Genomic DNA, 225,320 nt, shown 5'->3' on the forward strand with positions numbered 1-225,320 from the left:
TCGCGGCCGTCGACGCCGTGCTGTTCGTCACGCCCGAATACAATCGATCCATACCCGGCGGGCTGAAAAACGCAATCGACTGGGCGAGCCGCCCCTACGGCACCAATTCGTTCACACGTAAGCCATCAGCGGTGATCGGCACGTCGCCGGGCGCGATAGGCACAGCAGTCGCCCAGCAGAATTTGCGCAGTGTGCTCAGTTTCTGCAACTCTCCCCAGATGAATGCCCCGGAAGCCTATATCCAGTTCACACCGGGGCTGATTACCGATGACGGTGAGGTCACCAACGACACCACCGCCGATTTCCTTCGCACTTTCATGCAAGACTTCCATGTCTTCATCGCAAGGGTTCGCTCCGTGCTGCCGAAAGATGCCTAGCGCATCGGCCCAAAATCGGAATCGATTTTCGGAAGCACGATGCGTAGATTCAAACATCCTTCGCGGCGGATGCCATCAGTTCGCACGCAACCGGAAACGGCAGGCGCAGTGCGCCAGCTTCCGTTTCCGCTCGCCAAGCTGTGACCTGGCGTTTTGCCGCCGACGCTTAAGCATTTTTGCCCGGCACTAGCGCCATGGCTGATGAGGGTAGGCCTCGTCGGCGGCATGTCAGAAAAAGACCAGCAGAGAACGAAACACATCACATCCTGACGTCACCGACGACTGGATGTTCAAGAACAGGATCCGTACGCGCGGCGAGGCAAGGCGTTATACTTGTCGCGACAGACGGGCACCAGCATCCACCCTTGGTAAGGGTGAGGTCGGTGGTTCAATCCCACGCGGCAGCACCAGCTTTTCCCGGAAAAAAGTTCTTCGCGATCCGTCCCATGATAACGCGTGGTCATACCTGAGGCCCTTGCTCAACTCCTTGTGATCGAACCCTCCCCGCGGACTGCGGTTCTATGATTAGGCAATCACGGAGGACGCTCTCATGTTTATTCGTCTCATCGCGGGTTCGATCGTGGCGGCTGCCGTCGCAACCACTGCCTTCGCACAAACGACCGGCACCCAAGGAGGGTCCGGCAGCGGAACCACGATAGCTCCCAATCTCAACGATACCGGCTCGGGCACGACAACACGCACGAATCCCGGCATCTCCAACAGCACGATCAATCCCGGCGCCGTCGATCTGAACAGGAGCGGCAGCACGGTCAACCCAAGCGGCGTCAACCCTGCAATCCCGTCACCGTCGACGACATGCACGAATTCAGCAGCAGAGCAGGATAGTGCGGCAACAGGGACCTCCGGGCTCGGCTGCCCGCCTCTTCCTCGATAAGGACTGGCGACACGCCAATCTGGCTGCAGGGCGCGCTGATTGCAAAAACGAGCGGTCATCCGATAAACGTGATCCGCTCGCCGGCGCCATTCTGTCATCAAATTCAGTCCGGTTTCACGCCTCCACGCCCGTCGCGATCAAACCCGATTGCCGACAATAAATAACCAGCTAATATAACCCATGTGTGCACAGCCCTTGCGAGGGGAACGCAACGGGCTGGATGTGCGTTTTGGCGTAAACACCGGAGGAATACGCCTATGGCAACGGAAAGATGGGACAATCCAGTCAAGGTCGGCTTCGAAAACGCCGATGCGCGGACTGTGAACGGCCCGTTCGATGCATTGAAATGCCTCACCGATCTTTGGCCCGCAACGCGCGGGCTTCGCTATCTCAAGGCCCGCAGCGCCTGCCGCGCGGCATTGGATGGACGCAAGACCGCCGAGGAAGCCCGCGCCGAGTTTCTGGCAGCGGCGGAAGAAGCCAAGCTGAAGCTGCACTGACGAGCGCGACAGGCGCTTGCGGCATCAACCGGAACATGCTTCTCCGTGCCGTTTTGGCACGGCCGACTATTTTCATTAACTGTTGAACCAGGATAGGCTGGAAACCCATTTTAAAGCGGTTGCGCGTCTGCGGCCGCCGCCAATAGAACGTCGCAGCCATCATGATGATGGTTAGAGGCTCGTTCCCTCTGCTCCAAGCAGGCGAGCCTCGTCCGAGCGCCATCACGCAGACACCCCATGGCTATTTTTGTTTTTCAGCAGCCACTGTCGTTTTCCATTTCGACATAGCCGACGCCGATGATGGTGCCGTCCGGGGCACGGATGAAGGATGGCAGATAATGCGCTTCGGCCGGAGTACAGCCGGGCGCGGCCGTATATTCATTGAGTGCAATCTGATCCTGCGGCAGCGCAGAATAATAATTGATACCGATTTCGAGCGCAGCGGACGCCGATGTGGCAAATGCGGCAGATGCAACAAGAACGGCGCCGCCGCCCAGATGGAATATCATCCTCATAACAGTCTCCAGCGTTGAAATTCAGACGATCAAACACATAAGATGCAGTTTTTGTTCCAGTTTTTTCTTGCGCATTTTCGTAAGAATCTTTCGGAACTTTTCCCGCTAGAGAAAGTTTAATTAAATTAGTCCGGAATCACGTCATTCAAAGTAGACATTGCTATGAGAACACTGATGCTTGTCATTATTGCAGCGATGGTCGCGTCGATTCTCAGTATCCTGGTGATCAAACCTTTCGACAAGGGCGCGGGAAAAGACGACACGCCGGCGGCGACCATCCAGCAGCCGGAACCGAACTGACGGTCACCGCCGCAGCAGCCGGCTTTTGACATAGCCTTTGCCTACGATGTCCTCTGCAATCTCCGCAGCGCGATCCTCGTCGCCTTTCCGACGGACGAAGCCTTCCAGAACGACATAGCGGCCGAGAACCGCAACCGTGATTTCGCCGGCGTCCAAGTCGTAGGCGGCGCGGAGGGCGCTTTCCACCGACGCTTTCGTGGCTGAACTGCTATGCCCCTCATTGCAGCAACTCTCATATTCCTTCCAGGTTTCGAGCCGAAGTACCACGGCCGCTGCCTCCACCACAGGATCATGCCGTTAACGCTCCAACCCGGCTTTTCGTTGCGTGCCCGGGGTAGCTCATTGGGAAACAAGCATAATCTCGGAACTGCCCTTGGCGTGCACTGGCAGGTTGCCCATATGCGATGGATCGGTAGCCGAGGGTGGTTCAATGAAAGTGATCATTTCTGCTTTTCTCGCGGCGGTTCTGCTCTGCGCTTGCACGTCCTCCGGCACATCGGAGCCCACGCCCATTCCTGGCAGCCTGACGTATGGCGGGCAGCCGCGAACGAAACTGGCCAAATCGCCCATCGGCAGCGCCATCTACAACAATTTCAACGATTCAAGCGGCAACCGGGTCGAGGAAACATATATCCTTCAGCCGGATCGCAGTCTCAAGCTCATGCGGCAGCAAGTCATGTCAATCCACTGAAGCGCGCTTGACAGGAATCATTATCGAGAACATTCAAGGAACACCTAATCTGTCCGTGCCGTAACGGCGCGCGGACACCAACGGACGGCTGGATGTATCTCGAAAAGCTCAATCCACAGCAACGCATGGCGGTCGAACACGGCACGCTTGCCAGCGGCAGCCATGTCGCCGGCCCGCTGCTCGTCATCGCCGGCGCGGGGTCCGGCAAGACCAACACGCTGGCGCACCGCGTCGCGCATCTGATCGTCAAGGGCGCCGACCCGCGCCGCATCCTGCTTATGACTTTCTCCCGCCGGGCGGCCGGCGAGATGGCGCGCCGCGTCGAGCGCATCTGCACCCAGGTTCTCGGCAGCAATTCCGGCATCATGGCCGATGCGCTGGCCTGGAGCGGCACCTTTCACGGGATCGGCGCGCGGCTGCTTCGCGACTATGCCGAGCAGATCGGCGTCGACCCCGCCTTCACCATCCACGACCGCGAAGACAGCGCGGACCTGATGAACCTCGTTCGTCACGAGCTCGGCTTCTCGAAGATGGAAAGCCGCTTCCCGACCAAGGGGACCTGTCTTGCGATCTATTCCCGGGCCGTGAATTCGGAAACGGAATTGCCTCTGATCCTGCGTGACGCCTTCCCCTGGTGCGCTGCATGGGAAAAACAGCTCCGCGAACTTTTCGCCGCCTATGTCGGGGCCAAACAGAACCAGAACGTCCTCGATTACGACGACTTGCTGCTCTACTGGTCGCAAATGGTTGCCGAACCAATGATCGCCGAGGATGTCGGCGGCCGCTTCGATCATGTGCTCGTCGACGAATATCAGGATACGAACCGGCTGCAGGCCTCGATTCTGCTTGCTTTGAAGCCTGAGGGACAGGGGCTGACCGTCGTCGGCGACGATGCGCAGTCGATCTATTCCTTCCGCGCCGCCACAGTCCGCAACATCCTCGATTTCCCGGCCTTGTTCACCCCGGCAGCCAGCATCGTGACGCTCGACCGGAATTACCGGTCGACGCAACCTATTCTCGCCGCGGCCAATGCCGTTATCGATCTCGCCTCGGAACGTTTCACGAAGAACCTCTGGACGGAGCGGCAATCCGGCGAACGCCCGCGCCTCGTCACCGTGCGCGACGAGGCCGACCAGGCCCGATATGTCGCCGACAAGGTGTTGGAGAACCGCGAAGAGGGCACGCGGCTGAAAAGCCAGGCCGTGCTCTTCCGCGCCTCGCACCATAGCGGCGCGCTGGAAATCGAGCTCACGCGCCGCAACATTCCCTTCGTGAAATTCGGCGGCCTGAAATTCCTCGATAGCGCGCATGTCAAGGATATGCTGGCCGCGCTCCGCTTTGCTCTCAATCCGCGCGACCGGGTTGCCGGCTTTCGGCTGATGCAGATCCTGCCGGGCGTCGGGCCTTCGACGGCCCAGCGGGCGCTCGACCAGATGGCGGAGGACCCGAACCCATTGCAGGCGCTCGCAGCCATGTCCGCTCCGCCGCGCGCCGGCGAGGATTGGGCCTCGTTCGTTTCGGTCATGCAGGAGCTGAAGACCGGGAAAGCCGGCTGGCCCGCCGAAATCGGCCTGGTCCGGGAATGGTATCAGCCGCATCTCGAGCGGCTGCACGAGGACGCCGCAACGCGTCAGGCCGATCTCCTGCAACTCGAGCAGATCGCCGGCGGCTATCCCTCGCGCGAGCGCTTCCTGACCGAACTGACGCTCGATCCTCCTGACGCGACCAGCGACCAGGCCGGCGTGCCGCTGCTTGACGAGGACTATCTGATCCTTTCGACCATCCATTCCGCCAAGGGCCAGGAGTGGACCAAGGTCTTCATGCTGAACGTCGTCGACGGCTGCATTCCGTCGGACCTCGGCGTCGGCACCAGCGCGGAAATAGAGGAGGAGCGGCGCCTGCTCTATGTCGCGATGACGCGCGCCAGGGACAATCTCGATCTCGTCGTCCCGCAGCGTTTCTTCACGCATGGGCAAAACGCGCAGGGCGACCGGCACGTCTATGCCTCGCGCACCCGCTTCATCCCGGCGACGCTGCTGCAGTTTTTTGAAGTCTGCGGCTGGCCGCAGGGCAAAAGCGAGAACGCTTCGGCGCAGCAGGCGCGCCAGATTCGAATTGATGTCGGCGCTCGCATGCGCGGCATGTGGCGCTAGAGGGCAAGAGGGCTACTGGGCGGTTTGAGGAACGGCGCGATCACCTCTTCATTCACCGCCTCGATGGTCGCGGGCAACCATTTTGGATTTCGATCCTTGTCGATCACCGCCGCCCGCACGCCTTCATAAAAATCCGCGGACTTCAATGTTTGCAGGCCAGCACCTAGCTCGCGGTTCAGGCATTCGGCGAGGCTTGCGCTTCGCCGCCCCTCCCTCAGCAGACGCAGGGTCAGTTTTAGGCTCGTTGGCGAACGCGTCTGCAGGGTGTTCCGTGTCTTGGCGGCGAATTCGCCTTCGTCAGCGGCAAGCGCTTCCAGAATCTCTTCGACGCGATCGAAACAGAAGGCATGGTCGATCGACGGACGAATGGCCTGCAAGCGGCTTTCGCCCGGCTTGCCGGAAAGATGTTTCAGCAGCGCATCGCAAGCTACCGGCGACGAGCCGGCCGGCATCCGCGCCAACGCATCGATGACATCTGGCAGCCGCGACGACGGGATCTCAAAATCGGCAAGGCCGGCATAGATGGCGTCGGCCGCATTCAGCTCCTGCCCGGTCAATCCTGCCCAGGTTCCCGTTTCGCCGGGCATGCGCGGCAGCAGCCAGGTCGCTCCGACGTCCGGGAAATAGCCGATGCCGGTCTCCGGCATCGCAAGCCTCGTCCGCTCTGTCACGATGCGGTGCCGCCCGTGTGCGGAAAGGCCGACGCCGCCGCCCATGGTGATGCCGTCCATCAGTGCGATATAGGGTTTGGCGTAGTTTGCGATGCGGTGATTGAGTGTGAACTCCTCGCGCCAGAACGTCTCGGCGACGTCGGTATTCGAACGCCCGCTTTCATGCAGCACGCGAATATCCCCACCGGCGCAGAAGCCGCGATCACCCTCGCCGGTCACCGCCACACTTGTGATGCCGTCGTCCTCCGCGAACTCGTCAAGTGCGGTCTCGATCATGCGCACCATGTCGAGTGTCAGGCTGTTCAGAGCTCGCGGCCGGTTGAGCCGGATGATGCCCGCCGTGCCGCGCCGTTCGATAATGACTTCGCGCTCGTGATTGTTCTGCATGTCCGCGGTCCGCCCTCGATTAACCCTCCTATCAATAAACAGGCGGGCCGCTTCATTCCAGTGGACTTTGCGTCAACAAAGACCAGTCAGAAGGATGCGGCGGCAAGCGCGCGGCGCATTTCGTGCAGATCCTCGACCCGACGCGTGATCAATTCCAGTTCCCAATCCAGCGCGCTACGGACGATCGTCTCCAGTGAGTCGTATTTTGGCGTCCACTCCAGCATGCGATGCGCCAAGCTAGCGTCGGCGACGACGCTTGCGGCATCGCCTGGACGGCGGGGCGCCATATGGATCTTGAACGCGTGACCATGCAGGCGCGTCACCATGTTCAGCACATCCAGCACCGAATAGCCCGAACCATAGCCGCAATTTGCCACCAGCGATCCTTTACCCCTGCGCAGGTGCTGCAGCGCCTTGAGGTGAGCCTGAGCGAGATCGGTGACATGGATATAGTCGCGCACGCCGGTGCCGTCATGCGTCGGGTAGTCGATGCCGTAGACATGCACGCTGTCTCGCCTGCCGAGTGCGGCCTCGCAGGCGACCTTGATGAGATGCGTCGCACCGCTGGTGGATTGTCCGGCTCGCCCGTGCGGATCGGCACCCGCGACGTTGAAATAGCGCAGCGCCACATAGTCGAAATCATAGGCCGCAGCAGCATCGCGCAGCATGAATTCGGTCATCAACTTCGATTGGCCATAGGGGTTTTCCGGATTGAGCGGCGCGGTTTCCTTCACCGGCTCTGACCCCTTCTGCGGACCGTAGACCGCCGCCGTCGATGAGAAGACGAAGTGGCGCACCCCGGCAGCGATCGCCGCGCTCATCAGCGCACGCGTCTTGCCGGAATTGTTGTCGTAATAGGAAAGCGGATCGGCAACCGAGGCCGGAACGACCGCGGAACCTGCGAAATGGATGATCGCCTCGATATCGTTCTCGATGAAGATCGTCTTCAAAACCTCGGCATCGGCGACATCTCCTAGGTAGAAGCGCGCCGCTGGCGCGATCGCCCAGCGAAAGCCGGTGGAAAGGCGATCGAGGACGACGACGTTCTCGCCTGCATCGAGCAGTGCCCAGACCATGTGGCTGCCGATGTAGCCGGCGCCGCCCGTCACCAAAATTGCCATGTCCCCGCCCCCTTTTTCTATCGGACAGGGGTATCTGACGCGGTTATTCCTTTCAGATTTTCTTATCGAGTGCCCGTTCTGGCACCTTTGGACCAGTAAGTTTGATGCTGTGGTTAGAGGCTGATTTCCACCTTTGCTACAATTTTAGCGAACTATCGTTTCGGGCATCAAAAAGGCCCGGCAGCGAGGCCGGGCCTTGGTGGTCAGAGCTTCAGAATGTAATCGCAGAGCTTGTCGGCTGCTGCGTTGACCTGCTGCGGATCGCGCAGGAAGCAGGCTCGCAGGAAGAGTTCGCCGCCTGCGCCGAAGGCGGTACCGGGCGCCAGGCCAACGCCTGTTTTGTCGACGATATCCAACGCCGCCTTGCGGCTGTCGGTGACGCCGTCGATCTTCAGGAAGGCGTAAAGCGCACCATCCGGCTTCAACGTCTCGACGCGGTTTGTGGCCATTAGCGCATCACAAAGAATGTCGCGGGAAAGTGCCGCTTTCCGGACATTGGCCTCGACGAACCCGTCGCCTTCGTTCAGGGCTGCGACCGCACCCTTCTGCATGAATTGCGCAACGCCCGAGGTCGAATACTGGATCAGGTTTTCAAGCACCTGCCCCGTTTCCGGCGGCGCTACGATCCAGCCGACGCGCCAGCCGGTCATCGACCAGTTCTTCGAGAACGAATTGACGAACATGATCTTGTCGTCGGGCGCCATGACGTCAAGGAAAGAAGGTGCCCGCCCGCCGGCATAGAAATAGCGGGCGTAAATCTCGTCCGCCATGATCCAGAGATCGTGCTTGCGGGCGAGGTCGAGGATGTCCGCGAGGTCTTTTCTTGTCGCGGTCCAGCCTGTCGGGTTGGATGGCGTGTTAACGAAAAGCGCTCTTGTTTTCGGCGTGATCGCCTCACCGATACTGTTGAGATCGACCGCCCATTTGCCACCTTCGAACTGTAGCTGGACGCCGACCGAACGGGCTCCGGCAATTTCAAGTGCGGCGGCGATATTCGGCCAGGCGGGCGTCAGATAGACCAGCTCGTCTCCCGGCGAGGTCAGCGCCTGCACAGCGATCTGGATCGCCTGCATGCCCGATCCGGTCACATAGAAATGCTCCCTCGGCAGCGTGACGCCGAAATGCCGGGCGTAGTAATCCGATAGCGCCTGACGAAGCTCCGGAATGCCGCGCTGCCACGTGTAGAAGGTCTCGCCGTCTGCCAACGCATCCATTGCCGCCGTGCTGATGAAGTCCGGCGTCGGAAGATCGCCCTCGCCGACCCAGAGCGGCAGCAGGCCGTCGCGGCCACGGGCATAATTGACGACTTCGACGATCCCGCTTTCTGGCGCCGAAACGGCGCGCGGGCTGAGGCTATTCATAATCGACATGAAGATCTCCGGTTTTCGCCTTCATAAAGCAAAACCGGAGACGAATCCCATGAGAATGCGTGATGCGGGATCGATTTTCGTCATGAATGAGCCCTGTTAAATGCAGAGCTCCGAGCCCGATCAAACTGCCGGGCGCCTGGCCAGCAGATCGCGGATTTCCGTCAGGAGCGCGACATCGGCCGGCGGCGGTGCATCTTCCGCTGCCTTTTGCTCGTTGCGCTCTACTTGTTTGCGCAGCATGTTCACGCCCTTGATCATCAGGAAGATGATCCAGGCAAGGATCAGGAAATTGATGACCACGGTGATGAAATTGCCATAGGCGAAGACGGCGCCCTGCGCACGGGCGGCGGCAAGCGTCGGCGCGTTGACCGCAGATGAAAGTCCAACGAAGTAGTTGGAAAAATCGAACCCGCCGAACAGGGCACCGACGATCGGCATGATGATATCGTCGACCAGCGATTTGACGATGCCGCCGAAAGCACCGCCAATGATGACGCCAACGGCAAGGTCCATGACGTTGCCTCGGGCGATAAAGGCCTTGAACTCATTGAGCATCCGATCTGTCTCCCTCTGATGTACCCTGACGATAGTCCGTTGTTTTTATTAGCTACATCTCTTGATTGATTATTCAATTGCAAAATTGAAACAGCCGGGGTCTTCCCGCATCTTGGACTTAATGCCTAGATCATCGCAATTTCCAAGTCAGACGATTTCCCTTAGTCTTGATGTCTTCTGGGAGAACCGGCGGATCGTGCGCCGGCGGAGGGTCAATGCTGCCAGGCTGGGTCATCATCGCTTTTGCCTTCGCCTACCTGCTGCTGCTGTTTGCGGTCGCAAGCTATGGCGACCGTAGAAGCCAGAAGCTGGGCATACCAGACGGTGGCTGGCCGGTCGTCTATGCGCTCAGCCTTGCGATCTACTGCACGTCCTGGACCTATTTCGGCAGCGTCGGGCTTGCCTCTCAGCGCGGCCTGGAATTTGCCGGCATCTATATCGGCCCGATCCTCGTCTTCACGCTCGGCATGCCGGTGCTGCGCCGGATCATCGAGCTTGCAAAGGCCGAAAAGCTTACCTCCGTCGCGGATTTCATCGCCGCCCGCTACGGAAAGAATCCGACGGTCGCGACGACGGTGGCGCTGATCTCGCTGGTCGGCACAATTCCCTATATCGCACTGCAGCTGAAGGCGATCAGCAGCACCGTGACCGCAATCGTCAATCCGTCGGATTACGGCATTGGCAGCGGCAATCTCTACTTCCTCGACCTGCCGCTGATCGCGACCTTGGTGCTTGCCTGTTTCGCCGTCATGTTCGGCACGCGGCATACCGATGCGACCGAGCACCAGGACGGCCTGATCCTCGCCGTTTCGATGGAATCGCTCGTCAAGCTCGTCGCCTTCCTAACCGCCGGTATCTGCGTCGTCTGGTTCCTGTTCGACGGGCCTGCCGATCTTTGGCGGAAAAGCGTGGACAACGAGTTGGTCAACGCAACCCTTGACTTCCGGACGCCGGTCAGCCGCTGGATCACGCTGATCGTGCTGTCGGCCTTTGCGATCATCTTGTTGCCGCGCCAGTTTCACGTCACCGTCGTTGAAAACCGCTCGGCGAAGCAGCTGCGGCTCGCGGGCTATCTGTTTCCGATCTATCTCGTCGCCATCAATCTCTTCGTACTTCCGGTGGCAATCGGCGGCCTGCTGATCTTTGGCGGCGCGGGCAACGCCGATTTTTACGTACTGTCGCTGCCCATTGCCGGCCAGATGTGGCTGGTCTCGCTGATTACCTTCATTGGCGGTTTTTCGGCAGCGACAGCAATGGTCATCGTCGATTCCGTCGCGCTTTCGATCATGGTGTCGAACGACATTATCATGCCGATCTTTCTGCGCCGGAAGCTCGCCGGACGTGCCGGCCAGCGCGACAATTTTGCGAAGAGCCTCCTCAACATCCGCCGCAGCGCGATCTTCGCTGTGCTTCTGCTCGGGTACGCCTATTACCGATCGACTGACAGCACGGCGGGCCTCGCCTCGATCGGTCTTCTGTCCTTCGCCGCGATCGCCCAGATCGCGCCTGCGCTTTTCGGCGGCCTTATCTGGCGGCGGGCGAACGCGCGCGGCGCCATCCTCGGCCTGACGTCCGGCTTCGTTGTCTGGTTCTACCTGCTTTTCCTGCCTTCGCTCGGCGGGCCGGATTATTCCTATGTCGCCTCCGCCTTCCTCAGCTTCATCTTCCCGGGCACGGCGCTCTTTGCATCGGTGAACGCCGATCCGCTGGTCAACGCCACGGCGATGAGCCTGCTCATCAATACCGGCTTCTTCATCATCGGCTCGATGACGCGCAACGCTCGTCCACTGGAGCGCATCCAGGCCGGCATCTTCGTGAAGCGGCAGTCGCGCTCGCAATTTGCGACCCGCGGATGGAAGACCCGCATCAGCGTCGGCGATCTGAAAACGGCAATCTCGCGCTACCTCGGCGAAGAGCGCATGCAGCGGTCGCTTGCGACATACGAACAGAATTCCGGCCGCAGGCTGGAGGACGACCAGCCGGCCGACATGGCGCTTATCCATTTCACCGAACAATTGCTCGGCAGCGCCATCGGCTCCTCCTCCGCGAGGCTGGTACTTTCGCTGATCCTGCAGAAGACGGAGGACGCGTCCGCCGATACGGCTTGGCTGCTCGACCAGGCAAGCGAGGCGCTGCAATATAATCAGGACATGCTGCAGACGGCGCTTTCGCAGATGGACCAGGGCATTGCCGTCTTCGACAGCTCCAATCAGCTGACGATCTGGAACCGTCGCTTCCGCCAGCTTCTCGACCTGCCGGAAGATGTCGGCCGTGTCGGCTTTCCGCTTTCGGAGATCGTGGCAATCTTGAGCCAGCGCGGCGACATCCCGGCTGCCGAACTCAGCCAAACCGTCCGGCATTTTCTGACGCTCGACAAACCCTTCTCCCTCGTTCTCGGCGGCGGCGAGCGGATTATCGAAGTGCGGTCCAACGCCATGCCGGACAAGGGCATCGTTGCGACCTTTACCGACATTACCCAGCGCGTGGCGGCCGACCAGGCGCTGAAGCAGGCGAACGAAACGCTAGAGCAGCGCGTCGCCGAGCGAACGGCGGAACTGACGCGCGTCAACCGCGAACTTGGCGAGGCGAGGGCGGCCGCCGACGAGGCGAACATCGGCAAGACCCGTTTCTTTGCCGCTGCCGGCCACGACATCTTGCAGCCGCTGAATGCGGCGCGGCTCTATTCCTCCGCCCTCGTCGAGCGTATCGCGCAGTCCGAAAACGGTCCGATCGTGCGCAATATCGATTCCGCGCTGGAATCAGTCGAGACCATCCTGGGTGCCGTTCTCGATATCTCGAGGCTCGACACCGGTGCCATGCGGCCGCGACTGACATCCGTGCCGCTTGCCGGCCTGCTCGCACGCATCGAGACCGATTTCGCGCCGGTTGCCCGGGCGAAGAAACTGAAACTTGTCATCATGCCGACATCGCTAAAGGTCCGCTCCGACCCCAATCTGCTGCGGCGCCTCGTGCAGAACCTCGTTTCCAACGCCATCAAATATACGTTGACCGGCAAGGTCCTCGTCGGAGCCCGGCGGCGGGGCAACCAGGTGGTGATCCAGGTGATGGATTCGGGCATCGGCATTCCGCCTTCGAAATTCCGCACCGTGTTCAAGGAATTCGCGCGGCTCGAGGAAGGCGCGAAGACGGCCTCCGGCCTCGGGCTCGGCCTTTCGATCGTCGACCGCATCGCCCGCGTCCTCAACCATCCGGTCGAGTTGCATTCGACGCATGGCAAGGGCACCGATTTCCGCATCGTCGTGCCGCTCGATGTTTCGAAAGTGAGCGAGACCTCTCCTTCCCACGCGCCGGCCGATCGTGTTCCGCAGCCCCTCAAAGGTCTCAGGATCCTCTGCATCGACAACGAAGCGAAGATCCTCGAAGGCATGCGCCTCCTCATTTCCGGCTGGGGCTGCGAGGTGGAGGCCATCCACTCCCTTGCCGCGGCCTCGACCTTCGGCACGCGTCAACCCGCGCCCGATCTCATCATCGCGGACTATCATCTCGGCGACGGAACTGGGATTTCCGCGATCCTGAATTTGCGGGAGCGCTTCGAGACCGATCTTCCGGCGCTGCTGGTGACCGCCGACCGGACACCGGAGGTCAGGGTGGAGGCGGAGCGCCATGGCATCGCCATCCAGCACAAGCCGGTGCGCCCGGCGGCGCTTCGCGCCTTCATCACGCAGATTTCCGGGCTGAAGCGTGCCGCGGCGGAGTGATCTCCATGACGCCGTTCACCAAGTCGCGGACGCGGTCGACCGAGGGCGCGTTGCCGAAGAGAATTCGATACATGATCGGCGAAACGACACGGTCCATGACGGCGTCGACCTCCGGAAAACTCTCGCCGCGAGACGCGGCGCGCGCGGCGATCATTTTGATCTGCTGCGTCGTATAGCCGCAGCACTGGTAAGCGCCGGTGCCGCCCTGTGCGGCGAGCACGTCGCGGATCATCTCACGGCCCGGGCCTGACGACATTTCCTCGGAATATTGCTCCGCCCAGGTCTGCAAGTCCTGCTGCGCGCTGCCGGTGTCGATCGGCTCCATATCCGGACGCAAGCGCTCAACGGCAACGTCGGCCAGCAATTCCTGCAGGTCGCCCCAGCGGCGATAAATCGTGGAGGGCGTCACGCCGGCTTCCGCAGCGATCAGCGGGACGGTGACCTCCGCACGATCCATCTTCGAAAGCAGTGACCGCACGGCTTTATGGACCGACGCCTGGACCCTTGCGCTCCTGCCTCCCGGACGCGGGCCTTCCTTTCCTGCCATGCCTTCAACCCACCTTTTCCACCCGGCGCTTATGGTTCAAAAACTTTGATAGCACCATTAACGCAAATAATTTGCTTTTAACGCGGCATCCCCTACATCAGGCAAACGCAACGATTTAGCTTTAAGGGGTATATAGATGTTCTCGGTCAGCAAATCCAGAGAGACTGCCGCTTCCCCGAAAAACCCCATCGCCTTCCATGCCGTGACGCTCGCCACCTTCTTCGGCGCGTCGGCAGCACCGACGCCGCTTTACCGGATCTACGAGGAGAGCTTTGCGGTTTCGCCGGTGCTAATCACGGTGATCTTCGCGGTCTATGCCTTCGCGCTTCTGGCGGCGCTGCTGATTGCCGGGTCGATCTCCGATCATCTCGGCCGCAAGCCGGTGATCTTCGGCGCGCTCACCATGGAGATCGCGGCAATGGCACTGTTTACGGTAGCAAGCGGACCGGGCTGGCTGATCGCGGCGCGGATCGTGCAGGGGCTTGCGACCGGCATTGCGGGCGCCTCGATCGGGGCGGCACTTGTCGACGTCGACCGGGTAAAAGGCCAGCTCGTCAATTCGATCGCGCCACTTTCCGGCATGGCGGTCGGCGCGGTCGGCACCAGCGCGCTCATCCAGTACGGCCCCTTCCCGCTGCATTTCGTCTACGGCCTGCTGCTTGCCGCCTTCGTGGTCCAGGCGCTGGCAATCTGGCTGACGGCGGAAACCGGCGGCACGCGGCCGGGCGTCATCGGCTCGCTGAAACCCCGTATCGCGATCCCGGCGCAGGCGAAGCGGCCACTGGCACTCGTTACGCCGATCAATATCGCCAACTGGACGCTCGGCGGTTTCTACCTCTCGCTTGTGCCTTCCCTCGTGGTCTCGACGACCGGCAGCCGGGCGCCGCTGACGGGCGGAGCGGTGGTGACGGCATTGATGCTTTCGGGGGCGGCCGCCGTCTTCCTGCGCCGGGCCAAAAGCCCGCGGGCGAACCTCACCTTCGGCGTTTCGGCGACAACGCTTGGCATTCTGACAGTCGTCGCCGGCGTGCATCTGACGAACGTGCCGGTGCTGATCCTCGGCACGCTTTTCACCGGCATGGGCTTCGGCACGAACTTCCTTGGCTCGGTCGGAACCATCCTGCCGCTTGCCAAGCCCGACGAGCGCGCCGGACTGCTTTCGGCCTTCTACATCCAGAGCTACCTCGCCTTCAGCCTGCCCGCAATTCTCGCCGGCTTCCTGGCAAAATCGATCGGTTACGCGCCGACGACCGATATCTATGCGACGGCGATCATTCTGGTCAGCCTCGCCGGGCTGATGGCCGTGCGCGCCGAACGGGCAAAGACTGCCGTGGCCTGAGCCCCTGCGCTTCATGCGCTACCGCCCAGCATGTTGAAGATTGACAATTATCGCTAAACGATTATCGTTAAATAGTACTTGCGAGGCAGGCGGAGCGTTCGGCCTGGAAGCGTAGACTCTGATTTTCCTCAATATTTCAAGGGAAAGGCGAAGCTATGATGGGATTTATCAATGGCGCCGTTGAGGCTCTGGTCACCGATCTCAGCAATGCAATTTCTAGCAATCACCAGTTCGCTCTCAACGATGCAGTCGTTGACGCGTTCGCGGAGTTTGAAGCGTCCTGCCGGATTCGTCCAGCAATCATCGACTATATCGAATCGAGGGTTACATCGACAAATAATGAGATACGGTTTTCCAGCAAGCAACTCCAATTGCTGATGCTGTCCATCATCGCAAGGTCGTCATCGACGTACGGAACTATCCCCGGAGTAGTAAGTCACCTAGCTCTAATCGGAGAGCATGAGGATGCAGCCATTTTGAATGAGAATGCCAAGAACGAGACGGGCGACCGTAGCAATACACCGCATCCAGTGTTGCTGTACGATTGCTTCAAGGTCATCGGCGAGGCGTTCTCGATCCCCTATTTGACGCCGGCTAGCTATCACATGCTGCGTCTCATTCTTATCGGGCGGAGCAAGCGCCCCGAGAGAGATTTGTTTACAGTCCCGGGTGTTAAACACTATCTGTTGGAGCAGGATTTATATGTCCCGCGCCATAGGGACGAGGACGTTCACGTTGCCCTTCAATACTGCAACATCTCGACACCGAACATCGCACTCTTGCATTCCGATATTCTAAAAATGGAATCTCGGATGGAGGATGGCACAGAGGCGCCATCCGGCAGAAATCCCTACGACAAGTTGTGGCTTACGGTCAGGCGATTGGAATTGGCAATGAGGGAGGCCAGCTCGGTTGACGAGCACGAAACACATCGATTGTCGTATATCGGTTCCTGGGGGCAGGTGGTTGACCACCTTGTAAGCGCGATACCCGAAAAAAATCACCATCGTGCGCGAGCTTGGGTTGAGGCGCACAACGACGAGATTGCCGGACAAGCAGTGGGATGGTCGGGTGCAGCAGAAGAAGGGCATGCTGAAGACGCCCGCGAGCAGGCTGTTCAGATGATGAAAACTTTGCGCCCGACGACCTTTGCGTCAGCGCTGAGCGAGGTCACGCTTCTCAATAACTTGAGGCTCAAATTCTGGGTTAGCGTTGTTGAAGGTTTGAGTGCGTTGGAGGTTGATGGATCAAACGACGATCGTCTCAATGGTAAATATGTTGGAATACAAGCGTTGCAGCCCGGATCCGCACGGCCGAGTAGTTCTATCGTCTTGCCATGTAGAAAGCGTGGAGCGTGGAATTGATCGCTCTCAAATTATTTGTGACGCCAGCATTAATGCTGGCCGTCACGCTCGCAGCAAATCGCTGGGGCAGTTTCGTGGGAGGCATTCTGGCAGGAATGCCTCTAACATCGGGGCCGATACTTCTTTACCTCACAATTGAGCAAGGACCGTCGTTCACCGCAATCGCAGCATCGGGTACAATAGCCGGCATCGCCAGCGCTCTTGTCTCCTACTTGGCTTACGGAATCATCAGCAACTATGCAGGCCGGACGATCTCGGCCGGCATCATGATCGTAGCGTACCTCGCTACGGCCAAGTTGATTATGTCGGCACCCTCTCACTTGCAAACTTGGACCGTGATTGTCGCAGCGTTATTCTGCATTTCCTACCTGACGCGGAAAGACAAGAGCCGAGAGGTATCCTCGTTGAGCCCCGTATGGGATCTTCCTGCTCGGATTCTCGCGTCCACCGCTATCGTTTTCTTTATTACGACATGGGCTCATCAGTTGGGCCCTGAATGGAGTGGGCTCCTCACCCCAGTCCCCGTAATTGCCTGGCCGCTTGTCGTCTTCGTTCAGGCACAACGGGGTCGTTCCGACGCCCTCGCGGTTATTCGGGGAACGGCAGCGGGTTCCGTAGCAACATTGGTATTCTGTACCGTCGTACTTCGGTTCATCGCTCACTTCCCCGTAGCGGGGGTTTTCGCTATTGCAACGATTGCGGCAGCAGTAACCTGCATACTCTCGGGCCTCGTCCTTATCCGATATAGAATGCACCTTGATCAGTTCCACAGACGGATGTGACGATAGGCCTATCGCTAGGAGAAACCGGTGGCAGTGAACAGCATACGTTTACGACAAAAACCCTCAACGACGGCATCGTTTGTCGTGGACGCCCTGCGACAGTCCATACTGCAAGGTCAAGTCTCCCAAGGAGAACGGATCCGACAGGACGCCACGGCCCTTCAATTTGGCGTAAGCCAGATGATCGTTCGAGAGGCGTTCAAGGACCTGGTGAATGAAGGTCTGTTGCAGGCGGAGCCACGCCGCGGTGTTTCTGTAACCGTCCTGAGCGTTGATGAAGCTCTTGAGATAACGACACTTCGCAGCATCTTAGAACCTCAGATTCTAGAATGGGCCATGCCCAACATTACCGACAGCGATTGTCAAAAAGCGGAAAACATACTGCGTGAATTAGACATCGCGGTTTCCATTGATGACATCGTCCGCCTCAATGAGCAGTTTCATATGGCCCTCTATTCACCCTCGAAGAGACAACGAACACTAGACCTGATCTCATCACTCCGATTGAATTTTGAACGTTATTTGCGATACACTTGGACTGCGACATCGCATCGCGCAAAGTCCCAGGAAGAGCATCACCGAATTCTCGAGTTGTGCCGAAGCCACAAAGCAAAACCGGCTTGCCGGCTCCTGAAAGATCACATCGTAGCAACGGGTGAACTCCTCATCGAGAAGCTGCGCCGATTAGACGCCTAGCTTTCCCCGGGCTCTTCGCCTCCGTGACAGCAACTTTCGTCTTTAGATGGTGGACAATGACATCAACGGTTCGGCGGATGTGACCTTCAAGAAGTATGCGCATCTCGCTCTCCTGCCCAGCTTGGCATATATCATCGACTGAATTCGAGTTGTCGATCGCATCGATGAGACCTGTTGCGGCGCTCAAATCTTCCCTGGACATGCCTGGCATGCTCCACAGCATCATTTGAATTTCCAGTAAACAGCGAAGCACGATCAACTCCGACACTTCGGCGATCGAGAGTTCTGATACGAGCACGGCGCGGTTGGGTTCAGAGACAACCAGACGCTCGACCGCAAGCTGTCTAAACGCCTCCCTCACCGGTGTGGCGCTTACCCCGAAAACCTACCCGAGGATGACGGAGAAGGGGCTGCGACGGCGCCAGACCGAAGGTTATCGCGCAGGCACGATGCAGAACTGGTTGCCTTCCGGGTCCTTCATGACGGTATAGCCTGCTTCCCTTCGCTGGACGTTACCGCCCAGCACGGTGATGCGTTCGATCGCGGCCGGAACATCATCGACGGCGATATCGAGATGGACGCGGTTGTTGCTGTAGTCGCGCAGCGGGACGCGCTGGAAGCAGAGCGACGGGCCAGGGCCATCCACCATCACCGTCGGGTCCGTCTCCGGCGTAAAGCCAAGCTTCGCCAGCCGGCTGATTTCGGCCTCGTCATAGGGGCGGATTTGATAGCCATCGAGGAGGGCCGCCCAGAAGGCGGCAAGGCGCGAGGGGGTTTCGGATTCGAAAACGATCTCAGCGATGGTGGCCATGGAAGGTCTCCCGAAGGTGGTGCGGGCAGCACAGAAATGCGAACCATCAAGCCTCGCTTGCGGCTGCGGGCGAAGCGGTCATTTCACTTCTCCCGAGACTTCGGCAGCCCTTCAGTGGCCTGATAACACGAGGGTCTGGACGGGGAGGAGCATCGCCTGCATCCGCAAGATCATGGCGTGCACGAGCCCGACGGCGTCCACCACGTGCAGGAACAGCCATCGCATCGTACCGATATTCTCGTCGGCGAGCGCCTCGTGATTGCTCGTGTAGGCGTTGGCGATGCAACTGCTTCCCGGTGGAATGTCATCAAGTTCTCCAGGAAAGAGCGGCTGCAGGAAGACGGTCAGGGTTCCCGGACGCGCCATTTGCTGGACATCGATAAGTTGATCCGTCGGACGTAACTGTCCAGCCGCGATCACATCCTGAACGTCAGTCACGACCAGTGGAATGATGGTAAACGGCTTTCCAATACAGGTCGCTTCGGCGATCATTCCTCGCTTTATCACCTGCGCTTCGATCTGGCCGAAACCGGCGATCAGTGTGCCTCGCCCTGCTTCCGCAGGAACGAGAATGCCGGCCGGACGCAGCATCATATTGAGGACATCGCCCCGACGCAGCGCGAACTGCTGGACGGTTCCCGCAACGCCGGCCCGAACGAGCGTCTTGTCCAGTTCCACCTGAGCCTGCGCCTGCGCAGCTTCGGCGCTTGCCTTTTGCGCCGGCAACAGGACATTGATCTTGGCTTCGAGAGTCTGCTTGTTGGCAAGCACAGCACTCACCGCACCCTTGCGGCTTTCGACGGTGTTTTCCAGACGGACGACCTCTCTTCGGGCGACGGCATCGTTCCTCAACAGCTGGGACTTCATCTCGTATTCGTCCACTGCAACCTGAAGGGCGCCCTCGGCCTCCTGGATCTGGCCGTCTGCAGCGGCCAGTTCGGTTTGAGCCACCGTGGTTTCCGCTTCGACTTCCGCGATCTTTCGACGTGCCGTCTCTAGCGCTGCTTTCTGCAGCGAGTCGTCCAGGCGGAACAGCGGTGCGCCGGCGGCCACCTTCTCGTTCACCCCGACATAGACGTCCACGACGCGTCCGGCTGCTTCCGGCAGGATCGTCACCGTGCGGAATACAGCTGTGACATTCTTGGTCGAGGGATGGAAATAGAAGATCATGGTGATCAGCGAAATGGTGAGGATCAGGCAGGCGGAAATACCCCAGCGCAGTTCGTACCACACGCTGTAAAGCGTGATCTCGCGACCGATCCGCTTTCCCTGAACATAACGCCGATAAAGATAATCCGGGAAGACGGTGAGCATAGAGCAGAGCAGCAACTCGAACATGTATCAGACACCCTCTCCGTGCACACCGGTCTTCGACTTCACCTCGGCCGGCCCCACCGGCTCTTCGGTTATCAATGCGGGATCGCCGCTGGTTACTGGATCACGGCCGGTAAGCTTTGCCAGCGATTGCGCGATCGAGTAGAGCGGCGTCGTAAAGTCCGGGATGCGCACAAAGGCCAGCAGGAGGCCGGCAATCCAATAGAGATGGTTGTGCGTGAAGAGCGAGATCAGCACCAGGACCGCCACAACCTCCATCTGCACCTTATTGGTGCGATGCGCGATGCGCTCCGGAACGGCATGGAGCCGGAAGTAGAGGTTGCCAATCACGAGAACGGCAACAATCAGAAAAATGGCAACGCCATTGAAGAGATAATCGGCTTGTCCTGGCTCTGTAATAAAGCCTGGCACGTGATCAACCGCGGCCGGATGCATCGATTGCGCCATTTACACTCCCCCTCCCAGCTGGAGAATCATGATGACTTCAGCAATACAAGCAGTATGGGCAGAAAACTCTATATATTTTCACAGAATCGCAGGCTTTGATTATTCAGACACCAAGTCCGGTAAATTTGTTGGCTTCAAGTTCCCCGCATGAAGAATTTACCATCCAGAATGCCATACAATTCTGCGTATGCTTCTCACTATATCATACGAAGGCGACCGCCTGCCATAACTTGGATGACACGGGCTCATGCAGGTGGAGGCTCAAAGAGGCGGCTCAAGCCGGGCTCAAGCCGCCTCTTTCTCCTTCCCATAGGGGTCAAACCGCCCGTAGAATGTCTCGCCCTTCGCCGCCATCTCCTTCAAGAGCGCCGTCGGCTTGAAATGCAACCCGTAAGCCGTAGCTAACGTTTCGCAGAGCTCCACGAAGGTCTTCGTGCCCATGCCGTCGATGTAGCTCAGCGCGCCGCCGGTATAGGGGGCAAAGCCGAAGCCGAGGATGGAGCCGACGTCAGCTTCGCGCGGGTCGGTGACGATGCCTTCTTCCACGGTGCGGGCAGCCTCGAGGGCGATGGTGACCAGGAAGCGCTGCTTCAGGGTGTTGATGTCGATCTTGTCCGCATTTTTCTGCGGGTAGAAGGTCTTGAGGTCGGGCCAGAGCGACTTCTTGGCGGGCTTCGGCGGGTAATCGTAGAAGCCCTTGGAATTCTTGCGGCCGAAGCGGCCTTCCTTTTCGACCATGCGGGAGACGAGCTCCATGTGGCGCGGGTCGACGGCTTGGTCGCCCAGGTCCGCCACCGTTGCCTTGAGGATCTTCAGCGACAGGTCGATGGCGACCTCGTCGTTCAGCGCCAGCGGTCCGACCGGCATGCCGGCCATCTTGGCGGCGTTCTCGATCATCGCCGGCGGCACGCCTTCGATCAGCATGTCGTAGCTTTCGGCCATGTAGCGCAGCACGCAGCGATTGACGAAGAAGCCGCGGGTGTCGTTGACGACGATCGGCGTCTTCCTGATGGCGGCGACGTAATCCAGCGCTACCGCGAGCGCCTTGTCGCCGGTTTCCTTGCCGAGGATGACTTCCGTCAGCATCATCTTTTCGACGGGGGAGAAGAAGTGGATGCCGATGAAATCGGCTGGGCGCTTGGAATTCTTTGCCAGGCCGGTGATCGGCAGGGTCGAGGTGTTGGAGGCGAAGATCGCGCCTTCGGGCAGCACTTCCTCGACGGCTTCGATAACGTCCTTCTTGACCTCGCGATCTTCGAAGACCGCTTCGATGACGAGATCGGCGTCCTTGAGATCGGCGTAATCGACGGAGGGCGTGATGCGGGCGAGGATGGCGGCGCCCTCCTCCTGCGTAAGACGTCCCTTACCGATAGAGTCCTTCACCAGCCCTTCGCCGGTCGTCTTGCCCTTGTTGGCCGCATCCATATCGCGATCGATCAAGGTGACGTCGATGCCCGCTGCGGCCGTGACATAGGCGATCGAGGCGCCCATGAAGCCGGCGCCGACGACGCCGACTTTCTTCAGCTCGGTCTTGGGCACGCCTGCCGGGCGGCGGGCGCCCTTGCCGAGTTCCTGCATAGAGATGAAGAGCGAGCGGATCATCGAGAAGGCTTCGGTAGTCTGCAGCACCTGCGTGAAATAGCGCTGTTCGATCTTCAGCGCCGTATCGAAGGGCACCTGCAGGCCTTCATAGACGCATTTGAGAATGGCGAGCGCGCCGGGATAATTGCCGGCGGTCTCCCGGCGGAGGATCGCGGGTGCGGCGGGCCAGAGCTGGGCGGCCGCCGGAGTCCAGATGCCCCCGCCAGGCGCCTTGAAGCCCTTCTCATCCCAGGGGGCCACGGGTTTGAGCCCGTCCTTGATCATCTGCTTGGCGGCGGCGATCAGCTGATCCGGTTCGACCACCTGATGCACGAGGTTCATCGCCTTGGCGCGGGAGGCCGAGAGCGACTGACCGGTCGTCATCATCTGCAGCGCCGACTGGGCATCGGCAAGGCGCGCGACGCGCTGCGTGCCGCCGGCTCCCGGGAAGATGCCGACCTTGACCTCGGGGAGTGCGATCTTGACCGACTTGGCATTGGACGCGACGCGACCATGGCAGGCGAGCGACATTTCCAGCGCGCCGCCCATGCAGGTGCCGTTGATCGCCGAGACCCATGGCTTGCCGCAGGTTTCGAGCTTGCGGAAGAGGCCGGTCATGCGGCCGACCTGATCGAAGAGTTTTTGCGCAGCTGTCTCAGGGTTTGCTGCCTTTTCCTGTTGGTAGAGCGTAAACATCGACTTGATCATCGAAAGGTCCGCACCGCCGGAGAAGGTGGACTTGCCGGAGGTGATGACGACGCCCTTGATGGCGGTATCGGCCACGGTCGCGTCGACGATGGCGTTCAGCTCGTCCATCACCTCTTCGGTGAAGACGTTCATGGACTTGCCGGGCATATCCCAGGTGACGAGGGCGATGCCGTCGGCGTCGGTTCTGACGGTGAAGTTCTTGTAGGTGCTCATTGGGGATTTCCTCTTCCCTAAATTTCTCAAGCTTTCAAAAGACGCCGAGCAGGTAACAACTCACGCCAATGACCAAGACGAGGAACAGCAGCAGGAAGCGATTCTCGCTCCGCAGTCGCCGCGCGTGCTCCTTCGGATTGACATGGGATGCCTCGGCAGAAGCTTGTTCCATGTCCTTATCCAGATTCCGAAGCTCGAAGTGACGTTTCGTCTCGTTCTGGCTCATTGGCTCGTCTCCGCTCGGCAATCCCCTTAGACGCGTTCAATCACCGTCGCCGTGCCCATGCCGGCGCCGATGCAGAGGGTGACGAGCGCGGTGTTGAGATCGCGGCGTTCGAGCTCGTCCAGTACCGTGCCGAGGATCATCGCGCCGGTGGCGCCGAGCGGGTGACCCATGGCGATGGCGCCGCCATTGACGTTGATCTTGTCGTGATCGATGCCGAAGGCCTGCATGTAGCGCAGCACGACGGCGGCGAAGGCTTCGTTGAGCTCGAAGAGGTCGATGTCGGAAAGCTGCATGCCAGTGCGCTTCAGCAGCTTTTCGGTCACGTCGACGGGGCCTGTCAGCATGAGGGCCGGGTCGGAGCCGATATTGGCGAAGGCCCTGATGCGGCCACGGGGCTTGAGGCTCATGCTTTCACCGCCGACCTTGGAACCGAGCAGCACGGCGGCGGCGCCATCGACGATGCCCGAGGAATTGCCGGCGTGGTGGACGTAGTTGATGCGCTCGACCTCCGGATGGGCCTGGATGCCGACGGCCTCGAAGCCGCCCATCTCGCCAGGCATCTGGAAGGAGGGGTTGAGAGAGGCCAGCGCCTGCATGTCGGTGCCGGGGCGCATGTGCTCGTCATGAGCGAGGATCGTCAGGCCGTTCTGGTCTTTGACCGGGATGACGGAATTCTTGAAGTAGCCCTTCTCCCAGGCGTTCGCCGCGCGCTTCTGGCTCTCGACGGCATAGGCGTCGACGTCGTCGCGGCTAAAGCCATATTTGGTGGCGATCAGATCTGCCGAGACGCCCTGCGGCATGAAATAGGCGGGAAAATTCACCGACGGGTCCATAAACCAGGCGCCGCCGGACATGCCGAGGCCGACGCGCGACATGCTTTCGACGCCGCCGGCAATGACGATGTCATCGGCCCCTTGCGAAATCTTGCCGGCCGCGAAGTTCACGGCATCGAGGCCGGAGGCGCAGAAGCGGGAGATCTGGATGCCGGGGGCGTGCGTCGAATAGCCGGCCTCGAAGGCGGCGGCCTTGGGGATGACGGCGCCGGCATCCATCACCGGATCGACGCAGCCCATGATGATATCGTCGACCGTCTTGGTGTCGAGCCCATTGCGGTCGCGGATCGCCTCCAGCGTCTTGGCGGCGAGGCGGACGGAGGGCACCTCGTGCAGCGAGCCGTCCTTCTTGCCGCGGCCGCGCGGCGTGCGGACGTGATCGTAAATGAAAACCTCGGTCATTGTCTCATCTCCCTGGGTGGCAAACGACTTGCCTCAAATCTGGTCACGGCGGGGAGAGAAAGACCCCCGCCCAACCCTCCCCCACAAGGGGGAGGGAGCAGGATCAAAATGCCTCGGCGGGCAAGGTCATCATCGTCTCGGCGCCGGTTTCGATGCGGGCCTTGCGCAGCGCGGTTTCCGGCATGATGCGCTCCATGAAGAAGCGGGCGGTCACGAGCTTGTTCCGCAGATAGCTTTCGCGCGAGGTATCGCCCAAGGCAAGGCCATCCTCGGCGGCTTTTGCCATTTTCGCCCACATGTAGCCGAGAACGACGAGGCCGAAGAGATGCATGTAGTCCGTCGAGCCGGCGCCGGCATTGTCGGGCTTTGCCATCGCATGCTGCATGAACCACATGGTCGCCGCCTGCACGTCGTTCAAGCCCTTCTTCAGGTTCTTGGTAAAGAAGGTCATCTTCACGTCGTTGCGGTTCTCCTCGCAGAAATCGCCGATCTCTTTGAAGAGCGCCACGACGGCGCGGCCGCCGTTCAAGCCAAGCTTGCGGCCGACGAGGTCGAGCGCCTGGATGCCATTGGCGCCTTCGTAGATCATCGCGATGCGGGCGTCGCGCACGTACTGGCTCATGCCGTGCTCTTCGATGTAGCCGTGGCCGCCGAAGACCTGCTGGGCCATAACGGCATGATCGAAGCCCTTGTCGGTCATCACGCCCTTCAGGATCGGGGTGACGAGGCCGAGAATATCGTCCGCCGTCTGGCGTTCGGCATCGCTCGCGGAGCGGTGGGCGATGTCCGACTTCAGCGCAGTCCAGAGCAGGAAGGCGCGGCCGGCCTCATTGAAGGCGCGGATGGTCATTAGCGTGCGGCGGATATCGGGATGGACGATGATCGGATCGGCTTGTCTATCCAGCGCCTTCGGGCCGGAAAGCGAACGGCCCTGGATGCGCTCGCGGGCGTAGTTTACGGCGTTCTGATAGGCAATTTCCGAGATCGAGAGGCCTTGCAGGCCGACGCCGAGGCGGGCCTCGTTCATCATCACGAACATGGCGTTCAGGCCGCGGTTTTCCGCGCCGATCAGGAAGCCGGTCGCCTCGTCGTAGTTCATGACGCAGGTGGCGTTGCCGTGGATGCCCATCTTGTGCTCGATCGCGCCGCAGGAGACCGCATTGCGGTCACGGGGCATGCCGTCGTCCTTGATGAGGAATTTCGGGACGATGAAGAGCGAGATGCCTTTCGTTCCCTCGGGCGCACCCTCGATGCGGGCCAGGACTAGGTGGACGATATTGTCCGTCATGTCGTGCTCGCCGGCGGAGATGAAGATCTTCTGGCCGGAGATTTTGTAGCTGCCGTCACCCTGTGGCACGGCTTTGGTGCGCAGCAGACCGAGATCGGTGCCGCAATGCGGCTCTGTGAGGTTCATGGTGCCGGACCATTCGCCGGCAACCATTTTCGGCAGATAGGTCTGCTTCTGCTCATCCGAGCCATGGACAAAGATCGCGGCGATCGCGCCCTGGGTCAGTCCGGGATACATCATCAGCGACATGTTGGCGGCGGAGGTATATTCGCCAACGGCACAATGGAGCGTATAAGGCAGCCCCTGGCCCCCGAATTCTTCGGGGACCGCCAGGCCTACCCAACCGCCTTCGCAATAGGTCTTGTAAGCTTCCTTGAAGCCCTTCGGCGTCGTGACCGAGCCGTCGTCCGCCCGCCTGCAGCCTTCCTGATCGCCGGAATAATTCAGCGGGAAGAGCACTTCCTCTGCTACCTTTGCCGCCTCGCTCAGAATGGCCTCGACCATATCCGGCGTCGCGTCGCCAAAGCCCGGCAGATTATTGTAGCGCTCGATACCGAGCACGTCGTTCAGCACGAAGAGCGTGTCGTTAACCGGGGCCTTGTAGATTGGCATCGTTCGAATTCCTCCAATTCGGCAACCGGACGGCACCGGCATTTGAGAGTCTCTTACAAAATATTGACGTTTGCGTAAACGTCAAATTCTGTATTCGCGCAAATTTGTAGGAAAGAATCCACTACGCCTGTCGGGTGACCTGCGCTTGAAACGTCCTTCGACTGTCCAAACACTGACAGTAATGGACGAGGAGGCTATGTAAATGACTAAGGTCAGCACGAATATCTGGTTCGAAAAGGACGCAAAGGACGCCGTCGAATTTTATGTCTCGATGGTGCCGAATTCTTCCATCCGGCGCACGACCGTGGTTCCCGCGGATACGCCGAGCGGGCCGGAGGGCAGTTGCAAGGTAATCGAGTTCAGGCTTGGCGACCAGGAATTCACGGCGCTGGAGGCCGGGCCGCTCGACCCGCTCAATCATTCCTTTTCAATCGTTGTCGCATGCGAGACACAAGCCGAGATCGACCGGCTGTGGGACGGCTTCCTGGAGAACGGCGGCGTGGGGGAGGCATGCGGCTGGCTGAAGGATCGCTGGGGGCTTTCCTGGCAGATCGTGCCGCGCGTGCTCGGCGAGATGATGGCCGACCCGGACCGCGCCAAGGCGCGGCGCATGACCGAAGTCATGCTCAGTATGGTCAGGCTCGATATTGCGAAGCTGGAAGCGGCGTTCCGCGGCTAAGCGGGATGCCGGATCCGCAGTCCGCCTGCGGCGCTATCGAGCAAATTTCTTCGCGCCAGCGACGCAGGCGACCACGGCCAGCGTAACCGCAAACATGCCTGCACTTACCGTCTCATGCAGGAGTGCAGCGGCAAGTGCGAGGCTGAAGAAGGGCTGTAGCAATTGCAACTGGCCGACGGCTGCGATACCGCCGAGCGCAAGGCCGCGATACCAGAATATGAAGCCGATCAGCATGCTGAAGAGCGAGACGTAAGCAAGGCCGATCCATGACGTGCTCGCGGCATCCGGGAAGGACGGCGGCCTGACGGCGACAGACAGCACGAGCATGACCGGCAGTGAGAGAACGAGCGCCCAGGAGATCACCTGCCAGCCGCCCAGCTTGCGCGACAGCCGCCCGCCTTCGGCATAGCCCAGCCCGCAGACGACGATTGCCGCCAGCATCAAGAGATCGCCGACCGAGGATGCGGAGTCTTCTCGCATCAGCGCAAAACCCGCGACGATGGCGCTGCCGAGGCAAGAGAACAGCCAGAACACCGGACGCGGGCGCTCGCCGCCACGCAGCACGCCGAAGACGGCGGTCGCGAGCGGCAGCAGACCGATGAAAACCGTCGAGTGAGCCGAGGTGATATGCTTCAGCGCAAATGCGGTGAGCAGCGGAAAGCCTATGACCACGCCGAGCGACACGACCGCGAGCGAGAGAAGATCGGCGCGGCCGGGACGCTTTTCGCGAAAGGCGAGCAGCAGGCAAAGGGCAAGGATGCCTGCAATCGCGGCGCGGGCGACGGTAAGGAACAGCGGATCGAAATTTGCGACCGCCACGCGCGTCGCCGGAAGCGATCCGCTGAAGATCAGCACGCCCAGAAAGCCATTGATCCAGCCGCCTGTCTTATCCATCGTCATGCTCCTTAGCTGCTGCCGCTATGAACCGAAGGGCATGGCGGCGCCAGCGACAATGCTGTACAGTTTCGACAAACTGTTATGGATACGGATGCAGTACAGATGGAACAAGCGGTCAAGGGAGCAGAGGGCGGCAAACGCATTGAAGCGGTGATGGCGGAAATCCGCAGCCGGATCACAGCTCGCAGGCTCGTGCCGGGGTCACGCCTGCCTTCGGTGCGCGCCTTCGCGAAGACGATGCAGGTCTCGCCTTCGACCGTCGTGGAAGCCTATGAGCGGCTAGGCGCCGAAGGCCTGATCCGTTCGCGGCCGGGTTCCGGCTTTTATGTTTCCAGTCCGCTGGCGCCGCTTACGCTTTCCGAGATCGGGCCGAAGCTCGATCGGGCGATCGATCCATTGTGGGTCTACCGGCAGTCGCTGGAAGACGGCCCCGAACTGCTGAAACCCGGATGCGGTTGGCTGCCGGCGAGCTGGATGCCGGAAGCGGCAATACGGAAAGCGCTTCGTGCCATCTCCCGTGGCGAAGGACGCGTGCTCGCAGACTACGGAACGCCGCTCGGCCTGCCACCGCTGAGGCAACTGCTCGCGCGCCGCATGGGCGAGCGCGGCATTCCAGCAGCTCCCGACCACATCATTCTTACGGAATCGGGTACGCAGGCAATCGATCTCCTGTGCCGCTTTCTGATCGAGCCCGGTGATGCCATATTGGTGGACGACCCGTGCTACTTCAATTTTCATGCACTGCTGCGCGCTCACCGGGCCAATGCCATCGGCGTTCCGATGACGCCCGACGGGCCGGATATCGAGGCATTCGCGCGGGCAATCGATGGGCACCGGCCGCGGCTCTACATCACCAACTCATCAATCCATAACCCGACAGGCGCGACGTGTTCACCGGTTGTGGCACACCGCCTTCTGAAGCTTGCCGAGCGGGCCGGGCTAACAATCATCGAGGACGATATCTTCGCCGACCTTGAGCACGAACCCGCCCCTCGTCTCGCCGCCTTCGACGGGCTGGAGCGCGTGGTGCATATCGGGAGCTTCTCCAAGACGCTTTCCGCTTCTGTCCGTTGCGGCTTCATCGCCGCCAGGCCGGAGTGGATCGAGCCGCTCACCGATCTCAAGATGGCGACAAGCATCGGCGGCGGGCGGCTCTCATCCGAACTGATCCTGCTGCTCCTCAAGGACGGCAGTTATCGCAAGCATCTCGATGCACTGCGCGTTCGTCTCTCAAAGGCCATGGACGAGACGGTTGCGCAGCTTGCGCCGCTCGGCATCACGCCATGGATAAGGCCGCAGGCCGGCATATTTCTCTGGTGCAGGTTGCCGGACGGCATAGACGCTGCCGATATTGCGCAAGCCTGCCTTGCCGACAACGTCGTCCTAGCCCCGGGCAATGCGTTCAGCCTGTCGCAGACAGCACGCGGCTTCCTTCGTTTCAATGTGGCGCAATCGGCCGATCCGAGGATTTTCCGATCGCTGGAAAGGGCGTTGAACAATGCGGCGCGCGGCGCGGGCCGCTGACTCGGCAATCACTGGCCGAAAGCAGCGTTTGCTTCTCCGGGCGAACACGCTACATTTCGCTGGCTAACCGACGAGAGCCCTGGGAGGAGCGATTTCATGAGACGAATGTGGCCTGAGGAGTTCAATTCCATCCTGAGCGGTGCAGAGGAAGTGACGTTGACGTTGCCGGCGGTCATCCATGAGGACGGATCGCGGAGCGAGGCGATCAGCAGGCAGGCTTTGAAAATCCGCATTCCGATGGAGGATTACGAGCGCATCTGGCCATTGGCGGAAGCACGCTACCGGCTCGGCGGAGAATTTGCCGGCAAGGCAATCACGCTGATCACCACCAATCCGCATTACCATGCCTGGCACCCGGCTGACGGCGGCAGCGTCGAGAACACCTCCGATAGCGGCAGGCACTACACGACGAATTACATCGTCGCGCATTTTCTGCTCGACGATGTACGGGAGACGGCTGCGGCCTGAGCCCCTTACGCTTCGTCCAGAGCGAGCGCCAGATCGGCGATCAGATCATCCGGGTGCTCGATGCCGATCGACAGCCGGATGGTCGATTCCAGAACGCCGATGCGCTGGCGCACATCTGCCGGCACACCGGAATGGGTCATCGCAGCCGGATGGCTGGCGAGCGATTCCGTGCCGCCAAGGCTGACGGCAAGCTTGAAGATCTTCAACGCGTTCAGGAACTTGAACGAGGCCGGCTGGCCGCCATTAATATCGAAAGAGAAAGTGGAGCCGGCGCCGGTGCACTGCGCGGCAAACGTGCGGCCAACCGGCGATTCCGGATCGTGATACGGCAGATAGTGGATCTTCTCGACCTTCGGGTGGTCGCGGAGGAAGTCTGCGACGGCGCGCGCATTGCTGTTTGCCCGCTCCATGCGGATCTGCAGCGTTTCCAGCGAACGGCCGAGCATCCAACAGGAATGCGGATCGAGTTGCGTGCCGATCGAGCCGCGCAGCGCCTTCACCTGTTTGACAATCGCCTTGGGACCGAGGACGGCGCCGGCGATGAGATCCGAATGGCCGCCGACATATTTGGTCAGCGAATAGAGCGAGATATCCGCGCCGTGTTCGATCGGTCGCTGGAAGACCGGGCCTAGCAGCGTGTTGTCGCAGACGACGATCGGCGTGTGGCCCTGCGTCTTTCCGACCGCATCGGCGATGCGGCGGATCATGGCGACATCGACGAGGCTGTTCGTCGGGTTGGCGGGCGTTTCGACGAGGATGACCGAGACGCGGCCTTTCGACACGGCCTCGTCAGCGGCGGCCCTGACCAAAGCCTCGCTGACGCCATCGGCGAATCCGACGGTAGCAACGTCGAGATTGTGGAAGGTCTTCGCCAGCAGCGTTTCGGTGCCGCCATAAAGCGGCTGCGAATGAAGGATCGCATCGCCGGGCCGGACGAAGGCAAGCAGCGTGGTTGCAATCGCCGCCATGCCTGACGAGAAGAGCGCGCCGCTTTCCGTCCGCTCATAGACGGCGAGCCTGTCTTCGACGATCTCGCTGTTCGGGTGGTTGAAGCGCGAGTAGACGAGGCCTGCCCCCTTGCCTTCCGGCGGTTCACGGCGGCCCGACACATAGTCGAAGAAATCGCGCCCATCCTCTGCGGTGTTGAAGACGAAGGTCGAGGTCAGGAAGACCGGCGGCTTGACCGCGCCTTCTGAAAGCTCCGGATCGTAGCCGTAGTTCAACATCAGCGTTTCCGGATGCAGCGCGTGATTGCCGATATGGGTTCTCGAAGGATGCGGCGCGGTCATGACGGTCTCCTCGGCCGATGGATTGGAACTGAAACGGCAAATTATATCAAATGCGAAGGCACGTTCCTGCTATTTGGCGCAGGAGGATGTCTTTGGAAGCGACTCCCGCGGAGCAATGCGAAATTTGGTGCAGACGATTGCCGCTGAGACCGACCGGCCAGCTTGGTGATGAACCCATCAGGGAATGGCGCATTCGGCCCGAAATCTGTGCCGGATTATTCAAACGTTAAAAAAATATCGCCGAAATTAACGGCTTGTTTACCACGTTTCGTGAAAGGTGCGGGGTGAGCAGTGGTGATCCGCATTCCTTTTTCAAGTTTCGCGTTTACTTGGAGTGCCGCTACGCCGTTCAAGTTGAGAAAAGTCTAATCAACTGCTCTCTGGTGAACGGTCTCTCAAGCCAATGGCCTGGCCCTGACGGGGGTCCGAGCAGACGAAGCGAGCAGGAAGATGAACGGATCGCGATCCAATATCCCCCGGCATCCCGACAGGGCATCGCTCGATGCCCTGAACCGCACGATCGAGGGGTTAGAGGCGCGCATCGAAGGGCTGATGGGCCAGGGCAACCGCGAACCGAGGCAGCAGCCCGCCGCGCCCGAGCGCGAAAGCTACAGCAGACCCTACGAACCGAGACAGCCTTATGCGCGGGCGGAAACCCGACCCGATCCGCTTGCAGAAATCCGCGAGCGCCAGCGCACGCTCGACGCCGGCCGTGAACGGCCGGCCTACCATGAACCGGCGCCGGTTTCGCGCATGCCGGCACCGCAGGCTGCACCTGTCTATGGCACCTCGCCCGACACGATGACCGAGATCGCCCAGGCTCTTGTCAACCTGCGCCAGGACCTGAAGCGCGACATTTCGGAGGGTGTGGCACGCGAGATGAATGCGCTGCGCACGGAACTGCGCGAGATCAAGACGAGCGCGCAGGACGGACGTTTCGCCGACGACATCCGCGAAGACATGAGCCGGCTCGCCCAGAGCATCAATCAGCTCTCCAGCCGTTCTGCTGGGCCTGAGGCTGCGGGTCTGCGCAGCGAATTCGAAGAGCTGCGGTCGCTGATGGACGGGCTCGCCCGCGAAGATTCCATCCGCCACATGGAACACCGCTGGGACGGCTTCGAGAACCAGCTGCATGCGCTGGATACGGCAGGCCTGCAGGAAGAGTTGGTCTCGCTCGCCTACCGGCTCGACGACATCAAGCGCCACATCAGCGGCATGGGCGAAAGTCCGGCGGTGCGCGCGCTGGAAGGCAAGTTGATCTCGATCGCGACCGCGATGGAACAGTTCGGCAGCATGATCCAGCCGCATGACCGCGCCATGGCCGAGCAGTTTGCCGCGATGGATACGCGCCTTGACGAAATCAGCCGTGCGATCGCGGCAAGCGGCCGAAGTGCTGCAAGCGGCGACCCGGCGCTGATGCATCGCCTCGAAGGCCGGCTGAATGCGCTGGCCGAACAGATCGACATGGTGGGCCGAAGCGCGGAAAGCCGCGCCCTGCCCGCCGAAGGCCTCGCCGACCGGCTGGAAATACTGACGCTGCGTGTCGAGGAGATGGCCAATACAAAAGCGACGGCACGGCTCGACGAGCGGCTCGAGCAGCTTTCCTTCATGCTCGAACGCGCCCAGAAGGCGGTTCCGCAGGCAGATCTCAACGGCACGCTCGCAGACATCTCCCGCAAGATCGACGCGTTGGAGAGCGGCGCGGTCAACGACGTACTGGCGGAGCGGCTGGATTATCTCGCTCGCCGTATCGACCAGATGGAAGTCCAGCCTTTGACCGCTGCGGCTGCCGACGATGGTGCGTTCCGCCGCATCGAGGGACGGCTCAGCGACATCGCGGCACGCCTTGAGGAAAGCACGGCCGCACCTGCGACGGATTCGCGAGCACTCAAGAACCTCGAAGACCAGATCGCCAATCTCTCGGCGCTGATGAACACGCCGCGCGCGGGTGACGGCATTCCGGTCGAGCTCGACCGCCGCATGGGCGCGCTCGAAGACTACATGGCGACCAGCGACGAATACATCATCGAGGCTGCCCGTCAGGCAGCCGAAGCCGTCGTCGAGGCCTATTCCCGCAATGGCGGTTTGCAGGCCGGCACGGTCCCAGCCGCCGACATGTCGGCACTGAATGCGCTCGCAGAAGATCTGCGGCAACTGGAAGAGCTCAGCCGCAGCAGCGAGGATCGCACGCACAAGACCTTCCAGGCGCTGCACGAGACGCTGGTCCAGATTGCCGAACGCCTTGACGACATGGACACCCGCAGCCGGCCAGCGGCCCGCATGCCGGTCGCTAGTGCCGATTTCGAGATCGATCCTTACGCACTGGTCCCCGCCGGCGCCGAGGAAACCGAAACGCAGGCCGTGTTCGGCCAGAAGGGTGCCTCGCCGCTGATGCGTGCGGCGGATTCCGTCAGCGAGCCTGTGGTTCCCACAGCCGAGACGAGCGCGATTGCGATCGAAGCCGCGACCAAATCCGCTCCCCCCGCAGTGCCAGTGAAGGGGAGCCTGCTTGCGGCCCTCGGCAAGCGGCTGATTCCGGGCAAAAGGCAGGAGAAGGCGAAGGCTGTCGAGCGGACCGTCATCGATCCCGCGCCGTCGATCGATCCAGTCGATCTTATGCCCAGCGACGAAGCGTCGAACGAGCCGCTGGAGCCGGGCTCGGGCGCACCGGACGTGAAGAAGATCCTGGAGCGGGTGCGCGCCAGCCAGGCGGCGGCCCGCAACAATCCAAAGCCGGCAACGGAGAACGAGCGCGCCGACTATATCGCCGCCGCCCGCCGTGCGGCTCAGGCGGCGGCCATGGAAGCCGATCCAAGGGCGCAGCCAGTCAAAGCCGAGAAGAAATCCAAGGCGCCGAAGCCTGCCGGCGGCGCCAGCGCCTTCAGCCGCTTCCGCCGTCCGCTCCTGCTCGCTGCCGGTGCCGTGCTGCTCGCCATCATGGCCTTCCCGCTCGCCCGCACGCTGACGAGCGGCGAACAGGCGCCTCCGGCCGAAGTCTCGGTGCTTTCGGATGCCGCACGGAACCCCGTTGCAGCCGACAGTTCAGCCATGCCCGAACAGAGTGTGGAAGCAACGGCGGCCGGCATTCCGGCAGAATCCACGGAACCCGAGGCCATGGCAGAGCCCATAGCCGAGACGGCGCAAGCCACGACCGAGGCCATGCAGCCTGCGCCGACCGATCACCTGACCGACACCGTACCGCTTGACGGTGAAGGCGCTTCGACGCTGACGCCGGGGGGACCGGCGCAGGATGCGGCTGCGTTCGCACCCAATGATGCTCCGGCTTCCGCAAACGTCACGCCAGCGGCACCTTCCATCTCCGTGCCGGGCACCATTCAGCCGCAGGCGCTTGCCGATGCCGCCCGCCACGGCGATCCACTCGCACTCTTCGAGATCGGCGCACGCTACACGGAAGGCCGCAACGGCCTGACGGCCGACCAGGCGCAGGCTGCCAACTGGTATCAGTTTGCAGCCGACAAGGGCTTTGCTCCGGCGCAGTATCGCCTCGGCAGCATGTACGAGAAGGGGACCGGTGTTACGCGCGACATCGGCAAGGCCAAGGCCTTCTACGAGCAGGCCGCCTATCAGGGCAATGCCAGCGCCATGCACAATCTAGCCGTGCTCTACGCCTCCGGCGCGCTCGGCGAGCAGGATTATGCGGCCGCGGCAAACTGGTTCACGAAGGCTGCCAATCTCGGCATCACCGACAGCCAGTTCAATCTCGCCATCCTTTGCGCCCGCGGCAACGGTGTGGCCCAGGATCTCGGCGAAAGCTACAAGTGGTTCGCCATCGCCGCTGAGGGCGGCGACAAGGATGCAGGCGCCAAGCGCGACGAAGTGGCAAAGGCCATGAAGCCCGCCGATCTCGAAAAAGCCCGTGCTGCAGCGGGCGCCTGGAAGCCGCAGCCTCTCGACAATAAGGCAAACGGCATCGAAATTCCGGATGGCTGGGCGGGCAACGGCACGAAGACCTCGACCGTTGACATGAAGAAGGCGATCCGCAACATCCAGGCAATCCTCAATCACAGCGGCTTCGACGCCGGGACGCCGGACGGCGAGATGGGCGCGAAGACGACGGCGGCGATCAAGAGCTTCCAGAAATCGATCGGCCAGGAGCCGAGCGGCAGAATCAACGACGACACGGTAAAGGCGCTCCTGGAGCGCAACGCCAAGAACACGACCAAGGCTTGATGGAAGAACAAGGAAAGCGTCCGATCCCGACTGTGGTCGAGCACCGCCTTTTCTTCCGTCAGCTCACAAAGTGATGATCGAGATCCATGGCCAACGAGCGAGATACTCGTCACATTTCCGCCTGAACAAATCCGGCTGAGGATTGAGTGGGTTCATTCGCAGAATGCCGTGCCACATGTCGTCGAGCTTGTCCGGTGCGTAGAGACCGCGGTCCTCGATGCGTATTCCAATCCGCGTGCATAAGGTAAGATAGCGGTCGATGCCGTCTTCGACGTTCTTCAGGAACGGATATGGCTTCCCGAATTTCTCTGAGTACCACAGGTGAACGCGAGCCTGGTTCTTGATCTCGACCTTTTCCGAGAGTTCGCCCAGCAATTCCCTGGCACGGCAGATGACCATGTCCTCCGCTTCCCAGGAGAGGTCACGGTCGTCGAAGTAAAAGACATCGTAATCCTTGATGCCAAACTGCGCATCATTCCCGCTTTTGAGATTCCAGACGGTCTGGACGAGGCACCCGGCAGTCAGCATGCACTGCGGTAGCTGCAGAGCGGACAGCTCCTCCAGCAACTGGACGTTAATAGGATTCTCTCTGACGTAAGCGAAGAACTGCTGCTCGGTGATCGACAACGTTGCTCTCCTTGCGATCAGGTTGGGATTGCCTTGGTTCTCGATGTCAACGACCCTCCGACAGTCGCCCACCTTCCCTGTGGCATACTATCTATACCGCAATTTTGAACGGCCTTTTTGCGTCCGCCGCAAAAGGGTCGTTTTGCTTGTGGAATTTCCCGGCGTGATTTGATCACCGATGGGGGATTCGTGAATATTCGGCGAGCCGACGTGCCTTATTTCAGCCAATGGGAAACGCCGGAGATGACGCTGCCGGTCGTGGCGGAGGGTTCTGCTGCGCTCATGCGCGATCCGCTGTGGCGGCATTCTGGCGCGGAGACGATCGAGGAATATGCCCGCTGGGCCATCAATGTCTGCGGCATGGCCTGCCTGAAGATGATCCTTGCCGCGCGCGGCGAAATCCATCCGACACTCGAGCTTGCCCGCGGCTGCACGGCCTATGGCGGCTATGTCGTCAACGAAGCCGATGCCTCGATCAAGGGACTGATCTATGCGCCTTTCGTCAAGTTCGTCACCGAACGTTTCGGGTTGGGTGCGGAGACAAAGACGAATGTCGATACGGCCTCCATTCCCGAGCTCCTTTCGAAGGGGCAGTTCTTCATCGCCTCCGTGCATCATGCAATCCGCTGGCCGGAGCGCGCGCCGCCGTCCAAAGGTGGCCACCTCGTTCTGGTAACAGCCGCCTCGCCAGAGACCATCCGCTCACAATCCGTCAGGACACAATCCGGAAAGCCAGGCGCATGTAACGCTGCCGCTTGCCGTCTTCGACCGCTTCTTCGCCAACCGCGGCATCGCCGTCGGCTTCTAAGTCTTTTCAACGACAAGTCATCCCGGAGACACTTACATGATCGATGCATCGAACCGACTGCGGATTGCGGTGCTATTCGGCGGGCGCTCGACCGAGCACGATGTCTCTGTGCTTTCGGCGACGAACGTGATGCGTGTGCTGGGACCTCAAAAATACGATGCCATTCCAGTGTTCGTTACCCGCGAAGGACAATGGCTGTTGAGCAGCTTCGAGGATGGAACGCTTGCGAAACCCGAAAAAGGGACCGAGGTCTGCCTCGTACCGGGCGGACGCGGGCGTGTGTTCGCAATTCCTGCTGGCGGACCGGCTTACGAACTGCCCACGATCGACATCCTCTTTCCGGTCCTTCACGGCCTGCATGGTGAGGACGGCTCGGTGCAGGGCCTTGCGGAGGTTGCCCGCGTGCCGCTCGCCGGCTGCGGCATTCTCGGATCGGCGACTGCGCTGGACAAAGACATCGCCAAACAACTGCTAAAGGCGGCCGGGGTGCCGGTCGCGCGCTCGATGACGATCCATCAGGGTACAGAACCTTCACTCGCCGCACTGGAAAGCGAACTCGGCCTCCCGCTTTTCATCAAGCCGGCGCGGCAGGGCTCGTCGGTCGGCGTCAGGAAGATCCATGCCAGCCAGGAATTCGAGGGGGCACTAACCGAAGGCTTCAAGCACGATCGCAAGCTGCTGGCCGAGGAATTCGTTCGCGGGCGCGAGATCGAATTCAGCGTGCTGGAGGATACGGCGAGCAACCTCTTCGTCTCGCGGCCGGGCGAGATCGTGCCGGCGGAAAGTCATGGCTTCTATAGCTACGATGCGAAATATATCGACGAGGACGGCGCTGCGCTGAAAGTGCCGGCCGAGCTGCCGCCGGAGGTCGAGGTCGGCATGCGGGATATGGCCGCAAGGGCTTTCAGGGCCGTCGGCTGCGACAGCATGGCGCGCATCGACTTTTTCCTGACGCCAGACGTGCAATTCCTGGTCAACGAGATCAACACCATCCCCGGCTTCACCGATATCAGCATGTATTCCAAGGCAATGGCGGCAAGTGGCGTCAGCTACGCCGAGATCATAGACCGGCTCGTGGCGCATGGGCTGGCACGCGCCGGTCGATGACGATGACGTCCATCTGCTGGTGAACTATCCTCCGACCGTCCAGCTGTCGAAGCTCGTCAACAGTCTCAAGGGCGTGTCGAGCCGACTGCTACGCGAAGCCAGGCCGGAAGTGGCGGGGCGCACTTCAAGGGCGTGTTGTGGTCGCCGTCATATTTCGCCGCGTCATGCGGCGGCGCGCCTTTGGACATTGTCCGGCAGTATGTCGAGACCCAAAGGTCGCGCGCTTTCCTCCCCGCCTGAAGGACGGGGTTTCCGCGCGTGGTTCCGACGAAGGACGAGAGCGCCATGCCGAACAGCTCCGCGAGGTCGCTGATGCTAGCCAGGCCCTCGCCCAAGCGGCCAAGCACGGCACGACGCGTCGGGTCCGCGAGCGCCAGAAAGATACCGCTTAGCTGTTCTGAATACTGATCCATAAGGCTAAGTATCATGGGGGAAACACGTAGCGCAGGAGCTAAGTGTTTCCCGGCGAAGAAACTCCTCGCGCCGTCGTCACAAAATCTGAAAAAAGCCAAATTAATCGGAACTTATCGCTCGCGTCATACGCGGATCGCGTGTCGTTTATCGAAAGCCTCTGGCAACGATTTCACCGTATGATACGCCATTCGAACGGTACGCAAGACGCCTGCCCGGCGGGGCAGTTCATAATTCGGGGTCGGCTGTGACAATCTATCTGCCCATAGCAGAATTGTCGGTGAACATCTTCATCATCCTCGGCATGGGCGCGGCCGTCGGCTTCCTGTCCGGCATGTTCGGCGTCGGCGGCGGGTTTCTGATCACGCCACTGCTCATCTTCTACAACATCCCGCCCGTGGTCGCCGTCGCGACCGGCGCGAACCAGGTGGTCGCCTCCTCGATCTCCGGTGCGATTACGCATTTCAGGCGCGGGACGCTGGACGTGAAGCTTGGAACCGTACTGCTTGTCGGCGGTCTTACAGGCGCGACGATCGGCATCTGGATCTTTTCGCTGTTGCGGCGGGTCGGCCAGCTCGATCTCATCATCTCGCTGATGTACGTTATCTTCCTCGGCACGGTGGGCGGGCTGATGCTGCTTGAAAGCATCAACGCCATGCGGCGCGCCGCCAAGAACGTGCCGCCGACACGGCGCCGGCCCGGGCATCATCACTGGGTCCACCGCCTGCCGCTCAAGGTGCGCTTCAAGAAATCGAAGATTTTCCTCAGCGTCATCCCGATCGTTGCGCTCGGCTTCGGGATCGGAATCCTGACTTCCATCATGGGCGTCGGCGGCGGCTTCATCATGGTGCCGGCGATGATTTACCTGCTGCGTATCCCGACCAATGTCGTGGTCGGTACATCGCTGTTCCAGATCATATTCGTGACCGCCTACACCACCGTGGTGCAGGCCGCGACGAACTTCTCCGTCGACATCGTGTTAGCCTTCATCTTGATGGTGGCCGGCGTCGTCGGTGCGCAATACGGCGTGCGCGTCGGCCAGAAACTGCGCGGCGAGCAATTGCGGGCGCTGCTGGGGCTGCTCGTTCTCGCTGTCGGCATCCGCCTTGCGGTCGCGCTGGTTGTGACGCCCGCCGACGTCTATTCCGTCGTGATGGGGGCGTATTGATGAGACGGTTGCGCCTTTGCCTTTTCGGTCTCTTCTGCCTCTTGCCGGGGCTTGCCGCCGCGCAGATGCTGCTGCCGGGGCAGAACTCCGAAGAAGGGCGCGAGGGGCTGGAGATCGGTACCTCCAGCAGCGAAATCGCCATCACCTCCGATTTCCGCGGCGCGGATCTGACGATCTTCGGGGCGCTGACCAATACCGACAACCTGCTGCTTGCCGTCGGCCAGTACGACGTCGTCGTCGTCCTGGAAGGGCCGCGCGAGGATGCGACAGTGCGCAAAAAGCAACGCGTCTTCGGCATCTGGATCAATACCGATTCGATGACCTTCGAGGGCGTACCGCATTCCTATTCGATGTCGAGCTCGCGCTCGATCGACGATGTCGTGACGCCGCTCGACGTCGCCGACCAGGGGATCGGCATCGACCATATCCCGCTGACGCCCGTCGGCTTCGTTGGAGACGGCAGCAGCCTCGGCGAGTTCCGCACTGCTTTCCGTCGGCTGCAGCAGACCGGCGGGCTCTACGAACGCGACCCGACCGGTGTGCGCTTCGTCAGTTCCAATCTTTTCAAAGCAAGCCTCCGCCTGCCGGCCAACATCCCGAACGGCGTGCACACGGTGCGCGCGTATCTCTTCAAGAGCGGCATGTTCATAACGCAGAAATCGGTGCCGCTACGCGTCATCAAGACTGGCATCGAACAAATGATCACCGACGCAGCCCATGAGCAGCCGATCCCATACGGCATGTTCGCCGTGTTCCTGGCGATCGTGACCGGCTGGAGCGCCAGCATCGTCTTCCGTAAGGATTGATCAGGCGGACTTCTTCTTTTTCGCAACGACATCGAGATAGGCCTCGGTCAGGCGGCCGAGCACCGAGAGCGTTCCGGGCGGCAACTCTTTGCCGAGGTGCTTTGCCCGCAATTCGTTCATGAAATCTTCCCAAAGCTGCGGGCCGCCATTTTCCAGTAGTTCGGCACGAATGGAAAGCTCTTCCGACACCGGCAGATGCTTGCGGCCCCAGGCGCCCATATGGGCGAAGAGCGGAACGAGATCGATCGCCATTTCGGTAAGGCTATAGATTGCCTTCTGCTTGTGCGTGGGGTCGTCTTCCCTGGTCAGCAAGCCCTTGTCCATGAGGCGGCGCAGCCGGTCGGCAAGGATGTTCGATGCTATGCCCTCCTCCGAATTCTGCAACAGCTCGCGGAAATGACGGCGGTTGCCGAACATGATGTCGCGGATAACGATCAGACTCCAACGGTCGCCGAGGATTTCCAGCGTCAGATTGATCGGGCAGCCGGAGCGGTGAAGGTCGTTCATTTTCATCTCCAAAAACCACTTGCATTTTGCCATCAGTTTATCTAGCTTTCAACCGATTGCTATTTGCAACCGGTTTTGATTGTGATATGCCTAAACAAGCGGATGGAGGAAATGGACATGAGAAAGCTTGTGATCTGGAATCTGATGACGCTCGACGGCTACTTCGAAGGCACGAAGCCGTGGGATATCGACTTCCACAATCTGGCCTGGGGACCAGAACTGCAGAAATATTCCGAACAATTGGGTGAGGAAGGCGACCTGCTCGTCTTCGGCCGGAAGACCTACGAGGGCATGGCGGCCTACTGGCAGACGGCGGAAGAGGACGGCAGGATCAAGGACTACATGAACAGCATCCCGAAGATGGCGGTGTCGCGGACGATGACGGAGCCGGGCTGGAACAATGCCCGCGTTGTCAGCGATCCGGTTTCCGAGCTTCAAAAACTCAAGAAGGAGGACGGCAAGACGATCTTCATCTTCGGTAGCGCCGAACTCTGCGACTCGATGCTGAAGGTCGGTCTCGTCGACGAGATCCGCATCTGCCTGGTGCCGGTGATCCTCGGCGCCGGCAATCCGCATTTCAAGGCGACGAAAGAACAACTGCCGCTGAAGCTGCTGGAGGCAACGCCGTTGAAGACTGGCGGAGTGATCCTGCGTTACGAGCCGGTCAAGGCGGCGTGACGCCGGCATTCGTGACAGTTTGATGCAGATCAAGGTGTTAGGCTGATTCCTCCGTCAACATGTGAGCGTTGAAGGAGGAACCAGTCTATGCACAAACACATTCTCATCCCGACCGAGGGTTCGCAGCTTTCCACCGATGCGCTTGAAAAGGCTCTTGCCTTTGCGAAGGAGATCGGCGCCAAGGCAACGGTCCTGACCGTTGTCGAACCGTTCCATATCTTTTCCACGAATATCGATCAGCTCGAATCCACGCGCGAAAACTATGACCGTCACAGCAAGGAAGCGGCAGACCGGATCCTGGCGGATGCCGGCGCCCGGGCCAGGACGCATGGCGTCGATTGCGACACGACCCAGGTGACCAGCCACGAACCGGCGAAGGCGATCATCGATACGGCCGCGCAACGCGGCTGCGACCTGATCGCCATGGCATCGCACGGACGCGAAGGCTTCACCGCATTCATGGTCGGCAGCGTGACGATGAAGGTGCTCGCCCATTCGAAGACCCCGGTTCTGGTCTACCGGTGATCGGATCAAGCGCCTGCGGCAGCGGGGGCAAGCTTCGGCGCGATGTGCAAGTTCACCTTTGACTAAAAACCGAGTGTTAAGATTTACGAGTTAGTAATCTCTCGAAACGAGAGGTTCTGTTTTGCGTACCCGTAGTCTTCTCGCCCTGGTGCTTCTGGCGCTTGCAGCCGGCTGCGCTACGGCACCTAGCCAGACCAGAGACATCTGCGCCGTCTTCGACCAGCGGAACGGTTTCTTCAGCAATTGGCAGCGCGAGGCCGAGCGGGCCCAGAAGAAATACGGCGTGCCGGTTCCGATCCTGATGGCGACGATGTATGTGGAATCCGGCTTCCAGCCGAATGCCCGTCCGCCGCGCACGAAACTTTTCGGCTTCATTCCCTGGACGCGCCCTTCGACTGCCTACGGTTATTCGCAGGCGCTCGACGGCACCTGGGACCACTATCAGTCGGCGACCGGCAATTGGGCTGCGCGGCGCACCAACTTTGCCGACGCGATCGACTTCATCGGCTGGTACCATTACAGCAACAGCCAGGCGACGGGCATCCAGCTCAACGACGCCTACAGCCTTTATATCGCTTACTATTCGGGACCGGCAGGCTACAGACGCGGCGACTGGCGCTCGAATGCGCAGTTGCAGAAGACGGCGCGAAGATTTGCGAACATGGCGGCGACCTATCAGCAGCAGTTGCAGGGGTGTGATTAAGGGTCTTCCTTCTTCCCAGCGGGGAGAAGGTGGCCTGAAGGGTCGGATGAGGGGGCGGCACGGCAAACTCGTCTTCGCTCTCCGCTCGGACGCTCGCTCCTTCCTCGCTCCTTCATCTGTCCTGACGGACATCTTCTCCCTGCTGGGGAGAAGAGAGAACCGGTGCTACCCCCGCAAATTCCCGTATCTTACCGAATAAATCCGATCCCGCCCCAGCAGATGAGCGACCAAGGACGGCCCATCGAACAGGCCCGTCATCGCCTTGTGGCCGAGGTCCAATCCGCCGGTCATGACGCCGAAGGCGGGCATGAGGAGGCGGGCGCCGTCGGTAGCGAAGCACGGGCGGCGAACGGCTTTCTCCCGGCGGCGGACGGTGGCGGCGGGGTGCAGGTGGCCGGCGATTTCGCCTTGCTGCAGGCCGCCCCTTGGCTCATGACGGAAGGTCAGGTTGCTGTAATGCATCTCATCGACGGAAGAGCCGGGCAGATCGACCGTGCCGTCAGGGTCGTGATTGCCGTTGATCCATATCCATTCGCGGCCGCGGGCCATGTCGACGATCAGGGTGCGGGAGTTTTCCGGCAGATGCGCCGAGCCGACGCGGTCGTGAAAATTATCGCCGAGCGAGACGACGAGCTTCGGATTGTAGCGGGCGATGACGGCGGAGAGGACGGTGAGCGTCGCCAGCGTGTCGTAGGGCGGCAGCAGCATGCCGCGGCGGGCGAAGGCCGCACCCTTTTCGAGATGCAGGTCGGAAACCACGAGGATGCGGGCATCCGGCAGATAGAGCGCGCCGAGTGGATCGCAGACGGCCGCGACGCCATGAACAGAGGTCTCGACGCCGGGCATCGGGACCAATCCGTTCAATTCACATGCAAGCGCCAGGCGGTTCATCATTCTCGTCTATCCTGCGTTATCAAGCCAGCGCTTCAGCGATCAGATCGCCGGCCGCTTCGGCGAGCACCGCATCGTGGGCCTCGCCATGAACGGGCTCTTTGCCGATCTCCAGCATCACCGGTACGGCGAGCGGGGAAATGTGATCCAGCGCGCGATGCGTGATGTGACCCTTGATTCGTCTCAGCATATCGCCAAGCCGGGAAATATCCAAAAGGCCGCTCGCGGCGTCCTGGCGCGTCGCCTGCAGCAGAATGTGGTCCGGCTCGTGGCTGCGCAACACGTCGTAGATCAGATCGGCGGACACCGTCACCTGCCTTCCGGTCTTTTCCTTGCCGGGGTGGCGGCGCTCGATCAAGCCTGCAATCACGGCGCAATTGCGGAAAGTGCGCTTCAACAGGAAGGATTCGTCGAGCCAGGCTTCGAGATCGTCGCCGAGCATGTCCTCATCGAAGAGGTCGGAAAGGCTGAGACGGCCGTTCCGGATCATCAGGCCCATGTCCTCCAGTCCCCAGATGCCGAGCGAATAGTCTGTGGCGACGAAGCCGAGCGGCTTGGCGCCGGCCCGCTCCAGGCGGCGGGTGAGAAGCATGCCGAGCGTCTGATGCGCGAGGCGGCCCTCGAATGGATAAGCGACCATATAGTCGCGGCTGCCGCGCGGAAAAGTCTCGATCAGCAGCTCGTCGCGCTTCGGGAGCATCGACTTGTCCTTCTGCAGCGACAGCCAGTCACGCACCTGATCCGGCAAGCGATGCCAACGGTCGGGATCGGCGAGCATGGAGCGCACCTGATCGGCAAGATAGGTCGAGAGCGGAAACTTGCCGCCGGCATAGGACGGGATTTTCGGATCGAAGGAGAAGGCCTGGGAGACAAGCGCTTCGTTTTCCCGGATGCCTTCGAAGCGGAGCACCTTGCCGGAGAAGATGAAGGTGTCGCCCGGTGAAAGCTGTTCGAGGAAATATTCCTCGACCTTTCCAAGGGTGCCGCCGCCGCGGCCGATCTTGCCTGTCTCGCCGCGCTTCACCATCCGGATATTGAGCATCGGGCTTTCGACGATCGTGCCGAGATTCAAGCGGTACTGCTGGGCGACACGCGGATTGGAGACGCGCCAGAGGCCGTCCTTCGTCTTGCGGATCCGGGCGTAGCGCTCGTAGGTGCGCAGCGCATAGCCGCCGGTCGCGACGAAATCGACGATCCGCTCGAAGGTTTCCCACGAGAGATCGGCATAGGGAGAGGCGCTGGTAATCTCGCCGTACAGCTCCAGCATGTCGAAAGGCTCGGCGCAGGCCATGCCGAGGACGTGCTGGGCGAGCGCATCGAGCGCGCCCTTGCCGACGGGCGGAGTGTCCTGCGCTCCGATATAATTGGCGTCGAGGGCTGCCTGGCACTCCATGACCTCGAAACGGTTGGCGGGAACGAGGATCGCCTTGGAGGGCTCGTCCATGCGGTGATTTGCTCGGCCGATGCGCTGGGCAAGGCGCGAGGCGCCCTTCGGCGCGCCGACATGGATGACGAGGTCGACGTCACCCCAGTCGATCCCGAGATCGAGCGTCGAGGTGGCAACGACAGCCCGCAGCCTGTTGGCGGCCATGGCCGCCTCCACCTTGCGGCGCTGCGCGACATCGAGCGAGCCGTGATGCAGCGCGATTGGCAGGTTCTCTTCGTTCACCGTCCAGAGTTCCTGGAAGAGCATTTCGGCCTGCGATCGCGTGTTGACGAAAAGCAGCGTCGTCTGGTGCTCAGTCAGCTGCCTGTAGATATCGGGGACGGCGTATCTGGCGGAATGGCCGGACCAGGGGATATGCTCCTCCGTCGTAAGGATCGAGATATCCGGCTTGGCGCCGCCTTCGACGGTCACCAGGCCGGCGTGCCGTTCCCTGCCCTCCTCCTGCGCAACCAGCCATTTCTGCAGGTCCATGGGCTCGGCGACGGTGGCGGAGAGGCCAATGGTCCTGAGCTCGGGCACGAGGCGGCGCAGCCGGGCAAGGCCGAGGGACAGCATATGGCCGCGTTTCGACGTGACGAGCGAATGCAGCTCGTCGAAAACGACATATCTCAGATCTTTGAAGAAGCGTTCCGCCTCCCTGTTGGCGAGCAGCAGCGCCACCTGCTCCGGCGTCGTCAGCAGGATATCGGGCGGATTGAGCCTCTGGCGCTGGCGCTTGGCGTTCGGCGTGTCGCCGGTGCGGTTCTCGACGGTGACCGGCAGGCCCATCTCACCGACCGGCTTCATGAGGTTGCGTTCGATATCGACGGCGAGTGCCTTCAGCGGCGAGACGTAAAGCGTGTGGATGCCCGTAAAGGCAGAGCCCGGCAGGCGTTTGCCGCGGCGCGTGAGATCGGTCAGCGCCGGCAGGAAACCGGCGAGCGTTTTTCCGGCGCCGGTCGGCGCGATCAGCAGCGTGCTTTCGCCTGCTTCGGCGCGGGCCAGCAATTCCAGCTGATGGGCGCGGGGCCGCCAGCCCTTTTCCGCAAACCAGCGGATGAAGGGGGCGGGCAAGGCGGCGCGGGCTTCGGAATCGATCTGGTCCACGGGACAAAGGTAGTGAAACCGACGTGAAAGAGAAGAGCGGCCGCGCCTCACATGGCGATATAGCGGTCCTTGCGATGGTTGATGGCGAGCGTGAGGTTCAGCACCATGGCGCCGAGCACCGAGCAGGCGATAATGAAGGGGCTGGCGACAAAGAAGGAAAGTGCCAGAATGAGGCCATCGAAACCCAGCTGCACGATGCCCGCACGCCAACCGAAGCGATCCTGGATGTAAAGCGCCAGGATGCCGATGCCGCCGAGGCTTGCGCGATGGCGGAAAAGCGCCAGCATGCCGGCGCCGATGACAAGACCGCCGAAGAGCGCACCGGCGACCGGATCGACATGCGAGAGGCCGAGGAAGCGCGGGGCGATCTCCGACAGTGCAGAAGTGAGCGCGATCGCAATAAAGGTCTTGATCGTGAAGGCAGGGCCGAGGCGGTGGAAGGCGAGATAATAGAACGGCAGGTTCACACCAAAGAAGCAGAGGCCGAAGCCCCAGCCTGTCGCATAGTGCAGCAGGAATGCCATGCCTGCGGTGCCGCCTGCCAGAAGGCCGGCGCTGGAGAGAAGCGAGACGCCGAGCACGGCAAGCATGCTGCCCGCTACAAGCCCCTGCGTGTCATCGAAAAGCGAGTGTCTGTCCGGCGACGAGTTCAGAAGTCCGGCAAAAGCGGCTTTTGCTGCCATTGTTTTCCCCTTGGTATTTTCGGTTGTTCTATCTTGCCTTTCGGGCTTGGCAAGCAGGATTTCGCTTATCTGCGCCTGGAAGGAATCGCCGGTCTACGACGCAAAGGAACGTGCCCTGCTCGGCTGGGTCGATGCGGTGACGAGGATCGCGGAGACCGGCGCACCGGATGCGGTCTTCGAAGCCCTGAAGGCGCATTTCAGCGAAGAGGAAATCACCAAGATCACGGTGGTGATCGGCGCGATCAACGTCTGGAACCGGTTGGCCGTCAGCTTCCGCAGCCAGCACCCAATCGATCAGCCAGCGAAGGCTGCGTGAGGAATTTTGCGCGCAGCAAAAGTTTGAGGCATTGCTTGAAGCGACCGACCCGATGGAAATCGGGTCGGCAAAATGTCGATCAGCTGCGACGGGCACCTGATCCGTCGAAGTTATTGATAAGTTCACGGATGACTTGGGCGATCCTTTCCGCGGAGGAGCCCTTAGCATACTCCTCGTTCATGCGGCGTCTGATAAGTTTTTCCAACTCTGACATATCTTCACCTCATCTATCCGGCGCGAGGCGAGTGTCGCTCTCGGCCTGAGAGGAGGCAAGTTACGATTTGTTTATGATTGAACTGCCGCTTCGCGAACCTACAGCGCGATATAGCGATCCGCGCGGTGGTTGATGGTCAGGAAGAGATTGAGGACGACCGCGCCGAGAACGGAATAGAGAACCACCGGCGGCGTCGTGACGAAGAAGGCGGCGGCAAGCACGCACATGTCGACGGAAAGCTGCACAAGACCGGCGCGGATGCCGAAACGCTCCTGCATATAGATACCGAGAATGCCGACGCCGCCGAGGCTGGCGCGATGGCGATAGAGCGCAAGCAGGCCGAAGCCGAGCAGTAGGCCGCCGAGAAGCGCTGCCCAGGCTGGATGGATGCTGGAAATCTCAAAGAAACGCGACTGCGCATCGGCAAGCGCCGAGGTGAGGCCGATGGCGACGAAGGTCTTGATCGTAAAGGCGATGCCGAGGCGCTTCCAGGAAAGATAAAAGAACGGCAGGTTGAGCAAGAAGAAGGCAAGGCCGAAATTCACGCCGAAAGCGTAATGGAGCAGGAAGGCGATACCGGCGGTGCTGCCGGTGAGAAGGCCGGCGCTGGCGAGCACATAAAGGCCGAGTGCGGAAACGAGGCTGCCGGAGAATATGCCCTGCACATCCTCGAGCGGCGTATGGCGCGTCGCGCTGGTGTTCCAGAAACCGAGGGCATTGATGAGCTGAGCCATGCCGGCAATCTCCAACAGCAGAAGAATTCAAGCGCGCCGGAGAGCGTTTCCCGCGCAACGGATTGTCTATGGTGAACAGACTGAGGCGCTCCTGATTGTTCTTCCGCGGCGCCGGTCAGCTATGATGGGAATTATCAAGCTTTTCGCAGTTGCGAGCAAGCGAAATATGTAAGCAATGCTGACCTATTTTCAAATCGCAAGATTTGTGCATGAAGCATCATCGCCGTGCAAGGAACAGAATGCCGGCAACCGGTTTGCCGCCATCCTGTCGAATCGTGGTTTTGATGGTCTCGATAACCTCAAGGGTATAGCGGCTGCAAAGACCGCGAACATGGGCTTCCGTGTGCGCATAGCGCAGTGATGGCGCGAGGTGGAAACCGTCGCCCTCGCCCGCGTCTTCGACCGAGAAGACGAAATCTGCGCTGGGGGCGGCGAGGCGATCGACGATCGCGAAAACGCTTTCGAGATTGCCGAGATACATGAGCACATCGGCAGCCGTAATCAGATCAGCGCGGTATTCTGCACCATCGGCAAAGACGCCGGAGGCTTCAGGCGCAAGAGAAAGGTCGGCCTGGGCCAAGTGATCATAGACTGCCTTCTCCTCGGCCTTGGCGAGCATTTTTTGCGAGAGGTCGTAGCCTTCAAGCCGCCCGGCGCGGGCGCGGATCTCCGGTCCGAGAAGGCCGGTGCCGCAGCCGAGATCAATGGCGAGCGAATATTTGCGGCCGGTAGCGGCAAGGAGCGCTGCGAGTTTCTGCGGAACGCTATAATCCAGCTTTTCGACGAGCGAGGTTTCGAAACGGGCGGCATAATCATCGAAAAGCCGCTCGACATAGCGGCTCGGCGGTTGCTCCGGCATTTCGGCGTCGCCAAGCAGGGCAAGCTTGAGGCTTGCGCCGAAAATATCCTCTGGATCGAGCAACAGCGTCTTCCGATAGGCTTCGATCGCGGATCCCACCTTACCGGCCCTCTCCCGGTAGATCGCGAGGCGATACCAGCCGGCGGCCCAGGCGGGCGTCAGCTCCAGCGCCTGCTCCATCAGTTCGGCGGCCGCATCCGCCTCACCGCCCTCGTCGAGCATCTTCGCATAATCGGCGCGGCGATCGGCGATGACGTCGCCTGAGGAAAACTGGCTTTGCTGCATGATGTGGCCCGTTGAACGCCTGCGCATTTGGCGGCGGCCACAAAAAAACTCAAGTCCTATTTCAGAGGCGGAACGGCCAGTTCCGGAAAAGGCTTGCGGGCGACGCGCCGCAACCGTATTTCAGGGCAAACAGGAGATGGCGCATGTCCGATCAGGTAAACAAATTTCTAGGTGACTCGCTCGGCCGCACATTGGTGAAGCTCTTAGTCGTTTCGCTGATCGTCGGTTTCGTGATGACCGTTTTCGGATGGGCACCGCTGGACCTCGTCTACGGCGTCCGGGATTTCATCCGCGAGATCTGGTACCGGGGTTTTGCAGCGCTCGGCCGCGTCGGCGATTATCTGCTGCTTGGCGCAACGGTCGTCATCCCGATCTTCATTATCATCCGTCTTTTCAACTTTCGCCGGTAAACATGACATCCATCGCTCTTTCCAGGCGCAATCTGCTGCGCTTTTCAGGCCTTGTCTTCCTGACGGGCGTCGCAGGCTGCACGACCGCGCCCAGAATGTCTTCCACGCCCTCGGACGGAGAGGACGAGACAACGGCGGCGCTGCCGCTCGTCAACCAGCTTCGTGCCAAGAATGGGCTGACGGCGCTTCGCGTCGATCCGGCGGCAAGCGCTGCGGCGGTCTACCAGGCCAAGCGAATGGCAAGCGCCGGCAAGATGACGCATCTGATGGGCATGGCCGACAGTTTCGGTGCACGCGTGAAAAAAAGCGGCGTGCAGCTTCCGGCCGCAGAGAACATCGCCGCCGGCCAGCAGAGCATCGATGCCGTCGTGACGGCCTGGATCAACTCGCGACATCATCTCGAGAACATGCTGGGACGCTATAACGGGCTCGGCGTCGCCGTTGCGCACAATACGTCTTCCCGGAGCGTGCCCTATTGGGCCATGGTTCTTACCAGCTGAGGCGATTCTGCCTCTCAAGACCGAGGCAGAAATGGATCACTGCGGGCGCGAAAACCGGCTGGCATTCGATGTGACGCACCGGCTGGTGCTGTCGATCGCCATTCCGATGACGCTCGGCTTCACGACGACGCCGCTGCTCGGCCTCGTCGATACCGGCGTCGTGGGCCATATGGGCGAGCCCGATGCGCTTGCCGGCCTTGCGATCGGGGCGATGCTCTTCGACCTTCTCCTCGGCAGCTTCAACTTCCTGCGCGCTTCGACCACGGGGCTGACGGCACAGGCGCTCGGGCGGCACGATACGCATGAGCAGCAGGGCGTTTTCTGGCGAGCCATGGTTTCCGCGCTCGGTTGCGGCCTTGTTCTTCTCTGTCTCTCGCCGCTGCTGCTTCCGGCAGGGCTGGCACTGATGGGACCCGAAGCGGCCGTCGCACAGGCGACGAATGTCTATTTCTCCATTCGGATCCTTGCCGCCCCTGCGGCTCTCGCGAATTACGCGATCCTCGGTTTCGTGCTCGGGCGCGGGCAAGGCGGCACCGGCCTTTTCCTGCAGGTGCTGATCAATGGTATCAACATCGTGCTCGCGATCTATCTCGGCCTCTGGCTCAACTGGGGAGTCGCTGGCGTCGCCTGGGGCACGATGGTGGGCGAGACGGCCGGTGCGGTGGCCGGCCTCCTCCTCGTTCTCAGAAGCTTCGAAGCCTCCGAACGGCCAAGCCGTGCGGAAATCTTCTCGCGGCACCGGCTGGCGGAGCTCTTTGCGCTCAATCGCGACATCCTGATCCGCACCTTCGTGTTGATCGGCTCCTTTGCGATCATGACGCGGATCGGCGCGAGCTTCGGCGCCGTCACGCTCGCCGCCAATGCCGTGCTGATGAATTTCTTCCTGCTCTCCGGCTATTATCTCGACGGGCTTGCCAATGCCGCCGAGCAGATCACCGGACGGGCGATCGGCGCGGCCCACCGGCCGGCCTTCGACCGCGGGCTGAAACTCACTGCCATCTGGTCCTTCGGGCTGGCGGCGTCCGTTTCCGCCTTCTTCCTTGGCGCCGGTCCCTGGCTGATTTCCGCGCTGACGACCTCGCCGGAGGTGCGGGCAGCGGCAGAAACCTATCTGCCTTGGGCGGCGATCACCGGACTGACGGGCGCACTCGCCTTCCTGATGGACGGCGTCTTCATCGGCGCGACATGGTCTGTCGACATGCGCAACCGTATGCTGATGTCATTTGCCGGCTATCTTGCCGCGCTCGCGGTCTTCGTGCCGCTCTTCGGCAATCACGGGCTCTGGCTGTCGATGAACGCCTTCCTGCTGTTCCGCGGCTTCTTCCTGGCCATGCTGGTGAAGCCGCGGGCCGATCAGACGTTCCGGGCCGCCCAGTGATCGGCGCGGGTGTCGCGCAATTCGCGGATCGACGTGACCTTTTCACGGTCGAGGAGCCTTGAGAGGCCGCGGACGATCTCGCCCGGTAGGCCAGGACCCGCATAGACCATGCAGGAATAAAGCTGCACGAGATCGGCCCCTGCCCTGATCTTTTCGAGCGCGGTTTCCGCCGAAGAAACACCGCCGACACCGATGATCGGGAGTGCAGCGCCGACCCGCTTGCGCATTTTCGCAAGAATCGCGGTCGACTTCTCGAAGAGCGGCTTGCCCGAAAGGCCACCGGCTTCCTTCGCCTGCCGCTGATCCTTCAGACCGTCGCGGGCAAGCGTCGTGTTCGAGACGATCAGGCCGTCCAGCCCATGGGAGAGCACTTCGGCCGCGATATCGTCCATCCCTTCTTCCGTGAGATCGGGCGCAATCTTGAGGAAGACCGGGATTTTCCGGCCAGAGCGCGCGGCCTCCTCGTCGCGGGCGGCAAGCACGGCGGACAGGAGAGCGGCCAGGCTTTCGCGCGCCTGCAGGTCACGCAGGCCAGGCGTATTCGGCGAAGAGATGTTGGCCGTAAAATAGCGCGCAACGGAATAGAAGCGGCGAATGCCGGCCACATAGTCGCCGATGCGGTCTTCGCTGTCCTTGTTGGCGCCGATGTTAACGCCGATGATGCCTTCGCGGCGGATCGCCGACAGGCGCCGGAAGACCGCATCATGGCCCTCGTTGTTGAAGCCGAGGCGGTTGATGACCCCTTCGTCATCCACCAGACGGAAGATGCGCGGGCGCGGATTGCCCGACTGCGGCTTCGGCGTCACCGTGCCGATCTCAGTGAAGCCAAAGCCGAGCTTGAGGAGGGATTCCGGCACTTCGGCATTCTTGTCGTAACCGGCCGCCATACCGAGCGGGTTTTCGAAGGTGAGGCCGGCGACCGTCTGCACCAGCCGCGGATCTGGAGAAATACGGCAGGCGGGAACCAAGCCGGATTTCAGCGCAGCGATCGACATGCCATGCGCCGTTTCGGGATCGAAGAGGAAGAGGCCCTTGCGGGCAGCGCTCTTGAACACACCAATCATGACAGGAGTTCCGGGAAGATATGCTGTCCGGCATCATCGAGCGGAAGCGGCTCTTCCCAGATGACGGCCGAAAGGGGCAGTTCGGCATAAAGATGCGGGAAGAGATCGCCGTTTCGGGAGGGTTCGAAGATCAGCTTGTCGCCGAGCTTGCCGCTATCGATGGCGATGAGCAGCAGGCCCGGCTGGCCTGCGAAAAACAGCGCCGCCGTCTGCCGCACCTGTTTTTCCGTCGAGAGATGAATGAAACCGTCTTGCAGGTCGATGCCTGCGCCGCGAAAAACGCCGCTTTGCCTGGCTTCCTGCCAGAGCGCCTCGGTCACGATCTTGTAAACGACGGGTGTCACGCTCATGATGGCCTCATGCAATGGCTGATGCTGTTGGTGAGCGCTTTGCCGGAAAGGAACGGCGATGTCCACGACTCCCCGCCGAAAAACAGGATAGCCGCAACAGAAATCCGGAGGATCATAGCATGAAGACGATAACAATCGGGATTGCCGCAGTTCTTCTTCTGCCGCTGCCGGCGCTCGCGGCCGAGCCGGACCCGGCGCGCTTCCAGCTCGAGCGGAGCGGCGACCATTTCGTCCGTCTCGACAAGCACACGGGTGCGATGTCGCTTTGCGAAGAAAAGGACGGTTCGTTGGTCTGCCGTATGGCGGCCGACGAACGCGCTGCTTATGACGACGAGCTCGACCGGCTTTCCGACCGCGTGACCGCGCTCGAAAACAAGAGCATCGTTAACAAGGCGCTGCCCACCGATGCCGAGATCGACCGCTCGATCAGCATCATGGAGCGGATGATGAAAAGCTTCATGGGCATGGTGAAGCAATTCCAGGAGGAAGAAAAGACCGCGCCTCTTCCGCAGAAGACCTGATTTGATGTAGTAATATGAAGAGGACGGCATGTGCGGCGGGTATCCCGCGCATGAGGAGGATGAAATCGGGCTCTTGGGAGGGGGTTTTCGATGCAGGAACAGACGATCATCATTGCGGACGACCACCCGCTTTTCCGGGATGCGCTGCGCCAGGCCGTGACCGGCATGGAGGGGCAGCACACGATCGTCGAAGCCGGCGATTTCACGGCCGCGCGCGCTGCCGCTACCACTCATCCGGATGCGGATATCCTGCTGCTCGATCTTGCCATGCCCGGCGTCAGCGGCTTTTCCGGGCTGATGGCGCTACGCTCCGAATTCGCCAGCCTGCCGATCGTCATCATTTCCGCGACCGATGACGCGACGACGATCCGCCGCGCCCTGGAGCTCGGCGCTTCCGGCTTCATTTCCAAATCGTCCGGCATCGAAGATATCCGCAGCAGCATCCAGGAAGTGCTTGCCGGCGATATCGCAACGCCGGAGAATTATCGCGACGGTGAGGAACAAGACCCGGACGTGGCCGACCTCATTCACCGCCTGCACACGCTGACGCCGCAGCAGAGCCGCGTGCTCACCATGCTCGGCGAAGGCCTGCTCAACAAACAGATCGCCTACGAACTCGGCGTTTCCGAAGCAACGATCAAGGCGCATGTCTCGGCCATCCTCCTGAAGCTCAACGTCGACAGCCGCACGCAGGCCGTCATCCAGCTCGGCAAGATCAACATGGCGATGGTTGCCTGACGCCAATACAGGATTTTATTCCTCATTTCTCTTTACTATGAGAAAGCCTGGCGTTAATCTTCCTGCCGATTGGAGAGCGGCGCCGGGGCGCAGGACCAAGCAAGATGCTGTCACACGAGCAGATTTGGGGAGCGATCGATAGGCTTGCCGAACGGCATGACCTGACACCGTCTGGTCTTGCGCGCCGTGCCGGCCTCGACCCTACCTCCCTCAACAAATCTAAGCGGTTGTCTGCCGATGGCCGGTTGCGCTGGCCTTCGACGGAATCGATCGCCAAGGTGCTCGATGCGACAGGCGCCACCATGGAGCAGTTCATGGGCTTCATGCGGTCCGCAAACAGCTTCTCCGGTCTGCCGGATGGCGCATCCCCCCCGCAGGGAGGCTCCATTCCCCTGCTCGGCTTCGCACAGGCCGGCGCAGGCGGCTTTTTCGATGATGGCGGTTTCCCGGCTGGCCAAGGGTGGGATGTAGTGGAATTTCCCGCCGCACCCTCGCAGAAAGCGGGCGTCTATGCCCTCGAAGTGCAGGGAGACAGCATGATGCCGCTTTATCGCGACGGCGACGTCCTGATCGTGGAGCCGGGCGCACAGGTGCGCCGCAACGACCGCGTCGTCGTCAAGACGCGCGAGGGCGAGGTGATGGCCAAGGTGCTGCTACGCCAGAGCCCACGCTCCATCGAACTGATGTCCCTCAATTCCGAACATCCGAACCGGACGATCGAGTTTTCCGATGTGGATTGGATCGCGCGCATCATCTGGGCCAGCCAATAGGAAAATCTTCCATGCGGCCTGCAGCACTTCTGACAGCTGTTGCGGGAATAACAATCGTCGCCGTGATGCTGGCGGCAGGCAGGGAGCGGTTTGCCGGGCCGGATGTGGCGACGACCGCGATCGAAGATCCCAACACAGCTGCCAAATCCGAGGAGGCACCAAAGCCGCCAATTGCCCTTCCCGATCCAAAGATCAGCATGAACGCGCGGCCGGTCGACCAAGCAAGCCAGTTCTATCCGGCTGAGGCGGAGGGCAAGCCGCTGGAACGGGTAGCCGTGCCCGAACCGGAAACGCCAAAGCCGGAGCCGCAGAAAGCCGCAACATTGCCGAGGCCGGTCGCCGAGAGTGCTGGCATTCTCGCCTTCGGCGACAGGAAACTGCAGCTTGCCGGCATTGTTCCGACACAGGCCGACAAGATTTGCAAAGAGCTGGATGGGAACGAATGGCCTTGCGGAATGCTCGCCAAGACGAATTTCCGGCTCTTTCTGCGGCTGCGCTCAGTCACCTGCGATCTGGAGGACGCCAACTGGACCGGCATCACGACGGCCTCCTGCAAGATCGGCGCGCAAGACCTTTCCGAATGGCTTGTCGAGAACGGCTGGGCGGATGCAGTCGCCGGATCGCCGCTTACCGGAGCGGGCGAAAAGGCGAAGGCGGAGAAGAAAGGCGTCTATGGCGAGGATCCGCGCAAGGGCGCGCCGCTGACCCTGCCGCCCGGACCGCCGCCGGATAATCCTCTCGATCCGATCTAGCGATCCCTTGTAATGGCGGACGGCAGTTCCTAAACTCCTGCCGAAGCAGAGGGAATGACCGAATGAACAAGCCGCTTTCCGCCCACGATGCCCTGATTTACGTGATGGTGATGGCATCCGCCGTCGACAGCACGATGAACGACCGGGAGATGGAGCGCATCGGCCAGCTGATCGGCTTTCTGCCAGTGTTCAAGGATTTCGACGACGACAAGCTGATTTCGATTGCCCGCGACTGCGCAGCACTGCTGGCCGGGCCGGAAGGTCTCGATGTCGTTTTGGAAACGGTGAAGGACACGCTGCCGGCGCGGCTCTACGACACCGCCTATGCCCTTGCCGTCGAAGTCGCTTCCGCCGACCTTTCCGTCAAGGCCGAGGAGCTTCGGCTGCTCAGCATGCTCCGCGACCGGTTGGGTCTCGACAAGCTCACCTGCGCGGCCATCGAACGCAGCGCGATCGCCCGCTTCCGCAACGGTCAATAGAGCCCATAAGGGAAATAACGCAGGTAGATTTCCTGCAGGCGGCCGTTTCTGGAAAGTGCTGCAAGGGCGTGGTCCAACGCTGCCGTCAATACGCTGTCGTTCTGGCGAAGCATGATCGTCATGCCCTCTCCCAGAAACTGCTCCGACAAATAGGGGCCGTCGAAGAGCGCGCAGCATTTGGCGGATGCCTGAGCGGAAACCCAGAAGGACAATTGCAGGGCGTCGGCGAAGGCAGCGTCCACCTTGCCATCCCTCAGGGCCGTCAGCAGTGCCTCCCTATTCTCGAAAAGCACGGCTTTTATTGCCGGAAAGTAGGCGTTAAGCATGGCCTCATGTACGGTCGCCTTGATGACGCCGACCGATCGGCCAGACAGCGCTGCGGCGGTATCCCCTTTTATCTCCGCTTTCGCATTGCGCACGAAACGGGCCGGCAGCATGAGGTAGGGACGGCTGAAGGTAAACTGCTTGCGTAAGTCTGAAGTTACGGCCAACCCCGCGATGACGGCATCGCCCTGGGAGGCAGCAAGCGTCTCCTTCAAATCGGCAAAGGGCAGCGCCTGGATCTCGCATTTTGAAGCCACTTCCAGTTCATTACATATCTCGCGCGCCAAATCGATATTGAAGCCCGACAGCTTGCCATTCTGGTCGGTAAAGTTGAAAGGTGGGAAATCGACAGCAGTCAGGAAGCGCAGGCGGACGAGCGAAGAGAGGTCCGGCTTGGCAAGCCTTTCACGGGCGTCAAAAAGCAAAGGCAGCGACGATGGCGCCTGCTGCGCAGACGTCGTCCCTGCAGAAAATACAACCAAGGACAGCCAAAAAGTTAAAAATCCCTTAAAACTTAGGGACGCAGGGAAAGATTGTCTCACTATCATCCGGCTCGGGTTAGGGTCGGGGCATCGCCGCTTGGCGATGGTGTATCAGAGTCATCCGTATTGGGAAATATGCGCCGGGCCGCACCACCGGCCATAAAAGTGCGCCAGCAGTCGGTCATGCGCCTTCATCAGCGGGAGCAGATCGTAGACGAAAGCACCTGCTTTCGCGATGTGATTGCCGTTCTTCTGAAGCGGGGCATCGGCTAGCTGGAGCGGGTGAAGGGAATCGAACCCTCGTATTCAGCTTGGGAAGCTGCTGCTCTACCATTGAGCTACACCCGCAATGACGGAAGCCTTCCAACAGATGGATGGCGGTGTCAAGGCATCTCAGATGCGGAAATGTTTGGAGAGCTTCAGGCCCTGAGCCTGATAGTTCGATCCAAGGCCGGTGCCATAGAGGCTTTCGGGCTTTTCCAGCATGTGCTCGTAAACCAGGCGGCCGACGATCTGGCCGTCCTCGAGGATGAAGGGCACTTCGTGGCTGCGGACCTCGAGGACGGCGCGGCTGCCCATACCGCCGGCGGGCGCGTGACCGAAGCCCGGATCGAAGAAGCCGGCGTAATGCACGCGAAACTCGCCGACGAGCGGATCGAAGGGCGTCATTTCGGCGGCATAGTGCGGCGGAACGTGCACGGCCTCGCGCGAAACGAGGATATAGAACTCATCCGGGTCGAGGATCAACTCGTTGCTGCCGCGACTGTAAAGCGGCTCCCAGAAATCGAAGATATCGTGCTCGGCCTTCTTGTCGACATCCACGACGGCCGTGTGATGCTTGCCGCGATAGCCGATCAAGCCCTCCTTGTCGCCAGCCAGGTCGATCGAGAGCGCAATGCCGCCGCCGGAAACGTTGGGCTTGGCGCTTGCGACCAGCGTTTCCGCATCATGCAGCGCCTGCAGTTCCGGCTCGCCGAGAATGGAATGCCCGACACGGAAGCGTATCTGCGAAAGGCGCGAGCCGCGGCGTACGACGACGGGGAACGTGCGCGGGCTGATTTCCAGATAGAGCGGGCCGGAATAACCGGCAGGAATCTTGTCGAATTCCTGCGCGTAGTCGGTGATGACGCGGGTGAAGATGTCGAGGCGGCCGGTCGAGCTTTTCGGATTGGCCGAGGCAGACATTTCAGCCGGAAGATCGAGCCGCTCCATCAGAGGCACGATATAGACGCAGCCCGTTTCGAGCACGGCACCTTCGGAGAGGTCGATGACATGCAGGCTCAGCCGGTCGAGCTTATCGGCAACGAGATGCGATGGACCCGGCATGAAACTGGCCCTAACGCGGAACGCCTTGGCGCCCAGGCGCAGGTCCAGGCTGGCCGGCTGGATCTGATCGCGGTCCAGTTCCCGCTCCGTCGTGAGGCGGCCGGTTTCAAACAACGCGGCTATTGCGCGATCGGCCAAGATTCCAGTTTCGCGAGCCATCATGCTCCATCCATAATTCGCTTCCGACAAAACCAAACTCAAGGAATTGACGCAAGAAGCTAACAGCAGTATTGCAGCTTTATCCCGTGGTGATTTGGCCGGTCGGCTTGCAGCCACGTTAAAGAAGTGGCTAAAAAGACCGGGTATGAAACCGGTCTGCTTTTGCGGCCGGTTTTTTTGTTGTTTGAAGGTGGTGATGGCATGAGCAAGACTTGGCGCCCGGCAACTCAACTCGTTCACGGCGGAACTCTGCGCTCGCAATATGGCGAGACTTCGGAAGCGATCTTCCTGACGCAGGGTTTCGTCTATGATACGTCGGAAGCGGCTGAAGCCCGCTTCAAGGGCGAGACGGACGGCTTTATCTATGCCCGCTACGGAAGCCCGACCAACGACATGTTCGAAAAGCGGATGTGTGCGCTCGAAGGCGCCGAAGACGCCCGCGCCACCGCTTCTGGCATGGCTGCCGTCACCGCGGCGATCCTCTGCCAATTGAAGGCCGGCGACCATATTGTTGCCGCCCGTGCGCTCTTCGGCTCCTGCCGGTGGGTTGTCGAAACGCTGGCGCCGAAATACGGTATCGAATGCACGCTCATCGACGGCTGCTACCTCGAAAACTGGGAAAAGGCGATCCGTCCGGCGACGAAGGTCTTCTTCCTTGAAAGCCCGACGAACCCGACGCTGGAAGTGATCGATATCGCAGGTGTTGCCAAGCTCGCGAATCAGGTCGGCGCCAAGGTGGTCGTCGACAACGTCTTTGCGACGCCGCTCTTCCAGAAGCCTCTGGAACTCGGCGCCCATATCGTCGTCTATTCCGCGACCAAGCATATCGACGGCCAGGGCCGCTGCCTCGGCGGCGTCGTGCTTTCCGACAAGGAATGGATCGACGAAAACCTGCACGACTACTTCCGCCATACAGGTCCGGCGATGTCGCCATTCAATGCCTGGACGCTTCTGAAGGGGATCGAAACGCTACCACTGCGCGTCAAGCAGCAGACGGCAAGTGCGGCCAGGATCGCCGACTTCCTCGCCGAGCAGAGGCAGGTGGCAAACGTGATCTATCCGGGGCGCAAGGACCATCCCCAGGCCGACATCATCGCCAAGCAGATGTCCGGCGGCTCCACGCTCGTCGCATTCGAGTTGAAGGGCGGGAAGGAAGCCGCCTTCGCGTTGCAAAATGCGCTCGATATCATCAAAATCTCAAACAATCTCGGCGATTCCAAGAGCCTGATCACCCATCCGGCAACCACGACGCACAAGAACCTGACCGACGAAGCGCGCGCGGAACTCGGCATTTCCGCCGGCACGGTTCGCCTTTCGCTCGGCATCGAGGATGCAGAAGACCTGATCGAAGATTTCGCTCAGGCTCTTTCAAAGGTTAGGTCCTGAACTTGCAATAGCGACGGCCGGACCTTGCCGGCCCGGCCGGATGCTCCACCTAATAAATAGCGCAAGAGTCTTGCTTCAATGCGGAAATGAACTTTGATAATTAGGATTAATGTTCGAAACGACGTGTAATCACGCTGTTTGAAGGATGATGCATGTGCCGTTTCTTGACGGATCGAGCGCTGCATAAGATACGGGTAACATATCTTGGCTATGGTGTAAGGCATGTACCGCGCCCTCACACGAGATATCGAAGTCGTCGTCGAGCCCTTTTATCTGGAGGAGCAATCCGATCCGGACGACGATCGCTATGTCTGGGGCTACCGGATCGTTATCAGCAATAAATCGGACCTGACCGTGCGGCTCATCAATCGCTACTGGAACATCACCGATCAGAGCGGCATCGTGGACGAAGTGAGTGGCCCGGGCGTCGTGGGCGAGCAGCCCCGGCTGGAACCCGGCGATACCTACGAATACTCATCCGGCTGTCCGCTCGATACGCCCTCCGGCCTCATGTTCGGCCATTACCAGATGGAAACGGATGACGGCGAGCTTTTCGATGTCGAAATACCCGCCTTCTCGCTGGACTCCCCCGGGCTGCTCAGAGTGCTGAACTGATCACTCGGCAGCCGATGCGACTTCCACGACTTCAAAACGATAGGTCGTGGAGCAGAACTCGCAAGTGACGGCAATCTCGCCGTTCTCCTGACTGGCATCGATCTCTTCCTCAGAAAAGCCCTTCAGCACGTTCTTGATCTTGTCGCGCGAGCAACTGCAGCGATCAATGACTTCCCGGGTACCGAAAACACGCACTCCGCGCTCGTGAAAGAGGCGGAAGAGCAGGCGTTCGATGCCGACCTGCGGATCCGTCAGTTCGTCCGCATCGATGGTGTCGACCAGCGCGCGCGCTTCGGTCCAGGTGTCGTCTTCCTTGTGTGCCAGCGCGGCGTTATCGCCGTCGCCGCCGTGGAGGTCGGGCTGACGCATACGCTCCGGCGCTTCCGGCAAGAATTGGGCAATGAGCCCGCCCGCCCGCCAGCGGTGGCGCGGCTGGCCCGCCTGGTCGCGATCGAACAGTTCGGCAGCCGCTAGGCGGACGCGCGTCGGGATTTGCTCCGACTGCCGGAAATAGGTGCCGGCGATATCTTCGAGCGAGGTGCCGTCAAGCGCCACGATGCCCTGATAGGGCTGGCTGAACTTGCCCTGGTCGATAGTGAAAGCCAGCACGCCCTTGCCGAGAAGCTGTTCCGGCTCGGTTTCGCCGGCAGCGACCGCCTTGTCGAGCAAGGCCTGATCGAAGCGTGCATAGGCGCGCACATTCTGCGGCGTCGAGAAATCGGCAACGAGAAGATCGACAGGGCCGTCGCCTTTTGTCTGCACCGTAAATTTGCCTTCGAACTTGAGGGACGTCCCGAGAAGTACCGTCAGCACGATAACTTCAGCAAGCAGCCGGGCGACGGGTGCAGGATAATGATGGCGCGCGAGGATCGCATCCAGCATAGGCCCGAGTTGGACGGCGCGGCCACGCACATCGAGGCCTTCTACCTGAAATGGGACTACGTGATCATCGCCAGCGAAATCGAACTCGCCGAGAGCACTTGCAATTTCTGCCATGGTCTTACTCCTAGTAGTCCAGGCGGCAGACCAGAGGTCTTTTCGCCCGTGCCGCCACGAGGCCATCAGGCCAGACGTGGCGCCCAGTATGGTTCAGATCGCCCCCAGGCACCATGCAAGAATCGACTTTTGCGCATGAAGACGGTTCTCCGCCTCATCGAAGACCACGGATTGCGGGCCATCGATCACATCATCCGTCACTTCCTCGCCGCGATGGGCGGGCAGGCAATGCATGAACAATGCATCCTTGCCGGCCTTCGCCATCAAAGCCGAATTGACCTGATAGGGCTGGAAGACGTTGTGACCGCGGGCCCGATGTTCCTGATTCATGGAGACCCAGGTATCGGTTACCACACAATCGGCGCCTTCGACCGCACGGTCGGCGTCATGGCCAAGCATGATTTCGGCGCCCTCATTGCGGGCCCAGTTGAGATAGTGATCCTTGGGCTCGGAACCAAGAGGCACAGCCATATTCATGCGATAGCCAAAACGGGCCGCACCTTCGACCAGCGAGTGCAGTACGTTGTTGCCATCGCCGGTCCAGGCAATCGTCTTGCCCCTGATCGGACCGCGATGCTCCTCGAAGGTCATGATATCTGCCATGATCTGGCAGGGATGCGTGTCGTCCGTCAGCGCGTTGATGACCGGCACCGTCGCATGTTCGGCGAGCTCCAGCATGCGGTGGTGCTCCGTCGTGCGGACCATGATCGCATCGACATAGCGCGAGAGCACCTTGGCCGTATCGCCGATCGTCTCGGCGCGGCCAAGCTGCATCTCCGTGCCGGAGAGGAAAAGCGTTTCGCCACCGAGCTGACGCATGCCGACATCGAAGGAAACGCGTGTGCGCGTAGAGGGTTTCTCGAAGATCATCGCCAGCATCTTACCCGCGAGCGGCTTATCGCCTTTGCCGGCCTTGAAGGCCTGCTTGCGGACGATCGCATCATCCATGATGGCTCTGAGATCGGATGCAGTTACCGCCGAGAGATCGAGAAAGTGTTTGGGGGAAGCCATGTCGTTCTTACCTGTATGCGCCTTGAGGGGCGTTATCCGTTCAAGCCGTCTTCCTGGTTTTTGCCGCGCGAATGCTTTCGGCAGCGCGCTCGACGCGGGCAAGGCCCTCGCGGGCTTCCTCCGCCGTGACGACTAGAGGCGGAAGGAGACGGATGACATTATCGCCCGCCGGAATGCCTAGAAGATGAGCAGCACGAATGGCCTGCAACAGTTCGGAAGACGGGACGGCAGCCTTGATGCCGAGCATCAGGCCTTCGCCGCGCACATCTTCGATGATATCCGGATAGCGATCCTTCAGCGAGGCAAGGCCCTGGCGGAAGACGAGTGCCACATCGCGGACATGCTGCAGAAAGCCGTCGGCGAGGATGACGTCGAGCACCGCGCTGCCGACCGCCATGGCAAGCGGATTGCCGCCATAGGTGGAGCCATGCGTGCCGGCCTTCATGCCGGAGGCGGCATCCGCGGTCGCCAGGCAGGCGCCGAGCGGGAAGCCGCCGCCGATACCCTTCGCTACCGCCATGATATCCGGCGTGACACCCGACCATTCGTGAGCAAAGAGTTTGCCGGTACGGCCAACGCCAGTCTGGACCTCATCGAGGATCAGCAGCAGACCCTTCTCATCGCAGATCTGGCGGAGCGCCTTCATGAACTCATTCGTCGCCGGACGGACCCCGCCCTCGCCCTGCACCGGCTCTACGAGGATGCCGGCGGTCGCATCGGTGATCGCTGCGCGGACCGCCTCGATATCGCCGAAGGGAACCTGATCGAAGCCCGGCGCCTTCGGGCCGAAGCCCTCGAGATACTTCTCCTGGCCGCCGGCGGCGATTGTCGCCAGCGTGCGGCCATGAAAGGCGCCTTCGAAGGTGATGATGTGGAAGCGCTCGGGATGACCGTTGGAATACTGATAGCGGCGCGCGGTCTTGATCGCGCATTCCAGCGCCTCGGCGCCGGAATTGGTGAAGAACACCTTGTCGGCGAAGGTGACGTCGGTCAGCCGCTTGGCAAGCGCTTCCTGGCCGGGAATTTCATAGATATTCGACAGGTGCCAAACCTTGTCGGCCTGCGCCTTCAGGGCTTCGACGACATGCGGATTGCCGTGGCCAACGGAAGTCACTGCAACGCCTGCGCCAAAATCCAGATATCGTTCGCCGCCTTCAGTGATTAGCCAAACGCCCTCACCTCGCTCGAACCGCAAAGGGGCGCGAGAATAGGTGTCATATAGCGGCGCGGCTTGAGCCATGGCGCGATCTCCTGTCATCGTTAGGGCAACCAGACTCCGGCTAAAAACCGGGTCCGAAAAATTAAAAATGCCGCCTTTCGGCGGCGAGTGCCACTATTGACGTTTCGCACCGCGATGTCAACAAAACTGCGGGCTTCGTGCGCCATGGGACCACCTCCCCGAACGAGGTCATTTATCAACAGCTAATGTTGCAGAAATGACTCGCTCGGGAAGCAAGTTGGGGAAAACTTGAAATTCGATTCATCCGGATTCCCGCGACTCTTGTCACGGAGTCAGCCTCACACTAGGTTAAAACTCAATTACTAGACTGCATGCGGCGGAACTAGTCACCACAATTGGTCAGGCGTTTCCTGCTTCGGATGTATCCGGAGCAAGGGTGGGGGATTCTGCCTTCACAACGCTAAACGGCGGAGACAGGGCATGAACTGGACAGACGAGCGAGTCGAAAAACTCAAGAAGCTTTGGTCCGAAGGACTGAGCGCGAGCCAGATCGCTGCGCAGCTCGGCGGAGTGAGCAGGAACGCGGTGATCGGCAAGGTCCATAGGCTTAGCCTTCCGGGCCGCGCCAAGGCCGGTGGCACCGCGGCGGCCGCACGAGCGCCGAAGCGCAATACCTCGGCTCCGCGCGCACCGAACTATGCATCGCGGATCGCGACCCGCACCGTCACGCGCCAGCAGGGCGCAACGATGCTCAAGGAAGAGATCGAAATCGATCTCATGGAGGAGGTAAGGTATCGTCCGGCCGCAAACGTGGTCGTGCCGATCTCCCGCCGCCTCGGCCTGACGGAACTTACGGAACGCACCTGCAAGTGGCCGGTCGGCGATCCGCTGAAGGATGATTTCCACTTCTGCGGTTGCGACAGCCCGGACTCTTCACCTTACTGCAGCTATCATGCGCGCCTTGCCTATCAGCCGGTCAACGAGCGCCGCAGGACAGCAGCCCGCGCAAATTGAGCCGGATAAATGACAAACGGAAACGGGCCTCGCAGGCCCGTTTTTTTATGCCCGGCAATGGAAGCGGCAATCAGGATTCCATGGAATATCCGGCACCGCGGACGGTGCGGATGACATCCTGCATGTTGGAGAAGTTCAGCGCCTTGCGCAGCCGGCCGACATGGACGTCGACGGTGCGCTCGTCGACATAAATGTCGTGGCCCCAGACACCGTCCAGAAGCTGCGAACGCGAGAAAACGCGGCCGGGCGACGACATCAGGAATTCCAGGAGGCGGAATTCGGTGGGGCCGAGGCGAACTTCGCGGCTTTTGCGGTGAACACGATGCGTTTCGCGGTCGAGTTCGATGTCGCCGCATTTCAGCACCGTCGAGAGCACCTCAGGCTTGGCGCGGCGCAGCATCGCCCTAACGCGGGCAACGAGCTCCGGCGTCGAAAACGGCTTGACGACATAGTCGTCGGCGCCGGTCGAAAGGCCGCGGACGCGCTCGCTTTCCTCGCCGCGCGCCGTCAGCATGATGATCGGCAGGCGCTCGGTCTCCGGACGCATGCGCAGGCGGCGGCAAAGCTCTATGCCCGATACGCCCGGCAGCATCCAATCGAGGATCAAAAGGTCCGGCGTGCGCTCCTGAAGCCGGATTTCGGCCTCGTCGCCACGCAGGATGGTATCGACCTCGAAACCTTCGGCCTCAAGGTTATAGCGAAGAAGCACACTCAGTGCCTCTTCGTCTTCAACGACTGCAACTCTCGGGATCATTCGCTTCTGTCTCCTGAGGGCGGGTTCAGAATTGTCATTCCGTCACCGCGCCGACGGTGTTGGCAGTATCGTCCTTCGGACGTTCGCCTTCCGGCTGGGCGCCGGTCGCCATGTAATAGATCGTTTCGGCAATGTTGGTGGCATGGTCGCCGATGCGCTCGATGTTCTTGGCGCAGAAGAGAAGATGCGTGCAGCTGGTGATGTTGCGCGGATCTTCCATCATGTAGGTCAGAAGCTCGCGAAACAGCGAGGTGTACATCGCGTCGATTTCCTCGTCGCGCTCGCGGATCGACTTCGCCCTGTCGGCGGCACGGGTCGTATAGACGTCGAGCACTTCCTTGAGCTGGACGAGGGCGAGCTCGGAAAGATGCTCGAGGCCGCGGGCGAGCTTACGCGGAACGCCGGTGCTTTGTACCGCGATGACGCGCTTGGCCGTGTTCTTGCCGAGATCGCCGACGCGCTCAAGGTCGGCTGCGATACGGATCGAGCCCATGATCTCGCGAAGATCGGAGGCCATCGGCTGGCGGCGGGCAATGGTGACGACCGCCTTGTCGCCGATCTCGCGTTCGGCATGATCGAGGATCACGTCGTCGGAGATGACCTTCTGGGCCAGAGCCGTATCGCCGTTGACCAGCGCGCGGACAGCGTCGGACACCATCTGCTCGGCAAGCCCACCCATTTCCGAGATGCGGCGGGTCAGGAACTTCAAATCGTCGTCATAGGCAGAAAAGATATGGGTCGATGCCATGGGAATTGTCCTTGAATAGCCTGAACGCCGCAACTCAGCCGAAGCGGCCCATGATGTAATCCTGGGTGCGGGGGTCGTCCGGGTTGGTGAACATCTTGTCGGTGTCGTTCTCCTCGACGAGATTGCCGAGGTGGAACATAGCGGTCCGCTGCGAAACGCGGGCCGCCTGCTGCATCGAGTGCGTCACGATGACGATGGTGAAGTTCTCGCGCAGCTCATGGATCAGCTCTTCGACCTTGGCAGTCGCAATCGGATCGAGCGCCGAGCACGGTTCGTCCATCAGGATGACTTCCGGGCTCACGGCAACGGCACGCGCGATGCACAGACGCTGCTGCTGGCCGCCGGACAGGCCGGTGCCGGATTCATGCAGGCGATCCTTGACTTCGTTCCAAAGGCCGGCGCGCTGCAGCGACTGCTCGACGATCTGGTCCAAGTCCGCCTTCGACTTTGCCAGGCCATGGATACGTGGCCCGTAGCTGACGTTCTCGTAGATCGTCTTCGGGAACGGGTTCGGTTTCTGGAAGACCATGCCGACGCGGGCGCGGAGCTCCACGACGTCGATATCCGGATCGTAGATATCCTCGCCATCAAGCGTGATCTTGCCTGTCACGCGGCAGTTGTCGATCGTATCGTTCATGCGGTTGAGGCTGCGCAGGAAGGTAGACTTGCCGCAGCCGGAGGGGCCGATGAGCGCGGTAACCGTGTTCTCGCGGATGTTTAGCTTCACGTCGAAAAGCGCACGCTTATCGCCGTAGTAGACCGACACGTCCTGGCCGATCATCTTGTACGGGATCGTATTCATTTTCTGGTCCAGAGCCTTCTCAACTGCTGCTTCAGTCAACATGTTCATGACTATGTACTCCGTTTACCAGCGACGCTCAAAGCGCCGGCGCAAGAGGATGGCTCCGAGGTTCATGACGATCAGGAACAGGAGCAGGACGATAATGGCGCCAGACGTGCGCTCGACGAATGCGCGTTCGGCTTCGTTGGCCCACATGTAGACCTGTACCGGCAGCGCCGTGGACGGGTCGAGCGGGGTGCTCGGCGCGCTGGCGACGAAGGCGACCATGCCGATCAGGAGAAGCGGTGCGGTTTCTCCGAGCGCGTGTGCCAAACCGATGATGGTGCCGGTCAGAATACCGGGCATCGCAAGCGGCAGGACGTGGTGGAACACCATCTGCATCTTCGAGGCGCCGAGGCCGAGCGCCGCCGCGCGGATCGACGGCGGGACAGCGCGCAGTGCTGCGCGGGTGGCGATGATGATCGTCGGCAGCGTCATAAGCGTCAGCACCAAACCGCCGACCAGTGGGGCCGAGCGTGGCAGGCCTGCGAAGTTGATGAAAACAGAAAGACCGAGCAGACCGTAGACGATCGAGGGAACGGCAGCGAGGTTGTTGATGTTCACCTCAATCAGGTCCGTCACCTTGTTCTTGGTCGCGAATTCCTCAAGGTAGATCGAGGTGCCAACGCCGATCGGCAGCGACAGAACGAGAACGATCAGCATCAGGTAGAGCGAGCCGACAAGAGCGACGCCGAGGCCGGCGGCTTCAGGACGGCTGGAGTTGCCATGGGTGAAAAGTCCGGTGTTGAACTCCTTGAAAAGCGCTCCGTTCGCCTTCAGCTCGTTCATCCAGCCGAGCTGCTTGTCGTTCACCTTACGGTTCTTCTCATCGACGGCAAGGTCGATCTGGCCCTTGTTGGCGCTGTCGACATTGGCGTCGGCCAAAACGGTCACATTGACGGTCTTGCCGATGATCGACGGGTCGGCGACAACCATGTCACGCAACTGGATCGGCGCGCTCTTGGAGAGCATCGCCGTCGCCCCACGGACATCCGGGCGGCTGGAGGCGTTGATGTTCAACTCCTTGACAAGCGCATCACGCAGCAGCGCGCCGTAATTGGCTGCAATCAGCACCGACGGATCGGTGGCCCGCTTGTTATCCGGGTCGATGGTCTTTTCAGTAAATTCGACCGGAAGCGAGATCACCGTCTGCTGGAAGGCAGTGTAGCCGTTGCGGATGACCGTCGACAGCAGGAACGCCAGGAAAATCAGGCCGAAGGAGATAGCGGCAATGCCATAGGCCCTGAAACGGCGCTCCGCAGCATAACGGCGCTTGATGCCGATATCGCGGCGCTCTGGCGCCTTGGAAATGGTGCCTGCAATGGGGGAAACAATATTCGTCATTCGTACTGCTCCCGGTATTTGCGCACGATGTAAAGCGCGTAGATGTTAAGGCAAAGCGTGATGAAGAAGAGCGTGATGCCAAGCGCGAAGGCGACCAGCGTCTGCGGCGAGGTGAATTCAAGGTCGCCGGTCAGCTGGTTGACGATCTTGACGGTCACCGTGGTCATCGGCTCGAAGGGATTGATCTGCATACGCGCAGCGACACCGGCGGCCAGCACGACGATCATGGTTTCGCCGATGGCGCGCGAGGCCGTCATCAGGAGTGCGCCGACGATGCCCGGCAGAGCTGCCGGAAGCACCACCCTCTTGATCGTTTCCGAGCGCGTGGCGCCGAGGCCTAGCGAACCATCACGCAGCGCGTGCGGCACTGCGGTGATGATGTCGTCCGACAGCGAGGAAACGTAGGGGATCAGCATGATGCCCATCACGATACCGGCCGTCAGAACGCTCTGCGCCTGAATGAAGTTGCCGTAATTGCCGGTGAGAAGGCCGTTCACTTGCGCAGACAGATCGCGCAGGAACGGGCCGACGGTAACAAGGGCAAAGAAGCCGTAGACGATGGTCGGGATACCGGCCAGAACTTCAAGAAGAGGCTTGGCGAGCGATCGAACCTTCGGGGAAGCATATTCAGCCATATAGATGGCGGCGAAAAGGCCAACCGGCACTGCGACCAGCATGGCAACAAAGCCGATATAAAGCGTGCCGAGCAGCAGCGGGATGAGGCCGAACTGACCGAAAGACGAGCCGCCTGCGCCGGCAAAACGCGGATCCCAGACCGTGCCGAAGAAGAAGTCGGTTGCCGGAACCGCTGCGAAGAAGCGGATGGCTTCGGACAGCATCGAAAAAACGATGCCGACCGTGGTCAGGATCGCAATGGATGATGCAACGAGAAGTGCCCAGAGCATAACACGCTCGACACGGTTGCGAGCCCGGAAGCGCGGCGCAATACCACGAAGCGCATAGAATGCGCCGCCGAGAGCGAGCACGAAGACAACCGCGGTCATGATCATGCGGCTGCCTGCGGCTTTGGCATTCAGTGTCTTCGCTGCATCGATCATGAAAGGCTGCGGCTCACCGGCGAGCGGAACACCCTTCCCGTTGAGTTTTGCCTGAATGGCTGCGGTATCGGAACCGAGCGCACTGATCTCATCTGACGTTAACAGGTTCATGCCGCGGGCGATGGTCGCGACCATGCTGTAGCTCAGATCCTGTTCTGCGGCGGTCTTCGCCTTCACGTCGTCGGGGAAAGCGTCGCGGACAGCGGATTCGACGATCCCCGGGCTTGCGGCGAGCCAGATGCAGAGAATGATAAGCGCAGGGAGAGTCGACCAGATGGCTGCGTAGGCACCGTAGTAGCCCGGCCGCGAATGAAGCGCGGACGGCTTGCCGCCGGCAAGCGCCATGGCACGGCTGCGAGCGGCCACATAGGCCAGCGCGCCAAGCACCACGAGACACAAGAGTATGATGGATGTGCTCATTCGTTACGTCCCCAGGCTCACGACCCAAAAGCACCCGCAGACCATCCTGCGCGGCTTCCCAATCATGGAGAAACTTGAAACCCTGCCGCCACTAGGCAAGGGCAGAAGCAGTCGAATAAAATGCCGGCGCGGCCTCAGGCACCGCGCCGGCACAATCCATTACATGGTCTTTTCGGCTTCGACGTTCTTGCGGATCTCTTCGCGCTCTGCATCCGGAGCAGCGACGAGGCCGTATTCGACGAGCGGGCCGTCAGGACCGATCATCTGGTCGGAGACGAAGAAGTTCACGTATTCCTTCAGGCCGGGAACGGCGCCGAGATGTGCCTTCTTGACGTAGAAGAACAGCGGGCGGGAAACCGGATAGGTGCCGTTGGAGATTGTTTCGGTCGACGGAACGACGCCGTTGACAGTTGCAACCTTCAGCTTGTCGGCATTGTTTTCATAGAAGGAGAGGCCGAATACGCCGACGCCGGTCTTGTTGGCGGCGATGCGAGACAGGGTTTCCGTGTAGTCGCCATCGATGTCAACGGCGGCGCCGTCCTTGCGAACTGCGACGCAAGCCTTACCCTGGGCAGCCTTGTCGGAGATTTCCTTGGCGATAACGTCGGTGGCGCCGGAAGCCTTGCAACCTGCGGCAAGAACCTTTTCTTCGAAGACTTCGCGCGTGCCGTGCTTTTCGCCCGGAATGTAGGCGGCGATTTCAACGTCGGGAAGCTTCGGGTTTACTTCCGACCACTTCTTGTAGGGGTTGGCGACGAGCTTGCCGTCGACGACGACCTGAGCGGCGAGCGCCTTGTAGATGTCTGCCGGAACGTAGGCGACGTCCGAGTTGGCGGTGTCAGTTGCGAAGACGATGCCGTCATAACCGATCTTGACTTCCTGGATATCCGTTACGCCGGCTTTCTTGCATGCTTCGATTTCACTATCCTTGATTGACCGCGAAGAGTTCGCGATGTCGATCGTGTCTTCACCGACACCCTTGCAGAATTCCTTGAGGCCTGCGCCCGAGCCGCCGGATTCGACGATCGGCGTCTTAAAGTTCGAGAACGTTTCGCCGAAGGATTCGGCAACGATCTTCGCATAAGGCAGGACGGTGGACGAGCCGGCGACCTGAATCTGGTCACGGGCGGCGGCGGCGCCTGCGAAGGCGACGGTGGCAGCGAGTGCTGCAACGGTTAGCTTAAGAGTGTTCATCAAAATCTCCCGGCATGGGCTTGTGTGAGCAGGGCCCCAGGCCCTCGCATTGCCTTTTTCATCGGCAGCATCTCTTTACTGCCTGATGCCAAGAGCTTTTATGTCATTTTGATGAAACATTTATGACAGTTTAGGCAATTGATTTTAAAAGGGAAAACTGCATCCACCGACCGACGCTCTTCAGTTTTATGTCAAAAACGCACGGTGAAGTCCGTTCCCCTGCCGATTTCGGACTTGACGATCAGCCGTGCGCGATGGCGCGTCAGGATATGCTTGACGATCGCAAGCCCAAGACCGGTGCCTTTTTTGGAGCGGCTGTCCTCAATACTGACGCGATAAAAGCGCTCCGTGAGGCGTGGCACATGCTCCGCGGAAATGCCCGGCCCTTTGTCCGCAACGCTGACTTCGATCGCTTCGCCAGGCGCACTCCTGACCCGGACATCGACGACCTTGCCTTCCTGGCCGTACTTGCAGGCGTTCTCCATAAGATTTTCGAAAACCTGGACCAGTTCGTCGCGGTCTCCGAGAACCTCTGCCTTACCTTCCGGCAAATGCAGGTTGATCTCGACACCGACATCCTTGGCGAGCGGTGCAAGCGAGTCCCTGACATGGCCAAGCAGCGGCACGAGATCGACCTTTTCGTCGGGTGCGATATGCGACTTGAGCTCGAGGCGGGAAAGCGAGAGGAGGTCATCGACGAGGCGGCTCATGCGCGTCGTCTGGTCAAACATGATGCCGAGGAAGCGCTCCTGCGCCTTCGGATCATTCTTTGCCGGACCCTGGATCGTCTCGATGAAACCGCGGAGCGACGCAAGCGGGGTTCGCAGTTCATGGCTGGCGTTGGCAACGAAATCCGACCGCATGCGGTCGATGCGCCGCACTTCGGAAATGTCGCGGAAGGAGAGCAGAAACAGGCGCTCGCCGCTCCCGGCGCCACCGAAATCGATCGGCGCACTGCGCACGATATAGACGCGCTCCGACGGCAGGCGCTCGGAATGCTCGATCTGGTTGGGCGTATTGGTGGCGATCGTCTCTCCCACCATGTCCAGAATGCCTGGCGAGCGTAAGCGGGCGGAAATATGCGCGCCGATCACCACTTCGCCGAAGGCTTTTTCCGCGGCGCGATTCTGGAAGAGAACCGAGGCGTCGCCTGAAAGGAGCATCACGGGAATGTCGAGGCCGGCCAGCGTCGCGGAGACGGCGGGCACCAGGCTTGCAGGTGCCTCGGGTTCGATTTCCGGCGCCTCCGCAAGCTTGGCCTGCACTGCTGGCATGCTGTTTAGCAGCACAATGGCGATCATGAAGACAACGAGCGCCAGCACCGCCCATTTGTTCATGCCGGCCGCAAGCGTAATGAGGCCAATGACGATCGCCGCAAGCAAGACCGTTCGCTGCTGCCGGATGCGGGCCATGAGCCCCGTTGTCCATGGCGTTTCGTCTTCCAAGTGTGCCTCGTGCGCCGCAAATCGAGTCGTTCTTATGGTTTCGAACTTTGCCTGATAGCCGGGATTCATGACAGAAGTTTTCAGTTACTGCCACTAATCGCAAAAGCTGCAACCGAAACGCACAGAAATTTCCCTCTCGCGATGGATTTGATTTTCAACGGAAAATGTGATCGCCTGCGAGGAAAGCCGCAGCCCGAGGAGGAAATATGGCCGAAGCTGTAGAAAGCCGCGCGGTTGAACTGGACATCAGGGGCAAGAAGCGCGTCTTCGATGTCGACGATCCGGCGCTTCCGGATTGGATCGATGAGTGGGCGCTGGAATCCGGGGAGTTCCCTTACAAGAAAAAGCTGAAAGAGGAAGAGTACCTCGAAGAGCTGGAAAGGTTGCAGATCGAACTGGTCAAAGTGCAGTTCTGGCTGCAGGCAACCGGCAAACGGGTGATGGCGCTCTTCGAAGGCCGCGATGCGGCTGGTAAGGGCGGCGCGATATCGGCCTCCTCCGCCCACATGAACCCGCGCCTTGCCCGCGTCGTCGCACTCGCCAAGCCAAATGACCGCGAACTCGGCCAATGGTATTTTCAGCGCTACATCGCGCAGTTTCCGACGGCCGGCGAGTTCGTTCTCTTCGACCGTTCCTGGTACAACCGCGCGGGCGTCGAGCCGGTCATGGGGTTTTGCACACCGAAGCAATATGAGGATTTTCTCAAGCAGGCGCCGCAGCTGGAAAAGATCATTGCCCACGAAGGTATTCACTTCTTCAAGTTCTATCTGGATATCGGCCGCGAAATGCAGCTGAAGCGCTTCCACGACCGCAGACACGACCCGCTGAAGATGTGGAAGCTTTCCTCGATGGATATCGCGGCGCTCACCAAATGGGGCGACTACAGCGAGAAACGCGACCGGATGCTTAAGGAAACGCACACGGAATTTGCGCCGTGGACGGTCATCCGAGCCAACGACAAACGGCGGGCGCGGCTCAACCTCATCCGTCACATGCTGAAGAAAATGGATTACGACGGCAAGGACGAAAAGGCGGTCGGCGATCTCGACGACAAGATCATCGGCGCAGGGTCCGGCTTTCTGAAATAAGGGTCACTGCCCCGGCAAAATGCGCACGGCGTAAAGGTTGATGCCCCGCGCCTTGCCGTCGACATCGCTGTTGATCATCAGCCTGCCGTCGGCATTCGGCGCCAGCGACCGGTCGAAGGTAACCTGAAGCAGTGCGTCGGATTTTTCACGCGTGACGCTGAAGCGATGGCGGGCGCAATTGCCGAGCGTCTGGAAATTGCACTCGACCGTGACCTGTGTCGGCTCGTCGCTCGTCGACTGCAGCGTGATCGCAATCGTCGAAGACTTGCCGGCGAGTTGCTGAAGCACGTCTCTCGGAACGCTGATGCCGATATTGCCATCGGCGCCGTTGCTTTCCGAGATCAACCGAATGGCCGGACCGTCGTTTTCGGCGATGTTTTCCGTCCGTGCCCGCGGGCCGCTTTCGATCCCGGCGGCGTCCGAAGGCTTGAATATCTCGATCCATTCCGCAGAAAAGCTGTTCTGCGGATCGATCGTCACCGGCTGATCGACATGCGGCGCCGTGTTCGAAGCATTTTCGTCCGCACCGTCGAAATCTTCCGGCTCGGTACTGGCAGGCGGGTTGGCGACGCTAGTGTCGCGCTCGGCCGCCGTCAGGAAGAGGCCGGACTTATAGGCCCACCAGGCCCCCATGCCGATGAAGGCGATCAGCACGCACCAGACGAGCAGCCGAGAGAAGAATTTCCGCGGTTTGCGGCGCTTCGCAGCCCCCTCCGGCCGGAAATCCATATGGGCAGCGGTCCGGCTTTCGGCTGCGAAACGTTCGCTGGCCTGAGGTGCGGCACCGAGATGATCGGTCGCGGCAGCATGGACGTCATCAAGCCTCGACTCGTCATAGACGGGCCTTGCCGAATAGCCTCGTGTTTCACCGCCGACCTGAGGCGCGTCATCTTCAAAGCGCTCGTCGCGCCGGACCGGCGGCGGGATCTCCGCAACGGGTGGAACGGGCACTTCCGGCGGCCCCTGGCGCGGATGCAGACGCTCGCGTTCTTCGGCCTCGATCATGTGAATGGTCGTTTCGAGCCGATGGCGATGATGCGCAATCGCTTCCCGGTCGGTGATATCCTGCTTGCGAAGGCCGGCCTCCAGCGCCTGGCGGGCCGATTGATAAATCCTTGCGCGGACTTCCGGATTATCGCGATCGGAGTTGTTAAGCGCCGTTCTGATTGCCGTTTCTAATCCGCTCACATCCGATCCTTCATGCTGGCATCAGGCATCACCCTGAAATCTTTACAAATGCCTAACAAAACTCGGTAGCGTCAATGGCTGAAAACCGCAAGTCTTGCGGCTGGCAGCATGCCGCATCGCAGGGAATAAATATGCCCTTTGGGCCGCGCTTGCCCACTCACCCGGATAGCCGATCTTCCAGGAATCGACAGCTCGGCACTCAAGCACGCTCTTTTCCTCGTTCATCAAGTCTGCTATCAAATTGACGTTTTCGTAAACGTCAATGGTGAACGCTGTGGCTCTTCCTAAAATCCTCACGGAAAATCTGAGACTGCCGGTCCTTGCTTCGCCGCTCTTTATCATCTCCCACCCGGCTCTGACATTGGCGCAATGCAAGGCAGGCGTGATCGGCGCATTCCCGGCGCTGAATGCCCGGCCCGAAAGCCAGCTCGACGAATGGCTGGCAATGATCACCGAAGACATCGCAGCCTATAACGCCGCCAATCCAGACAGGCCCGCAGCACCCCTCGCCGTCAACCAGATCGTCCATATGTCGAACAAGCGGCTCGAGCATGATCTGCGCCTCTGCGTCAAATACAAAGTGCCGATCGTGATCTCTTCGCTCGGCGCTGTCCCCGAGGTGAACGCAGCGGTGCACTCCTACGGCGGTATCGTGCTCCACGACGTCATCAACAACCGCCACGCCAATTCGGCGATCCGGAAAGGTGCGGACGGGCTGATCGCTGTTGCGGCAGGCGCCGGCGGGCATGCCGGCACGCTGTCGCCCTTCGCTCTGGTGCAGGAAATCCGTGAATGGTTCGACGGGCCGCTGCTCTTGGCAGGCGCGATCGCGACCGGCGGCGCGATCCTTGCGGCGCAGGCAATGGGCGCGGATATGGCCTATATCGGAACGCCGTTCATCGCGACTGGGGAAGCGCGCGCCACCGACGCCTACAAGCAGGCAATCGTTGCGGGTGCAGCAAGCGATATCGTCTATTCCAACTATTTTACCGGCGTGCACGGCAACTACCTGAAGCCATCGATCCAGGCCGTTGGCCTCGACCCGGACAACCTGCCGATGGCAGACCCGTCGAAGATGGATTTCGAACAGGCCGTAGGCGGCGCGAAGGCCTGGAAAGACATCTGGGGTAGCGGCCAGGGCATCGGCGCGATCAAGGCCGTCGAGCCGGTTGCCAAGCTTGTTGACAGACTGGAGGTCGAATACCGCGAGGCGCGCGCGCGCCTCGCGCTCTGAGCCGCGCCACCTTCCGCAGAGGGGCGTCTTTTTTGCCAAAGGCACGACAGAGCGCTTGAAATCTTCAAACAATGCCTGTATCAGCGCCATGCAAATCGCGGGCCGCACAATTCGGCCGCTAGGTTGCCGCTTTAGCTCAGTCGGTAGAGCACATCATTCGTAATGATGGGGTCACGTGTTCGAGTCACGTAAGCGGCACCAGTCTTTCCAAGATCAGCTTCTTTTGACGAAAAGCAGGGGCCTGTTGGCGCTACCGCCTGCAATCAACCGCTTCCGGCGTCAATGCCCCGACGGCGGATGCGGCAGCATTCGTTGAAGGTCTTTCCGGAGCCACAGGGGCATGGATCGCCGCTGCGGCGCTGCAGGCGGCCGATCAGGGGGAGCGTGGCTGCGGAGGGCAGCAAGGCCGCGGCAAGGGCGACAAGCTTGGCCGAGATGCCGGGGACGACGAGGCGGCGGCCGGATTTGAAGCCGCGCCAGGCGCGTTCGGCCACGTAATCCGAGTTGAGTTTGGGCAATATCTTGAACAGTTGTGCCCGGCCTGCGCCGGATTTTTCGAGGAACTCGGTCGATACCGGCCCCGGCGCGACGCATGTGACCGTCACGCCCGTGCGGCGCAATTCCTGATGGAGCGCTTCCGAAAAGAAGCGCACGAAAGCCTTGCTTGCGTAATACAGGGCCATATTGGGCCCGGGCGTGAACCCGGCTATGGAGCCGAGATTGAGCACGCCGCCGCGCCCGCGCGCCGCCATTCCCGGCAGGAAGCGAAGGGTCAAGTCGCTGAGGGCGCGTATGTTGAGATCGATGATGCCAAGCTGATCATCCACGGGAAGTAGCGTCGCTGAACCGCGCAATCCGTATCCGGCGCTATTGACCAGAACATCGCAGAACAACCCCTTCGCAGACAGGAAGTCCTGCAGATGCGCCGAGGCATCGGCCGCAAGCAGATCCAATTCAAGCGTGAATGCTTCGCCGCCTTCCGCCCGCACCTCCACCGCGGTAGCAGCCAAGGCTTCCGGCGAGCGCGCAACAAGCACGATGGTGGCGCGCTCGCGGGCGACGACTTTGGCGATCGACCTGCCGATGCCACGCGACGCACCGACCACGACGACAGCCGGCCGAAACTCACTTTGCATAATCATGCCGCCGCCCCTGAAGACGACGTATCGGGAGCGCAGGCACCTTGCGAGGCGATATTCCTTACCTCGCTGGCGACTTCACCGTTCAATATCTTTTCGAATCGCTCCAGCGCCCGAGCGACATTGGCGCCGTCCATGACCCTGTGGTCGTAGTGGATGCGGACGGTGACCGATCCATCCGCCGAGATCGGGCCGTAGTTGAAGATCGTGGTCAAAGGCGAAAGCGGATTGAGGGATTCCGCCCCGAGACCGGAATAGACCGACAGCTGGAATGTGCCGAACCGGCGGGCGCGCTGCCGCCCGATATTCAGTCCGAGCCACATCAGCAGCCACCTTAAAGGCGCCGGCGCACGGGCAAACTTCAATGCGCGCCGGAACTCCTTGATCTCCAGCACCGGGCGCGAGCGCACCGCTTGGATCAGGGCCTCAATTTCGGCGATCGGCCGCCGCTCTGGGGCCTTGATAGAGTTCAGCAAGACGATTCGCTCGCCGTCATATTCGCGCTCATGGGCAATCGAGGCCACGCTTTCCGGGTATTCATAGAGCTGTGGCCTCGGAAACTTGACGTAAGCGCGCCTAAGATCCGGCGTCTCCTGAGAGAGAAGCGCGTACCCCTTCAAGAAGAGTACGGTCCAGGAGGGCTTGCTCGGCTGCGTGATTCTGGCTTCCTGGAGCGGGGCAAGGTTCATCTGCCGCTGCACGGTGACCCGCGGCACACTGATCGAGAACCGCATCAGATCCCCGACAAGGCGGCGCGCCGCCGAAAGCTTGATGGTCCGGCCTCTCATCATGCCTCCTCTAATAGAGATAGGGAATAATTCGCGTGGTCCGGTCCATGTAGGCGCGGTACTGCGGGCCGAAAATTTCGAGCATCATACGCTCTTCCTTGTCCACCCGTAGGAAGAAAAGGATTGCGAAGCCAGTCAAGCCTGCGAGCCCTACCACCCAATTGGACAGCAGAAAGGCCTGGCCAAGGGCCATGAGCAGGAAAGACGTGTACATGGGATGACGGACGAAAGCATATGGACCGCTGCAAATCAGCTGATGCTGGTCGCGAATCTCCAGCGTGATCGACCAGTTGCGGCCGAGTTCCTTATGGGTCCTGCGAAAGACCCACATGGCGGTGGCAAAGAGTACCGCTCCGACGGCCACGGCCCAGGCGCGGGCCGGATAATCGGCTGCTTCCGGCATGCCGGTGGCGACATAGAATCCCGGCGCGATCGCAAGGCCTAGTAGCGCCGACGCAAGCCCGATCTTCTCTGTAGGCGAGCGGCGGTGGCTGACGACACGCACGCGTTTGGCGCGGCGCTCGAAGGGATATCGGATAACATACCAGGCAACGACGCCGAGCACCCATAGAATCTTGCCGACAACAGCTATGCTCAATTCAAGTCACCGGAGCCCTTCTGCGTCCTGCAATCGACTGGATGAAAGCGGTATAACAGCTTGCCGCCTCGCATTTAGGTATTCATTTCCCGAAGCTGCGTCACGAATTGTTGCGGACGGAGCCAGATGCTGGGTGCCTTATAGCCCATCGAGCGAGCGATTTCTGCTACGAAAGCGTTGCAATTGTAAACCGTAGCCTGCCAAAACTTGGACTTGGCTTTCAGCTTGCGTATGAAGGCAACGGTTTCGTTGTATTCGGATGGAGTCAGCAGGACTCGCCAGCTTGCCGACCTGTAGGCCTCCTCCAGATCACCGTCGCTGGCCCCGGTTTCCGCCGGCACAGGCAGGAAGTGGCCGAGAACATAGGGACCCGCATCATTGGTCGCAGGAGCAAGCCCCGCGACTTCCGGATTGACCATCCCGCCGGCTTTGTTCAATCGCCCAAAAACCACGTAGGTGTGGCCGTAGCTCAGCGCATAACGCGAGCGGAATTCGACGAAGTATTGGCCTTCTCTTTTTTGCGATGATTCGCCAACCAACGCTCCGCGCGCGTCCGAGACGAATCGCGGCTGCGGAGGCTCGTCTTCTGTCTGGCATGATGTGAGCGCGAGAGCAAATAGTATTACAAGTGACAGATGGCCCTTAGCAAGCGTCATCGCTACACTTTATCTCCCGGATCGAGCGAGCAAAAACACTGCTCTGCTTACCGGCCAATCTTTGCACTGCAAGCTTTGAGGCAGGTCCAGCCCGGACTGCACGATGTGGGAAGGGCCACGAATGCCCCCTCCCATTCAGCAACAGTTAGTTGCTACTTATACACTGGTGCCGGCGCTGCTTCTGCTGCGGGCGGCGGGGCCTTCCCCTTGCCTTTACCGACCGCTCCGCAAGCGGTCAGGCTTGCGACGGAAAACAATGCAACCAGGCACATGATCAGAATTCTGCTCATCAGTAGTCCTCTCCTTAGCACGGAATAGGTTATCGAAGGCAACGCTTCTACTAATAGCGGCAAAATAGGCCCAAGCCAAGTGCAGAAAGGACACAACTTGCCTTCCGTGCGGCCCGGGCGCCTCATAATGCCTAACAGATCATGGCATTATCGACGCAAAATGTAAGCATCATATGACCAATACCGGCGTTCCCACCGGAACTCGGTTGTAGAGATCGACAATGTCTTCATTGGTCAAGCGAATGCATCCATTGGACACCGCCTGCCCTATCAACCACGGCTCGTTCGTTCCATGCAGCCGAAACAGAGTGTCCTGTCCGCCGCGGTAGAGATAAAGGGCGGCGGCGCCAAGCGGATTGTGCGGCCCACCCGAAACACCGCCGGCATACTGCGCCAGATGCGGCTTGCGCCGAATCATGCTGGCGGTGGGCATCCATGAGGGCCATTCCGCCTTGCGTCCGATGGCCGCTCTTCCCTTGAGCGTGAGCCCCTCCTCGCCAACGGCGACGCCATAACGCAGTGCGCTGCCGCCGCCTTCGACCAGATACAGGTAACGCTCGTAGGTGTTGACGACGATCGTTCCCGGCTGCTCGTTTCCGTTATACTGGACCTGCCGCCGCCGGTAGCGGGAACTGGGACGCGGCGTTGACGAAAACATCGACCCCACCTGCCATCCCGTCGTTGAAGCACATCCAGATACCATCAAGGCCAGACTGCCCAGCAAGAGCCCCCGGCGCGCAATGCGTTTTTTGTCCATCTCTACCTGCTAAGCAATCGATCGGCCCTTATCATCCGTCTTTAGCATCCCGCTGCCGACCGGCCAAGCCTCGCGTTAAAGATGAAAGGTACAAAAGCTTTCGTTCGCCTTGAGCACGCTCTGCCGGACCGGGCGCTGCCAACCGGGAGTGGAGGGCGAAGGACTGGCAAGACAAAGAGACCGCGGCTATGAAAGCTCTTGCATCAATAGCATGCCTCTGCTCGACTAGCAGCGGCGTAATGAGGAGGGACATGATGACGACGCCTGACTTTACGGGGAAAGTCGCGCTCGTAACCGGCGGAGGCTCCGGTATAGGTGCAGCCATTTGCCGGCAGCTCGCTGACGAAGGAGCGGAGGTTATTGTTGCCGATCTCGATGCTGACGCCGCACGCGACCTTGCCGCGGAGATCTGTTCGCAAGGTGGTCGGGCGCGGGACTTTGCGGTCGATGTCACGGACGCCGGGGCTGTGGAAAAGCTGATCGGCTACGCTGTCGAGACATGCGGCGGCCTGCATCTGGCGGTTAACAACGCGGGCGTAGACGGGCCGAGGAAGGCGACGGCAGACTACCCGCTCGACAACTGGCACAAGCTGATGGACGTCAACCTGAACGGCGTTTTCTACTGCATGAAGTATGAGATTGCCTCCATGCTGCAACGCGGCGGAGGGGCCATCGTCAACATGTCTTCAGCCCTCGGTTCCGTTGGATTGCCATTTACGGCAGCCTATACGGCCGCCAAGCACGGAGTTGTCGGCCTGACCAAGGTCGCCGCAATCGAATATGCAAGACTGGGCATCCGCATCAATGCCGTCGGCCCCGGCTGGATCGAAACACCACTTCTGACCGAGCATCTGGCGATAGCGGGAAGCCGGCGTATGGAAGCGCTTCAGCCGATGGGCAGGCGCGGCCGGCCAGAGGAAGTCGCAGCGCTCGTTTGCTTCCTCCTGTCTGAGAAGGCAAGCTTCATCACCGGAAGCTACCATCTCGTGGACGGGGCTTACACCGCCCATTAGCTGCGTCTGTGAGCCGGTTGCCTAACTTGCCGCCACTTCGGCAAGATTCTGCGGCAGCGACTGAAGGAGGGTCTGGCGTGCAGAACGCAGATGCAGGCGGCAAGAAAAGTCGATTGCCGCCTGATCGCGCGATTCCAGCGCCGCGATATAATCGAGATGCTCGTGGATGGCACGTTCGTTGCGCTGGCGGGCAAACGCCTTGTTCCACTGGTAGTGATAGTGGAAGATGATCGCGATCGCATCGTAGAAGTCCGCGATGAAACGGTTCTTCGCGGCGGCATGGATCAAGAGATGGAAGCGCTCGTCAAGGGCTGAGAATTCCTTGAAGCGCGCAGAAAAATCGTTGAGCATCGCATGATGCTCGGCCTTGATATCGGCCAGCGCCGTCCAGGCTTCGCTTTCGATAGGCAGTCTACCAAACTCGGCGGCCGAATGCAGCTCGAACATTTCGCGGACATCCGCGAGTTCCAGTGCGAATTCGCGAGTGAAGCCCTTGAGGATCCAGTGGCTGTTGGGGCGCTTTTCAATAAGGCCGAAGCGCGAGAAACGGATAAGGAATTCGCGGACGCTGGTCGTGCCGGTGCCGATCTCTCGGGCCAGTTCCAGCTCGTTGATCTGCATGCCGGGCGCGGCATCATCCGACAGAATGCGCTGCATGAAGCTGCGCTCGATGATGTCGTGCAGCGAATCCGTCTCCTCGGAGGGAAAGAGATCTTTCTCGGTCGGAACACGCAGAACGATTTTCTGGCGCTTGTTCCACTGGATGATGCCTTCGTCGTTCAGGCGGGCCAAAATGGCCCGGGCCGTGCTGCGGCTGATACCGAGCTGCGCAGCGATTTCGGGTTCGGACGGCAAGGCTGCATCCTGGCGCAGAGCAGCGGCGTACCTGTTGTAAGCTTCCTTGAAGACCGTATTCTGTCTTGCCATGCCACCCCGCTCTTTCCCTGCATGACCTTTCGAACTTTGCAAAACCGCAAAGCCTGAGGCGCCAGGAACCAATCGACTGCGGCCTTTTCCGGCCGCCTGCGGCTGTTTGCCTCCCTTGCCGACAGGAGTAATATTGCCGTTGACTTGAAAATGTTTATTGTAGATAAAAAACAAAATCAACGCGTTTTTCGCCGATGCAGCGGGCGCTTCCTCAGGGAGAAGACAATTGGACAAAATGCCTTGGCTCATCCTGTCTGCCGGAGACAACGTCGCCGTCGCAACGGCCGCGATCGAAGCCGGCGCAACCATTGCAGGTATCCTGACCCGGCAGAAAATCGAGCCCGGCCACAAGGTTGCGATTGCCGACATCCCGCTCGGCACAGCGGTGGTAAAATATGGCCAGGCGATCGGCCGCACCACGGCCGACGTGAAGGCCGGCGACCATATCCACAGCCATAACCTGCATTTCGAGAACGACCGTCTGGCGGCAACGGCAAATTCCGCGCCGGAAGCGGCGACGGCGGAAGACCGTGCGCGAACCTTCATGGGCTACCGCCGTGCCGACGGCCGCGCCGCGACCCGCAACTATATCGGCATTATCGCCAGCGTGAACTGTTCCACCACCGTCTGCCGCGCGATCGCAGACGAGGCCAATCGCACCATCCTGCCGTATTACGAGGGCATCGACGGCTTCGTGCCGATTGTGCATGACCAGGGCTGCGGCATGAGCTCCACAGGCGACGGAATGTCGGTCCTGCACCGCACGCTTGCGGGCTACACGCGCCATGTCAATTTCGGCGGCGTGCTGATGATCGGTCTCGGCTGCGAGGTGAACCAGTTGACGCTCTATGGCCAGAGCGGCGCGGGCAATTCCAAGCGGCATTTCAACATTCAGGATGCCGGTGGCTCGCGGCGCGCCGTCGAACGCGCCATGGGCATGCTCCGGGAGATCGCCGCCGATGTCGGCAAAGAGCGGCGCACACCGATTCCCATCAACGAGATCATCATCGGCCTTCAATGCGGCGGGTCGGATGGTTTTTCGGGTATTACGGCCAATCCGGCGCTCGGCGTCGCGGCCGATCTTCTGGCCGCTGCGGGTGGTACCGCGATCCTGTCTGAAACCTCTGAAATCTACGGCGCTGAGCATCTGCTGCGCAGCCGCGCGATCAATGAGGATGTGGCAAGGAAGCTCGATGACAAGATCGCCTGGTGGGAGAAGTATGTCGCGCTGCATGGCGCATCTCTCGACAACAACCCCTCGCCCGGCAACAAGCGTGGCGGATTGACGACCATTCTCGAAAAGTCTCTCGGCGCAGTCGCCAAGGGTGGACGATCGCCGCTGACGGCCGTCTACGGCTATGCCGAGCGTGTTACGGCACCGGGCCTCGTTTTCATGGATACCCCCGGATACGATCCGGTTTCCGCGACGGGGCAGGTCGCAGGTGGTGCAAACTTGATCGCCTTCACGACCGGCCGGGGCAGCTGCTTCGGCTGTCGTCCGGCGCCTTCGATCAAGCTCTCCAGCAATTCGGCGCTCTATTTGTCGATGGAAGAGGACATGGATATCGATTGCGGCACGATCGCCACTGGCGATGCGACGATCAGCGGCAAGGGGCGCGAAATTTTCGACCTCATCATCGATACGGCTTCCGGCAAGAAGACGAAGAGCGAGGAGTTCGGCTACGGCGACAACGAATTCGTGCCGTGGCATTTGGGAGCAACGCTCTAAGATAGAGTTCGGCTCTTCACGGAGGGAAGATGAAGACGAGGAAGATCGGCAAGACGGAACTCAATGTCACCGAAATCAGTTTTGGTGCGGCGGCTCTTGGCGGCCTGTACCGCGCCTGCCCGCGCGAACAGGCTATGGAGACGTTGGAGGCTGCCTGGGCGAGCAACATCCGCTATTTCGACGTGGCGCCCTGGTATGGGCTTGGCCTCGCCGAACGCCACGTCGGCGATTTCCTGAGGGCGAAGCCCGAGAACGAATACGTGCTCTCCACCAAAGTCGGCCGGCTTTTGCGGCCCGTGCCAACGGGCACCGTGCCGGATTACGGCTATGTCGACCCGCTCTCCTTTGATGCCGATTACGACTATTCTTATGACGGCATCATGCGATCCGTCGACTTCAGCTATGCACGCCTCGGTCTCAACCGGATCGATATCCTCTATGTGCACGACATCGGCGTTTACACGCACGGTGCTGCGAGGAATGCCATCCACCTGAAAAATTTTCTCGAGTCCGGCATCAGGGCGCTTGAGCAGCTGAAGTCGTCGGGCGCGATCAAGGCCTTCGGCCTAGGCGTCAATGAGGTCCCTGTCTGCCTCGACGTCATGCGCAACGCCGACATCGACGTGATCCTGATGGCCGGGCGCTACACGCTGCTCGATCGCTCCGCTGTGGCCGACCTCCTGCCGCTGTGCCGTCAGAAAGGCACGTCTCTGGTCGTTGGCGGTGTTTTCAACTCCGGCATCCTTGCAACCGGTCCGGTGCCGGGCTCGCATTTTGATTATATGCCCGCCACACCGGACGTGCTTGCCAAGGTGGGTGCGATGGAAGACATCGCCAAACGCCACGGCGTTCCGCTTGCGGCCCCTGCGCTGCAATTCCCGCTCCGCGATGCAGCCGTTTCTTCCGTGCTGATCGGCACGGCGAAAGCGTCCAGCCTCGAACGCAACATGGAACTCTTCGAGCCCGCACTACCCGATACAATCTTCCCTGAATTCGACCCCCTGACACTCGTCGCGCCGCCGCTCGGCGAAGACGCCGTGCGCGTTTAAGGACCAGACGATGCTCAAAGGAATTCACCCTGTTCTCAGCCCGGATCTTCTGCGCGCCATAGCGCGTATGGGGCATGGCGACGACATTGTCATTGCGGACGCCAACTTTCCCTCCAGCACTATGGGCCCGGATGTGATTCGTGCCGACGGCGTAACGGCGACGGAAATGGCCGAAGCCATCTTGACGCATATGCCGCTGGACACGTTCGTTCCGGAAACGGCGTGGCGCATGGAGGTCGTCGGCGATCCCGGGGCCATGCCGGAGGTTTGCATCGAGTTCCAGGAGATCGTGAACAAGCGGGCTGGCGATTTCAGGATCGCATCGCTTGAACGCTTCGCATTCTACGAACGAGCCAGGAAGGCCGCGTATATCGTCGCGACAACCGAATTCCGGCTGTATGGAAATCTTATTCTGAAGAAAGGCGTCGTGCATCCGCATGAAGTCTATCGCGGCTGAGCTTTATTTTAGAATGCAGTTTAATTTATTTAAAAACAGGAGCTTGAGAGTATAGTCGAAACACTCGCAGCCGGCCTCCAGCCACTTGCAATTTGAAAGGGTCTCGGCTAGCTTCCTTCGGTAACTGTTTTTTATCGATAAAAAATCGTCCGCCTGCGTTCAGCGGTCTGGTTTCTTGGAGGAGAACGCACCTTGAGAGGAGAACCCACATGCGCATGAAATCCATTCTGTCCCGTCGAGCCTTTACGGCTCTCGCGGGCGCCGCCGCCATCGCAACTGCAATGCCGTTGCCGTCCGTCGCAGCCGACGTGACGATCCCGATCATCGTCAAGGATACGACGTCCTTCTACTGGCAGATCGTGCTCGCCGGCGCCCGCAAGGCCGGCAAGGACCTCGGCGTCAACGTGCCGGAACTGGGCGCGCAGGCCGAATCCGACATCAACGGGCAGATCAGCATTCTTGAAAACGCCGTCGCCGGCAAACCAGCCGCCGTCGTCATTTCGCCGACCGAATTCAAGGCACTCGGCAAGCCGATTGACGAAGCCGCCAAATCGGTTCCGATCATCGGCATCGACTCTGCCGCCGATTCCAAGGCATTCAAGTCGTTCCTGACGACGGACAACGTTCAGGGCGGTCGTATCGCAGCTGACGGTCTGGCTGCTGCCATCAAAGAAATGACGGGCAAGGAAGAGGGCGAAGTGGTGATCCTCACCAATCTTCCGGGCGTCGGCTCGCTCGAGCAGCGCCGCGAAGGCTTCCTGGATCAGGTGAAGACCAAGTATCCCGGCCTGAAAGTCATTGTCGACAAATACGGTGACGGCCAGGCAACGACCGGCCTGAACATGATGACCGACCTGATCACGGCCAACCCGAACCTCGTGGGCGTCTTTGCCTCCAACCTGATCATGGCGCAGGGCGTTGGCCAGGCGATCGCTGAAAACAAGCTCGGCGACAAGATCAAGGTCGTCGGCTTCGACAGCGACGACAAGACGGTCGGCTTCCTCAAGGAAGGTTCGCTTGCCGCCCTCGTCGTTCAGGACCCGTATCGCATGGGCTATGACGGCGTGAAGACGGCGCTTGCCGTGTCCAAGGGCGAGAAGGTCGAAGAAAACGTCGACACCGGCGCTAACCTCGTCACGAAGGCAAACATGAGCGACCCGAAGATCGACGCTCTGCTCAACCCGAAGGTCAAGTAAGTACGAGCCGAGGCTGCGCGCGAGAAATCCCGCGCAGCCTTTTCTTCACCTGTGTTATCGTTTTGCCTGAGGGGCGCGGATTGCAGGTGAAGAGACAGCAAATCGTGAGGAGGAGACGTCCATGAGCCTGGAAGAGGTCAGTCATCGCCACGACGACAGCGCGACGCTCAAAGAAGCAGACCGCATTCCTGCGGGCTCACCGATCCTCGAGCTCAGGGCATTGCAGAAGAATTATGGCTACGTCCAGGCGCTAAAGCCCGCGACGATGACGTTTCTGGCCGGCGAAATTCACGCGATTGTTGGCGAAAACGGTGCGGGCAAATCAACTCTTATCAAGTTGCTGACCGGTGTGATCAGCCGAACCGCCGGCGAAATTTTCTGGTGCGGACATCCGGTTGCACTTGCGACGCCGAACGAGGCGATTGCGCGGGGTATCAACGCCGTCCATCAGGAGGTGGTGCTTTGCCCGCACCTGACGGTCGCGGCCAATCTCTTTCTCGGCGACGAAGTCAATCAATACGGCCTGATGCGAAAGAAGCACATGGTCAGGATGGCGCAGGCCGTCCTTGACGATCTCGGCTTCGGCCTGCCGGCAAATGTCCTCCTGAGTTCACTCACCATCGGCCAGCAGCAGCTCGTTGCAACGGCACGCGCAGCCATGCGCGGCACCCAGTTCCTCATCTTCGACGAGCCGACGGCTTATCTTACCCGACAGGAATCCGCCCAACTCTTCAAGCTCATCCGTCGCCTGCAGGGCGAGGGTGTAACGATCGTCTACATCAGCCACCGGATGGAGGAAGTCTTCGAGCTTGCCGACCGTGTCTCGGTGCTGCGCGACGGCACCCACGTCGGCACGCGCGCGATCGGCGAGACGAACGATGCGGAGCTGATCGCGCTGATGATCAACCGTTCGATCGAGCAGATCTATCACAAGGAAGATATTCCGATCGGCGAAACGATCCTGGATGTGCGCGGGCTTTCGGGACCGGGTTTCGAGGATGTGTCATTGACCGTGAAGGCCGGCCAGATCGTCGGGCTTTACGGCCTGATCGGAGCAGGACGCAGCGAATTCGCACTCGGCCTCTACGGCCGCGAAAAGAAGACGGCCGGCGAAATCCGCTGGATGGGTCAGCAGGTCGACATCAAGAACGAACGCACGGCGATGGAGCTCGGGATCGCGCTTGCGCCCGAAAGCCGCCGCGACCAGGGGCTCTGCCTCAACCTGTCTATCAGTCTCAACATCAACCTGCCGGTCTTCAAGAAGCTGAGCAAAGGCCCCGTCATCAGCCACAGCGAGGAAGCGCAGAATGCCGACCGGCAGATCCGCAATCTTTCGATCAAGACCCCGAGCCGCCGCGTGCTCGCGTCCAGCATGTCCGGCGGCAACCAGCAAAAGGTCGTCATCGGCAAATGGCTCAGCCACGGCGCGCGGCTGTTCATCTTCGACGAACCGACGGTCGGCGTCGACGTCGGCACCAAGGCCGAAATCTACCGGTTGTTTGCCAAGCTTCTAAAGGACGGCGCAGGCATCATCTTGATCTCGTCCTACCTGCCGGAAGTCTACGAGCTTGCCGACCGGCTGCATGTATTCCGCCGCGGCCAGTTGGTCGCAAGCCACGACTACCACGCGGCGACGCATGAAGAAGTGCTCGGCGAAGCGATCGGCGGCTGAGTAAAAGAATAAGAGGGAGAGAGAACCAATGACTGTAACCCCGACGGAAATCGTCGCGCCGCCGCCGCGCCGAAAAGTGAACATCCTGTTTAGCTTGACCCTGATCGGGTTGCTTCTCTTCCTCTGGATCCTCCTCGGCATCGTCACCGTCAGTTTCTGGACGCCGCTCAATATATCGAACTTGCTACGGCAGGGCGCGATGACGGCAATCCTGGCGCTAGGCCAGACGTTCGTCATCATCACGGCGGGCATCGACCTCTCTGTCGGCGCCATCGTCGGCTTTGCCGGGGTCATCCTCGCATGGCTTCTGCAGGCGGGGGTTCCGGTCTGGGCGTCCATCATCATCACGCTGCTGATCGGCGTCGGGATCGGAGCCTTTCACGGCTTCGGCATCGTCAAGATGGGTCTGCCGCCGTTCATCATCACCTTGGCGACGCTGACCTCGTTGCGCGGTATCGGGCTGCTCATCACCAACGGATCGACGATCAATATCGTCAACGAGCCTTTCACGAACTTCGCCCGCGCGAACTTCCTCGGCGTGCCGAGCCTCTTCTGGATGGTCATACTCGTCGCGGTTCCGTCCTTCATCTTCCTGCATCTGAGCCGCTGGGGCCGCTATCTCTTCGCGGTCGGCTCCAACCGCGAGGCGGCGCGCCTTTCGGGCGTGCGCGTCGACGGCATGATCTACCTCGCCTATATTCTCTCGGCGACCTTCGCCGCCTTTGTCGGCGTGCTTCTTGCCTCGCGCATCGCGATCGGCAACGCGACCCAGGCCGATGGCTGGGAACTGCAGGCGATCGCCTCTTCCGTGATCGGCGGGACAAGTCTCTTCGGTGCGATCGGTTCCGTGCACGGCCCGCTGATCGGCGCCTTCATCCTGGCCACGATCAACAACGGCGCGAACCTCTTGAACGTCAACTCGTTCTGGCAGCGCATCATCACCGGCCTGCTGATCATCGTGATCGTCTATTTCGATCAGTTGCGCCGCCGCCGGAGCCAGTGAAAGCGAAACATCGTGAAGCCGGTCCCGCGACCGGCTTCTTCATGTTCTGAATGCGAGATTCCTCATGAAAGCAGTGCTTTGCCAAAAGCCCGGTGTGCTCGAAATGGTCGAGCGCCCCTCCCCCGGAACGCCCGAGCCCGGTTGGGTCCGGCTTGCCGTCAGACATGTCGGCATTTGCGGCACGGACTATCACATCTTCGAAGGCAAGCATCCCTTTCTCGAATATCCGCGCATCATGGGCCACGAAATCTCGGCAACCGTGCTCGAGGCGGGTGACGGCGTCGCCCTGGTTGCCGGAACGCCGGTGATCGTCAACCCCTACCTTTCCTGCGGCAACTGCGTTGCCTGCCGGCAAGGCAAACCGAACTGCTGCACGAATATCAAGGTGCTCGGCGTCCACACTGATGGAGCGTTCTGCGAGGAGATCACCGTTCCGGCCGGCAATCTCTATGCCGCGAAGGACCTGAGCCTCGAGGCCGCCGCAACCGTGGAGTTCCTGGCCATCGGCGCGCATGCCGTGCGTCGTTCCATGGCGCCTGCCGGTTCGCGGTCGCTCGTCATCGGCGCCGGTCCGATCGGGCTTGGCGCGGCGATCTTCTCACGGATTGCCGGACATGACGTGACGCTGCTCGACACCAGTTCCGAACGGTTGCAGATGGCTTCGGAGCGATTCGGCTTCACCTCCGGCATTGTTGCAAATGACGAGACTGCGGAAGCGGTGAAGGCCAAGACGGACGGCGAAAGCTTCGATGCCGTTTTCGACGCGACAGGCTACGGTCCTTCGATGGAGAAGGCTTTCCGCTTCGTGGCACATGGCGGCGCGCTGGTGCTGGTCAGTGTCGTGAAGGACGATATCCGCTTTTCCGACCCGGAATTCCACAAGCGCGAAATGATGGTGATCGGCAGCCGCAATGCGACGCGTGCGGATTTCGAGCATGTGGCGGATTCGATCGTCAAAGGTCTTGTGCCGGTCGACAAGCTGATCACCCACCGTACGACACTTGCGGACGCGCCGCGCGACCTCGCCCGCTGGGCACATGAAAAGACCGGCCTGATCAAGGCAGTCATCAAGGTCGGTGCTTAGGCTACATCGATCGCCTGGCGCATCTGCCGGACAACCGCAGTATCCGTCCGGTAGGAGCCCGGCACCTCGAAACCGAAGGAGACGGCACGCGGATCCATGGTTGCAGCAGGCGAACTGCAGGAGCCATGGATCTCGCGGGCGCCCGTTGCGCGCAGAATTTCCGCGACATTGCCGGGGCGCACGCCGCTGCCCGGCATGATCGAAATCCGGCCGGCGGCCTTCGCGGAGAGACATCTCAGCGTTTCGAGGCCATCCATCGCTCTCGGCGTGCAGCCGGAGGTGAGGATGCGCTCGCAGCCGAGCTCGACGGCCTGCTCCAGTGCAACATCGGCATCCGGCACGAGGTCGAAGGCCCGATGCAGCGTCGAGCCCAGACCGGCAGCATTCGCCTTCAAGCGGCGGATAAGCGGCATGTCCAGCGTGCCATCGGGACGGTTGGCACCGAGGACGACGCCGGCGAGGCCGAAAGCGCGCACGGCATCGATATCCGCCATCATTGCATCCTCGTCCGCTGCGTCGAAGATGAAGGGGCCGGCATGCGGGCGGATCATAGCGTAAACCGGGATCGGCGCTGAGGTTGCGGCCTTCATGAGACCCGCGGCCGGTGTCAGGCCGCCCAGTTCAAGAGCCGAGCAAAGCTCGATGCGGCCCGCGCCACCTTCGATTGCAGCAGCAAGGCCTTTGGGGCTATCCACGCACACTTCCAGCAAAACCGGCATCTTTTAATCTCCTTCATCCGCCGACACTCTGTTAGGCGACAGCAGCGGTTTTCGCGAGAGGCTCCGAGATGATCTTGTGGACGGCTGCAGCAATCATGGCGCAGGCATCCGCCGATGCTTTTCGGTGATTGCAGGCGACATGATAGGAAATCGGGATATGTTCCGCGAGCTCGACGATACGCACGCGGTCGGCGATCGGCAATGCGCTGACGCGTCCAAGGAACGAGACATAACCGTGGTTTGCGACAAGATCGACGATGACCGGCAGCGAATCCGCCGCCATGATATCCTGGTTGCGAAAACGGCGGCTTGCGGCGCGCTCGCGGCTCAACGCCGTTGCGGCATCGCCCAGGCCCGTCCGCTCGCTCGGCGTGCAGATGGGATGCCCGGCGACAAGATCAGCGACGGTCGATGCCGTACTTCCAAGCGGCGCGATTGCGACCAGATCGGTGCGAAGCAGCTCGCGATGCTCGAAGCCCTCCAACCCAAACACCGAATCCAGGATCGCCACGTCAATACGTCCGGATCTCAGGGCCTCCCGCAGATCGTCGGCGGTCATCGAGATCAGCGAGATGGCATTCTTGCTGCGCGCCGCATTCCAGTCGGCCACCAAAGCGCTCAGGCAGCGCGCAACCCAGCTTTCGGCACCGGTCGGAATGATCGACCCGATGCGTAGTGAGCGTGCCACCCGCCGATAGCGCTCATCGGCCGCCGATTTGAGATCATTCCAGGCCTGGCTCACCGCCGAAAAGATGCTGTAGGCCGACCTTCCCTTCCGGGTCAGCGCCGAGCCCTGCGCCTGACGTTCGAGAAGCTGATGCCCGATGAACTTCTCAAGATTGGCAATCTGCAATGAAAGTTGCGGCTGGCCAAGCCGAAGACGCCGGGCGGCGCGATTGATGCTGCCCTGATCCGCCACTTCCAGAAAGCGCTCGATCGTTACGATCTTGATTGGAATGCGCGAAGCCCATCTTTCGAATGCTACAGCAGGTTCGCCGGCGAGTTCATGGAGTTGTGCTATCGCGAGCATGATAGGCTGCAACCCGTCGAGCACCTTGCCGCTTGCGATTAGTTTGACGAGTTCTCCGGAACTGCGCTCGGTCAGCTTGATCGCAAGTTCGCTCTCAAGGCTGCTGACCGCCGCCGATACCGTGGAAGCCGCGAGCGAGAAGCGCCGCGCGGTCTCGCGCACCGAACCCGAGGCGAGGACGTGGCTGGCGACAAAAAGAGCACCGAGATGCAAGGCATTCTCCGGAAGTGACTGAAAAATCGGACGATATGATGTGTTCGCTAAAAAAGATATCCCTGCTTCGGAATTGGCGGGCTATCGTCTTTTCAAGAACAAATCCGCGCGCGGCAGCAGAGCTGATAAAGAGCGCCGGAAGACTGCGGAAACACGCAAGGGAACAAAAACAAATCGCCGCCGCCTTGCAAAAGGAAATGCAATTTCGCGCGCGGTGATGCCTTTATGGCGATAATCGTGCCGCGACGGCAGATACTGGAGAGGGGTTGCATCGATTTTTCGAGAGCGCACACTATTTCCATGATGCTCGCATCTCCGGCGTGATCGCGGCTTTTCTGCTTTCGCCGGCGGATTTCATGCGCGAAGGTTCCCGCCGGAACCTCGCGAGTCAAACGGTGTTAACCAAGGGGACACTCCATGCTCAAGAAACTCGCGCTTGCCGTCTCACTTTCCGCCTTTGCGGCGGGTGCGGCCCATGCTGCCGACGTCGTCGTCTCGTCGAAGATCGATACGGAAGGCACGCTGCTTGGCAACGTCATCGCGCTGGCTCTGGACGCCAACGGCATCAAGACGCAGGACCGTATCGCACTCGGCGCGACGCCGGTCGTGCGCAAGGCAATCACGGCCGGCGAAATCGACATCTATCCGGAATATACCGGCAATGCCGGCTTCTTCTTCAACAAGGCCGACGATGCCGCCTGGAAGAACCTCGACCAAGGCTACGAAATGGCGAAGAAGCTCGACTACGACGCCAACAAGATCGTCTGGCTGGCGCCCTCGCCTGCCAACAACACCTGGGCGCTCGGCATCCGCAATGATGTCGCCGGTCCGAACAACCTCAAGACCATGTCCGATTTCGGCAAGTGGGTGGCCGACGGCGGCGATGCGAAACTTGCAGCTTCCGCCGAGTTCGTGAACTCCGCCGGTGCGCTTCCCGCCTTCCAGACGACCTACGGCTTTCAGCTGAAGCCGGACCAGATGGTTGTTCTTTCCGGCGGAGACACGGCGGCGACAATCAAGGCTGCTGCCGACCAGACGAACGGCGTCAACACCGCCATGGTTTACGGCACGGACGGTGCGATCGAGGCTGCCGAACTTACCGTTCTCGCAGACGACAAGAGCGTGCAGCAGGTCTATGCGCCGACCCCGATCATCCGCGAGGCGGTGCTGAAGGCGAACCCGAAGATCGAGGAAATCCTCGCTCCGATCTTCAAGAGCCTAACGGCGGATGAACTGCGCAAGCTGAACGCCAAAATCCAGGTCGAAGGAGAGCCGGCGAAGTCCGTTGCCGAAGCCTATCTGAAGGAAAAGGGCTTTCTGAAGTAATTTTCTGGTGCTCCGCCCTCATCGCCGGGCGGAGCACTTCTTTCCGGACAGGGATGGATCGATGGAAGAAACCTTAGCGGTCCGCAAACTGGATCGGCTCGGCGTGGTTCTCGTGGCTGCCGGCGCCATTGCCACGGCACTTTTGCCCTTCATCTATGTGAAGGCAAACCGCATCGCCTCCGGCAAACCGATGCTGCTTACGCAGCTTGTCGACCAGCCTTCCGTCATCATTCTCACGCTTCTACTCGCCGCCACTGCATTTGCAGCGCTCTGTGTGCAAAGCGCCGCACTGCGGCTCGCGATCGCGACGCTTGCGCTGGCAGCGCTGATCGCGGCACTTGGCCTCGTCGCCACGGGCTTCACGCCACCCAACAGCAATGCAGCGCGCATGACGCCGGGAGGCGGTTTTTGGGTGCTCTTTGCCGTCGTCGGTCTCGTCACCTCGGATGCCCTCGTCAAAATCCGGCTGACACCGTGGATGCGGGTCGCAGCACTGGTCATTTATACGGCGCTATTGGCCGCCTACCTCTCTTCCGGCCTGCTCGACAGTCTGTCGATCATGAAAGAGTTTGCGACGCGATCGGCGCAGTTCCGATCGGAGGCCATTTCCCATCTGCTGCTTGCCCTCGGTTCCGTTGCGATAGCCATCGTCCTCGGTCTGCCGCTCGGCGTCCTCTGCTTTTGGGTGCCCAGGTTGCGTGCCGCCGTACTGCAAGGGCTCAGCCTGATTCAGACTATTCCAAGCCTTGCGCTCTTCGGTATCCTGATGCTGCCGCTCGGCTACATCGCGACGCATGTGCCGCTTGCGGCGGACCTCGGCATCCGCGGCATCGGCACGGCGCCGGCGCTGATCGCCCTCGTGCTCTATTCCCTGCTGCCGATCGTCGCCAATACCGTCGTCGGGCTTGAGGGCGTCGATCCCTCCGTGCGGGATGCAGCCGCCGGTATGGGGCTGACGCGACGGCAGATCCTGACCGGCATCGATATGCCGCTTGCCTTTCCAGTCATTCTCACCGGCATCCGCATCGTGCTGGTGCAGGCGATCGGCCTCGTGACGATCGCAGCGCTCATCGGCGGCGGCGGCTTCGGTATTTTCATTTTCCAGGGCCTAGGCCAGACCGCCATGGACCTTGTGATGCTCGGCGCCGTACCGACCGTTTTCTTCGCCTTCTCATCGGCCGTCATCCTCGATGCGGTCATCGACAGCATTCGGGGATCCGCCGCATGACCATGATCGAGATCAGGAACGTCACCAAGCGCTATGGCGCCGCAACCGTCGTCGACGATGTCTCGATGAGCGTCGAGAAAGGCTCGATCACCGTCATCGTCGGCACCTCCGGCTCCGGCAAATCGACGCTGATGCGGATGATCAACAGGCTGGTGCCGATCACCGAAGGGCAGATCTTCGTCGCCGGGCAGAATGTCATGGATGTGCCGGCGACCGAGCTGCGCCGCAAGATCGGCTATGCGATCCAGGGCCATGGGCTCTTTCCGCACCGGACCGTGGCGCAGAATATCGCAACCGTACCGGAATTGCTGGGCTGGGACGCAGCGCGCACCGCCGGGCGCGTCAACGAGCTGCTCGGCCTCTTCAATCTCGGTCCGGCGACTTTCGCCTCCAAATATCCGCATCAGCTTTCCGGGGGTCAGCAGCAGCGCGTCGGCGTTGCCCGAGCGCTCGCAGCGGAGCCGGATCTGCTGCTGATGGATGAGCCCTTCGGCGCGCTCGATCCGGTCATCCGTGGGAAGGCGCAGGACGATCTTCTGGCGATCCAGAAGCAATTCGGCACGACCGTCGTTCTCGTGACCCACGATATGGACGAGGCCTTCCACCTCGGCAACCAGATCGCCGTCATGAGCGAGGGCAGGCTGCTACAATGCTCGACGCCGGAAAAGATACTGACGGAACCGGCAGACCCCTTCGTGCAGCAACTGACTGGCACGTCCGATAGAGCCTTGAAACTGATGTCGCTGCTGCCGCTCAAGGCAAGCATGGCGCCTGCTAAGACCGGACTGCCTTATGCGCTGCCGCAGTCGATCAGCCTTCGGGACGCATTGGCGGAAATGATCTGGCAAGGGGTGGATGAGGCAGCGGTGCAGGATGCCGACAGGGCCCCCGTCGGCTCGATCTCCATGACGCGGCTTCTCGAACTGGGCCGCAAGGCATGAAGCTTGTGGTCGCCAACCTCTTTCGTGTCGTAGCGCTGGCGGTGCTCCTGATTCTGCTTTTCAGGACGGAGTGGCTTTCCTTCATACTGGTGGCGCTGACCAACAACAACGCGCCGCCGGTCTACACGCAAAACAGCCTGCCGTCGCTTGCCCTTGGCCACCTCGAATTGGTCGTCGTCTCGATTGTCGGCAGTGCCATCCTGGCGGTTCTGGCCGGCATATTCGTAACGCGGAAAAGCGGCGAGGATTTCCTGCCGCTGTCACGCGCAATCGCCAATGCCGGGCAGACCTTCCCGCCGGTGGCCGTGCTGGCGCTTGCCGTTCCTGCCACAGGCTTCGGCGCCGCGCCGACTTTGATCGCGCTCTTTCTCTACGGCTTGCTGCCGATCTTCGAAAATACCGTCTCCGGCCTGCGGCAGGTCTCGCCGTCCGTTCTCGATGCCGCCGACGGCATGGGCATGGATGCGACACAGCGGCTTTTCCGCGTCGAGCTGCCGCTTGCGCTGCCACTCATCCTCGAGGGCCTCAAGGTCGCGACCGTCATCAATATCGGCACGGCGACAATCGGCTCGACGGTTGCGGCAAAGGGTCTCGGCGAAGTCATCATCGCCGGCCTGATCTCCGACAATACGGCATTCATCCTGCAGGGCGGCCTTATCGTCGGCCTGATGGCCGTTCTGATCTACGACGGTATGGGGCTCGTCGAAAACGCGATCACGCGAAGAATAGGCTTGCGCCCGGCATGACAGGGCAGCTACCAAGGCTGCCATAGTGTCGGCAACGGGAGGCCGCCTTGGCAAAGATGATCCACTCCATGATCCGCGTTCTCGACGAGGCGCGCTCGGTCGATTTCTACAGCAAGGTCTTCGGGCTGACAGTTGCCGACCGGGTCGATTTCGACACCTTCACGCTGATCTATATGAGCAATGCCGAGACCGGCTTCGAGCTAGAGCTGACAGTCAACAAGGGCCGTACCGCATCCTACGATCCCGGTGATGGCTATGGTCACCTCGCCTTTTCGGTCGATGAGGTCGCCGTCGAACATGAGCGATTGACGAGGGCCGGGCTCAATCCCGGCAAGCTTGTCGAGCTCAACCGCGATGGCAAGCTCTTCGGCCTGTTCTTCTTCATTACCGATCCCGACGGCTACAAAATCGAAGTGCTGCAACGCCACGGCCGTTTCCAATAAGAGCTTTCGATGATCGAAAAAACTGAACTCCGTAGCGGCTGGACGCTTTCCTGCAACGATACAGGACGCCCCGGATTACCCGAATCTATTCCCGCGACCGTGCCCGGCTGCGTGCATCTCGACCTCTTGGCAAACCGGCTGATCCCCGATCCCTATCCCGACGTCAACGAGATCACCAACGACTGGATCGGCAAATCGGAGTGGGTCTATCGCTGCAGCTTCGAAGCAGCTTGCGACGAGGGCAAGGCTCATGAGTTGGTTTTCGACGGGCTGGATACGATCACGACGATCCGACTGAACGGCGACGAGGTGGCTCAAACCTTCAATCAGCATCGCACCTACCGCTTTGACGTTTCAGCTTTACTGAAGAGCGGCATCAACGAACTCAGCGTCACCTTCCACTCCGCCTATGCCTATGGCGCGGAAATGGAGAAGCATTACGGCTACCGCCCCAACAATTATCCCGGGCCTGGAAACCTGATCCGCAAGATGGCGTGCAATTTCGGCTGGGACTGGGGACCGACCCTGGTGACGGCGGGAATTTGGAAGCCGGTGCGGCTGGAAAGCTGGGATCGGGCACGACTGGCCGAGATGCGGGTATCGGCGACGCTTGCGGGTGGCGATGGCCTGGTGAAGGTCCATGCCAGGCTGGCGCAGCATGGCGCGCCGTGCGCCTGCAGGATCGTCACCGCGATTGCGGGCGTATCTCACACGGCCGAGATTGCGGAGGGTGCCGGAGATGTTAGCTTCGACATCTGCGTTCCATCGCCAGAGCTTTGGTGGCCGCATCATCTTGGCGCACAGCCGCTCTATGCGCTAACGATCGAGTTGCGCGATAGCGTAAGCGATGACCTACTCGATAATTATTCAAAGGAAATCGGTTTCCGCTCGGTGCGGCTGGATACAGCACCGGATGAACATGGTTCAGCCTTCACTTTCGTAGTCAACGACGTGCCGCTTTTCATCTGCGGCGCCAACTGGATTCCGGACGACTGCTTTCCGTCCCGCGTGACCGCCGAGCGCTACATTTCGCGCATCGACGAGGCGAAGGCAGCGAACATCAATATGCTGCGCGTCTGGGGCGGCGGCATCTTCGAGCGCGATGAATTCTACGAGGCCTGCGACCGCGCCGGCATGCTGATCTGGCAAGACTTCCTCTTTGCCTGTGCCGCCTACCCAGAGGAAGAGCCGCTCCGCAGTGAAGTGGAAGCCGAAGTGCGTGACAATGTCGTCAGGCTGATGCCGCATGCCTCGCTGATCGTCTGGAACGGCAACAACGAGAATATCTGGGGCTTCGACGAATGGGGCTGGCGGCCGGTCATCCAGGAAGGCGTCACCTGGGGTCTCGGCTATTATCTCGACCTTCTGCCTAAGCTGTGTGCCGAACTCGATCCCGACCGGTCCTATTATCCCGGCAGTCCCTATTCCGGCACGATGGATATTGCGCCGAATGCCGACGAACATGGCTGCAAGCATATCTGGGATGTGTGGAACGACGTCGGCTACGAGGTCTATCGCAACTACATCCCGCGCTTCTGCTCCGAATTCGGCTGGCAGGCGCCGCCGAATTGGGCGACGCTCGAAGAAAGCGTGCATGACAATCCGCTGACACCACAATCCCATGGCGTCTTCCACCATCAAAAGGCGACGCAGGGCAATGAGCGGCTGATCCGCGGCCTTGCCGGCCACTTGCCGGTACCGAAGTCGATGGACGACTGGCATTTCGCCACGCAGTTGAACCAGGCGCGCGCGATCCGCTTTGCCGTCGAACACATGCGCTCGCACCGCGGCATCTGCAAAGGCGCGGTCGTCTGGCAGTTCAACGATTGCTGGCCGGTAACCTCATGGGCAGCACTCGATTCCGCGGGGCGGCGCAAGCCGCTCTGGTACGCGCTGCAGCAGGCCTTCGATCCGCGTCTGCTGACGATCCAGCCGAGGGGAGACAAACTCGCCGCCGTTGCCGTCAACGAGCGGACACTTTTCTGGCGATCGAAAATCACCGGCAAGCGCATGAAACTCGATGGGACGGTGCTAGCGGAATTCGAGTTCTGGCGGCTGCTCTGCGACAGGTTCGAGGCGAAGGAATTCATCCTGGCAGACGACATCGCCACTCCGGATGCGGCGGATGACGAGGTCGTCGTCGTGCAGATGCTCGACAAACGCGCCTTCCACTATTTCGTCGAGGATGTCGACTTGAAGCTGCCGAAGGCGCAGTTCGATGTCGCAGTCACGCGTGTTGCCGACGGCTGCGAGGTGAAGGTCACAGCCAGAAGCTTTCTGAAGGATCTTTGCCTGGTGGTGGACCGGCTCGATCCGGCTGCGGTGGTGGATTCGATGCTCGTTACCCTCCTGCCGGGTGAAACCCATGTTTTCACACTGAAGACGCAGATGGTATTCGCTGCGGAAGACATCGTTCCCGGAAGGGCTCTCCGCTCGGCCAACGATCTTGTCTAAAGACGCCAAAAGGCCCCGCCAGCCGCGGGGCCCTTTCCGGCTCGTCCGCGCGGACGACGTTACATCCAGTAAGGCGGCACACCGTAGTAGTCATAGATCCGGCGGCCATTATCGTTGTACCAGCTGTCGTCATCGTCCGCGTAGCTCGGTGCGCTCTCGATCTGTTCCTTCGTCAGATCGATGCGATAGCCGTCAAGCTCCGTGTCGTAGTTCAGCTTTTCCCAAGGCAGCGGGTAATAGTCATTTCCGATGCCCAGGAAGCCGCCGAAGCTCAGCACGGCATATGCCACGCGGCCATCCTGCTTTCCGATGATCAAGCGCTCGATCGAGCCGATGTGCTTGCCATCGGCGCCATAGACACGGGTACCTTCAACGCGGTCGCTTGCAATCAGCGACGGGGTATCCTTCACGTTGGGATCGTGGCGGCTGACATCAGTGTCCTCATTGAGCATTTCTGCTTCTCCTTGCTTGTCAGTCATGAAAATAAAACGCGTCGTCGGATTCAAAAGTTCCGGACTATCGTGTGTGGACGCCCCGTTGACGTTTACGTCAAAGTTAGTGTAACTCTAATCCCGCTTGAACCGTTCAGGCAATGGCATAAGCTGCCCTTCGGAGGATGGAGGATCATCCGACCGGCAGCCGCAGACCGGCATCCGTGGCCGGGTAGGGAGAGAGACACGATGAGCAGCATTTCCGTCCACCCGGGTGGCGCAGAGCGGGAAAAGCCCTGGCTTGCCACATATCCAGCGGTCGTTCCGGCCGAACTGCCGCCGCCGGAACACGAATCGCTGGCGGAGCTGCTGCAAAAATCCTGCGAGAATTATGCGAATCGCGTTGCATTTTCGAGCATGGGCAAGGCGCTCACGTATCGAGAGCTCGGAGAGCAGACGCGCAAAGTTGCCGCCTGGCTGCAAGGCACCGGTCTTCAGAAAGGCGATCGGGTGGCCGTGATGATGCCGAACGTGCTGCAGAACCCTATCGCGGTTTACGGCATCCTGCGCGCAGGCCTGGTCGTCGTGAATGTCAATCCGCTCTATACGCCGCGTGAACTGGAACACCAGCTGGGCGATTCAGGCGCGAAGGCGATCTTCGTATTGGAGAACTTCGCCCGCACGGTGGAACAGGTACTGGCAAAGACCGATGTGCGCCATGTGGTGGTGACTTCGCTTGGGGAAATGCTGGGCCCAAAGGGATTGATCGTCAATCTCGTCGTCCGCAAGGTGAAAAAGCTGGTTCCTTCCTGGTCGATCCCGCAGCACAAGACATTCAAGCAGATACTAAGCGAAGGCGCACGCAGGCCGCTACAACCGCCGGCCATCAAGGGCAGCGATATCGCCTTTCTTCAATATACCGGCGGCACCACGGGCGTAGCCAAGGGAGCGGTGCTGACGCACCAGAACCTTCTTGCCAACAAGCGGCAGCTGCAGCTCTGGCTGAAATCCGCCTTCGAGCTCAAGAAGCAGCCGGACGTGCTGAATTTCATGTGCGCGCTGCCGCTTTATCACATCTTCGCGCTGACGGTGAATTCGCTTATGGGCATGTCGCTCGGCGCGCACAACATCCTGATCGCCAATCCGCGTGACATTCCGGGCTTCGTCAAGGAATTCGGCAAGTCGAACGTCCATATCTTCCCCGGCCTCAATACGCTTTTCAACGCGCTGATGAACAATGCCGATTTTGCCAAGCTCGATTTCTCCTCGCTCATCATGTCGCTTGGCGGCGGCATGGCGGTGCAGCGGCCGGTCGCCGAGCGCTGGCTGAAGATGACGGGCTCGCATATCACCGAGGGCTACGGCCTTTCCGAGACCTCGCCGGTCGCAACGGCCAACCGCTTCGATTCGCCGGAATTCACCGGTTCGATCGGCTTGCCTCTCCCCTCTACCGAGATCGACATCCGCGACGAAAACGGCAATTCCCTGCCGCTGGGCGAGATCGGCGAAATCTGCATCCGGGGGCCGCAGGTGATGGCCGGCTACTGGCAGAAGCCGGAGGAGACCGCGAAGGTGATGACGGCGGACGGCTTTTTCCGTAGCGGCGACATGGGCTTCATGGACGAGCGCGGCTACACCAAGATCGTCGACCGCAAGAAGGACATGATCCTGGTTTCCGGCTTCAACGTCTATCCGAACGAGGTCGAGGAAGTCGCCGCCATGCACCCGGGCATCGTCGAGGCCGCCGCAATCGGCGTGCCGGACGGCCATTCCGGCGAAGCGGTGAAACTCTTCGTAGTGCGGAGAGACCCGGCGCTGACTGAGGCCGATGTGAGAGCCCATTGCGCCGCCAACCTTACCAACTACAAGCGTCCCCGCCATATCGAATTCCGCACCGAACTGCCGAAATCGCCGGTCGGCAAAATTCTGCGCAAGGATCTGCGCGGCTGATTTGACACCTGCATGAAATTTAGAGCCATCCCGCCTGGTGCGGGTGGCTTTTTTGCATTCCGGCGGTGGCTGAACTTGATTTGCGCCCTACAAAGCGAATAGTTTCCGCAACCCTTTCCGCCTTCAAGGAGCCTCCCATGAACGCCATCGTCGAACAGCTGAAGAACACTGCGGCCGCCACGAAGGCAACCGATATCCGCGCTGCCTTCGCGGCCGATCCTCAGCGCTTCACGCGCTTCACCGCCTCGCTTGACGACCTTTTGATGGACTATTCGAAGACTGCCATGAACGGCGAAATCCTGGCGCTTCTCGTCAAGCTCGCTGAAGAAGGCGGTGTAGAGAAGAAGCGCGAGGAAATGTTTTCCGGCAAGGCGATCAACTTCACGGAAGACCGCGCCGTTCTGCACACAGCGCTTCGCAACCGCTCCAACACGCCCGTGCTCGTGGATGGCAAAGACGTGACGCCGGATGTCAACGGCGTTCTCGCCGCCATGGGCAAGTTCGCCGACGGCGTCCGCTCCGGCGCGCTGAAGGGTGCGACGGGCAAGCAGATAACCGACGTCATCAATATCGGCATTGGCGGCTCGGACCTCGGCCCGGTCATGGCGACGTTGGCGCTCGCGCCCTTCCATGATGGCCCGCGCGCGCATTTCGTCTCCAACATCGACGGCGCCCACATCGCCGATATCCTGAAGCAGGTTCAGCCGGAAACGACGCTCTTCATCATTGCCTCGAAGACCTTCACGACGATCGAGACGATGACCAATGCGCAGACGGCGCGCAACTTCATCGCCAAGGTGCTGGGTGAGGCTGCGGTGCAGCACCATTTCGCCGCCGTCTCAACGGCGCTCGACAAGGTTGCCGCCTTCGGCATCGACAGCGAACGCGTCTTCGGATTCTGGGACTGGGTCGGCGGGCGCTATTCCATCTGGTCGGCCATCGGCCTGCCGCTAATGATCGCGATCGGACCGGAAAACTTCGGCAAGTTCCTTGACGGCGCGCATGCTATGGACAACCACTTCCGTAAGGCACCGGTTACCGAAAACCTGCCGATGCTGCTCGGCCTCGTCGGCTTCTTCCATCGCAATGTCCTGGGTTATTCCACCCGCGCCATCCTGCCCTATGACCAGCGCCTTTCACGCTTTCCGGCATATCTGCAGCAGCTCGACATGGAATCCAACGGCAAGGGTGTGACGATCGACGGCACGCCGGTCGAGAACAATTCCGGTCCGGTGGTCTGGGGCGAGCCTGGGACCAACGGCCAGCACGCCTTCTTCCAACTCATCCACCAGGGAACGAGCATCATTCCCAGTGAATTCATGATCGCCGCCAACGCCTTCGAGCCGGAGCTGCGCCACCAGCACCAATTGCTAATGGCGAACTGCCTGGCACAGTCCGAAGCGCTCATGAAGGGCCGCACCTTCGAGGAAGCCAAAGCGCAGCTCACAGCCAAGGGCATGGACGACAAGAAGGCAGATTTCATCGCGCCACACCGGGTCTTCACCGGCAACCGGCCTTCGATCACGTTCGTCTACGATAAGCTGACGCCCTATGCGCTCGGCCGCCTGATTGCGCTCTATGAGCACCGTGTCTTCGTCGAAGGCGTGCTCTTCCGCATCAACTCCTTCGACCAATGGGGCGTCGAGCTCGGCAAGGAACTGGCGACCGGCCTGCTACCGGTCATCGAAGGCAAAGAGAGCGCGGCAGGGCACGATTCCTCGACCCAGGGGCTTGTTGCAGCATTGACGAAGCTCGCCACGTAAGATCACTCCGATCCTTCGGGTTGCACCCCAGGGGAGATGGCAGTCGGCTCCTCCTCCCAGAGTGACATATGCGGACGTATCTCGCCGAGTGGCAGGCGTTGATCCGAACCAGGTGAGAAGCCGGCGACAGTGACGTTTGGTGCCGAAGACAATCGGTAATACTTTCGCCTGCGCCGAAACCTGGTTGTAATATTTGAAGCATTCGCGTAAAGAGTTTATATGTGCAACAACCGATGAGCCGCTACGATGGATACGATTCCCACCGAAGGCTTTGACGCGGCCGTGACCCTGACAGACCATCTCGACCACCTGCCCGACAAGAAGCGCCGAGAGCTTGCCCGGGTTCTGCAGATCCTGTTTTTCGAGGTCGAGCAGTTCCGCGCCACCAAGCTGTCCGGAAAGAAGGCGGCCGGCAAGGTGCTCATGGTGCTGCTCTACGGCTCGTACGCCCGCGGCGACTGGGTCGAGGATCGCTCAAGCGGCTACCGTTCCGACTATGATCTTCTGATCGTCGTCAACACCAAGAGCTTTGCCGAGGAGCATGAGCTGTGGGAGGCGCTGGAAGAACGGCTGTTGCAGGAGCAGATCAGCCATCGGATCGAAACGCCAGTGATCCCGATCGTCCACTGCCTGGCAGACGTCAACGACCAGCTGGCACGCGGCCGGCCGTTTTTCACCGACATCGCCAGGGATGGCATCGTGCTCTACGAGGAGCCAGGCCATCCCCTCGCCCAGCCGAAGGCGCTGACACCAGAGGAGGCAAAGGCTGAAGCTCAGCGGTATTTCGATCAGTGGTATCAGCTGTCAATCGAGGCTCTTACCGGGGCCGAACTGATGCTTGGGCAAAAGATCTGGCGGGACGGCGCGTTCATGCTTCACCAAGCGACCGAGCGTGCATATCACTGCGTCTTACTGACCCTAACCCTCTACAGCCCGAAGTCTCACCGCATCAGGGTGCTGCGTTCGCAAGCTGAAAGCGCCGATGCGCGGCTGGTGTCCGCCTGGCCACGCGACAGCCGTTTTGCCCGCCGCTGCTTTGAGCTGTTGTCGCGGGCCTATGTCGAGGCGCGATATTCGTCGAAATACACGATCAGCGATGAGGAGCTGCAATGGCTTGTCACCCACGTGAAGGACTTGCAGGCGCTGGTGGAGATGATCTGCCAGGAGCGGCTCGGCTCATGAAGCCCGATCTCGCGATGTTGAGCGGTGCAAATCCGTTCTGGGACCATATCGGTCTGACATTCGAAGGACATGACGGCTATCGGATCGTGCTTCAAGACACTGGATCGGATCTGTGATTTTTCATTTGAAGCTGTCGAAACGCGCCACATCTGATCGTCTGTATCAGGAAGGGAGAGCCAAATGAGTGTGATGGACGACGAGCTCAAGATTTTTGAGGCAGAGGGCGCGCAGCCGCTGCCGGCCGTAGCATCCGCAGGTTTCGTCGAGCATGATGGTGCCAGTATCTGGTACGCCACTTACGGGGCCGGTCCTGCGGTGGTCCTACTGCATGGCGGGCTTGGTAACAGCGGCAATTGGGGCTACCAAGTGCCGGCACTAATCGAGTCCGGCCGGCAGGTCGTGGTCATCGACAGCCGTGGGCATGGCCGCAGCACCCGCGATAGCCAGCCCTATAAATACGAGCTGATGGCTTCGGACGTCCTTGCGGTCATGGATCATTTAGAGCTTGCCAAAGCAGCCCTCGTCGGCTGGAGCGATGGCGCCTGCACCGCGCTCATCCTTGCCGATCAGCATCCGGACCGCGTCTTCGGCGTCTTCTTCTTCGCGTGCAATATGGATCCGAACGGCACGAAAGAGTTTGTTGCGACACCGGTCATCGATCGCTGCTTCAGCCGACACAGGAAGGACTATCAGGCACTATCGGCAACGCCCGATCAGTTCGATACCTTTGTTCAGGATGTCAGCAGGATGATGGCGACCGAGCCCAACTACACAGCGAGCGATCTCGAGCGGATCAAGGTGCCAGTCGCGGTCGTGCTGGGTGAGCGCGACGAATTCATTAAGCCCGAGCATGCCGACTATCTCGCGCGCACCATCCCTGATGCAGAGCTCATCCTGCTGCCCGATGCCGGCCACTTCGCGCCATTGCAGCGGCCCGAGCACTTTAATCGTGAAGTGATCGGCTTTCTTGATCGGCTTGCGTAGCTCAAAGGCCGATTTCGTGCGCCCAGGGCGGGTTGGCGCCGGCACGCGAAACGGTGACGGCCGCGGCCTTCGCCCCAAGCGACAGAGCGTTGTGCAGCGCCTTTTCGTCGAGGGAGGCAACCTGGCCCTTGGTCAGCAGATTATCCATCTTAAGCGAAGCGAGAATTCCGGCATCGAAGGTGTCGCCAGCGCCGACAGTATCAACGACGGTGACGCGCTGGCTCGCCACAACGACCTTGCGATCCTTGGTGTAGCCCTCCGCGCCCTCCGCGCCCTTGGTGATGACGACGAGCTTGGCGCCATGCTTCAGCCAGTAGGCCGCCAGATCGTCATGGCTACCTTCGAGGCCGAACCATTCGAGATCCTCGTCGGAGAACTTGACGATATCGGCCTTCGCCGCCATGCGCTTGATGCGCGCCATGTGGGCTTCCTTGTTCTTGATGAAGCCTGGGCGGATGTTCGGATCGAGCGAGATGACGCGCTTTCCCGCCTCACGATCGAGCAGCGCTTCGTAGGTTTCGCCGCAGGGGCTCGGGATCAGGCTGATCGCGCCGAAATGCAGCGCCTCACAATCGTCGCCGAGGAGCGGCAGGTCGTCTGTGGTGATCATGCGGCCGGCCGTGCCTTCATCGTAGAAGGCATAAGTCGCCTGACCGTTCACCAGCTTAACGAATGCGAGCGTCGACGGGCGGGCCGATATGGCGCAAAGGCTGAAATCGACATTGCTGGCGACTAGAGTCTCGCGCAGGATATCGCCCATCATGTCATCGGCGATGCCGGTAAAGAAGGACGTCGGAACGCCAAGCCTGCCGAGCGCAATCGCCGTGTTGAAGATCGCTCCGCCGGCATAGGGCGCGAAGCTCTTCTCGCCGAGCGTCGTCTCCCGCGGCAGCATGTCGATCAACGCTTCGCCACAGCACAAAATCATTCCGGCCTCCCAACGTATGGTGAATTTCGATCTTCAAATCGATTAGATAATTTCGTGGCAAAAGCAAAGCCGCACTTCGTCGATCTGCCGTTAAAGCGACGAAACGCCGCCGTTGCGGCCGGACCAGGCGAGCGGCGCGTCGAGGAAGGCTTCCACTTCGCTGAGCGTCTTCTCGTCGAAAAGCTCCTGTGCTTTCGCAACAGCCAGAACGTCGCGCCAGGTAGCGATGTAGTGCAGCTTCACCTTCCCGTCAGCAAAGCGCAGCGCGCCTTCGTCAAAGATGCCGTAGTAGAAGAGTGCAATGCCGTGATCAACGATGCCGCCAGCCGCGCGGACGGCATCGATGAACTTGAACATGCTGCCGCCCGCCGTCGTCAGATCCTCGATGACAAGGACGCGCGAACCTTCCGGCATATTGCCTTCGATCTGCGCATTGCGACCATGACCCTTCGGCTGTTTGCGGACATAGATCATCGGCAGGCCGAGTCGGTCGGCAAGCAGCGCGGCGAAGGGAATGCCTGCCGTCTCGCCGCCGGCGATGCAATCAAACTGTTCGAAACCGGCGTCACGAAGGACGACGCCTGCGGCAAAATCCATCACCGTGGAACGGATGCGCGGGAAAGAGAGCAGCTTGCGGCAATCGATATAGACAGGACTCGCCATGCCGGAGGAGAGCTTGTAGGGCTGAGCGGCGTTGAAATGGACCGCCTTGATCTCCCAGAGCATCTTCGCCACCAGTTCGGCCATGACGGCGCGGTCGGGAAAAGTCGTCAAGGGCATCGCTCTCTCCTTCGCTTAAATCCATGAGGCAATAGCAGCAAGCGCGCAAAGATTCCAGAACTGCGGTGGGCCGGCGTCAAGAATAGCAATGAATGCGTCAACTCTTTCAAACATTTCGGATTGTGCGATGGCGCAACAGGAATATCGTTAGGCCATGGAACATATCGAAATCTTTCAGCGTCTCGGTGTCGCGCTTGCGATTGGCCTGCTTGTCGGCGTCGAGCGGGGCTGGCGGGAGCGCGAGGTCCGGGCGGGCGGCAGGACCGCGGGCATCCGCACATTCGCCCTTACGGGTTTTCTCGGCGGAATAGCCGGGACACTGAATTCGATAGTCGGCCCCTTCCTGCCGGCGACGGTCGCGGCGCTGCTCGGCCTTGCCTATATCGCCGGGAATTGGCAGGAGACGCAGGAAGACGAAGATTACAGCATAACCTCGGTCGTGGCCGCGCTGGCGGTTTTCGGCCTCGGCGTACTCGCGGCTGTCGGCGACATCGTGACTGCGGCTGCAAGCGGCGTCGTGATGACCATAATTCTTGCGGCGCGCCACAGCCTGCATGGCTTTTTGAGAGGTTTGACCTGGCCGGAGCTTCGCTCTGCGCTGGTGCTGCTTGCCATGACCGTGGTTGCTTTGCCGCTGCTGCCGGACAGGCCGCTCGATCCTTGGGGGGCGCTCAACCCCTTCTCCCTATGGGTGCTGACCATTACCATCGCCGCGCTTTCCTTTGCCGGCTATGTCGCCATCAAACTGACCGGCACGGGCCGCGGTATTCTGCTGGCGGGCGCAGCCGGGGGACTGGTTTCTTCCACTGCGCTGACGCTCTCCTTCGCCCGCTATTCCAAGCAGGCGCCTCAGGGTTCGACGCACCTGGCGGCCGGAGCGGCCGTCGCTGGCGCCTTGTCCTTTGCCCGCGTCCTTGTCATCGGCGGCGCCTTGTCGCTCGATTTGATTCCTCCGCTTGCGGCCGGCCTGATCCCGGCGATCATCGGCTTCCTGATTGCGGGTTTCTTCTGGGTCTGGCGCTCCGGCTCCGCGACGGAGGTGCCGGAAATTGAGCTGAAGAACCCGTTCGAACTGCGCATGGTCTTCTCCTTTGCCGCGCTGCTTGGGTTGATCACCCTGATTTCAAAGATGGCAATCGATTATATCGGCGCGTCGGCACTTTACGCCGTGGCCGCGATCTCCGGGCTGGTCGATGTGGACGCCATCACACTTTCGACGGCGCGCCTTATGGGCACGGCGATCAATGCCAAAACCGCCGCCGACGTCATCCTCATAGCCGTCGCTGTCAATGTCGTGACAAAGGCGGTGCTGGCCTTCACCGCCGGCAAGCGGGAATATGGTGTAGCCTTGGCATTGGCGTCAGCGGTCGCCGTCGCCATGGGAGCAATCGCCTATCTCATGCTCCGCAGCTTCATGCCCGACTAAATCACGGGCTGTCGAGAAGCCGGCCGATATCGGCCGGCAGCATCCTTTTGTAGAGCGCGATCGCGGTCCGCCCCTCCTCCTCGCCGACCGAGATCGAATAACGCACGGCGGCCGCAAGCAAATGCATCGTCAGCCGCGCAATCGCCAGCAATTCGCCTCCTTCACGCTCCGGCCACAGTTTTTCCAAAACCTCAAACAGTCTTTGCGAGTGGAATTCCATGTCTTCGGCATCGACTTGCTGCAGCAGCTTGTCGGCCTGGGTCGCATGCCAGATGTCGCGCATGACCGGTTCTCTGCGGAAGAAATCACAATACTGATCGACGACGTTGCAGAGCGCCCGCTGCAGCGCTTCGGCGCTCGTCACCTTGGCCAGCTCTTCTTCTACGCAGTTCCTGCCCTGCTCGTTGAAGCGTTCGGCAAGCGTCCGGATGATGGAACTCTTGTCCGGGAAATACTGATAAAGAGCGCCGAAGGAAAGCTCCGCCTTTTCAACGATTTCGCTCATCTTCAGGGCGTCGCTGCCGTTCTTTTCGATCAGTTCCATTGCCACCGACAGGATCTTCTCGAAACGTTCCCGCCCACGCTGCTGGCGCGGGATTCGGCGTGGCTGGCCGGCCGACTGCAATCCTCTTTTACGCCTAACTGCGGTCTGTTCTGGCATTCGGCACTCCATTTTTCTATTGACGGAGAAAATAAGAGAGTTTATCTCATTATGCAAATAAGAGATTTTCTCTCATTCTATGGAAGGAGCAGTCCAATGCAGAATTCCGAAATCATCCTTGTCGGCGGCTCGGGGAAAACCGGCGGTCGCGTCGCCGCCCGGCTCGAAAAGCACGGTACCAAATCGCGCTTCGCTTCGCGCTCCAGCACACGCCCTTTTGATTGGGAGAACAGAGCGACCTGGTCGGCGGCGCTTGAGGGCGCCACCAGCGCCTATGTCACCTTTCAACCTGATCTCGCCGTGAGCTGGGCCGCCGACGCCATTGGCGCCTTAGCGAAGGCGGCCGCCGATTCGGGCTTGCGGCACATCGTGTTGCTCTCCGGCCGCGGCGAAGACGGCGCGGAACGCAGCGAAGAGATGCTCAAGGCCTCCGGCATCGGCTACACGATCCTTCGCGCCTCCTGGTTCTGCCAGAACTTCAGCGAAGGCGCGTTCGTGGAATCGATTGTCGCGGGAGAGCTGGCTCTGCCTGCGGGCGAGGTAAAGGAGCCCTTCACCGATGCCGACGACATTGCCGATGCTGCCCTTGCCGCACTGACCGACCCGCGCCACCTCGGCAAGACCTACGAATTGACCGGGCCACGCGCGCTCACCTTCCGCGAGGCGGTGTCGGAGATTGCGACGGCAACCGGCCGGACAATCCGCTATCGCCAGGTTTCCATGGGAGACTTCAAGGCCGGGCTTTCCGCGACCGGCGTGCCGGCAGGAACGATTGATCTTCTCGAGGAGCTCTTCGGCAAGGTTCTCGACGGCCGCAATTCGCGCGTCATGAACGGTGTTGCCGAAATCCTCGGGCGGCCGCCGAAAGACTTCAGCCAATATGCCCGCGAAACCGCGGCGACCGGCATATGGGGGGCATGAACATGGGAATGATCCTCATTCTTGCGCTCGTCGCCGCTGCGATCGGCAGCGGAATTGTCGCCGGCATCTTCTTTGCCTTCTCGACCTTCATCATGACCGCCTTTTCCCGTATTCCACCGGAACAGGGCATCGCGGCAATGAATTCGATCAACGTCACGATCGTGCGCTCGCCGTTCATGCTGATCTTCGTTCCGACCGCCATCCTCTGCGTTCTGATCGCCGTCCTGGCCATTATCGACTGGCGTGGAGGCTCTGGCGTCTGGATGCTGGCTGGTGCCAGCCTCTATGTCATCGCATCCTTCATCTCGACGATCGTCTTCAATGTGCCGATGAACGACGCGCTAGCAAAGGTCAGCGGCAACGGCGCGGAAGCCGTCAGCGTCTGGAATACCTATCTGAAGGACTGGACCTGGTGGAACCACGTCCGCACGATAGCATCGCTGCTTTCCGCAATCGCCTTCGTTCGCGCCTTGATGGTCCTTTGAAGAAAGCGGGAGGGCGTTGCTCCTCCCCGCCCGTTCTCAGCGTTCGACATCCCAGTGTAGCGGGAACATCGGATCGAACACCGTCACGGTTCCGGCTCCGGTTTCGATTTTTTCCGGAAATGTCACAGGCACTTCACGCTTCACCAGCGTGATGAGCTCTTCGTTCGGCGGCAAACCATACCAGCCCGGGCCGTTCAGCGAGGCGAAGGCTTCGAGCTTGTCGAGCGCCTCTTCCTGCTCAAAAGCATGGGCGAGGCAGCTCATCGTGTTGATCGAAGTATAGATCCCGGCACAGCCGCAGGCGCACTCCTTCAGCGGGTCGATATGCGGCGCCGAATCCGTGCCGAGGAAGAAGCGCTTGTCGCCGCTCACGGCGGCCGCGCGCAGCGCCAGGCGGTGGTTTTCGCGCTTGGCGACGGGCAGGCAGTAGTAATGCGGCCGAATGCCGCCGACGAGGATCGCGTTTCGGTTGATGATCAGGTGGTGCGTGGTGATGGAGCCGGCGAGATTGGCTTTTGACGACTTGATGTAGTCGATGCCGTCCGCCGTTGTCACGTGTTCCATCGTGACCTTCAATTCCGGCAGGCGCTTGCGCAAGGGATCGAGGACGGTCTCGATAAACACTGCCTCGCGGTCGAAGATATCGACCTCCGGCGTCGTGACTTCGCCATGCACGCAAAGCGGCAGGCCGATCTTCGCCATCCGCTCCAGCACTGGCATGGCCTTTTCCATGTCACCCACGCCACTATGGGAATTGGTGGTCGCACCCGCCGGATAAAGTTTCACCGCCGTGATCAGTCCGCTTTTCTTGCCTTCCTCGACATCATCGGCGCTCGTATGCTCCGTTAGATAGAGCGTCATCAGCGGCTCGAAGCGATCACCGGCCGGCAGTGCCTTCATGATCCGCTCGCGATAGGCTTTCGCATCCGCCGTCGTCACGACCGGCGGAACGAGGTTCGGCATGATGATGGCGCGCGCAAAGTTGCGGCTGGTATCGCCGATCACACCTTCAAGCATAGCGCCGTCGCGCAGATGCAGGTGCCAATCGTCAGGGCGGCGGATGGTGAGGGACTGCATGCGCTAACTCCGGCAGGGCGGCTTTTAAATCCTGCCCGCGCATTATCACCCCGGCACGGCTTATGGCAAACATTTTGCCGCTTTAATTGTCAGGCGATTTCGAGCGTTACGTCGGCAGGACGGCGGTTTTCCAGGATGAGCCTGCCATTCGGCAGGTCATTGCCATAGACCTTGGCGCTTGCTTGCTCTTCTGTCAGCTTATAGCCGCGCCAGCGGGCCCAGAGCCGCCCTTCCAGCACCTCGATCGGCGGGGCAAGCATAATGGAGTAGTCGAAGATGCCCTCAAGCTCCGCCCATTTGCCTTGGTTGAACAGAAGGTAGTTGCCCTCGACGATGATGAAGCGGTGCTCCGGCGACACGACGCGGGCCGACGCGATGGCGATCTCGCGCGACCGGTCGAAGACCGGGATCAGCACCTCCTGGTCGGCGCGCTTGACGGCGCGGATGATATCGAGGAAGCCGCGCACATCGAACGTCTCCGGGATGCCCTTGCGGGCGAGCAGGCCGCGTTCGATGAGGATCGCATTGTCCATGTGAAAGCCGTCCATGGGCAGTACTTCCGCACTTTCACTCTTGGCTTTCAACGCATCGGCGAGATTATCCGCCATGGTCGACTTGCCGGAGCCGGGCGGGCCAGCGATGGCAATCAGGAAGCGCTTGGTATCGCCAGCGCGGCTGATAACCTCGCCGGCGATTTCCCCGACGGTTACGCTCATGCGGCAACCGGATCCGTCGGAACAGTCTTGGCGCCGGTCATGAATGCCACCGCGTCGGACATGGTGTATTCCTTCGGATTGATGACCGTCAGGCGGCGTCCGAGCCGGTGGATGTGGATGCGATCGGCGACTTCGAAGACATGCGGCATGTTGTGCGAGATGAGCACGATCGGCAGGCCGCGGGACTTTACGTCAAGGATCAACTCCAGCACGCGACGGCTTTCCTTCACGCCGAGTGCGGCTGTCGGCTCGTCCATGATGACGACCTTGGAACCGAAAGCGGCCGCGCGCGCGACCGCCACACCCTGGCGCTGTCCGCCGGACAGCGTTTCGACCGCCTGATTGATGTTCTGGATCGTCATCAGACCCAGCTCCGAGAGCTTCGAGCGGGCGCGCTTTTCCATCGCCGGCCGGTCGAGCATGCGGAACCAGCTGCCGAGCACGCCCGGCCTTCTGATCTCGCGGCCAAGAAACATGTTGTCGGCAATCGACAGAGCCGGAGAAAGCGCAAGGTTCTGATAGACGGTCTCGATGCCCGCCTCACGTGCCTCCATAGGCGACCTGAAGTGCACCGGTTTGCCCTCCAACGTGATCTCGCCTTCGTCGGGCGTGACTGCACCGGAAATCGCCTTGATGAGCGACGACTTGCCGGCGCCATTGTCGCCGATGACGGCGAGGATTTCGCCGGGATAGAGGTCGAAGTCTGCGTTGTCGAGTGCGGTGACGCGTCCGTAACGCTTGACGAGGCCGCGGGCGGTAAGGATGGGTTCAACAGCCATGATTACACCGAAACCTTTCTGATCCACTGGTCGATTGCGACGGCGGCGATGATGAGCACGCCGGTCAGCAGGACTTTCCATTGGGGGTCGGCCCCGAGCATATTGAGTCCCATAGACACGACGCCGACGATCATCGCGCCGAACAAGGTGCCGAGGATGGAGCCGCGGCCGCCGAAGAGCGAGATCCCGCCGATCACAGTCGCGGTGATTGCCTGCAGGTTAAAATCGGTGACGGCTGAGGACGGCGAGATGGAGCCGTTGCGGCCGATCGACACCCAGGCTGCAAAAGCGGCGATGACGCCCGAGATTGCATAGACCGTGAGCAGCACGCGCTTGGTTTGGATGCCGGAGAGCTTTGCCGCTTCCGGATCATCGCCGACCGCATAGACGTGCCTACCCCAGGCCGTGTGGTTGAGAACATACCAGAGCCCGAGTACCAGCAGCACCATCGCGATGACGCCGAGCGTCAGGACCGCATTGCCGACCTTGAAACTGAGCGCGAAGAAATGCAGCAGCGGCGCCTGCGCATCCACGTCCGCATCGCGGATCGTCTCGTTTGCCGAGTAGATGAAATTCGTCGCCATGACGATGTTCCAAGTGCCGAGCGTCACGATGAACGGCGGCAGCTTCATGTAGGCGACGAGGAAACCGTTGAGCAGGCCGCATACGCCGCCAACCAGCATGCCGAGGATGACAGCAATCGGCGTCGGAATTCCGTAAGTGATCGCAAAGTTGCCCATGATGACGGCGGAAATGACCATGATGACGCCGATCGAAAGATCGATGCCGGCGGTCAGGATGACCAACGTTTGGGCCGCGCCGAGGATACCGACGATTGCGATCTGCTGCAGGATAAGCGTCAGCGTGTAGGACGAGAAGAACCGCCCGCCGATCGCTATGCCGAAGATGATGATCGCCAGCACTAGCACTATCAACGGCACCGCTGCCGGCGTCGAATGCAGGAAGTGCTGCGCACGTTTCAGAAATGAGATTTCCTGGTGTTCAAACGACGCGACATTCTTGTCGCTGCTGTCAAGAACCCGTTCGAAGTCCTGTGCTCCGGTCATTTTTCCTCCTCCGCTTTCGCGCCGAACCGCGCGCGGAAGCTATTGCCCATATTGCTCCGGTCTTCGAACGCCGGTTCTTGTGGCAAGAGCTTATCGTCTGTCGAAAGCGGCCGGGGATCAAGCCCCGGCCGGTGTTTTGGCTAGAGAACCAGGCTCAGCCCCAGCACTTGTCGGTGCCGACCTTGGTGTCGATCGATTCGACGCCGGAAACCGGCTTGTCGGTGACGAGCGAAACGCCGGTGTCGAAGAAGGACTTGCCTTCTGTCGGCTTCGGCTTTTCACCGCTGTCGGCGAACTTCTTGATCGCCTCGACGCCGAGAGCCGCCATCATCAGCGGGTACTGCTGCGAAGTGGCGCCGATGACGCCGTCCTTGACGGACTGGACGCCCGGGCAACCACCGTCAACCGAAACGATCAGCACATTGCTCTCCATTCCGACAGCCTTCAGCGCCTGGTAGGCACCAACAGCGGCCGGCTCGTTGATCGTGTGGATCACGTTGATGCTCGGATCCTTCTGGAGAAGGTTTTCCATGGCCTTGCGGCCGCCTTCTTCGTTGCCGTTGGTCACATCGTGACCGACGATACGCGGATCGTCCTCATCGCCAATCTTGTTCGGGTCCTTGGTGTCGATGCCGAAGCCCATCATGAAGCCCTGATCGCGCAGGACGTCGACGGTCGGCTGCGACGGTGTCAGATCGAGGAAGGCGACCTTGGCGTCCTTTGCCTTGTCGCCGAGTGTTTCCTTGGCCCACTGGCCGATCAGCTTGCCGGCAAGCAGATTGTCGGTCGCAAAGGTCGCGTCAGCGGCATCAGCCGGATCGAGCGGCGTGTCGAGCGCGATGACCAACAGGCCGGCGTCGCGCGCTTTCTTGACCGACGAAACGATGCCCTTGGTATCGGATGCAGTGATCAGAATGCCCTTTGCGCCATCGGCAATGCAGCTTTCGATAGCGGCAACTTGGCTCTCACTATCGCCGTCGATCTTACCGGCGTAGGACTTCAGCGTAACGCCGAGCTCCTTCGCCTTGGCCGTTGCGCCTTCCTTCATCTTGACGAAGAACGGATTTGTGTCCGTCTTGGTGATGAGGCAGGCGGAAACATCCGCGGCCATGGCCGGAGCGGAAAAGGCAACGCCGAGTGCAAGCGCGCCGAAAGCCAGAACTGATTTCTTCATGAACTCCTCCCAGAGATTAGCCGGAACTCCCGCATGGCAGAACCGGAATTTGAGACACAGGACGACATCGCGGATTCAGTCAAAGGCCTCCTCCAAAGCCGTCCCATACTGTTGACGATCGCAATTAAGAACGAAAAGAAATTCGCTTGTCAATAAATAAATCCAATTGAATTATTAATTCCATGTGGCATGTTGATTAAAAATCGGGCATAGGCCAATGAACGGGAGGAGTGGCCAATGTCGTCCTTGGACGGTCCGACGCACGCGCCGGGCACACCACCAATTCTAAATCCGGCGGGAGGCGCGAACCAGGTCAGGGTGCGCGCCTATAACGAGCGGCTGGTCCTTTCGCTGGTGCGCCTCTACGGCTCGCTTTCGAAGGCCGATATCGCACGCCGCAGCGGCCTTTCTGCTCAAACCGTTTCCGTCATCATGAGGGAACTGGAGAGGGAGGGGTTGCTTTCAAGAGGCGAGCCCGTTCGCGGCCGCGTCGGCCAGCCGTCGATCCCGATGCGTCTCAATCCCGACGCCGTCAATTCCTTCGGCGTAAAGATGGGCCGGCGCAGCGCCGATCTGGTTTTGATGGATTTCGTCGGACGCATCCGCATGCAGTTGCACCGGACATATGCCTATCCGCAACCGGACGAAATTCTCGCCTTTATCATTTCCGGTATCCGGGAGCTTGAAAGCAGGCTCAGCGACAGGCAACGGAGCCGGGTCGCAGGAATCGGCATTGCCGCGCCCTTCGAGCTTTGGAACTGGGCAGACGAGGTCGGTGCGCCGGAGGGCGCAATGGAAGTCTGGCGCGGGTTCGACCTGCAGGCCGAAGTCGCCGCGCGCGTTTCTTATCCGGTCTATCTGCAAAATGATGCGACCAGCGCCTGCGGTGCGGAGCTCGTCTTCGGCGTCGGCCCGTCCTATCCGGATTTCGTCTATTTTTTCATAGGGTCTTTCATCGGCGGCGGCATTGTCCTCAATTCGGCCATCTTCTCCGGGCGCACAGGCACCGCCGGCGCGATCGGACCGCTTCCGGTACGCGGCAAGAACGGCGAAAACCGCCAGCTTCTCGATATCGCCTCGATCTTCGTGCTCGAAAACATGCTGCGCGAGAAAGGCATCGATCCTCAGCCGCTTTGGTATTCTGCCAACGACTGGGTTGACTTCGGCGAGCCGATGGAAACCTGGATCCAGGACACTGCGAAAGCGCTGGCTCAGGCGGTCGTTGCCGCTGCCTCGATCGTCGATTTCAGCGCTGCCGTCATCGACGGCGGCTTCCCCGGCTGGGTGCGCACGCGTATCGTGAACGCGACAATCCGCGAGGCCGCGAAACTCGACCTGCAGGGTGTTGTGATGCCAGAGATCATCGAGGGCGTGGTGGGCGCGCAAGCGCGCGCGATTGGTGGCGCGAGCCTGCCGATTTTTGCGCGCTATCTAACCGACCAGAACGTGCTTTTCAAGGAGATTGAAAATGCTGAAGGGACTTGATCCGCTCTTGAGTCCGCAACTGCTCTCGACATTGCGCGAGATGGGCCACGGCGACGAGATCGCCATCGTCGACGGCAATTATCCGGGTGTCGAGCATGCGCGGCGGCTGATCCGCCTGGACGGCCACGGCATCGTGCCGGTGCTCGACGCAGTTCTAAGCGTGCTGCCGATCGACGATTTCGTGCCTGAGGCGATCTTCCGCTCGACCGTCAAGGCCGAGCGCGACAAGCTCGATCCCGTGCATGAGGAAATGATCGACTGCTGCGCCAAGCACGAGCCGCACCGCGACGTGACGCCACTTGTCGGCCAGGATTTCTACAATCGTGTGCGCGCCGCCCACGCCGTCATTCAGACGAGCGAGCCGCGCCTCTACGCCAACATCATCCTGCGCAAGGGCGTCATCTACCCGAAGGCTGCCGGCGAACATGTCAAGACGACCGTCGAGCCTTTCGACTATTGACGCTCAAATCTCGCCCGCCTGCGGTCCCCAGACATCTGTCAGCGCGAAGCCGCCCGAGTGCGGGTCGAAAGGGTCGAGCGCCACCTGCGACAGGCCGAAGGTGAAGCCGCGGCCGGTGATCGTCGGGATGATGGCCGGGCGGCCTGCAACTTCGGTTATCGCCTGCAAGCCGACCTCGAATTCCGAGCTGATGATCGAGCGCGACTTGAAGATGTCGCCGGCCTTGGCCTTGCCGCGCGCATGGAGGGCCGCCAGGTTCGCTGAACTGCCGGTGCCGCAGGGCGAGCGGTCGGCGCGGCCGGGCCACATCGTCGTGCAGGTGCGCACCGCGCCATCCGGCTCGCTATCGCGGAACATCACATAGGCAACGCCGGAGATCGCCGGAATTTCCGGATGCACGACCAGGATATCACGATTGATGATTTCCTTGAGGATCATGCCTGCCTGAACGAGGCCTGCGGCATTTGCCTTCTCGATCGTCAGGTTGATCTGGCGGACATCAATCAGCGCATAGAAGATGCCGCCATAGCAGATGTCGGCTTTGACCTTGCCCCAATGCGGCGTTTCGATCTCGATGTCCAACTGATGGACGAAGGCCGGAACCATGGTGAGCCGCACCTTCTCGCAGCGACCGTCGCGGCAGGTTGCCACCGCCCTAACCAAACCGGCAGCGGTCTCGAGTGTAACGACCGTTTCTGGTTCCTTCATCTCGACGATGCCGGATTCGAGCAGCGCGGTGGTGACGCAGATCGAATTCGAGCCGGAACTCGCATGCGCCTGATCCGGCTGAAGAATGACGAAGGCTGCATCGGCATCGGGATGCTTGGCGGGCAAAAGCAGGTTGACGGACCCGATCGGCGCGCCGCGCGGCTCGAGGCAGAGGAAGCGGCGAAGCTCAGTGCCCTTGGGATCCGTATTCAACCAATGAAGCTGTGCGGCGACCGTCTCACCGGGGATCTTCGGCACGCCGCCGATCGCGACCCTGCCGATCTCGCCTTCGCAGTGAACGTCCAGAAGCTGGATGGTACGCTTCCACCTCATTTTTTACTCCTATCAAACGTGACGCGTGACGCCGCCATCGACGCGGATATTCTGACCCGTGATGTAGCCCGCGCCATCAGAGAGCAGGAAGGCTGCCGTCTTGGCGATTTCTTCCATATGACCGATGCGCTTCATCGGGATCTTGTCGGCGGTTTCGGGCTTGTGGTTGAGGCTGTCGATATAGCCGGGCAGGATGCAGTTCATGCGGATATTATCCGCAGCATACCGATCCGAATAAAGCTTCGTGAATGCGCCTGCCGCAGCGCGATAGGTGCAGGAAACGGGGAAGATCAGCGACGGCTCATAGGCGGCGAAGGTCGTGATGTTGACGAAGGCGCCCTTGCCTTGCTTTAGCATGACAGGCGTCACGAGGCGTGCCATGCGCACCAGCGACAGGATCATCATGTCGGAACCGAGCGTCCACATCTCGTCGGTAATGTCCAGGAGATCGCCCTTCGGCGGATGACCGGTGTGGTTCACGACGGCGTCGACGCGGCCATAGGAATTCATCGTCAGGTCGAAAATCGCCTGGATGTCTTCGGCTTTTTCCGCCACGCCGCGTGAGGCAATGCCGCCAAGCTCGAAGGCCAGCTTTTCGCAGCTTTCGGAAGGCGACATCAGGGCCAGAAGATAGCCTTGCGCGGCCAGTTCGCGGGCGATCGCCTCGCCCATGCCGCGGCCGCCACCGGTAATCAGCGCTACGGGCTTCGTGCTATCGGACATTGGTTCCTCCTAATATCGGTTTATGCGGAAGGGGATTATGTCGACCGTGGGTTTGACGCCCATCACCATATCGGCGATCAGCCGCGCTGTCGTCGCCGAAAGCGTCAGGCCGAGATGGCCGTGGCCGGTTGCATACCAGACGCCGGGCATCTTCGATGAAGGCGAGATAATCGGGATCGTATCCGGCAGTGCCGGGCGATGACCCATCCACTCGGTCGTCTCTTCGATCTTCAAACCCGGCAGCGCGCGTTGCGCATGGCGCACGAGCACCCGCGGGCGGCGGAAATCCGGGAGCGCGTCGAGACCCGCCAGTTCGACGTTGCCGCCGACGCGAATGCCGCCGGCCGTCGGCGTGACCATGAAAGCGCGATGCGGCCAGATAATCGAATAGCGCATCGAGATGCCGGGCTTCATGATCTGCGTGTGATAGCCGCGCTCGGTTTCCAGCGGGATCGGCTCGCCAAGCTTTGCGGCAAAATCGCGCGTGTGCACGCCGGCTGCCAGTACCACCGAGTCGACCTCGATGCTGCCACCGCCTTCGAGCAGTACGACAGCATCGCCCGCCGGCCTGCGTTCGATATTGCGCACGGTACCCGGCACGAAGCGAGCGCCCGCCGCCTGAGCGGCATCCGCAAGCTTGACTACCAATTGGTAGGGATCACGGATCGATTTATTGTCCGGCAAAAGCACGGCCATGGCGATCGAGGGCGAAAGCTCCGCCTCGTAGTGCCGGATCGCGCCGCCGTTCAGGACCTCGAAATCGAAGCCGTAGCGCTGCATCATCTCGATATGGTCGCGGTCGGCGGCGAATTCAGCTTCCGTTTCATAGATGGCGAGGCAACCTTCCTCCGTCATGAGTTCCGGCACGCCGATTGCAGAAAGCATGGTTCGGAAATCGCCAGGCGCTTGGCGGGTCAGACTCATGCCCGCATCTTCGATCTCGCGCAACCGGGACGGGCGGCCGGCAGCAATGAAGCGCAGCAACCATGGCAGCATTTTGGGAGCGTAAGAAGGCCGCACCCAAACCGGGCCCTGGGGGTCCATCAGCCAGCCGGGAATCTTCTTCCACGTCGCCGGACCGGAACCCGCCGCAAAATCGAGCGCGATGCTCGCCATGTTCCCGTAGGACGCGCCACGACCCGGTTCGCCCTTGTCGATCAACGTCACCTGAAATCCGCGCCGCTGCAGTTCGAAAGCAATCGACGCCCCAATTACGCCTGCGCCGACAACGGCGACGGTCTGCTTCCTCTCATTCGCCATATCATCATCCATCAAGGCAAGGCTTGAGCGCCACGATTTCCCTGTGATATATCAGAATGGGATGAATGCCTATGAGGAATTTTATTGTGTCGGCAAACCGGCGCCGACAGTATCGCCGACAGAGCCCGCGGTATTTTCCATCGACTGGCCGAAGCGCTTTAGCTGGGCATCATAGTTGCGGCGCGTGCGCGGATCGAAGATCGCAATCGGCGTGCTGACGGCAACGCTGGCCGCACTTCCGACCGTTTGCGCGGCGCCCATTGCGACCGCCCCGACCGCTTCGCCGAGACCGACCTGCGAGTCCGTAATCGTCTGGCCAGCGATCAGCCGGTCTCCGATCAGCTTCACCACTTCCGGACTTTCAGCGAATTTGCCGTGGTTCAGCCGGTCGCCGCCCTTGAGCTTGGTGAGATCGAGGACGGTAATGCCCGCCGCCTCGAGCTTGCTGCGATAGGGCTCCGCCGAAGGATCGATCTGGCCGAGGCGATCGACATTGCCGGAAATGCGGCGCGAAAGTGCCAGCGCACGGTCGTCCCGCGAAACGAAGATGGTGAAGTGCGGCCTCTCCTCGCCGAGGCTCACGAACTGCCGGCCGAAGACATCGACGTCGAGATCGGGGGAGGCAAGGATGACGTTGTTGATCTTGCTTGCGACGTGCCCATCCCGGATCGCCATCTGGCGCAGCGCCTCGACCGTCAGCCAAGTGCCCATCGAATGGGCCATGATCGTGATATCGCTGACTGCCGGATTCTGGGCGGTGCGGCGCAGCAGCTCTTCCAGCGCATCGCGGGAATAATTCGTGCTTTCCTTGTCGTAGTTGTAGTCGAAGATGCTGCCGCGCGACGGCCAGGTGAAGACGACCGGCGCCACGTCCGCATGCGAATCGTGAACGATCTGCGCGAAGCGGTAGACAGAATCCTCGTAGAGATTGTTGAAGCCATGGACGAAAACCAGCACACGGCGGCTCTTCGGCATATGGCTCTTCAACCAGACCTCGCCTGCCCGTTCGCCTTCCAGCGGATCGACCGAGACGGTGACGAAATCGCGGAGCGGATCTGCCGGCAGGCGCTTTGGCCATTGCACCTGACCGATCTTGCGATTGGCATCCGGCGGTATCGAAACGTTGACCGCATTGACCATCAGGCCGGTGCCGCGCTCGCCGGAAAAGAGGACGGCGGGATCGTTGTCCCGTGCGCGCGTGGTTGCGACAAGAAGATCGACTTTCGAGGTGCCCGGCTGCACCGACCCCACTGGCGTCATCACGCCGATGTGCCGTCCGCCGCAGGCCGATAACAGGAAGGCAGCGAGCGTGAGGCTCGCAAGCGTCTTCTGCATGGCCCCCGATCCGTCAAACATGCCTACTCCAACATCGACGCCTGGCTGAACGCACTACGGCTGCTGCTGCTCAAATAAGCCGTGGGCGCGAAGAGAGTCAAATAAGGCAACGGCTGGATGGCCATCGCGTAGATGGGCAACTGATTTTCCAGGGCTGAAATAGAAAAGAGCCCGGCGCGGGAGGAGGTGCACCGGGCTCTTGATCCTGACTGGCAACTGGGAGGAGGAGTGTTACCAGTCTGCGTAAGAGCGCTGGGAGGAGGAGTGCGCTGCTTACGAAGCTATTAATACCTAATCGATTTGATCGAGAACAGGGTTATTACCGCAATGCAGCAATGCGTCTTTCGCATGGCTCGGCGCCGAATTTTGCGAAGACGCCTCATTTTGCAGCAATTTTGATCAGCTGGTCAAAAAATCATTTCGACAGAGCGCGATAGCCTAACGCCGATTTTTCGCCTCATCCCCAAAATCCGCCAGCATCTTCCAAAGATCCGCAAAAAGCTCTCGGGCAAAGGCCTCGAACGGGCCTTCTGACGGACGTTCCTGCCAGCGTTCGCCGCCGACGCGCAAGGCTCCGATGACGACCGCCGAGAGGAGGCGCATGCGTGCCCGGACTTCCTTCCCTTGGCCGCCTCTTGCGATCAGTGCTTCCGTCAGCTTCTGCTCAAGTTTTGCATACTTCATCTGATCGCGCGCTTTTAGCACCGGCGTGCGACGGATGAGTTCGCCAAGGGCGAGACCGCGTTCATTGGCAGAAGCGACGACGGTCTCCACGATCGCTTCTTCAACGACCTTCAGGGGCGGCTCGCTCTTCGGCCTTGCGGCGATGGCAGCCATCAGATGGCCGGCAAAGGAATCCTGCCAGGCGAAGACGACCTCTTCCTTGGAGGGGAAATAGTCGAAAAAGCTGCGCTTCGATACGTCGGCGGATTCGGTGATGTCCTCGATCGTCGTGGCATCGAACCCGCGTTCGAGGAACAGCGTCATTGCCGCCTGCTCGATGCGCTCGCGCGTCTGCCGCCGCTTGCGTTCGCGGCGGCCTTCCGTCGCGCCGGCTTTTTTCACTTCAGTCATCTGCGTTCGGATGCCTCAGCCGTCAGTCGCTTTGGCGGCCGCGCCAATTTCCTCTTCCCTGCGATGATATTTGAAGCGCTCCCGCGAGAGCTCAAGCGGCTTGCGGCGCGAAATTCTGTAGACTGCAGCAGGCGGCAGGTTACGCATCGTGCCGCCGATATGCGTTGCCTTGAGCCCCATGCGGTCGAGGATCGGACGCGGCACGGGGCAGCGCGGCCCATAAGTGAACTGATAAAACGCACCGCCGGGCCGCATGTAGGTGAAAGCACCGGCAAGGATGGCGGTGATTTTGCGTGGCGACATCGAAAGCAGCGGCAGACCGCTGATCACCGCCCCCACCGGCTCGCCTTCGAAGATGTCGGCGTGAGCCAATTGCCCCGCGTCCATCTGCAGGACGCGAGAGTACGGAAAGCGTGCTTTAAGGTTGCTGATGAATTCAGGCCCGTATTCGATCAGCGTCAAATCCGCCTCTCTGACGCCTCGGGCGAGCAGCGCGCGTGTGAAAACACCCGTGCCAGGTCCCAGTTCGATGATCGGCCCGTCAAGCGCGGCGATCTCCTTCGTCATCAGCTTGGCGAGCGAAACCCCAGAGGGAGCGATCGCGGCGACGCGGAGTGGATTGCTTACCCATGAGCGGAAGAAATGCAGGAAATCGGAGCATACAATGTCTGCGGTCATCTTGATTAGCCCACTTTTTTTGAAATGCAATGTGATTATCCCGCCGCCATCGCCTTCAGAAGGGCAATTCCAAGGCGTCACTGGCCCGGCGCAGCGCACGTCCAGTCTTTCATCCCAATTGGATCGGATCCTATCCTTCAATTATTGCAGTTTTATATCTATTGCATTTTTGCATTTAGTGCAACTCATATGAGCCGAGTTTATGGAACGGCCGTATACAGATGCTGCCACACCGGCCAACAAGCCGTTTCACCTACCTTCAAAGAGAGCATCCTGTCGCTGCCCTATCGATCGTAGACCGCGCGATAGCCTTCTGACGAGGCGCAGGCGTCATACTGCCTGCGCGCAGCGTCGCGTGAGAGCGCTTCCGCTTCGGCGCCATGGTAATCGCCAGTCATCTGTGCGCGCAGTTTGTATTGCTGCATCGCTTCGCCGTACATCGCATTGGCTTCGCCGATGCACATGGCGTGGGCAACGAATGGCGGATTGACCGGGCTGCCGACGGGATAAAGAACAGGTTTCTCGGCATAGCTGACGCATCCGGCAAGAACGGCCGCGATCGGCGCTATCGAAATCACAACCAGGGTTCTCGCCTTCATAATTCTCTCCAATGCGCCCGCTCCGCACCATCGCGGCGCAGAACGCAGATACAGGCGCAAGATTGCGCGAAGCTAAGCAAAGGAGATCGATGGCCGTAGCAGGATGGTCTCCCAGCCACTTACATTTGCGGCTGCCCATTCGTCGTTGACTTCCCGGATGATGAGAGGAAAATGTCCTTCTATGCGTCCCACGCAACATAAGGAGTGCCTACGATGACGATCGCAGGAAAACTTCAGGACTATATCGCCGGTGAGGGTATCGCTTACGACACCGTCGCTCATCACCGCACAGCAACAACCAGCCAGTCGGCGCAGGCCGCGCATATTCCCGGCGGCAGGCTGGCCAAATCCGTCGTCGTACATCACGAAATGGGGTACGTCCTAGCCGTTGTCCCGAGCACGCACCGGATCGAATTCTCCACATTGCAGGATGTGATGAACCGGCGCCTTGGTCTCGCCTCGGAGGAGGAGGTCAGCTCGCTTTTTTCCGATTGCGACATCGGCGCAGTGCCGCCCATCGGCCCCGCTTACGATGTGCCGGTGATCCTCGACGAAAGCCTCGGCGACGCGAGCGACGTCTATTTCGAAGGTGGCGACCACAAGACACTCGTGCATGTCAGTGGGCCTAACTTTCGCAGCCTGATGAAGGATGCGCAAATCGCCCGCTTCAGCCACCTGCCGTAGACGATCCTGGGCCTGCTCCCAGCAGTGACAGTGGCCGCGAACCCTGGCTAGACGGCATGACAAAATATTTGACCGCCTCTAAGGCATCGGCTCGCTGTCCGTACCCCTGCGACCCGAGTTGGAATGAGCTAACCAACCGATGCTCCTACGTCAGGTTGGAACGCCCATGCCGAATAGGTGAATCGGCGAGCCTCCGCCTTGATCTCGGTGTCTGCTGGGGAAGCTGCCAGGAACCCGCCGTGAGGGCCGGCTCCACAACGTGGAGTTCGGCCGTTACGCCTGCACGCCGGAGGGCTCGGTGCATGCGCACCGTATCGGACAGAAGTAGGTCGCGCGTTCCCGTCGCCAGGCTCGCAACGACCAATGCCGATGGCGGATAACTTGTCAGGACCTCGGTATAATGCTTCGAAGGTCCGTCTCGGACCCTTCGAGACGTTTGTCATTCGTGGCCGCCATTCAACGCGATTACGGCGATGCGCACTCCGGAAGGCGCAGCGGCTTCTTTATCTTCGCGAGCTCTTCTGCCTTGGCGCAGTCCGCAAAGCCGGCGAGCCGCATGGTTTCGATCAACCGCTGGCGCTCCGCTTCATTGAATCCGGGCTGATTGACAAGTCCCTCGACGGTCAAATTGGGAAACCGCCTGAGTGCGTCGGTTACTGAGACCTTCGCCTCTTCAGTTCGGCCAATAGCCGCAAGCGCGCCAGAACGCATCACCCAGTGTTTCCTTCCATAGTTTTCCGGCGTCAAGCGGTCCAGCATCCGCAGGGCATCCTCATACCGGCCCGCCATGAAGTAGGCGTGAGTGAAAATCCTGGCACTCCACATCGGGAAACCGGGGTTGAGACTGACCGCCTTGTCGACCAGTTGCGCGCCGCGCTCAGGCTCGCCGAAGGTCGAGGCCCAATCGATGTAGAAAGTCAGAACTTCGAACTGGCCGGGAGCGAGGCGCAGTGCGGTATCGAACTCTGCCTTGGCGCGTTCCAATTCTCCTTTGTCACCCAAAGTGCTCGCGTAGACGACATGTGCCTCTGCATCGCTCGGATCGAGCCGGACGGCGCGCTCGGCTGCCTCGGCAGAAAGAGCCCGGTTCTTGTCGGGTTCAACCCCAAAACCGGCCAAGATAACATGGGAATGGCTAAGTTCGACCCAGGCGCGGGCAAGGCCGGGGTCCAATTCGACCGCGCGGGTGAGCAGCTTGACGGCCTCCTCGACATCCGCCTGATTGACTTGCTCGAGTTTTTCGGTGCCGAGCAGATAAAATTCGTAGGCATTGAGATTCTCGGGCGGCTTTCGGTGGGCGGTGATGCGGCCCGCCTCCTGGACCAAACCTGCGCCGCCGCCGAGGCGGTTCGAAATCTGCTCGGAAATTTCGATCTGGATTGCGAACAAGTCCTCGTCCGGGCGGTCCCAGCGCTGCGACCAAATGTGTTTGCCCGTTTTGGCGTCGATGAGCTGCGCCGTAATTCTTACGCGGTCAGGCTGACGCTGGATGGAACCCTCGACCACAAATCCTGCGCCAAGCGCCTTACCCACTTCACTCGGCACGGCTGGTTGGTCCCGGTATTGTTCAGTCGAGTTACGGGCGATCACCTGGAATTCAGGGAACCCCGCCAGATCGGTGATTATGTCGTCAGTGAGGCCATCGGCGAGGCGTCCGGTCGCCTCGTCGCCGCCATAGTTGTCGAACGGCAGCACCGCTACCGACGGTTTGCCGCCTAATGTCGCAGTCGGCCAGAATTGCCAGGCCGTCCCGGCCAAAACCAGAATAAGGACTGGCACGGCTGCTGCTGCCCAAACCCAGCGCGGAGGCCATGACCGCGCTGGTTGGCGTGGGGCTTGTCCCTCAAGGATAACGCGGAAGGCCTGCACCGGTTCGGCGATATTCTTCACCTTCTGGTCGCCCATCGGCTCGAAGCCGAAAGCCAGCTTCTTCTCAACCTCCCTGGCGACCTTTCCCGAGACGCAGATGCCGCCCGGGTCTGCCAACTGCTGAAGCCTGGCCGCGACATTGACGCCCTCGCCATATCGGTCCTCGCCGTCGACGATCACCTCGCCGAGATTGATCCCGATCCTGACCCGGATCCGCTGGTCCTCGGGAACGGCTGCATTCCGTTCCGCCAGCCCGCGCTGCAGCGAGACGGCGCATTCCACGGCGTCCACCACGCTGCCAAATTCGGCGAGGATCCCGTCGCCCATAAGCTTGAAAATCTGGCCGTGATGGCGGGCAATCTCCGGCTCAAACAGTTCCTTGCGTCCGGCACGAAGGCGCTCGAATGTGCCAGCCTCGTCGCGTTCCATCAGCGCGGAATAGCCCACGACATCAGCAGCGAGGATGGCGGAAAGCTTGCGGTCCATTGGTTCGGCCTAACTTCACCGGATTATAGGACTGGTCGCACTTAAATGAAACGACCGACCTCAACAAGCGCTTCAGGGGAACCCGCGCTTCATCCAACACTTCTACTGAACGCCGCAGGCAGTCCCCCCGGTGTGGAATGCCCATGTGAGCCCGATTGTTCGTGTGCCTCCTGCAAGTCGCTTGCAATGTGAGGATCGTCGTCGAACGCGGCCCCACGGACCGGTGTGGGTGGCGAAGCGGCGCATGGCCTAGCCGTAGCCTTAGTCCATTTCCGCAAGTTTCGAGACATTCGAGCTGGCCTCCCGGAATGGCCGACTCGGGTCCAGACTGTGTAAAAGCGCTGTTTATGAAAGTTTTAAGACGCTCGAAAAACGCGTCATGTCGCCGAGCTTCGTGTCGCGCATCGAGGCGGCAAGAACGCTTCGGAAACACAATCCGGGAACGTGCCGGGAATGCCAGGAACGGCGTTTATGGAAGCCTTAGGGAAAAATGGCGCACCAGACGGGATGAAACTGAGAACTCGTATGTCCTTACCATAGCTACAGATTTCTAGCTGGGGCCAAACGGCATCGGCAGGCCGCCTCGCCGATAGCGGTCACAGATCGGACGGAAGTGACCGTCGAGGAATGGCAGCGGGGGCCGACACCTGCGGTGAAAGCGCGAAATCGGGCGCCGACCTTGTTCAGGATCGCTTCCGCCAGGGTTGCGGCGTGAACGCCGGAAAGGCTCGTCGGCCACGGCAGCTCCTGCGCGTCCCGAAATCCTTGGGGCTTCCCATTCAATGAAGCCTTTCGCCATGGTAGACTTAGACGCTGCAAACTTGGAGAATCGCTAATGGCGGACGATCAACTGAACTCGTTCGCCTGACAATCGTGCAATCCAGGAGGGGCCGCCATGGCGTCGATCGACGAGAAGCATCTCGAAGAGAAGCTGACGGCGCTGGAATCGGCCCGGACCTGGAGTCCGCGGCTCGTATCCAAGCTCGAAAGCCACATCCGTTCGGCAAGCGACTCCGAGCTCCTGCGCATCAATCCAATCAAATTTGCTACCGACAAGACCCTTAACGAGAAGGAGGCGATCGATCTCTTCCTGCACGCCGCCGCGCTAGGTCTCTTCGATATGACCTGGATTCTGATCTGTCCGGTCTGCTCCTGCGTCATCGACAGCTTCCGGGCGCTCAAGAATCTCCGCAGTCGCTGCCGCTGCACCCACTGCCATCTGGATTTGGTGGCGGCTCTCGACGACATGATCGCGATCACCTTCACCGTGAACCCGGCCATCCGCCGCATCGCCTATCACGATCCGCAGACGCTGTCGGCGGAGGATTATCTTTTCCGCTACAGGTCGGCGATTGAGGGCTTGATCCCGGACGGCACGCCTTTCGTCAAGGTGAGGGAGATGCTGAACCGCGGATTAGCCTATATCGAGCCGGGCAAGACGACCACCCTTGAGATAATCGCGGAGGCCGGCGCATTGCATGGCAGCAGTTCCGACAGCGACGCAGGGATCCTGTTTATTGTCGATCCCGCGCTTCCGCCCGGCGAGCAGCGCATTGCAATCCGTGTTGACCTCGAGTCCAGTACGCCGGACACGGGCACCATCGCGGCCGGCAAGGTGATTTTTGAGCTGTCCAATGTCGCGGACAGACGCTTCGAGTTCGGGATCCTCCAGCTGCCGCCCGGCATCGACCGGCCGCCGCCGCTCCACTTCGCACCGTTCCTCTCAGGGAAGCGACTGCTCACGACCCAGACGTTCCGCGACCTCTTCCGCTCCGAGGTGATCCGTGGCCACGAAGGGCTCGGCGTCAAGGACATCGCTCTCCTTTTTACCGACCTGAAGGGCTCGACCGCGCTCTATGACCGGATCGGAGACCTGAATGCCTTTGCACTCGTCCAGCAGCATTTTGACCGGCTGCAGGACGTGACGGTCCGCCACAACGGCGCGATCATCAAGACGATCGGCGATGCGGTGATGGCGGCGTTCCTGAGGCCCGCTGATGCCGTGCAGGCGGCGCTCGACATGCGCAGCGAGATCGCCTCGTTCAACAAGCGGCAGCCAGACAAGGCGCTGATACTCAAGATCGGCGTCCACAAGGGCGCGGCAATCGCGGTCACGCTGAACGAGCGCCTCGACTATTTCGGTCAGACCGTGAACATTGCTGCGCGCGTCCAGGGCCTCGCCGACGCCGACGAGATTTTTGTCAGCCAAGACGTTTACGACGCGACCGGCGTTCGCGACGGACTGGCGGCTTTTGCGGTCGAGCCGCGAACAGCACAGCTTCGAGGCGTGCAGCAGGAACTGCCGGTGTTTCGGGTGGGGGCGGCCGCTTAAGACGAGTTGACCGCTTGGCCCACGGACCGTGCGTCAGTAAAGCAACTGCGTGCCGCGCCAGTCGTCTGCGAGCGCTGCTGCGCAGACCTCAGGCATGTCCGGCTGCCACCACCGATTTTGGAATGCACACAACTATAAATTGGCGCGCTCGACAGGATGAAACTGAGAACTCCTATGTCATTGTTTGCGCTATATAACTTTTGCGACAGCCGGGAGCGGATGAATGGAATCGGGCGGTATTTCTCCAATACCCACGCGGTCCGAGGCGGCAGAAATGGGGCCGGAAGCGGTCCATCTGCCTCGAAGCCCTGATCTGAGATGGCCGCCGTTCAGCAGCACATCTGCCAACAGCGGCTGCCGACCCGAAGCAGAAGTCCGATCCAGTCCATAATTCAAAAATGTTGAAATTGCCGGAAGGTATGACCGGAACATTGACGCAGCGAGCTCACTCAGCGCGAGGGCCAGGCGGGAATCGGATCGCCTGTCTTAGAAATTCGCCGCGGCCCGACCGTGCCGAAGACTAACGGCCGTGCTATCATGCAAGGGTATGAGATCCGCGAAAGGAGGACCAATGAAACCTCAGATCGACGTGATCACGCTGGCCGTAGAGAACTTAGAGCGGGCGCTTGCCTTTTACCGGGCGCTTGGGCTCGAGTCGCCCGGTGTGACAGCAACCGAATTCGCTGGCGACGACACTCACCCCGCGGGGGCAATAGTCATGTTCCGCCTGAACGGGGGGCAGATCCTCGCCCTCTATCCGCGCAGCGAGCTCGCGAAAGANGGGGGCAATAGTCATGTTCCGCCTGAACGGGGGGCAGATCCTCGCCCTCTATCCGCGCAGCGAGCTCGCGAAAGACGCCGGCATCACGCAGGGGCCAGCGCAGAGCGGCGAGTTCAGTCTCGGTCACATTGTTGCGACTCGCGACGAGGTGGACNGGGGGCAATAGTCATGTTCCGCCTGAACGGGGGGCAGATCCTCGCCCTCTATCCGCGCAGCGAGCTCGCGAAAGACGCAGGCATCACGCAGGGGCCAGCGCAGAGCGGCGAGTTCAGTCTCGGTCACATTGTTGCGACTCGCGACGAGGTGGACGCGCTCTTGGCCAAAGCCAGGGCTGCGGGGGCGCCCGTCACCGCCCTACACGACCGGCCCTGGGGCATCTACTCCGGCTACTTCCGCGACCTCGACGGACACCTGTGGGAAATCATCCACAACCCAACTAGCACCGACGCCACCACCTGATCGGGCTATATCGAGTGCAGAGACGGTCGCAGTCGAGGCCACAACCGCCAAAAACCAAGAATTTTGCATTCGCACCGCACGTGCGCACATGCCAACTCGTTGCTCATTCGACAAGCAAGCTGCGGTGTCCGCTTCCCACCCCGAGCTGGACATTCAGGTCGCATGAGCCGAACGGCAGCTTTGAGGAAATCTCTGAGCCTGTCTGGATGACGGAAATGGCGGCGCAAAGGGGTCATAGTCCGTTTGCGCCACTGCTGCGAACAAGCAGCGGGATCGGTCGGACGCGCGTCAGTGGCGCTGCGGCAGGAGAGCTGGGGCGTCGCGCGAGCCATAGTCTCAAGAGGCGTGATCTGTGGTATCATAGGCCGGTAAGGCCGGTAAGGCCGGAGGCGCCGGTCCTGCCTGCCTCTGACCTGCGGCTTGCGAGTCGTGAATCTTTATTGAGGCTCAACATGGAGCGGAAGCTCGCTGCCATCCTTGCCATCGATGTTGTCGGGTACTCGGCGCTCATGGAGGCGGATGAAGCGGGCACCTTCGACCGGCTGAAACGTGGCCGCAAAGAGCTGTTCGAGCCGGAAATCGCGACGCGACACGGGCGAATCTTCAAGCTGATGGGAGACGGCCTGCTGGCGGAGTTCGGCAGCGTGGTGGATGCGGTCGAATGCGCGGTCACGCTTCAGCGCGGCATGGCGGAGCGTAACGCGAGCGTCGCCGAAGACCAGCGCTTCGAAGTCCGGATCGGAATCAACCTTGGAGAAGTGATCGTCGAAGGGGACGATCGCTATGGCGAGGGCGTGAACGTGGCGTCGCGTCTCCAACAACTCGCCGAGCCCGGTGGTATCTGCGTTTCGGAGAAGGTGTCCAAGGAGGTCAGGCAGAAGCTGGCGTTTGCGTTCGAGCCCATGGGCGAGCAGCGGGTGAAGAATATAGCCGAGCCGATATACTGCTATCGCGTGAACCTGCACGTTCTGAGAGCCGCTCCGGTCGGCCGACTGGCATCGCTCGAATTGCCCGACAAGCCCTCGATCGCGGTCTTGCCTTTCACCAACATGAGCAACGATCCGGAACAGGAAACCTTTGTCGACGGCTTGACCGAAGACCTGATCACCGACCTGTCTCGCTCAGCCGGCCTCTTCGTCATCGCGCGCAACTCAACCTTTGCTTACAAGGGGCGGTCGGTCGATGTGCGTTTGACCGCGCGTGATCTTGGGGTGCGCTATGTGGTTGAAGGCAGCGCCCGGCGCGCCGCGGCGCGCGTGCGCATCAATGCGCAGCTGATCGACGCGATCGGCGGCGATCATATCTGGGCCGAGCGCTACGACAGCAGCCTCGAGGACATCTTCGCAGTGCAGGACGAGGTCACGGCCAAGATCGTCGAAGCCCTTGTCGGCCGATTGGCCGGACAGCCGGCGCGCAAACGGCCCACGAGTCTCGAAGCCTATGACCTTTGCGTGCGAGCCCGCGGCGTCAGTTTTCAGACCGGGTTAGGCGCGCGGGAAGCGCGCATGCTCCTGGAAAAGGCGATCGGACTCGATCCCGACTATGCCGAGGCACATAGCTTGCTGGCCCTCAATCTTTGGCTCGGCTGGCTGTTCTGGAACGAGCCGAAGGAAACCAACCAGCCTCGCGCGCTGGCGGAAGCGCAGCGGGCTGTGGCGCTCGACCCTAACGATGCGGGGAACCGCTGGGGGCTGGGCATCATACTTGGTCACGAACGGCGTTACGCGGAATCGGATGCCGAGTTCGAGGCAACCTTCAAGCTCGATCCTAATCATGCCGATGCCTGGGCGATACGCTCGGATCTCATCACCCTGAGGGGCGACGCGGTCAAGGGCGTCGAATTCGTGAAGCGGGCGTTGCGGCTCAATCCGCGCCCACCGGGATGGTACTATTGGATGGCAGGCCAAGCCTATTATGCGCTCGGCGACTATCAATCCGCGGTTGAGGCTTTGCGCAAGCCGGAAACCTACCGCACCACGTCGCGGCGCTTGCTTGCGGCAGCCCTCGCGCAGCTCGGGCGCCTGGATGAAGCCCGTCAGGAGGCGGAATTCTTCATGATGAACGATCCCCATTTCAGCATCAGGCACTGGGCAACATCGCAGCCATTCGACAACGAGGAAGTGCTCCAGCGCTTCGTCGAAGGCTACCGCAAGGCTGGCCTTCCCGACTAAAGAGCGCATCATTCTGGATCGCCGGCTTGCTTTGGTCAGGACATAGGCTCGTCTTTTGGCTGTGAGGGCAATGCCCGTGGGTTCCATCGATCAATGTCCGTTGATGGCGCGCGAGTACGACGTTGGTGATGGATCCTGCAATGTCCGCTTTCGAGAAGCCGGAAAAGCAGTTTTGTGACCGACAAGAAGGCGCAAAGCCGCCTTCTCTGCAGTTCTTAGTTTTGTTCTGGAGTGGTAGAAAAATGGCGCACCCGGAGCGATTCGAACGCCCGACCCCCAGATTCGTAGTCTAGGAAAACGAATGCGCGAGAAAATGCGACGAGATGCGAGTATGCGCATAATTATTTGAAAATATGGTGCTTTTCCTGTTTCACCTCATGCGCTATTATGCGAGAAAATGCAAGGTAGCGCGGGATTTAGTTGCCCCCGTGTTGCCCCCAGCCTACCGGGGGCAAGTCTACGGCCTCCAGATGGGAAGGACAGGAAATTGGTAAAACTCACCTCCGATCTTCTCAGGAACTCCATGCCAGGGGCCACCGGGGATCGCTTGGAATTGCGCGATGAGGACGAACCTGGCTTGTTGTTCCGCGTCACCAAAAGCGGCGCACGGACTTGGTCGATCCGCTACGTTAACAACGCCGGTGAGCACCGACGAAAAACAATCGGCCCGTTCCCAAGCATTGGCTTAGCGAAGGCACGTGAGCTGGCCCGCAAGATTAAGGGCGAAGTCGCCAGCAAGGTCGATATCGTCGGCGTCGAAAGGAAGGTGAAGGCCGAGGCGCAACGGAAGCACATGAACCGCCTCGACGGTCTGGCTGATGCCTATTTCGCCGACGCCGCCCTCGGTCTCCACCGCGCACGGTGAAGGCCAAACCGAAACGCGCGAGCACCCTTGCCGAGGAAAAGCGCGTCTACGAAAAGTTGGTCAAGCCGCAGTTCGGCGATACGCCGGTGGCTGATATCAAGCGCAAAGACGTTGCCGATTTTGTTTCGAAACAGACGCGCAAGGCGAAGTCGACGGGACGGCATTGCCGTAACATCCTGCGCCAACTTTTGAGCTACGCCGTCCACAAGGAACTAATAGACTACAACCCGGCTAACAGCATCGCCGTCGTGAATTCCGAGCCGCGTGAGAGGGTACTTTCCGACGATGAATTGCGTGCCTTTTGGCAGGCTTGCGAAAGGCCGGGGGAGATCGAAAATCTGACCCTATCCGAGGATATGGGCATTGCCTTGCGCATGGCGCTGGTGACGCTGCAACGGGGGGGCGAGGTCGTCGGCATGCGCTGGACGGAGATCGACCGCAAGGCGCGCACGTGGTTGATTCCTGCGGCAAGGATGAAAGGCAAACGGGCGCATCTGGTGCCGCTTTCCGATCTTGCCATATCCCTCCTCGATGAGGCCAAGCAAATCATTGGCGGCAAGGAGTTCGTGTTCCAATCACCCCGATCCGATGATGACGTGCCTATGGACCGGCGGGCATTGACGCGCGCTATGAACCGGATCGTGACGGCGCTGAAAATGCCACGTGCGACGCCGCATGACTTCCGCAGAAGCGGGGCGACCGCCATAACCGGCGAGCGGATCGGCATTCCGCGCTTTATCGTCAGCCAAGTCATTGCCCACGCCGCCGATACTGGCGGGGCAGCAGCAGTGACAGGTATGCATTACGATCTGAACGATTATCTACCGGATAAGAGGCGCGCAATCACCGCTTGGGCAAACCTCCTTCAGGCAATCGTCGGAGGCAACGAACGGCCAGACAATGTGATCCCACTGACGCAAGAGGGGTGACGTTCCCCGGGGCGATGACAAAGACTTAGCAAAACGGCCAAAAAAATGACGATTTCGCGGCTTCGTCAACCTCGTCGGAGCCAAGGGAACCGGCATTCAAAAGAGCGAAGTCATGGAGGGACTGGATCAGCCTAGCAGCAGCCCGTCCACTCGGTATAATGCCGATCTGACTCAGAAAAGCTTCGAATTCGGTGCTGTTCTTCCCATATCTTTCAAATGCGATCTTCTGATAGGCTGCAATGGATTCTGATGAATTTTGTAGCGTGGCGGTGACTTGTTGCCCAAGTTTATCCCGCACAACTGCTCTGTTTTGGGCTGCACGCGTCCCCCACTCCCCAGCGCTCTCATAGCCCCGAGGTGCAAGTTCAGCACGCCAGTCCTGAACAAACTCGACGTCTGTGAAGACGCGCTCAAGTGAAACGCCCTGCTCGAATTGCGCTGCGAATTTTGACACATCCACAGGTTCGTCTGAAACACTTTGTGCTTTTACACGGCTGGAAATCGCCAAGCTAGCTGCAAGCCCGGCGCAAGAAAGAATCAAACGTCTACGGTCCAAAACCCAATCCCCCTAGGGACGCAGCAGATGCATGTTGCGCCACAGAACATAGAAAAGAACCACCATGCCGGCCCCGAAGGAAAAAACCTGAAGCATGGAAAACCACATAATGTGGCCTAAACCTGTGTCTGAAAGATATTTGGTGGCAGATCCGGACCCCCAATTAATCGCATGTAAAGCTGGCACCGATGCTACCAAAGCACTCTTGGTCAAAACCCCGAACAAAATTGCGAGAAGATGACAAAATATTGCGACAAATACACAGTTGGTGGCGGCCATAGAAATCTTTGTAGTATTCTGCGAGTTATGGAAAATTATCTGGGAGAGCAACGCAAATGCACCGGCGGCCACACCAAGGGAGAGGGTCGTCAGAAGTTGCTGATAACTCTCGATGTTCGTTATTAAATCCGAAGCGACATCACTCATTTATTTACTGCAGTCCTTCCACAAGCATGAACGTAAATTTCTTTCCTTTCAAAAGGGTTTACCGGATTTGCGGGGGAAAAACGTAATTTCCGCTTTCCAGAAGCTAGCCGTAAATCTTCAGGTCGCGATTAAATGGACAGCCTCGTTTGTCGAGCAATCTCGACAAAGTCAGTACGGCCCGGCTTCAGGCTCCGCTTCGATCGCTGTTCAGGGCTAAGAACCGTCACCTGACGATCATGCGGGCAAAACTCAATGCTGCCAATGACCTGCGGACCTGCCTCGACAAGCTGGCGGCAATGTGGGGTATGGCAACGCGGCGGTGATAGCCCGCTTTGCCGCTAGGGACGCCCGTCAGCGCGATTCGCGGGTATAGCCGGGGAAAGGATAGCGCAGCTGCCGCGAGGATGCTTATGAGGCGCTGCACCTCTTGAGGCTTCGGCGAAGCGTGGCGACATCGGTGCTGACGGAAATAATCAGGTCGTCGGTCTTGTCGGCCATCAGCCTGTCGCCTTATAAAAACGAAAAAAGCCCGCGCGATGGCAGGCTCTTGGAGAACGATAATGAGGAGAGAACGAAACAGACCCAAACTTGCCAGAGTACTGGTCGCGGTTGGATGTGTTATTTACTTGCTAGATATTTCGGCGGCACAAGCCGAAACCTACAGACTTATTCAAGCACTGGGAAACACCGAACACGAGTCGGCTCGCGGTCTTTCTAAGCCTGAATGCGAAGAAAAGAAGCGCGAGCTTAACGCGATTGGGGAAGCATTGGGGACATCAGGGTCGATCAAGGCGACGCCATTTTCGAAATCGGACGTGAGCTTGCCGCCGCGCAAGAGCTTTTCAAATATCGGCGAGATGAGGGCGGCTTTCAAGGATGGCTTGAAACTAGGTTGCCCCATATCCCGCGCTCGTCAGCATATCAGGCAATCACAATCGCTAACGGTTTGCGGGAGGAAATGTGTCTACAAGGTAGACACTTAGCACCCGCGTATTGGACAGCCGAGCCGGACGTTCAGGCGCTCATCGCCGAGCGCGTCGAGGCTGGCGAAATATTCACCGCTGCCAAGGTGAAAGAGATACGTAAAGAGGCCAAGGGCGTCATTGCCGAGTTGCCGTTTCAGGCAGCAGTTCGGAAAGCGGATGCCAACCGCAACACGGCCTCGGCAAATCTCGGCTTGTGTCGGCATCATTGACCGAAACAATTTCTAAAATGTCGGCACGCCGAAATCGATGCCTTACCCCGGCAGCATCTATGAACACAGACTCGCCTTGGAAGGTCAGACCTGTCGCAAGGAAGTTACGCTCGTCCCCACCATCAAGTATCGACACAACAAACATTTGATTCGCCCTATGTATTAGCTGCGCGATACATACATTGATACACGCAAGTTAAATTTGTCCTTCTGTTTTGAGCAAGTCCTAGAAATTGTAGAACAGTTTTGGTCAGCAGGTGCGTTGACGCGAAATCCCCCGCTCGATAACAAAGATTATCGCGTGAGGGGAATTTGATGAAATATCAACTGATAATGGTGATGGCGCTTCTTTCCGGATGCGCCACAAGCGCTTCTCCGACCTTTGACCGCGGTAATTATTTCATGACCGGGGATGCTTCCTGTGTGACCTATCAGGCGCATGTGTCACGAACACACATCGTTTGCCGGAATGCGCAGGGACAACCGACAGAACGGCGAGAAGCCATGACACCGCAGCAGATGCAAATGTACGCCTATCAACAGCAAGCGGCCCAGGCGCAACAGCAACAACAGGCCGCAGCCTATTCGTATCAGCCGATGCCGATGGTTCAGTATCCGCAGATGGTGACGCCACAAGTGGCACCATTGACACTCGGCAGCGGGAACCAGGTTAGGTGCATCTCGACCGGGATCTACACGAACTGCCGCTGATTTCGCGACAAGGGCGGCTGGGTAGCGCTAATTCCCCGTCCTCAACCTTGCGCGCAAGATCGGGATAGCTTTGACGCAATCCGTCTAGCGCCACCCGGCTCCGCTCCTCCTCGGTGTCAGATTTTTCGACGCGATCTTTTGTCGTCTGATAGGCCGCGTTCAGCGTCACGGCACCATTCATGACGGATTGCGCGAGGGCTTCATCATGGCGGATGACATAACGGGCCATTCGAAGGGAGCTGCCAGGGACTTCCGCCAAACTTGGCGGAGGTTCAACCGCCAAGTCTGTCCGCTTCCCTTGTTGGGGTATTGTCAGCATTGCCCGCGCCATAGCCCGTTGCCCGGCGGAAAGGTTCCCGCTTGTTCCCACCCTGCCACCGCTGCTACGACTTCGTCAGAATGGGAGGGATGGGGAATGACGACGAGCAGATATGAGGAACTTCAGGAACTCACGACACAGTATGGAGAGTATACCTGGGCGTTCTACAATAGGGTTCATGATGCCGGGTCGAAGATCATCGAATCATATAGCGCCTTTCTAGGGGGACCAAAGAGCGCGGCGAATGGTGTTCCACCGTATGGTGAATTCGAACCCCGAGGCCTTTATCGCGATGCATCCTTTAGCAGCCACGAGCGAGGCACGACCTATTTGGAACCGATCTTCATGGGCATTTGCACCGAGATCGGAAACAAGGCGGATGACGGCGCGACATGGGTCCGAACGGTAATCGAGTTTAAACCTTCGGGATCAGAGCTTGTCGCGCTCGTCGGCGTTCGCAGCCGCCGGGCGGTTATCGGACAGGAACCCTCTGCAGCGATGGAAGCGATCTGCGAAGCTATTTTTGAAGACGTGCGGGAAGCATTCTCCGCAGAACTAGATGAGGCGAGCGGACGCACCCGAATTGGGTTCATCGCCGCGAGGGAATGATCGGGCAATTAGCTCCCGGCCCGCGCTGGACCTTGCAGGATCAGTCGGGGATATCCGCAGCCGCTTGAACTTGGGCACAAACGGAGTGATCGAAGGTTGTCCGCTGCCATGAGCATTCCATATCCGCCTGACGCATTTCTTGCGGAACTTGGCAGGTTTGTGTCCCTGTCATCGCAACTGGAGTTGCAATTCGACATGCTGTTTATCAGCGAGGTGATCTTCCGCGGAAGCCACAGTGGCCGCGTCGAAGAAATCCGAGCGAGCAAATTGATGGGCATGCCGCTCGACAAGCGTATTGTTCTGATTCGCAAGGTCTTCGAAGTCGGGCAGGCCAAGATCAAACTGCCTTTCGCGGAGTTGCAACCGACTTTGAATAGGTACGCAGCCGCCCGAAAGGCCCGTGACAAGCTTTCCCACGGCCAACTGACTTTGGTGATGGACAAGGATGGAAAGATTGATCCGCAAGCGGCACAGCTGATGTACAAAAGCTGGAAGGCTAAGGGCGATTGGATCATGGAACGGGTGACCGTGGCAGACCTGCAGGCCGTGATCTCAGATGGTGAAGTTTTGCTTTGGGAGTTCTTCGATATCAAAATGGGGACCGCGCCGCGATCCAAAGGATCGGCGTCGGCGCGAGTTCTTGGCCAGAAACAAGCTGCTAACTCTTCAGGATGAATCCGCTCGCGCCCTTGGTGAAAACCCTGACACTTGGTGCCCGAAATAGGAATGTCGCTTTCCACCCACAGCGGGAGTCTGTGTCGGGTACGACGCGTTAAATCGGTGCGCGATGTTCTCAGCGAGGATCAGCGCGACGGTGGCGGCGCATAGGGACTCCAGCCGAAACGGCTTCGCAACATGAATTGAATCGCCTTGAGCGCAACCCCGTCGCCGCCACCGGCAAGGCGGAGCAGATGCCCAATAAGCGCGGCTTCGAGCCTCGCGGAACCTCGGTCAAGCTCACAACGATAGTATCGCCTTAGCGTTTTCGGATCGATCTCCAGCGCGCGGCAGATTGCTGACTGCGGAATGGCCTCGCCTGCAAGGAGTGCGACCATCCGGCGGCTCGTGTTCGTAGGGTGATGCCGGGGTCGACCATGGGTGCGTTTCTGTTTTTGCATAGGCGGGCGGGAAAAAGTCATCTTGTCTCAGGCGATTTTTCTGGCGCCAGAAAAAATCTACGAATGAGATCCGCGCGGGTCCCGAGGCCGCGTGCCTTGGCAAGTTTCACCCGCCCCCCAACCTGATGGTGCATCCGATGCCGCATCGACGGCTTTGTCGCGCCCCACTCTGAACTCCTGTATGCTTGGAATAAAGCAAGGGGAGGAGCGCATGTCGGGAACATCGGGATTTTTCCTTGTCGGCGAGGGTAAGACCTACCAACTCGGGCAGATCAGAATAACCTTCAAGCCTACTACTAGCGGAGACTATAGCCTCTGTGAGATGAGCAATGCTCCCGGTTCAGGTGCGGGGCTCCACCGTCACGCCTACGACGAGTGGCACATCATCATCGAAGGTAGCTACGAATGCCGAGTTGGCGAAGAGGTTCGCCCGCTTGGCCCGGGGGATATGATGTTCGCCCCCGGGGGAACCCCGCACTCCATTAAGAACCTCGGTCCAGGTGTCGGACGTCAGTTGGGGATCACCTCACCAGCAGGTGTGTTTGAGGCATTTGTTGCAGAAGTCGTCGAATCCCAGGTCGATAGCGGTAGTTCTTCAAGGCAGGGCGCGCCAGCCTTTAGGGACATTGCTGCAAAGCACGGAATCGAGATGATCAATGCCTAAGAGAACTATTCCGGATTCGCTGCTAGGTTAACCTGCCTCCCTCATGAATATCAGCCAGCCGACCTCGCGCCATGCCGACAGCAAGAAGGCGTCTTCCGTGATCGCCATGGGCAAGCTGACCGACCAGACGAAGGTCTGATCCTCATCAGGTGTATGACCATAAAAGCAAATCGAGCGACCGTCATCGCCAAGAACGGGGTCGACCTGCTCGATGTCAGCGGGCGTCATCGTCATTGCTGTTCCTCCCAACCGCCCTTATCCGCACGACCGGCTTCGACTTCTCGATGCCTGCCTGAGCTTCGAGAATGGCGAGGCGCGCCTCCATCGGCTCTAGCTGGCGGCGCAGGTAATCTTTGACGATGCCGACGACTTCCCGGCCAAATTTCTCACCATCAAAAGCCATTTGTCTCTCCGATCAGCCGCTACCGGCGGCGATATATGCGACGCTGCCCGGTCGAGCGACCTGCCAGTTCACCGCCCGCTCGGCGACAATTCCCGCCGCGTTGGCCTGCCACAGATTGACGAGCACAGTGCCGGTGCCGGTGGTCGCGTCCTGCGTCGGGGCACTATCCTTCATTTCAATAGTCGCCTCAGTCGTGATGCGGACGGCGGCAGTGCCTTCGCCAAGGGCAATGCCGGTCGGATCAGCCAGCGTGATGTCGCCCTCTGCCACGTTCCGCGACGTGACGACCGGCACGCCGAACAATTCGCCACCCCTCGCGCCGATGTTCGGACGGTCAGCGCTCGACAAGGAGACCGCTGTTGCCGGGTTCATCACAAATACGGCGGCGGACAGGTCTCCGGCGAAGTCCGAGACGAGCGCCTCCAAATCGGCGGAAGGCGTCAGACCGTTGGTGATCGACGCAGGCATGACATCGGCGATGCCAGCGTTCGCCGGATTAACAAACGCGCTGTCGAGCGCATCGACCACGGCGCGGAGGAGATCGGTTTTGAGCACGCCCTCAGCCGCCGGATCGGCGCTTTCGAGTAGATCGCGCGTGATGACCGTGAGTGCGATCACCTTGCGCGACGGAAGGAATGTGTCGCCGAACACCATCGCAGTAATCGGCTTAGCCTTGCCCTGGCCCACCCAATGCGCGGTGGAACCGCCGATGACCGAAATCGCTTTCGTCAGCAACGGCATACGCCGCAGCCCGGCCATCCTTCCGATGATGGAGCGCTCGGCCACCAGTTGAAAAAATTCGGCGGTGGCCGTCGCGAGATCACCTGCGAGTTCGTTGCCCCAACTGCCACCGGCCAGCTGGCCAGCGCCGATGGCATCTTTCGCGACGCGCGCGGCGGGCGACATCGGACCCCATCGACCTGCCGCAACCTCGGCTGCGTCGGACATGTCGCCTTTCGTGATGGCCAGCGCCATCGCAAAGCGGATGAACGCTGATCCTTTCGATGCGAGCGAAATTGACGACATGGGCGGCGTCCCTTGCTGAAGAATTGTGACGCCGCAAGTATCGGCCCGAGCCGCGTCTGCTGGAAAGTCGGTTTCGGGTAGTTTCGGGTAGTTCGGGCCGGTCAGGCATCGCTTTTTCCGCCGTCCAGAAGCTCAGCGAGGTCTTGGAGGTGGTAAGTGACGGTGCCACCGATTTTGCTAAACGGCAGCGGTCGCGCTCCGGCGCGCCAATTTCGGAGCGTTTGCGACGCCTTACCGAGAAGCGCGGCGGCGTCATTTTCGCCGACGCGGCCATCAGCCGTAACGATCACTCCGCGCTCAGCGCATGCCATCCGCAACATCGAAACGGTGTCGGTCTGATCGATGCTTTGCGCCCCTGCGCGTTCGCCGAGCTGTCGGTCGAGCTTCCGCTCAACGTGATCAAGCCGCTCGGCCATGCGTTTTTGCTCCGCGAGCAACTGCTCGATCTGGTTGAGCGCGTCATCCCTCATCATAGGTCGGCCTTCCTTTCGCGCATGAGGCCGGGCAGCGAGTGATAGCCCGTCGCCCGGCCCCGGCAGATCAGCTACTCCAGGGCAAGAAGGGGTATTTGGCCCGCATCTCGGCCTTCTTGGCAGGCGACGGGATATAGGCGACACTGTTCATCGACGCTGCGTTGTAGGCAGTCTCAATGTCCTCGTCACTGAGCGACGGGAACTGGGCACGGATGCGAAGGCGCATCGCCGCGTCGAGCCGCTTGCCCTCGTCCTCGTCAATCTCGTCCTCTTCGGTCGTTCCGTCGCCGAATGGATCGCGCAGTCCGATGGCGGCGAAATTGCCATCAACATAGCCGACGATGAAGTAGATCGCTTTTTCCAACTCAGTCATTGCTTCTGCTCCTTTCGTGCCGGGCGCGGGATTGCGCCGGGCTCCAATATCCACGAATGCCAAGATCGCGTTCATGGTCGTCGCATCACTCATCGTCTTTCTCCCATGTTGCCGACGCCACTACTGCGCCGGGATTTTCTGTTGTGGCGAGCGATGAACAGCACGGCCATTGGCCAGTCGGAGTAGCACTGCTGGAAAGCAGGCTCGGCATCGGAGTATTGCTGGCGGAACGGAAACGCCGGAACTGGCGGGCGATGGCCGCCAGTTCCGTGTCGCTGAATTGCCGCGTTTTATTTTTCTTGGTCATGGTGGCTGTCTCCGTCGTTTGGAGGGCGGGTCGGGGCTCGTGGAGGGCGGGGCGGCGGAGGTCGTGGCGCGGTTTGGACCCTTGGGCCCAAAGTCAGCGATCCGCCATCTGACTGATGGGATATTTCAGGTCGCGCACGCCCCAGAGTTAAATTCAATGGGTTCTTTAAAAGAGTTTGCGGGGCAACGGTGCCACCAGGGGCGGGGGCGCAGGTGCCACTAGGCAACGTGGGGCCGTTGCCACTATTTTGACGCCCGAAAGTGGTGGCAGCGTCGCCACCATTCTTGGCGCGCCGGGAGCGTTTTGGCGGTCTCTTGTTCGGGTGCATGTGCGACGTTTCTGCGGGCTCGACGCCGGACTTGCGCCGCCCTTCGAAGTCCTTGACTATCAGGCTAGCCAGCGGAAAATTCGGGCTGTAGGAGTTGCGAGAGCTGTTACCACCATGAGGCCGTCTTGCGAATAAGCCGAATTGCTCAAGCTCATTGATCGCGTCGAAGATCGTGCGACGGTCGATGCCGAGACGGCGCGCCAGTGACGTTGCGCTGGGATCGCACTGAGCTGTCTTGAAGTTGTAGTGATCGAACAAGGCGCAGCCAGCCGCCTTGGCCTGGCCGGATATCGGCGCGAGACACAGTGCCTTGAAGAAAGTTAACCCCGGTGGTGGCTGCTTTTGGCTCACGGCGCGCGTCCCTCCAGGCGGAGGCTCAGGACGCGCCAAGCACGATCCGCGTCACGTCTGATTTCGTCGGCAATCGCGGCGTCGCGCACGCTCGTTGGTGATGTATTGGGCATCGGTCGGTTCCTCCGTTCACTGGAAGAAACCGCCGCGAATTGACGCGCGAGGAAGCTCGGTCTAGGCTTCAGCCCTTAAAGTCTCAGACACAATCAATGCTGACTAGGAGCCGTCGCGCGCGCAAATCGCGACGACTCCTACGCATGGGACTGAGTGTCGGCTACGTCGGTAGCGGATACCTTGCGCGGGCGGCCACGCGGACGGGGTGGGCTATCGTCTCGGCGTGGCGCCACGTTGAGCGTCGGCGGCCTGCCAGTAGCCAGAAGCTCATCACGCTTGGCGCAACCTCTCGCACATTTCGAGAAGTTCGTCGCCCATCCAAGCTACAGCGCGCGGGCCGGTTTGCACCCGGCGAGGTGCCTCACCGCGTGCTTCCATTTCATAAAACGTCCGTATTGGAATGCCGACGATCGACTCAATGAGATTGCTGCGGACTAAAAGCGGAACGGTGATTTCTTTTACCATCGCTAACTCGACTCCACTGAATTTTGGGGATCGATTCGCGACTGATTAGAGGTCGGGGCCCTTACCACGGTTCATCGCCCTCTATGGGGCGACTTCACGCATTAGAGCGCGTGGGTAAGATGAGCACGGACACACGGTACTGGCCGAATCTTTTAATATTAGGCACGCTCTCGCATGACATTGCAAGTGGGGAAAATGATTCCGAAGCAACACGGCATCGACTTGCCCCCAGCTTGCCCCCGGCTCACCCTAGAATCAAAGGGCTCTTACGAGCATCCGGTAAATTATTGCTTTTCTTGAGAAAAATGGCGCACCCGGAGCGATTCGAACGCCCGACCCCCAGATTCGTAGTCTGGTGCTCTATCCAGCTGAGCTACGGGTGCGTGCCAAAGCGGCCGTGCCGCTTGCGTGGGCGATCCTCTAAAGCGTCCTTTGGGCGAATGCAATAGCAATTCGAAAAAAATCATGACTTTGGTTGCGGATGGCTGAGTTGCGGAATTTGCATCACTTTTCCGCCTGGGTGCGCGAACGATAGTCCTCCAGCGAAACCGGCCGGTCGGGGATCTCGATGCGGAACTGCGTGCCGGCCGTTGGTTTTTCGACGAGAGCGATCGTGCCGCCATGCGCAAGGACCAGTTCGCGCGCGATTGTCAGGCCAAGACCCGTGCCGCCGCTGCGCGCCGAACCACGGAAGGCCGCAAAGAGATTCTGCCGGGCCTTTACCGGCATGCCTGGCCCGGTATCATCAACGATGATGCTGACGACGCTGCCGACCCGCTGTGCCGACACCGTGATGCGTTTGACGCCGTCGGAAGCCGTTTCGCCGGTCAGCGCCTGCAACGCATTGCGGCAGAGATTGTGGATCACGCGGAAGATCTGCTCGCTATCGGCATCAATTTCTATGTCCGGCGGCATTTGCTCGGCAAACTCCACGCCGCTATGCGGATCGATCGCCAGCATATCGCGCACCTCCTGCGTCAGATCATAGAGCCTGACGCGCCGGCGGCGCGGCGCCGATTCGCTTGCCTGCCCGAAGGAGAGCACTTCCGTCGTATAGCCGACCGCGCGATCGATCGTGCGCAGCAGCTTCGGTGCAAAGCTCTTTACCATCGGGTCATCGACATCCACGAGACGGTCAGACATCAGCTGCGCCGAGGCGAGGATGTTGCGCATGTCGTGATTGATCTTGGAGACCGCAAGGCCGAGTGCCGCGAGATTCTTCTGATGCTTCAGCGTCTTTTGCAGCTCCATTTGCATCGCCGTCAGATGCCGTCCCGCGACCGCCAGTTCATCGCGCCCGCCGTCGCCCACGAAGACATGCTGCGGGTTTTCCGGATCGGCTGAAAATTGCTGCATACTGCCGGTCAGCCTGCGGATCGGGCGGATCAGGATGCGGTTGATGACGAAGAAGATCAGCGTCGCGGTAAAGAGCGAGATCAGCACCGAGAGAAGCAGAACATTGCGCGCGTAGACGAGCATCGCCGTGCGCAAGGGCTTTTCCTTCATCAGCACTTCGACGCCCATGTTGGTCTCGCCGACCGGACCGTAAACGCGGATGATGCGGTTGCCGCCAAAAAGCAGCGTGTCCAGCGCGTCTCCCATGGAACTGATCGGCGTGGTTTTGGTCAGGTCGTATTGCTCATCGACGGATGTCGGCATGCTGCTCATCGCCAGAAGCCGGGAGGTGCCTTCCTTGCGAAGAACGATTGCCTTCGTGCCGGTCGCCGCCAATGTCTCCTTCTGCAAAGCGCGCGGCAGTTCGACGGGCTGTAGACCATCGATGACGATGGCGGCGGCGGCAGCCGTGTTCAGCTTGTCCTCCAGCCAGCGGATGCGCATGGTCGCGATGGACGGGAAGAACACCAGCACTTCGGCGAGCATGATAAAGAGTACGGTCAGCCAGAGCAGTTTGCCCGACAGGCCGCCGAATGCGCCCGCCGGACGGCCATTCACGCTGTCCATCGCACTATCGACGTTCGAATTTTCGCCTTGGTGTTGCTCCGGCATTTGTCATTCCGATCGGCGAAAGCGCCTGACACTCAACCTTTATAATACCCGATCGAACTGCGCTTTCAAATCTTCGCGAACAACGGCATGCCGTTACAAAAGAAAACGCCGCCCGCAGGCGGCGTTTTCTGACGGTCGAAGATACTCAGAACTCTTCCCAGTTCTGGCCGGCGACCGCCGCGTTGCCGTTGAAGGCCCGCGAGACGGTTTTCATTACCCGGCGCGCCGGCGAGGCGACCGGACGATGTTCTTCGCGGCGGGCAACGGCGACCGGCACAGCAGCCGCATTCGATATCCTGAAGCGGGCGATAAGATTGACCAGGCCGTCGGCTTCTGCGGAGAGCTTGTGCGTCGCAGCCGAGGTTTCCTCGACCATCGCTGCATTCTGCTGCGTCACCTGGTCCATCTGGTTTATCGCCGTGTTGACCTCCTTGAGGCCGGTCGACTGTTCCTTGGCGGCGGTGGCGATCGAGTGAATGTGATCGTTGATCGCGATAACTCGGGTTTCGATCTCGCCGAGCGCCTCGCCCGTCGCCTGTACCAGCTTCACGCCGACATGAACTTCATCGCCGGATTTGGTGATCAGCGACTTGATATCCTTTGCTGCCGTTGCCGAGCGCTGGGCAAGTTCGCGAACTTCCTGCGCGACGACGGCGAAACCCTTGCCTGCGTCCCCGGCACGTGCCGCTTCGACACCCGCGTTCAGTGCTAGAAGGTTGGTCTGGAAAGCGATCTCGTCAATCACGTTGATGATCTGGCTGATCTCGCGCGATGCCTGCTCGATGCGGCCCATGGCATCGACTGCGTTGCGGACGACGACGCCGGAGCGGCCGGCATTGTCCTTCGCTTCCGAGACCATGATGCTGGCCTCCTGCGCCCGTTCCGTCGAGTTCTGCACGACGGCCGTGATCTCATCGAGGGCTGCGGAGGTCTGCTCGAGGGCTGCCGCCTGTTGCTCCGTGCGCCTGGAGAGGTCATCGCTGGCAACGCGGAGCTCGTTGGTGTTGCCATTGATCGCTTCGGTGGTCTCGCGGATCTCGCGCATAGTCGTCTGCAGCGTCTGGAACGTGTTGTTGACGTTCTGCTGCAGCTCGGCGAAGACACCCTGGAAGTCGCCGCGCATGGTCTGCATCAGATCGCCATCCGCAAGACTTGCAATGACGCGGCGGGTTTCGCCGACGCCGGCATCGACGCTCGAAAGCAGTGTATTGATGTTGCCTGCGAACTGATTGAGGTTCTCGTCCTCATAGTCCTTCTCGATACGGCGGCTGAAATCACCAGCAGCCGCGGAAGCGACTACCACGGACATGCTGGACTGCAGGTCATCGCTCTTGGCGCGCATGGCCGTTTCCTGTGCATTCAGACGCTTGATCGCAAGGCCATTTTCCTTGAAGACGGCGACAGCGGCTGCCATCTGGCCGATTTCGTCGTTGCGCCCGGCATAAGGCACTTCCGCCTCGAAATTGCCGCTGGCGACTTCGTTGATCGCGGCGGTGACGCGCTTGATCGGACGGCTGAGATGATTGGTGCCGATGTAGAAGCCCATGCCGACACCTGTCGAAATACCAACGCCAGTAATGGCGAGCACGAGCCAGAACAGCGAGGCACGGAAAGCTTCGATCTCGGCATCGACAGCCTGCAACTCGGCCTTGTCGGTCTTTACAATCGAATCGATCTCGGCCTGGAAGGCCTTTCGGTTCGCACGGTTTGCCTCGTTGTTGCCTTGGGTGTTCGCAGCTGCCGGACCGACTTCGGTGCCGAGGCGGGCCGTCTCGGTGCGGAAAGTGCGAAACTCCTTGGCGCGTTCGACGAGCTTTCCGAAACTTTCCTTCTGGCTTTCGGGAACCAGCGGCGCCCATCCGGCAATGACCTTGTCGATCTCATCGAGATCGGCCATCAGGCCCTTGGCGAAGTTGCCGGTATCCTTGATTTCCTTCGCCGCGTAGATACCGCGGGATTCCATAACCGTCGCAGTCACGAAGCGGTTGAGCCGCTCGCCAGCATAAGCGCGCTGTGAGGCGCTCTTATAGGCGCTGAATTTATTGTTGTACTCGTTCATGGCAACGAGGGCGGTCGCGCCGATAATAAGGGCGACAGCTGCCATAACGGAAACGAGCAAATTGATCTTGCCGCGGATTTTCAAAGGAATGCCTCCAGAGGGACTAACGACAGTCTGGAAAGCAAATTCCCAGCCGATAGGATGAAGATCGGCTAAATTTCTTAATGTTACATTTCGAATGCGATGATTTAGTACTACAAAAAATTACCCGTATTATTCGGACATCGACGGCTTTCTTCGCAAAAATTGCATGGACTTGAGAAAAAAATTGCAGATCGCATGTCCGTTAGCGCGGAACCAGCAAAATTCAACCTATCGATGCAGTGAGCGTAATCGTTAACACCAGGATGCGAACTTTCGCAGTGTCAAACGGCCGACTGATGAATCACCGGGTGATAATTGACTTCTTGGGGCTTCATCCGTATAAGCCGCCGCACGTTCGGTCACTTTGGCCTTTGGCCTCGCCCGTTCGAAAAACAACGCTCCTTGCAATATATGCAAATTCAAGAAGGGCCGCACTCCGCGGTGTTTAAATAAATGAAGCGTACCTACCAACCATCGAAGCTTGTCCGCAAGCGCCGCCACGGTTTCCGTGCGCGTATGGCCACCAAGGGCGGCCGCAAGGTCATCGTTGCCCGCCGCGCGCGTGGCCGCAAGCGTCTTTCGGCCTAAGGCCGATTGCCCGGTTAAAGATGGCGGGCGAAATGACGACCACTGACAAAAATATTGCAGGGCGGCTGAAAAGCCGCCCGCAATTTCTTGCTGTCCGCAACGGCGAAAAGCGCAGGGGTGGCCTCTTCCTGCTTGAGGTTTTCGACCGGAACGAGCCCGAGACCGAAGCCCGCGTCGGCTTCACCGTCACCAAGAAACATGGCAACGCAGTTGAACGGAATCGCATGCGCCGCCGCCTCAAAGAGGCGGTGCGGCTTCATGCGGGGTTTGCAATGCAGCCCGGACACGACTATGTGGTTGTCGCGCGAAGAGACTGCCTCACGGCGTCCTTCAAAGAATTGAGCGCGGAGCTTAAGGCACGCGTCGAAAACAAGCCGAAACACAGGCGATCCTCCGACGGACGCCCCAGGAACGTATGATGCAAAACAACCGCAATTATTTCATTGCGATCGCTCTCTCGGTGCTGATCGTTCTCGGCTGGCAGTTTCTTTACATGAATCCGCGGATCGAGGCTCAGCGCAAGGCGCAGGAAGCCCAGAAAGCGCAGCAGCAGACCGAACAGACGCAGGCCCCTGCCGCAGGCGGCCAGCCCGCACAGCAGCAAACAAGCGGCGCCGCGCCGACCGGCCAGGCGGCTGCGACCGCAACGCGCGAGGAAGCGCTTGCCAAGGCGCCGCGTGTTGTGATCGACACGGAAGCGCTCGCAGGCTCCATCAACCTGGCGGGCGCCCGCCTCGACGACCTGAAGCTCAAGGGCTATCACGAGACCGTCGACAAGAGCAGCCCGATCATTACGCTTTTCTCGCCGGCCGATACCAAGGATGGCTACTTCACCGAACTCGGCTATATCGGTAGCGACCAGACCGGCGCGGTTCCGGGCGCGTCGACCATTTGGACGGCGCCGGAAGGCGCCAAGCTCACCGACAAGTCGCCGGTGACGCTGACCTATACCAACGACAGGGGCCTGACCTTTGCGCGGACGATTTCAGTCGACGACCGCTACATGTTCACCGTCACGGACAAGGTGACGAACAGCGGCAGCGCTCCAGCCTCCATTTCCTCCTACGGCCGCGTTACCCGCTACAACAAACCGACGACGCCCTCCGTTTACGTCCTGCATGAGGGCTTTATCGGCGTCATCGGCGACGGCCTGGTCGAGAGCAAGTACTCTGCTGTCGAGGAGGAAGCCGTCACGCCCGCCAAGTCCACCGGCGGCTGGCTTGGCATGACCGACAAGTACTGGGCCGCGACGATCGTCCCGCCGCAGAAATCGGCTTATGAAGCGCGCTTCTCGCATTTCACCGACGGCCAACCACGCTATCAGGCTGACTACAAGGAAGACGCCGTAACGGTTGCCCCCGGACAGTCCATTGAACTCAAGAACCTCGTCTTCGCCGGCGCCAAGGAAGTTCCGGTCATCGACGGTTACGAGGCCTCCTATCAGATCCCGCGTTTCGACCGCCTGATCGACTGGGGCTGGTTCTATTTCATCACCAAGCCGATGTTCAAGCTGATGGATTTCTTCTTTCGCTACTTCGGCAACTTCGGCGTCGCGATCCTAATGACGACGATTGTCGTCAAGGGCCTATTCTTCCCGCTTGCCAGCAAGCAGTACGCCTCGATGGCGAACATGAAGCGCGTGCAGCCGAAGATGGAGGAGCTCAAAGCCAAGTTCGGCGACGACCGCATGGGCCTGCAGCAGGCGATGATGCAGCTCTACAAGGAAGAGAAGATCAATCCGATTGCCGGCTGCTGGCCGATCGCGTTGCAGATTCCGGTCTTCTTCGCGCTCTACAAGGTCATCTACATCACGATCGAAATGCGGCATGCGCCGTTCTTCGGCTGGATTCAGGATCTCTCGGCTCCCGATCCGACCACGATCGTCAACCTCTTCGGCCTGCTCCCCTTCGAAGCGCCCGCCCTCCTGCATCTCGGGATATGGCCCCTGATCATGGGTGTGACGATGTTCGTGCAGATGCGCATGAACCCGACGCCGCCCGACCCGACACAGGCGATGATCTTCAACTGGATGCCGCTGGTCTTTACCTTCATGCTGGCAAGCTTCCCGGCCGGCCTCGTCATTTACTGGGCCTGGAACAATACGCTCTCCGTTATGCAGCAAGGGGTCATCATGCGCCGCCACGGCGTGAAGATCGAGCTCTTCGACAATCTCAAGGGCTTGTTCCGGCGAAAACCGGCGCCATCGAAATGAATGAAAAGCCTCGCTTCGGCGGGGCTTTTTCTTTTCGGCAAAAGAGCGCACCGAGTGCATCGGTTGACAAAATCGCCCGAAACCTGAATGCCATACACGCAATGAATTAGGACGCTGGAAAAGCGGAATGACGCAAAAGAACGAAAAGCCACTCTTCGGGCGCCCATGGATCTTCATCCGCGGCGTGCCTTCCATGAAGTTCCTGCCGCCGGAAGGGCCACTGGAAGTGGCATTTGCCGGACGCTCGAATGTCGGCAAGTCGTCACTCATCAATGCGCTTGTCGGGCATAAGGGGCTGGCCCGTACCTCAAATACGCCGGGCCGGACGCAGGAGCTGAACTACTTCGTGCCGGACGGTTATTCCGGCGAAGGCGGCGACCTGCCGCCGATGGCGCTCGTTGATATGCCGGGCTACGGCTATGCGCAGGCGCCGAAGGATCAGGTCGATGCCTGGACGAAACTTGTGTTCGATTATCTGCGCGGCCGGGCAACGCTGAAGCGCGTCTACGTGCTGATCGACAGCCGCCATGGCATCAAGAAGAACGACGAAGACGTTCTGAGCCTGCTCGACAAAGCCGCCGTTTCCTACCAGATCGTACTGACCAAGACCGACAAGATTAAACCGCCCGCGGTCGCCAAGCTGCTCACGGAAACCACCGAGAAGATCAAAAAGCGTCCGGCGGCCTTCCCGCTCGTCATCGCAACCTCCTCAGAGAAGAGCGAGGGATTGGACGAGTTGCGCCAGGCCATTGCGGATACAGTTGAGATTTCCTACTGGAAATGAAGGAGGCGCCCCCGAGGCGCCTCCCTCCTTCGTCCTGCAATCCCAGTCTAATCACGTCTTAGGCAGAAGCACCTTGTCAACGACATGGATAACGCCGTTCGCCTGCTTGACATCGGCGATCGTCACATGTGCCGTGCCTCCCATTTCATCGGTCAGCGTGATCTTGCCCATGCTCTCCTTGGCCTTCAGCACGCAGCCGCCCACCGTCTTGATGTCGTGTTCGCCGCCATCGTCCTTGATCATTTTGGCGACGGTCTTCGCCATCGCATCTGCAGCGACCACGTGACAGGTCAGCACCTTGACGAGCGCGGCCTTGTTTTCCGGCTTCAGAAGCGTCTCGACTGTGCCCTTCGGCAGGGCGGCGAAAGCCTCGTTGGTCGGTGCGAAGACCGTGAACGGGCCTTTGCCTTCGAGCGTGCCGACGAGCCCGCCAGCTTTAACCGCGGCGACTAGGGTGGTGTGGTCCTCCGAGTTGACTGCATTTTCGATGATGTTCTTCGTCGGGTACATCGGAGCGCCACCTACCATGGGGTTCTTGGCCTGCGCAGCGAAGGCGGTTGCGGATATGGCAGTGGCAAGCGCGATGTTGCGCAAAGCAGACTTCATCATGATCGTTCTCCTCACGTCCGGCGCCGGCTCGCGTGCGGAATGCCTCGGCCCGCCCGGACACCGAGATGTACGGGGCGATGCAGGAAGAGTTTCAGAGGAGACGATTTTGTCTAGCGGCGATGCGTGGTGCCGCTGGCGACAACTGGTCCCGTCGGCGCACCGGTCGTCGAGCCGCCAAAAGGCTCAAGGCTGACGGCGAGCGTCACGCCTTCGGCAATGTTGCCGCGCAGATCAGCGGGGATGATAAGCTCACCATTTTCACCCGGCTGGAAAATACCGAGCGACCTGGGAGCTCCGCTTCCGGGAACCAGCCAGAGCTCCAGCGATTTTTTCTCTGCGCCGCCGGCCGCGACAGGAACGAGGTGGAGGCGGCCGCTTTCGGCGTGGTAGGAGGCAAGCAGATTCACTTGGCTGTCGGCGGACGACAATTCAGCGACCAGCGACGACGAACCATTCGGCGGAACGACGCCGGAGGCGAAGATGATTGCGCCGATTGCGACGACCAGCGAGGCGAAGGTCAGCGAGCGCCAGAAGACAGCGGAATTCCAAAGGCCCCGCGAGAAGGACCGCGAAAGCTCCGGCTCGCCGAAAAGGCGCGCCTCGATCTGCTTGAAAGTTTCCCGGTCCGGGGTGGCGGCTACCTCATACTCATCGTTGAAAGCAGAGAGGTTCGTTTCCCAGCGGCTGACGATCGCGGCAAACTGGCGGTCCCTGCGCATGCGCTCCTCGACCACACGGCGATCCTGAAACGAAAGAACACCAAGCACGTACTCGCCGGCGAGCACTTCATCACGGGAGCGGCCTCCCTTGCTTTGATCCGGCGATGTCATCGCTCCATGCACTCTCTCAGCTTCAAAAGGCTGCGCCGCAGCCATGTCCGCATGGTGTTCAGCGGAACGCCAAACTGATCGGCAAGTTCCTGGTAGCTCAGTCCTTCGACATAGGCTCTCTTCACCGCCTGCGCCCGATCAGCTTCCAACTCTTCCATGCAGGTGTCAATCCGCCTTCCTTCATCGGACAGCACAGCCTGCTTTTCCGGGTCGAGGCCGGGATCGGGAAGATCGTATTCACTGTTCAACTCATCGGCGACAGGCTTTCGCGCCCGCATCGCATCGATCGCCTGGTTGCGGGCAATCGCTGCAAGCCAGGAAGACGGCGCGCCCTGAGTCGCGACGAAGGCGCCGGAGCGCTGCCAGATCTTTACATAGACCTCCTGCAGGGCCTCCTCGGCTTCAACGCGATCGTTCAGGATACGCAGGCATATGGAGAAAAGTTTCGGGCTCGTCTCCTTGTAGAGATCGGCAAAAGCCCTCCGGTCGGCCATGGCGATGCGGCCTATCAATTGCGCGATTTCATCGCTTGTCATGCCGCGGCCCATCTATCTTTGACACGATGCCAATAAAGGGCGACGGCTCAAATTGACAAGAGGCACAGCAACTAATGCGCCGGGCATTATTCCATCTGTCAAAAACTTGAGATAAAAGGCCGCGATCCATTCTGCGGGGTATGCCATGAACCAGTCCGAAAGCGAAACCCAAGCACGCCTTCTCGCACAGGCGCTGCCTTTCATGCAGCGTTACGAGAACAAGACGATCGTCGTCAAATACGGCGGCCATGCCATGGGCAATCCCGAACTCGGCAAGGCTTTCGCCAGCGACGTCGCGCTTTTGAAGCAGTCCGGCGTCAACCCGATCGTCGTCCATGGCGGCGGTCCGCAGATCGGCGCGATGCTGACGAGGATGGGCATCGAGTCGAAGTTCGAAGGCGGTCTTCGCGTCACCGATGCCAAGACCGTCGAGATCGTCGAGATGGTGCTTGCCGGCTCCATCAACAAGGAGATCGTGGCGCTCATCAACCAGACGGGCGAATGGGCGATTGGGCTTTGCGGCAAGGACGGCAATATGGTCTTTGCCGAAAAGGCGCAGAAAAAGGTCAAGGATCCGGATTCGAATATCGAGCGCGTGCTTGACCTCGGCTTCGTCGGCGAAGTGGTCGAAGTCGACCGCACGCTGCTCGACCTGCTCGCCCGCTCGGAGATGATCCCGGTCATCGCCCCGGTCGCCCCCGGCCGCGACGGCGCGACCTACAACATCAATGCCGACACTTTCGCGGGCGCTATCGCCGGGGCGCTGAACGCCACGCGCCTGCTCTTCCTGACGGACGTTCCCGGCGTGCTCGACAAACAGGGCAATCTGATCAAGGAACTCTCCGTTGCTCAGGCGCACGCGCTGATCGCCGACGGTACGATTTCCGGCGGCATGATTCCGAAGGTCGAAACCTGCATCGACGCGATCAAGGCCGGCGTCCAGGGCGTCGTCATCCTGAACGGCAAGACGGCCCATTCCGTGCTGCTCGAAATCTTCACCGAGCACGGCGCCGGAACGCTGATCGTTCCGTAATTCAAGCTTGGCCCGCGGCGGCGAAGACCGCCTCGGCTGCCTCCTTCAACTTCTCCATCATTGCGCGATAAGGCCCCGGCCCATAACTGACACGGCCGACACCGAGCGTTGCCAGCGTCTTCACATCCGGCACGCCTTGCCGCATCATGATGTTGACCGGCAGTGTAACCGCTTCACAGAGCCGGCGGATCAGGTCCCGGTTCGACAATCCCGGCGCAAAGAAGCCGCTGGCGCCAGCCTCAGCATAGGCGGCTGCTCGCTCGATTGCCTCGTCCACCAGCGGCACATGCCGGTCGGGATCGGAGAGTTTGAGGAACAGGTCGGTGCGGGCATTGATGAAGAACGGAATGCCTTTCGTCTCGGCCATCTCGCGGATGGCGCGAATGCGTGCGACCTGCTGATCGATCGGATGCAGCCCGCTACCGCCGACGACCTGGTCCTCGAAATTGATGCCGACGGCGCCTGCATCAATCAGCTTCGCGACGTTGGCGGCGCCTCCCGCTGGCTCGGTCGAATAGGCGCCCTCGAAATCCACGGAGAGGGGTAAGTCGTTGGCAGCAGTGATCGATTGCACTGTTGCGACAAGCGCCTCCAGCGGGATTTTTTCGCCGTCGGCATAACCTTGCGCCGCGGCAACCGACCAGCTGCCTGTCGCAAGCGCCTTGGCGCCTGCATCGCTGACTGCCTTCGCCGTACCGGCATCCCAGATGTTGTAGAGGACGACAGGATTGCCCTTCCGATGAAGTGCGCCGAACGCCTTCGCCTTTTCCACGTGATTCATTGAACTTCCTCCTCAAACAGCCCCTGGGGGCCTCATTTTTCCTTCGTGACGTAAAAGCCATTGCTTGCGCCAGAGCCCGCCGCCATATCCGGTCAGCGATCCGTCCGCGCCGACCACGCGATGGCAGGGGATGATGATGGCGAGCTGGTTTGCGCCGTTGGCCCGACCGACCGCGCGCATCATCTGCGGATTTTCCATTTCCCTTGCGAGATCACCATAGCAACGCGTTTCTCCGACAGGAATTTCCAGAAGCTTCGCCCAGACCGCCCGCTCGAAGGCCGTGCCGTTGCCGAACGCCAAGGGTGTCTGGAAATCTGCGGATCTGCGCTCGAAATAGGCCCGCAGCTCGGCATCGATCTGCTCGATCGCAGGCGTTCGCCCGGCGGCAACGGAGGAGTGCGTCTTGCGCTGCAGGTTTTCCAGTTCAGCCGGCAGCGCCTTCCGATCATGGAATTCCAGAAGATGCAGGTGCGTCTGATCAGCCACCGCGACCATCGGCCCGAGCGGCGTTTCGAACCAGTCGGCAAAGAGCAGTTCCCGGTTCTGTGACATGGCAGGCGCCTTGCCAATCAGTCGCTGAAACGCGGCGCGAAACCCGCTGCCCGACTCGTAACCGGCATCCAACTGGGCATCGATGACGCGGGCGCCGCCTGCGAGCTGTCTTGCCGCCTCCCCGAGGCGCCGATAGCGGGCGATGTCGAGGAAGGTCACGCCAAGCGATCGTTTGAATGCACGCCGCACGGTGGAAGGATCATAGCCCTTGCGGATCAAGTCGTCCTCGGTCCATCGCGCCGCCGGATCGCGGTCGAGCGCTTCCAGCAGTTCGCCGACGATCGGTTCCCTGCCCGTCTGTTCCAGCGGCTTACAGCGCTGGCAGGGCCGGAAACCGGACTGTATGCAAGTGGCGATGGAATCGTGGAAGAGCGTGTTCTCCCGCTTCGGCTTGCGGGCCGGACAGGTCAACCGACAGAAGACGCCGGTCGTCCTCACGCAGACATAGGCGAGCCCCTCATAATCGGAGCTGCGGGCGATCAGCGCATCATAGAGCGTATCGTCATTGGGGAGATCGAAAAGCATGAAAGCCTTTTATCATCCCTTCCCGTTGCCGTCCGTCGAAAATCGGGCGTCTATTTTTTGTTCGGCAATTTCCTTGGCCCGTGCCATAACGCCGCCATGACCAAGATAGATCGTACTCCGACCAAAGCCGATTTTGCGCATGTGACCGAATGGGTCTTCGACCTCGACAACACGCTTTATCCACATCACGTGAATCTCTTCGCGCAGATCGATAAGAACATGACGGCCTATGTTTCTGCCCTCCTCCAGATGGAGCGGGACGAGGCACGCAAGCTGCAGAAGCAATATTATCTCGATCATGGCACGACGCTGCAGGGTCTGATGATCCATCACGGCGTCGATCCGAACGACTTTCTGGAAAAGGCCCATGCCATCGACTATTCGGGCCTTACGGCTCAGCCGGAATTGGGCGCAGCGATCAAGGCACTTCCCGGCCGCAAGTTCATCTTCACCAACGGCAGCGTCAAGCATGCCGAAATGACCGCTGGTGCGCTCGGCATCCTCGAACATTTCGACGATATCTTCGACATCGTCGCGGCGGATTTCGTGCCGAAACCGGCGCATGTCACCTATGACAAGTTCATGGCGCTAAAACGCGTCGAAACCGGCAAGGCGGCCATGTTCGAGGATCTCCCGCGCAACCTTGTGGTTCCGAAGGCGCTCGGCATGCAGACTGTCTTGCTCGTGCCGAACAATCTCGAGGAAACCGTCGTCGAATGGTGGGAACAAACCAGCGGCGACGAGGATCATATCGATTTCGTCACCGACGATCTGGCTGGGTTTCTGGCAAATGTTGGGGACTAGGGTTACGAAAGTTTCACCGAGCTTACCCATGTTTGATTGGTCAAATTGACACATTGGCGCTACCTTTCGAGCGTGATCCCCAGCGAGATTGCGAACCCGAAAGGAAATACGATGTCTCGGAACACGCTGACACTGATCGCACTTTCCTCCGTCATGATCGTCGGTGCTGCAGCCGGCGCCAGTTTTGCCGCTCCTGGCGACAGGGCCCGCCAACCGTCGCGCCAGATGATGGGCGACGGTATGCGCGCTGAAGCAATGCGCGAGGTTGCCTTTGTGCGCATGTTGAAGCAGTTCGACACCAGCAAGGACGGCCGGATTTCCAAACAGGAAGCCCAGGACGGCATTGAGAAGGTCTTTGCCGCGATCGATGCAAATAACGACGGGTCGCTGACGCCGGGCGAGATCCGCAAGTACCATGAAGCCCAAATGGAGGACCGCAGGGCACGGGATGACCAAATGGGCGCCAATGACGACAGCGTGCCCAACGCTCCGCGGACGGCCGACAACGGCGACCAGCCGAAGATTCCGAAGCGCGCCGACCGTGATCGAGGCGACGGCGATCGCGGCCGCGGCGATCAGCGCTGGGGGATGCGCGACGGTGGCAGGATGATGTTCACGTCTATGATGCGCCGCGTGGACGCGGACGAGAACGGCCAGATTTCCAAGCAGGAGGCCGAGGCTGCCTTCGACATGTTCTTCATTCGCATGGATCGCAGCAAGGACGGCGTGATCTCGATCGACGACATGCCGGATCGACCGCTCCTGTAAGCTGGAATTTATCGAAACCGATGCCCGTCGCAATTCGCGGCGGGTTCTTTATGACTCATGCTCGTAAAAATCCTGGATGATCTTCCAGGCAGCATCCGCCGAATCGACGAAGCTGATCAGCTTCACGTCGTCAGGCGCGATCGTGCCGAATTCGGCAAGTGCCTCGAAATTGACGATGCGGCGCCAGAACTTCTCGCCGAAGAGAATGAGCGGCATCTTTTCCATGCGTCCCGTCTGGATCAGCGTCAGGCATTCGAAGAATTCGTCGAGGGTTCCGAACCCTCCCGGAAATACCGCGATCGCTTTCGCCCGCACCATGAAATGCATCTTGCGGATCGCGAAATAATGGAAATTGAAGCTGAGCTCCGGCGTCACATAGGCGTTTGGGGCCTGCTCGTGCGGCAGCACGATATTGAGGCCGATCGAGGGGGCGCCTTCATCGGCCGCTCCGCGGTTTCCCGCTTCCATGACGCCCGGACCGCCGCCCGTGACGATCACATACTCATGGAAATCGAAGCCGGCGGAATATTTTGAGCATAGCCGGGCGAATTTGCGTGCCTCGTCATAGTAGATGGAGGCTGCCTCCAGATTCGCACGCTGGATGTCGTTGCGGGCTGCCCATGCGCTCTGGCCAGGGGCGGGAATACGCGCGCCGCCGAACAAGACCACGGTGGATTTGATGCCGCGCTCCGTCAGCATCATCTCGACTTTGAGGAGTTCCAGTTGGAGACGGATCGGCCGCAATTCCTCGCGGCAGAGAAAGTCGTCGTCGGCATAGGCGAGGCGATAGGAAGGAGAAAGCGTTTGCGGCGTCTTCGGCACGGCCAGTGCGCGATGCCTGTCGATCTCGCTCGACTTCAGCGGAGCCCAGACTCCATCCTTGCGCCTGGGCTTGCCATTCTTTCCCTTCACCATTTCAAAATGCCCTTCAAGAAAGCCGGCAATACTTGCCGGGTATGTCTATAACGCCTTGAATCCAGAAACGATCTCGTTCGAAAAATCATTCCATTTTAGCCGCTCATGCGATAGAGCAGATCGCATCCCGCCGATCACAATTCCCGGAGACTTCTCAGTCTCAGGATAAAGTTCGAAGTTTAAGGAATTCTCATGAGCGCCACCAACCTCGCATCCCTCGAAAAGACCATCGAAGCGGCCTTCGACAACCGCGAAAACGTGAACGCGTCAACGAAAGGCGAAGTTCGCGAAGCTGTCGAGGCAGCGCTCGAACTCCTCGACGGTGGCAAGGTTCGCGTCGCCGAGCGCGGCGCCGATGGCATCTGGACGATCAATCAGTGGCTCAAGAAAGCCGTCCTGCTTTCCTTCCGCCTGAACGACATGGAAGTCGTCAAGGGCGGTTCCGGCAATTCCACCTGGTGGGACAAGGTGCCCTCCAAGTTCGAAGGCTGGGGCGAGAACCAGTACCGTGCCGCGGGCTTCCGCGCCGTTCCGAACTGCGTCGTCCGCCGCTCGGCCCACATCGCCAAGAACGTCGTGCTGATGCCCTCCTTCGTCAATCTCGGTGCCTATGTCGATGAAGGCACGATGGTCGATACCTGGGCCACCGTCGGTTCCTGCGCGCAGATCGGCAAACATGTGCATCTATCCGGTGGCGTCGGCATCGGCGGCGTGCTGGAGCCGATGCAGGCCGGCCCGACGATCATCGAAGACAACTGCTTCATCGGCGCCCGCTCGGAGGTCGTCGAAGGCTGCATCATCCGCGAAGGCTCGGTGCTCGGCATGGGCGTCTTTATCGGCAAGTCGACCAAGATCGTCGATCGCACCACCGGGGAAGTCATGTACGGCGAAGTGCCGCCCTATTCCGTCGTCGTTGCGGGTTCCATGCCGAGTGTCAACAAGACCATGGCAAACGGCCAGCCTGCGCCGCATCTCTATTGCGCCGTGATCGTCAAGCGCGTCGACGAACGGACCCGCTCGAAGACCGGCATCAATGAATTGCTGCGCGACTAAGCTTTCAGTGACAGCCGGATTCCGATCCGGTAAACAGACGGCGTTCTTTTTTCAGCGAGGCGGTTCGCCGCCTTGCCATGTCTTTGCCATTCCCGCCGGATAATTCGACCCTCATGACCGCCACCGATCCCGTCGCCAATCTTCAGACGCTCATCCGCTGCCCCTCCGTGACGCCTGCCGAAGGCGGCGCGCTTTCTGCGCTCGACACCATGCTCTCGCCTCTGGGTTTTACGGTAGACAAGGTGAAAGCGACGGAAGCCGGCACGCCCGACATCGAAAACCTTTACGCGCGACTGGGCGGTGATGGCCCGAATCTGATGTTCGCGGGACACACGGACGTCGTCCCGGTTGGCGACGAAGCCGCATGGACGCATCCGCCCTTCGCCGCCGAGATTGCTGGCGGCGAGCTCTTCGGCCGTGGCGCGGTCGACATGAAGGGTGGGATCGCCTGCTTCGTGGCAGCCGTTTCCCGGTACGTCGAAAAACATGGAAATCCAAAGGGCTCGATCTCCTTCCTGATCACCGGCGATGAAGAAGGCCCGGCGATCAACGGCACGATCAAACTCCTGCAATGGGCGACAGAACGCGGCGAGCGCTGGGATGCCTGCCTCGTCGGCGAGCCAACCAATCCGGATGCCCTCGGCGACATGATCAAGATCGGCCGCCGAGGTTCACTCTCCGGCAAGATCACGGTGCACGGCGTTCAGGGCCACGCCGCCTATCCGCACCTCGCAGACAATCCGGTACGCGGCATGCTGCAGCTCACCAGCGCATTGATGGATCCCCCCTTCGACAAAGGAACGGAGAACTTCCAACCGTCGAATCTCGAAGTGACGACCATTGATGTGGGCAATCCGGCCACCAATGTCATTCCGGCGAAGGCAACGGCGAGCTTCAACGTCCGCTTCAACGACACCTGGACGGTTGACACGTTACAGGTGGAAATCCTCCGTCGTCTTGACGTCGCTGCCAAGGACGGCGTGTTGCGCCCCGGCCGTGAGCCGGTAAGATATGACATCGTCTGGGCCGACCGGCCGAGCCATGTCTTCCTCACCCACAACAACGCACTGATTGCATCCCTCTCCTCCGCCGTGGAAAGCATTGCCGGCAAGGCACCGAAGCTTTCGACCACCGGCGGCACGTCGGACGCGCGTTTCATCAAGGATTATTGCCCGGTCGTCGAATTCGGGCTCGTCGGGCAGACCATGCACATGGTCGATGAACGCGTTACCGTTTCCGATCTCGAAACGCTGACGCAGATCTATGAAGCCTTTATCGAGCGCTGGTTTGTGAATGCCGGGGCTTAGAGAGGTTCAATACTATCTGTCGGGTTTGTGGCTGCTGATCCGTATGGATACGCGCGGCTTCCGGTTTCTCGACATGTCGGACCGGGGCGTCAACCGCTCTTTCTGGGCGATGGCCTGGTGCCTGCCGCCGATGGGTATTTCGTGGCTCTGGTGGCGTCAGGCTTTCCTGCAGTCGATGCCGCCGCATGTCGACGTCGGCCTGCCCTTCTATTTCCGCTTGGGTCTGGTCGAAATCGCCAACTGGTTCGTGCCGCTGGTCTTTGCTGGACTGTTGCTGTTTGCCTTCCGCATGGGTGATCGCTTTGCCGCCGTGGTCGTCAGCGTCAACTGGCTGGGCGTGCCGCTTTCCTACATCAACGGTCTGCTGCTGGCGCTGGTCTTCTTCATTCCCGGCGCCATCAGCGTCGTGTCGGTCCTGCTCTTGGTCTTCATGATGGCGCAGGTCTTCATGCTTGCAAGGATTTTGCGGATGATCTTCCACGGCCACGGGCTGATGGTCGGGGCGCTGACGCTGGCTCTGCTGGTGCCGACCATGATCTTCGCTGAATATCTCCAGCGCTTCCTTGGCATTTATCCGGTCTAGGTCAACGATCTCGCGTAGGCCAGGTCATGACAGATCGTCATCACCATTTTCTTCCGTCCGCTTGCGCCGGTCGATGATCACCGCCGGATAATCGACCTGCATGAAATAAAGCCCCTCCGGCGGGGCGACCGGACCGCAGGCCTTGCGGTCCCGTGCTTCGAGCGCGGTACGCACATCCTCCGGCGTCCACTTGCCTTCTCCCGCGAGCTTCAGCGTTCCGGCGAAGGAGCGGATCTGGTTGTGCAGGAAGCTCTGCGCCGTTGCGCGGATTTCGATGAGTTCGCCGTTCCGCGTCACGTCGAGCCGGTCGAGCGTGCGGACCGGGCTGTTTGCCTGGCAGTGCGCGGAGCGGAAGGTGGAAAAATCATGCTTGCCGACCAGGATCTGGGCGGCCGCGTGCATCACCTCATGATCGAGCGCCTTTGGCACCCACCAGGCCTTGCCCGCTTCGAGCGCCAGCGGCGCGCGGCGGCTGACGATGCGGTAGAGATAATGCCGCCGGAGCGCCGAGAAGCGCGCGTCGAAGAATTCGCTCGCCACCGTCACGTCGAGGATCGAGACGGCCTCGCCGGCAAGCTTCAGATGGGCGTTCAGCGCATTCTGCAACTTGAAGGGCGACCATTCCTTCGCGAGATCGGCGTGGATCACCTGCCCCATCGCATGCACGCCGGAATCCGTGCGACCCGCACCGCGGATCGACACCGTCTCGCCGCTCGCCGACAGGATCGCCTTCTCGATCGCCCCCTGTGCCGACGGCCCGTTTTCCTGCCGTTGCCAGCCGACATAGGCGCGGCCGTCATATTCGACCGTCATGCGGTAGCGCGGCATCAGGAAAGCCTCGTGCCCATAGCAAGCGGCGTCCCGCGCAGGAAATCGGCGGCGGCGAGCGGCTTGCCGCCGGCCTTCTGCAGCTTCGTCAGCCGTACCGCGCCGGAACCGCAGGCAACCACCAGATCGTCCGTCAGCACCTCTCCGGGGTTCCCCTGCCCTTCGGCAGGCATCGAACCCAACACCTTCACCCGCTCCGGCTTGCCGCCGATCCCTATCTCGAACCAGGCACCCGGAAATGGCGACAGTCCGCGGATATGATTGTGAACGTCCTTTGCATCCCTGCCGAAGTCGATCCGCGTCTCGCCCTTGTCGATCTTCGCGGCATAGAGGACTCCCTCTTCCGGCTGCGGCGTCAGCGGCAGGTCGCCCATTTCGAGCTTGACCATCGCTTCAGCGATGGCCTTGGCGCCGACGTACATCAGCTTGTCATGCAGTTCACCGGCCGTCATGTTCGGTCCGATCTCGACTTCGCGGGTCAACGCGACGGGGCCGGTATCGAGCCCCTTGTCCATCTTCATTACCATCATGCCGGTCTTTTCGTCGCCTGCCATGATCGCTCTCTGGATGGGTGCTGCGCCGCGCCAGCGCGGCAGCAGCGAGGCATGGCCATTGTAGCAGCCGTTGCGCGTTCCGTTCAAAATCGCCTCCGGCAGCAGCAGCCCATAGGCGACGACAACCGCCACATCCGCATTGAGCGCCCGGAAGCGCTCCCGTTCTTCCGGCTCCTTGAAATTGACCGGTGTGAAGACCGACAGGCCGAGCAGTTCGGCGGCCTGATGCACCGGCGACTTCTGCAGGTCGAGACCGCGCCGTCCGCCCGGCCGCGGCGGCTGCGTATAGACCGCAACGATCTGATGCCCCGCATCCGCCAGCTTGCGCAGGGTCAGGACCGAGAACTCCGGCGTTCCCATGAAAATGATGCGAAGCGACATTCTATCCCGCCAAGTTTTAGGGCCGCCCGCCGCCCTGTCTAAATCGCCTTCGACTTCGCCGCCTTTGTGAACTTCTTGATCACCATTTCGCGCTTCAGCCGCGAGATATGATCGATGAAGAGTACGCCGTTCAAATGGTCGATCTCATGCTGTAGGCAAGTGGCGAGAAGGCCATCGGCCTCCACCATCTGCTCCTTGCCGTCGCGATCGAGGTATTTGACCGTCACAGCCGCCGGACGCTCGACCTCGGCATAATAGTCCGGGATGGAAAGGCAGCCTTCTTCATAGACAGATCGCTCACCCGAAGACTTGAGGATCTCCGGATTGATGAAGACCTGCGGCTGATTTTCCTCGCCCTCGCGCGAAACGTCGATCACCAGCATACGGCGCGGCACGCCGACCTGAATTGCAGCCAGACCGATGCCCGGCGCGTCATACATCGTTTCCAGCATATCGTCGGCAAGACGCTTGAGATCGGCATCGACCCGCTCGATCGGCTTGGAAACCTGGCGGAGGACGGGATCTGGAAGAATGATAAGTGGCTTGATGGTCATGGCGTTCCCATAACCTATCTTTTCCGGCTAGGGAATTATCCTGAAACCCCTGAAGGCGCTTTTTTGCGCCGCCTTTCCGAATTTGCCGCATTCGGTTAGGCTGCGCGGCATTCTGGAAATTGCGCCGTGGATTTGTTCACGTTTTGATCTAGCCATTGCCGCCGAGTTTGTTATTGTGCGCGAATGAACAACGCTACCGACTCGCTGACGATTTCGCTCGCAGGGCTCAGCCCCGTCATCCTTGCTCTTGCCGGCGGCGCTATTGCGGTTGTTGTCGTGGTGCTCGTGTTTCTGCTGTTCAGGAACGGCAATCTCCGCCGCGAGCAGAATGAGGAGGCAGCGATCCGGGCCGCGGAAGCCGATGCCCGGATGTCCGAGCTTCTGAAGGTCCAAGCCGAGATGAAGGGACGCATCTCGACGATGGCTGAGGTCTTCGGCACACGTCAGGCCGAACTCAACCAAGCAATCGGTCAGCGCCTCGACGGCATGTCGCAACGCGTTAACACGACAATCAGCGAACAGACGAAATCGACGCACGAGAACCTTCAGCGACTGCAGGAACGGCTTGCCGTCATCGATGCGGCTCAGAACAACATCCAGACACTAGCGAAAGACGTCGTCGGGCTTCAGGCTATCCTCTCCAACAAGCAAACGCGCGGCGCCTTCGGCCAGTCCCGCATGGAGACAATCGTCGCCGACGGCCTGCCGATGGGTGCCTATGCTTTCCAGCAAACGCTTTCAAACGGCTCGCGGCCGGACTGCACCGTGCGCATGCCGAACAGTGCACCGCCCCTGGTCATCGATGCCAAATTTCCTCTCGAAGCATGGAATGCCATTCGCGACGCGGGCAATCCGGACGCCACCAAACTTGCCTCGCAACAATTCCGCCGCGACATGGAAATCCATATCCGCGATATCTCGGAGAAGTATCTTATCCAAGGTGAGACGCAGGAGACGGCATTTCTCTTCGTTCCTTCGGAATCGATCTTCGCTGAAATCCACGAGAATTTCGAGCCGATCGTCCAGAAAGCGCATCGTTCCCGCATCGTCATCGTTTCGCCTTCGCTGCTGATGCTGTCGATCCAGGTCATCCAGGCCGTTTTGAAGGATCAGCGCATGCAGGCGCAAGCGCACGTCATCCAGGGTGAGGTAGCAATCCTGATGGATGATCTCGGGCGGCTTGATGAGCGCGTTCGCAAACTGCAGACTCATTTTTCCCAGGCACAGCGGGATATTGATCAGATCATCACATCCACTGACAAGCTCTCCAAACGCGGCGCAAAAATCGAAGCGCTGGAATTCGAGGGCGGAGGAGCACTCAAGGAGGAACGTGAAAGCGGACCTCCGGCAAAGTCGGTCGAGAGCCGCACCGGGCTTCTTAAACTCCGGGTGGTTGACGAAGAGTGAGCCCATCGGGCAGTGTCCGTCCGCATAAGAAGCATGATGGGAAACCCTTTATGATCACAGTTTTCGGCTCCATTAACATGGACCTCATCGCCACGACCGATCGCCTGCCGAAGCCCGGCGAAACGGTGGCCGGCAACGGCTTTGCAACGGCGGCCGGCGGCAAGGGAGCCAACCAGGCATTGGCCGCGCGACGTGCCGGCCGAGTGGTCCATATGGTGGGCGCAGTCGGCAAGGATGAATTCGCTGCTCCGGCCCTTGCGCTTCTCGATCAGGCAGGCACCCGCCTTGCGGGCGTCAAGCATGTCGAAGGGCCGACCGGAACAGCGCTGATTCTTGTTGGTGGAGACGGCGAGAACATGATCGCCGTCGTGCCGGGCGCAAACGGGACTATCACGGCTGGGGACGCCGATGCGGCAATCGGCGCCATGAGCAAGGGCGATGTCCTGATGCTGCAGTTCGAAGTGCCGGCGCCGGCGGTTGAGCGTGCGCTAACCGCAGCCAAGGTCAAGGGCGTCACGACCGTCCTCAATCTCGCCCCGCTTATTGCGGACGCCCCACGGCTCGGGCGTCTCGCCGATATCGTCATTGCCAACGAGACGGAGTTCGAGCGGCTTGCCGGCCAGGACAACATGAGCACAGCTGACCGCGAAACGGCGTTAAGGCGCCTGCACGAAGAGACCGGACAGACATTGATCGTGACGCTCGGCGCAGACGGCGTGATCGCAATCCGGGATGGTGTCGTTACACGAGCGAAGGGACTGAAAATCGAGCCGGTGGATACCGTCGGCGCTGGCGATACGTTCTGCGGCTACTTTGCCGCAAGCCTCGATGAAGGCCTCGACTTCGAGGCTTCGCTGCGCCGGGCCGCCATCGCCGGCTCGCTGGCCTGCCTCAAGGCCGGAGCACAGCCATCCATTCCCTTGTCCGCCGAAGTCGCAAACAAGATATAGTCTTATCGATTTTGACCGAACGCTCGAAGAAATATGAACCAACTCAATACATTAGCAGAATGAATCGATATAGTTTCATTCAAATTTAAGGGATTTCCGGCGATCTTTCTTTTGATCGTCTGGCTTTTCTCGAAGGGCCTGGCACGTCACGGCTGCTCCATGACGGCGCGGCATTTCCTCCCCGTGCCGGAGAATGCGCCTCCGGTGCGTCGCCATTGCCGAGGAACCCATGTCCATCTTCCGCATGAAGTCGCTTGCCGCAAAGCTCATCCTCATTACAGGCGTGGCCATCGCGCTTGTGATGCTGATCTCCAACCTCTTCCTGATCGACCAAACGCGCGATCGCGTTCAGATGCTGACGATGGACCAAGCCAATCTCGAGGCGAAATCAATTGCCAACGAGATCGCTGCAAATGTAGGCGAGTTGGCGAGCGCCGCGCGCTCGATGTCGGGCGTCGTCGGCCGCGGTCACGAAGGCAAGACCTTCGACCGCAAGGGCATCGTAAACATCCTCAAAGCTAACCTTGAGCAGAATGCTTTTGCCTTCGGAAGCTGGTTCTGTGAACAGCTCGGCGCCTTCGACGGCAAAACAACCGAGATCGCCGATAAGCTCGATGAGGGCACGAACAAGAACGGCGCCTTTACGCCCTATTGGTCGAAGACGAGGGAAGGCGCCATCCAGTTTTCGACCTTCGACAACGATTATGCCGCGGAATGGTGGAAACTTGCGGCCGAAAGCGGCAAGGGCGCCATCACCTCACCCTATCTCGCCGAAGGCACCGATGTTCCAACGCTGCTGACCTCCATCGCCTATCCCGTCATGTCCGGCGGCAAGATGATTGGTGTCGAAGGCGTCGACATCTCGCTCAAATCGCTCACCGACAAACTGCAGGCATTGCATCCCTTCGGTTCGGGTCGCGTCACCCTCGTTGCGCAAAACGGCAACTGGATCGTGGCGCCGACGAAAGAACTGATGTCGAAACCCTATGGCGACGGCGAAGGTGCGGCCGAAGTTAAGACAGCGCTAGCCTCGATGACATCAGGTGTGGTTCGTAACCTCTCCCTTGATGGCTATGAACCTTTCGACCGCGTCGTTTATCCGTTTGCCGTGCCGGATCTTCATGCAACGTGGGTCGTGCTCGTCGATGTTCCCCACAGCGCCATTAACGCACCAGTGCGCGATCAAACCTTCATGATGATCGCCGGTGGCATTGTTGTCCTCGGTGCCGTCATGCTGGCTCTCTATTTTGCCGTCCGCTCTTTCGTGCAAAAGCCTCTTGGCTCGCTCGTTGCGAGTGTCAAAGCGCTTAGCGACGGCAAGTATGAAGAGCCGGTCACCGGTCAGGACCGCGCGGACGAAATCGGTTCCGTCGCCAAAGCCCTCGAAGGATTCCGGTTTGCGCTTGCCGATACGCAACGGCTCGAAGCAGAGGCTGACAATCAGCGCAGGGCCGCCGAAACTGAACGCAACCGTTCTGAAAGCGAGCGGCAGGAGTCGGTCGCGCTGCAGCGCCAGATCGTTTCCATCGTCGGTGCCGGGCTCTCCGAACTATCGCAGGGCAACCTCGGCCATCGCATCACAGAGGCGTTCCCCGGCGAGTACGACAAGCTGAAGCAGGATTTCAACGCTGCGCTTGCCAGCCTTGAAGAGACGATCAACACGATGAACCTCAGCGTCGTGAACATTGGCTCCGGCACCAGCGAAATCAGCAACAGCGCCTCGGATCTTGCCAAGCGCACGGAACAGCAGGCGGCAAGCCTGGAAGAAACCGCCGCCGCGCTCAACGAGCTGACCGCTCAGGTCAATTCGAGTGCCGACAATGCGCGGACGGCCGCCGACAACGTTAATCTCGCCTGCGAAGACGCAGAAAAATCCGGCGAGGTGGTGCAAAAGGCAATCGCCTCCATGCACGGCATCGAGCAGTCATCGACTGAAGTCTCTCGCATCATCGGTGTCATCGATGAAATCGCCTTCCAGACAAACCTCTTGGCGCTCAACGCAGGCGTCGAAGCGGCGCGCGCCGGTGAAGCGGGTAAGGGGTTCGCTGTGGTTGCTCAGGAAGTCCGCGAGCTGGCCCAACGCTCTGCAAATGCAGCCAAGGAAATCAAGACGCTCATCAATACCTCGGCCATCCAGGTCAAGGAAGGCGTCGATCTCGTCGGCCGGGCCGGGGGTACGCTGCATAAGATCGCCGAGCAGGTGATGGGCATCAACGGTCTCATCCGCCAGATCTCAGCCTCCGCAAGTGAGCAAGCGATCGGCCTCAAGGAAATCAACCAGGCCATGAACCAGATGGACCAGGTGACCCAGCAGAATGCGGCAATGGTCGAAGAGGCGACAGCAGCCAGCGTTGCGCTGAACGACGAGGCGCAGACGCTGAAGGCCCTCGTCCTTCGCTTCCGTGTGTCTGGTCAGGGAAATGCCACGGCGCTGCGCTCGGCGGCACAGCAAATGCGCGCCCCTGCAACTCCGGCGCCGACCTACCGTTCTCCGGCTCCCGCGCCGCGCCGAGCTGTGCCACAGGCGCACGGTTCGGCTGCCGTTGCGCAGGACAACTGGGAAGAGTTCTGAGGCAGGGCTCGGCACTGATCAAAAGAGGCGTCCGGACAACCGGGCGCCTCTTTTTATTTTAGACGATCGTCCGCCGCTCAGGCAGCGTTGGATGCTTGCTCTTCGTTGAGGAAGGCATAAATCGCCGATGCGGAATCGGTGGCGCGCAGCTTCGCGACGAGATCGTGATCGCGAAGCACCCGCGCAATGCGCGACAGCGCTTTCAAATGGTCTGCGCCCGCCCCTTCCGGAGCGAGAAGCAGAAACACCAGATCGACCGGCTGGTCGTCAAGCGCTTCGAAATCGACTGGACTTTCCAGCCGCGCAAAGACACCGACAATCGAGCGGGTGCTGGCAAGCTTGCCGTGCGGAATGGCGATACCATTGCCGACACCCGTCGAGCCGAGACGCTCACGCTGCAGAACGACGTCGAAAATTTCCCGCTCGGAAAGGCCGGTGATTTTGGAGGCCTTTGCCGCCAATTCCTGAAGCAACTGTTTCTTCGAATTTACCTTTAGGGCCGGAATGATCGCATCTTGGTGCAGCAGATCTGCCAATGCCATTTCTTTTTCCTTCTGTCGCCGAAACCGGATGATCGGGAGAGCGGCGTCCCCGCCGCTCATCGCCCGGATGTCAGCTCTTGATATTGGCCGCGTCGATCCAGCCAATATTGCCGTCATGCCTGCGGTAAACGATGTTCAAATGTTCCTTGCCCGGGCTACGGAACAGAAGCAGCGGCTCATCCGTCATATCGAGCGCCATCACGGCGGTCGCGACGGACATGGTTTTCAACTGCTTCGTGCTCTCGGCAACAATGACCGGGGCGAAATCGTCGGGAACCTCTTCTTCATGATCCGGGACCGCGTCCATGACCGTATAGGCGACTTCCGCAGACCCATTCAGATGGTTTCCGGCATGATGATCCTTGAGCTTGCGCTTGTAGCGGCGGAGACGCTTTTCGATGCGCTCCGAAGCTGCATCGAATGCGAGCTGCGGGTCCATCGCTTCGCCTGCCGCATGCAACACCACCCCGCTGTCGAGATGAAGCTTGCAATCGGCAGAGAAGCGCGAACTCGATTTCTCCACAATCACCTGACCGGAATAGCCCCCGTCAAAGTATTTCGTGATGGCCATGTCCATTTGGTCCTCGATCCTTTGACGGAACGAGTCCCCAATTTCCATGTGTTTACCGGATACACGCACACTCATCGAGTTTCCCTTCTTATAGTGGTTTGCGGTACCAGTTTACGCCAACGCCACACCTCATCCAAGCACTTCACGTAGACTCAAGCAAGATCGGCTTAAGTCGCGTGCTCCAAGCGCCCTGAGGATGATGGGGATAAGTCCAAACGCTGTTCACAGCGCCAATTGCGGCGGGCTTCTAGCGGTAGACGATCGAAATGTCAACGGGTGCGCCGCGGCGCGAATATGGAAATTCAGTCAAGGGTTGATTTAGCTCGGCTTTAAAAGCCGGCAACCTTCGCCAATGCCCGCTTTTCGCGCCGCCGCTGAACGGAGGACGCGATATTCATCGCCTCGCGGTACTTTGCAACCGTACGGCGAGCCAGATCGATGCCGTCCTTCTTCAGCATATCGACAATGTCATCGTCGGAGAGGACAGCATCCGGGCTTTCCCGCATGATCAGAGAGCGGATCCTGTGGCGAACGGCCTCAGCAGAATGGCTGTCGCCGCCCTCCACCGCGCTGATCGAAACCGTGAAGAAATATTTGAGTTCGAAGAGGCCGCGCGGCGTCAGAATGTACTTATTCGAGGTGACGCGGCTGACGGTCGACTCATGCATCTTGATGGCATCGGCGACCGTCTTCAAATTCAGCGGGCGCAGGTAATCGACGCCATGCATCAGGAAGGCGTCCTGCTGGCGGACGATCTCGCTTGCCACCTTCATGATGGTCTTCGCGCGCTGATCGAGACTGCGCGTGAGCCAGTTGGCGCTCTGAAGGCATTCGGACAAGAATGCGTAATCGCCGCCGTTCTTTGTAACCTTGGCAAAATAGGACTGATTGACGAGCACGCGCGGGAGCGTATCCGGGTTCAGCTCTACCAGCCAACTTCCATCCGATGACAAACGCACGACGACATCCGGCATGATCGCTTCGGAAAAGCTGGTCTCAAAGCCGCTGCCGGGTTTCGGATTCAGCTGGCGAATCTCCGAAAGCATATCAAGCAAGTCTTCCTCGTCCACGCCACAAAGCCGCTTCAGCGTCGCGAAGTCGCGCCGTGCCAGCAATTCGAGGTTGGAAACGAGGGCCTGCATGGCAGGATCGAAGCGATCCTTCTGTTTGAGCTGGATCGACAGGCATTCGGCCAGGGTGCGCGCAAAGACGCCAGGCGGATCGAGGGTCTGCAACTCGGCAAGAACACGTTCGGCGGCCGCAGGATCGGTGCCCAGTCTTTCACCGATGCCGGCGGGGTCGCTCTGCAGATAACCCGCCTCGTCGAGCTGGTCGATTAACTGCTGCGCGATCAGCCGGTCACCTGCATCCGGCAGGATGAATGGAATCTGCTGCGCAAGGTGATCTCTGAGAGAGACCTGGCCGGCAACAAAATCGTCGAGATCGTAATTCCCTCCGTCGCCGCCTCCCGGCATCGACTTCCACTGGCTGATCAGTTCCGGCGCATCGGCCCGCGGCGGCGCCCCATCATCCTGGTAGACGTTCGCATAATTGGCGTCCAACTCCTCACTCAGCTGGCTGGTACTGCGGCCGTTGCCGTTGTCGTACCAGTCTCCGGAAAGTGCGTCGAGGCGGTCATCATCTTCATCGCCCTGGCGGCCGTGCAGTTCATCCTGCACATCGTGATCGCTGCCCGTTTCGGCGTCATCTGACGGAAATTCGAGCAATGGGTTCTTCTCAACTTCCTGCGCAATGAACTGGACAAGCTCGAAGTGCGTCATCTGCAGCAACTGGATGGATTGCATCAGTTGCGGCGTCATCACCAAGGACTGGTTCTGTCGCAGGAAAAGATTGGCAGACAGGGCCATAGCGGACGCGAAACTCCCGTTCAATTCCTCCGGGAAACCGCGTTCGAGAAGAGTTCGGGCCGCGGAAATCCAACTTGGCCCAAAAATTGCTTTTTTATTCTATTTGGTCAAGCGCAAGTATGACAGGAAGGTGAATTTCCGTCGCCTTCGATCCTATCAAAGGCTGAATTTGTCACCAAGATAGAGCCGGCGCACTTCCGGATTGTTGACGATATCGTTCGCGCGGCCATGCGTCAGCACTTCGCCGGCATGGATGATATAGGCTCGATCGATGAGGCCCAGCGTCTCGCGCACATTGTGGTCGGTGATCAAAACGCCGATGCCGCGTGCCGTCAGATGGTGCACGAGGTTCTGGATGTCCGCGACCGAAATGGGATCGACGCCAGCAAAAGGCTCGTCAAGCAGCATGAAGGTCGGATCGGTCGCAAGTGCGCGGGCAATTTCCAGACGCCGGCGCTCACCGCCCGATAACGCGACAGCCGCCGATTTTCGCAGCTTGGCGATATGGAATTCCTCCAGAAGCTCGTCGAGCTTCTTCTCCCGCTCCGTCTTGTCCTTCTCATGCACTTCCAGCACGGCGCGGATATTCTCTTCGACCGTCAGGCCGCGGAAGATCGAGGCCTCCTGCGGCAGGTAGCCGACACCGAGACGCGACCGGCGATACATCGGCATCGTCGTCACGTCATTGCCATCGATCTCGATCGTGCCTTCGTCCACCGGCACGAGACCGGTGATCATATAAAAGCAGGTTGTCTTGCCGGCACCGTTCGGTCCCAGAAGGCCGACAGCTTCGCCGCGCCTAACGACCAGCGAGACGCCGTTGACAACACGCCGTGTGCTATAGGTCTTCGTCAGACCGCGTGCAATCAGCGTGCCGTTGTAACGGCTCTTGTCGCCGCCAGCGGCAGAGTCCGCGCCCGATTGCGGCCCGGCCTTGCCGAACATGGTTGAAAGCGAGAATAATTTCACGTCGGGAGGCCGGTTTCAGTTCTTTTTCTGGGATTTTGGATCAAGCTGAATCTGGACGCGCCCCCCGCAGCTATCCAGTTGCGCCCGTCCGGTCTGCATGTAAACGGTGAGCTGGCAGCCTGTGAAGACATTCGGGCCATCCGACAGTACAACCTTGTCGCCCTTCAGAACGAAAAGCTGCTGTGCCATATCGAAGGAGCCGTTGTCGGCGGTTGCCGTCTGCGTGCCGGAGCTCAAGAAAACCTTATCGGTCACAATGATACGGTCGATGTCGGCATTGCCGGACGAGATCGACGCCGCTCCAGCGTCAGTCTTCGCGCCGGCTGGCTGCGAGTCACCTGCCTTTGCCTTGTAGAAGACCGTCATATGACCGGCCTGCAAGGTCGTCTTCCCCTGGACGACTTTTACGTTGCCGGTGAAGTCGGCCTTGTGCTCCTGATCTTGAATCTCGAGCTTGTCGCTTTCGATCTGGATCGGTTGATTGCTGTCGAGCTTCAGGCCATCCATCTGGCTGGTGGTCGCCTGTGCAAAGGCCGCCCCTGCCACTAGCAGAAGCGCTATCGCGCTGCGGGCAAATGTTACGCCTGACTTACGAATTGAAAAGTGACAATCTATTGTCATGAGTGACCCGGCTGTTAGGTGCCCTGTTTACGGATGACGGATGGATCGACATTCATGCGAACGTTCCCCTCGAATGTGATCACGCGCCCCTTATCCGTCATCTTGAGCGACTGCGCAACAATCGAAGCGCCGTCTTTTTGAATCTCGATAGGGTCGTCCGTTGTCATTTTGCCGCCCTTGATATCGAGCTTGGCAGATTGAAATTTCGCCGTCAGACCGTTGCTCAGCAAAATCGTGAATGGGTCTCTCAGAGCAAGGTTGTCCGTGGATCGATCATAATCGGCCGTGGCAGCCTCGACGCGGGCGATCAGATCATCGCTGACCGGCACCGCAGCCTTGATCGTTTCGAGCGTGATAAGGTTCGGATTCTTGATGTCCTGCAGCGCGCGCTCGGCAAGCATCGAATAGTTGATGCCGTCGGCATTACGGCCGGCGATCGCCGGCTTTTCCATGACGATCTTGCCGTTTTCGATCTTGGCGCCTTCGATCTTGAGGTTCTCGGGCAGGTAAGCCCGGACCATCGAGACCGCAATGAAGACAAGCGAAATGGTGACAGCAGCGATAGGCAGCAATATCTTCAAGCGGCGGACACGTGCAGAATGGAAGAGCGCGGCCGTATAGGCGCTCTGTACGGGCCTGACAAAGGCAGGCTTCCCGCTGCTGTTCAATGTGTTGAGCATTAACATGTCCGTGTCTGTTGGTCGGCAACCCTATATAGGAACTATGCCCGCCAATCACAGATCGTTTCGCATTATTACACTAGCTTGCCAATATGGATTTTTTTCTGCAACTAGCAAATAAGGCATGAAAATGAAGTAAACCGGGATTTCCGAAGGGGAATGCCACCTTATCTGATGCCATGTTGCATGAAGCCGGCGTGCCGGCTCTGGAGGACTTTATGGACAGTTCGACGATCGCTGATCGCCGCAGGCTTCGCCGCAAACTCGGCTTCTGGCGCATTGCGGCGGTGGTACTCTTGGTCGCGCTCGGCTTTGCTCTTTACCAATTCATCGCAGGCGACATCGCCACACAGCGGCCGCACATCGCCCATGTGACGATTTCCGGCCTCATAACCGACGACGACGAGTTGCTTGAGAGGCTGAAGAAGATCGAAGAGAACGACCGGGTCAAAGGCGTCATCGTCTCCATTTCTTCGCCGGGGGGCACGACGTATGGCGGCGAAAAGATATTCAAGGCCATCCGGGCGATTGCTGTGAAGAAGCCGGTCGTCTCCGATGTCCGGACGCTTGCCGCTTCTGCAGGCTATATGATCGCGGCCGCCGGCGACACGATCATTGCCGGCGAAAGCTCGCTCACCGGTTCGATCGGCGTGATCTTTCAGTATCCGCAGATCCAGCCGCTGCTCGACAAGCTCGGCGTCTCGCTGCAGGAGATCAAGTCGTCGCCGCTGAAGGCAGAGCCATCGCCCTTCCATGCTGCCAGTGAAGAGGCGAAAACCATGATCAATAATATGGTCATGGACAGCTACGCCTGGTTCGTCGACCTTGTTGCCGACCGCCGCAAACTGCCGCGCGACGAGGTGCTGAAGCTCGCCGACGGCACTATTTTCACCGGCCGCCAGGCGGCGAAGGTCAAGCTCATCGACCAGGTCGGCGGCGATCCGGAGATCCGCAATTATCTCGCTATGCGGGATGTCGGCAAAAACCTTCCGGTCGTTGACTGGGACAAGACGAGCACCACGCCTTTTCTGCTTGCGGGGGCTGTTTCCAGGCTCGCAGCTCTGCTCGGCTATGGTGATCTCGTGAGGAGCCAGGACATCGAGGGAATTCTGCCACAAAAGTTGCTCCTTGACGGGCTCGTTTCAGTTTGGCAGGTTGGCCGCGATTGATAAGAAATCAATAATTTAAGGGGGCGACCGTGATCAAGTCGGAATTGGTGCAGATCGTTGCCGCGCGCAACCCGCATCTTTATCACCGGGATGTCGAGAATATCGTCAACGCGGTCCTCGACGAGATCACCGATGCGCTCGCAGCGGGCAACCGTGTCGAGCTTCGCGGCTTCGGTGCATTTTCTGTCAAGAACCGCCCTTCGCGCTCCGGCCGCAATCCGCGTACCGGCGACACCGTCTTCGTCGAAGAAAAATGGGTGCCCTTCTTCAAGACCGGCAAGGAGTTGCGCGAGCGGCTGAACCCCGGCCAGCCCAACCACGAGGATTGAGCTTCGTCCGGACCGCGTCGAAACCGCGCTTGAACTTCGCGCGCACCTTTCTATTCTGCTGAGCAGTCATGCGCCGCATCGAAGCGGCGCGACCACGCGTGGAGGCCATGGATGGCGAAGAAGATCATCAACCTTTTGATTTTGCTGCCGCTCGGCATCATTCTCATCGTCTTCTGTGTTGCTAACCGGCAGAGCGTGACGCTGGCATTCAACCCCTTCCGGCCCGACGATCAGGTTCTTGCGCTTTCTGCGCCTTTCTTCGTGTTCATCTTCATCGCGTTGATTATCGGCATGCTGATAGGCTCGGCCGCCACATGGTTCGCCCAGAGCAAACACCGCAAGCGCGCGAAAGTCGAGGCGAAAGAAGCCGTTCGCTGGCAGAGCGAGGCGGATCGGCACAAGAGCCGCGCGGAGGAGATCGCCGGCCAATTGCCCTCCCGCTGATCGAGCATCAGGCAGGAATGAAGCTCAGTTCCTCGTAGTCGCCTTCGGCGGACGTGCCATTGCCAGTGACCACAAAGCCGCGGCCGGCATAGAATGTCTTGGCGCTTCTGTTGTTGACCAAACACTTCAACCGGTATCTACGACGCGGCCACCCCGGCAAAGCCTTCAGCAGCGCGGTACCGACACCCTCCCCCTGCCATTCCTTGCGAATGTAGAGCATGTGGATGAAATCATCCGCGGGCCAGAGTGTCATGAAGCCGGCAATCTCGCCCTCCGGCGCTTCGGCGACCCAGACAATTTCACCCTGCGAATGCGCGAGGAAATCCTCATGGCGAAATTTGCCGGGATCGACCCAAGTAAAGGTCTGCCTGCGCACGTTGAGATAGATATCGCTGAGCTGCCCGTTGTCTGAAGGGCGCGAATTTCTGACTGTGTATTTCATAGATGCGACTTAGAATAGGCCGAAGACCGTGCCAAGCCTGGAGCCGCTATTGCGCAGCCTTTTCGCTGACGACCGTATTGAAATCCGAGAAGAACTGCTGCGCAAGCTTTTGCGAGGTCGAATCCACCAGCCGCGCTCCAAGCTGGGCAAGCTTGCCGCCGACATGTGCTTTGACCGCATATTGCAGCACTGTCTCGGCACCTTCCGCCGTCAAGGTGACGTCGGCCCCGCCCTTGGCAAAGCCTGCTACGCCGCCCTTTCCCTCACCCGAGATCGTGTAGCTCTCAGGCGCGTTGACATTTGTCAGTGTCACCTCACCGTTGAAGGTCGCCGAAACGGGGCCGATCTTGACCTTGACGACCGCCGCAAGCTCGGTTGGCGACTTCATCTCCAGGCTTTGACAGCCGGGGATGCATCGCTTCAAGACTTCTGGATCATTCAAGGCTATCCACACCGCATCGCGCGGTGCATTGATACGTTCCTCGCCAGTCATGTCCATACGAAACCCTCCCGTTCCATTTCTCCAAACTATCACAGCCGGAAAGCACTTTGCCAAGGTGGCAGGGGAATGCTATTTGCACGGGCTCCATCAAACTTAAGACGCGGAAAACACGTTGAGACAGAAAGAGCGCCGGCCGAGCCATAAGCTGCAGCCTGCCGGCTCCCCTGGCAATCGCCGTAATGACGAGCACTCGAGCCGCCCGCCAAAAGCGGTTAAACCTCTAGCCGCACGGGAGACCGCGCGAGAGGCAGCCGCGCCTGCTGCAAGCGAGCGGCCGTTGAAGAACCGCGCCGGCGACCGTCCTCATGAGCGCGTTCCTGTTATTCTGGAATCCCTCGGCGCAGGCGATTTTCACCTCATCGACAGCGGCAACGGCCTGAAGCTCGAACAATACGGCCCCTATCGCATCGTCCGACCCGAGGGTCAGGCGCTCTGGCAACCATCGCTGGCAGCCCATGTCTGGGAAAAGGCCGACGCGATCTTTACCGGCGATACGGACGAGGAAGGCACTGGCCGCTGGCGCTTTCCGAAGGAGGCGCTTGGCGAGACCTGGCCATTGAACCTCTTGGACGTAGATTTTTACGGGCGTTTCACGTCCTTCCGCCACGTAGGCGTCTTTCCCGAGCAGATCGTCCACTGGAGCTGGATGAAGGAGCGGGTCGAGGCGGCCGGGCGGCCGCTGAAGGTGCTGAACCTCTTCGGCTATACCGGCGTTGCATCGCTGGTTGCGGCAGCGGCCGGCGCGGAAGTCACCCATGTCGACGCCTCCAAGAAGGCGATCGGCTGGGCGCGTGAAAATCAGGCGCTTGGCCGCATGGAAAAGCTGCCGATCCGGTGGATTTGCGAAGACGCGATGAAGTTCATCCTCCGCGAGGAACGCCGCGGCAACACCTACGACATCATCCTCACCGATCCGCCCAAATTCGGCCGCGGCCCGAACGGCGAGGTCTGGCATCTCTTCGAACACCTGCCATTGATGCTCGATGTCTGCCGCGATATCCTGTCACCGCAGGCGCTCGGCCTGGTGCTGACCGCCTATTCCATCCGTGCAAGCTTCTATTCGATCCACGAATTAATGCGAGAGACGATGCGCGGCGCAGGCGGCGTAGTGGAATCCGGCGAGCTCGTGATTCGCGAGGCGGGCCTTGACGGCAAGACGAAGGGCCGCGCGCTATCGACCTCCCTCTTCTCCCGCTGGGTGCCGAAATGAGCCATGAAAATCGGGGCCACGGCCCGCATAAGGTCGGACATGTGAAAGAGGTTACCTCGCTTGCCAATCCGATCATCAAGGACATCAAGGCGCTGACCAACAAGAAGTCGCGCGAGGAGAGCGGCACCTTCATGGCGGAGGGCCTGAAACTGGTGATCGACGCGATCGAGCTCGGCTGGACGATCCGCACGCTGGTTTATGCCAAGGCCGCCAAGGGCAAACCGCTGGTCGAGCAGATGGCGGCAAAAACCGTTGCGTCCGGCGGCCTCGTTCTCGAAGTCAGTGAAAAGGTCATTTCCTCGGTCACGCGGCGGGACAATCCGCAGATGGTGGTCGGCATTTTCGAGAGCCGCTGGAAGCCGCTGAAGGACATTCGCCCGAAGGATGGAGAGACCTGGATTGCTCTGGACCGTGTGCGCGATCCCGGCAATCTCGGTACGATCATCCGCACGGCGGATGCCGCAGGCGCCTCCGGAGTTATCCTCGTCGGGGAAACGACCGACCCGTTTTCCCTTGAAACCGTGCGCGCCACGATGGGCTCCGTCTTCGCCGTGCCCGTCGCCAAGACGACGCCTGAGGAATTCATCAGCTGGAAGAAATCTGCCGGCGTGTCCGTCGTCGCCACGCACCTTGCAGGCTCCGTCGATTACCGCACGATCGATTACAAAAAGAAGCCAGTCGTTCTCCTGATGGGCAACGAGCAGTCCGGCCTGCCGGATCAGCTGGCCAAGGAGGCCGATGCACTTGCGCGTATCCCGCAGCAGGGACGCGCGGACTCCCTCAATCTCGCCGTCGCCAGTGGCGTGATGCTTTTCGAAGCGCGCCGCCATCTCCTTTCACTTTCCGAGGGCAAATGATCGAAAAGATGCTTGACCGTCCGGCGCTCTTCTCGCGCCCGGCGCCGATCCTGATCTTCATTCTCATCGCAGTCGTCATCGACCAGGTCGTCAAGATCGCGGTCGATCGCTATTTGCCGCTTCAGGAAGCCGTGCCGGTGATCCCAATGCTGGCGCTCTACCGCACCTACAATCTGGGCGTCGCCTTTTCGATGCTGTCGGGCATGGACGGCTGGTTCATCGTCGGCATGCGGCTCGTTATCGTGGCCTTCGTTCTCTGGCTCTGGCATCGGACCTCGAAGGACCGTTGGATTGCGCATATCGGTTTTGCGCTGATCATCGCCGGTGCGCTCGGCAATCTGATCGACCGCTTCCTCTACGGCCACGTCATCGACTACATTCTCTTCCACACCGAAAGCTGGTCCTTCGCCGTCTTCAATCTCGCCGACAGCTTCATCACGGTCGGTGCCGGCTGCGTCATTCTCGATGAGCTTCTGCAGCCGAAAAAGACGGAAAGCTAAAATCTTACGCTTTTCCTGAAGGCATTCGGAACGGCGCATATGTTAGCCAGCAATTATGCACAGTCTGGCCCAATTGCACGAACGTCTCGCCGCCGCATTCGGCGCGGCCGCCAAACCGCATGATCCGCGGGCCGCAGACGATGTTTTGCCGCCGGCGCCAGCCGCCCCAAAGCAAAAGCATCCGCTGCGCACCCTTCTCTTTTACTGGCTCGGCGGCCTTGGCCTTCTTGCTGCGATCGCACTCCTTGCACTCGGGCAAGCGGGCGGACCTCCGCTGCTTTCCGCCGGCCTTGCGATCCTTGCCGTAGCGCTTGTCGGTTATGCATTGCTGGTGAAGCCGCGCCAGCGGGCCGGCAATCGGCCGCAAGCAATTGATGCAGCTGAACTTTTCGCCAATGTTCATGACGCCCTCGGCGACATAACGGTTACTCGTACCATCGATCGGCGGATCATCGGCGCCAATGCCACCTTTCGCCGGCTGACGGGCCGCCTGAAGCCGGAAGGCCAGACTTGCGAAGAAATCGGCATCGCCTTCCGCCCTGGCGCTGAGCCATATCGTTTCGATGTTGAGATCTCGACGCCGGAAGGCCAGCGCATCTTCGTCTGGCATGATGTCGTCACCCGCGATCCATCGAACGGCCGTCTGCTACTGCAGAGCGTCGCCCGTGACGTGACCGCCGAACATCTTTCAGCGCAGGCGCGCGAGGAGGCGCGCCAAAAGGCCGAATACAACAGTGCTGCAAAATCCCGCTTGCTCGCGACCGTCAGCCACGAGATCCGAACGCCACTGTCCGGCATCCTCGGGATGACTCACCTGCTTACGCAAGCGCAAATGACCCAGGAGCAGCAGAACTATATCGAGGGCATCCGTCAGTCAGGTCATGCGCTGACCCAACTTGTCGAAGACCTCCTCGATTTCTCGACGATCGAGGTCGGCCGCTTCCAGCTTCGTCCACGCACCGAATCGCTGCGCCAGCTACTGGAAAGCGTCGTCGAGATGCTGGCACATCGCGCCCACGAAAAAGGCATCGAGATCGGTGCGACGGTCTCTTCCGACGTGCCGGAATTCATGAGTTTCGATCCGGCACGACTGCGCCAAGTGCTCTTTAACGTCATCGGCAATGCAGTGAAGTTCACCCGGGCGGGCGGCGTCTTCATCCGCGTATCCTTGCGCGGTGACGACCTCATGATCACGGTGACAGACACCGGCCCGGGGATGACCGCGGAAGAGCAGGCCCGGATCTTCGGCGAATTCGAGCAGGGGGGAACCATGATGGAAAAGAGCGGCGGCACCGGGCTCGGGCTCACCATCTCCGCTCGCATCATGCGCGAATTCGGCGGTTCGCTGACCGTCGCCAGCGAAAAGGGCAAGGGCAGCGAATTCACGATCTGCTTTCCTGCAACCATTCCAGTAGAGGCTCGCGGCAGCTTCAAATCGCTGCTTGCCGGCAATATCGTGGTGCTTCTTGCGCCGGCTGGTGCCGCCCGCGCCGCAATCGCCGAGACCATCGTCGCGCTCGGCGGCGATTGCCATCTGGTGGCCGACGGCGAAAAAGCCCGGGAGACGCTTCTCAACATTGCGGGTAAGGGCCACCGCCCGACGGATATCATCATCGATCACCGCATGTCTGCCGAATTTACCGAACATCTTGCTGACCGCGTTGAAATTGCCGCGCTTGGCCTGCGCAAGACCCTTCTCGTCAATCCGGAAGAGCGTAACGCCTATCCGCTTGATCTCTTCGATGCCTGGCTTATCCGGCCCCTTCGCGAGCAATCGCTGATCGACGTGCTGCGTGGACGCATGCGCGGTATGGAAAAGCGCGATGCGCTTAACGACAACCAGCCTGGCTTCACCGCCGCCATTCCCGAAGCGAATATGCCGGGCGGGCTGAACATCCTGCTCGGAGAAGACGACCCGATCAATGCGATGCTCGTCCGTGCCATGCTGGAGAAGGGCGGACACAAGGTTCAGCATGTCGAAGACTTCGAGACCTTGCTGGATTGCGCACTTGCCGAAGGCAGCACTCGGCCCGACATCATCATCAGCGATCTCGCGATGCCGGGCGGCGAAGGAGTTGAAATGATTGGCCGGCTGCGCGGTCATGAGCGGCGGCTGCAAGTCGTTCCGGTGCCCGTCATTGTTCTGACCGCCGACAAACGCGACGAGTCGCGCCGTCAGGTCTTGCTTGCCGGTGCAAACCGCGTGATGCTGAAACCTGTCGATCCGATCCGGCTACTGACGGAAGTCCATGCCGTGGCAGCCCTTTCCGCCCGCCGAGCCGAAGCGCTCTGAGCGGGGTGACATAAGCGTCATTTTTCCGTAAAGTCCATGTCACTTTCCTGTCGCATAGAAGTGTTTTATGACGCGTTATGAGCCGGCAACGGGAGAATCATCATGTCCATCGACATCCTTAATCGCGACACAACGGCGGAGGTTTCTCGGCCTGCAGCGCCCGTCGCGCCGAAGGAAGGCGACGTCCTTGGCCGCATCGGCAACCTGGAGACCCGCCTTGCCCGCACTGCTCGCGAGATCGATGCTGCGCAGCATGTGCGTTACCGCGTTTTCGTTCAGGAAATGCAGGCGCAGCTTCCGCCAGAGGCCATGCGCCGCGAACGCGACGTCGACGCTTACGATGCATTCTGCGATCACCTTCTCGTTCTCGACCGGTCGATCGAAGGCGACAGCGAAGACCAGATCGTCGGCACTTACCGCCTGCTGCGCCAGGAGGTGGCGATGGCAAATGGCGGTTTTTACTCGGCTTCCGAATTCGCGATCGGCGAGCTTCTTGCTCGCCATCCGGACAAGCGCTTCATGGAACTCGGCCGCTCCTGCGTGCTGCCGGAATACCGCACGAAGCGCACAGTGGAACTTCTCTGGCAGGGCAACTGGGCCTATGCCCTGAGGCATGGCATGAGCGCCATGTTCGGCTGCGCTTCCTTCCCGGGTGTGCACCCTGAGAGCCATGCGTTGGCACTTTCCTTCCTGCATCACACAGTCCTCGCCAAGGACGAATGGGCGGTTGGCGCTCTGCCGGATCTGGCCCGGAGCATGGATCTGATGCCGCCGGAAGCCGTTAATCCGAAGAAGGCGCTGATGGCGCTTCCACCGCTGATCAAGGGCTATCTCCGCCTCGGCGCGATGGTCGGCTCCACGGCGGTGGTAGACCATGCGTTCAACACGACGGACGTACTAATCGTGCTGCCAATTTCCAGCATCTCAGATCGGTATCTGAATTACTACGGCGCCGACGCCGGCCGCTTCGCGAGCTGATTTTTCAGAAATTCAATCAAAGCTCGCCCCGAAAATTCGAGGCGAGCTTTTTTGTTGCCATCACCCCGCCGAATAAGCTGCGATGGCCGCCATGTTGACAATGTCGGAATCCTTGGCGCCCATCGAGGTGATCTGAACGGCTTTATCGAGGCCGACAAGGATCGGGCCGATGACCGTCGAGCCGCCGAGTTCCTGCAGCATCTTCGTCGAGATTGAAGCGGAGTGGAAGGCCGGCATGACCAGCACGTTGGCGGGAGCCGACAAGCGGCAGAACGGGTACTGCTCCATCACCTTGCGGTTCAGCGCCACGTCGGCGGCCATTTCGCCGTCGTACTCGAAATCGACGCGGCGCTTGTCAAGAATCTTCACCGCTTCACGAACGCGCTCGGAACGTTCGCCCGAAGGATGGCCGAAGGTGGAATAGGCAAGCAGTGCAACGCGCGGCTGGTAGCCCATGCGACGTGCAAGGCCTGCCGCTTCCTCGGCAATGTCGGCCAGCTCCTCTGCTGTGGGCATATCGTGCACCGCGGTATCCGCGACAAAGACAGTGCGACCGCGGACAAGCACCAGCGACACCCCGATAACACGGTGGCCCGGCTTCTCATCGATGCAGCGGCGCACATCTTCCAGCGCCGTCGAATAATTGCGCGTGATGCCGGTTACCATACCGTCCGCATCGCCGAGCGCCACCATCGTCGCGGCGAAATGATTCCGATCGTTATGGATTAGGCGCTGCGCGTCGCGGTGCAGATAACCCTTCCGCTGCAGCCGGGCATAAAGATAGTCGGTGTAGGCCTCGATGCGGGTCGATATGCGTGCATTGACGATCTCCAAGCCTGGCCGGTTGAGATCGATGCCGGCGCGCTCCGCTGTTGCACGGATCAGGTCTTCGCGGCCGAGAAGGAGTGCTGTGCCAAGCTGCTGGTTGGCGTAGGACATTGCCGCACGCATGACCTGCTCTTCTTCCGCTTCGGCAAAAACCATCCGTTTCGGACGGCGGCGCACCCGCTCGTAAAGGCTCGCAAGCGTCGAGGCGATCGGATCGCGCCTTGCCGATAGCTCACGGCGATAGCCGTCCATGTCGGTGATCACCTTGCGGGCGACACCAGTTTCGATCGCAGCTTCCGCCACGGCCGCCGGGATTGCCGAAATCAAGCGCGGATCGAAGGGTACCGGAATGATGTACTGCGCGCCGAAGCGCGGCCGGTTGCCCTGATAGGCTGCGACAACGTCGTCCGGCACATCCTCGCGGGCCAGATTGGCAAGCGCCTTGACGGCGGCAATCTTCATCGCGTCGTTGATCGTGGTGGCCCGCACGTCGAGTGCGCCGCGAAAGATGTATGGAAAGCCGAGAACGTTGTTGACCTGGTTCGGGTAGTCCGACCGTCCCGTTGCCATGATGGCGTCATCGCGGATGCGGGCGACTTCCTCCGGCGTGATTTCCGGATCGGGATTCGCCATCGCGAAGATGATCGGCCGGTCGGCCATCGAGCGGATCATTTCTTCAGAAAAGGCGCCCTTCTGCGACAAACCGAGCACGACATCGGCACCCTTCATCGCATCCGCTAGCGTGCGGGCCTTCGTCTTGACCGCGTGTGCCGATTTCCACTGGTTCATGCCTTCGGTGCGGCCCTGATAAATCGCACCCTTGGTGTCGACGAGGGTGATGTTCTCAGGCGCAAAACCCATCGACTTGATGAGTTCGACACAGGCGATTGCCGCAGCTCCTGCGCCATTGCAGACGAGTTTCGTCGTCTTCAGGTCACGTCCCGTCAACTCCAGGGCGTTGATGAGGCCGGCCGTTGCAATGATCGCCGTGCCGTGCTGGTCGTCGTGAAAGACCGGAATATCCATCAGCTCGCGCAGGCGCTGCTCGATGATGAAGCAGTCGGGCGCCTTGATGTCCTCCAGATTGATGCCGCCGAAGGAAGGCCCCAGAAACCGCACGCAGTTGATGAACTCGTCGACGTTTTCCGTGTCGACTTCGAGGTCGATGGAATCGACATCGGCAAAACGCTTGAAAAGGACGGATTTGCCTTCCATGACCGGCTTGGATGCCAAGGCGCCCAGATTGCCGAGACCGAGAATCGCCGTGCCATTGGAGATGACGGCTACCATATTGCCACGTGTCGTATAGTCGTAGGCAGTGCCCGGATCGGCGGCGATTGCCTTCACAGGCGCCGCGACGCCCGGCGAATACGCGAGCGACAGATCGCGCTGCGTCGCCATCGGCTTCGTCGGGTTGATTTCCAGCTTCCCGGGCCGTCCCATGGCGTGGAATTCAAGCGCTTCATTGTCGGTAACGGACGTCACCGGCCGTGGCTTCTTTTCGATATCAGGCATTCTTCCTCCAACGTCCTGTGGGTGACGCCTTGCTCTTCCTCAATGGCGGTTGTCATCTATAGCGGCGGGCGGCTAGGGTTGGCACCTGTTTTTTTGGAAAATTGCACCTCCGTGAACCAACGAATAGACGCCAGGAATGAAGCCTTTTCGGCTGCCGAGCTTGCCACGGAGGAAAGCCGTGCTTCGGCCACGCCGATGATAGAGCAATTCATCGAGATCAAGGCAAACAACCCCGACTCGCTGCTTTTCTATCGGATGGGCGATTTCTACGAATTGTTCTTCGAAGACGCCTTGGACGCCTCGCGCGCGCTTGGCATTACGCTCACGAAGCGCGGTCAGCACATGGGGCAGGATATCCCGATGTGCGGCGTTCCCGTGCATGCCGCAGACGACTATCTGCAGAAGCTGATCGGGCTCGGCTTCCGTGTCGCCGTCTGCGAACAGGTCGAAGACCCGGCGGAGGCGAAGAAGCGCGGCTCGAAATCCGTCGTCAAACGCGACGTCATTCGCCTTGTCACGCCGGGCACGATTACCGAAGAAAAGCTGCTATCACCCTCCGAATCGAACTATCTGATGGCGCTTACCCGGATTCGCGGCGCGAGCGAACCGCTGATGGCGCTGGCCTGGATCGATATTTCTACCGGCGTTTTCCGCCTCGCCGAGACGGAAGGTTCGCGGCTGCTTGCCGATATCCTGCGCATCGATCCGCGTGAACTGATCCTGCCGGATACCATGTTTCACGATCCCGAGCTGAAGCCGGTCTTCGACGTGCTTGGCCGCACTGCGGTTCCGCAGCCTTCCGTGCTTTTCGACAGTGCGACAGCAGAAACCCGCATCTCCCGCTATTTCGGCGTTTCGACGCTCGATGGCTTCGGCACCTTCTCCCGCGCCGAATTGGCAGCCGCCGCGGCAGCTGTTGCCTATGTCGAAAAGACTCAGATCGCCGAACGCCCGCCACTTGGCAAACCGGAGCGCGAAAGCGGCGCCTCGACGCTCTTCATCGATCCCGCGACCCGCGCCAACCTCGAGCTCGCCCGCACGCTTTCGGGGGACCGCAACGGTTCGCTGCTGAAAGCAATCGACCGGACGGTCACCGGCGGAGGAGCCCGCCTTCTCGCAGAACGGCTGATGTCACCGTTGACCGATCCTGACCGCATCAACGAGCGGCTGGATTCGATCGGCTTCCTGATGGAGGAGCCGAGGCTTTGCGGCGACCTGCGCGACGCGTTGAAGCACGTGCCGGATATGCCGCGCGCACTGTCCCGCCTCGCGCTTGACCGCGGCGGCCCGCGCGACCTCTGGGCGATCCGGCAAGGGCTTGGTGCTGCTTCGGATCTCGCGAAGCTGCTCGGCAATTCGCTTTTGCCGGAAGAGCTCGGTGCTGCACTTTCCGGCCTGCAGGCGCTGCCTTCATCTCTCGAATCTATGCTTACCAAGACTCTCGCCGACGAACTTCCACACTTGAAGCGCGATGGCGGTTTCCTGAGGGACGGCGCCAATGCCGAGCTTGACGAAGTGCGGGCGCTTCGCGATCAGTCGCGCCGGGTCATCGCCGGATTGCAATTGCAATATGCCGACGAGACCGGCATCAAGTCGCTGAAGATCAAGCACAACAATATCCTCGGCTATTTCATCGAAGTGACTGCCGGCAATGCCGGACCGATGACGGATACGGCGGAGGCCAAGGCACGTTTCATCCACCGTCAAACCATGGCGAATGCCATGCGCTTTACGACGACCGAGCTTGCCGACCTTGAAAGCCGGATCGCAAATGCCGCAGATCGCGCCTTGCAGATCGAGCTCGAAGCCTTCGAGCGGATGACGGCTGCCGTTGTCGCTGAAGCCGAGGCGATCAAGGCCGGCGCCCGCGCGCTTGCCGTCATCGACGTTGCCGCGGGTCTGGCACTGTTGGCCGAGGAGCAGGCCTATTGCCGCCCGCTCGTCGATGCTTCGAAGATGTTTATGATCGAAGGCGGACGCCACCCTGTTGTCGAACAGGCGCTGCGGCGCCAGTCTTCCGGACCCTTCGTCGCCAATAACTGCGATCTCTCACCTGTCGCGGACGGCAAGGATGGGGCGATCTGGTTGCTGACCGGTCCGAACATGGGCGGTAAGTCGACATTCCTGCGCCAGAACGCGCTGATCGCCATCCTGGCGCAGATGGGCTCCTTCGTATCCGCAACCTCCGCTCACATCGGCATCGTCGACCGGCTTTTCTCCCGTGTCGGCGCTTCTGACGATCTCGCCCGCGGTCGCTCGACCTTTATGGTGGAGATGGTCGAAACGGCGGCCATCCTCAACCAGGCGACCGATCGTTCGCTCGTCATCCTCGATGAAATCGGCCGCGGGACTGCAACGTTCGATGGGCTTTCGATCGCATGGGCTGCTGTCGAGCATTTGCACGAGGCGAACCGCTGCCGTGGCCTCTTCGCAACACATTTCCACGAACTGACGGTGCTATCTGAAAAGCTTGCCCGGCTATCGAACGCCACCATGCGCGTTAAGGAATGGGATGGCGATGTCATCTTCCTGCACGAGGTGGGACCGGGTGCGGCGGACCGTTCCTACGGCATCCAGGTTGCGCGTCTTGCAGGCCTGCCAGCGTCCGTCGTCGCGCGCGCCCGCGACGTGCTGACGCGCCTGGAAGATGCCGACCGCAAGAACCCGGCAAGCCAATTGATCGACGATCTGCCGCTCTTCCAAGTTGCCGTGCGGCGAGAGGATGCCAATCGCGGGCCGTCCAAGATCGAGGAAGCGTTAAGGGGAATGAGCCTCGACGACCTGACGCCGCGCGAGGCGCTTGACGCGCTTTATGAGCTGAAGAAAAAACTGAAATAGGAGCGCACCGATGTTCATGGAGGGCCTGCTGCGCGAGACCCAAAAGCTCGCCAATATCTTCACGGCGATGGAGGCGCTGCGCCTTGCCGACGAGCACGGCAATCCACGCGGCTGGGCCTCGCCCTTCGGCCTGTTGCAGATCACTAGGTGCTGCGCCATCATCTCCGATCTTGCCTTTTCGATCGCCAAGGCCGGCTATCGCGAATGCGACAAGGCAACGCTCGACGAAATCGCCAGCGAAACCCGCAAGGTTCTCTATTCGGTGAATGCGCAAGTCGGCGCTTGAGCGCCAGGCTTCCCGAACCTATCTGCGGCACAGCACCCCGCTCGATTGGCGTGGCAACACCTTTTCGCCAAAATTAAGGGTTCTTGCAGTATGAAGGCCCGTGTCAAACGCGGGGTAAAGAGGCTATAGCGCATGCAGACGAAACGAGACGCGGTCGCACCGCGCGAACAGGAAGCCGCTCCGCGCATGGCGACGATGAGTGACATCGATTTCTCGGAAATTCTCGACACGGCCCTTTTGCAAAAGCTCTGCGGCGCCGTTGCTGAAGCCAACAAGACCCGACCAGACGTCATGCGCTCCGACCTGCTTGCTGTGCTCAAAAAGGCAAGCGGCGACGGCCGCCAAAAGGCGTGCGCGCTTCTCTCTGCCGATGGCAGCGGGCTAAACTGCGCCCGGCGCATCTCCTGGCTGCAAGACCAGATCACGACGGCACTCTACGAGTTCGTCTGCGCATACGTGTTCCCGAAGCAGAAGGACAAGTTCGCCGTGACGGCGGTCGGCGGCTATGGCCGCGATACGCTGGCGCCGGGCTCCGATATCGACCTGCTCTTCCTCTTTCAGCCAAGGCCGGCAGAGGAGACGCACAAGGCTGTCGAGTTCATGCTCTATGTCCTCTGGGATATGGGCTTCAAGGTCGGCCACGCGACGAGGACGATCGAGGAGTGCATGGCGCTCTCCAGGTCCGACATGACGATCCGCACGGCGATCCTCGAGATGCGCTACATCTGCGGCCTGAAATCGCTGGCAACGGAACTCGAGACCCGTTTCGACAAGGAGATCGTGACCGGCACCGGCCCGGAATTCATTGCCGCCAAGCTTGCCGAGCGCGACGAGCGCCACCGCAAGGCAGGCGACACACGCTACCTCGTCGAACCCAACGTCAAGGAGGGCAAGGGCGGACTTCGCGATCTGCATACGCTCTTCTGGATTTCGAAATACTATTATCATGTCCGAGATACCGTCGAACTCGTCACGCTCGGCGTTCTCTCCAAGCATGAATACCGCGTTTTCGAAAAGGCCGACGATTTCCTATGGGCCGTGCGCTGCCACATGCACTTCTTGACGGGCAAGGCGGAGGAGCGGCTTTCCTTCGACATCCAGCGGGAGATTGCCGAAGCGCTCGGATATCATACGCGTCCCGGCCTTTCGGCCGTCGAGCGCTTCATGAAGCATTATTTCCTGGTGGCGAAGGACGTCGGCGACCTGACGCGCATCCTCTGCGCGGCGCTCGAAGATCAGCAGGCGAAATCAACGCCGGGGCTCACCGGTGTGATCAGCCGTTTTGCCCATCGCAGCCGCAAGATCGCCGGCAGCACCGAATTCGTAGAGGATCGCGGCCGCATCGCGCTTGCCAGCCCGGACGTGTTCAAGCACGATCCCGTCAGCATCATCCGTCTTTTCCATGTTGCTGATATCAATGGCCTCGAGTTCCATCCCGATGCACTGAAGCGGGTCACGCGATCGCTCAACCTCATCGACAACAAACTGCGCGAAAACGACGAGGCGAACCGCCTCTTCATGTCGATCCTCACCTCCAGGGGCGACCCAGCGCTCATTTTGCGTCGCATGAACGAAGCAGGTGTGCTCGGCCGCTTCATCCCGGAATTCGGCAAGATCGTCGCAATGATGCAGTTCAACATGTACCACCACTATACGGTGGATGAGCATCTGATCCGCACCGTCGATGTGCTCTCGGAAATCGACAAGGGCAAGGCCGACGACGTGCACCCGCTCGCCAACAAGCTGATGCCAGGGATCGAAGACCGGGAGGCTCTTTATGTCGCAGTCCTCCTTCATGACATCGCCAAGGGCCGCCAGGAAGACCATTCGATCGCCGGCGCGCGTGTAGCCCGCAAGCTCTGCGCACGCTTCGGCCTATCCCAAAAGCAGACGGAGCTCGTCGTTTGGCTGATCGAGGAGCATCTAACGATGTCCATGGTTGCCCAGACCCGAGACCTTACCGACCGCAAGACGATCACTGACTTCGCCGATCGCGTTCAATCGCTCGATCGCCTGAAGATGCTGCTGGTCCTGACGATCTGCGACATTCGTGCCGTCGGCCCCGGCGTCTGGAACGGCTGGAAGGGTCAGTTGTTGCGCACGCTCTATTACGAAACCGAACTGCTGCTTGCCGGCGGCTTTTCGGAGGTGTCGCGCAAGGAGCGCGCCAACTCCGCGGCCGAAGCGCTGTTCAATGCGCTTTCCGATTGGAGCCAGAAGGATCGTAAGACCTACAGCAAGCTCCACTACCAGCCTTACCTGCTTTCCGTGCCGCTGGAAGACCAGGTCCGTCACGCCCATTTCATCCGCCAGTCGGACAAGAACGGCCAGGCGCTCGCGACAACCGTGCGAACGGACAGTTTCCACGCGATCACCGAAATCACCGTTCTCTCGCCAGACCACCCGCGCCTGCTCGCCGTTATTGCCGGGGCATGTGCGGCCGCTGGCGCTAATATCGTCGATGCACAGATATTCACGACGTCGGACGGACGCGCACTGGATACGATCCATGTCAGCCGCGAATTCCAGGACGATGCCGACGAGCTTCGCCGCGCAGGCACGATCGGGCGCATGATCGAAGACGTGTTGTCGGGCCGCAAGCGGCTGCCGGAAGTCATCGCTACGCGTACGAAGAACCGCAAGAGGAGCAAGGCCTTCGTCATTCCGCCGTCGGTCAACATCACCAACAACCTGTCGAACAAGTTCACTGTCATCGAAGTCGAATGCCTTGACCGCACCGGCCTGCTTTCGGAAATCACCGCGATGCTTTCTGATCTTTCGCTCGACATCCAGTCCGCCCGCATCACCACCTTCGGCGAAAAGGTCATCGACACCTTCTATGTCACGGATCTCGTCGGTCAGAAGATCTCCAGCGACACCAAGCGGGCCAATATCACCGCCCGGCTGAAGGCCGTGATGGCCGGCGAAGAAGATGAGCTCCGCGAACGGATGCCCTCCGGCATCATCGCGCCCGCCGCCTCCGCGCGGACTTCGCCGCCGAGCGAAAAGAAAGTCGGGTCTACGGCATGAGTCTCGTCAAGAAATTCGCCACCGTCGGCGGCGCGACCCTCGGCAGCCGCATCTTCGGTTTTGCCCGCGAAACGCTGATGGCGGCGGCTCTCGGCACCGGCCCCATGGCTGACGTCTTCTACGCAGCCTTCCGCTTTCCCAACCTCTTCCGCCGGTTGTTTGCCGAAGGCGCCTTCAACGCTGCCTTCGTACCGCTCTTCGCCAAGGAGATCGAAGCGAACGGCACGGAAGGAGCAAAGCGGTTTTCGGAAGAGGTTTTCGGCGTGCTTTTTTCGGTGCTGCTGCTTATCACCATCGTGATGGAGCTTTGCATGCCGCTGCTTGTACGCTTCATCATCGCGCCGGGCTTTGCCGACGATCCGGACAAGTTCTCGATCACGATCCGCATGGCGGCGGTGATGTTCCCCTATCTCATGTGCATGTCGCTGACGGCGATGATGAGCGGCATGCTGAATTCGCTACACCACTTCTTCGCCGCAGCGGTCGCGCCGATCTTCCTCAATGTCGTGATGATTGGTGCGCTCTTCTACGCTCTCTATACCGGTGCGGAACCGCTCGCAACCGCCTGGTATCTCTCCTGGGGCGTGCTGGGGGCCGGTATCCTGCAGCTCGCCGTCGTCTATATCGGGGTCCTTCATGCAGGCATGAGCATCGGCTTTCGCTTTCCGCGCATGACGCCGAACGTCAAGCGGCTGCTGATCCTCGCAGTCCCCGCCGCAGTCACAGGCGGCATCACGCAGATCAACCAGCTGATCGGCCAGGCGATCGCCTCATCCCGCGACGGTGCCATCGCCGCCCTGCAATATGCGGATCGCATCTACCAGCTGCCGCTCGGCGTCGTTGGCGTTGCCGTCGGTGTCGTATTGCTGCCGGAGCTTGCCCGCGCTTTGAAGGGCGGCAATCTGCGTGAAGCCGGGAACCTGCAGAACCGTTCAATCGAATTCGTGCTGTTCCTGACGATCCCCGCGGCCTTCGCCCTTTGGGTCCTTGCCGACGAGATCATCCGCGTGCTTTACGAACGTGGAGCCTTCCATCAGGAGAACACAGCGCTCGTCGGTTCGATCCTCGCGATCTACGGCATCGGCCTGCCGGCCTTCGTGCTCATCAAGGCGTTGCAGCCGGGCTTCTATGCCCGCGAGGATACCAAGACGCCGATGCGCTTTTCGGCCGTTGCCGTCGGCGTTAACTGCGCCACGGCTCTGACGCTTTTCCCCTATCTCGGCGCACCGGGCATCGCGGTGGCGGAAGCAGCCGCCGGCTGGATCAGCACGGTATTGCTTTTCGCAACGCTGCTGCGCCGCGGCCATCTTAACTGGGAATGGGCGCTGGCCCGGCGGGCGGCTCTGCTCGTTGTATCGGCATCCGTGATGAGCGGCGGCATCGTTTTCCTGCAGCATCGCTGGGAACCGTGGCTCGCTTCCGGTGCCCATCTGGCGACCAAGGCCGGTACGCTCGCCCTTTTGATCGCCATTTCGATGATCGTCTATTTCGCGACCGCCTTTTTGATTGGCGGCGCCGATGTCGGCATGATCCGGCGAAACCTCAACCGAAAGCCTTCGCCCAAAGCCGAAGGATGAACCGCAGCCTTTGTTATCAGCAGTGGCTCCAGCGCCGCTTCGGCCCGATGTCGACGTGGACGATGCCGTTGCAGTATCGCCCAATACCGCCGATACCCGGTGCCGTCTGCGCTGCCGCGATGATCGTCCGTTCCGATAGGCCCGGCACGCGGATGTCGGCTGCGTTGCAATGGCGATGCTGAGAATGCGCGCGGCCGGAATGCGGCCGGTGGCCGGACGTGACCATCGGTCTTCGGCCAGTCTTGGCCGCGATATGCGCGAGAACGGCTCTGAGTTTTGGCGGGAAGCAGCCGATTCTGACGCTCACGGTCTGAACCGTATAGGGCAGCGATGTCGTGTACTTGAGAAGTCTTACCGGGGGTTTTTTACTGTTCTGCGCGCCGGCATTGACGCAACAGGACAAGGTGAACAAGCCAGCAAGAACGAGTGATAAAATCGTATGCATGACGTCCCCTCCAGATAGAGCGCAGTGGATTTCCACTGAGGCTCGGATTGGCGTCGAGAACGTTCATTCGAAAAGTGGCCAATTTGTGAAATTTTATGCCAACTCACTAAGTGAGACACCCTCATATTATGGACCTAATTACAAAGTTGATAGCTAAAATTGAGTATAAAATACTCTCTACCATTCGATGAAAATCAAGACCTTGCAACAACGCGCATTAGAGGGAACAGGCCACCAGGAGAAAGGCGCCATAATTCGAATTAGCGCCGCCGACAATTTAATTTGGCACGATCAAAAAGCTGTCCTGCCGGAGCAAGCTCTTGACCAAGTATCGAGTCCCCGCAACAAAAGATCTCTCGAAGCCGGAGTTTATACGTGCGCCAATCCCTCTTCCTGGTCACCCTCGTCATCGATGACTACGACCGCGCCAAGGCTTTCTACTGCGGCGCGCTCGGCTTCGACTGCCTACAGGACGAAATGCAGCCGGATGGCAAGCGCTGGGTAGTGGTGAAGCCCAAAGGAGGCGATGGCGCAGCGTTCCTTCTTGCCCGGGCAGTCAATGACGCACAGAAAGCGGCAATCGGAAATCAGACCGGCGGGCGTGTCGGCTTCTTTTTGAAGACTGACGATTTTGCACAAGATCGTGCCGCCATGCTGGCCAACGGTGTGCGCTTTCTCGAAGAACCGCGGCATGAGGTCTACGGAACGGTGGCCGTGTTTTCGGATCCTTACGGCAACACTTTCGATCTGATCCAGCATGCCGCACCGGCCGCCTCTTGATTGCAGTACCGAGCACGTGCATAAGCCGCCGCGTTAGCATCATGGGCGTCTCTGCCCTGGGGCCCTCCACCAGCCTAATCGAGGATGACGTGACCGAATTCAAGAAGCTCGTATTTTCCGGCGTTCAGCCGACCGGCAATCTCCATCTCGGCAACTATCTCGGCGCGATCCGCAAGTTCGTGGCGCTGCAAGAAGGCAACGACTGCATCTATTGCGTCGTCGACCTGCATTCCCTCACTGCGCAGCTCGTGCACAACGACCTGCCGGGCCAGATCCGCTCGATCGCCGCAGCCTTCATCGCCTCCGGCATCGATCCGGAAAAACATATCGTCTTCAACCAGTCGGCCGTGCCGCAGCATGCCGAACTCGCCTGGATCTTCAATTGCGTCGCCCGCATCGGCTGGATGAACCGCATGACGCAGTTCAAGGACAAGGCCGGCAAGGACCGCGAAAATGCCTCGCTCGGCCTGCTTGCCTATCCGAGCCTGATGGCCGCCGACATCCTCGTTTATCGCGGCACGCATGTTCCGGTCGGCGACGATCAGAAGCAGCATCTCGAGCTTGCCCGCGACATCGCGATGAAGTTTAACCTGGACTATCAAGATCACATCCGCCGCGCCGGCCAGGGCGTCGACATCACCGTCGGCGACGAGCCGGTGCACGCCTATTTCCCGATGGTCGAACCGCTGATTGAAGGCCCTGCACCGCGCGTGATGTCGCTGCGCGACGGCACCAAGAAGATGTCCAAATCCGATCCGTCCGATCTCTCGCGCATCAACCTGATGGACGACGAGGACGCGATCTCGAAGAAGATCCGCAAGGCGAAGACCGATCCGGACGGCTTGCCGAGCGAGGTCGAGGGCCTGAAGGGCCGCCCGGAAGCCGACAACCTCGTCGGCATCTATGGGGCGCTTGCCGACAAAACGAAAACTGAGGTGCTTGCCGAATTCGGCGGCCAGCAGTTTTCCGTCTTCAAGCCGGCGCTGGTCGATCTCGCCGTTCAGGTGCTCTCGCCGATCACCGGTGAAATGCGCCGCCTCATGGACGATACCAGCCATATCGACGCTATTCTCCGCAACGGCGGCGAACGCGCCCGGGCCCGCGCCGAAGCGACCATGAAGGACGTCCGCGACATCATCGGCTTTCTCTATTGAGACAGCCTTTCTTCTCCCCTCGGGGAGAAGATGTCCAAAGGACAGATAGGGGTGAGCGACCAAAGGCGCGAACGGCCTGAGCGAAAGCGAGGGACGAATTTGCCATACGCAGCCCTCATCCGACCCTTCGGGCCCCCCTTATCCCCAAGGGAAGAAGGGATAAAGGAGGGGCTTGCAAATTTTCCGGATCAGGTGTCAGAGTCCGCGCCATGGTATCAAAGCGACTCTCACGGCTCGAAGGGCATCGCCGCAAGTTCATGGCGGTGATCGATGGCACGCCGGAATGCCAGAGCGCCGTGCACTATGCCGGCAGGCGCGCCAAGAATTCCAATGGCGGACTGGTTCTCGTTTACGTAATTCCCGAAGGCGATTTTCAGCAATGGCTGGGCGTCGAGGAGATCATGCGAGCCGAAGCCCGCGAGGAGGCCGAAGCCGTCGTCTCCAAGTCGGCGCAAGTGGTGCGCGAATCGATTGGCATCGAGCCGGAAATCGTCATCCGCGAGGGCAGCGCGGTCGAAGAGATCAATGCAGTGATCGAAGAAGATCGCGACATTGCGATCCTGGTGCTGGCCGCAAGCTCGGCCAAGGAGGGTCCCGGACCATTGGTATCGTCCGTTGTCGGAAAAGCAGCTACCTTTCCTATCCCTGTTACCGTGTTGCCCGATACGCTGACGAATGAGGAATTAGACGCGCTGGCGTAAGACAGAATGTCGAATGGCGACTATTTGTGGAGTCTTTATCTCTTGAATAGCGCCGCCGATCGGCTTATTTTCTTTTGAAGAATTCTAAAGACGGCCTGAGCGACAACCTGGCCCGCATGGAGAGCGAAATGTTCATTCAGACCGAAGCCACGCCGAATCCGGCCACCCAGAAGTTCCTGCCGGGCAAGGTCGTGATGGAAACTGGTACGGCCGAGTTCCGCAGCGCCGAGGAAGCTCAGGCTTCGCCCCTCGCCGCCCGCCTTTTTGAAATCCCGGGCGTCACTGGCGTCTATTTCGGCTACGATTTCATCTCCGTTTCCAAGGAGAACCAGGAGTGGCAGCACCTGAAGCCCGCCATCCTTGGCTCTATCATGGAGCACTTCATGTCCGGAAAGCCGGTCATGGGCGACGCCTCCGTATTTTCGGAAGAACTCGATGCGGACGGTGAATTCTTCGATGAGGCCGACGAGACCATCGTACTCACCATCAAGGAACTGCTTGAAACCCGCGTGCGCCCGGCAGTTGCCCAGGATGGCGGCGACATCACGTTTCGCGGCTTCAAGGACGGCAAGGTCTATCTCAACATGAAGGGCTCCTGCTCCGGCTGCCCCTCTTCGACCGCAACACTGAAGCATGGTGTCCAGAACCTGCTTCGCCACTTCGTTCCCGAAGTGCAGGAAGTCATCGCTGCCTGACGATCTGTTCAAAATTCATCCGGCTCAGCATTGCGCCGGATGAATTTGTGATAGGCTTTTATTCGGAAATTGATGACATGATTGTTCTGGCGCTCGACACGGCTGGTGTGGATTGCGCTGCCGCTCTCTACGACAGCGGCAGGGATGCGGTGCTGGGGGAGGCATCGGACTTGATCGGCAAGGGCCATGCAGAGCATTTGATGGGAATCATCGACCGCGTGCTCAAGCAGGCGGACATGAAACTCGCGATGGCCGAACGTGTTGCCGTTACGATCGGTCCCGGCTCCTTTACCGGAATCCGCGTTGGCGTTGCCGCAGCACGCGGGTTCGGCCTTGCGCTTAATATCCCGACTGTCGGCATCACGACCCTGGAGACCATGGCCGCCGCCCAGCGCGAGAAGACGCCCAGCCGCCCCGTCCTTGCCGCCATGGACGCCAAGCGCGGCGAAATCTACCTCCAGAGCTTTTCCGCTGACGGCTTGGCGTTGGACGAACCTCGCGCAGTGACAGTCGAGGAAGCGCAGGCTTTCGCGGCCAACTTCGACGGCGAGATCACCGGATCTGCAACGCCGCTGCTGAAACCCAACGCGACGGGCGAACACGCCAATAAATTCCCAATTTCTATCGTGGCACGCCTTGGTGCGGCCGCCGATCCCGGTTCAGGAAAGCCGAAGCCTCTTTATCTGCGCGGACCCGATGCCAAACCGCAGGCCGGGTTCGCGATCGCGCGAGTATGACCATGCTGGAATCCTATCTGACTCTGAAGCCGGCTTTCGAGATCGTCGCAATGGACAATGACGATTGCCAGGCGGTTGCCGTGCTGCATGGCGAACGCTTTGCCCGCCCGTGGGGCGACGGCGAGTTCTATAGCCTGCTCAGCCAGGACACCGTCTTCGGCTTCGTCGCGCGCCAAACCAACGCTTTCCTGAAAAAGCCTCTGCGGGGCTTCGTGCTTGCCCGCCAGGTCGCCGGCGAAGCGGAAATCCTGGCAATCGCCGTGCAGGCGAAGGTTGGCGGCGCCGGCCTCGGCTGGCGGCTGATGCAGGCGGCGATGCGCGAAGCCAAGCTGCGCGGCGGCGAAAGCATGTTCCTGGAAGTCGACCACGGCAATGCCGCCGCCCTCGGCCTCTACCGTAAGCTCGGCTTTGAGAAAGTCGGCGAGCGCCGCGGATACTACAAGGATGCGAACGGTGCGGTTTCCACGGCGCTTGTCATGAAGCGCGTTCTTCGCTAGTGCCGTTTGAGAACCGGAATCTGGAATGAAGGCCGCCAATGACCGACACAACCAAGACCCTTGAGGAGCTTTGCACCGAGCGCGGCATGCGAATGACCGAACAGCGCCGCGTGATCGCCCGTATCCTTGAAGAGTCGGAAGATCACCCGGATGTCGAGGAACTGTACCGTCGCTCAGTTAAGGTCGATGCAAAGATTTCGATCTCCACCGTCTACCGCACCGTCAAGCTCTTTGAAGACGCCGGCATCATCGCCCGCCATGATTTCCGCGACGGCCGTTCACGCTATGAGACGGTGCCGGAAGAGCATCACGACCACCTGATAGACCTGAAGAACGGCGTGGTCATCGAATTCCGCTCGCCGGAGATCGAGGCCCTGCAAGAGCGCATTGCCCGCGAGCATGGCTTCCAGCTCGTCGATCACCGGCTGGAACTCTACGGCATTCCGCTGAAGAAAGACGAACGCTGAGCCGATGACCGCAGCCGCAGGGAGTTCGCGTTGATCGTCTGGCTGCGCATCGCCTATGCCGCGGTCGTTATCGCCGCCGCCAGCATGCCGCTGATGCCATTGCAGCTTCTCAGTCTCCATTTCGACTGGAGGCTCCGCCGCATGCTTCCGCGTCTTTGGCACCGCGCGGCCTGCCACGCACTCGGAATTCGCGTGAAGGTCCACGGCAAGCTCGAAGGGCGCAGGCCGCTGATGCTATGCGTCAATCACGCGTCGTGGATGGATATCATGGTCATGTCCTCGGTCGCCGATGTCGCCTTCATCGCCAAAATAGAGGTGCGCGACTGGCCCATCTTCGGGCTGCTCGCCCGCCTGCAGAAAAGCGTTTTCATCGTCCGCGAAGAAAAGCGGAAGACCGGCAGTCAGGCAAGCGAGATTGCGGACCGGATGGCGGACGGCGAGATCATCGTGCTCTTTCCCGAAGGCACGACTTCGGACGGCAATCGTTTGCTGGACGTCAAATCCTCGCTCTTCGGAGCGGCCGCCATGGCAGTGCCGCACTCGCCGCACGGCTCCGTCTTCGTGCAGCCGGTCGCGATCGCCTATACCAAGGCGCACGGCGTTGCGATGGGCCGCTATCACCGCCCGCTGGCCGGCTGGCCCGGCGACGTGGAACTCGTGCCACACCTGATGGACGTCGTGAAATGTGCGGCGCTCGATGCCGAGGTCTCCTTCGGCGAGGCGGTCGAATACCGCTCTGATTCGAATCGGAAGGACGTCAGCGCCACCATCGCCCGCCGCATCCGTGCTATGCTCAACAGCCGCCTGCGCGGCCGCGAAATCTCTTGAGGGAAAATTTCGATTTTCTAAAGGGCAAAAAACCACTAAATAGCCCGCCATGACCCAAGACACCGCCCTTCTTCCGCCCCCGGAGACCATCCCCAGCGAAGGCCTCCGCAATGGCAGCAACAGCCGCAAGGTTTTCATCAAGACTTACGGCTGCCAGATGAACGTCTACGACTCGATGCGCATGAGTGATGCGCTCGCCCGCGATGGTTACGAGCCGACGGAGAATATGGAGGAGGCCGACCTCGTCCTGCTCAATACTTGTCACATCCGCGAAAAGGCCGCCGAAAAGGTCTATTCGGCGCTCGGCCGCTTGCGCGATATGAAGAAGAAGAAGGCTGCCGACGGGCGCGAGATGATGATCGGCGTCACCGGATGCGTTGCCCAGGCCGAGGGTGAGGAAATCCTGCGCCGCGCGCCTGCCGTCGATGTGGTCATCGGCCCGCAGACCTATCACCGCCTGCCGGACGCGCTGCGGCGTGCCAAGGAAGGCCATCGCGTTGTCGATACGGAATATGCGCTGGAAGACAAGTTCGAACACTTGCCGATCGCCGAAACCAGAAAGATCCGTTCGCGCGGTGTCACTGCATTCCTGACGGTGCAGGAAGGCTGCGACAAGTTCTGCACCTTCTGCGTCGTGCCTTACACGCGTGGTTCGGAGATCTCCCGGCCGGTCAACCAGATTGTCGAAGAAGCACAGAACCTCATCAAAGGCGGAGTGCGGGAAATCACATTGCTCGGCCAGAATGTCAACGCGTGGCATGGCGCCGGGACCAATGGCGAGGAATGGAGCCTTGGCGATCTGCTCTATCGCCTCGCTGAAATTCCGGGGCTTGCCCGGCTCCGGTACACCACCAGCCATCCGCGCGACATGGACGACCGCTTGATCGAGGCGCATCGCGATCTGCGGGCGTTGATGCCCTACTTGCACCTGCCGGTGCAGGCGGGCTCGGACCGCATCCTGAAAGCCATGAACCGGCGCCATACAGCAGCGGAATACATGACGCTCATTGAGCGCATTCGCGCAGCCCGCCCCGACATCGCGCTGTCGGGCGATTTCATCGTTGGTTTTCCCGGGGAGACAGACAAGGATTTTGACGCTACACTGAGTTTGGTGGAGGAGGTTCGCTATGCGCAGGCTTTCTCCTTCAAATATTCGACGCGGCCGGGTACGCCCGGGGCGGAACTGAAGGACCAGGTGCCGGAAGAGATCAAGGCAGAACGGCTCGAGCGCCTGCAGGCGCTTCTCCTCAAGCAGACGCAGGAATTCAACAGATCCTGCATCGGCAAGGAAATCGATTTGTTGCTTGAAAAGCCCGGCCGGATGCCGGGACAACTTATTGGTCGTTCTCCCTGGCTTCAGTCAGTGAATGTTGATGCAAAAGCATCGCAAATCGGTGACATTATCAAAGTGCGAATCACCGGAACCGGAACGAACAGCCTGTTTGCCGAGTTTGCAGAGGCTGGGGTTTTAACCTAGGGAGCTCGACCGCTTGAACGGACAAGAATTGGTTTCTTCTTCACCGCGCCACCCACGCATTGCGAGCGACGCCAATCACTTCGTCCTGACGTTCGAGAACAACCGGTTCGCCAGCGAGCTATTCGGTCAGTTCGATCAGAACCTGAAGCTTCTGGAGGAGCGGCTGCATATCGACGCGCGCGCGCGCGGCAATTCCGTTGTCATTACTGGCGATGTCGTCGCCACCAATCAGGCCCGGCGTACGCTGGACTACCTCTATGAAAAGCTCCAGAAAGGCGGCAGCGTGGAACGATCCGACGTGGAAGGCGCAATCCGCATGGCGGTTGCCGCCGACGATCAGCTGAGCCTGCCGACCATGGAGAAAAAAGCCAAGCTCACCATGGCGCAGATTTCGACACGCAAGAAGACGATCGTTGCGCGGACGCCGACGCAGGACGCCTATATACGCGCCATGGAACGCGCGGAACTGGTCTTCGGTGTCGGCCCAGCCGGCACGGGGAAGACCTACCTCGCCGTCGCGCATGCGGCCCAGATGCTGGAGCGCGGCGCTGTCGAGAAGATCATCCTTTCGCGGCCGGCGGTCGAGGCCGGCGAGCGTCTTGGCTTCCTGCCTGGCGACATGAAGGAGAAGGTCGATCCCTATCTCCGGCCGCTCTATGATGCGCTCTACGACATGATCCCGGGAGACAAGGTCGAGCGCGCGATCACGGCTGGCGTCATCGAGATTGCGCCGCTCGCCTTCATGCGCGGGCGCACGCTCTCGAACGCGGCCATCATTCTCGACGAAGCGCAGAACACAACATCGATGCAGATGAAGATGTTCCTGACGCGCCTCGGCGAGAATTCACGCATGATCGTCACCGGCGATCCAAGCCAGATCGACTTGCCGCGCGGCGTGAAATCCGGACTTATCGAAGCGCTGCATCTGCTTGACGGCGTGGAAGGAATTTCGACCATCCGCTTCAAGGATGTCGACGTCGTTCGCCATCCGTTGGTCGGACGGATCGTGAGGGCCTACGACGCCACCTATACGACGCGGCCGGAAGACGCCGGCCCGCAGGTCTGATGGCCGAACTCGACATCCAGATCAGCATCGAGGAAGGCGACTGGCCCTCCGAGGGTGAACTTCAGGCTTTGGCGGAACGCGTGCTGGAAGCGGCGGCGACGTTTCTCAAGAAAAATGAGAAGCAGCCGTTTCCCACGACGGCAACTGAGCTTTCGCTTGTCTTCACGGATGACGAATCCATCCGCACCATCAACGCCGAATGGCGCAAGAAGGACAAGGCCACCAATGTTCTCTCCTTTCCGGCTTTTCCGATAATCCCAGGAAAGATGCCAGGTCCGATGCTTGGTGATATCATTATCGCCAGGGAGACCGTCGAACGGGAAGCGCGGGAGCTCGAAAAGCCGTTCGAAGACCATCTGACGCATCTGATGGTGCATGGTTTCTTGCATCTCTTCGGCTACGACCATATGAATAGTGACGAAGCCGAAATTATGGAGGGTTTGGAGACTCGCATTTTGGCAGTACTCGGCCTATCTGACCCATACGAGGGTCAAGACCTTAAAATGGAACCATGAGCGACTTTACAACGAAACCGGCGGCGGACACCAAGGACGCCGATCAATCCTCCTCCTCAGATGAGGCGGGCAGTAGTAGCAGGTATTCCGGACGATCATTCTGGGCGCGCGCCGCCCGCATCCTTCGCCCGCAGCAGGGCTCGCGCATTCGCGAAGATCTCGCCGACGCGCTGATGACTAACGATACCGGCGACGATGCCTTTTCGCCCGACGAGCGGGCGATGCTTCACAACATCTTGCGTTTCCGCGAAGTGCGCGTTGCCGACGTCATGGTTCCGCGCGCCGACATCGAGGCGGTCGACCAGAACATCACCATCGGTGAATTGATGATCCTCTTTGAGGAATCAGGCCGCTCTCGCATGCCGGTCTATGCCGATACACTCGACGATCCGCGCGGCATGGTGCATATCCGCGACTTGCTTTCCTATGTCGCCAAGCAGGCGCGCAACAAGCGCCGGACAGGCTCCAAGACTGTTAAGCCGGTCGTCGAGATCGCTACCGAGAACATTCAGAAGCCGGCGCGCTCGGCAAAGCCGAATTTCGACCTTGCGCGCGTCGACCTGCAAAAGACGCTTGCCGAGGCCGGCATCGTCCGCAAGATCCTTTTCGTGCCGCCATCGATGTTGGCATCCGATCTGCTTCGCCGCATGCAGGTGAACCGCACGCAGATGGCGCTGGTCATCGATGAATATGGCGGCACCGATGGGCTTGCTTCGCACGAGGACATCGTCGAGATGGTCGTCGGCGATATCGATGACGAGCATGATGACGAAGAGGTCATGTTCAAGCGCATTTCCGAAGACGTCTTCGTAGCGGATGCCCGCGTCGAATTGGAAGAGATTGCAGAGGCGATCGGCCCGGATTTCGACATCAGCGAGCAGGTGGACGAGGTCGATACGCTGGGTGGCCTTATCTTCTCCGCCCTCGGCCGCATCCCGGTTCGGGGCGAAGTCGTCCAAGCGCTGCCGGATTTCGAATTCCACATTCTTGAGGCCGACCCGCGCCGGATTAAGCGGGTGCGCATCACCCGCAAGCGTCAGGCAATCCGCCGCCGCGTCAAGGCAGACGACAGTGCGACTGGACCTGAAACGGCTGACGAACGGCCTGCCGAATCAACATCGAACTGATTTCCGTGAGGCACGACAACGCGCCGCTTTTTTGAAAGACTGCGGAGCGGGTTGATTCGCGGCGTGAATGGAGTGCGCATGGAGCGGCTTGCGGACAAGGTCATCCTGGTCTGGGGGGTCAAACGGGCAGTGCTGGCGGTCTTTGCCGGCGCATTCGCCGTTCTGGCGCTTCCGCCGATCGGCTTTTTCGCAGCGATGTTCCTTTCATTCACGCTCCTCGTCTGGCTGATCGACGGCGCAACTGCCTCCCCCGAGGCGAGCTTCCTCGGCCGCCTCTGGCCCTCATTCGTGATCGGCTGGCTCTTCGGCTTCGGCTATTTCGTCGCAGGCCTTTGGTGGCTCGGCCATGCCTTGATGATCGACTCGGAAGAATTTGCCTGGGCGCTGCCATTGGCGACCCTCGGCCTGCCGGCGGTGCTGTCAATCTATTATGGCCTCGCTGCAGCTATCGCCCGTGTCTTCTGGTCGGACGGGATGGGCCGCATTGCGGCGCTCGCCGCAGCCTTCGGCCTCTTCGAGTGGTTGCGCAGCGTCACTTTCACGGGCTTTCCCTGGAATGCGATCGGCTACGGCATCATGCCTATGCCGCTGATGATGCAATCCGCGCATATCATCGGCGCCATGGGCGTGACTGCGCTTGCCGTCTTCGTCTTCGCTGCGCCTGCCCTTCTTGGTACGCGTCAGGGTGCGACGATGGGTGTGGGACTCGCCACACTGCTCTTTGCAGCTCATCTCGGTTATGGCGGCTATGTCCTTTATGTCGCGCCGAAGGCTCCGCCGCTGCCGCAAGAGAAGCAACCGGTTATCCGCCTTGTGCAGCCGATGATTGATCAGGCTGCCAAGCTCGACAACAATGCCGATCGCTCGGCGATCTTCGAGCTTCACTTGAAGTTTTCCGCCGAGGCGCCGAAGGATGGAGGAAAGAAGCCGAACATCATCGTCTGGCCGGAGACGTCGATCCCTTTCATCCTCACCGATAATCAGGATGCCCTTACCCGGATCGCCGATACGCTCGACGACGACCAGATTCTGATTGCAGGTGCTGTTCGCGCCGAAGAGATGGGGCCGGGAAACCCCGTGCGCTACTACAATTCGATCTATGCGATCGACGGACGCGGCCAGATCGTCGCGGCTTCCGACAAGATGCATCTCGTTCCGTTCGGCGAATATGTGCCCTTCGAGAATATCCTCGACAATTTCGGCATCACGAATATCGTCGAAATGCCGGGCGGGTTCTCTGCCGCGGCGGCGCGCCATCTCCTGGAACTGCCGACGGGACTGAAGCTCTATCCTCTCGTCTGCTATGAGATCATCTTCCCGGATGAGATGACCGGCGACATCGCTGATGCGGGCGCGATCCTGAACATCACGAACGACGCCTGGTTCGGCAATACGCCTGGCCCTTATCAGCATTTCCAGCAGGCGCGGGTACGTGCCGTGGAGACCGGATTGCCGCTGATTCGCGATGCCAACAGCGGCGTTTCAGCGATCGTGGACGCCCACGGCCAGATTGTCGCAGGACTGGGTCTCAATCAAGCAGGCTTCGTCGACGCAACTCTTGAGGGATTCGGCAGCGCTTCCCGGAGTTCGTTTTCGCGACAGACTTACTTCTGGTTGACTGAAACGTTACTGATTTTGATTGTGTCGATTTCCCGTTTTGGTTTTATTTTCAAGCCGAATTGACCAAAAACCCCTAAAATTGCATAGTGGTCGCGATCGGCGTTGTTAACGTATGCTTGATGATAGGGTTTACGCCGCTTACAACGTGGCGTTACGGATGGGTCTGGGCACTGCCGGTTTAACCAGGTTGAAAATCTTTGCTAGGGCACGACCATGATTGAAAACAAGAAGAAGCCTAACCCGATCGACATCCACGTCGGCAGTCGCATTCGGCTTCGCCGTACAATGCTTGGCATGAGCCAGGAGAAGCTGGGCGAAAGCCTCGGGATCACTTTTCAGCAGATCCAGAAGTACGAGAAGGGTACAAACCGCGTCGGTGCGAGCCGCCTGCAGAACATCTCGAGTATTCTCAACGTCCCGGTTTCCTTTTTCTTCGAGGACGCTCCGGGCGATCACGCCGGCGGATTGACCGGCATGGCAGAGGCATCGAGCTCGAATTATGTTGTCGATTTCCTCTCCTCCTCGGAAGGGCTTCAGCTCAACCGGGCCTTCGTAAAGATTTCCGACCCCAAGGTTCGCCGCAAGGTCGTGGAGCTTGTGAAGGCGCTGGCCGCCGAGGCCGACGCGGACTGAACCCTTTGATGACCGCAGTTTTGAAAGGTGGTCGAAAGGCCACCTTTTTTGCGTTTTATGGGCAAAATTTACCATTTCGCCGCAGATATAAAGATATATATATGTCCTTGTGTGCTTGTTTTTCGAACGCGAAATGAGTACCAACTACACGGCTTTTGTTCTTTGAGGGGAATCCCGAATGCGCGCGAATTATTTTTTCACCAGCGAGTCAGTTGCCGAAGGTCACCCGGACAAGGTGTGTGACCGCATCTCCGACGAGATCGTCGATCTGGTCTATCGTGAAGCGGCCAAAACCGGCATCAACCCCTGGGGCGTGCGCATTGCCTGCGAAACCCTGGCGACGACGAACCGCGTTGTGATCGCCGGTGAAGTCCGTCTGCCACCGAGCCTGATGAAGAAGGATAAGAACGGCAACGACGTCATCAACCCGTCGAAATTCAAGGCTGCAGCCCGCCGCGCTATCAAGGACATCGGCTACGAGCAGGAAGGCTTCCACTGGAAAAAGGCAAAGATCGACGTGCTGCTGCACTCGCAGTCTGCCGATATCGCACAGGGCGTCGACAATGCAGCCGACCAGCAGGGTGACGAAGGTGCCGGCGACCAAGGCATCATGTTCGGCTACGCCTGCAAGGAAACGCCGGACCTCATGCCAGCTCCGATCTACTACTCCCACAAGATCCTGCAACTGCTGGCCACAGCCCGCAAGAAAGGCGACGGCGATGTCGCCAAGCTTGGCCCGGACGCCAAGAGCCAGGTGACCGTGCGCTACATCGACGGTAAGCCTGCCGAAGTGACCTCGATCGTTCTTTCGACCCAGCATCTCGATGACAGCTGGGATTCGAAGAAGGTTCGCGCCGTTGTGGAGCCTTACATCCGCGAAGCGCTGGGCGATCTGCCGATCGCCAAGGAATGCAACTGGTACATCAACCCGACCGGCAAGTTCGTCATCGGCGGCCCGGACGGCGATGCTGGTCTTACCGGCCGCAAGATCATCGTCGACACCTATGGCGGTGCCGCTCCCCACGGCGGCGGCGCATTCTCCGGTAAGGACACGACCAAGGTCGACCGGTCCGCAGCCTATGCTGCCCGCTATCTTGCGAAGAACGTCGTCGCCGCAGGTCTTGCCGACCGCTGCACGATCCAGCTCTCCTATGCGATCGGCGTCGCACAGCCGCTGTCGATCTATGTCGATCTGCACGGCACCGGCAAGGGCGTGACGGAAGACCAAGTCGAGGCGGCGATCCGCAAGAACATGGACCTGTCACCGACCGGCATCCGCCGCCATCTCGACCTCAACAAGCCGATCTACGCCAAGACCTCGGCCTATGGCCACTTCGGCCGCAAGGCAGGCCGTGATGGCTCGTTCTCATGGGAACGCACGGATCTCGTCAAGGCGCTGAAGGAAGCCGTGAAGCTTCGGGCGGTGGCATGACGGATATGGAGCGCCGGGGGCGCGCGACCGAAGCTTTCTTCGGTCGCCGCAAGGGAAAGGCTCTCCGCGAACATCAAGCGGAAAGACTTCATACGCTGCTCCCGGCATTCCTCATCGATCTTTCGGCGGCTCCACCAGAGCCGCTGAAAAACCTCTTTCCGGTTCCGACTGAACGGCTGCGCCTGGAAATCGGTTTCGGCGGTGGCGAACATCTGATCCACCGCGCTCTGGAAATGCCCTCCACCGGCTTCATCGGCGTCGAACCCTTCATCAATTCCATGCAGAAACTGCTGGCGAGCATTGAGGCAAAGGGTGCAAAGAATATCCGTGTCTATAACGACGATGCAACGCAACTGCTCGACTGGCTGCCCGACGGCAGCCTGGATCAGATTGATCTGCTCTATCCCGATCCATGGCCGAAGCGGAAGCACTGGAAACGGCGCTTCGTTTCCAAGACCAATCTCGACCGTTTCCATCGCGTACTGAAGCCCGGCGGGCTCTTCTGCTTCGCCTCGGACATTGATACCTACGTGAATTGGACGCTGCTGAAGTGCCGCGATCACGGCGGCTTCGACTGGCTTGCGGAAACCGCCGCCGACTGGCTGACGCCCTATGAGGGTTGGCCGAGCACACGCTACGAGGCCAAGGCCCGGCGGGAGGGCAGATCCTCCGCCTATCTGACGTTCAAGAAGGTCTAAGCCTGCTTTTCAGTGCAGGCTCACCGTCTTCAGTTCGTCTTCAGCTGCCTTGAAGAAGGTGCTGGAGCGATTATCCGTGAGCAGGATCGGCGTTCCGTCTGCGCCGAAGAGGGCCCAAAGGTCCACGCCCGGATCGATATCCGGCGCTTCGGGGAAGCACTTCGACACCTCATCAGTGCGCATCTTGCGGATATAGGCGACCTCGCCGTTGCCGATACCGGCTAGCTCGGACTTGGTCAGGTGAGAATTCGCTTCTTTCATCAACATTCCTGTACCTCCGGGAGAAGGGACCAACAGCCGAATGGGCCGTTGTCCTACTGTGAGACCGAAATGTTAATTTTCTTCACCATGCGCGCCGGTTCCGGACGAACGAGATCGACGGCCAGCAATCCGTTCCTGAGGCTGGCACCCAGAACCTGCATGCCATCTGCCAACACGAACGTGCGCTGGAACTGACGGGCGGCAATACCGCGATAAAGATATTCATGCTCGCCCTGCTCGACCTGGCGGCCGCGGATCAACAGTTGGTTCTCTTCGATGGTAACGTCGAGCTCTTCTTCACTGAAGCCCGCGACAGCAAGCGTGATGCGCAAGCGTTCAGGTGCCCCGTGACCGGCGGCGATACGTTCGATATTGTAGGGCGGGTAACCGTCGCTTGCCTTGGAAATGCGTTCAAGCGTCTTTTCCATGGCATCGAAGCCCAGAAGCAGCGGGCTGGCGAAAGGTGTCATGCGGCTCATCTTTCAAAGTCCTTGATGCAAGCGACCTTCCCGGACCTAAGCGTAGCATCCGGACGCCGTTAATATGGGAAGCGTGTACCTTTCGCGCAAGACATATGCGGCGCATCGCCGACATATGAATTTAAGACGGTTGGACTCAAGCAGTTGCTTGACAAAGATCATGGCGGCTCGCATCAAATCGTCGCCCGCAACGGCTGCGCCGATCTGCGACGGAACGATAAACGAACGGTGCCTGCCACGACGTGCACCTTGAGACGGAACGACGAAATGGCGACCCCCAGAAAGATCATCATCGACACCGATCCCGGCCAGGACGATGCAGCGGCCATCATGCTTGCCTTCGGCAGTCCCGAAGAGCTGGAAGTGCTCGGCATTACGACCGTCGCGGGCAACGTGCCGCTCTCCTACACGAGCCGCAATGCGCGCATCGTCTGCGAGCTCTGCGGACGGACCGACACGAAGGTTTTTGCAGGTGCGGATGCACCAATCGCGCGCAAACTGGTCACGGCCGAGCACGTGCACGGAAAGACCGGCCTCGATGGACCTGAGCTCGATGAACCGACAATGCCGTTGAAGGCAGGGCACGCGGTCGACTTCATCATCGAGACGCTTCGCCGCGAGCCGGGAGGCATGGTGACGCTTTGCACGCTGGGACCGCTCACCAATATCGGCATGGCCTTCCAGAAAGCGCCGGATATCATTCCGCGCATCCGCGAACTGGTGATGATGGGAGGCGGGTTCTTCGAGGGCGGCAACATCACACCGGCCGCGGAATTCAACATCTATGTCGATCCGGAAGCGGCCGACATCGTCTTCCGTTCGGGCGTGCCGATCGTGATGATGCCGCTCGACGTGACGCATCAGCTGCTGACGCGGAAGGATCGCGTAAAGCGCATGGCCGATCTCGGTACGGCACCGGCGAAAGCAATGGTCGAAATGCTGGAGTTTTTTGAGCGCTTCGATGTCGAGAAATATGGCTCCGACGGCGGGCCGCTACACGATCCGACTGTCGTCGCCTACCTGCTAAAGCCGGAGCTTTTCAAGGGCCGTGACTGCAATGTCGAGATCGAGGTGAAGTCGGAGCTGACCGTGGGCATGACGGTCGTCGACTGGTGGCATGTGACCGACCGTAAGCGCAATGCCAAGGTGATGCGCCATGTGGATGCGGACGGCTTCTTCGATCTACTGATCGAGCGCTTCGCCCGCATCTGATTTTCAGACTGATCGTTGAGGCGTCTGAGAGATCAGGCGTCCTTTTCGGTGAACGCCGTATTGATATCCGCTTCAGCTGCCTTCGGGCCGCCCTTGGCGACGCCAACCATTGCCGGGCGAAGAACCCGCTCGCCGATCGTGAAGCCTGCCTGAACGACCTGGACGACCGTGTTGTTCGGCACTTCGGCATTCGGGACCTCGAAGATCGCCTGATGGAAGTTCGGATCGAACTTCTGTCCGACCGGATCCAGCTTGCGGACGCCGTGACGCTCAAGCGCGGAGAGCATCGAGCGCTCCGTCATCTCGACACCTTCGATCAATGTGTCGAGGCCCGCCTCGCCCGCTTCCTTCGCTTCGGCTGGGATAGCATCGAGCGCGCGGCGCAAATTATCCGAGACGGCAAGCATATCGCGCGCGAAGCCCGCGACTGAGTAGGACTTTGCATCCTTCACATCGCGCTCAGTGCGACGTCGCAGATTATCCATTTCGGCGGCAAGGCGCAGATAGCGCTCACGCAGCTCGACATTCTCAGCCTTGAGCACTTCAAGCGGATCCGGCTGTGGCGGCGCTTCAACCGTGGTTTCGTTCTCGACGTTTGCGGCAGCGTCGTCTGCGGCTTCAGCCGCGGCAGCGTCAGGTCCGTTTTTCGTCGTTTCGTCCGTCATGACGGTCTCCGGTAGTGGGTTTCCTTGAGATGCGCCCGATATCGAACTTCGATCGCAAAAAATCAAGTCTGCGTGACAAAGAAGGAGCAATTCGGGAGTTTACAGCGTGCCGCGCGCAAGTCGGGAAATCAGCTGTGCTGTGTAGTCCACCATCGGCACGATGCGCGAGTAATTGAGCCGCGTCGGACCGATGACGCCAACGGCGCCGACAATGCGGTCGTCATCATCGCGATAGGGCGCAACAATCAGCGAGGAGCCGGAAAGCGAAAAGAGCTTGTTCTCAGAACCGATGAAGATACGCACGCCCGGGCCGGTTTCGGCCAGATTCAGCAGCTCGATTAGGCTGTCCTTCTTTTCGAGATCGTCGAAAAGCATGCGCAGACGGTCAAGGTCCTCCGCGCCTGCCAGGCCCTCGAGCAGATTGGATCGGCCGCGAATGATAAGCTGCGGTGGCTTGCCTTCATCCGCATCGCCAGACCAAACGGCAATACCGCGCTCGACAAGGTCCCTGGACAGCGCATCAAGCTCGTGGCGGACGTTCTCCTTTAAGTGACTGAGCTGCTTGCGCAACTCCGGCAAAGTCTGGCCGGACATGTGGGCATTGAGGAAATTCGCGGCCTCCGTCAGCTGCGACGACGTAACGCCTGCTGGCAGTTCGATAATGCGGTTTTCGACCTGATCGTGATCGCCGACGAGCACGGCCAGCGCCTTGGTGGGCTCCAGGCGGATGAACTCGACATGCTTGAGGACCGGATCGCTCTTCGATGTGATGACGAGCCCCGCGCCCCGCGAAATGCCGGACAGCATCCGGCTTGCCTCGTTCATCATCGTTTCCACGGGAGCATTAAGGCTTTCAGGACGAACCTGGCGGTCGATGTTCGCACGGTCCTCGGCGGAAAGGTCGCCGACCTGCATGAAAGCATCAACGAAGAACCGGAGGCCGCCCTGCGTCGGCAGGCGTCCCGCGCTGACATGTGGCGAGTAGATCAGGCCTAGCGCTTCCAGGTCGCTCATCACATTGCGCACGGAAGCGGGCGATAGCGACATAGGCAGGATGCGCGAGAGATTGCGGGAGCCGAGCGGCTCGCCACTTTCCAGATAGCCCTCAACGATGCGGCGGAAGATTTCCTTAGAGCGTTCATCCAGCGCCGCAACGGCATCCGAAACCGACGTCGACCTGAACCCCATGAATCTCCTTTGACCTGCGCGTTGATGACGATCCCTAAAATATAGCCGTTCTTGCCCTCGTAGCAAAAGGGAATTTGCAAATGGTTGCCGCCAATCGTAGAAGCGGTCGATACCATTGAGCACTTCACGACGTTATCCGAAAACCGCTTAACGCATTTCGGCATCATGCTTCAGGAGATTAGAATGCGGCCTTCAGGCAGAAAAACCGACCAGATGCGCAAGGTCACTTTCGAGCGCAATTTTTCAAAGCATGCGGAAGGTTCCTGCCTCGTGAAATTCGGCGATACACATGTGCTCTGTACCGCAAGCCTGGAAGACAAGACGCCGCCGTGGCTGCGCAATACAGGAAAGGGCTGGGTCACGGCCGAATATGGCATGCTACCGCGCGCAACCGGCGAGCGCATGAAACGCGAGGCCGCAGCCGGCAAGCAGGGCGGGCGCACGCAGGAAATCCAGCGCCTCATCGGCCGTTCGCTCCGTGCCGTCGTCGACCTTAAGGAACTCGGCGAACGCCAGATCACGCTCGACTGCGACGTTATTCAGGCTGATGGCGGTACGCGCACGGCCTCCATTACGGGCGCCTGGATTGCGCTGTACGACTGCCTGAAATGGATGGAGGCCCGCAACATGATCAAGGTCGAGCGCGTGCTCAAAGATCACATCGCCGCAATTTCCTGCGGCATCTTCGCCAGTCAGCCGGTGATTGACCTCGATTATCTCGAAGATTCCTCTGCAGAAACCGATGCGAACTTCGTCATGACGGGCGCAGGCGGCATCGTTGAAATTCAGGGTACCGCGGAGGGCACACCTTTCACCGACGGGGAATTTGCCGCGCTGATGACGCTGGCGAAAGCCGGCATTGCGGAGCTCGTCAACATGCAGAAACAGGCCATTGCCGGATGACTGCCCTGCTGGAAGGCATGCTGGAGACCGCGCTCTATGCGGATGATCTCGACAAGGCCGAGGCTTTCTACGAAGGCGTGCTCGGCCTTGCCAAGATCGCGCGCGCCGGAAACCGGCATGTCTTCTTCCGCTGCGGGTATGGAGTGCTGTTGATCTTCAACCCCGAGGAAACGGTGAAACCGCCGGCAGCCGATGCCCTGCAGGTGCCGCCGCATGGCACGAAAGGTCAGGGCCACGCATGTTTCCGGGTGTCAGATAAGAACATCGATGCCATGGCGGCGAAGCTCAAAGCCGCGGGCATCGAAATCGAATCCGAAGTGTACTGGCCGAACGGCGGCCGCTCGATCTATTTTCGCGACCCAGCAGGAAACAGCCTCGAATGCGCCGAAGCCAGAATCTGGGGCATTGAATAGGATGAACCATGCGCAAGCTTGAAACGAAGACGATCGTCGTCGCCAGCCACAATGCCGGCAAGATCCGCGAGATCCAGGATCTGATCGGACCGCTCGGCTTTACCGCCAAATCGGCAGCAGACCTCAACTTCATCGAGCCGGACGAGACCGGCACGACCTTCGAGGAAAACGCGGCGATCAAGGCGCTCGCTTCCGCCAAGGCAGCAGGAATGCCGGCGCTTTCCGACGATTCCGGACTGGTGATCGATGCGCTTGGCGGCGATCCGGGCGTTTATACCGCCAACTGGGCCGAAAAGCCGGACGGCACGCGCGATTTTGCGATGGCGATGGAAAAGGTGCAAAGGGCGCTGGAGAAAACCGGAGCCACCAAGCCCGAGCAACGGCGCGCGCGCTTCGTCAGCGTGCTCTGCCTCGCCTGGCCGGACGGTCATACGGAGCTTTTCCGCGGCGAGGTCGAAGGCACCGTCGTCTGGCCGCCGCGCGGCACACAGGGTTTCGGCTACGATCCGGTCTTCCAGCCGGAAGGTTACGGCATCACCTTCGGCGAGATGAGCGCCGAGGAGAAGCACGGCTGGAACATCGGCAAGCCGCAGGCCCTGTCGCACCGGGCGCGCGCCTTCAAACTCTTTGTCGAAACCTGCCTGGAAGCGTAAGGTCGGTTCGTGGAGATTCTCGATACGCCAAGCTTGATGCGCGATGCGACGCTTCTGCCCGATACCGGAGAGCCCGGTTTCGGCGTCTACGTGCATTGGCCCTTCTGCGCGGCGAAATGCCCCTACTGCGACTTCAACAGCCATGTCCGCCATCAGCCGGTGGATCAGGAGCGATTCACCGCTGCCTTCCTGAAGGAGATGGCCACCGTTCGCCGGATCAGCGGACCGAAGACGGTGACGAGTGTCTTCCTTGGCGGCGGCACGCCGTCGCTCATGCACCCGGCAACAGTGTCAGCCATTCTCGACGGCATCTCGAAGCACTGGCATGTGCCGAACGGCATCGAGATCACCATGGAGGCGAATCCCTCGAGCGTGGAGGCCGAGCGCTTCCGCGGCTATCGCGCGGCAGGCGTCAACCGCGTGTCGCTCGGCGTTCAGGCGCTAAACGACCGGGACCTGAAATTCCTCGGCCGCCTGCACGATGTCGCCGATGCGCTGAAGGCGATCAGGCTGGCGCGCGACATCTTCCCGCGCATGTCCTTCGACCTGATCTATGCCCGCCCCGACCAGACGGTCGAGGAGTGGGAGCGGGAACTGAAGGAAGCGATCTCCTACGCGGTCGATCACCTCTCGCTCTACCAGCTGACGATCGAGGAAGGCACGCCGTTCTACGGCCTGCACAAGGCCGGTAAACTGGTCGTTCCTGATGGCGACCAGTCGGCAGATCTCTACGAGGCGACGCAGGAGATCACAGCGCACGAAGGCATGCCAGCCTATGAGGTTTCCAACCATGCGCGGCCCGGCGCGGAAAGCCGCCACAACCTCACCTATTGGCGCTACGGCGACTATGCCGGGATCGGTCCGGGCGCGCATGGCCGCCTGACGCGTGGGCCAGAGAAGATCGCAACGGCGACCGAGCGCAAGCCGGAGGCCTGGCTCGAGCTTGTAGAACGCGACGGACATGGCATTCTGGAGCAGGAACGGCTCGGCTATGACGAGCAGGCCGACGAGTTGCTGCTCATGGGGCTTCGGCTGAAGGAGGGCGTCGATCTTGCCCGCTGGCAGCATCTTTCCGGTCGGGATCCGGACCCGAAGCGCGAGGAATTCTTGCTGGAGCACGGCTTCATCGAGCGAATCGGCAATTCCCGGCTTCGCTGCACGCCGTCCGGCATGCTCATCCTCGATTCCGTCGTCGCCGATCTCGCCTGCTGAGCCTCAGGCTGCCCGCCTTTTTCCAAGCGACATCAGCCGCCCGTCGATCGCCGCAAGACCGACCGCGATCGTCGCCATGCCTATCAGATGTTTTGCCTGCAGCTGCTCGCCGAGGATGATCGTCCCCAACAGAATGGCGCTAACGGGAATCAGGAAGGTCACCAGCGCCAGGTTCGTCGCGCCCGCTGTTGCGAGAATACGGAAGAAAAGCAGATAGGCGATCGCCGTTGAAAGCAGCGCCAGACCAAAGAGCGCCAGCCAAATTTCGATGTCGGGAACAGGCAATGTCCAAGGCCGGTCGACAATCAGCGCGATCGGCAGCATCAGGATGGTGGATGCCGTGACCTGGCCCGCTGCAGGCAGCAGCGGCGGCAGGCCCATAGCGCGGAAGCGGCGTCCCCATATACCGGCGAAAGAATAGGAGACCGCAGCACCAAGAACCGCGAGCTGCGCCAGTACATTCGAGCCGATATCGTGAAACACATCGAAACCGATCATATAGGCCACGCCGGCAAAACCGATAAGCACGCCGATCAGGCGATTGCCGGTCATCTTCTCGTCGACAGTCAGGATATGGGCGACAACAACCGTGAAGAGCGGCGTCGTGGCATTCAAGATCGACGCCAGGCCGCTTGCAATATGGGTCTGACCCCAGACGATGAGACAAAAGGGGATCATATTGTTGAGCACGCCCATGCCGAAGAAAGCGACCCAGGTCTTGCCGTCACGCGGCATTGTATGACCCATGAGCCGCACGATAACATTGAGCGCGACTGCAGCCAGCAGCACGCGGCCCGTTACGATCGTAAACGGCGGCAGCGCCTCCACCAGAATGCCGTTGAAGAGGAAGGAGCCGCCCCAAAGGAGGGAGAGGACCAAAAGCATTCCCCATTCGGCTAGGCCCATCTGTTTCTGCATCTCTGCCTCCTTCATTGTTCGCGGGCTTACGACACGGCGGCGCATCTCGCCACCCGTTTCCTGCGCGCCAGTCTCTGCCAACTGCGAGTTATGCTCGACGATTATCGCTTCGTGATTCTTTTTTCAGATCGCTTTCACTTTTGATATTATTTCTATAATTCTACTTCGACAAACGAGTCTTTTTTCGATGAACGCTTTAGCTGAGCTAAATCATGAGCGAGTTTCTGCCATCTCTTTCGGCCCTGCGAGCTTTCGAAGCTGCGGCGCGGCATCTCAGTATGACGCTGGCGGCGAAGGAGTTGCACGTGACGCCTGGCGCCGTCAGCCTGCAGATCCGCGATCTGGAGGCTGCACTCGGCGTACGGCTTTTTGACCGGAAAACGCGGGCGCTCGCCCTCACCGTCGAAGGCGCGGACTACTTCACCACACTGCAGACCGCCTTTCGGATGATGCGGGAGGCGACCGCGGCGCTTACGGCGCGGCCACGCGGCTCCGTGCTGAACGTCACCTGCACGGCAGGCTTCGCGACCTATTGGCTGGTGCCGCGGCTTGGACGTTTCGAAGAGACCCATCCGGAAATCGACGTGCGCATCAGCGCCTCGCATCGTGTGCTCGATTTTCAGCGCGACGGCATCGATCTGGCCGTCCGGCACGGACTAGGCGGCTATGACGGACTCGTCAGCGAACGGCTGGTGGATGACGAACTGGTGCCAGTCTGCATCCCACGGCTGGCGGCAGAGCTTGGAGACCACCCCTCGCCTGACACGCTTGCCGGCTTCCAGTTGATCCATGATGTCTACCGGCACGACTGGAAGCTCTGGCTCGAGGCAGCAGGCGCGACGAAGGTGGACGCCTCGCGCGGCCCGATCTTCATGCATGGCAATGGCGCCTACGAAGCCATGAAGGCCGGTCTCGGTTTTGCATTGATGCGGCGCTCGTTCTTGGAGAAGGAGCTCGCCGAAGGCGCCGTCGTCGCGCCCTTCCCGCTTGGCGTTGCGAGCCGCCTCGCCTTCCATCTCGTCTATCCGGGCGCTGCGCTCGAACGCCCGGCCGTTGCGACCTTCCGGCGCTGGCTGCTTTCGGAAGCGAAGAGCTAACTTACTGCTGCCGTCGCCCGTCTTCCTTCTAAAAAGTGGAGAAATTTACTCATAAAAGGTTTTCATCCGGCTTTTTGTTGACTATTACACTCATGAAATAATTTGAAATGGACTGCCGAGAGTCGTAAGCTGATGAAAATACACGTTTTTGCCATGAGATCGCTGCAGGCATCCGCATTGACGGGCGCCGTGATCGCCCATCTTCTTCTGCCGGCCGCCGCACAGGATGCTACTGCAGACGGCCCGCAGGATGATGGTGCCACAGTGCTGCAGGACATCGTCGTCAATGGCGGCAGCGGCGGCGTGATTCAGGCGGACGGCTATGTCGGCAAGAGCAGCGCGACCGGCGCGAAAACAGACACACCGTTCATCGAGACGCCGCAGTCGATCTCGTCCGTGACGGAACAGCAGCTCAAGGACCGCAACCCGCAGACGCTGCTCGACACGCTCGCCTATACGCCAGGTACGCGCGTCGGCGCCTACGGCTTCGATCCACGCTTCGACAGCTTTACGGTGCGCGGCTTCGATGTCACCTATTCCGGCGTCTTCCGCGACAACCTGCGCCAGCCAGGTGCCGGTTCCTCGCTCTTCAAGACCGAACCGTACGGCCTTGAGGGTGTCTCGATCCTGCGGGGCCCATCTTCAGCACTCTACGGTTCTTCCGGCGCTGGCGGCCTCTTTAACCTCATCACCAAACGCCCAACGGAAGACCCCTACCATGAGCTCCAGCTCCAGTACGGCACCGAGCAGCGCTATCAAGGTCAATTCGACTTCTCCGGCCCGGTCAATGATCAGGATCCCTTCTATTATCGCGTTACGGGTCTCTACCGTGACGCCGACACGGAACAGATCAGCGTTCCGGATGATCGCATCTACATCGCTCCTGCTTTCATGTGGAAGCCAGACGAGGACACGAAACTCACCATTCTCGGCGAATATTCCCGGACAAAGACAGGCGGCACCGCGGCCTACTACAACGACCCGCTCACCGGCGAAGTGACGGACTATTTTGCAGGCAATCCGGCTTTCAACGATTCGATCCAGAATCAGGGACGCATCGGCTATGAATTCGAGCACCGGCTGAACGATACTTTCGTATTTCGCCAAAACGCTCGCTTCTCGACGCTCAATATCGATGCCGACTGGGCTTTTGCTTACGCCCCCAATGCAGTTGATCCCTCACTCATCGACCGCAGCGCCGGCACCTTTGACGAGCGGCTGAACGTCTTTACGGTCGACAACCAAATCGAGGCCAAGTTCGATACCGGCGAACTCGACCACACGCTGCTGACGGGGCTTGATTTCACTCGGCTGCAGTGGCGCTCGCTCGACGGCCGCGGCGTCTCTCCGCCGCTTGACACCAACAATCCGGACGCAGGCGCCCCGGTTCCGCATATCGATTACCAGACGCGCACCGTCCAGGACCAATGGCAGGTCGGCACATACGTGCAGGACCAGATCCGCTACGACGCCTGGACACTGACGCTTGGGGGGCGCTACGACTGGGTGTGGACCGACACCGACAATACGAATCTTCTCGCCGACACCACCGATACGATCTCGCAAAAGGACAACGAGTTCTCCGGACGCGTCGGCCTGAGCTACGAGACCGATTTCGGCCTTGCGCCCTATATCAGCTATTCGACCGCCTTCTCGCCGAATGCCGGCGTCAACCAGGAGACGGGCCAGCCCTTCAAGCCGACCTTGAGCGAACAGGAAGAGATCGGCGTCAAATATCTGCTGCCGAACAGCAATACGCTGATCACCGCCGCGCTATTTAACATCGACCAGAAGAACAGCCTCTACTACGAGGTCGTCAACCTGCCGACGGGTCCGGCCAACATCCAGGTGCAGCGCGGCCAGATCCGTTCGCGCGGCTTGGAGCTGGAGGCGAATACAAGCCTCGACAACGGTCTGTCGTTGGTCGCCTCCTACACCTACACGCAAGCCAAAATCCAGGAGGGCGCGACGGGTACGGTCGGCAATTATGTCTCATCGGTGCCGAAGCACATGGCCTCGCTTTGGGCGAACTACACGTTTCAAGAGAGCAGCCCTGTCTACGGCCTCGGCATCGGGGTCGGCGCTCGTTACCTCGGCAAGAGCTACACAAGCGACCGCAATACGGCGCAGAATGGCTCCCGTGTGCTCTTCGATGCCGCGATCAGCTACGATTTCGCAGCGCTCGACACGAAATACGAAGGGTTGAGCCTCCAGGTTAATGCTACCAATCTCTTCGACCGCCGCGAGCCCGTCTGCTCAGCGGGCTTTTGCTACCGCGACCAAGGCCGCGCCGTGATCGGCAGCCTGCGCTACACATGGTAGCCCGATGGCAAGCGCATCGCGTCAGGACATGAACATGCAAGACAGGCCGCGTGACCTGTCGCCTGCCTTTTCCGGCGAGCATTCCTGGTGCCGGGACAAGATGATGCTAAGCGAGGACCTTGCCGGCGGTGTGCCACTGCCGGCCTTTTTCCGGGACGGCGGCTTTCAGCGGGCGATCGATCGCTATGCGGAGGTTTGCGGCGGCAGCGACCGGCGCGCCATCGTTTCCATGTGGTCGCTCTATTACTTCTCCGGGCTCTCGATTCCCTACCTGCTTGCTCGGCGCTTGGCCGCGCAGGCCCTTCCCGTCGCCTTCGAGGAGATGACGATCGCACTGGACGATGCTGGCCTGCCACGCGCCTTCGGCGTTCCGCATGCCGGTACGATCGAAAGCGAGATCGAGACCGAGAGTTTCGCGACCGTGGGTCCCCTGCTTGAAACCCATCTCGGCGAGGCCGTCATGCGGTTGAAGGCCTGCGGCATCTCGGCAAAACTCTGCTGGAACAACGCTGCCGTCTATATCGATTACGCATTGCGGCTCACGGGAGAAGAGCCCTCAGGCGGCCCCGACCTTCCACTCTTCCTGCGCGGATGTCTGCCGGATGGCGGCGTAAATCCGTTTTGCGGCTGCGTGACCTATCTGGATGAAGAAGGTGAGCAGGTCGCGCGCCGAAAGGTCTGCTGCCTTCGATACATGCTTCCTGGAATTCCAAGCTGCGGCAAGCTCTGCGCATTGCCAAGCCAGAGGAACCCGCAATGACACGATCTTCCATGACGCGGCGCAGCTTTCTCGCTGCGGCGGCTTCAGCCGTTGCCGGCGCTCCTGCCAGGGCACAGTCCCGCTGGCCGCTAACGGTGACTGACGCCATAGGGCGGACGGTGATCATTCAAAAGAGACCGGAAGCCGTGATCCTTGGGACGGGATTCAACCTTATCGCCCTGTCGCTGATCCATCCTGATCCCGTCAGCTTGCTCGCCGGCTGGGCGAACGACATGAAAGGTGACAATCCCTTCATCTATGAGGCGTTCCGGAAGAAATTTCCAGCAATCGAGACCGTGCCTTACGTTGGCAACGGGCAGGCGGATGGCCTGTCGTTCGAGACGGCGCTGTCGCTCAATGCCGATCTCGCGATCATGGGCATGTGGCAGGCTGACAGCGAACTCGGCCGGCGCGCGATGCAATACCTCGAATCGGTTGGGGTCCCGGTCATCGTCGTTGATTTCAGTCGCGACCCGCTGAGAACCACGCCGCGCGACATGCGCCTTCTCGGCCGGATCTTCGAGCGTGATCAGCAGGCCGAGGATTTTGGGAGGTTCTTCGAGACGCGGCTGGCGCGCATCAAAGCCAAGACGGCGAGTACGACAGATAGCGGCCCTCTGGTGTTGATGGATGCCTATCCGAGCGATGTCCGCGGAAGCTGGGCGATCGGCCGCACCGGGCTCGGAGAACTGATAGTGCTGGCAGGCGGCCGCAACGCCGCCGACAAGAACCTGCCGTCACAGGGCGGACCAGTGACCGCGGAATATATCCTCGCAGCCGATCCGGATGTCTACATTGCTACCGGATCGCCCGGCGGAACCTACACGGCTTTTTCCGTCGGTCCCGGCGTTGATCCGTCGGAAGCGCGCCGCTCGCTTGGGGAAACGGTGAAGATGCCGAATCTTGCGCCGCTGAAGGCGGTGCGGGAAGGCAGGGTCCACGGCCTATGGAACTTCTTCAACGCCGTGCCGCTGAACATTCTGGCAGCCGAAGCGGTGGCGACCTGGGTCCGGCCGGACCTCTTTGGCGATGTCGACCCGGCAAGCAGTCTTGCCGAGCTCAACGATCGCTTTGCGGCCGTGCCTATCGAAGGCGCCTATTGGACGAGCCTGAAGGCCTAACCGTGGCTTGCAGCGCTGGCCTTGAACAGGCTTCCGGTTGGCGTCTGCAGGAACATGTCGAGCGGGATGTGCTCCTGATGCAGGAAGCCCGTTGCCGGCAGCAGGCCGTCACGGACCATTTCGATGACGGCGACGACGGAAGCCGACGTCGTCCAGGCAATCGCCGTGCGGCGCGCGCCGGCGATCTCGATCGGATAATAGGCCCGCACGAACTCCTTGCGGCGGAGGCTTCCTGCCTCCGTGCCTTCGGCAGCAACATGGACATAGACCACATCGTCCTCGACCGGCGGCTTAGCATTGGTCAGGATTTCGCCGGCTAGCTTTCGCTGGTCCCGCATCAGCAGCTCATGGAAGAAGAAATTCATCAGGTCCATATGGCCCGGATAGCGCATCGTCTTGTAGTCGAGATTGTCGACCTTGCCGTGCAGCGTATCGCACATCGTGCCGAGACCGCCCGACGTGGTGAAGGCTTCGAGCTTGACGCCCTCGACATAGACCGTTTCATGCCATTCCATCGGCGAGACGAGCTTGCGCATGCCGCCTTCGATGACTTCGCAATCGTTCAGATATTCGTTGACGACGCCTTCCGGCGACCAGTTGAAGGCATAGCCGAGCAAACCCGTCGGGTTCTGTGGCAGGGCACCGACACGCATGCGGATCGAGCGGCAGCGATCGAACCCATCAGCAAGGCTTGCACCGACGATGCCGACGAAGCCTGGCGCCAGGCCGCATTGCGGAGCCATCAGGGCGCGCGACGTCTTTGCGAGTTCGATGATGAAATTGGTGGTCGGAACGTCTTCCGTCAGGTCGAAGTAATGGATGCCTGCCGCGTGGGCGGCCCGTGCAAGCTCGATATTGAGATGATAGGGCAGACAGGAGAGCACGGCTTCCATGCCGGAAAGCACCTCAGTCACGAAGGCCGAGTTGGAAATATCGCCAGCACGGCATGTGAACGGCACTTCGGCCTGCGGCAATTGCGCATCGACGCCCCTAACTTCGAAGCCGCCCTCATGCAAAAGCGTTGCGGCCAGCCGTCCGACCTTACCAAGGCCGAGAACGGCGATCTTTTTGAAACTCATGTCTGCCCTCCCATGCGCCGTCGAATTCCGGCGCTCATTTCGTGGTGTGCGGCTGTATAGAATAAAGAACGCATAAAAGAAAACGGCCGGAATTGCTTCCGGCCGCAAATTTCAGGTGGAGGATCGCCGATTATTCGTTGATCAGGCGCTTCAGAAGCTCGATCTCATGCGACAGCTTGGTGTCTCCCGCAATCAGTTCCTCGATCTTGCGAACGGCGTGCAGCACAGTCGTATGATCGCGTCCGCCGAAGCGGCGGCCGATTTCCGGGAACGAGCGCGGCGTCAACGTCTTCGCGAGATACATGGCGATCTGCCGTGGCTTGACGATAACGCGCGTGCGGCGGTTCGAAACCAGTTCCTGACGCGAGACATTGTAGTGGCGCGCGACGATGCGCTGGATGTCTTCGATGCGCACACGGCGTGGTTCGCCGGAACCGACCAGATGGGCAAGTAGCTCATCCACCCGTTCGATCGACAGGTTCGGCTCGAAGGAGCGCCGGAAGATCAGCTGATTGAAGGCGCCTTCGAGTTCGCGGCCGCTTGCCGTCACGCTGCGGGCAACGTGCGAGAGCAGTTCGGCCGGGATTTCCAAAGACGGATCCTCCAGACGGGCCGCAGCCAGGCGGCGCTTCAGAATCTCGAGGCGCATCTCGTAGTCCGGCGCATCGAGTTCGATCGCCACCCCGCCCTGCAGACGGGAACGTACCCGCGGGTCGAGCGATTCAAGCTCCCAAGGCGCCCTGTCGGCGGCAACCACCACCTGCTTGGCGCTATCGAGCAGCATGTTCAGCAGATGGCAGAACTCATGTTGGATCATCTTGCCCTGCAGGAACTGCATGTCGTCGATGATCAGAAGGTCGATATTGCGGAGCGAGTCCTTCAGCGTGAGCGCATTGTTGTCCCGGATCGCCGTCGCGAAACGCCACATGAAATACTCAGCAGTTAGGTAAACGACACGCAGCGCCCGCGGATTCTGCACCGCTGCGTTGGCGATCGCCTGCAGAAGGTGGGACTTACCGAGACCGACATTCGAATGAATGAAGAGCGGATTAAAGCGCACAGCACCCTGGCCTGCTTCCGCGATCGTCTTTGCCGCCGCAAGCGCGACGCGGTTCGAACTGCCTTCGACAAAGGTGTCAAAGGTGAAGCGCGAGTCGAGCGGCGAGCCGAAGAGGGGCTGGCCAGCCGTCGCGGGACGCGCCGCAGCGACTGCCGAAACGGCTTGTTGAACCACTTGACCTGCAGGCTGAGCAGCGAGAGGGCGACGCATCGGTGCCATCTGGGAGGCCGGCTCTTGAATAGCCACCTCATCCACCGGCTTCAGGCCGGCACGCGCTGCTGTACGGACGAGGATTTCCACCTTCAGGATCTCAGCATCTTCCTGCTGGAAAAGGCCGGTGATGAGATCGAGATAACGGTTGTTGATCCACGACTTGAGAAATGTGGTGGGAACCGAAAGACGCACGACGCTCTTTGAAACCGAATGCAGCTTCAGACGTGCGAACCAGCTTGCATAAACGTCTGGACCAACCTGGGCCTTCAGACGCGCACCGACACGTTCGAAAAGTATGCCATGCTTCATCTCTCCTTTTTCCCCCGCCGCATCCGGGCAAATAGAGCTAAACGCCTGCGGTGCCTTATCCCCATTTTCAAGAGCACCCGTCGTCAATGAATTCATTTGCATCATGCCGCCTTCCAAATTGATTTCATCGGGCGGATATCAGCCAGCCGCCCGATCAATTTTCCCCGTTCTGGCACGCCGGCAGCCCGTTCATGGGCCATCATGCATGCCGGTTCACACAAACACCGTCCCGCCTAGCGAGACCGACGCAGAGGACCGTGGCAGACACCGCGTTCATGCGGTCCCTGTCATGTTCACTACGCCAAGGTGGCTGCCAGGCCTCGTTTCCCGGCCAACCGCCCAAACGCAAATATACTATCCCCATCCCCTTCGGCTCACCTTAGGCGTGCAGCCGCTGAGCGCACAAAGCATCCTCGTTCCGCGACCAGCCACGGTCCCGGCGCAAATTGCTCAAGTGCTTGAAAAAACGGAGAGATAAACTGCTCCGTAGCAAATGGCACAAACCCATCGGCCTGCCGGTGTGGCAGTTTAGACTAAGCCTTTGCAGGTGATGTCCGCGCCCTTTGCTGGACGCCATTTAGGCAGGATCAGTTGCGGAGATCAATGATGAATTTTACGCAAAATTAAGAAGCGGCCATTGACTCCGGGGCCCGCTTTTGGGCGTCACGCCAATGTCAAAAAAGAATCGCAGGAGAAT

The 225,320-nt window shown here is 60.2% G+C and carries 222 protein-coding genes, 3 tRNA genes, 4 pseudogenes and 1 riboswitch; of the genes and pseudogenes, 123 read left to right on the forward strand and 106 right to left on the reverse strand.

From position 1 onward, the window contains the following. The 3 genes from BN1800_RS09400 to BN1800_RS09410 form a co-directional block, all read left to right on the forward strand. The coding region (locus BN1800_RS09400; protein WP_086996755.1) for an NADPH-dependent FMN reductase at positions 1-377 on the forward strand (377 nt) is incomplete at its 5' end. Between the two features lie 550 nt (positions 378-927). Further along, positions 928-1,272 (forward strand): hypothetical protein, encoded by a 345-nt coding sequence (locus BN1800_RS09405; protein ID WP_086996758.1) that lies wholly within the window; start codon positions 928-930, stop codon positions 1,270-1,272. A gap of 257 nt (positions 1,273-1,529) precedes the next feature. Continuing rightward, entirely contained in the window at positions 1,530-1,772 is a 243-nt protein-coding gene (locus BN1800_RS09410; protein ID WP_027513344.1) for a DUF982 domain-containing protein, read from the forward strand. A gap of 254 nt (positions 1,773-2,026) precedes the next feature. On the opposite strand, the gene BN1800_RS09415 is transcribed toward BN1800_RS09410, so the two are convergent. Further along, entirely contained in the window at positions 2,027-2,287 is a 261-nt protein-coding gene (locus BN1800_RS09415; protein WP_027513343.1) for a hypothetical protein, read from the reverse strand. 174 nt (positions 2,288-2,461) lie between these two features. Here BN1800_RS09415 and BN1800_RS43405 point away from each other — a divergent pair, with 174 nt between their 5' ends. After that, the gene (locus tag BN1800_RS43405) at positions 2,462-2,587 is read left to right on the forward strand and encodes a hypothetical protein (RefSeq protein ID WP_260307628.1); all 126 of its coding nucleotides are present in this window, start codon (positions 2,462-2,464) and stop codon (positions 2,585-2,587) included. A gap of 3 nt (positions 2,588-2,590) precedes the next feature. On the opposite strand, the gene BN1800_RS09420 is transcribed toward BN1800_RS43405, so the two are convergent. Next, complete coding sequence (locus BN1800_RS09420; protein WP_027513342.1) at positions 2,591-2,854, reverse strand: BON domain-containing protein; 264 nt, start codon at positions 2,852-2,854, stop codon at positions 2,591-2,593. A gap of 163 nt (positions 2,855-3,017) precedes the next feature. Between BN1800_RS09420 and BN1800_RS41975 the strand changes: the two genes are divergently transcribed. Both BN1800_RS41975 and BN1800_RS09430 read left to right on the forward strand, forming a co-directional pair. Continuing rightward, positions 3,018-3,278, forward strand: coding sequence for a hypothetical protein (locus tag BN1800_RS41975; RefSeq protein WP_086996761.1), 261 nt, complete (start codon positions 3,018-3,020; stop codon positions 3,276-3,278). Positions 3,279-3,370: 92 nt separating this feature from the next. Then, positions 3,371-5,431, forward strand: a complete 2,061-nt coding sequence (locus BN1800_RS09430; protein ID WP_086996764.1) for an ATP-dependent helicase — start codon at positions 3,371-3,373, stop codon at positions 5,429-5,431. Here the strand turns inward: BN1800_RS09430 and BN1800_RS09435 are convergent. From BN1800_RS09435 to mscL, 4 genes are all read right to left on the reverse strand, one after another. After that, positions 5,428-6,489: an enoyl-CoA hydratase/isomerase family protein gene (locus BN1800_RS09435; protein WP_086996767.1), complete on the reverse strand. Its 1,062-nt coding sequence runs from the start codon at positions 6,487-6,489 to the stop codon at positions 5,428-5,430. The two genes, BN1800_RS09430 and BN1800_RS09435, sit on opposite strands and share 4 nt — an antisense overlap. Before the next feature lie 86 nt (positions 6,490-6,575). Beyond that, positions 6,576-7,610: a UDP-glucose 4-epimerase GalE gene (gene galE / locus BN1800_RS09440; RefSeq protein ID WP_027513338.1), complete on the reverse strand. Its 1,035-nt coding sequence runs from the start codon at positions 7,608-7,610 to the stop codon at positions 6,576-6,578. A gap of 203 nt (positions 7,611-7,813) precedes the next feature. Further along, positions 7,814-8,980 (reverse strand): pyridoxal phosphate-dependent aminotransferase, encoded by a 1,167-nt coding sequence (locus BN1800_RS09445; protein ID WP_086996770.1) that lies wholly within the window; start codon positions 8,978-8,980, stop codon positions 7,814-7,816. Between the two features lie 120 nt (positions 8,981-9,100). Further along, positions 9,101-9,535 (reverse strand): large conductance mechanosensitive channel protein MscL, encoded by a 435-nt coding sequence (mscL, locus tag BN1800_RS09450; RefSeq protein ID WP_027513336.1) that lies wholly within the window; start codon positions 9,533-9,535, stop codon positions 9,101-9,103. 215 nt (positions 9,536-9,750) lie between these two features. Between mscL and BN1800_RS09455 the strand changes: the two genes are divergently transcribed. Then, the gene (locus BN1800_RS09455) at positions 9,751-13,254 is read left to right on the forward strand and encodes a hybrid sensor histidine kinase/response regulator (protein WP_086996773.1); all 3,504 of its coding nucleotides are present in this window, start codon (positions 9,751-9,753) and stop codon (positions 13,252-13,254) included. Here the strand turns inward: BN1800_RS09455 and BN1800_RS09460 are convergent. Beyond that, positions 13,214-13,801, reverse strand: a complete 588-nt coding sequence (locus BN1800_RS09460; RefSeq protein WP_086996776.1) for a TetR/AcrR family transcriptional regulator — start codon at positions 13,799-13,801, stop codon at positions 13,214-13,216. The two genes, BN1800_RS09455 and BN1800_RS09460, sit on opposite strands and share 41 nt — an antisense overlap. Positions 13,802-13,937: 136 nt before the next feature. Here BN1800_RS09460 and BN1800_RS09465 point away from each other — a divergent pair, with 136 nt between their 5' ends. From BN1800_RS09465 to BN1800_RS09480, 3 genes are all read left to right on the forward strand, one after another. Next, positions 13,938-15,140, forward strand: a complete 1,203-nt coding sequence (locus BN1800_RS09465) for an MFS transporter (protein ID WP_086996778.1) — start codon at positions 13,938-13,940, stop codon at positions 15,138-15,140. 155 nt (positions 15,141-15,295) lie between these two features. Further along, the gene (locus BN1800_RS09470) at positions 15,296-16,504 is read left to right on the forward strand and encodes a hypothetical protein (protein ID WP_086996781.1); all 1,209 of its coding nucleotides are present in this window, start codon (positions 15,296-15,298) and stop codon (positions 16,502-16,504) included. An 809-nt stretch (positions 16,505-17,313) separates the two neighbouring features. Continuing rightward, positions 17,314-17,982, forward strand: a complete 669-nt coding sequence (locus BN1800_RS09480; RefSeq protein WP_244564476.1) for a GntR family transcriptional regulator — start codon at positions 17,314-17,316, stop codon at positions 17,980-17,982. Here BN1800_RS09480 and BN1800_RS43860 read toward each other — a convergent pair. The 8 genes and pseudogenes from BN1800_RS43860 to BN1800_RS09520 all read right to left on the reverse strand — a co-directional run. After that, positions 17,951-18,352: pseudogene (locus BN1800_RS43860) on the reverse strand (GntR family transcriptional regulator); the annotation flags it as partial. The gene BN1800_RS09480 and the pseudogene BN1800_RS43860 overlap by 32 nt on opposite strands. Before the next feature lie 63 nt (positions 18,353-18,415). After that, entirely contained in the window at positions 18,416-18,793 is a 378-nt protein-coding gene (locus tag BN1800_RS09490) for a VOC family protein (protein WP_086996789.1), read from the reverse strand. Between the two features lie 111 nt (positions 18,794-18,904). Next, positions 18,905-20,131, reverse strand: a complete 1,227-nt coding sequence (locus BN1800_RS09495) for an HlyD family secretion protein (RefSeq protein WP_086996793.1) — start codon at positions 20,129-20,131, stop codon at positions 18,905-18,907. Positions 20,132-20,134: 3 nt separating this feature from the next. Then, positions 20,135-20,575, reverse strand: a complete 441-nt coding sequence (locus BN1800_RS09500) for a hypothetical protein (protein ID WP_027513330.1) — start codon at positions 20,573-20,575, stop codon at positions 20,135-20,137. A gap of 285 nt (positions 20,576-20,860) precedes the next feature. Next, the gene (locus BN1800_RS09505; protein WP_086996796.1) at positions 20,861-23,077 is read right to left on the reverse strand and encodes an FAD-dependent oxidoreductase; all 2,217 of its coding nucleotides are present in this window, start codon (positions 23,075-23,077) and stop codon (positions 20,861-20,863) included. Positions 23,078-23,111: 34 nt separating this feature from the next. Beyond that, positions 23,112-23,303, reverse strand: coding sequence for a hypothetical protein (locus BN1800_RS09510; RefSeq protein ID WP_086996798.1), 192 nt, complete (start codon positions 23,301-23,303; stop codon positions 23,112-23,114). A gap of 26 nt (positions 23,304-23,329) precedes the next feature. Next, positions 23,330-24,538, reverse strand: coding sequence for an acetyl-CoA C-acetyltransferase (locus BN1800_RS09515; RefSeq protein WP_027513327.1), 1,209 nt, complete (start codon positions 24,536-24,538; stop codon positions 23,330-23,332). 103 nt (positions 24,539-24,641) lie between these two features. Beyond that, positions 24,642-26,438 (reverse strand): acyl-CoA dehydrogenase C-terminal domain-containing protein, encoded by a 1,797-nt coding sequence (locus BN1800_RS09520; protein ID WP_027513326.1) that lies wholly within the window; start codon positions 26,436-26,438, stop codon positions 24,642-24,644. Positions 26,439-26,640: 202 nt separating this feature from the next. On the opposite strand from BN1800_RS09520, the gene BN1800_RS09525 reads away from it, so the two are divergent. After that, entirely contained in the window at positions 26,641-27,117 is a 477-nt protein-coding gene (locus BN1800_RS09525) for a VOC family protein (protein ID WP_027513325.1), read from the forward strand. Positions 27,118-27,150: 33 nt separating this feature from the next. Here the strand turns inward: BN1800_RS09525 and BN1800_RS09530 are convergent, their stop codons facing one another. Next, on the reverse strand, positions 27,151-28,011 hold the full coding sequence (locus tag BN1800_RS09530) for a DMT family transporter (protein WP_027513324.1): 861 nt from the start codon (positions 28,009-28,011) through the stop codon (positions 27,151-27,153). A gap of 105 nt (positions 28,012-28,116) precedes the next feature. Between BN1800_RS09530 and BN1800_RS09535 the strand changes: the two genes are divergently transcribed. Further along, entirely contained in the window at positions 28,117-29,538 is a 1,422-nt protein-coding gene (locus tag BN1800_RS09535) for an aminotransferase-like domain-containing protein (RefSeq protein ID WP_086996801.1), read from the forward strand. Positions 29,539-29,634: 96 nt separating this feature from the next. Beyond that, positions 29,635-30,006 (forward strand): hypothetical protein, encoded by a 372-nt coding sequence (locus tag BN1800_RS09540; protein WP_037143893.1) that lies wholly within the window; start codon positions 29,635-29,637, stop codon positions 30,004-30,006. 5 nt (positions 30,007-30,011) lie between these two features. Here BN1800_RS09540 and BN1800_RS09545 read toward each other — a convergent pair whose 3' ends face one another. Then, a complete protein-coding gene (locus tag BN1800_RS09545; protein WP_086996804.1) occupies positions 30,012-31,295 on the reverse strand; it encodes a cystathionine gamma-synthase family protein in 1,284 nt (427 codons plus the stop codon). Positions 31,296-31,745: 450 nt separating this feature from the next. Here BN1800_RS09545 and BN1800_RS09550 point away from each other — a divergent pair, with 450 nt between their 5' ends. Beyond that, a complete protein-coding gene (locus BN1800_RS09550) occupies positions 31,746-35,486 on the forward strand; it encodes a peptidoglycan-binding protein (protein ID WP_086996807.1) in 3,741 nt (1,246 codons plus the stop codon). Between the two features lie 63 nt (positions 35,487-35,549). On the opposite strand, the gene BN1800_RS09555 is transcribed toward BN1800_RS09550, so the two are convergent. Further along, positions 35,550-36,113, reverse strand: coding sequence for a nucleotidyltransferase family protein (locus BN1800_RS09555; protein WP_086996810.1), 564 nt, complete (start codon positions 36,111-36,113; stop codon positions 35,550-35,552). Positions 36,114-36,356: 243 nt separating this feature from the next. Here BN1800_RS09555 and BN1800_RS09560 point away from each other — a divergent pair. The 5 genes and pseudogenes from BN1800_RS09560 to BN1800_RS09585 all read left to right on the forward strand — a co-directional run bounded on the left by BN1800_RS09560 (position 36,357) and on the right by BN1800_RS09585 (position 40,413). Beyond that, positions 36,357-36,921 (forward strand): annotated as a pseudogene (locus BN1800_RS09560) (C39 family peptidase). 36 nt (positions 36,922-36,957) lie between these two features. Then, positions 36,958-38,028, forward strand: a complete 1,071-nt coding sequence (locus BN1800_RS09565; protein ID WP_086996814.1) for a D-alanine--D-alanine ligase family protein — start codon at positions 36,958-36,960, stop codon at positions 38,026-38,028. Beyond that, a pseudogene (gene tnpA / locus BN1800_RS09570) lies at positions 38,024-38,268 on the forward strand (IS200/IS605 family transposase); the annotation flags it as partial. The gene BN1800_RS09565 and the pseudogene tnpA, both read left to right, overlap by 5 nt. Positions 38,269-38,686: 418 nt before the next feature. After that, a complete protein-coding gene (locus BN1800_RS09580) occupies positions 38,687-39,607 on the forward strand; it encodes a sulfite exporter TauE/SafE family protein (protein ID WP_027513315.1) in 921 nt (306 codons plus the stop codon). After that, positions 39,607-40,413 carry a TIGR02186 family protein gene (locus tag BN1800_RS09585; protein WP_027513314.1) on the forward strand — a complete coding sequence of 269 codons (807 nt, stop codon included), beginning with the start codon at positions 39,607-39,609 and terminating at the stop codon, positions 40,411-40,413. The genes BN1800_RS09580 and BN1800_RS09585 overlap by 1 nt, the downstream gene beginning before the upstream one ends. Here the strand turns inward: BN1800_RS09585 and BN1800_RS09590 are convergent, their stop codons facing one another. After that, on the reverse strand, positions 40,414-40,920 hold the full coding sequence (locus tag BN1800_RS09590; RefSeq protein ID WP_086997195.1) for a winged helix-turn-helix transcriptional regulator: 507 nt from the start codon (positions 40,918-40,920) through the stop codon (positions 40,414-40,416). A gap of 117 nt (positions 40,921-41,037) precedes the next feature. Between BN1800_RS09590 and BN1800_RS09595 the strand changes: the two genes are divergently transcribed. The 3 genes from BN1800_RS09595 (at position 41,038) to BN1800_RS09605 (ending at position 42,826) form a co-directional block, all read left to right on the forward strand. Then, positions 41,038-41,598, forward strand: a complete 561-nt coding sequence (locus BN1800_RS09595) for a dihydrofolate reductase family protein (protein ID WP_086997197.1) — start codon at positions 41,038-41,040, stop codon at positions 41,596-41,598. Positions 41,599-41,685: 87 nt separating this feature from the next. Then, the gene (locus BN1800_RS09600; RefSeq protein ID WP_086996817.1) at positions 41,686-42,123 is read left to right on the forward strand and encodes a universal stress protein; all 438 of its coding nucleotides are present in this window, start codon (positions 41,686-41,688) and stop codon (positions 42,121-42,123) included. Positions 42,124-42,244: 121 nt separating this feature from the next. Continuing rightward, positions 42,245-42,826, forward strand: coding sequence for a transglycosylase SLT domain-containing protein (locus BN1800_RS09605; RefSeq protein WP_027513310.1), 582 nt, complete (start codon positions 42,245-42,247; stop codon positions 42,824-42,826). 165 nt (positions 42,827-42,991) lie between these two features. On the opposite strand, the gene pdeM is transcribed toward BN1800_RS09605, so the two are convergent. Genes pdeM through BN1800_RS09620 form a run of 3 tightly spaced genes read right to left on the reverse strand, consistent with a single transcriptional unit; the run spans position 42,992 to position 46,933 of the window. After that, entirely contained in the window at positions 42,992-43,720 is a 729-nt protein-coding gene (gene pdeM, locus BN1800_RS09610) for a ligase-associated DNA damage response endonuclease PdeM (protein WP_027513309.1), read from the reverse strand. A 19-nt stretch (positions 43,721-43,739) separates the two neighbouring features. Further along, positions 43,740-46,250 carry a ligase-associated DNA damage response DEXH box helicase gene (locus BN1800_RS09615; protein ID WP_086996820.1) on the reverse strand — a complete coding sequence of 837 codons (2,511 nt, stop codon included), beginning with the start codon at positions 46,248-46,250 and terminating at the stop codon, positions 43,740-43,742. Positions 46,251-46,297: 47 nt separating this feature from the next. Then, complete coding sequence (locus tag BN1800_RS09620) at positions 46,298-46,933, reverse strand: YitT family protein (protein WP_027513307.1); 636 nt, start codon at positions 46,931-46,933, stop codon at positions 46,298-46,300. Positions 46,934-46,991: 58 nt separating this feature from the next. Between BN1800_RS09620 and BN1800_RS09625 the strand changes: the two are divergent. Beyond that, positions 46,992-47,249: pseudogene (locus BN1800_RS09625) on the forward strand (carboxymuconolactone decarboxylase family protein); the annotation flags it as partial. 312 nt (positions 47,250-47,561) lie between these two features. Here the strand turns inward: BN1800_RS09625 and BN1800_RS09630 are convergent. Both BN1800_RS09630 and BN1800_RS09635 read right to left on the reverse strand, forming a co-directional pair. Further along, positions 47,562-48,197, reverse strand: coding sequence for a YitT family protein (locus BN1800_RS09630; protein WP_086996823.1), 636 nt, complete (start codon positions 48,195-48,197; stop codon positions 47,562-47,564). Between the two features lie 217 nt (positions 48,198-48,414). Then, positions 48,415-49,341 carry a class I SAM-dependent DNA methyltransferase gene (locus BN1800_RS09635; RefSeq protein ID WP_086997200.1) on the reverse strand — a complete coding sequence of 309 codons (927 nt, stop codon included), beginning with the start codon at positions 49,339-49,341 and terminating at the stop codon, positions 48,415-48,417. 143 nt (positions 49,342-49,484) lie between these two features. Here BN1800_RS09635 and BN1800_RS09640 point away from each other — a divergent pair, with 143 nt between their 5' ends. The 3 genes from BN1800_RS09640 to BN1800_RS09650 are packed head-to-tail and all read left to right on the forward strand — an operon-like array spanning position 49,485 to position 51,629. After that, positions 49,485-49,751 carry a DUF6460 domain-containing protein gene (locus BN1800_RS09640; protein ID WP_027513304.1) on the forward strand — a complete coding sequence of 89 codons (267 nt, stop codon included), beginning with the start codon at positions 49,485-49,487 and terminating at the stop codon, positions 49,749-49,751. A 2-nt stretch (positions 49,752-49,753) separates the two neighbouring features. Then, on the forward strand, positions 49,754-50,251 hold the full coding sequence (locus BN1800_RS09645; protein WP_086996826.1) for a CAP domain-containing protein: 498 nt from the start codon (positions 49,754-49,756) through the stop codon (positions 50,249-50,251). Between the two features lie 31 nt (positions 50,252-50,282). After that, complete coding sequence (locus BN1800_RS09650) at positions 50,283-51,629, forward strand: MATE family efflux transporter (RefSeq protein WP_027513302.1); 1,347 nt, start codon at positions 50,283-50,285, stop codon at positions 51,627-51,629. On the opposite strand, the gene BN1800_RS09655 is transcribed toward BN1800_RS09650, so the two are convergent. Together BN1800_RS09655 and BN1800_RS09660 are read right to left on the reverse strand one after the other, a co-directional pair. Continuing rightward, a complete protein-coding gene (locus BN1800_RS09655; RefSeq protein WP_027513301.1) occupies positions 51,605-52,693 on the reverse strand; it encodes a quinone-dependent dihydroorotate dehydrogenase in 1,089 nt (362 codons plus the stop codon). The genes BN1800_RS09650 and BN1800_RS09655 overlap by 25 nt on opposite strands. Continuing rightward, positions 52,690-53,043, reverse strand: coding sequence for a DUF952 domain-containing protein (locus BN1800_RS09660; protein ID WP_027513300.1), 354 nt, complete (start codon positions 53,041-53,043; stop codon positions 52,690-52,692). The genes BN1800_RS09655 and BN1800_RS09660 overlap by 4 nt, the downstream gene beginning before the upstream one ends. A gap of 119 nt (positions 53,044-53,162) precedes the next feature. Between BN1800_RS09660 and BN1800_RS09665 the strand changes: the two genes are divergently transcribed. The 5 genes from BN1800_RS09665 to BN1800_RS09685 all read left to right on the forward strand — a co-directional run bounded on the left by BN1800_RS09665 (position 53,163) and on the right by BN1800_RS09685 (position 56,303). Then, positions 53,163-53,564: a hypothetical protein gene (locus BN1800_RS09665; protein WP_086996829.1), complete on the forward strand. Its 402-nt coding sequence runs from the start codon at positions 53,163-53,165 to the stop codon at positions 53,562-53,564. Positions 53,565-53,654: 90 nt separating this feature from the next. After that, the gene (locus BN1800_RS09670) at positions 53,655-54,302 is read left to right on the forward strand and encodes a response regulator (RefSeq protein ID WP_086996832.1); all 648 of its coding nucleotides are present in this window, start codon (positions 53,655-53,657) and stop codon (positions 54,300-54,302) included. Positions 54,303-54,406: 104 nt separating this feature from the next. After that, positions 54,407-55,072 (forward strand): LexA family transcriptional regulator, encoded by a 666-nt coding sequence (locus BN1800_RS09675; RefSeq protein WP_027513297.1) that lies wholly within the window; start codon positions 54,407-54,409, stop codon positions 55,070-55,072. Positions 55,073-55,083: 11 nt separating this feature from the next. After that, positions 55,084-55,824, forward strand: coding sequence for a thermonuclease family protein (locus BN1800_RS09680; RefSeq protein WP_086996835.1), 741 nt, complete (start codon positions 55,084-55,086; stop codon positions 55,822-55,824). 62 nt (positions 55,825-55,886) lie between these two features. Continuing rightward, positions 55,887-56,303 (forward strand): tellurite resistance TerB family protein, encoded by a 417-nt coding sequence (locus tag BN1800_RS09685; protein ID WP_027513295.1) that lies wholly within the window; start codon positions 55,887-55,889, stop codon positions 56,301-56,303. On the opposite strand, the gene BN1800_RS09690 is transcribed toward BN1800_RS09685, so the two are convergent. The 3 genes from BN1800_RS09690 to BN1800_RS09700 all read right to left on the reverse strand — a co-directional run bounded on the left by BN1800_RS09690 (position 56,297) and on the right by BN1800_RS09700 (position 58,597). Beyond that, positions 56,297-57,169 (reverse strand): transporter substrate-binding domain-containing protein, encoded by an 873-nt coding sequence (locus tag BN1800_RS09690; protein ID WP_086997203.1) that lies wholly within the window; start codon positions 57,167-57,169, stop codon positions 56,297-56,299. The two genes, BN1800_RS09685 and BN1800_RS09690, sit on opposite strands and share 7 nt — an antisense overlap. 214 nt (positions 57,170-57,383) lie before the next feature. Continuing rightward, positions 57,384-57,457: transfer RNA gene (locus BN1800_RS09695), tRNA-Gly, on the reverse strand. Between the two features lie 45 nt (positions 57,458-57,502). After that, positions 57,503-58,597 carry a 2'-deoxycytidine 5'-triphosphate deaminase gene (locus BN1800_RS09700; RefSeq protein WP_037142242.1) on the reverse strand — a complete coding sequence of 365 codons (1,095 nt, stop codon included), beginning with the start codon at positions 58,595-58,597 and terminating at the stop codon, positions 57,503-57,505. A gap of 73 nt (positions 58,598-58,670) precedes the next feature. Beyond that, a riboswitch (SAM riboswitch) is annotated at positions 58,671-58,749 on the forward strand. Between the two features lie 46 nt (positions 58,750-58,795). Here BN1800_RS09700 and BN1800_RS09705 point away from each other — a divergent pair. Further along, positions 58,796-59,980 carry an O-succinylhomoserine sulfhydrylase gene (locus BN1800_RS09705; RefSeq protein WP_086996838.1) on the forward strand — a complete coding sequence of 395 codons (1,185 nt, stop codon included), beginning with the start codon at positions 58,796-58,798 and terminating at the stop codon, positions 59,978-59,980. A gap of 222 nt (positions 59,981-60,202) precedes the next feature. Then, positions 60,203-60,595: a Co2+/Mg2+ efflux protein ApaG gene (apaG, locus tag BN1800_RS09710; protein ID WP_027510700.1), complete on the forward strand. Its 393-nt coding sequence runs from the start codon at positions 60,203-60,205 to the stop codon at positions 60,593-60,595. On the opposite strand, the gene BN1800_RS09715 is transcribed toward apaG, so the two are convergent. The 3 genes from BN1800_RS09715 to BN1800_RS09725 all read right to left on the reverse strand — a co-directional run bounded on the left by BN1800_RS09715 (position 60,596) and on the right by BN1800_RS09725 (position 63,842). After that, a complete protein-coding gene (locus BN1800_RS09715; protein ID WP_027510701.1) occupies positions 60,596-61,591 on the reverse strand; it encodes an Hsp33 family molecular chaperone in 996 nt (331 codons plus the stop codon). A 93-nt stretch (positions 61,592-61,684) separates the two neighbouring features. Next, positions 61,685-62,602: an ornithine carbamoyltransferase gene (argF, locus tag BN1800_RS09720; RefSeq protein WP_027510702.1), complete on the reverse strand. Its 918-nt coding sequence runs from the start codon at positions 62,600-62,602 to the stop codon at positions 61,685-61,687. 40 nt (positions 62,603-62,642) lie between these two features. Beyond that, positions 62,643-63,842: an aspartate aminotransferase family protein gene (locus tag BN1800_RS09725; RefSeq protein ID WP_027510703.1), complete on the reverse strand. Its 1,200-nt coding sequence runs from the start codon at positions 63,840-63,842 to the stop codon at positions 62,643-62,645. A gap of 420 nt (positions 63,843-64,262) precedes the next feature. Here BN1800_RS09725 and BN1800_RS09730 point away from each other — a divergent pair, with 420 nt between their 5' ends. Then, entirely contained in the window at positions 64,263-64,796 is a 534-nt protein-coding gene (locus BN1800_RS09730) for a GcrA family cell cycle regulator (protein WP_086996842.1), read from the forward strand. Positions 64,797-64,866: 70 nt separating this feature from the next. On the opposite strand, the gene phoB is transcribed toward BN1800_RS09730, so the two are convergent. From phoB to phoR, 7 genes are all read right to left on the reverse strand, one after another. Continuing rightward, the gene (gene phoB / locus BN1800_RS09735) at positions 64,867-65,550 is read right to left on the reverse strand and encodes a phosphate regulon transcriptional regulator PhoB (RefSeq protein WP_027510705.1); all 684 of its coding nucleotides are present in this window, start codon (positions 65,548-65,550) and stop codon (positions 64,867-64,869) included. Between the two features lie 34 nt (positions 65,551-65,584). Next, positions 65,585-66,298, reverse strand: coding sequence for a phosphate signaling complex protein PhoU (gene phoU, locus BN1800_RS09740; protein WP_027510706.1), 714 nt, complete (start codon positions 66,296-66,298; stop codon positions 65,585-65,587). A 34-nt stretch (positions 66,299-66,332) separates the two neighbouring features. Further along, positions 66,333-67,148, reverse strand: a complete 816-nt coding sequence (gene pstB / locus BN1800_RS09745; protein WP_027510707.1) for a phosphate ABC transporter ATP-binding protein PstB — start codon at positions 67,146-67,148, stop codon at positions 66,333-66,335. A gap of 15 nt (positions 67,149-67,163) precedes the next feature. Further along, positions 67,164-68,483, reverse strand: coding sequence for a phosphate ABC transporter permease PstA (gene pstA, locus BN1800_RS09750; protein ID WP_027510708.1), 1,320 nt, complete (start codon positions 68,481-68,483; stop codon positions 67,164-67,166). Continuing rightward, positions 68,480-69,961, reverse strand: coding sequence for a phosphate ABC transporter permease subunit PstC (pstC, locus tag BN1800_RS09755; protein ID WP_027510709.1), 1,482 nt, complete (start codon positions 69,959-69,961; stop codon positions 68,480-68,482). The genes pstA and pstC overlap by 4 nt, the downstream gene beginning before the upstream one ends. A gap of 159 nt (positions 69,962-70,120) precedes the next feature. Continuing rightward, positions 70,121-71,155, reverse strand: coding sequence for a substrate-binding domain-containing protein (locus tag BN1800_RS09760; protein ID WP_086996845.1), 1,035 nt, complete (start codon positions 71,153-71,155; stop codon positions 70,121-70,123). 191 nt (positions 71,156-71,346) lie between these two features. Further along, positions 71,347-72,567 carry a phosphate regulon sensor histidine kinase PhoR gene (phoR, locus tag BN1800_RS09765; RefSeq protein ID WP_086997206.1) on the reverse strand — a complete coding sequence of 407 codons (1,221 nt, stop codon included), beginning with the start codon at positions 72,565-72,567 and terminating at the stop codon, positions 71,347-71,349. Between the two features lie 239 nt (positions 72,568-72,806). On the opposite strand from phoR, the gene ppk2 reads away from it, so the two are divergent. Beyond that, positions 72,807-73,688, forward strand: coding sequence for a polyphosphate kinase 2 (gene ppk2 / locus BN1800_RS09770; RefSeq protein ID WP_027510712.1), 882 nt, complete (start codon positions 72,807-72,809; stop codon positions 73,686-73,688). 3 nt (positions 73,689-73,691) lie between these two features. On the opposite strand, the gene BN1800_RS09775 is transcribed toward ppk2, so the two are convergent. After that, the gene (locus BN1800_RS09775; protein WP_027510713.1) at positions 73,692-74,876 is read right to left on the reverse strand and encodes a hypothetical protein; all 1,185 of its coding nucleotides are present in this window, start codon (positions 74,874-74,876) and stop codon (positions 73,692-73,694) included. A 274-nt stretch (positions 74,877-75,150) separates the two neighbouring features. On the opposite strand from BN1800_RS09775, the gene BN1800_RS09780 reads away from it, so the two are divergent. Both BN1800_RS09780 and BN1800_RS09785 read left to right on the forward strand, forming a co-directional pair. Beyond that, on the forward strand, positions 75,151-76,110 hold the full coding sequence (locus tag BN1800_RS09780) for an NAD(P)H-dependent flavin oxidoreductase (protein ID WP_086997209.1): 960 nt from the start codon (positions 75,151-75,153) through the stop codon (positions 76,108-76,110). Between the two features lie 125 nt (positions 76,111-76,235). After that, a tRNA-Thr gene (locus BN1800_RS09785) sits at positions 76,236-76,311 on the forward strand. Positions 76,312-76,373: 62 nt separating this feature from the next. Here BN1800_RS09785 and BN1800_RS09790 read toward each other — a convergent pair. From BN1800_RS09790 to BN1800_RS09815, 6 genes are all read right to left on the reverse strand, one after another. Further along, positions 76,374-77,252, reverse strand: coding sequence for an SDR family NAD(P)-dependent oxidoreductase (locus BN1800_RS09790; RefSeq protein WP_027510715.1), 879 nt, complete (start codon positions 77,250-77,252; stop codon positions 76,374-76,376). Further along, the gene (locus BN1800_RS09795) at positions 77,249-78,037 is read right to left on the reverse strand and encodes a hypothetical protein (protein WP_086996848.1); all 789 of its coding nucleotides are present in this window, start codon (positions 78,035-78,037) and stop codon (positions 77,249-77,251) included. The genes BN1800_RS09790 and BN1800_RS09795 overlap by 4 nt, the downstream gene beginning before the upstream one ends. Positions 78,038-78,047: 10 nt before the next feature. After that, the gene (locus tag BN1800_RS09800) at positions 78,048-78,635 is read right to left on the reverse strand and encodes a protein-S-isoprenylcysteine O-methyltransferase (RefSeq protein ID WP_086996850.1); all 588 of its coding nucleotides are present in this window, start codon (positions 78,633-78,635) and stop codon (positions 78,048-78,050) included. 74 nt (positions 78,636-78,709) lie between these two features. Next, positions 78,710-79,291, reverse strand: coding sequence for a hypothetical protein (locus BN1800_RS09805; protein ID WP_027510718.1), 582 nt, complete (start codon positions 79,289-79,291; stop codon positions 78,710-78,712). A 152-nt stretch (positions 79,292-79,443) separates the two neighbouring features. Then, positions 79,444-79,581 carry an ABC transporter gene (locus BN1800_RS09810; RefSeq protein WP_084606495.1) on the reverse strand — a complete coding sequence of 46 codons (138 nt, stop codon included), beginning with the start codon at positions 79,579-79,581 and terminating at the stop codon, positions 79,444-79,446. 169 nt (positions 79,582-79,750) lie between these two features. Then, positions 79,751-80,338, reverse strand: coding sequence for a L,D-transpeptidase (locus BN1800_RS09815; protein WP_027510719.1), 588 nt, complete (start codon positions 80,336-80,338; stop codon positions 79,751-79,753). A 254-nt stretch (positions 80,339-80,592) separates the two neighbouring features. Between BN1800_RS09815 and BN1800_RS09820 the strand changes: the two genes are divergently transcribed. After that, positions 80,593-81,351 (forward strand): SDR family NAD(P)-dependent oxidoreductase, encoded by a 759-nt coding sequence (locus BN1800_RS09820; RefSeq protein WP_027510720.1) that lies wholly within the window; start codon positions 80,593-80,595, stop codon positions 81,349-81,351. A gap of 21 nt (positions 81,352-81,372) precedes the next feature. Here BN1800_RS09820 and BN1800_RS09825 read toward each other — a convergent pair whose 3' ends face one another. Then, positions 81,373-82,278 (reverse strand): GntR family transcriptional regulator, encoded by a 906-nt coding sequence (locus BN1800_RS09825; RefSeq protein ID WP_027510721.1) that lies wholly within the window; start codon positions 82,276-82,278, stop codon positions 81,373-81,375. A gap of 226 nt (positions 82,279-82,504) precedes the next feature. On the opposite strand from BN1800_RS09825, the gene BN1800_RS09830 reads away from it, so the two are divergent. From BN1800_RS09830 to BN1800_RS09860, 7 genes are all read left to right on the forward strand, one after another. Continuing rightward, a complete protein-coding gene (locus BN1800_RS09830; RefSeq protein ID WP_027510722.1) occupies positions 82,505-84,007 on the forward strand; it encodes a UxaA family hydrolase in 1,503 nt (500 codons plus the stop codon). 29 nt (positions 84,008-84,036) lie between these two features. Further along, positions 84,037-85,056, forward strand: a complete 1,020-nt coding sequence (locus tag BN1800_RS09835) for an aldo/keto reductase (protein ID WP_086996853.1) — start codon at positions 84,037-84,039, stop codon at positions 85,054-85,056. A gap of 10 nt (positions 85,057-85,066) precedes the next feature. Continuing rightward, positions 85,067-85,513, forward strand: coding sequence for an RbsD/FucU family protein (locus BN1800_RS09840; RefSeq protein ID WP_027510724.1), 447 nt, complete (start codon positions 85,067-85,069; stop codon positions 85,511-85,513). 209 nt (positions 85,514-85,722) lie between these two features. After that, positions 85,723-86,709, forward strand: coding sequence for an ABC transporter substrate-binding protein (locus BN1800_RS09845; RefSeq protein WP_086996856.1), 987 nt, complete (start codon positions 85,723-85,725; stop codon positions 86,707-86,709). Positions 86,710-86,830: 121 nt separating this feature from the next. Then, positions 86,831-88,381, forward strand: a complete 1,551-nt coding sequence (locus BN1800_RS09850) for a sugar ABC transporter ATP-binding protein (RefSeq protein ID WP_086996859.1) — start codon at positions 86,831-86,833, stop codon at positions 88,379-88,381. A gap of 28 nt (positions 88,382-88,409) precedes the next feature. Further along, on the forward strand, positions 88,410-89,384 hold the full coding sequence (locus BN1800_RS09855) for an ABC transporter permease (RefSeq protein ID WP_086996862.1): 975 nt from the start codon (positions 88,410-88,412) through the stop codon (positions 89,382-89,384). Between the two features lie 64 nt (positions 89,385-89,448). After that, complete coding sequence (locus tag BN1800_RS09860) at positions 89,449-90,468, forward strand: zinc-binding alcohol dehydrogenase family protein (protein WP_086996865.1); 1,020 nt, start codon at positions 89,449-89,451, stop codon at positions 90,466-90,468. Here BN1800_RS09860 and BN1800_RS09865 read toward each other — a convergent pair. Both BN1800_RS09865 and BN1800_RS09870 read right to left on the reverse strand, forming a co-directional pair. Next, entirely contained in the window at positions 90,465-91,187 is a 723-nt protein-coding gene (locus tag BN1800_RS09865) for a copper homeostasis protein CutC (protein ID WP_086996868.1), read from the reverse strand. The genes BN1800_RS09860 and BN1800_RS09865 overlap by 4 nt on opposite strands. Before the next feature lie 31 nt (positions 91,188-91,218). Further along, a complete protein-coding gene (locus BN1800_RS09870; RefSeq protein WP_086996871.1) occupies positions 91,219-92,430 on the reverse strand; it encodes a LysR family transcriptional regulator in 1,212 nt (403 codons plus the stop codon). Between the two features lie 40 nt (positions 92,431-92,470). On the opposite strand from BN1800_RS09870, the gene BN1800_RS09875 reads away from it, so the two are divergent. The 7 genes from BN1800_RS09875 (at position 92,471) to BN1800_RS09905 (ending at position 99,568) form a co-directional block, all read left to right on the forward strand. Then, a complete protein-coding gene (locus BN1800_RS09875; protein ID WP_086996874.1) occupies positions 92,471-92,665 on the forward strand; it encodes a hypothetical protein in 195 nt (64 codons plus the stop codon). Between the two features lie 182 nt (positions 92,666-92,847). Continuing rightward, positions 92,848-93,756, forward strand: coding sequence for a glycine betaine ABC transporter substrate-binding protein OsmF (osmF, locus tag BN1800_RS09880; protein WP_027510732.1), 909 nt, complete (start codon positions 92,848-92,850; stop codon positions 93,754-93,756). A gap of 61 nt (positions 93,757-93,817) precedes the next feature. Beyond that, complete coding sequence (locus BN1800_RS09885) at positions 93,818-94,984, forward strand: ABC transporter permease (protein ID WP_027510733.1); 1,167 nt, start codon at positions 93,818-93,820, stop codon at positions 94,982-94,984. After that, on the forward strand, positions 94,981-95,925 hold the full coding sequence (locus BN1800_RS09890) for an ABC transporter ATP-binding protein (protein ID WP_086996877.1): 945 nt from the start codon (positions 94,981-94,983) through the stop codon (positions 95,923-95,925). Before BN1800_RS09885 ends, BN1800_RS09890 begins: the two co-directional genes overlap by 4 nt. Further along, entirely contained in the window at positions 95,922-96,671 is a 750-nt protein-coding gene (locus tag BN1800_RS09895) for an ABC transporter permease (RefSeq protein ID WP_027510735.1), read from the forward strand. The genes BN1800_RS09890 and BN1800_RS09895 overlap by 4 nt, the downstream gene beginning before the upstream one ends. Positions 96,672-96,718: 47 nt before the next feature. Continuing rightward, positions 96,719-97,114, forward strand: coding sequence for a VOC family protein (locus tag BN1800_RS09900; RefSeq protein WP_027510736.1), 396 nt, complete (start codon positions 96,719-96,721; stop codon positions 97,112-97,114). A gap of 9 nt (positions 97,115-97,123) precedes the next feature. Next, positions 97,124-99,568, forward strand: a complete 2,445-nt coding sequence (locus BN1800_RS09905) for a glycoside hydrolase family 2 protein (protein ID WP_086996880.1) — start codon at positions 97,124-97,126, stop codon at positions 99,566-99,568. A 59-nt stretch (positions 99,569-99,627) separates the two neighbouring features. On the opposite strand, the gene BN1800_RS09910 is transcribed toward BN1800_RS09905, so the two are convergent. After that, positions 99,628-100,020, reverse strand: coding sequence for a PRC-barrel domain-containing protein (locus tag BN1800_RS09910; protein WP_027510738.1), 393 nt, complete (start codon positions 100,018-100,020; stop codon positions 99,628-99,630). 228 nt (positions 100,021-100,248) lie between these two features. Here BN1800_RS09910 and BN1800_RS09915 point away from each other — a divergent pair, with 228 nt between their 5' ends. From BN1800_RS09915 to BN1800_RS09930, 5 genes are all read left to right on the forward strand, one after another. Next, complete coding sequence (locus BN1800_RS09915; RefSeq protein WP_027510739.1) at positions 100,249-101,949, forward strand: long-chain fatty acid--CoA ligase; 1,701 nt, start codon at positions 100,249-100,251, stop codon at positions 101,947-101,949. A 137-nt stretch (positions 101,950-102,086) separates the two neighbouring features. Then, positions 102,087-103,712 (forward strand): glucose-6-phosphate isomerase, encoded by a 1,626-nt coding sequence (gene pgi, locus BN1800_RS09920; protein WP_086996883.1) that lies wholly within the window; start codon positions 102,087-102,089, stop codon positions 103,710-103,712. Positions 103,713-103,958: 246 nt separating this feature from the next. Continuing rightward, positions 103,959-104,894, forward strand: coding sequence for a HEPN domain-containing protein (locus BN1800_RS09925; protein WP_027510741.1), 936 nt, complete (start codon positions 103,959-103,961; stop codon positions 104,892-104,894). Beyond that, complete coding sequence (locus BN1800_RS43865) at positions 104,891-105,010, forward strand: hypothetical protein (protein WP_425298981.1); 120 nt, start codon at positions 104,891-104,893, stop codon at positions 105,008-105,010. The genes BN1800_RS09925 and BN1800_RS43865 overlap by 4 nt, the downstream gene beginning before the upstream one ends. 64 nt (positions 105,011-105,074) lie before the next feature. After that, positions 105,075-105,878 carry an alpha/beta fold hydrolase gene (locus tag BN1800_RS09930; protein ID WP_027510742.1) on the forward strand — a complete coding sequence of 268 codons (804 nt, stop codon included), beginning with the start codon at positions 105,075-105,077 and terminating at the stop codon, positions 105,876-105,878. Between the two features lies 1 nt (position 105,879). On the opposite strand, the gene BN1800_RS09935 is transcribed toward BN1800_RS09930, so the two are convergent. Both BN1800_RS09935 and BN1800_RS09940 read right to left on the reverse strand, forming a co-directional pair. Beyond that, positions 105,880-106,806 carry a carbohydrate kinase family protein gene (locus BN1800_RS09935; RefSeq protein WP_027510743.1) on the reverse strand — a complete coding sequence of 309 codons (927 nt, stop codon included), beginning with the start codon at positions 106,804-106,806 and terminating at the stop codon, positions 105,880-105,882. Between the two features lie 90 nt (positions 106,807-106,896). Further along, on the reverse strand, positions 106,897-107,586 hold the full coding sequence (locus tag BN1800_RS09940) for an orotate phosphoribosyltransferase (protein ID WP_027510744.1): 690 nt from the start codon (positions 107,584-107,586) through the stop codon (positions 106,897-106,899). Positions 107,587-107,740: 154 nt separating this feature from the next. Between BN1800_RS09940 and BN1800_RS09945 the strand changes: the two genes are divergently transcribed. Then, positions 107,741-109,012 carry an MgtC/SapB family protein gene (locus tag BN1800_RS09945; RefSeq protein ID WP_086996886.1) on the forward strand — a complete coding sequence of 424 codons (1,272 nt, stop codon included), beginning with the start codon at positions 107,741-107,743 and terminating at the stop codon, positions 109,010-109,012. 1 nt (position 109,013) lies between these two features. On the opposite strand, the gene BN1800_RS09950 is transcribed toward BN1800_RS09945, so the two are convergent. After that, a complete protein-coding gene (locus tag BN1800_RS09950) occupies positions 109,014-109,673 on the reverse strand; it encodes a TetR/AcrR family transcriptional regulator (RefSeq protein WP_027510746.1) in 660 nt (219 codons plus the stop codon). A 96-nt stretch (positions 109,674-109,769) separates the two neighbouring features. Here BN1800_RS09950 and BN1800_RS09955 point away from each other — a divergent pair, with 96 nt between their 5' ends. Both BN1800_RS09955 and BN1800_RS09960 read left to right on the forward strand, forming a co-directional pair. Continuing rightward, positions 109,770-110,594, forward strand: a complete 825-nt coding sequence (locus tag BN1800_RS09955) for an NmrA family NAD(P)-binding protein (RefSeq protein WP_086996889.1) — start codon at positions 109,770-109,772, stop codon at positions 110,592-110,594. A 2-nt stretch (positions 110,595-110,596) separates the two neighbouring features. Beyond that, positions 110,597-111,079: an anthrone oxygenase family protein gene (locus tag BN1800_RS09960; RefSeq protein WP_086997215.1), complete on the forward strand. Its 483-nt coding sequence runs from the start codon at positions 110,597-110,599 to the stop codon at positions 111,077-111,079. A 36-nt stretch (positions 111,080-111,115) separates the two neighbouring features. Here BN1800_RS09960 and pyrC read toward each other — a convergent pair whose 3' ends face one another. The 5 genes from pyrC to BN1800_RS09985 all read right to left on the reverse strand — a co-directional run bounded on the left by pyrC (position 111,116) and on the right by BN1800_RS09985 (position 115,892). Beyond that, positions 111,116-112,156, reverse strand: coding sequence for a dihydroorotase (pyrC, locus tag BN1800_RS09965; protein ID WP_027510749.1), 1,041 nt, complete (start codon positions 112,154-112,156; stop codon positions 111,116-111,118). Between the two features lie 89 nt (positions 112,157-112,245). Continuing rightward, positions 112,246-112,872, reverse strand: a complete 627-nt coding sequence (locus BN1800_RS09970; protein WP_027510750.1) for a nucleoside triphosphate hydrolase — start codon at positions 112,870-112,872, stop codon at positions 112,246-112,248. Continuing rightward, positions 112,869-113,651: an ATP-binding cassette domain-containing protein gene (locus tag BN1800_RS09975; RefSeq protein WP_027510751.1), complete on the reverse strand. Its 783-nt coding sequence runs from the start codon at positions 113,649-113,651 to the stop codon at positions 112,869-112,871. The genes BN1800_RS09970 and BN1800_RS09975 overlap by 4 nt, the downstream gene beginning before the upstream one ends. A 2-nt stretch (positions 113,652-113,653) precedes the next feature. Beyond that, on the reverse strand, positions 113,654-114,718 hold the full coding sequence (locus tag BN1800_RS09980) for an ABC transporter permease (protein WP_027510752.1): 1,065 nt from the start codon (positions 114,716-114,718) through the stop codon (positions 113,654-113,656). Between the two features lie 154 nt (positions 114,719-114,872). Then, positions 114,873-115,892 carry a sugar ABC transporter substrate-binding protein gene (locus BN1800_RS09985; protein WP_027510753.1) on the reverse strand — a complete coding sequence of 340 codons (1,020 nt, stop codon included), beginning with the start codon at positions 115,890-115,892 and terminating at the stop codon, positions 114,873-114,875. A 237-nt stretch (positions 115,893-116,129) separates the two neighbouring features. Here BN1800_RS09985 and BN1800_RS09990 point away from each other — a divergent pair, with 237 nt between their 5' ends. Together BN1800_RS09990 and BN1800_RS09995 are read left to right on the forward strand one after the other, a co-directional pair. Continuing rightward, a complete protein-coding gene (locus BN1800_RS09990; RefSeq protein WP_086996893.1) occupies positions 116,130-117,377 on the forward strand; it encodes an ROK family transcriptional regulator in 1,248 nt (415 codons plus the stop codon). After that, a complete protein-coding gene (locus BN1800_RS09995; RefSeq protein WP_086996896.1) occupies positions 117,361-117,837 on the forward strand; it encodes an RbsD/FucU family protein in 477 nt (158 codons plus the stop codon). The genes BN1800_RS09990 and BN1800_RS09995 overlap by 17 nt, the downstream gene beginning before the upstream one ends. A gap of 3 nt (positions 117,838-117,840) precedes the next feature. On the opposite strand, the gene BN1800_RS10000 is transcribed toward BN1800_RS09995, so the two are convergent. From BN1800_RS10000 to BN1800_RS10030, 7 genes are all read right to left on the reverse strand, one after another. Then, a complete protein-coding gene (locus tag BN1800_RS10000) occupies positions 117,841-118,878 on the reverse strand; it encodes a proline racemase family protein (protein WP_086996899.1) in 1,038 nt (345 codons plus the stop codon). 12 nt (positions 118,879-118,890) lie between these two features. Beyond that, complete coding sequence (locus tag BN1800_RS10005) at positions 118,891-119,601, reverse strand: SDR family oxidoreductase (RefSeq protein WP_086996902.1); 711 nt, start codon at positions 119,599-119,601, stop codon at positions 118,891-118,893. 9 nt (positions 119,602-119,610) lie between these two features. Then, positions 119,611-120,861 carry an NAD(P)/FAD-dependent oxidoreductase gene (locus BN1800_RS10010; protein WP_086997218.1) on the reverse strand — a complete coding sequence of 417 codons (1,251 nt, stop codon included), beginning with the start codon at positions 120,859-120,861 and terminating at the stop codon, positions 119,611-119,613. A gap of 81 nt (positions 120,862-120,942) precedes the next feature. Next, positions 120,943-122,196 carry an alpha/beta hydrolase gene (locus BN1800_RS10015; RefSeq protein ID WP_086997221.1) on the reverse strand — a complete coding sequence of 418 codons (1,254 nt, stop codon included), beginning with the start codon at positions 122,194-122,196 and terminating at the stop codon, positions 120,943-120,945. A 438-nt stretch (positions 122,197-122,634) separates the two neighbouring features. Beyond that, on the reverse strand, positions 122,635-123,270 hold the full coding sequence (locus BN1800_RS10020) for a TetR family transcriptional regulator (protein ID WP_086996905.1): 636 nt from the start codon (positions 123,268-123,270) through the stop codon (positions 122,635-122,637). A 15-nt stretch (positions 123,271-123,285) separates the two neighbouring features. Next, positions 123,286-123,948 carry a class I SAM-dependent methyltransferase gene (locus BN1800_RS10025; protein ID WP_086997224.1) on the reverse strand — a complete coding sequence of 221 codons (663 nt, stop codon included), beginning with the start codon at positions 123,946-123,948 and terminating at the stop codon, positions 123,286-123,288. Between the two features lie 284 nt (positions 123,949-124,232). Further along, on the reverse strand, positions 124,233-124,547 hold the full coding sequence (locus BN1800_RS10030) for a hypothetical protein (protein WP_086996907.1): 315 nt from the start codon (positions 124,545-124,547) through the stop codon (positions 124,233-124,235). Between the two features lie 213 nt (positions 124,548-124,760). On the opposite strand from BN1800_RS10030, the gene BN1800_RS10035 reads away from it, so the two are divergent. After that, positions 124,761-125,231 carry an aminoacyl-tRNA deacylase gene (locus BN1800_RS10035; protein WP_027510763.1) on the forward strand — a complete coding sequence of 157 codons (471 nt, stop codon included), beginning with the start codon at positions 124,761-124,763 and terminating at the stop codon, positions 125,229-125,231. Between the two features lie 465 nt (positions 125,232-125,696). Here the strand turns inward: BN1800_RS10035 and BN1800_RS10045 are convergent, their stop codons facing one another. Further along, a complete protein-coding gene (locus tag BN1800_RS10045) occupies positions 125,697-127,586 on the reverse strand; it encodes an adenylate/guanylate cyclase domain-containing protein (RefSeq protein ID WP_086996913.1) in 1,890 nt (629 codons plus the stop codon). 895 nt (positions 127,587-128,481) lie between these two features. Here BN1800_RS10045 and BN1800_RS10050 point away from each other — a divergent pair. The 5 genes from BN1800_RS10050 (at position 128,482) to BN1800_RS10070 (ending at position 135,123) form a co-directional block, all read left to right on the forward strand. Beyond that, positions 128,482-129,918, forward strand: coding sequence for an adenylate/guanylate cyclase domain-containing protein (locus BN1800_RS10050; RefSeq protein ID WP_027510765.1), 1,437 nt, complete (start codon positions 128,482-128,484; stop codon positions 129,916-129,918). Between the two features lie 571 nt (positions 129,919-130,489). Next, positions 130,490-131,158 carry a VOC family protein gene (locus BN1800_RS10055; protein ID WP_179213771.1) on the forward strand — a complete coding sequence of 223 codons (669 nt, stop codon included), beginning with the start codon at positions 130,490-130,492 and terminating at the stop codon, positions 131,156-131,158. 452 nt (positions 131,159-131,610) lie between these two features. After that, on the forward strand, positions 131,611-133,329 hold the full coding sequence (locus BN1800_RS10060; protein ID WP_086996920.1) for an adenylate/guanylate cyclase domain-containing protein: 1,719 nt from the start codon (positions 131,611-131,613) through the stop codon (positions 133,327-133,329). 487 nt (positions 133,330-133,816) lie between these two features. Then, a complete protein-coding gene (locus BN1800_RS10065; protein ID WP_179213772.1) occupies positions 133,817-134,194 on the forward strand; it encodes an Arm DNA-binding domain-containing protein in 378 nt (125 codons plus the stop codon). Next, on the forward strand, positions 134,191-135,123 hold the full coding sequence (locus BN1800_RS10070) for a tyrosine-type recombinase/integrase (RefSeq protein WP_086996926.1): 933 nt from the start codon (positions 134,191-134,193) through the stop codon (positions 135,121-135,123). The genes BN1800_RS10065 and BN1800_RS10070 overlap by 4 nt, the downstream gene beginning before the upstream one ends. Before the next feature lie 25 nt (positions 135,124-135,148). Here BN1800_RS10070 and BN1800_RS10075 read toward each other — a convergent pair whose 3' ends face one another. Then, the gene (locus BN1800_RS10075; RefSeq protein WP_143533928.1) at positions 135,149-135,679 is read right to left on the reverse strand and encodes a hypothetical protein; all 531 of its coding nucleotides are present in this window, start codon (positions 135,677-135,679) and stop codon (positions 135,149-135,151) included. 12 nt (positions 135,680-135,691) lie between these two features. Then, complete coding sequence (locus BN1800_RS10080; RefSeq protein WP_086996932.1) at positions 135,692-136,105, reverse strand: hypothetical protein; 414 nt, start codon at positions 136,103-136,105, stop codon at positions 135,692-135,694. Between the two features lie 892 nt (positions 136,106-136,997). Here BN1800_RS10080 and BN1800_RS10085 point away from each other — a divergent pair. From BN1800_RS10085 to BN1800_RS10100, 4 genes are all read left to right on the forward strand, one after another. Next, positions 136,998-137,300, forward strand: a complete 303-nt coding sequence (locus tag BN1800_RS10085; RefSeq protein WP_143533930.1) for a hypothetical protein — start codon at positions 136,998-137,000, stop codon at positions 137,298-137,300. Positions 137,301-137,615: 315 nt separating this feature from the next. Next, positions 137,616-138,011 carry a hypothetical protein gene (locus BN1800_RS40245; RefSeq protein WP_143533932.1) on the forward strand — a complete coding sequence of 132 codons (396 nt, stop codon included), beginning with the start codon at positions 137,616-137,618 and terminating at the stop codon, positions 138,009-138,011. Between the two features lie 415 nt (positions 138,012-138,426). After that, the gene (locus BN1800_RS10095; protein WP_086996942.1) at positions 138,427-138,939 is read left to right on the forward strand and encodes a hypothetical protein; all 513 of its coding nucleotides are present in this window, start codon (positions 138,427-138,429) and stop codon (positions 138,937-138,939) included. Between the two features lie 108 nt (positions 138,940-139,047). Next, entirely contained in the window at positions 139,048-139,614 is a 567-nt protein-coding gene (locus BN1800_RS10100) for a hypothetical protein (RefSeq protein ID WP_086996945.1), read from the forward strand. Positions 139,615-139,742: 128 nt separating this feature from the next. On the opposite strand, the gene BN1800_RS10105 is transcribed toward BN1800_RS10100, so the two are convergent. Continuing rightward, entirely contained in the window at positions 139,743-139,994 is a 252-nt protein-coding gene (locus BN1800_RS10105; protein ID WP_244564477.1) for a hypothetical protein, read from the reverse strand. Between the two features lie 274 nt (positions 139,995-140,268). On the opposite strand from BN1800_RS10105, the gene BN1800_RS10110 reads away from it, so the two are divergent. Next, a complete protein-coding gene (locus BN1800_RS10110) occupies positions 140,269-140,721 on the forward strand; it encodes a cupin domain-containing protein (RefSeq protein ID WP_179213773.1) in 453 nt (150 codons plus the stop codon). Between the two features lie 27 nt (positions 140,722-140,748). Here BN1800_RS10110 and BN1800_RS10115 read toward each other — a convergent pair whose 3' ends face one another. The 11 genes from BN1800_RS10115 to BN1800_RS10155 form a co-directional block, all read right to left on the reverse strand. Next, positions 140,749-140,955: a hypothetical protein gene (locus BN1800_RS10115; RefSeq protein WP_086996954.1), complete on the reverse strand. Its 207-nt coding sequence runs from the start codon at positions 140,953-140,955 to the stop codon at positions 140,749-140,751. Continuing rightward, on the reverse strand, positions 140,936-141,124 hold the full coding sequence (locus BN1800_RS10120) for a hypothetical protein (protein ID WP_086996957.1): 189 nt from the start codon (positions 141,122-141,124) through the stop codon (positions 140,936-140,938). Before BN1800_RS10120 ends, BN1800_RS10115 begins: the two co-directional genes overlap by 20 nt. A 12-nt stretch (positions 141,125-141,136) precedes the next feature. After that, on the reverse strand, positions 141,137-142,030 hold the full coding sequence (locus BN1800_RS10125) for a phage major capsid protein (RefSeq protein ID WP_244564478.1): 894 nt from the start codon (positions 142,028-142,030) through the stop codon (positions 141,137-141,139). Between the two features lie 221 nt (positions 142,031-142,251). After that, positions 142,252-142,623, reverse strand: a complete 372-nt coding sequence (locus BN1800_RS10130; protein WP_086996963.1) for a helix-turn-helix domain-containing protein — start codon at positions 142,621-142,623, stop codon at positions 142,252-142,254. A 67-nt stretch (positions 142,624-142,690) separates the two neighbouring features. Further along, positions 142,691-143,089: a hypothetical protein gene (locus tag BN1800_RS10135; RefSeq protein ID WP_086996967.1), complete on the reverse strand. Its 399-nt coding sequence runs from the start codon at positions 143,087-143,089 to the stop codon at positions 142,691-142,693. Beyond that, entirely contained in the window at positions 143,082-143,303 is a 222-nt protein-coding gene (locus BN1800_RS40250; RefSeq protein ID WP_143533934.1) for a hypothetical protein, read from the reverse strand. The genes BN1800_RS10135 and BN1800_RS40250 overlap by 8 nt, the downstream gene beginning before the upstream one ends. Then, complete coding sequence (locus tag BN1800_RS43870) at positions 143,287-143,982, reverse strand: helix-turn-helix domain-containing protein (protein ID WP_179213774.1); 696 nt, start codon at positions 143,980-143,982, stop codon at positions 143,287-143,289. Before BN1800_RS43870 ends, BN1800_RS40250 begins: the two co-directional genes overlap by 17 nt. A 384-nt stretch (positions 143,983-144,366) precedes the next feature. Continuing rightward, positions 144,367-144,561, reverse strand: coding sequence for a helix-turn-helix transcriptional regulator (locus BN1800_RS10140; protein ID WP_086996970.1), 195 nt, complete (start codon positions 144,559-144,561; stop codon positions 144,367-144,369). Positions 144,562-144,867: 306 nt separating this feature from the next. Then, positions 144,868-144,944: transfer RNA gene (locus BN1800_RS10145), tRNA-Arg, on the reverse strand. Between the two features lie 121 nt (positions 144,945-145,065). Further along, on the reverse strand, positions 145,066-146,568 hold the full coding sequence (locus BN1800_RS10150; RefSeq protein ID WP_027510768.1) for an ATP-binding protein: 1,503 nt from the start codon (positions 146,566-146,568) through the stop codon (positions 145,066-145,068). Between the two features lie 145 nt (positions 146,569-146,713). After that, positions 146,714-148,711 carry a methyl-accepting chemotaxis protein gene (locus BN1800_RS10155; protein ID WP_086996972.1) on the reverse strand — a complete coding sequence of 666 codons (1,998 nt, stop codon included), beginning with the start codon at positions 148,709-148,711 and terminating at the stop codon, positions 146,714-146,716. 453 nt (positions 148,712-149,164) lie between these two features. Here BN1800_RS10155 and rpmH point away from each other — a divergent pair, with 453 nt between their 5' ends. The 4 genes from rpmH (at position 149,165) to yihA (ending at position 152,295) form a co-directional block, all read left to right on the forward strand. Further along, entirely contained in the window at positions 149,165-149,299 is a 135-nt protein-coding gene (rpmH, locus tag BN1800_RS10160; protein ID WP_016552555.1) for a 50S ribosomal protein L34, read from the forward strand. Positions 149,300-149,319: 20 nt separating this feature from the next. Then, on the forward strand, positions 149,320-149,718 hold the full coding sequence (gene rnpA, locus BN1800_RS10165) for a ribonuclease P protein component (protein ID WP_086996975.1): 399 nt from the start codon (positions 149,320-149,322) through the stop codon (positions 149,716-149,718). Continuing rightward, entirely contained in the window at positions 149,718-151,511 is a 1,794-nt protein-coding gene (yidC, locus tag BN1800_RS10170) for a membrane protein insertase YidC (RefSeq protein ID WP_086996978.1), read from the forward strand. The genes rnpA and yidC overlap by 1 nt, the downstream gene beginning before the upstream one ends. Positions 151,512-151,638: 127 nt before the next feature. After that, a complete protein-coding gene (gene yihA, locus BN1800_RS10175; RefSeq protein WP_086996981.1) occupies positions 151,639-152,295 on the forward strand; it encodes a ribosome biogenesis GTP-binding protein YihA/YsxC in 657 nt (218 codons plus the stop codon). A 51-nt stretch (positions 152,296-152,346) separates the two neighbouring features. Here the strand turns inward: yihA and BN1800_RS10180 are convergent, their stop codons facing one another. From BN1800_RS10180 to BN1800_RS10190, 3 genes are all read right to left on the reverse strand, one after another. Then, positions 152,347-152,904 carry a fasciclin domain-containing protein gene (locus BN1800_RS10180; protein ID WP_086996984.1) on the reverse strand — a complete coding sequence of 186 codons (558 nt, stop codon included), beginning with the start codon at positions 152,902-152,904 and terminating at the stop codon, positions 152,347-152,349. Positions 152,905-153,014: 110 nt separating this feature from the next. Further along, the gene (locus tag BN1800_RS10185) at positions 153,015-153,734 is read right to left on the reverse strand and encodes an anti-sigma factor (protein ID WP_086996986.1); all 720 of its coding nucleotides are present in this window, start codon (positions 153,732-153,734) and stop codon (positions 153,015-153,017) included. Continuing rightward, a complete protein-coding gene (locus BN1800_RS10190) occupies positions 153,731-154,270 on the reverse strand; it encodes a sigma-70 family RNA polymerase sigma factor (protein ID WP_027510775.1) in 540 nt (179 codons plus the stop codon). The genes BN1800_RS10185 and BN1800_RS10190 overlap by 4 nt, the downstream gene beginning before the upstream one ends. A gap of 145 nt (positions 154,271-154,415) precedes the next feature. On the opposite strand from BN1800_RS10190, the gene argB reads away from it, so the two are divergent. After that, the gene (argB, locus tag BN1800_RS10195; protein WP_027510776.1) at positions 154,416-155,303 is read left to right on the forward strand and encodes an acetylglutamate kinase; all 888 of its coding nucleotides are present in this window, start codon (positions 154,416-154,418) and stop codon (positions 155,301-155,303) included. 1 nt (position 155,304) lies between these two features. Here argB and BN1800_RS10200 read toward each other — a convergent pair whose 3' ends face one another. Then, positions 155,305-156,084, reverse strand: a complete 780-nt coding sequence (locus BN1800_RS10200; RefSeq protein ID WP_086996988.1) for an isocitrate lyase/PEP mutase family protein — start codon at positions 156,082-156,084, stop codon at positions 155,305-155,307. A gap of 12 nt (positions 156,085-156,096) precedes the next feature. After that, complete coding sequence (locus BN1800_RS10205; protein WP_086996991.1) at positions 156,097-157,161, reverse strand: bifunctional transcriptional activator/DNA repair enzyme AdaA; 1,065 nt, start codon at positions 157,159-157,161, stop codon at positions 156,097-156,099. Between the two features lie 96 nt (positions 157,162-157,257). On the opposite strand from BN1800_RS10205, the gene BN1800_RS10210 reads away from it, so the two are divergent. Then, the gene (locus BN1800_RS10210; RefSeq protein ID WP_086997227.1) at positions 157,258-157,965 is read left to right on the forward strand and encodes a pyrimidine 5'-nucleotidase; all 708 of its coding nucleotides are present in this window, start codon (positions 157,258-157,260) and stop codon (positions 157,963-157,965) included. A gap of 111 nt (positions 157,966-158,076) precedes the next feature. Next, positions 158,077-158,733, forward strand: a complete 657-nt coding sequence (locus BN1800_RS10215) for an EF-hand domain-containing protein (RefSeq protein ID WP_086996994.1) — start codon at positions 158,077-158,079, stop codon at positions 158,731-158,733. A gap of 48 nt (positions 158,734-158,781) precedes the next feature. Here the strand turns inward: BN1800_RS10215 and BN1800_RS10220 are convergent, their stop codons facing one another. Next, entirely contained in the window at positions 158,782-159,648 is an 867-nt protein-coding gene (locus tag BN1800_RS10220) for an LOG family protein (RefSeq protein ID WP_086996997.1), read from the reverse strand. Between the two features lie 192 nt (positions 159,649-159,840). Here BN1800_RS10220 and dapD point away from each other — a divergent pair, with 192 nt between their 5' ends. The 3 genes from dapD to BN1800_RS10235 all read left to right on the forward strand — a co-directional run bounded on the left by dapD (position 159,841) and on the right by BN1800_RS10235 (position 162,591). After that, on the forward strand, positions 159,841-160,701 hold the full coding sequence (dapD, locus tag BN1800_RS10225; protein WP_027510782.1) for a 2,3,4,5-tetrahydropyridine-2,6-dicarboxylate N-succinyltransferase: 861 nt from the start codon (positions 159,841-159,843) through the stop codon (positions 160,699-160,701). Positions 160,702-160,814: 113 nt separating this feature from the next. After that, entirely contained in the window at positions 160,815-162,008 is a 1,194-nt protein-coding gene (gene dapE, locus BN1800_RS10230; RefSeq protein WP_086997000.1) for a succinyl-diaminopimelate desuccinylase, read from the forward strand. Beyond that, entirely contained in the window at positions 161,995-162,591 is a 597-nt protein-coding gene (locus BN1800_RS10235; RefSeq protein ID WP_027510784.1) for a hypothetical protein, read from the forward strand. Before dapE ends, BN1800_RS10235 begins: the two co-directional genes overlap by 14 nt. 24 nt (positions 162,592-162,615) lie before the next feature. Here BN1800_RS10235 and truA read toward each other — a convergent pair whose 3' ends face one another. Genes truA through def form a run of 3 tightly spaced genes read right to left on the reverse strand, consistent with a single transcriptional unit; the run spans position 162,616 to position 164,908 of the window. Beyond that, positions 162,616-163,419, reverse strand: a complete 804-nt coding sequence (truA, locus tag BN1800_RS10240) for a tRNA pseudouridine(38-40) synthase TruA (protein ID WP_086997003.1) — start codon at positions 163,417-163,419, stop codon at positions 162,616-162,618. Next, positions 163,419-164,354 (reverse strand): methionyl-tRNA formyltransferase, encoded by a 936-nt coding sequence (fmt, locus tag BN1800_RS10245; protein ID WP_086997006.1) that lies wholly within the window; start codon positions 164,352-164,354, stop codon positions 163,419-163,421. Before fmt ends, truA begins: the two co-directional genes overlap by 1 nt. 38 nt (positions 164,355-164,392) lie before the next feature. Next, complete coding sequence (gene def / locus BN1800_RS10250) at positions 164,393-164,908, reverse strand: peptide deformylase (protein WP_086997009.1); 516 nt, start codon at positions 164,906-164,908, stop codon at positions 164,393-164,395. Between the two features lie 183 nt (positions 164,909-165,091). Here def and BN1800_RS10255 point away from each other — a divergent pair, with 183 nt between their 5' ends. From BN1800_RS10255 to BN1800_RS10265, 3 genes are all read left to right on the forward strand, one after another. Next, positions 165,092-166,315, forward strand: a complete 1,224-nt coding sequence (locus BN1800_RS10255; protein WP_086997012.1) for a DNA recombination protein RmuC — start codon at positions 165,092-165,094, stop codon at positions 166,313-166,315. 50 nt (positions 166,316-166,365) lie between these two features. Beyond that, positions 166,366-167,265 (forward strand): ribokinase, encoded by a 900-nt coding sequence (locus BN1800_RS10260; protein ID WP_086997015.1) that lies wholly within the window; start codon positions 166,366-166,368, stop codon positions 167,263-167,265. 229 nt (positions 167,266-167,494) lie between these two features. Further along, complete coding sequence (locus tag BN1800_RS10265) at positions 167,495-169,837, forward strand: methyl-accepting chemotaxis protein (RefSeq protein ID WP_086997018.1); 2,343 nt, start codon at positions 167,495-167,497, stop codon at positions 169,835-169,837. Between the two features lie 77 nt (positions 169,838-169,914). Here BN1800_RS10265 and ptsN read toward each other — a convergent pair whose 3' ends face one another. From ptsN to lptC, 6 genes are all read right to left on the reverse strand, one after another. Next, complete coding sequence (gene ptsN, locus BN1800_RS10270) at positions 169,915-170,379, reverse strand: PTS IIA-like nitrogen regulatory protein PtsN (protein ID WP_027510792.1); 465 nt, start codon at positions 170,377-170,379, stop codon at positions 169,915-169,917. 70 nt (positions 170,380-170,449) lie between these two features. Then, positions 170,450-171,025 (reverse strand): ribosome hibernation-promoting factor, HPF/YfiA family, encoded by a 576-nt coding sequence (gene hpf / locus BN1800_RS10275; protein ID WP_027510793.1) that lies wholly within the window; start codon positions 171,023-171,025, stop codon positions 170,450-170,452. A 254-nt stretch (positions 171,026-171,279) separates the two neighbouring features. Beyond that, entirely contained in the window at positions 171,280-172,818 is a 1,539-nt protein-coding gene (gene rpoN, locus BN1800_RS10280; protein WP_086997020.1) for an RNA polymerase factor sigma-54, read from the reverse strand. Positions 172,819-172,974: 156 nt separating this feature from the next. Beyond that, complete coding sequence (gene lptB / locus BN1800_RS10290; protein ID WP_027510795.1) at positions 172,975-173,763, reverse strand: LPS export ABC transporter ATP-binding protein; 789 nt, start codon at positions 173,761-173,763, stop codon at positions 172,975-172,977. Between the two features lie 39 nt (positions 173,764-173,802). Then, positions 173,803-174,408: an LptA/OstA family protein gene (locus BN1800_RS10295; RefSeq protein ID WP_027510796.1), complete on the reverse strand. Its 606-nt coding sequence runs from the start codon at positions 174,406-174,408 to the stop codon at positions 173,803-173,805. A 14-nt stretch (positions 174,409-174,422) separates the two neighbouring features. Next, complete coding sequence (gene lptC / locus BN1800_RS10300; RefSeq protein ID WP_027510797.1) at positions 174,423-175,088, reverse strand: LPS export ABC transporter periplasmic protein LptC; 666 nt, start codon at positions 175,086-175,088, stop codon at positions 174,423-174,425. 218 nt (positions 175,089-175,306) lie between these two features. On the opposite strand from lptC, the gene sppA reads away from it, so the two are divergent. The 3 genes from sppA (at position 175,307) to BN1800_RS10315 (ending at position 177,030) form a co-directional block, all read left to right on the forward strand. Then, on the forward strand, positions 175,307-176,257 hold the full coding sequence (sppA, locus tag BN1800_RS10305) for a signal peptide peptidase SppA (protein WP_086997023.1): 951 nt from the start codon (positions 175,307-175,309) through the stop codon (positions 176,255-176,257). Positions 176,258-176,286: 29 nt separating this feature from the next. Then, positions 176,287-176,586, forward strand: a complete 300-nt coding sequence (locus BN1800_RS10310) for an integration host factor subunit beta (protein ID WP_086997026.1) — start codon at positions 176,287-176,289, stop codon at positions 176,584-176,586. A gap of 111 nt (positions 176,587-176,697) precedes the next feature. Next, a complete protein-coding gene (locus tag BN1800_RS10315; RefSeq protein ID WP_027510800.1) occupies positions 176,698-177,030 on the forward strand; it encodes a LapA family protein in 333 nt (110 codons plus the stop codon). Between the two features lie 7 nt (positions 177,031-177,037). On the opposite strand, the gene BN1800_RS10320 is transcribed toward BN1800_RS10315, so the two are convergent. Next, positions 177,038-177,472, reverse strand: a complete 435-nt coding sequence (locus BN1800_RS10320) for a GNAT family N-acetyltransferase (protein WP_086997029.1) — start codon at positions 177,470-177,472, stop codon at positions 177,038-177,040. Positions 177,473-177,518: 46 nt separating this feature from the next. Beyond that, positions 177,519-177,971 carry an SRPBCC family protein gene (locus BN1800_RS10325; protein WP_086997032.1) on the reverse strand — a complete coding sequence of 151 codons (453 nt, stop codon included), beginning with the start codon at positions 177,969-177,971 and terminating at the stop codon, positions 177,519-177,521. 115 nt (positions 177,972-178,086) lie between these two features. Here BN1800_RS10325 and BN1800_RS10330 point away from each other — a divergent pair, with 115 nt between their 5' ends. From BN1800_RS10330 to olsB, 5 genes are all read left to right on the forward strand, one after another. Further along, on the forward strand, positions 178,087-179,184 hold the full coding sequence (locus tag BN1800_RS10330; protein ID WP_086997035.1) for a class I SAM-dependent methyltransferase: 1,098 nt from the start codon (positions 178,087-178,089) through the stop codon (positions 179,182-179,184). Further along, positions 179,181-180,041 (forward strand): TrmH family RNA methyltransferase, encoded by an 861-nt coding sequence (locus BN1800_RS10335; protein WP_086997039.1) that lies wholly within the window; start codon positions 179,181-179,183, stop codon positions 180,039-180,041. Before BN1800_RS10330 ends, BN1800_RS10335 begins: the two co-directional genes overlap by 4 nt. Beyond that, on the forward strand, positions 180,038-180,541 hold the full coding sequence (gene lspA / locus BN1800_RS10340) for a signal peptidase II (protein ID WP_027510805.1): 504 nt from the start codon (positions 180,038-180,040) through the stop codon (positions 180,539-180,541). The genes BN1800_RS10335 and lspA overlap by 4 nt, the downstream gene beginning before the upstream one ends. A gap of 55 nt (positions 180,542-180,596) precedes the next feature. Continuing rightward, positions 180,597-182,834, forward strand: coding sequence for a hybrid sensor histidine kinase/response regulator (locus BN1800_RS10345; protein WP_027510806.1), 2,238 nt, complete (start codon positions 180,597-180,599; stop codon positions 182,832-182,834). 99 nt (positions 182,835-182,933) lie between these two features. Continuing rightward, on the forward strand, positions 182,934-183,812 hold the full coding sequence (gene olsB / locus BN1800_RS10350) for a l-ornithine N(alpha)-acyltransferase (protein ID WP_027510807.1): 879 nt from the start codon (positions 182,934-182,936) through the stop codon (positions 183,810-183,812). Positions 183,813-183,872: 60 nt separating this feature from the next. On the opposite strand, the gene BN1800_RS10355 is transcribed toward olsB, so the two are convergent. Further along, positions 183,873-186,155 carry an NADP-dependent malic enzyme gene (locus tag BN1800_RS10355; protein WP_027510808.1) on the reverse strand — a complete coding sequence of 761 codons (2,283 nt, stop codon included), beginning with the start codon at positions 186,153-186,155 and terminating at the stop codon, positions 183,873-183,875. A 111-nt stretch (positions 186,156-186,266) separates the two neighbouring features. Between BN1800_RS10355 and mutS the strand changes: the two genes are divergently transcribed. The 4 genes from mutS (at position 186,267) to murJ (ending at position 193,886) form a co-directional block, all read left to right on the forward strand. Further along, entirely contained in the window at positions 186,267-188,993 is a 2,727-nt protein-coding gene (gene mutS / locus BN1800_RS10360; protein WP_086997042.1) for a DNA mismatch repair protein MutS, read from the forward strand. Positions 188,994-189,003: 10 nt separating this feature from the next. Then, a complete protein-coding gene (locus BN1800_RS10365; protein ID WP_027510810.1) occupies positions 189,004-189,279 on the forward strand; it encodes a hypothetical protein in 276 nt (91 codons plus the stop codon). 132 nt (positions 189,280-189,411) lie between these two features. Next, positions 189,412-192,309 carry a [protein-PII] uridylyltransferase gene (locus tag BN1800_RS10370; RefSeq protein WP_086997045.1) on the forward strand — a complete coding sequence of 966 codons (2,898 nt, stop codon included), beginning with the start codon at positions 189,412-189,414 and terminating at the stop codon, positions 192,307-192,309. Continuing rightward, the gene (gene murJ, locus BN1800_RS10375) at positions 192,306-193,886 is read left to right on the forward strand and encodes a murein biosynthesis integral membrane protein MurJ (RefSeq protein WP_027510812.1); all 1,581 of its coding nucleotides are present in this window, start codon (positions 192,306-192,308) and stop codon (positions 193,884-193,886) included. Before BN1800_RS10370 ends, murJ begins: the two co-directional genes overlap by 4 nt. A 16-nt stretch (positions 193,887-193,902) precedes the next feature. Here the strand turns inward: murJ and BN1800_RS10380 are convergent, their stop codons facing one another. Continuing rightward, entirely contained in the window at positions 193,903-194,331 is a 429-nt protein-coding gene (locus BN1800_RS10380) for a YcbK family protein (protein WP_027510813.1), read from the reverse strand. Between the two features lie 375 nt (positions 194,332-194,706). Between BN1800_RS10380 and BN1800_RS10385 the strand changes: the two genes are divergently transcribed. From BN1800_RS10385 to trmB, 16 genes are all read left to right on the forward strand, one after another. Beyond that, on the forward strand, positions 194,707-195,111 hold the full coding sequence (locus BN1800_RS10385) for a VOC family protein (protein ID WP_027510814.1): 405 nt from the start codon (positions 194,707-194,709) through the stop codon (positions 195,109-195,111). 89 nt (positions 195,112-195,200) lie between these two features. Beyond that, complete coding sequence (gene trpS, locus BN1800_RS10390) at positions 195,201-196,265, forward strand: tryptophan--tRNA ligase (protein ID WP_027510815.1); 1,065 nt, start codon at positions 195,201-195,203, stop codon at positions 196,263-196,265. A gap of 209 nt (positions 196,266-196,474) precedes the next feature. Beyond that, positions 196,475-196,966, forward strand: coding sequence for a universal stress protein (locus BN1800_RS10395; protein WP_027510816.1), 492 nt, complete (start codon positions 196,475-196,477; stop codon positions 196,964-196,966). Positions 196,967-197,094: 128 nt separating this feature from the next. Next, the gene (locus BN1800_RS10400) at positions 197,095-197,661 is read left to right on the forward strand and encodes a NifU family protein (RefSeq protein WP_027510817.1); all 567 of its coding nucleotides are present in this window, start codon (positions 197,095-197,097) and stop codon (positions 197,659-197,661) included. Positions 197,662-197,738: 77 nt separating this feature from the next. Then, a complete protein-coding gene (gene tsaB / locus BN1800_RS10405) occupies positions 197,739-198,398 on the forward strand; it encodes a tRNA (adenosine(37)-N6)-threonylcarbamoyltransferase complex dimerization subunit type 1 TsaB (RefSeq protein WP_027510818.1) in 660 nt (219 codons plus the stop codon). After that, positions 198,395-198,895, forward strand: a complete 501-nt coding sequence (locus BN1800_RS10410) for a GNAT family N-acetyltransferase (protein ID WP_179213775.1) — start codon at positions 198,395-198,397, stop codon at positions 198,893-198,895. The genes tsaB and BN1800_RS10410 overlap by 4 nt, the downstream gene beginning before the upstream one ends. A 38-nt stretch (positions 198,896-198,933) precedes the next feature. After that, positions 198,934-199,362, forward strand: coding sequence for a Fur family transcriptional regulator (locus tag BN1800_RS10415; protein WP_027510820.1), 429 nt, complete (start codon positions 198,934-198,936; stop codon positions 199,360-199,362). 30 nt (positions 199,363-199,392) lie between these two features. After that, the gene (olsA, locus tag BN1800_RS10420; protein WP_086997051.1) at positions 199,393-200,190 is read left to right on the forward strand and encodes a lyso-ornithine lipid O-acyltransferase; all 798 of its coding nucleotides are present in this window, start codon (positions 199,393-199,395) and stop codon (positions 200,188-200,190) included. Positions 200,191-200,239: 49 nt separating this feature from the next. Continuing rightward, positions 200,240-201,667, forward strand: coding sequence for a tRNA (N6-isopentenyl adenosine(37)-C2)-methylthiotransferase MiaB (gene miaB, locus BN1800_RS10425; protein ID WP_086997054.1), 1,428 nt, complete (start codon positions 200,240-200,242; stop codon positions 201,665-201,667). Positions 201,668-201,680: 13 nt separating this feature from the next. Further along, positions 201,681-202,733, forward strand: coding sequence for a PhoH family protein (locus BN1800_RS10430; protein ID WP_027510823.1), 1,053 nt, complete (start codon positions 201,681-201,683; stop codon positions 202,731-202,733). Next, positions 202,733-203,248: an rRNA maturation RNase YbeY gene (gene ybeY, locus BN1800_RS10435; protein WP_027510824.1), complete on the forward strand. Its 516-nt coding sequence runs from the start codon at positions 202,733-202,735 to the stop codon at positions 203,246-203,248. Before BN1800_RS10430 ends, ybeY begins: the two co-directional genes overlap by 1 nt. Then, entirely contained in the window at positions 203,245-204,375 is a 1,131-nt protein-coding gene (locus BN1800_RS10440) for a hemolysin family protein (RefSeq protein WP_027510825.1), read from the forward strand. The genes ybeY and BN1800_RS10440 overlap by 4 nt, the downstream gene beginning before the upstream one ends. A gap of 78 nt (positions 204,376-204,453) precedes the next feature. Next, positions 204,454-206,058 (forward strand): apolipoprotein N-acyltransferase, encoded by a 1,605-nt coding sequence (gene lnt, locus BN1800_RS10445; protein ID WP_086997057.1) that lies wholly within the window; start codon positions 204,454-204,456, stop codon positions 206,056-206,058. Between the two features lie 150 nt (positions 206,059-206,208). Further along, positions 206,209-206,628, forward strand: coding sequence for a helix-turn-helix domain-containing protein (locus tag BN1800_RS10450; RefSeq protein ID WP_027510827.1), 420 nt, complete (start codon positions 206,209-206,211; stop codon positions 206,626-206,628). A 178-nt stretch (positions 206,629-206,806) separates the two neighbouring features. Next, a complete protein-coding gene (metK, locus tag BN1800_RS10455) occupies positions 206,807-208,060 on the forward strand; it encodes a methionine adenosyltransferase (protein ID WP_027510828.1) in 1,254 nt (417 codons plus the stop codon). After that, positions 208,057-208,758 carry a tRNA (guanosine(46)-N7)-methyltransferase TrmB gene (gene trmB / locus BN1800_RS10460; protein ID WP_086997060.1) on the forward strand — a complete coding sequence of 234 codons (702 nt, stop codon included), beginning with the start codon at positions 208,057-208,059 and terminating at the stop codon, positions 208,756-208,758. Before metK ends, trmB begins: the two co-directional genes overlap by 4 nt. 9 nt (positions 208,759-208,767) lie before the next feature. Here trmB and BN1800_RS10465 read toward each other — a convergent pair whose 3' ends face one another. Both BN1800_RS10465 and BN1800_RS10470 read right to left on the reverse strand, forming a co-directional pair. Beyond that, the gene (locus BN1800_RS10465) at positions 208,768-209,025 is read right to left on the reverse strand and encodes a BQ00720 family protein (RefSeq protein WP_027510830.1); all 258 of its coding nucleotides are present in this window, start codon (positions 209,023-209,025) and stop codon (positions 208,768-208,770) included. Positions 209,026-209,072: 47 nt separating this feature from the next. Then, on the reverse strand, positions 209,073-209,498 hold the full coding sequence (locus BN1800_RS10470) for an Hsp20 family protein (RefSeq protein ID WP_027510831.1): 426 nt from the start codon (positions 209,496-209,498) through the stop codon (positions 209,073-209,075). Positions 209,499-209,765: 267 nt separating this feature from the next. Between BN1800_RS10470 and BN1800_RS10475 the strand changes: the two genes are divergently transcribed. Continuing rightward, entirely contained in the window at positions 209,766-210,710 is a 945-nt protein-coding gene (locus BN1800_RS10475; RefSeq protein ID WP_086997063.1) for a nucleoside hydrolase, read from the forward strand. 32 nt (positions 210,711-210,742) lie between these two features. On the opposite strand, the gene grpE is transcribed toward BN1800_RS10475, so the two are convergent. Further along, positions 210,743-211,375 carry a nucleotide exchange factor GrpE gene (gene grpE / locus BN1800_RS10480; protein ID WP_086997066.1) on the reverse strand — a complete coding sequence of 211 codons (633 nt, stop codon included), beginning with the start codon at positions 211,373-211,375 and terminating at the stop codon, positions 210,743-210,745. A gap of 99 nt (positions 211,376-211,474) precedes the next feature. Continuing rightward, positions 211,475-212,563 (reverse strand): heat-inducible transcriptional repressor HrcA, encoded by a 1,089-nt coding sequence (gene hrcA / locus BN1800_RS10485; protein WP_027510834.1) that lies wholly within the window; start codon positions 212,561-212,563, stop codon positions 211,475-211,477. A 183-nt stretch (positions 212,564-212,746) separates the two neighbouring features. Between hrcA and rph the strand changes: the two genes are divergently transcribed. From rph to hemW, 4 genes are read left to right on the forward strand one after another with little or no spacing between them, the layout of a single operon-like run. Next, positions 212,747-213,466, forward strand: a complete 720-nt coding sequence (rph, locus tag BN1800_RS10490; RefSeq protein WP_027510835.1) for a ribonuclease PH — start codon at positions 212,747-212,749, stop codon at positions 213,464-213,466. Continuing rightward, a complete protein-coding gene (locus BN1800_RS10495; RefSeq protein WP_086997069.1) occupies positions 213,463-213,879 on the forward strand; it encodes a VOC family protein in 417 nt (138 codons plus the stop codon). Before rph ends, BN1800_RS10495 begins: the two co-directional genes overlap by 4 nt. 8 nt (positions 213,880-213,887) lie before the next feature. Next, positions 213,888-214,532, forward strand: coding sequence for an RdgB/HAM1 family non-canonical purine NTP pyrophosphatase (gene rdgB, locus BN1800_RS10500; protein ID WP_086997072.1), 645 nt, complete (start codon positions 213,888-213,890; stop codon positions 214,530-214,532). A gap of 36 nt (positions 214,533-214,568) precedes the next feature. Then, positions 214,569-215,744 carry a radical SAM family heme chaperone HemW gene (gene hemW, locus BN1800_RS10505; RefSeq protein ID WP_425298986.1) on the forward strand — a complete coding sequence of 392 codons (1,176 nt, stop codon included), beginning with the start codon at positions 214,569-214,571 and terminating at the stop codon, positions 215,742-215,744. Positions 215,745-215,747: 3 nt separating this feature from the next. On the opposite strand, the gene BN1800_RS10510 is transcribed toward hemW, so the two are convergent. Beyond that, positions 215,748-216,662: a DMT family transporter gene (locus BN1800_RS10510; protein ID WP_086997230.1), complete on the reverse strand. Its 915-nt coding sequence runs from the start codon at positions 216,660-216,662 to the stop codon at positions 215,748-215,750. A gap of 212 nt (positions 216,663-216,874) precedes the next feature. Here BN1800_RS10510 and gcvA point away from each other — a divergent pair, with 212 nt between their 5' ends. From gcvA to BN1800_RS10530, 4 genes are all read left to right on the forward strand, one after another. Beyond that, positions 216,875-217,759 (forward strand): transcriptional regulator GcvA, encoded by an 885-nt coding sequence (gene gcvA / locus BN1800_RS10515; protein ID WP_086997078.1) that lies wholly within the window; start codon positions 216,875-216,877, stop codon positions 217,757-217,759. 153 nt (positions 217,760-217,912) lie between these two features. After that, positions 217,913-220,081: a TonB-dependent siderophore receptor gene (locus BN1800_RS10520; RefSeq protein WP_425298987.1), complete on the forward strand. Its 2,169-nt coding sequence runs from the start codon at positions 217,913-217,915 to the stop codon at positions 220,079-220,081. A gap of 28 nt (positions 220,082-220,109) precedes the next feature. After that, on the forward strand, positions 220,110-220,841 hold the full coding sequence (gene fhuF / locus BN1800_RS10525; protein WP_179213780.1) for a siderophore-iron reductase FhuF: 732 nt from the start codon (positions 220,110-220,112) through the stop codon (positions 220,839-220,841). Further along, positions 220,838-221,962, forward strand: coding sequence for an ABC transporter substrate-binding protein (locus BN1800_RS10530; RefSeq protein ID WP_086997086.1), 1,125 nt, complete (start codon positions 220,838-220,840; stop codon positions 221,960-221,962). The genes fhuF and BN1800_RS10530 overlap by 4 nt, the downstream gene beginning before the upstream one ends. Here BN1800_RS10530 and BN1800_RS10535 read toward each other — a convergent pair. Both BN1800_RS10535 and dnaA read right to left on the reverse strand, forming a co-directional pair. Continuing rightward, complete coding sequence (locus tag BN1800_RS10535; RefSeq protein ID WP_086997089.1) at positions 221,959-223,041, reverse strand: saccharopine dehydrogenase family protein; 1,083 nt, start codon at positions 223,039-223,041, stop codon at positions 221,959-221,961. The two genes, BN1800_RS10530 and BN1800_RS10535, sit on opposite strands and share 4 nt — an antisense overlap. A 130-nt stretch (positions 223,042-223,171) precedes the next feature. After that, the gene (dnaA, locus tag BN1800_RS10540; RefSeq protein ID WP_027510845.1) at positions 223,172-224,725 is read right to left on the reverse strand and encodes a chromosomal replication initiator protein DnaA; all 1,554 of its coding nucleotides are present in this window, start codon (positions 224,723-224,725) and stop codon (positions 223,172-223,174) included. Positions 224,726-225,320 lie beyond the last annotated feature (595 nt).

The organism is Rhizobium sullae (genome assembly GCF_900169785.1).
Classification (GTDB): domain Bacteria; phylum Pseudomonadota; class Alphaproteobacteria; order Rhizobiales; family Rhizobiaceae; genus Rhizobium; species Rhizobium sullae.

What these genes read in the sequence shown, in the direction of transcription:
- BN1800_RS10335 (WP_086997039.1), top strand. Translation starts at nt 179,181, where the DNA reads ATGAGCCATGAAAATCGGGGCCACGGCCCGCATAAGGTCGGACATGTG.
- lspA (WP_027510805.1), top strand. Translation starts at nt 180,038, where the DNA reads ATGATCGAAAAGATGCTTGACCGTCCGGCGCTCTTCTCGCGCCCGGCG.
- BN1800_RS09760 (WP_086996845.1), bottom strand. Translation starts at nt 71,155, where the DNA reads ATGAACACTCTTAAGCTAACCGTTGCAGCACTCGCTGCCACCGTCGCC.
- BN1800_RS10045 (WP_086996913.1), bottom strand. Translation starts at nt 127,586, where the DNA reads ATGGACCGCAAGCTTTCCGCCATCCTCGCTGCTGATGTCGTGGGCTAT.
- BN1800_RS10150 (WP_027510768.1), bottom strand. Translation starts at nt 146,568, where the DNA reads ATGCCGGAGCAACACCAAGGCGAAAATTCGAACGTCGATAGTGCGATG.
- BN1800_RS10095 (WP_086996942.1), top strand. Translation starts at nt 138,427, where the DNA reads ATGACGACGAGCAGATATGAGGAACTTCAGGAACTCACGACACAGTAT.
- BN1800_RS10395 (WP_027510816.1), top strand. Translation starts at nt 196,475, where the DNA reads ATGGTATCAAAGCGACTCTCACGGCTCGAAGGGCATCGCCGCAAGTTC.
- BN1800_RS09990 (WP_086996893.1), top strand. Translation starts at nt 116,130, where the DNA reads ATGTCGTCCTTGGACGGTCCGACGCACGCGCCGGGCACACCACCAATT.
- BN1800_RS10035 (WP_027510763.1), top strand. Translation starts at nt 124,761, where the DNA reads ATGACGATCGCAGGAAAACTTCAGGACTATATCGCCGGTGAGGGTATC.
- BN1800_RS09515 (WP_027513327.1), bottom strand. Translation starts at nt 24,538, where the DNA reads ATGACCGAGGTTTTCATTTACGATCACGTCCGCACGCCGCGCGGCCGC.
- BN1800_RS09535 (WP_086996801.1), top strand. Translation starts at nt 28,117, where the DNA reads ATGGAACAAGCGGTCAAGGGAGCAGAGGGCGGCAAACGCATTGAAGCG.
- BN1800_RS09410 (WP_027513344.1), top strand. Translation starts at nt 1,530, where the DNA reads ATGGCAACGGAAAGATGGGACAATCCAGTCAAGGTCGGCTTCGAAAAC.
- mscL (WP_027513336.1), bottom strand. Translation starts at nt 9,535, where the DNA reads ATGCTCAATGAGTTCAAGGCCTTTATCGCCCGAGGCAACGTCATGGAC.
- galE (WP_027513338.1), bottom strand. Translation starts at nt 7,610, where the DNA reads ATGGCAATTTTGGTGACGGGCGGCGCCGGCTACATCGGCAGCCACATG.
- BN1800_RS09565 (WP_086996814.1), top strand. Translation starts at nt 36,958, where the DNA reads ATGATCGATGCATCGAACCGACTGCGGATTGCGGTGCTATTCGGCGGG.
- BN1800_RS09660 (WP_027513300.1), bottom strand. Translation starts at nt 53,043, where the DNA reads ATGAGCGTGACACCCGTCGTTTACAAGATCGTGACCGAGGCGCTCTGG.
- BN1800_RS09885 (WP_027510733.1), top strand. Translation starts at nt 93,818, where the DNA reads ATGGAAGAAACCTTAGCGGTCCGCAAACTGGATCGGCTCGGCGTGGTT.
- pstB (WP_027510707.1), bottom strand. Translation starts at nt 67,148, where the DNA reads ATGAACATGTTGACTGAAGCAGCAGTTGAGAAGGCTCTGGACCAGAAA.
- BN1800_RS09980 (WP_027510752.1), bottom strand. Translation starts at nt 114,718, where the DNA reads ATGACCGGAGCACAGGACTTCGAACGGGTTCTTGACAGCAGCGACAAG.
- trmB (WP_086997060.1), top strand. Translation starts at nt 208,057, where the DNA reads ATGACGGATATGGAGCGCCGGGGGCGCGCGACCGAAGCTTTCTTCGGT.
- BN1800_RS10355 (WP_027510808.1), bottom strand. Translation starts at nt 186,155, where the DNA reads ATGCCTGATATCGAAAAGAAGCCACGGCCGGTGACGTCCGTTACCGAC.
- BN1800_RS09655 (WP_027513301.1), bottom strand. Translation starts at nt 52,693, where the DNA reads ATGATTGGTGTGTTCAAGAGCGCTGCCCGCAAGGGCCTCTTCCTCTTC.
- BN1800_RS10465 (WP_027510830.1), bottom strand. Translation starts at nt 209,025, where the DNA reads ATGTTGATGAAAGAAGCGAATTCTCACCTGACCAAGTCCGAGCTAGCC.
- BN1800_RS10060 (WP_086996920.1), top strand. Translation starts at nt 131,611, where the DNA reads ATGGAGCGGAAGCTCGCTGCCATCCTTGCCATCGATGTTGTCGGGTAC.
- sppA (WP_086997023.1), top strand. Translation starts at nt 175,307, where the DNA reads ATGGACAGTTCGACGATCGCTGATCGCCGCAGGCTTCGCCGCAAACTC.
- BN1800_RS09430 (WP_086996764.1), top strand. Translation starts at nt 3,371, where the DNA reads ATGTATCTCGAAAAGCTCAATCCACAGCAACGCATGGCGGTCGAACAC.
- BN1800_RS10470 (WP_027510831.1), bottom strand. Translation starts at nt 209,498, where the DNA reads ATGAGCCGCATGACACCTTTCGCCAGCCCGCTGCTTCTGGGCTTCGAT.
- pyrC (WP_027510749.1), bottom strand. Translation starts at nt 112,156, where the DNA reads ATGCAGTCCCTCACCATCCGCCGCCCTGACGATTGGCACCTGCATCTG.
- BN1800_RS09585 (WP_027513314.1), top strand. Translation starts at nt 39,607, where the DNA reads ATGAGACGGTTGCGCCTTTGCCTTTTCGGTCTCTTCTGCCTCTTGCCG.
- BN1800_RS10200 (WP_086996988.1), bottom strand. Translation starts at nt 156,084, where the DNA reads ATGAATCACGTGGAAAAGGCGAAGGCGTTCGGCGCACTTCATCGGAAG.
- truA (WP_086997003.1), bottom strand. Translation starts at nt 163,419, where the DNA reads ATGCCGCGCTACCGCATGACGGTCGAATATGACGGCCGCGCCTATGTC.
- rph (WP_027510835.1), top strand. Translation starts at nt 212,747, where the DNA reads ATGCGGCCTTCAGGCAGAAAAACCGACCAGATGCGCAAGGTCACTTTC.
- BN1800_RS09860 (WP_086996865.1), top strand. Translation starts at nt 89,449, where the DNA reads ATGAAAGCAGTGCTTTGCCAAAAGCCCGGTGTGCTCGAAATGGTCGAG.
- BN1800_RS09540 (WP_037143893.1), top strand. Translation starts at nt 29,635, where the DNA reads ATGAGACGAATGTGGCCTGAGGAGTTCAATTCCATCCTGAGCGGTGCA.
- phoR (WP_086997206.1), bottom strand. Translation starts at nt 72,567, where the DNA reads ATGGCCCGCATCCGGCAGCAGCGAACGGTCTTGCTTGCGGCGATCGTC.
- BN1800_RS10440 (WP_027510825.1), top strand. Translation starts at nt 203,245, where the DNA reads ATGAGCGACTTTACAACGAAACCGGCGGCGGACACCAAGGACGCCGAT.
- BN1800_RS09670 (WP_086996832.1), top strand. Translation starts at nt 53,655, where the DNA reads ATGCAGGAACAGACGATCATCATTGCGGACGACCACCCGCTTTTCCGG.
- BN1800_RS09435 (WP_086996767.1), bottom strand. Translation starts at nt 6,489, where the DNA reads ATGCAGAACAATCACGAGCGCGAAGTCATTATCGAACGGCGCGGCACG.
- BN1800_RS09915 (WP_027510739.1), top strand. Translation starts at nt 100,249, where the DNA reads ATGAGCAGCATTTCCGTCCACCCGGGTGGCGCAGAGCGGGAAAAGCCC.
- BN1800_RS09820 (WP_027510720.1), top strand. Translation starts at nt 80,593, where the DNA reads ATGACGACGCCTGACTTTACGGGGAAAGTCGCGCTCGTAACCGGCGGA.
- BN1800_RS09680 (WP_086996835.1), top strand. Translation starts at nt 55,084, where the DNA reads ATGCGGCCTGCAGCACTTCTGACAGCTGTTGCGGGAATAACAATCGTC.
- BN1800_RS09935 (WP_027510743.1), bottom strand. Translation starts at nt 106,806, where the DNA reads ATGATTTTGTGCTGTGGCGAAGCGTTGATCGACATGCTGCCGCGGGAG.
- tsaB (WP_027510818.1), top strand. Translation starts at nt 197,739, where the DNA reads ATGATTGTTCTGGCGCTCGACACGGCTGGTGTGGATTGCGCTGCCGCT.
- BN1800_RS09600 (WP_086996817.1), top strand. Translation starts at nt 41,686, where the DNA reads ATGCACAAACACATTCTCATCCCGACCGAGGGTTCGCAGCTTTCCACC.
- argF (WP_027510702.1), bottom strand. Translation starts at nt 62,602, where the DNA reads ATGGCTTCCCCCAAACACTTTCTCGATCTCTCGGCGGTAACTGCATCC.
- lnt (WP_086997057.1), top strand. Translation starts at nt 204,454, where the DNA reads ATGGAGCGGCTTGCGGACAAGGTCATCCTGGTCTGGGGGGTCAAACGG.
- BN1800_RS10370 (WP_086997045.1), top strand. Translation starts at nt 189,412, where the DNA reads ATGCAGACGAAACGAGACGCGGTCGCACCGCGCGAACAGGAAGCCGCT.
- BN1800_RS43405 (WP_260307628.1), top strand. Translation starts at nt 2,462, where the DNA reads ATGCTTGTCATTATTGCAGCGATGGTCGCGTCGATTCTCAGTATCCTG.
- BN1800_RS09685 (WP_027513295.1), top strand. Translation starts at nt 55,887, where the DNA reads ATGAACAAGCCGCTTTCCGCCCACGATGCCCTGATTTACGTGATGGTG.
- BN1800_RS10050 (WP_027510765.1), top strand. Translation starts at nt 128,482, where the DNA reads ATGGCGTCGATCGACGAGAAGCATCTCGAAGAGAAGCTGACGGCGCTG.
- phoU (WP_027510706.1), bottom strand. Translation starts at nt 66,298, where the DNA reads ATGGCATCGACCCATATCTTTTCTGCCTATGACGACGATTTGAAGTTC.
- BN1800_RS10010 (WP_086997218.1), bottom strand. Translation starts at nt 120,861, where the DNA reads ATGGCGAATGAGAGGAAGCAGACCGTCGCCGTTGTCGGCGCAGGCGTA.
- BN1800_RS40250 (WP_143533934.1), bottom strand. Translation starts at nt 143,303, where the DNA reads ATGACCAAGAAAAATAAAACGCGGCAATTCAGCGACACGGAACTGGCG.
- BN1800_RS09650 (WP_027513302.1), top strand. Translation starts at nt 50,283, where the DNA reads ATGGATCACTGCGGGCGCGAAAACCGGCTGGCATTCGATGTGACGCAC.
- yidC (WP_086996978.1), top strand. Translation starts at nt 149,718, where the DNA reads ATGCAAAACAACCGCAATTATTTCATTGCGATCGCTCTCTCGGTGCTG.
- pstC (WP_027510709.1), bottom strand. Translation starts at nt 69,961, where the DNA reads ATGAGCACATCCATCATACTCTTGTGTCTCGTGGTGCTTGGCGCGCTG.
- BN1800_RS09865 (WP_086996868.1), bottom strand. Translation starts at nt 91,187, where the DNA reads ATGCCGGTTTTGCTGGAAGTGTGCGTGGATAGCCCCAAAGGCCTTGCT.
- BN1800_RS10520 (WP_425298987.1), top strand. Translation starts at nt 217,913, where the DNA reads ATGAGATCGCTGCAGGCATCCGCATTGACGGGCGCCGTGATCGCCCAT.
- BN1800_RS10015 (WP_086997221.1), bottom strand. Translation starts at nt 122,196, where the DNA reads ATGCAGAAGACGCTTGCGAGCCTCACGCTCGCTGCCTTCCTGTTATCG.
- BN1800_RS10025 (WP_086997224.1), bottom strand. Translation starts at nt 123,948, where the DNA reads ATGACCGCAGACATTGTATGCTCCGATTTCCTGCATTTCTTCCGCTCA.
- BN1800_RS10450 (WP_027510827.1), top strand. Translation starts at nt 206,209, where the DNA reads ATGATTGAAAACAAGAAGAAGCCTAACCCGATCGACATCCACGTCGGC.
- BN1800_RS09905 (WP_086996880.1), top strand. Translation starts at nt 97,124, where the DNA reads ATGATCGAAAAAACTGAACTCCGTAGCGGCTGGACGCTTTCCTGCAAC.
- def (WP_086997009.1), bottom strand. Translation starts at nt 164,908, where the DNA reads ATGACCATCAAGCCACTTATCATTCTTCCAGATCCCGTCCTCCGCCAG.
- BN1800_RS10120 (WP_086996957.1), bottom strand. Translation starts at nt 141,124, where the DNA reads ATGGCTTTTGATGGTGAGAAATTTGGCCGGGAAGTCGTCGGCATCGTC.
- BN1800_RS09790 (WP_027510715.1), bottom strand. Translation starts at nt 77,252, where the DNA reads ATGATTATGCAAAGTGAGTTTCGGCCGGCTGTCGTCGTGGTCGGTGCG.
- rpmH (WP_016552555.1), top strand. Translation starts at nt 149,165, where the DNA reads ATGAAGCGTACCTACCAACCATCGAAGCTTGTCCGCAAGCGCCGCCAC.
- murJ (WP_027510812.1), top strand. Translation starts at nt 192,306, where the DNA reads ATGAGTCTCGTCAAGAAATTCGCCACCGTCGGCGGCGCGACCCTCGGC.
- BN1800_RS09415 (WP_027513343.1), bottom strand. Translation starts at nt 2,287, where the DNA reads ATGAGGATGATATTCCATCTGGGCGGCGGCGCCGTTCTTGTTGCATCT.
- BN1800_RS09520 (WP_027513326.1), bottom strand. Translation starts at nt 26,438, where the DNA reads ATGCCAATCTACAAGGCCCCGGTTAACGACACGCTCTTCGTGCTGAAC.
- grpE (WP_086997066.1), bottom strand. Translation starts at nt 211,375, where the DNA reads ATGACGGACGAAACGACGAAAAACGGACCTGACGCTGCCGCGGCTGAA.
- BN1800_RS09970 (WP_027510750.1), bottom strand. Translation starts at nt 112,872, where the DNA reads ATGAGCGTAACCGTCGGGGAAATCGCCGGCGAGGTTATCAGCCGCGCT.
- BN1800_RS10220 (WP_086996997.1), bottom strand. Translation starts at nt 159,648, where the DNA reads ATGGTGAAGGGAAAGAATGGCAAGCCCAGGCGCAAGGATGGAGTCTGG.
- BN1800_RS43865 (WP_425298981.1), top strand. Translation starts at nt 104,891, where the DNA reads ATGAAGCCCGATCTCGCGATGTTGAGCGGTGCAAATCCGTTCTGGGAC.
- BN1800_RS09825 (WP_027510721.1), bottom strand. Translation starts at nt 82,278, where the DNA reads ATGGCAAGACAGAATACGGTCTTCAAGGAAGCTTACAACAGGTACGCC.
- pgi (WP_086996883.1), top strand. Translation starts at nt 102,087, where the DNA reads ATGAACGCCATCGTCGAACAGCTGAAGAACACTGCGGCCGCCACGAAG.
- hemW (WP_425298986.1), top strand. Translation starts at nt 214,569, where the DNA reads ATGCGCGATGCGACGCTTCTGCCCGATACCGGAGAGCCCGGTTTCGGC.
- BN1800_RS09815 (WP_027510719.1), bottom strand. Translation starts at nt 80,338, where the DNA reads ATGGACAAAAAACGCATTGCGCGCCGGGGGCTCTTGCTGGGCAGTCTG.
- BN1800_RS10510 (WP_086997230.1), bottom strand. Translation starts at nt 216,662, where the DNA reads ATGCAGAAACAGATGGGCCTAGCCGAATGGGGAATGCTTTTGGTCCTC.
- BN1800_RS10295 (WP_027510796.1), bottom strand. Translation starts at nt 174,408, where the DNA reads ATGACAATAGATTGTCACTTTTCAATTCGTAAGTCAGGCGTAACATTT.
- BN1800_RS09620 (WP_027513307.1), bottom strand. Translation starts at nt 46,933, where the DNA reads ATGGCAGCAAAAGCCGCTTTTGCCGGACTTCTGAACTCGTCGCCGGAC.
- BN1800_RS10475 (WP_086997063.1), top strand. Translation starts at nt 209,766, where the DNA reads ATGGCGACCCCCAGAAAGATCATCATCGACACCGATCCCGGCCAGGAC.
- BN1800_RS09675 (WP_027513297.1), top strand. Translation starts at nt 54,407, where the DNA reads ATGCTGTCACACGAGCAGATTTGGGGAGCGATCGATAGGCTTGCCGAA.
- BN1800_RS09945 (WP_086996886.1), top strand. Translation starts at nt 107,741, where the DNA reads ATGGAACATATCGAAATCTTTCAGCGTCTCGGTGTCGCGCTTGCGATT.
- BN1800_RS10415 (WP_027510820.1), top strand. Translation starts at nt 198,934, where the DNA reads ATGACCGACACAACCAAGACCCTTGAGGAGCTTTGCACCGAGCGCGGC.
- pstA (WP_027510708.1), bottom strand. Translation starts at nt 68,483, where the DNA reads ATGACGAATATTGTTTCCCCCATTGCAGGCACCATTTCCAAGGCGCCA.
- BN1800_RS10080 (WP_086996932.1), bottom strand. Translation starts at nt 136,105, where the DNA reads ATGAGTGATGTCGCTTCGGATTTAATAACGAACATCGAGAGTTATCAG.
- lptB (WP_027510795.1), bottom strand. Translation starts at nt 173,763, where the DNA reads ATGTTCGGCAAGGCCGGGCCGCAATCGGGCGCGGACTCTGCCGCTGGC.
- BN1800_RS10255 (WP_086997012.1), top strand. Translation starts at nt 165,092, where the DNA reads ATGAACAACGCTACCGACTCGCTGACGATTTCGCTCGCAGGGCTCAGC.
- BN1800_RS10495 (WP_086997069.1), top strand. Translation starts at nt 213,463, where the DNA reads ATGACTGCCCTGCTGGAAGGCATGCTGGAGACCGCGCTCTATGCGGAT.
- BN1800_RS41975 (WP_086996761.1), top strand. Translation starts at nt 3,018, where the DNA reads ATGAAAGTGATCATTTCTGCTTTTCTCGCGGCGGTTCTGCTCTGCGCT.
- BN1800_RS09925 (WP_027510741.1), top strand. Translation starts at nt 103,959, where the DNA reads ATGGATACGATTCCCACCGAAGGCTTTGACGCGGCCGTGACCCTGACA.
- BN1800_RS09810 (WP_084606495.1), bottom strand. Translation starts at nt 79,581, where the DNA reads ATGAGCAGAATTCTGATCATGTGCCTGGTTGCATTGTTTTCCGTCGCA.
- BN1800_RS09850 (WP_086996859.1), top strand. Translation starts at nt 86,831, where the DNA reads ATGAGCCTGGAAGAGGTCAGTCATCGCCACGACGACAGCGCGACGCTC.
- BN1800_RS10130 (WP_086996963.1), bottom strand. Translation starts at nt 142,623, where the DNA reads ATGATGAGGGATGACGCGCTCAACCAGATCGAGCAGTTGCTCGCGGAG.
- BN1800_RS10100 (WP_086996945.1), top strand. Translation starts at nt 139,048, where the DNA reads ATGAGCATTCCATATCCGCCTGACGCATTTCTTGCGGAACTTGGCAGG.
- BN1800_RS40245 (WP_143533932.1), top strand. Translation starts at nt 137,616, where the DNA reads ATGAAATATCAACTGATAATGGTGATGGCGCTTCTTTCCGGATGCGCC.
- ptsN (WP_027510792.1), bottom strand. Translation starts at nt 170,379, where the DNA reads ATGGCATTGGCAGATCTGCTGCACCAAGATGCGATCATTCCGGCCCTA.
- BN1800_RS10530 (WP_086997086.1), top strand. Translation starts at nt 220,838, where the DNA reads ATGACACGATCTTCCATGACGCGGCGCAGCTTTCTCGCTGCGGCGGCT.
- fhuF (WP_179213780.1), top strand. Translation starts at nt 220,110, where the DNA reads ATGAACATGCAAGACAGGCCGCGTGACCTGTCGCCTGCCTTTTCCGGC.
- BN1800_RS09845 (WP_086996856.1), top strand. Translation starts at nt 85,723, where the DNA reads ATGCGCATGAAATCCATTCTGTCCCGTCGAGCCTTTACGGCTCTCGCG.
- BN1800_RS10345 (WP_027510806.1), top strand. Translation starts at nt 180,597, where the DNA reads ATGCACAGTCTGGCCCAATTGCACGAACGTCTCGCCGCCGCATTCGGC.
- lptC (WP_027510797.1), bottom strand. Translation starts at nt 175,088, where the DNA reads ATGCTCAACACATTGAACAGCAGCGGGAAGCCTGCCTTTGTCAGGCCC.
- argB (WP_027510776.1), top strand. Translation starts at nt 154,416, where the DNA reads ATGAACCAGTCCGAAAGCGAAACCCAAGCACGCCTTCTCGCACAGGCG.
- BN1800_RS10140 (WP_086996970.1), bottom strand. Translation starts at nt 144,561, where the DNA reads ATGGTAAAAGAAATCACCGTTCCGCTTTTAGTCCGCAGCAATCTCATT.
- BN1800_RS09465 (WP_086996778.1), top strand. Translation starts at nt 13,938, where the DNA reads ATGTTCTCGGTCAGCAAATCCAGAGAGACTGCCGCTTCCCCGAAAAAC.
- BN1800_RS10185 (WP_086996986.1), bottom strand. Translation starts at nt 153,734, where the DNA reads ATGACATCGCCGGATCAAAGCAAGGGAGGCCGCTCCCGTGATGAAGTG.
- BN1800_RS10410 (WP_179213775.1), top strand. Translation starts at nt 198,395, where the DNA reads ATGACCATGCTGGAATCCTATCTGACTCTGAAGCCGGCTTTCGAGATC.
- BN1800_RS09960 (WP_086997215.1), top strand. Translation starts at nt 110,597, where the DNA reads ATGGGAATGATCCTCATTCTTGCGCTCGTCGCCGCTGCGATCGGCAGC.
- BN1800_RS09950 (WP_027510746.1), bottom strand. Translation starts at nt 109,673, where the DNA reads ATGCCAGAACAGACCGCAGTTAGGCGTAAAAGAGGATTGCAGTCGGCC.
- BN1800_RS10315 (WP_027510800.1), top strand. Translation starts at nt 176,698, where the DNA reads ATGGCGAAGAAGATCATCAACCTTTTGATTTTGCTGCCGCTCGGCATC.
- BN1800_RS09910 (WP_027510738.1), bottom strand. Translation starts at nt 100,020, where the DNA reads ATGCTCAATGAGGACACTGATGTCAGCCGCCACGATCCCAACGTGAAG.
- BN1800_RS10105 (WP_244564477.1), bottom strand. Translation starts at nt 139,994, where the DNA reads ATGGTCGCACTCCTTGCAGGCGAGGCCATTCCGCAGTCAGCAATCTGC.
- phoB (WP_027510705.1), bottom strand. Translation starts at nt 65,550, where the DNA reads ATGATCCCGAGAGTTGCAGTCGTTGAAGACGAAGAGGCACTGAGTGTG.
- hpf (WP_027510793.1), bottom strand. Translation starts at nt 171,025, where the DNA reads ATGAGTGTGCGTGTATCCGGTAAACACATGGAAATTGGGGACTCGTTC.
- BN1800_RS10020 (WP_086996905.1), bottom strand. Translation starts at nt 123,270, where the DNA reads ATGACTGAAGTGAAAAAAGCCGGCGCGACGGAAGGCCGCCGCGAACGC.
- dapE (WP_086997000.1), top strand. Translation starts at nt 160,815, where the DNA reads ATGACCGCCACCGATCCCGTCGCCAATCTTCAGACGCTCATCCGCTGC.
- BN1800_RS09490 (WP_086996789.1), bottom strand. Translation starts at nt 18,793, where the DNA reads ATGGCCACCATCGCTGAGATCGTTTTCGAATCCGAAACCCCCTCGCGC.
- BN1800_RS09725 (WP_027510703.1), bottom strand. Translation starts at nt 63,842, where the DNA reads ATGGCTCAAGCCGCGCCGCTATATGACACCTATTCTCGCGCCCCTTTG.
- BN1800_RS10110 (WP_179213773.1), top strand. Translation starts at nt 140,269, where the DNA reads ATGTCGGGAACATCGGGATTTTTCCTTGTCGGCGAGGGTAAGACCTAC.
- BN1800_RS09500 (WP_027513330.1), bottom strand. Translation starts at nt 20,575, where the DNA reads ATGGCGCAATCGATGCATCCGGCCGCGGTTGATCACGTGCCAGGCTTT.
- BN1800_RS09895 (WP_027510735.1), top strand. Translation starts at nt 95,922, where the DNA reads ATGAAGCTTGTGGTCGCCAACCTCTTTCGTGTCGTAGCGCTGGCGGTG.
- dnaA (WP_027510845.1), bottom strand. Translation starts at nt 224,725, where the DNA reads ATGCAAATGAATTCATTGACGACGGGTGCTCTTGAAAATGGGGATAAG.
- BN1800_RS10030 (WP_086996907.1), bottom strand. Translation starts at nt 124,547, where the DNA reads ATGAAGGCGAGAACCCTGGTTGTGATTTCGATAGCGCCGATCGCGGCC.
- BN1800_RS10365 (WP_027510810.1), top strand. Translation starts at nt 189,004, where the DNA reads ATGTTCATGGAGGGCCTGCTGCGCGAGACCCAAAAGCTCGCCAATATC.
- ppk2 (WP_027510712.1), top strand. Translation starts at nt 72,807, where the DNA reads ATGGCCGAAGCTGTAGAAAGCCGCGCGGTTGAACTGGACATCAGGGGC.
- dapD (WP_027510782.1), top strand. Translation starts at nt 159,841, where the DNA reads ATGAGCGCCACCAACCTCGCATCCCTCGAAAAGACCATCGAAGCGGCC.
- BN1800_RS09995 (WP_086996896.1), top strand. Translation starts at nt 117,361, where the DNA reads ATGCTGAAGGGACTTGATCCGCTCTTGAGTCCGCAACTGCTCTCGACA.
- BN1800_RS10125 (WP_244564478.1), bottom strand. Translation starts at nt 142,030, where the DNA reads ATGTCGCCCGCCGCGCGCGTCGCGAAAGATGCCATCGGCGCTGGCCAG.
- BN1800_RS09470 (WP_086996781.1), top strand. Translation starts at nt 15,296, where the DNA reads ATGATGGGATTTATCAATGGCGCCGTTGAGGCTCTGGTCACCGATCTC.
- BN1800_RS09890 (WP_086996877.1), top strand. Translation starts at nt 94,981, where the DNA reads ATGACCATGATCGAGATCAGGAACGTCACCAAGCGCTATGGCGCCGCA.
- rdgB (WP_086997072.1), top strand. Translation starts at nt 213,888, where the DNA reads ATGCGCAAGCTTGAAACGAAGACGATCGTCGTCGCCAGCCACAATGCC.
- miaB (WP_086997054.1), top strand. Translation starts at nt 200,240, where the DNA reads ATGACCCAAGACACCGCCCTTCTTCCGCCCCCGGAGACCATCCCCAGC.
- BN1800_RS09590 (WP_086997195.1), bottom strand. Translation starts at nt 40,920, where the DNA reads ATGAACGACCTTCACCGCTCCGGCTGCCCGATCAATCTGACGCTGGAA.
- BN1800_RS09505 (WP_086996796.1), bottom strand. Translation starts at nt 23,077, where the DNA reads ATGAGCACCTACAAGAACTTCACCGTCAGAACCGACGCCGACGGCATC.
- BN1800_RS10235 (WP_027510784.1), top strand. Translation starts at nt 161,995, where the DNA reads ATGCCGGGGCTTAGAGAGGTTCAATACTATCTGTCGGGTTTGTGGCTG.
- BN1800_RS09805 (WP_027510718.1), bottom strand. Translation starts at nt 79,291, where the DNA reads ATGACGCTTGCTAAGGGCCATCTGTCACTTGTAATACTATTTGCTCTC.
- BN1800_RS10265 (WP_086997018.1), top strand. Translation starts at nt 167,495, where the DNA reads ATGTCCATCTTCCGCATGAAGTCGCTTGCCGCAAAGCTCATCCTCATT.
- BN1800_RS09525 (WP_027513325.1), top strand. Translation starts at nt 26,641, where the DNA reads ATGACTAAGGTCAGCACGAATATCTGGTTCGAAAAGGACGCAAAGGAC.
- BN1800_RS09955 (WP_086996889.1), top strand. Translation starts at nt 109,770, where the DNA reads ATGCAGAATTCCGAAATCATCCTTGTCGGCGGCTCGGGGAAAACCGGC.
- BN1800_RS09665 (WP_086996829.1), top strand. Translation starts at nt 53,163, where the DNA reads ATGAAGACGATAACAATCGGGATTGCCGCAGTTCTTCTTCTGCCGCTG.
- pdeM (WP_027513309.1), bottom strand. Translation starts at nt 43,720, where the DNA reads ATGATGAACCGCCTGGCGCTTGCATGTGAATTGAACGGATTGGTCCCG.
- BN1800_RS09705 (WP_086996838.1), top strand. Translation starts at nt 58,796, where the DNA reads ATGAGCAAGACTTGGCGCCCGGCAACTCAACTCGTTCACGGCGGAACT.
- rpoN (WP_086997020.1), bottom strand. Translation starts at nt 172,818, where the DNA reads ATGGCCCTGTCTGCCAATCTTTTCCTGCGACAGAACCAGTCCTTGGTG.
- BN1800_RS09640 (WP_027513304.1), top strand. Translation starts at nt 49,485, where the DNA reads ATGTCCGATCAGGTAAACAAATTTCTAGGTGACTCGCTCGGCCGCACA.
- BN1800_RS10400 (WP_027510817.1), top strand. Translation starts at nt 197,095, where the DNA reads ATGTTCATTCAGACCGAAGCCACGCCGAATCCGGCCACCCAGAAGTTC.
- BN1800_RS10215 (WP_086996994.1), top strand. Translation starts at nt 158,077, where the DNA reads ATGTCTCGGAACACGCTGACACTGATCGCACTTTCCTCCGTCATGATC.
- ybeY (WP_027510824.1), top strand. Translation starts at nt 202,733, where the DNA reads ATGGCCGAACTCGACATCCAGATCAGCATCGAGGAAGGCGACTGGCCC.
- BN1800_RS10535 (WP_086997089.1), bottom strand. Translation starts at nt 223,041, where the DNA reads ATGAGTTTCAAAAAGATCGCCGTTCTCGGCCTTGGTAAGGTCGGACGG.
- BN1800_RS09985 (WP_027510753.1), bottom strand. Translation starts at nt 115,892, where the DNA reads ATGAAGAAATCAGTTCTGGCTTTCGGCGCGCTTGCACTCGGCGTTGCC.
- BN1800_RS09550 (WP_086996807.1), top strand. Translation starts at nt 31,746, where the DNA reads ATGAACGGATCGCGATCCAATATCCCCCGGCATCCCGACAGGGCATCG.
- BN1800_RS10190 (WP_027510775.1), bottom strand. Translation starts at nt 154,270, where the DNA reads ATGACAAGCGATGAAATCGCGCAATTGATAGGCCGCATCGCCATGGCC.
- BN1800_RS10005 (WP_086996902.1), bottom strand. Translation starts at nt 119,601, where the DNA reads ATGTCCGATAGCACGAAGCCCGTAGCGCTGATTACCGGTGGCGGCCGC.
- BN1800_RS09445 (WP_086996770.1), bottom strand. Translation starts at nt 8,980, where the DNA reads ATGTCGATTATGAATAGCCTCAGCCCGCGCGCCGTTTCGGCGCCAGAA.
- BN1800_RS10260 (WP_086997015.1), top strand. Translation starts at nt 166,366, where the DNA reads ATGATCACAGTTTTCGGCTCCATTAACATGGACCTCATCGCCACGACC.
- BN1800_RS09645 (WP_086996826.1), top strand. Translation starts at nt 49,754, where the DNA reads ATGACATCCATCGCTCTTTCCAGGCGCAATCTGCTGCGCTTTTCAGGC.
- BN1800_RS09510 (WP_086996798.1), bottom strand. Translation starts at nt 23,303, where the DNA reads ATGAGCCAGAACGAGACGAAACGTCACTTCGAGCTTCGGAATCTGGAT.
- BN1800_RS10135 (WP_086996967.1), bottom strand. Translation starts at nt 143,089, where the DNA reads ATGAGTGATGCGACGACCATGAACGCGATCTTGGCATTCGTGGATATT.
- BN1800_RS09840 (WP_027510724.1), top strand. Translation starts at nt 85,067, where the DNA reads ATGCTCAAAGGAATTCACCCTGTTCTCAGCCCGGATCTTCTGCGCGCC.
- BN1800_RS09495 (WP_086996793.1), bottom strand. Translation starts at nt 20,131, where the DNA reads ATGTTCGAGTTGCTGCTCTGCTCTATGCTCACCGTCTTCCCGGATTAT.
- gcvA (WP_086997078.1), top strand. Translation starts at nt 216,875, where the DNA reads ATGAGCGAGTTTCTGCCATCTCTTTCGGCCCTGCGAGCTTTCGAAGCT.
- BN1800_RS10000 (WP_086996899.1), bottom strand. Translation starts at nt 118,878, where the DNA reads ATGAGGTGGAAGCGTACCATCCAGCTTCTGGACGTTCACTGCGAAGGC.
- BN1800_RS09460 (WP_086996776.1), bottom strand. Translation starts at nt 13,801, where the DNA reads ATGGCAGGAAAGGAAGGCCCGCGTCCGGGAGGCAGGAGCGCAAGGGTC.
- BN1800_RS09405 (WP_086996758.1), top strand. Translation starts at nt 928, where the DNA reads ATGTTTATTCGTCTCATCGCGGGTTCGATCGTGGCGGCTGCCGTCGCA.
- BN1800_RS09930 (WP_027510742.1), top strand. Translation starts at nt 105,075, where the DNA reads ATGAGTGTGATGGACGACGAGCTCAAGATTTTTGAGGCAGAGGGCGCG.
- BN1800_RS09835 (WP_086996853.1), top strand. Translation starts at nt 84,037, where the DNA reads ATGAAGACGAGGAAGATCGGCAAGACGGAACTCAATGTCACCGAAATC.
- BN1800_RS10320 (WP_086997029.1), bottom strand. Translation starts at nt 177,472, where the DNA reads ATGAAATACACAGTCAGAAATTCGCGCCCTTCAGACAACGGGCAGCTC.
- BN1800_RS09635 (WP_086997200.1), bottom strand. Translation starts at nt 49,341, where the DNA reads ATGCAGCAAAGCCAGTTTTCCTCAGGCGACGTCATCGCCGATCGCCGC.
- BN1800_RS09530 (WP_027513324.1), bottom strand. Translation starts at nt 28,011, where the DNA reads ATGGATAAGACAGGCGGCTGGATCAATGGCTTTCTGGGCGTGCTGATC.
- yihA (WP_086996981.1), top strand. Translation starts at nt 151,639, where the DNA reads ATGACGCAAAAGAACGAAAAGCCACTCTTCGGGCGCCCATGGATCTTC.
- BN1800_RS09795 (WP_086996848.1), bottom strand. Translation starts at nt 78,037, where the DNA reads ATGAGAGGCCGGACCATCAAGCTTTCGGCGGCGCGCCGCCTTGTCGGG.
- BN1800_RS09715 (WP_027510701.1), bottom strand. Translation starts at nt 61,591, where the DNA reads ATGGCAGAAATTGCAAGTGCTCTCGGCGAGTTCGATTTCGCTGGCGAT.
- BN1800_RS09545 (WP_086996804.1), bottom strand. Translation starts at nt 31,295, where the DNA reads ATGACCGCGCCGCATCCTTCGAGAACCCATATCGGCAATCACGCGCTG.
- BN1800_RS10205 (WP_086996991.1), bottom strand. Translation starts at nt 157,161, where the DNA reads ATGCTTTTCGATCTCCCCAATGACGATACGCTCTATGATGCGCTGATC.
- hrcA (WP_027510834.1), bottom strand. Translation starts at nt 212,563, where the DNA reads ATGGGGTTCAGGTCGACGTCGGTTTCGGATGCCGTTGCGGCGCTGGAT.
- osmF (WP_027510732.1), top strand. Translation starts at nt 92,848, where the DNA reads ATGCTCAAGAAACTCGCGCTTGCCGTCTCACTTTCCGCCTTTGCGGCG.
- BN1800_RS10180 (WP_086996984.1), bottom strand. Translation starts at nt 152,904, where the DNA reads ATGATGAAGTCTGCTTTGCGCAACATCGCGCTTGCCACTGCCATATCC.
- BN1800_RS09940 (WP_027510744.1), bottom strand. Translation starts at nt 107,586, where the DNA reads ATGCCCTTGACGACTTTTCCCGACCGCGCCGTCATGGCCGAACTGGTG.
- BN1800_RS09730 (WP_086996842.1), top strand. Translation starts at nt 64,263, where the DNA reads ATGAACTGGACAGACGAGCGAGTCGAAAAACTCAAGAAGCTTTGGTCC.
- fmt (WP_086997006.1), bottom strand. Translation starts at nt 164,354, where the DNA reads ATGTCGCTTCGCATCATTTTCATGGGAACGCCGGAGTTCTCGGTCCTG.
- BN1800_RS09855 (WP_086996862.1), top strand. Translation starts at nt 88,410, where the DNA reads ATGACTGTAACCCCGACGGAAATCGTCGCGCCGCCGCCGCGCCGAAAA.
- BN1800_RS10325 (WP_086997032.1), bottom strand. Translation starts at nt 177,971, where the DNA reads ATGGACATGACTGGCGAGGAACGTATCAATGCACCGCGCGATGCGGTG.
- apaG (WP_027510700.1), top strand. Translation starts at nt 60,203, where the DNA reads ATGTACCGCGCCCTCACACGAGATATCGAAGTCGTCGTCGAGCCCTTT.
- BN1800_RS10380 (WP_027510813.1), bottom strand. Translation starts at nt 194,331, where the DNA reads ATGCATACGATTTTATCACTCGTTCTTGCTGGCTTGTTCACCTTGTCC.
- BN1800_RS10210 (WP_086997227.1), top strand. Translation starts at nt 157,258, where the DNA reads ATGACCAAGATAGATCGTACTCCGACCAAAGCCGATTTTGCGCATGTG.
- BN1800_RS09630 (WP_086996823.1), bottom strand. Translation starts at nt 48,197, where the DNA reads ATGGCTCAGCTCATCAATGCCCTCGGTTTCTGGAACACCAGCGCGACG.
- BN1800_RS10115 (WP_086996954.1), bottom strand. Translation starts at nt 140,955, where the DNA reads ATGACGATGACGCCCGCTGACATCGAGCAGGTCGACCCCGTTCTTGGC.
- BN1800_RS09455 (WP_086996773.1), top strand. Translation starts at nt 9,751, where the DNA reads ATGCTGCCAGGCTGGGTCATCATCGCTTTTGCCTTCGCCTACCTGCTG.
- rnpA (WP_086996975.1), top strand. Translation starts at nt 149,320, where the DNA reads ATGGCGGGCGAAATGACGACCACTGACAAAAATATTGCAGGGCGGCTG.
- BN1800_RS09975 (WP_027510751.1), bottom strand. Translation starts at nt 113,651, where the DNA reads ATGGCTGTTGAACCCATCCTTACCGCCCGCGGCCTCGTCAAGCGTTAC.
- BN1800_RS09595 (WP_086997197.1), top strand. Translation starts at nt 41,038, where the DNA reads ATGAGAAAGCTTGTGATCTGGAATCTGATGACGCTCGACGGCTACTTC.
- metK (WP_027510828.1), top strand. Translation starts at nt 206,807, where the DNA reads ATGCGCGCGAATTATTTTTTCACCAGCGAGTCAGTTGCCGAAGGTCAC.
- BN1800_RS09700 (WP_037142242.1), bottom strand. Translation starts at nt 58,597, where the DNA reads ATGATGGCTCGCGAAACTGGAATCTTGGCCGATCGCGCAATAGCCGCG.